This is a genomic window from Pseudomonas arsenicoxydans (assembly GCF_006438915.1).
GTDB lineage: Bacteria > Pseudomonadota > Gammaproteobacteria > Pseudomonadales > Pseudomonadaceae > Aquipseudomonas > Aquipseudomonas arsenicoxydans_A.
Map to the genome: position 1 here is coordinate 286,421 of NZ_RCZE01000001.1, position 230,686 is coordinate 517,106.

Here is a 230,686-nt window from a genome sequence, read left to right on the forward strand (position 1 = left end):
CCCCAGTTGCTCGCGCAGGCCCGAACGGCCGCCATCAGCGAGCACCGCTAGGTCGCATTCCAGGGTGGTTTCGTCATTGAGTGTCAGGCGGTAGCCATCGGTCAACGGCTCCATGCGCGTGACTTCCGCCGGGCAACGCCAGGTGATCACGTCCTTGTCCAGACCTTGCCAGAGGCATTGGCCGAGCCAGGCGTTTTCCACCACATAGCCTAGCGCCGGAACGCCTTCTTCCATCGCGGACAAGCGCGCGGTGGAAAACCGTCCACGGTCGGAGACATGAATCTGCTTGATCGGCTCCGCGCGGCGGGAGATGTCCTGCCACACGCCCAACCGTTGATAAATCTGTTTGGCGCCATAGGACAGCGCCGAAGAGCGGGCGTCGTAGCTCGGCTGATAGGTATCGCCAGGAGCGAAGGGCTCTATCAGGACGATCTTCCAGCCGCGCGCTTTAGCCCCGGCCTGCAACGCCAAGGCGAGACTGGCGCCGACCAGGCCGCCACCGATGATTGCCAGATTGACCCGGCTCATGCTGCTTGTGTCCGCGCTTGCGCCATCAGGGCCTCGATGTCGGCGACCGTTTTCGGCACGCCTTTGGTCAATATTTCACAACCGGTCTTGGTCACCACCACGTCGTCCTCGATGCGCACGCCGATGCCGCGCCATTTCTTCGCCACGTTCTGGTTGTCCGGGGAAATGTAGATCCCCGGTTCCACCGTCAGCGCCATGCCGACCTCCAGCACCCGCCATTCGCCGCCGACCTTGTACTCGCCGACGTCATGCACATCCATCCCCAGCCAGTGGCCGGCGCGGTGCATGTAAAACGCTTTGTAGGCTTCGCTGGCGATCAGTTCGTCGACGTCACCCTGCAACAAGCCGAGCTTCACCAGCCCGGTGGTAATCACCCGGACCGTGGCTTCGTGCGCCTGATTCCAGTGTTTGTTCGGGGCGATTTCAGCGAAGGCGGCTTCTTGCGAGGCCAACACCAACTCGTAGATCGCTTTCTGTTCCGGTGAATACTTGCCATTGACCGGCCAGGTGCGGGTGATGTCGCTGGCGTAGCAGTCAATCTCGCAACCGGCGTCGATCAGCACCAGATCACCGTCCTTGAGCACCGCGTCATTCTGCTGGTAATGCAGGATGCAGCTGTTGCGCCCGGCGGCAACGATCGAACCGTAGGCCGGCATTTTCGCGCCGCCCTTGCGGAACTCGTAATCGAGTTCGGCTTCAAGGCTGAACTCGTGCAGCCCCACGCGGCTGGCCTGCATCGCGCGGATGTGCGCCTGGGCGGAAATCCGTGCGGCTTCGCGCATCACCTTCACTTCTGCCGCCGATTTATACAGGCGCATGTCGTGAAGCAGATGATCCAGGGCAACAAATTCGTTCGGCGGCTGGGCACCGAGGTGCGCTTTAGAGCGGATCACGTTGATCCAGTCCATCAAGTGCCGGTCGAACTCGGGATTGCTGCCCATGGCCGAATACACCCGGTCGCGCCCTTCGATCAGGCCCGGCAGGATGTCGTCGATGTCGGTGATGGGGAAAGCGTCGTCGGCGCCGAAGTCGCGGATCGCGCCTTCCTGGCCGGCGCGCAGACCGTCCCACAACTCGCGTTCGGCGTTGCGCTCACGGCAGAACAGGATGTATTCGCCGTGGGCACGCCCCGGCATCAACACGAGGACCGCTTGAGGCTCGGGAAAGCCGCTGAGGTACTGGAAATCACTGTCCTGGCGATAGACGTGCTCGACGTCGCGGTTGCGGATGGCGACCGCGGCGGCGGGCAGGATCGCGATGCTGTTGGGTTCCATCTGCGCCATCAGGGCCTTGCGGCGACGGCTGTATTCCGGTTTCGGGATATGAATCATGGGCAGATGGCTTTTCCTGGCACGCGATTAATGCAACGACGGTTTGGCGGCTGGCGGCACGTCCGCTTTTTTGGTTTCGGAGAACAGCAGCAGCGGTGCGACGCGCAGGTATTCCATCACTTCCATGTAATCGGTTTCGCCGTCTTCGGACTCTTCCAGGGCGTCTTGCACCTGAGAAATGGCCGCCAGGTCCTGCAATACTTCGGTGGCTTCAGTGCTGAGCGTGCTGCTGTCCCGGCAGTTCAAGCCGAAACCGCTGAGGAAGCCCTGGCACCACTCACCCAGCGCCACGGCACGGTCAACCAGGGGCGCGTCATCGGTTGGCAGCAACAGAACGACGGTCACGTCGTCGCCGGTCAACTCGCCCTTGACCATCTCCTGCAAGCCGATCAGGGCGTTGCGGACATTGTCCTGCGGTTCGCTTTCCAGCAGTTCGGCGGCATCGATCAACCACTCTTCGGCATTGAAGCCGGCACCGGCGCAACTGCGGCCGAGCAACAGGCCGTGCAGTTCGGCAGGCGAGACGTTATGACCGCTGGCGGTCAGCAGTGTGGCGAAGGCTTGGTACGGGGAATTCTGAATGGTCATGGGCAGCTAGGCGCCAGACGGCGCTATGTCTAGAATGAAGGCCTTGTATCCTACATCGACAGACTCGCCAAGACTATTAAAGGCTGTCCGCCAGCTACCCCCATCAAGCACACATTCAGTGGACACAATGGAAGACACCGACCTGCAAGCGCTGATGGCCAGACTCGAATTGCTAATTAGTCGAGTCGAGCAACTAAAGAGCCAAAACGGACTCTTACTAGCTCAGGAAAAGACCTGGCGCGAGGAACGCGCGCACCTCATTGAAAAAAACGAAATCGCCCGGCGTAAGGTTGAATCGATGATTTCGCGCCTCAAGGCCCTGGAGCAAGACTCATGAGTTCAAGCAATAGCGTTACCGTGCAGATCCTCGACAAAGAATATTCGATCATTTGCCCCCAGGAAGAGCGCAGCAACCTGGTGAGCGCCGCCCGTTACCTGGACGGCAAGATGCGCGAGATCCGCAGCAGCGGCAAAGTCATCGGCGCCGACCGCATCGCCGTCATGGCCGCGTTGAACATCACACACGACCTGCTGCACAAGGAAGAACGGCCGGATGTACAGGCCAGCGGCTCGACTCGCGAACAGGTTCGCGACCTGCTGGACCGTGTCGATCTGGTGCTCGCCACCGATCCGGACGTCACCAAGGGCTGAAACACGAAACCGCTTGGGGTATACTCGCTTCACTCCCTGGGGTGCTTGCCAGTTGGCGATGTCCCTGAGCCGATTTGCTATACCCTGGAGGTTGCACGTTGGGCTGGTGTGCATGTCCGCTAGACGGAAAGCCTTAAAGCCTACTGCATCTTCCACCTTGAACTTTCGGGTTCAAGGGCTAAGTCGACAGCGGTACATCCGGGGAGCCTGATTCCAGTCCGATGCCGGTTTAATTACCGGCATCGGCTTTTTTACGGGTACGCTTTATGTACTCGTCCTGTCGAAGCCCGAATTCATGACCGAACCTGCGCTGCTACCCCGCCCGCAACTTCGACGCATGCTGCGCAAGGCCCGCCGCGCCCTGACACCCAGTCAGCAGCGCCAGGCTGCTCGCGGGCTGTACAAGCAATTGGCCCAACAGCCGTTGTTTCGCCGCGCCAGACACATCTCGCTGTACTTGCCGACCGACGGTGAAATCGATCCACGCGTCCTGCTGCGTGCCGCTCAACGCCGGGGCAAGGCCACGTATCTGCCGGTGCTCAGTGCCTGGCCGCGAACCAAAATGGTCTTCCAGCGCATTCGCCCGGGCGAAAAACTCAAACCCAACCGCTTTCGAATTCTCGAACCCAGGCACAACCTCGCCCGGCAACGCAAAGTCTGGGCGCTGGATCTGATTCTGTTGCCGCTGGTGGGGTTTGACGATGTCGGAGGGCGCCTGGGCATGGGCGGCGGTTTCTACGACCGAAGCCTGGCGTATCTGGCGCGCCGCAAAACATGGCGCAAGCCGACGCTGCTGGGGCTGGCCCATGAATGTCAGAAAGTCGAGCGATTGGCTCAGGCGAGCTGGGATGTGCCGTTGCAAGGAACGGTGACAGACAAGGCGAGGTATTTCGCAGGCTAGACGCCACTGCGATCAGCGGCGTCCAAAAGACAGGTTTAGCGCTTGAACGCCGACGGCTGCTGTTGCTGGGCGATTTCGATTGGCGCGTCAGTCTTGTTATTCCACAGGCTTTGGGCATAACCAGTAGTTACAACACCAAGGCCGAACAAAATAACCAAAATCCATAGTAAATCCGGTTTGCGTTTCATCGATTGCCCCCCAAAGGCACATCAACACGATGACAGCAGCGGTTCCATTTCAGGTGTAAGCCGTGCAGCAGCGTCAAGCTTAGAAGGCCGGCATTTTGCGACAACGTGAACTGACACGCAAACGCTGGCGTCAACCGACTGTCGGTTTGTCATAAAATTGCCCGACAACCTGTCCACTCACCTCGCAAGGAGCAAAATCCATGGCCTATTGGCTGATGAAATCCGAGCCCGACGAACTCTCGATCAAAGGTCTGGAGAAGCTTGGCCGAGCGCGCTGGGACGGGGTTCGCAACTATCAGGCGCGTAACTTTTTGCGCGCCATGGCGGTCGGTGACGCGTTTTTCTTCTATCACTCCAGCTGCCCGGAGCCGGGAATTGCCGGCATTGGAAAAATTGTCGAAGCGGCGTATCCGGACCCGACGGCGCTGGAGCCGGAGAGTCATTACTACGATCCCAAGGCCGGCGCCGAGAAAAACGCCTGGAGTGCGATTGACGTCGAGCATGTCGAGACGTTTGCCAGGGTGTTGAAGCTGGATTATTTGAAGCAGCAGACGGCGTTGGCAGAGATGCCACTGGTGCAGAAGGGTTCGCGGCTGTCCGTGATGCCGGTGACGAGCGAACAATGGGCGGCGGTGCTCAATCTACGTTAAATACGGCAGAACCATCCGATCATCCTCTTTTCTGCGCTCAATAGAGTTAGGCTCACCCCTCAGTTGACTGGTATCAACTCGCCCCGGCGTTCGATCAACCAGACTAGGACGCAACAGCCGCAGGATGCCCGCAATGTCTACGCACAGTCGCTCTTCAATATTGTTTGCCAGTGCTTTAGTGGTATTGCTGCTCGCTGCCGGGGGCTTTGGCTACTGGAAGTCGATGCATGACCGCTTGCCCGAAGGCTTGTACGTCGGCAATGGCCGCCTCGAAGCCACCGAAGTACAGATCGCCAGTAAAACACCCGGGCGACTGGCCGAAGTACTCGTCGATGAAGGCGACAAGGTCAGCAAAGGCCAACTGCTGGCCCGCATGGACACTCGTACCCTTGAAGCCCAACGTAACCAGGCCGAAGCTGAAGTACTGCGCGCCCGGGAGAACCTCACCGCCGCACAAGCCAACGTGCAATTACGCCTGAGTGAGCAACTGCTCGCCCAACAGGAACTCAGTCGTTCCGAGGCGCTGTTCAAACACGGTTTCGTGAGCGGTCAGATCATCGATCAGCAGCAGGCGCGTATTGGCACTGGCAATGCCGCCGTTGCGGCGGCCCGCGCACAAGTGTCTGCGGTCGGTGCTGCCATTGGCGCTGCACAGGCGCAAGTCGCGCAATTGAACAGTGAAATCGACGACAGCAGTTTACGCGCCCCTATCGATGGGGTGATCCAGCTGCGCATGGCCGAACCCGGAGAAGTGCTAGGTGCCGGCGGACGTGTATTAGTGCTGATCGACCCGAACGATCAATACATGAACCTCTACCTGCCGACCTCCGTGACCGGGCGCCTGGCGGTGGGCGATGAGGCGCGGATTTTGCTCGACGCCCTGCCCGACCACCCACTGCCGGCGAAGGTCAGCTTTGTCGCAGCCAAGTCGCAGTTCACCCCTAAAGAAGTCGAGACCCGCGATGAGCGGCAAAAACTTGTGTTTCGGGTCAAGTTACGTCTGACTGATCCCGGGGCCATGCCCCAGGCCAAACCCGGCATGCCCGGCGCCGGTTATGTGCGCACCGCCCCCGTTGGCTGGCCGGCTAATCTGCAATGACCGGCCTGGCGGTTCAGGCCTCCGCAATCGATCATCGCTACGGCACACATCAGGCGTTGAGTGACATCACGTTCAGCCTGCCCGCCGGGACCCGTTGCGGATTGATTGGTCCCGATGGTGCTGGAAAATCTAGTCTGCTGGGACTGATCGCGGGCGTGAAAAAGCTGCAGCAAGGGCAACTGAATGTATTAGACGGGGCGATCCAGGACCGCCGCCATCGCAACTCCCTCTACGCGCGTATTGCCTTCATGCCTCAAGGTCTGGGCGGCAACCTTTACCCCGAATTGTCGATCAGCGAGAACATTCACTTTTTCGCCACCTTGTTTGGCCTGTCAAAAGCCGAATGCGATCAGCGGATGCACAATCTGTTGCTGGCCACCGACTTGTTGCACTTCGCCGATCGACCGGCAGGCAAACTGTCCGGTGGCATGAAACAAAAGCTGGGCCTGTGTTGTGCGCTGATCCATGAACCGGACCTGTTGATCCTCGATGAACCGACAACTGGCGTCGATCCGTTGTCTCGTCGGCGGTTCTGGGAGCTGGTTGACGATGTGCGGCACCAGCGTCCACAACTGACGTTATTGGTTGCCACCGCGTATATGGAGGAAGCCGAGCAGTTCGAGCATTGCCTGATGCTTGACGGCGGCAAGCTGATTGCCACGGGATTGACCAAGGAATTACGGGCTGTAACACCGAGCGGCAAACTCGACGAAGCTTTCACCCATTATCAGGGCGACGGCAGCCATGACCAGCAGGCGCTGGTGATTCCACCGGGAACCGGCACCCCCACCGATATCGCCATCGAGGCCCACGACCTGACGCTACGCTTCGGCGACTTCACCGCCGTAGACAAGGTCAGCTTCGCCATCAGTCGCGGCGAAATCTTTGGCTTCCTCGGGTCCAACGGCTGTGGCAAAACCACCACAATGAAAGTCCTCACCGGACTGATACCGGCCAGCGAAGGCAGCGCTACGTTGCTTGGCAAACCGGTGAACGCCAAGGATCTGGCCACCCGTAAAAGGGTCGGGTTCATGTCCCAGAGTTTTTCGCTGTATGGCGAACTCAGTGTGCGGCAGAACCTGGAGCTGCATGCGCGGCTGTTCGATTTGCCGAAAATCGAAAGCACGCAACGCATTGAGGAGCTGATCCAGCGTTTCAACCTGGCAAGCGTGTGCGAACAACAGTCCGCAGCATTGCCTTTGGGCTTGCGCCAACGCTTGTCCCTGGCGGTAGCGGTGCTGCATCGACCGGAAGTCTTGATTCTCGACGAACCAACATCCGGTGTAGACCCGGCGGCACGGGACGATTTTTGGCGACTACTGATCGAGTTGTCCCGAGAGCAAGGTGTAACCATCTTCCTTTCCACCCATTTCATGAACGAAGCCCAACGCTGCGATCGCATCTCGTTGATGCATGCCGGCAAGGTACTGGCGTGCGATAGGCCGGCAGCACTGCAACAACAATTCAAAGGTGAAACGCTGGAGGCTGCGTTCGTCACCTGCCTGGAGCAAGCCCAGGGCACCTCGCAAACACCGAAACCTGCAGCGCCTGCAAATACGCCCGTCATACCGGCCACGCCCATGAACGATCGCGGCTTCAGTCCCGGTCGCCTGATGGCGGTGGCGAGTCGTGAGGGCAAGGAGCTGCTGCGTGACAAAGTGCGGATGGCGTTTGCGCTGCTCGGGGCCATTTTCATGATGGTGATCTTCGGTTACGGCATTTCCCTGGACGTCGAGAAACTCGCCTTCGCTGTCTACGATCAGGATCAGACACCACAGAGTCGCGCGTACCTGGAAGCCTTTCGCGGCTCTCGGTACTTCGACGAACAAGCGCCCATCCGCGACGCCAAAGAACTGCATCGCCGCCTTCAGCGCTCTGAAATCAAACTGGCACTTGAGGTGCCTCCCGGTTTTGGCCGGGATTTGTACGCCGGGCGCCAACCTGCCGTGGCGGCCTGGCTCGATGGCGGTATGCCGTTTCGCGCCGAGACCAGTCGCAACTACGTCGAGGCTGTGCACCAGGCCAATATTGAACAACTGGCCGAACAGAGCAGCCCGGCGCTGAACCGGCAAGCCGCCGCCCGACTGGAAACCCGCTTCCGGTATAACCAGGACGTGGTCAGCGTCAACGCCATCGGGCCCGGCGTCATGGCGCTGATCCTGGCGTTCATCCCGGCCATGCTGACGGCGCTGGGCATCGTCCGGGAGAAGGAACTGGGTTCGATCACCAACTTCTATGCAACACCGCTGACTCGACTCGAGTTCCTGCTCGGCAAGCAGGCGCCGTATCTGGCGGTCAGCCTGATCAACCTTGCGGTGCTGGTCGCAATGAACCGGTGGCTGTTTGGTGTGCCGTTCAAGGGCAGTATCCTGACCCTGGCTTTCGGCGGGCTGCTCTATGTATTGGCGACAACCAGCATGGGCTTGTTGATTTCGGCGTTCACCCGGACCCAGATCGCCGCCATCCTCGGCACCATGATCATTACCAGCCTGCCAACCATCCAGTTTTCCGGCCTGATCGTGCCTCGATCCTCCCTCGAGGGCGCCGCCGCAACGATGGGGATGCTGTTTCCGGCCGGGCACTTCCTTGATATCGCTGTTGGCACCTTCACCAAGGCTCTGGATATTCGACAGCTTTGGCCACAATGCCTGGCGCTGTTCGGGTTCTTTGTCGGGTTCACCGGGCTCAGCCTGGTCATGCTGAAAAAGCAGGAGGTCTGATGCATAAGTTTGCGCACATCCTGCGCCTGGGTCTCAAGGAGCTAACAAGCCTGCGACACGACAGCGTGCTGCTGCTGTTTCTGTTTTACGCCTTTACGGTGGCGATCTACATGCCGGCCGCGGGCTCGGTGATCGGCGTACATAACGCCAGCGTGGCAATCGTGGATGAAGATCACAGCCTTGTGTCGCGACAACTGGCGCAGGCGCTGCAACCTCCGGAATTCCAACGGCCGGCCTTGTTGCCGTACGGGCAACTGGACCAGGTCATGGACAGTGGCAAGTACACATTTGTCATCAATGTGCCGGCGAACTTTCAGACAGACCTGCTGGCCGGTCGTCAGCCCGCCGTGCAAGTCAATGTCGACGCCACCGCCATGAGTCAGGCATTCATGGGTGCGGGGTATATAGGGCGAATTTTCCAGCGCGAGTTGCTGACCTACAGCGGCCAAAGCGATGTGGCGAGCAAAGCGCCCGTATTGCTGACCACCCGTGCCCTGTTCAACAGCAATCTGGAGGGCGGCTGGTTTCTGGCGGTGATTCAAATCGTCAACAACATCACGATCCTCGCCATTATCCTGACCGGCACAGCACTGCTGCGTGAACGGGAACACGGCACCCTCGACCATCTGTTGGTGCTACCGCTGACAGCGCTGGAAATCATGCTGGCGAAAATATGGAGCAACATGCTGGTGGTGGTGCTGTGCACCTGGCTGTCGCTGGAGGTGATAGTCAAAGGCGCGCTCGGTGTGCCGCTGACCGGCTCCCTGAGTCTGTTTTTGCTGGTGACGGCGGTCTACCTGTTCGCCAGTACCGCGCTGGGGATTTTTCTCGCCACCCTGGCTCGCTCGACGCCGCAGTTCGGACTGCTGGCGATTCCAGTGATCATCCCGATGTTGCTGTTATCCGGCGGCAGCACACCGCTGGATAGCATGCCGCAATGGCTGCAATGGGTGATGCAGGGTTCGCCCTCAACGCACTTTGTAAGCCTGAGCGCCGCCATATTGTTTCGCGACGCCGGGTTGAGCGTGGTCTGGCCGGACTTGCTCGCGCTCACCGCCATAGGGTTGCTGTTCTTTGCGATAGCGCTGATGCGGTTTCGCAAGAGCCTGGCGTCCTGAGGGACCGAGTGGCCCGCTCCCACACTGGATCTGCATTCAATGAAGATCCCTTGTGGAAGCGCGCTTGCTCCGGGCGGCGTTCAGACGAAGAGGCCAGCCCGGACAACGAATGACTTACTGAATGATCAGGTTGTTAAACAACAAATCCTCAACCACAGGCTTGCCGGTCTCGTCGTTCATCACTTGCTGAGTTTGCTTCAAAGCTTCCTGACGCAGCTTCTCCTTGGCTTCAACATTGCTCATCGTCTCGGTCGTTTGCTGAGCAAACAACGCCACCAGTTGATTGCGGATCAACGGTTCGTTGGCCTTCACTGCCTTGGTGGCGTCATCACCGGTCACGCGCAAGGCGATGTCAGCCTTGTAGACCTTGAGCTTCGGCGTACCGTCCAGCCCGTAGTTGCCCACGAACGGCGGGCTCAGGGTGATGTAATTGACCTTCGGAGCTTCACCTTCTTTGGCTTCTTCGGCCATCGCTGCCACAGGCAGAGACAGGGCCAGCAACAACATGATCCACGCTTTCACAATTCGCTCCTTATCCGGTTTGCGGCCTAGCATAACGACCCGCCGCTCAAGCACAAGCTTATGGCTGACTATCAGGGTCGGGCATGCTCGTTGACCCATCGACTCACACACCTACACTTATCGGCCATCACTCCCAAAGGAATAGCCCTGATGAAAGCCGTGCTGTGCAAAGCCTTCGGCCCTGCCGAATCGCTGGTGCTGGAAGACGTCGCCAGTCCTGTCGCGAAGAAGAACGAAATCCTGCTGGACGTGCACGCCGCCGGGGTGAATTTCCCGGACACGCTGATCATCGAGGGCAAATACCAGTTCAAGCCGCCCTTCCCGTTTTCACCGGGTGGCGAAGCGGCGGGCGTGATCAGCGCGGTGGGCGAAAAGGTCAGCCATCTCAAGGTCGGTGATCGAGTCATGGCCCTGACCGGTTGGGGCAGCTTTGCCGAACAGGTTGCCGTGCCGGGTTACAACGTGCTGCCGATTCCGCCCTCGATGGACTTCAACACCGCCGCCGCGTTCAGCATGACCTACGGCACTTCGATGCATGCCCTCAAGCAACGGGCAAACCTGCAACCGGGCGAAACCCTGCTGGTGCTGGGTGCTTCCGGCGGCGTGGGCCTGGCGGCCGTGGAAATCGGCAAAGCCATGGGCGCCCGCGTGATCGCCGCCGCCAGCAGCGCTGAAAAACTGGCGGTGGCCAAGGCTGCCGGTGCCGATGAGCTGATCAATTACAGCGAAACCAGCCTCAAGGACGAGATCAAACGCCTGACCGACGGCCAGGGCGCCGATGTGATCTACGACCCGGTCGGCGGCGACCTGTTTGATCAGGCCGTGCGCGCCATCGCCTGGAACGGCCGCCTGCTGGTGGTCGGCTTCGCCAGCGGACGGATTCCGGAATTCCCGGTCAACCTGGCGCTGCTCAAAGGCGCGGCCGTGGTCGGTGTGTTCTGGGGTTCGTTTGCCCAGCGCCAACCTCAGGACAACGCGGCGAACTTCCAGCAATTGTTTGGCTGGTTTGCCGAGGGCAAGTTGAAGCCGTTGGTGTCGCAGGTCTATCCGTTGGGCAATGCGGCGCAGGCGATCAATGATCTTGGCCAGCGCAAAGCGGTCGGGAAAGTGGTGGTTCAGGTTCGCTGAGCCCGCAAATGCGGTCTGGATTGTCCAGACCGCATTTTTATTGGCCGCGACTAAAACAACTTCCGAACATCCTCCGGCAGCAGACTCACGTACCTGCGCACCGGACTCGCCCGGCACTCCCTGACGATTCTCGGCACCCGCTTGTTCAGTGTGGCAATCAACGCCAGACGCTGCTCATTCTCCAATTGCGTCGTGTTAAACACGTTCGACAGATAAGCCCGGGTGTGATCAAACACCGCTGCGTCGACCCACGCGTACTCCGGAAAATCGCCCAGCATTTCGTTGAAGTCACGGCATCTCAGCTGTTTTAGCCATTGATTGGCGTGGATGGGTTCGTCGAGATCCAGCCTGAAAACCATTGGGGCCGTCACTTGCTGCTCGGAGGGCTTCCCGCCCTCGACCGTCCACGGTTTGAAGCGCCACTGCGCGACGGCCTTGCGGCTCGCTTCGGCCAGATCAGGATGGTCGCTCTGCAAGATGCTGAGTTTATTGACCGAGCCATCGGCATATACCGTGAACCTGACCCGGACTTCCCCCGTAATGCCTTTCCTGAAAAGCTCCCGGGGATAAATCGGCTTGGGGATACTTTCGGGAATCAGCAGCACCCCCCCCGCCCATACGCCCACAGTCGCAAACAACAAAAGCACCCACACCAGCCACCGCATATCCCTTCCCCTCGCCACTGAAATGCCAGACCTGGCACTCCGCACAAAGGTTAGGGCTCTGCCCCCCAAAACAGAACGCCGCGACGTCCCATTCCAACGCAGGACATTTCCCAAAGCCTCGTCCTACCTTGGACTGAAATGCGTCGTTAAGGCCTGGGAGAGACGTTTCCCACACCGTCCTTCACTTATACCTGTGCGACATGTTCATAAAGGAACACTCGATTGCCCATATTTCCGCTGTTTTGCTAATGCGAACCGGTGCTATTTTCGGTAACGAAACTGTAACATTCGCATCCGCAGTCAAAACAAGAAATCTGGAGCTCTTGAATGTTTGCTTTCTTTCGCCCTGCCGCACATCAGGCTCCCTTGCCTGACGAACAAATTGACGACACGTACAAACGCCTACGCTGGCAGATCTTCGCCGGTATTTTCATTGGCTATGCGGGTTACTACCTGCTGCGTAAGAACTTCACGCTCGCGTTCCCGGATCTGATTGCCCAAGGCTACACAAAGGGTCAGCTGGGTGTGGCGATGTCGGCGATTGCCATTGCCTATGGCCTGTCCAAGTTTCTGATGGGTATCGTGTCCGACCGCTCCAACCCGCGTTACTTCCTGCCCTTTGGCCTGGTGGTCTCCGCCGGGGTCATGTTCGTGTTCGGTTTCGCACCTTGGGCAACGTCCAGCGTGACCATGATGTTCATCCTGTTGTTCATCAACGGTTGGGCACAAGGCATGGGCTGGCCGCCAAGTGGCCGGACCATGGTGCACTGGTGGTCGCAGAAAGAACGCGGTCAGGTGGTGTCGGTGTGGAACACCGCGCATAACGTGGGCGGCGGTTTGATCGGCCCGTTGGCGATTCTCGGCATGGGCTGGTTCAACGACTGGCACAGCAAGTTCTATGTACCGGCCGCCGTGGCGCTGCTGGTCGCCGTGTTTGCCTTCATTGTGATGCGCGATACACCGCAATCGACCGGCCTGCCGCCGATTGAGAAGTACAAAAATGATTACCCGGACGGCTACGACGCCAGCCACGAAGAAGAATTCAGCGCCAAGGACATCTTCGTCAAATACGTGCTACGCAACAAAATGCTCTGGTTCATCGCCCTGGCCAACGTCTTCGTCTACCTGCTGCGCTACGGCATCCTCGATTGGGCACCGACCTACCTCAAAGAGGTCAAGCACTTCGATTTCGACAAGACCTCGTGGGCGTACTTCCTGTACGAGTGGGCCGGTATTCCGGGCACGCTGCTGTGCGGATGGATGTCGGACAAGATCTTCCGAGGCAACCGTGGCCTGACCGGCATGGTGTTCATGGCGTTGGTGACCGTGGCGACGATCGTGTACTGGCTGAACCCGCCGGGCAACCCGATGATCGACATGATCTCGCTGTTCGCCATTGGCTTCCTGATCTACGGCCCGGTGATGCTGGTGGGTTTGCAGGCGCTGGAGCTGGTGCCGAAAAAAGCCGCCGGGACTGCCGCGGGCTTTACCGGTCTGTTCGGTTATCTGGGTGGCTCAGTCGCGGCCAGTGCCCTGATGGGTTACACGGTGGACTATTTTGGCTGGGATGGCGGTTTCATTCTGCTGGTTGTTGCCTGCCTGCTAGCGATGGCGTTCCTGGCGCCCACGCTGGGCCACAAGAACGTCGCCAGTCAGACCCGCGAAGCGATCGCCTGATCGGATGTTGATTTGCAGCGCTTGAGCCGCGCCTCCAGATTCCGGTCTGGCATGGCGTGGCTACGCAGGGCGTGGGCGGTCTGCTCGACATAATCGCGAGTGGTGCCGTAGCGCCCGCAAGCGTTTTCAAACACCTGGCTCAGCACATGATCCGGCAGGTTGCCGGCATAGCTGGGCAGGTGTCGCTCCAAAACAAATCCCAATGCCTGAACCTGACTTCCGTCTTCAAGACGGCAGTTGAGCCAGTGCGGGCGATAGGACGGAAATGGCATCTCGCGCTGCCAGAGTGCGTAAAGCGAGGCTTCAAGTTGTTCTTCGGGCAAGCGATAAGCGAAGCCGCTGCAGGAACCGCCGCGATCCAGACCAAACACCAGACCAGGCACTTCGGGTGTGCCGCGATGTTCGTGGGACCACAGGTATAAACCGCGATGGTAACCATGCACCCGGCCGCGTACGCGTTCCACCGCCGCGCATTCAGGGCGCCAGATCAACGAGCCGTAAGCGAACAGCCAGACAGGACCGCCCTTGTGGCGCGCCATGGTCGACTGCATCGAGCTGAGCAATTGCTCGTGCGTCAGCTGCGGCCCCAGATCGAGTCGCGGAGGGTAAGCCAGATTCAAAAATGCAGATTCAATGGCGCTCATGGCGAATAGCGTTCAGCTCCCCGCGGGTAATGACTTACTTAATAGAACGCACCGCTGTAACAATAAGGCACATAAGTTTTAAGACAAATTAAGTGCCACGGCACAGTTCTTAATGTATTGCCTTAACAAGATATAACCTACCGGCACTTATATAATTTTATAAATACCGATCGGCTATATGGGGAGTTATATCAATTGAAATCGCGGATCAAGATCGAGGCTCAAGAGCGCGGCGCATACGCAAACACATCCGCGCGCATTTGATGAGCATCCATCCCGGCGTTCACCAACGCATCCAATGTGCCGTAGACCATGGCCGGTGAGCCGCTGGCGTAGACATGCAAGGCTTTCAGATCAGGGAAATCCTCGCACACCGCCTCGTGCAGCATCCCGCAGCGCCCTTGCCAACCGCACTGATCACTGACGATCCTGTGCAGGAACAGATTGGGCAGCTTCAGCCACTCATCCCAATGCTCGATCTGGTAAAAATCTTCAGGACGACGCACGCCCCAGTACAGGTGCACCGGATGCTTGAAGCCCGTGGCGCGGCAATGCTCGATCAGGCTGTGGATCTGGCCCATGCCTGTACCGGCGGCAATCAGCACCAATGGGCCGTCCGGCAATTCCGCCAGATGCGTATCGCCGAATGGCAGCTCAACCCGCACCATCCGATTGCGTTGCAGCTGATCGATCAGGCTCAGCGCACTGCTTTCGCGCGCCAATACATGAATTTCCAGATCGCGCCCGCCATGGGGAGCCGACGCAAGGGAAAACGCGGATTTTTCGCCATTCTCACGTTCGATCATCAAGTACTGACCCGCGTGGTAACGCGGTGGCTTGCCGGCCGGCGCGCGCAGACGCACGCGCCAGGTATCGCCGCCGACGTCCCTGCATTCAATGACCTGACACGACACGCTGCGCACCGGCAGTTCTCCCAGCGCGAGCACGCCATCCCACAGCAAAATGCAGTCTTCCAGCGGCTCCGCTATGCAAGTGTAGAACTCGCCATGGTCGTGCACATGGCCGGCTTGTTCAACCCGTCCTTCCACCAGCAACGCCGCGCACACGTGGCAATTGCCGTTGCGGCAGCTTTGCGGGCATTCATAGCCCAGGCGCCGCGCACCGTCGAGAATCCGCTCGCCGGGCAGAATCTCTAGCACTGCTCCGGAGGGCTGCAAGGTTACACGCATCAATCTATTCCTAACTGATTCCAGATGGCATCGATCCGTTGAGTCACGGCGTCGTCCTTGACGATCACCCGGCCCCACTCGCGAGTGGTTTCGCCCGGCCATTTATGCGTGGCATCCAGGCCCATTTTCGAGCCCAGGCCCGAGACCGGCGAGGCAAAGTCGAGGTAGTCGATCGGCGTGTTGTCGATCATCACCGTGTCGCGCTTGGGGTCCATGCGCGTGGTGATGGCCCAGATCACGTCGTTCCAGTCCCGCGCGTTGATGTCGTCATCGGTGACGATAACGAACTTGGTGTACATGAACTGTCGCAAAAACGACCAGACACCGAGCATTACCCGCTTGGCGTGCCCCGGGTACGACTTCTTCATGGTCACGATGGCCATGCGGTACGAGCAGCCTTCGGGCGGCAGGTAGAAATCGGTGATTTCCGGGAACTGCTTTTGCAGGATCGGCACGAACACTTCGTTCAGCGCCACGCCGAGAATCGCCGGCTCATCCGGCGGACGGCCGGTGTAGGTGCTGTGGTAGATCGGCTTGATCCGGTGGGTGATGCGCTCGACGGTGAACACCGGGAAGCTGTCGACTTCGTTGTAATAACCGGTGTGGTCGCCGTACGGGCCTTCATCAGCCATTTCACCCGGATGAATCACGCCTTCAAGGATGATCTCGGCGGTGGCCGGCACTTGCAGGTCGTTGCCGCGGCACTTCACCAGCTCGGTGCGGTTGCCGCGTAGCAGACCGGCGAACGCGTATTCGGAGAGGCTGTCCGGCACCGGCGTCACAGCACCGAGGATGGTCGCCGGGTCGGCGCCCAACGCCACGGAGACCGGGAACGGCTGGCCGGGATGCTTTTCGCACCACTCGCGATAATCCAGCGCGCCACCACGGTGGCTCAACCAGCGCATGATCACCTTGTTGCGGCCAATCACTTGCTGACGATAGATACCGAGGTTCTGGCGGTCCTTGTTCGGACCTTTGGTGACGGTCAGGCCCCAGGTGATCAGCGGGCCGACGTCGCCGGGCCAGCAGGTTTGCACGGGGAGCATCGCCAGATCGACGTCGTCGCCTTCGATGACCACTTCCTGGCACACCGCGTCTTTGACGACTTTCGGTGCCATGGCGATGATCTTGCGGAAGATCGGCAACTTCGACCAAGCGTCTTTCAGGCCCTTCGGTGGCTCGGGTTCCTTGAGGAAGGCCAGCAGCTTGCCGATCTCGCGCAGCTCGCTGACCGCCTCGGCGCCCATGCCCATGGCGACCCGCTCGGGGGTGCCGAACAGGTTGCCGAGCACCGGAATGTCGTAGCCGGTCGGGTTCTCGAACAGCAGCGCCGGGCCTTTGGCCCGCAGTGTGCGATCACAGACTTCGGTCATCTCCAGCACTGGAGAGACGGGGATCTGGATGCGTTTCAACTCTCCGCGCTGCTCAAGCTGCTGCACGAAATCCCGAAGGTCCTTGAATTTCATTGACGATGGCACCCCTAAAATAGGCGTACATCCTACCTGCTCTGCCGTCCGCTGGCAGCTTATCGCTGATTACCTGGCCGCATTTGGGTTGCCATTGCCCAGTGTTGCCCGGGCTTGCAGGTGCCTGAACAACGGCTCAAGTGCCGGCGCGACGAACCGTGCCCCGACCTCGGACAGGTGATTGTCGTCGGTGTACAGCGAATGACCGTCGAGTTCGGCGCGGCAAAGACCTTCGTCATCGCACAGCAGCGGCGCGGGGTCGACCACGGTTACGCCGGGATTGCTTGCGGCTATTTGCGCAAACAACTGGCTGATGAAGGCCTGACGCTTGAAGTGCTCGGTCACCGGCAACCCAACGTCATCGGTTGGACGATGCAACATGGCCAAGCGGGTAAGGCGGTAAGGTGGACTGAACTGTTGCAGCGGCGCTTCCTTGACCAGCCAGACGCGATGCCCGTCATTGCGCAGCTGCCGGACGGTTGCCTGTAACCCTTCGGCGAGGCGCTGCTCGGCGATCGCCCGGTCGTAACGGCCACGGGAATCGCGCAGCACATGCCCAAGATCACCTTTCACATCGCCATACAGATACAGGCTCCAGCGCGCGACCAGCACCACATCGCCCACCGATTTCGGCTTCAATGCCTGTTCAACCCGGCGGTTGAACCGGGCACATGGCGCATCGTGCTCAAGCCCTTCAACCGGAATGCAGCCCGGGGAACTGGCGAGTATTACGTTGATGCCGTGTTTTTGCGCGCCGTCGTCGAATACCGGAATCAACGCCGTGGCATGACTGTCGCCCCATACCAGCGCCTTTGTAACGGTCGATATTGCTGTCCCGTAATGGCAAAAGAGCTTGTCGTCAGGAGTTTTGTCGTTGGCCAGGCAGCGCATCAGTTCCGGGCGCCACTCTTTCGCTTTGGCGAACTGCAAGGCCTGGTCAGGCAGGCGCGCAGGCAAACCATCGGTCCAGCGCAACGTTTGCCCGGCCAGCCCCAGCACCAGCACACCACACGCCGCCGCGAGCAGAATCTGCCGAGGTCCCGCCAACAATCGCCGCTCGCGGAACGGCGTCTCGACGAATCGCCACGACAGGTAACCCAGCACCAGGCTGAGCAGAATCAATCCAGCGGTATCAATCGGGCCTGGCTCATCGACGCTGGCGTAGCTGGCAAAGACAAACACCGGCCAGTGCCATAGATACCAGGAATAGGAAATCAGCCCGAGCCCGACCAGCACACGGCTGGCGAGCAATCCACCGACCAGGGTTTGCCGATGGCCGTTCGCCCAGATCAGCGCCACCACGCCCAGCGTCGGTAGCAATGCGGCTGCACCGGGAAATGGCGTGCTTTTGTCATAGCAGAACACAGCCAGCAGAATCAGAGCGAAGCCGGCCAGGCTCACCACTTGCGCGCCCGTAGAGGTCAAACGCCAACCGGTTCTTGGCGCAACCGCCAGCATGGCGCCGGCCAACAACTCCCAGGCGCGCATCGGTAACAGGAAAAAGGCTTTCTCGGGATGATGCGCCACGGCCCAGACGCTGAGCCCGAACGACACCAGCAACACACCGAACAACGCCAGTCGCCAATGTTTGAGGCGACTCGACAGCACTGTCAGCAACAGCGGAAAGACAATATAGAACTGCTCTTCAACCGCCAGCGACCACGTGTGCAGCAACGGTTTAAGGTCGGAAGCGACATCAAAATAGCCGTCCTGACGCATAAACAGGAGGTTGGAAACGAACATCACCTGGTAGCGCACCGAGCGGCCCAGCTCTTCGTAATCCTTGGGCGCCATCAGAAACCAGCCCACCGCCAGCACCGCAAGAATCATCACGAACAGCGCCGGCAGGATCCGCCGCGCACGACGCGCCCAGAAATCCACAAAGCTGAAACGCCCAGCCCGGCGCTGGTTCCAGATGATCGAGGTGATCAGGTAGCCGGAAATCACAAAAAAGATGTCTACGCCGACGAAGCCGCCGGTGAAGCCGGGAACACCAAAATGGAACAGCACCACCGCAATCACCGCGATAGCGCGTAAGCCGTCGATGTCCCTTCGATAAGCAAGCGTGCTCATAAACAGAAATGCCAGTCAGTTGAAGTTGTTTGGGTCGCAGGCCCAATTCGCTTCTGTACTGACAAACCGCTGTCGCAAACCTTCCTTTTTTTTGCAAAAAAAATGGCGCCCCGAAGGACGCCATTTTTAGCGGTTTAAAAAACCGTCTTACTTACGCTTCATCGACAAGAAGAACTCGTCGTTGGTCTTGGTCGTTTTCAGCTTGTCGACCAGGAACTCGATGGCAGCGATTTCGTCCATCGGGTGCAGCAGCTTGCGCAGGATCCACATACGCTGCAACTCGTCGTCGGCGGTCAGCAACTCTTCGCGGCGGGTGCCGGAACGGTTGATGTTGATCGCAGGGAAGACGCGTTTTTCAGCGATACGACGGTCCAGAGGCAGTTCCATGTTGCCGGTGCCTTTGAATTCTTCGTAGATCACTTCGTCCATCTTCGAGCCGGTTTCAACCAGCGCGGTGGCGATGATGGTCAGCGAACCGCCTTCTTCGATGTTCCGCGCGGCGCCGAAGAAACGTTTCGGTTTCTCCAGGGCGTGGGCATCGACACCACCGGTGAGCACTTTGCCGGAGCTCGGGATCACGGTGTTGTAGGCACGAGCCAGACGGGTGATGGAGTCGAGCAGGATCACCACGTCTTTCTTGTGTTCGACCAGTCGCTTGGCCTTCTCGATCACCATTTCGGCAACCTGCACGTGGCGGGTTGGCGGCTCATCGAACGTCGAGGCAACCACTTCGCCGCGCACGGTGCGCTGCATTTCGGTTACTTCTTCCGGACGTTCGTCGATCAGCAGCACGATCAGGTGAACTTCAGGATTGTTACGGGCGATGTTCGCTGCGATGTTCTGCAGCATGATGGTTTTACCGGCTTTGGGCGGTGCAACGATCAGACCGCGCTGGCCTTTGCCGATCGGGGCGCACAGGTCGATGACACGACCGGTCAAGTCTTCAGTGGAACCGTTGCCGGCTTCCATCTTCATGCGCACGGTCGGGAACAGCGGGGTCAGGTTCTCGAAGAGAATCTTGTTTTTCGCGTTCTCGGGACGATCGTAGTTGATCGTGTCGACCTTGAGCAGCGCGAAATAACGCTCGCCTTCTTTTGGAGGGCGGATCTTGCCAACGATGGTGTCACCGGTGCGCAAGTTGAAACGGCGGATCTGGCTCGGCGAGACATAGATGTCGTCTGGGCCGGCGAGATAGGAAGCGTCAGCGGAGCGCAGGAAGCCGAAGCCGTCCTGGAGAATCTCCAGCACGCCATCACCGGAGATTTCCTCGCCGCTTTTAGCGTGCTTTTTGAGCAGGGAGAAAATCACGTCCTGCTTGCGCGAACGGGCCATATTTTCTATGCCCATCTGTTCGGCCAATTCGAGCAGTTCGGTAATCGGCTTTTGCTTGAGTTCAGTCAGATTCATATAGGAATGACGTAATCATTTATGGAGGGGGGAAATTAAGCTTTTGGCTTAATGAGGCCGCGCCGCAGAGAAGGCGACAGAATCGCGTACTTATTCGAAAAGGAGTGCGTCGGCGACGGCTAGCAGGGGGCAATGGAGAAACCAGTGCGGGGCCGAATGTACCACCTGAGTTTCGGAGCGTCTAGCCCTGAATAACGAAAAGGCCCCGCAATGTGCGGGGCCTTTTTGATGGCGCTTTGATCGACGCTTAGATGTTGGCGTCGAGGAAGGCAGCCAGTTGCGACTTCGACAGTGCGCCGACCTTGGTCGCTTCAACGTTGCCGTTCTTGAACAGCATCAGGGTCGGGATACCACGCACGCCATGCTTGGCCGGGGTTTCCTGATTTTCGTCGATGTTCAGCTTGGCAACGGTCAGCCTGCCTTTGTAGGTTTCAGCAATCTCGTCCAGAACAGGAGCGATCATTTTGCATGGGCCGCACCATTCAGCCCAGTAGTCGACCAGTACAGCGCCTTCGGCCTTGAGTACGTCAGCCTCGAAGCTAGCGTCGCTAACGTGTTTGATAAGATCGCTGCTCATGGAAGTCTCCAGGTTGTAAGCAAAAAAACGTGGCCCATCATAGCCGCCCTTCCTTCGTTCAGGAAGGTGCAGTTGATTGAGTCTCGCTATGGTGGTCCATGAGTTTGGGTATAGCTCAAGTCATGAGGTGGCGGGAGCGACGAAGGCAATCCCTGTACGCAGCGCCGCGTTTCGTACATGTTCATGCATGGCTTTCTGCGCAGCGCCTGAGGCCCGTCGAGTCAGCGCGCGGAGGATTTTTCGGTGTTCCTGCCAGGTTTCCATGGCCCGGTCAGCCCGGATGAACGGTAGCTTCTGACTCTCCAGAAAGATCTCGGCGCTGGCGGTCAGGATGCTCAGCATCGCCTGATTGCCGCTGGCCAGCAGGATGCGCCGGTGAAATTCGAAATCCAGCCGCGCCGCCGCCTCGAAGTCGCCGGCCTTCAATTCCTGGCGCATGGCCGCGACATTGTCTTCCAGCGCATCCAGCTCTTGTGTGCTCAAGGTGATTGCCGCCAAACCGGCGGCAAAACCCTCAAGGGCATACCGCAACTGGAAGATATCCAGCGGCGAGGCCTGGGCAGCGAACGGCCAGTTGACCCCCGCCTCGTCACGCGACAGGTCCACCGGCGCCTGCACGAACACACCTTTGCCGGGCTGGATACTGATCACGCCCAGCGCACTCAGCGACGACAACGCCTCTCGCAATGACGCCCGACTGACCCCCAACTGCACCGCCAGGTCCCGCTGCGAGGGCAAGGCATCGCCCGGCCCGAAGCCTTGCTCGGTGATCAATTTACGGATGGCCTGCAGGGCCACTTCAGGAACGGCACGGGAGATCGAATTCATGGTTTTTCAAACACGCCAGGCCAATGAGCGCTCAGTTGTAAAGCTAATCGCGACGCCCGGCAAGTCGTGCCCCATGGGGGTTCGGTCGTTTCCGGCGATGCGCTATCGGGGTGCGAAATACGACCTGACTGTTCAGACCAGTAAGACCGATCAATGCCAGTAAACCCGTGGTCTGCGCCCCCGAAATCCGACTCTTGGCATGGCCCGTGCTCTGTCGATCCGCAGCATTTACTTTTCGCCGATCCGGAGATTTGCCATGACCCAGCGTTACAGCGCCCTCCTTGCCGCCTTGTTTGCCAGCCTGATGCTGAGCCAGGCCCCCGCCCACGCCGATGGTCTGGAGGATGTGGTCAAACGCGGCGTTCTCAAAGTCGCCGTGCCGCAGGACTTCCCGCCGTTCGGCTCGGTCGGCCCGGACATGAAACCGCGCGGACTGGACATCGACACCGCAAAACTGCTGGCCGATCAGCTCAAGGTGAAACTCGAACTGACCCCGGTCAATAGCACCAACCGCATCCCGTTCCTGACCACCGGCAAGGTGGACCTGGTGATCTCCAGCCTCGGCAAGAACCCTGAGCGCGAGAAAGTCATCGACTTCTCCAGCGCCTACGCGCCGTTCTACCTGGCCGTGTTCGGTCCGCCAGACGCCGACATCAAAAGCCTGGACGACCTCAAGGGTAAAACCGTCAGCGTCACCCGTGGCGCCATCGAAGACATCGAGCTGACCAAGGTGGCCCCGGAAGGCGTGACCATCAAGCGCTTCGAAGACAATAACTCGACCATCGCCGCCTACCTCGCCGGCCAGGTTGACCTGATCGCCAGCGGCAACGTGGTGATGGTGGCGATCAGCGAGAAAAACCCGAAACGTGTGCCCGCGCTGAAAGTGAAGCTCAAGGATTCGCCGGTCTACGTGGGTGTGAACAAGAACGAGCCGGCGCTGCTGGGCAAGGTCAACCAGATCCTCGCCACCGCCAAGACGGATGGCGCACTGGAGAAAAACTCCCGGACCTGGCTGAAAGAACCGTTGCCGGCCGATCTCTGATTTTCGCCAAGGAGACTGAGCATGGCTTATCAGTTCGACTTTCTGCCGGTGGTGCAAAACACCGACCTGTTGCTGCGCGGTGCGCTGTTCACCCTTGAACTGACAGCCATTGGCGCTGTGCTCGGCGTCAGTCTGGGCATCGTCGGGGCGCTGGTGCGGGCGTGGAACATTCGCCCGTTCTCAACGATATTCGGGGTTTACGTCGAGCTGATCCGCAACACCCCGTTTCTGGTGCAGTTGTTTTTCATCTTTTTCGGATTGCCCTCACTGGGTGTGCAGATTTCGGAATGGCAGGCCGCCGTGCTGGCGATGGTGATCAACCTGGGCGCCTATTCCACCGAGATCATCCGTGCCGGCATCCAGGCGATCCCCCGCGGGCAGCTTGAAGCCGCAGCCGCCCTGGCGATGAACCGCTTCGAAGCGTTCCGTCACGTGGTCTTGCTGCCGGCCTTGGGCAAAGTCTGGCCGGCGCTGAGCAGCCAGATCATCATCGTCATGCTGGGTTCGGCCGTCTGCTCGCAGATCGCCACCGAAGAACTGAGTTTCGCCGCCAACTTCATTCAATCGCGCAACTTCCGCGCCTTTGAAACCTATGCCCTGACCACCCTGCTTTACCTGTGCATGGCGCTGCTGATCCGCCAGTTGCTGAACTGGATCGGGCGCCGCTACATCGCCAGGAGCAGCCAATGAGCGACTTCACCTTTTGGGACGTCGTGCGCAACTTGCTCACGGGCCTGCAATGGACCCTGGCGCTGTCACTGGTGGCATTTATTGGCGGCGGCTTGATCGGTTTGCTGATCATGGTCATGCGCATTTCGAAAAAATCCCTGCCGCGTAACATCGCCCGCACGTACATCGAGCTGTTCCAGGGCACGCCGCTGTTGATGCAGCTATTCCTGGTGTTCTTCGGCGTCGCCCTGGCCGGTGTCGACATTTCGCCATGGATGGCGGCGGCGCTGGCCCTGACGCTGTTCACCAGCGCGTATCTGGCGGAGATCTGGCGCGGATGCGTCGACTCGATCCCCAACGGCCAGTGGGAAGCGTCATCAAGCCTGGCGCTCAATCCACTGGAGCAACTGCGTTACGTGATCCTGCCGCAAGCACTGCGGATCGCCGTGGCGCCGACCGTGGGGTTTTCGGTGCAAGTGGTCAAAGGCACCGCCGTGACGTCCATCATCGGTTTCACCGAACTGACCAAGACCGGCGGCATGCTCGCCAACGCCACCTTCGAACCGTTCATGGTTTACGGCCTGGTTGCCCTCGGTTATTTCCTGCTCTGCTACCCCTTGTCCCTCAGCGCGCGCTACCTGGAAAGGAGACTGCATGCCTCTGCTTAGAATTTCCGCCCTGCATAAATATTACGGCGACCACCATGTACTCAAAGGCATCGACCTGAGCGTTGAGGAAGGCCAGGTGGTGGCGATCATCGGCCGTAGCGGCTCGGGCAAATCCACGTTGTTGCGCACATTGAACGGCCTGGAGTCGATCAACGACGGCGTGATCGAAGTTGACGGCGAATACCTCGACGCCGCCCGTGCGGACTTGCGCAGCCTGCGGCAGAAAGTCGGCATGGTGTTCCAGCAATTCAACCTGTTCCCGCACCTGACCGTGGGCGAAAATGTGATGCTCGCGCCACAAGTGGTGCAAAAAGTCCCCAAAGCCAAAGCTGCCGAACTGGCGCGGCAGATGCTGGAACGCGTCGGGTTGGGGGAAAAATTTGATGCCTTCCCCGATCGGCTGTCTGGCGGGCAGCAACAGCGCGTCGCCATCGCCCGGGCGCTGGCGATGTCGCCAAAGGTGTTGCTGTGCGATGAAATCACCTCGGCGCTGGACCCGGAGCTGGTCAATGAAGTGCTGAGCGTGGTTCGGAAGCTGGCCAGGGACGGGATGACACTGATCATGGTCACCCACGAAATGCGCTTTGCCCGGGAGGTTGGGGACAAGTTGGTGTTCATGCATCAGGGCAAGGTGCATGAGGTGGGGGATCCGAAGATAGTGTTTGCCAATCCGCAGACGGCGGAGTTGGCCAATTTCATTGGCTCCGTCGAAGCGGCGGTCTGAACAACCCCCTGTGGCGAGGGGGCTTGCCCCCGTTCGGCTGCGCAGCAGTCGTCATAGCCGTCGCCCCGCCTCATCTGGCACACCGCGATGAATGGTTTGGGGGCCGCTTCGCAGCCCAACGGGGGCAAGCCCCCTCGCCACAGGGTTGTGCTGGATCAACGCTTTGAACACTGCGCGTTGGCGCCAGCCTTTGATCGTGGCACGATGTCGAGGTTATCGACCGAGACCCCCTGACCATGCCGCAATCCCAAGCCAAGAATCTGTCCCTGATCGCCGCAATCGATCTGGGCTCCAACAGCTTTCACATGGTCGTGGCCAAGGCCCAGAACGGCGAAATCCGCATTCTCGAGCGTCTCGGGGAGAAGGTTCAGCTGGCCGCGGGCATCGACGAGGAGCGCAAGCTCAACGAAGAATCCATGCAGCGCGGGCTCGACTGCCTCAAGCGCTTTGCCCAACTGATCAACGGCATGCCCCCGGGCGCCGTGCGCATCGTCGGCACCAACGCCCTGCGCGAGGCCCGTAACCGCGCCGAATTCATCCGCCGCGCCGAAGACATCCTCGGTCACCCGGTGGAAGTCATCTCCGGCCGTGAAGAAGCGCGCCTGATCTACCTCGGCGTGTCCCACACCCTCGCCGACACCCCGGGCAAACGCCTGGTGGCCGACATCGGCGGCGGCAGTACCGAATTCATCATTGGCCAGCGCTTCGAGCCGCTGCTGCGCGAAAGCCTGCAAATGGGCTGCGTCAGCTACACCCAGCGCTATTTCAAGGACGGCAAGATCACCCCGGCCCGTTACGCCCAGGCGTACACCGCGGCGCGGCTGGAGATCATGAGCATCGAGCACGCCCTGCACCGCCTGACCTGGGATGAAGCCATCGGCTCCTCAGGCACCATCCGTGCGATCGGCCTGGCGCTGAAGGCCGGCGGCCACGGCACTGGCGAAGTGAACGCCGAGGGCCTGGCGTGGCTCAAACGCAAACTGATCAAGCTCGGCGACGTCGAGAAAATCGACTTCGACGGCATCAAGCCCGACCGCCGGGCGATTTTCCCGGCGGGTTTGGCGATTCTAGAGGCGATTTTCGACGCCCTCGAACTCCAGCGCATGGACCACTGCGAAGGCGCCCTGCGTGAAGGCGTGCTCTACGATCTGTTAGGCCGCCATCATCACGAAGACGTCCGTGAGCGTACGCTCAGCTCGCTGATGGAGCGTTATCACGTCGATCAGGAACAAGCGGTGCGGGTCGAGCGCAAGGCGTTGCACGCGTTCGATCAAGTGGCCAAGGATTGGGATCTGGATGACGGTGTCTGGCGCGAACTGCTCGGCTGGGCAGCCAAGGTCCACGAAGTGGGGCTGGACATCGCTCACTATCAGTACCACAAGCATGGCGCCTACCTGATCGAGCACTCGGACCTGGCCGGGTTCTCCCGCGAGGACCAGCAAATGCTCGCGCTGCTGGTGCGTGGTCACCGACGCAACATTCCCAAGGATAAATTCGCCGAGTTCGGCGATGACGGCATAAAGCTGATTCGCCTGTGCGTGCTGCTGCGTTTCGCGATCCTGTTCCATCACATCCGCGGCACGCAGCAAATGCCTCAAGTAGAACTTCACGCCAATGGCAACAGCCTGGAGGTGGTGTTCCCGGACCAATGGCTGGACGACAACCAACTGACCCAGGCCGACTTCGCCATCGAAGCCGAATGGCTCACCCGCGTCGACATTGTCCTGAACGCCCGCTAAGACCTACACCATCACTGTGGCGAGGGAGCTTGCTCCCGCTGGGTCGCGAAGCGGCCCCTTCTTCACCCAAAAAGCAGGGGACTGCTGCGCAGTCCAACGGGAGCAAGCTCCCTCGCCACAGGTACTCAACTGAATGAAAAAGGGCGATCCACATGGATCGCCCTTTTTTTGCCCTATTGATTCGCGTTAACGCACCGTCAGGATCGGACTGCCCAAACGCTCCAGCAATGTCGCCTGCGCACTGCGCGGGTTCTGGTTGCCGGTCGGCGTGTTGCGGATGTAACGACCGTCCGACTGCAGGCTCCAGCTGTGCGTGTTGTCGGTGAGGTACAGCTCCAGCTCTTTCTTGACCCGCACAATCAGCTTGCGACCTTCCACCGGGAAGCAAGTCTCGACGCGTTTGTCGAGGTTGCGCTCCATCCAGTCGGCACTGGAGAGGAACATCTGTTCGTCTCCGCCATTGAGGAAGTAGAAGACCCGGGTGTGTTCCAGGAAGCGACCGATGATCGAGCGCACATGGATATTGTGCGAAACCCCGGCGATGCCCGGGCGCAGGCAGCACATGCCGCGTACGACGAGGTCGATGCGCACGCCCGACTGGCTGGCCTTGTACAGCGCGCGAATGATCTTCGGATCGGTCAGCGAGTTGAACTTGGCGATAATGTGCGCCGGTTTGCCGTCGAGCGCGAACTGTGTCTCCCGGGCAATCATGTCGAGCATGCCCTTCTTCAGCGTGAACGGCGCGTGCAGCAGCTTCTTCATGCGCAGGGTTTTACCCATGCCGATCAATTGGCTGAACAGCTTGCCGACGTCTTCGCACAAGGCGTCGTCTGAGGTCAGCAAGCTGTAGTCGGTGTACAGGCGGGCGTTGGCCGCGTGGTAGTTGCCTGTTCCCAAATGCGCGTAACGCACGATCTCGCCGGCTTCGCGACGCAGAATCAGCATCATCTTGGCGTGAGTCTTGAAGCCGACCACACCGTAAATCACCACCGCACCGGCCGCTTGCAGACGGCTGGCCAGTTGCAGGTTGGACTCTTCATCGAAGCGCGCACGCAATTCGATCACCGCGGTGACCTCTTTGCCGTTACGCGCGGCATCGACCAGCGCATCAACGATTTCCGAGTTGGCGCCGGAACGGTACAGCGTCTGGCGGACCGCCAATACGTGCGGGTCCTTGGCGGCCTGGCGCAGCAGGTCGACCACCGGGGTGAATGACTCGAACGGGTGCAGCAGCAGAATGTCCTGCTTGCTGATCACGCTGAAGATGTTCTCGCTGTTCTGGAGTAGTTTCGGGATCTGCGGGGTGAACGGCGTGTATTGGAGCGCTCGCTGACTGTCCAGGCCGGTAATGCTGAACAGGCGGGTCAGGTTGACCGGACCGTTGACCTGATACAGCTCGGTCTCGTGCAGGTTGAACTGCTTGAGCAAGTAGTCGGACAAGTGTTTCGGGCACGTATCGGCAACTTCCAGGCGCACTGCGTCACCGTAGCGACGCGAGAACAGTTCGCCGCGCAGCGCGCGGGCCAGGTCTTCCACATCCTCGGAATCCAGCGCCAGGTCGGCGTTTCGGGTCAGGCGGAACTGATAGCAGCCCTTGACCTTCATGCCCTGGAACAGGTCATCGGCGTGGGCGTGGATCATCGACGACAGGAACACATAGTTGTCGCCGGCGCCGCCGACCTCTTCCGGCACTTTGATCACGCGAGGCAGCAAACGCGGCGCCGGGATGATCGCCAGGCCGGAATCGCGACCGAAGGCGTCAACGCCTTCAAGCTCGACGATGAAGTTCAGGCTCTTGTTCACCAGCAACGGGAACGGGTGCGTCGGGTCGAGGCCGATCGGGGTGATGATCGGCGCGATCTCGTCGCGGAAATAGCGGCGAACCCAAGTCTTGAGCTTGGTGGTCCAGTGACGACGACGGATGAAGCGGACCTGATGTTTTTCCAGTTCCGGCAACAGAATGTCGTTGAGGATCGCGTACTGGCGGTCTACGTGACCGTGCACCAGCTCGCTGATCCGGGCCAGGGCTTGATGCGGTTGCAGGCCATCGGCGCCGGCTTGTTCACGGGCGAAGGTGATCTGCTTCTTCAGGCCCGCGACACGAATTTCGAAGAACTCATCCAGGTTGCTGGAGAAGATCAGCAGAAACTTAAGCCGCTCCAGCAACGGATAGGACTCATCCAGCGCCTGCTCCAGCACACGGATGTTGAATTGCAGTTGCGAGAGCTCGCGGTGGATGTACAGGCTGCTGTCATCCAGACCAGGAATGGATATCGCCGGCGCCGCCACTGCGGTAGCGGTTTCAGCCACCACCGCGGGCGGAGCAGGCTCCAGCTCCGGCGGGGTTTCGGCGATTTGCTCGACCAGGGGTTGAGCCTCTTTTACGGCAACGTCAGTCAGTCCTTCGGTATTCATGAAATGTTCCTGGGAGGGCTATTTTTGCTCTCGTAACAGTTGAGCGGCGCGGACGGCAAAGTAAGTCAGGATGCCATCGGCGCCTGCACGTTTAAAAGCGGTCAGGGATTCGAGAATCACCCCTTCGCTCAACCAGCCATTCTGGATCGCCGCCATGTGCATGGCGTATTCGCCGCTGACTTGATAAACAAACGTCGGCACTTTGAATTCTTCTTTGACCCGGTAAAGGATGTCCAGGTACGGCATGCCTGGCTTGACCATGACCATGTCCGCACCTTCTGACAAGTCCGCCGCCACTTCGTGCAGGGCTTCGTTGCTGTTGGCCGGGTCCATCTGATAGCTGGCCTTGTTGGCCTTGCCCAGGTTCAGCGCCGAACCGACCGCATCGCGGAACGGGCCGTAATAGGCGCTGGCGTACTTCGCCGAGTAGGCCATGATCCGCACATTGACGTGATCGGCCAGCTCGAGGGCTTCGCGGATCGCCTGGATGCGACCGTCCATCATGTCCGAGGGGGCCACCACTTGGGCGCCCGCTTCGGCGTGGGACAGGGCCTGCCGAACCAGTGCATCGACGGTAATGTCGTTCTGCACGTAGCCTTCTTCGTCGATGATGCCGTCCTGACCGTGGGTGGTAAACGGGTCAAGGGCAACGTCGGTGATCACACCGAGCTCCGGGAACTGAGCGCGCAAGGCGCGAGTGGCGCGCTGGGCGATACCGTTCGGGTTCCAGGCTTCGGCGGCATCCAGAGTCTTGAGCTCCGGTGGCGTGACCGGGAACAGCGCCAGCGCCGGAATCCCCAGCTCCACCCATTTGGCCGCTTCTTCCAGCAACAGGTCGATGCTCAGGCGTTCGACGCCTGGCATCGAAGCCACCGCTTCGCGACGGTTTTCACCGTCCAGGACGAACACCGGCAGGATCAGGTCATCGACGGTCAGAACGTTTTCACGGACCAGTCGACGCGAAAAATCATCACGACGGTTACGGCGCAGGCGTGTTGCGGGGAACAGACGGTTGGCGGGGGTAAAGCTCACGGCAGACTCCTGAGCCCGCGCTGGCGGGCGAGCGTGACAGTTATAAGCGGCCATTATGACGAACGTATTACAGTTATGTGCACCCCTGTGACAGGTAGTCGCATTCCATTGTCGTTGCAGGAAATGTTCACGTCGAGACACATTTGGACACTTTCATGAATGTGCACGAAGGGTTAGGCTGCGCGTTCATTTCGCCAGCACCCAGACAATGCTCCAACAATTTCTGCATGACTTCGGCTACTTTGCCCTGTTTCTCGGCACGTTCTTCGAAGGCGAAACCATTCTTGTGCTCGCCGGCTTCCTCGCGTTCCGCGGATACATGGACATCAACCTGGTGGTGGTCGTGGCGTTCTTCGGCAGTTATGCCGGTGATCAGCTGTGGTACTTCCTGGGGCGCAAGCACGGGCGCAAATTGCTGGCGCGCAAGCCGCGCTGGCAGATGATGGGCGATCGGGCGCTGGAACACATTCGCAAACACCCGGACATCTGGGTGCTGAGCTTCCGCTTTGTCTACGGTTTACGCACCGTGATGCCGGTGGCCATCGGCCTGTCGGGCTATCCACCGGGACGTTATCTGCTGCTCAACGGCATTGGCGCGGCGGTCTGGGCGGCAGCCCTGGCAGCGGCGGCTTACCACTTTGGCGCTGTGCTGGAAGGCATGCTCGGCAGCGTCAAGAAGTACGAATTGTGGGTGCTCGGCGCGTTGTTGGTACTGGGCTTGGGCCTGTGGCTGCGTCGGCGCTTCAAGAATGCCCGTCTGGCGAAAAAAATCTACGCCGACGAGCAAGCCCTGAAAGCCGCACGGGCTCACGCCGAAGTGCCTAAGACGCCAAACGAGTGATGCGGTTTGTGCAGCAGCAGAGACCGATAACGCTCAGCAGGCTGTAGCTGAGCAGGCCGATCCAGCCCACTGCGCTGGCCGGCCACAGCCCTGCCACCGGCGCCAGCCACACCAACGGCACGTTCGATGCCAAACGCAGCAGCTCCAGCTTCAACGCCCACGAGCGATTCTCCAGGGCCACGCCCAACGTAAACAAGCCCAGCGCCACCGCACTCCAGCCGAGCACCAACGCGGCGGTTGGCAGGCTCCGCTCCAGATTCATCAAGTAGCTGCCCAGCGCGATGTAGGCGCAAAACTGTAACGCCACATACAGTTGCTGACGCCCGTCCAAAGGCACCTCGAATTTGCGGAACTGGTTCAAATCGGGCTTGTTCATCGGGTACTTGGCCGCCACATCCGCCGGACGCCAACCGGTGCGCATGAACCAGATCCGTAGCTTGTCCCACATGTGCTCGGCCCGTCGCGCGTCATTCCACAGTTGCACATAGAACTGCACGTTGGCCCACAAAGGATTCCAGCTCGCCAATGGCGTGGTCACGCCGAAAATCACCGGCTCGTTGTCGTCTTCTTCCTGAAACGAGCCAAACAGACGGTCCCAAATAATGAACACCCCGCCGTAGTTGCGATCCATGTAGAGAGCGTTCTGCGCATGGTGAGCCCGATGATTGGACGGCGACACAAAGAACCACTCGAACCAGCCGAGTTTGGGAATGTGCCGGGTATGGACCCAGAACTGATACAGCAGATTCAGCGCCGCGACGCTGACGAACACCAGCAGCGGCACGCCGAGCACCGCCATCGGCAGGTAGAAAATCCAGCCCAGCAGGAAACCGGTACTGGTCTGGCGCAATGCGGTGGACAGGTTGTACTCCTCGCTCTGGTGATGCACCGAGTGCGCGGCCCAGAGGATATTGCGTTCGTGGCCCATGCGGTGCAGCCAGTAGTAGCAGAAGTCATAGAGCACAAAGGCAAACACCCAGACCCAGACGCTCTCGGCCGACAGCTTGAACAGCGCCACATGCTCAAGGGCAAATCCGTAGGTGAGCAACCCGACACCCTTGGTCAACAAGCCCGTGGTGGTCGACAGCACACCGGTGCTCATGCTGTTGATCGCATCGGCCACGCGATAATTACTGACCCCACGCCAACGATCGGCCAGCAGTTCGGCGGCAATCAGCACAAAGAAAAACGGCACCGCATACAGAATGAAGTCCATGACGCGCCCTGATCGGAATCTTGAGGACTGATGCTAGGTGTAGCCGCCCATTTACCCTATGGCAACGAGCGACAAATTAGTGGACATTTAACGCCATGAATCTGGAGAACAACCCATGAGCAAAAAAATTGCAGTGATCCTTTCCGGCTGTGGCGTGTACGACGGCGCCGAGATCCACGAAAGCGTGATTACCCTGCTGAGACTGGACCAGCGTGGCGCTCAGGTGCAGTGCTTTGCCCCGAACATTGCGCAGTTGCATGTGATCAATCACCTGACCGGTGAGGAAATGCCCGAATCGCGCAACGTTCTGGTGGAATCGGCGCGGATCGCCCGGGGCAACATCAAGGACATTCGCGACGCCGACGTCGACGACTTCGATGCGTTGATCGTTCCCGGCGGATTTGGCTCGGCCAAGAACCTGTCGAACTTTGCGGTCGCAGGCGCGGGTTGCACAATGCAGCCGGATGTCCTGGCGCTGACCGAAGCCTTTGCTGAAGCGGGCAAACCGGTCGGCTTGATGTGCATCTCTCCGGCGCTTGCGGCGAAGATTTATGGCCCAGGGGTGAACTGCACCATCGGCAACGACGCCGAGACCGCGGCAGCCATGACCAAAATGGGCGCGACCCATACTGATTGCGCCGTGACCGAAATCGTCGAGGACCGGGCGCGCAAACTGGTAAGCACACCGGCGTACATGCTGGCGCAGACCATCAGCGAAGCAGCGTCCGGTATCAACAAAATGGTCGACCGCGTCCTCGAACTGACCCACGAAAACGACGCCTGACCCGACTCATGTGAGGAGCTTTCTGTGGCGAGGGAGCTTGCTCCCGCTGGGCTGCGTAGCAGTCCCCTGCTTTTGGGTGAAGGAGGGGGCCGCATTACGACCCAGCGGGAGCAAGGCCCCTCACCACAAAGGCTCGCTCCCACAGGGTTCGGCGCAAGGCTCAGGGTTTACGGGTCAGCCGAGTGAGAATCCGGTCCAGCGCATTGGCGAACGCCTGCTTCTCGCGATCACCAAACGGCGCCGGGCCACCGCCCATCTGACCCTGTTCACGCAGGTCGGTGAACAGGTTGCGCACCGCCAGCCGATCCCCCATGTTCTGCGCATCGAACTCCTTGCCTCGCGGGTCCAGCGCGGCCACGCCCTTCTTCACCAGGCGATCCGCCAGCGGCACGTCACTGCAAATCACCAGTTCTCCCGGCACCGCGTGTTCCACCAAGTAGTCATCGGCTGCGTCCGGGCCACTCGGCACCACGATCAACTTCACCAGCGCCAGCCCCGGCTTGATCTGCGGCTGCCCCGCCACCAGCACCACTTCGTACTGGCGCTTGAGGGCGAATTTCACCACCAGATCCTTGGCCGCCCGAGGGCAGGCGTCAGCGTCGATCCAGACTCGCATCATGTTTTCCTCTTCCAAAAAAATCGCGGGCAAGCCCGCTCCCACAAGGTTAACCCTAATCCTGTGGGAGCGTGGCTTGCCCGCGATTATGAGCGCAGCGAATGCTGTTAAGAGGCTGTCACCCGCTGCTTCTCCGCCATCCGACTACGGCTATACAGCACAACAATCGCAATGATCGCCACCGCCTGAGCGCTCAACGAATACGCATCCGCATGAATGCCCAGCCAGTCAAAATCAAAGAACGGCACCGGCCGGGTGCCGAAAATGCCGGCTTCCTGCAACGCCTTCACGCCATGCCCGGCGAACACCACCGACAATGCGCACAGCAGACCGGCGTTGATGCTGAAGAACAACGCCAGCGGCAACTTCGCCGAGCCGCGCAAGATCACCCACGCCAGACCCACCAACAGCACCAGCGCCGTGCCGCCGCCGGCCAACACCGCGTTGTGCCCGGCAGGCCCGGCCTGCAGCCACAGGGTTTCGTAAAACAGGATCACTTCAAACAGCTCGCGATACACCGAGAAGAACGCCAGGATCGCAAAGCCGAAACGCCCGCCACCGCCCACCAGACTGCTCTTGATGTAATCCTGCCACGCCGCTGCATGACGACGGTCGTGCATCCACACGCCGAGCCAAAGCACCATGACCGAGGCAAATAGCGCCGTTGCGCCTTCCAGCAATTCGCGCTGCGAGCCGCTGACATCGATCACGTACGCCGCCAGCGCCCAGGTCCCCAGACCGGCCAACAACGCCAGGCCCCAGCCGACGTTGACGCTGCGCACCGCCGATTGCTGGCCGGTGTTGCGCAGGAAGGCGAGGATCGCCGCCAGCACCAGAATCGCTTCCAGGCCTTCACGCAGCAAAATCAGCAAACCGGAGATGTAGCTCAAGGTCCAGCTCAGGCCATCGCTGCCCAGCAGGTCGGCGGATTGCTTCAGCTTGGCCTTGGCCGTGTCCAAACGCTGCTGGGCCTGGGCCACCGGCAAACCGTCCTGTAACGACTGACGGTAAGCCATCAGCGATTTTTCAGTGTCTTTGCGCACGTTGGCGTCGACGTTGTCGAGGGAGCTTTCGACCAACTCAAAACCTTCCAGATACGCCGCCACAGACAAGTCATAGGCTTGATCGTGATCGCCGGCACGGTAGGCGGCGATGCTTTTGTCCAAGGTGGCCGCCGTGTAATCCAGCAGCTGCCCCGGGCCACGCTTGACCTGCGGCGGTTGCGCCCGTTGCGCACGGAAGGTCGCGGCCGCTTGCGGACCTTCGGCCGCCTGCACTTCGGCTGGCGTCTGACGTGCCAAGTCGGCGATGTTGTAGGTTTTCCCGGATTTTGCCGCGGCCGAATCGGCGCTGAAGCTGGCGATATAGGTCGCCAGATCCCAACGTTGACGGTCATCCAATTGATCGGCGAAGGCCGGCATGTCGGTGCCTTCAACGCCCATGCCCAGCGTGTTGTAGATCGCATAGAGGCTCAGACGGTCCAGTCGCACGGCATCGCGCAGATTGGCCGGCGGTGGCGTCATACCGACACCTGCCGGGCCGTCACCAGCGCCCGCATCGCCATGGCACACCGAGCATTGCTGGGCATACAGCGGCGCGCCCCGGGTCGGATCCGGCGTGATAACCGGGGCCTGGCTGACCTCATAAGTCACCGCCAGTTTTGCCCCCAGCTGCCGCGCTTGACGGGCGACGTCCGCGCCATCTGTGCGAGCGGAGATCGCAGCGCCAAGACTGCTGACGCCCTGTTCCAGTTCTGCGCGTTCGGGTTTGGCCGGCAAATCGGCGATCAAACCTTGCAATACCTTAAGGAATTCCTGCTGTTCGCGGTATTCAGACTCATCGATGACTTTGCCCGCCTCGACCGTCGCCGGGTAATCGGCGCCAATGTAATCGAGCAAATGCAGGGCCTTGGGCGCACCTTCCGTGGTTTCGGCCAGCGCACTGAAGCTGCAAAACGCGATCACCGGCAGCACGAGCCACGCCGGAAAACGAGAGAAGGCAATCATGAATAAATCTCAAATGGGAATACGAAGTAACACATTGTTCACTCCCAATGAGTTTCACTCAAGCTTTGTTCGCAAGTGCCTCGGGTTCTGTGCGGGTCTGGACATGAAAAAGGCGACCTCCAGAGGGTCGCCTTTTTTTAAACTGAGAGCGTTTAAACAGCGGCTTTACGCAGCGTTGCCATGAACGCCGCTGCGCCAATAAACAGCCCGGCAAACGTGCGGTTCATGCGTTTTTGCTGCTGGGGGGTGCGCAACAGGCGCAGCACCTTGGACGCCAGCCCGGTGTAACCGGCCATGACGATCAGGTCGACGCAGATCATGGTCACGCCGATGATCAGGTACTGGGCCAGCAACGGTGCGTGCGGGTCAATGAACTGCGGCAACACCGCGAGCATGAACACCAGCGCCTTTGGGTTGCTGATGTTGACCAGGAAACCACGGAACACCAGCGCCATCGGCTTGCCAATCTGCCGCACCGCCGCGTCATCGCTCATGTCGCTGGGCAGCGCACGCCATTGCTTGATGGCGAGGTACACCAGGTACGCCACGCCGAACCATTTGATCGCATAGAAGGCGGAGGCTGAAGCGGTGAGGATTGCGCCCACACCGGCGCCGACAATCGCGATCTGCACCGCCAGGCCCACTTGCAGGCCCAGGGCATTCCAGTAACCGCGCCAGAAACCGTATTGCAGACCGCTGGACATCGACGCAATGGCGCCGGCACCGGGAGACAGACTGATCACCCAGCAGGCGGCAAAAAACGCCAGCCATGTTTGAAGCTCCATTGCACACCTCGACTCAGACTCGTGACAGACGTCTAAGCTAATGCGGCTTTGGGCTGATGACTACTGGTTTTTCTTAGATGGGGGGATGGGGTCGACCAGCGTTTACAGCTTTAGGGCCCCTACGCGAGCAAGCCCGCTCCCACATTTAACCGAGTTCTTCCAGAAGAATGCGGTCGAAAGTGGGAGCGGGCTTGCTCGCGAAGTCGGATTATCAGGCAACCAAAATGCTAGAGGTCAGAACCTATTTCTCAAACCCGCTCGAAGGGAACACATCACTCCCGCGCCAGCGTCGAACCGAGCGCTGAAAGAACAGGCTGTTGGGCACTTGCACCATGGCGCTGCCGGTGCCGAGCTCTTGCGCTTCGATCAGCGTGGTGTAAAGCAGATTGATCGCCACCACCCGACCTTTGACGCCGGGCTTGTCGGTGGTGTCCACCAGTTCGACCACATCGCCGAGGCGGAACGGGCCGACAGTGAAAATCAAAATGGCGCACAGCAGATTGGAGAGCACGCTCCACATGGCGAAGAACGCCACCGCCGCCACCGCGACGAAACCGGACAATGCGGTCCAGAGTACGGTGGCCGACACGCCGAGGCGCTCCAGCACGAAAATCAGCGCGCTGCCCATGATCAGCCAGCGCAGGCCGCCTCGCAGCGGCATCAGCAACTGCGGCGGAAACGGATAGCGCTCGCCCAGCCGGGTCAGGCCCTTGGCCACAAAGCGCTGGGCGAAATAGCCGGCCAGCAGAATCAGCAGGATCTGCACGACAAGCCAGAGGGGTTCGATCCACACCGCCGGCAACGGCAGCTTGAACACCTCCATCAAGACAGTGCCTCCAGCTCCGCCTGCATGCTTTCCAGCAGTTCCAGCGCTTCCATCCAGGATTCTTCCAGCTCCGCTTCACGCACCTTCAGCTTGGCCTGTTCGGCCAGCAAATCGCGCAGATCATTCTTGCGCGCTGGTTCGTAAATATCGCTGTCGCCAAGGCTGGCATCGATCTTCGCCAGCTTCTCGTGCAGCTTGCCGAGCTCGGCTTCCAGCTTGTCAGCCTCACGCTTGTGCGGCGCCAGTTGCTGACGCAACGCAGCCGCGGCCTGGCGCTGGGCTTTCTTGTCGGTCTTGTCCGGGTTGACCGGCGTGTTGTTGACCGGCGCATTGCGCTGGCGATAGTCGACCAGCCAACGGGCGTAGTCTTCCAGGTCGCCGTCGAATTCCTCGACCTTGCCGTCGGCCACCAGATAGAAATTGTCCGTGGTGCTTTTGAGCAAATGACGATCGTGGGAGACCACCAGCACCGCACCACTGAATTCCTGCAGAGCCATGGTCAGCGCCAGACGCATCTCCAGGTCCAGGTGGTTGGTCGGTTCGTCGAGCAGCAGCAGGTTCGGCCGATCCCAGGCGATCAACGCCAGGGCCAGACGGGCCTTTTCGCCGCCGGAGAAATTCAGCACCGGCTCATCGATGCGCGCACCACGGAAGTCAAAACCGCCGAGGAAGTCGCGCAGGGTCTGTTCACGCTCGGTCGGGGCCAGACGCTGCAAGTGCAGCAACGGGCTGGCCTTGGCGTCCAGAGAGTCCAGTTGATGCTGGGCGAAGTAACCCACGACGGTGTTTTCGCCACGGGTCAGGCGACCGGACAACGGCTCGAGCTCACCGGCAAGGTTCTTGATCAGGGTCGATTTACCGGCGCCGTTCGGGCCGAGCAAACCGATGCGCGCGCCAGGGGTCAGTTGCAGCTTGACCTTCTCCAGCACAGCTTTGTCGCCGTAACCCAGACGGGCATCGGACAGATCAATCAGCGGGCTGGAAATTTTCTGCGATTCACGGAAAACGAAATCGAACGGCGAATCAACGTGGGCGGCGGACAGTTCTTCCATCCGCTCCAGCGCCTTGATCCGGCTCTGGGCCTGGCGGGCCTTGGTGGCCTGGGCCTTGAAGCGGGCGATGTAGCTTTCCATGTGCGCACGTTGCGCCTGCTGCTTCTCGTACGCCTGCTGCTGCTGGGCCAGACGTTCGGCGCGGGCGCGTTCGAAGGCGCTATAGCCACCGCGATACAGCGTGATCTTGCGTTGATCGACGTGAGCCACGTGATCGACCACGGCATCGAGGAAATCCCGGTCGTGGGAAATCAGCAACAATGTGCCGGGGTAACTTTTCAGCCACTCTTCGAGCCAGATGATGGCGTCGAGGTCCAAGTGGTTGGTCGGTTCGTCGAGTAGCAACAAGTCCGAAGGGCACATCAACGCCTGCGCCAGATTCAGACGCATCCGCCAGCCACCAGAGAAATCTCCTACCGGGCGATCCATCTGCTCGTTGGTGAACCCAAGGCCGGCCAGCAGTTTTCGAGCCCGGGCGTCGGCGGTGTAACCGTCGGCGCTGTCGAGTTCCGAGTGCAGGCGGGCCTGAGCGGCACCGTCATGGGCTGCTTCGGCTGCGGCGAGGTCGCGTTGCACCTCACGCAGGCGCAGGTCGCCATCGAGCACGTAGTCGACCGCCAGGCGTTCGAGCGTCTCGATTTCCTGACGCATGTGGGCGATGCGCCAGTCGGCCGGCAGGAAGCAGTCACCCGAGTCCGGGTGCAGTTCGCCCCGGATCAAGGCGAACAGGCTCGATTTGCCGGCGCCGTTGGCACCGATGAGGCCGGCTTTGTGGCCGGCGTGCAAGGTCAGCTCAGCGTCTTCTAGCAGACGTTGAGGGCCACGCTGTAAAGTCAGGTTCTGAAGTCGAATCATAATGGCGGCGGAGTCTACCAGCTTCGCTCGCAACTGGCGCGAGTAGCACTATGTCCTCTGACCTGTGGAGCTTTTCCCTGACGACTTACGCCCGTCCCGGTGTTGAACGCGTGTGCCTGCAATTGCAGTCAGCCGGGGTCAATGTGTGTTTGCTGCTCTGTGGAGCGTGGCTGGGACAACGTGGCGTCGCCTGCAATGAACAGCGAATCAAACTGCTTCGCACGGTGGCGGAGCCTTGGGATGGAGATGTCGTGCAACCGTTGCGCGCGTTGCGCATGCGATGGAAAGTCGTCGCGACTGATGACGCCGAGCTGAAAAAGCTGCGCGAACAAGTGAAGGCGCTGGAATTGGAAGCCGAGCGGCATCTGTTGTCGCGGCTGGAGCGAACGGCGCAGAGCTGGCCGCAAGGTGAGGCGACCGATCTAACGGCCTGGCTGGAAGGAGTGGCAGCAGGCGCTGCCAACCTGGACCGCGACGCGCTGCATCAGCTGCGCGTCGCGGTAACCGGCACTTAGGAAGCGCTGGTTGGGGTGGTTGCTGCGATCGATGCGGCGGCCGGTGTTGGCGCTGGCGTGGCTGTCGAAGTGGCTGTTGCTAAAGCAGAGGTCGCTACCGGAGCCGGGTTGGCTGGCTTGGCGACAGGCGCGGCGGCCGGCTTGGCGGCAACAGGTTTTTTCACCGCTGGTTTGGCAGCAGGCTTGGCCGCAGGTTTTGCAGCAGGCTTGGCCGCGACAGGCTTGGCCGCAGGTTTGGCTGCGGCAGGTTTTGCTGCGCTGGCCGTGGCCGGTTTGGCAGCAGCGGCAGGTTTAGCCGCAGCAGGTTTTGCTGCCGGTTTAGCGGCTGGTTTAACGGCTGTTTTGGCAACAGCTTTTACCGCTGGTTTTGCAGCAGCTTTAGCCGCGACAGGTTTGGCAGCAGGTTTCGCCGCAGCGGTTTTGGCAGCTGGTTTAGTTGCAGGTTTAGCGGCCGTTTTTGCAGCAGGTTTTGCTGCTGGTTTTGCAGCTGGTTTTGCAGCTGCAGTTTTCGCCACGGCTGGTTTTGCAGCTGCTGGCTTAGCCGCAGTAGGCTTGGCAGCCGTCGTTTTAGCAGCCGGTTTCGCAGCGCTGGCAGCGACTGGTTTTTTCGCGGCTGGTTTTGCTGCTGGCTTGGCGGCGGCTCTCACCGGAGTTTTGGCAGCAGGCTTGGCCGGTGCTTTTGCAGCAGCCGGTTTGGCAGCGGCTTTCTTGGCAGGTGCTGCCGCAGGTTTGGCCGCACGCAGGGACAACGCCTTGCCGACAGCCTCTTGAACACGACCGACGCCCTGGGCCAGTTTCAGGCTTTCTTGAGCATCGCGTTTGAGTTGCAGAATGTAGGCTCGGGTGTCGGACTGACGATCCTTGAGGGCATCGAGCACGTCTTCGAGTTGCTGTACGCCGTCCTTCGCCTTGGCTTGTGCCTTGGCCTTGCCGGCCGACGCAGCGTCCTGCAATTTGGTGCGGGACTTATGCAATTTTTCCTGCGCTTTTCCGCGCTGTTTTTCCAGTTTGGCGAGCAGTTTTTCAGCATCAGCCAAGGCTTGCGAACAAGCGTTTTCCAAATGCTCAAGCAAGCTGCCCGAGAGTTGTTGGAGTAAGTGCAACGGGGTATTTACTGGCTTCTTGGTGGCCGACATGGTTTACCTCCTGGCTGACGTGGGTGCGGCTCATACTAGACCTCTGCTGACACCGCCGCTAGGGCATGTTGACAGTATCGAAAGCGGTGCGTTGCAACGGATCGAAAAACTTCTGCACTTGCGCAAAACCAGTTCACCTTTGTGCGCATTCTCACTGGCATAATCCACCGCATTCCAGGTCGGAGAGTGCCCATGTCGCGCTACCTTTTTTTATCGCTGTGCGTGTTTTTTTCAGTGGCTCAAGCCGATGAAAAATCCTCCGCAAATAACGCTCACGATCTTGCTTACAGCTTGGGCGCGAGCCTCGGTGAACGCCTGCGCCAGGAGGTTCCCGATCTGCAACTTCAGGCATTGCTGGAGGGTTTGCAACAAGCGTATCAAGGCAAGCCGCTGGCATTGAAAGACGAGCAGATCGAGCGAATCCTGGCCGAGCATGAAGCCCAGCTCGCCGAGCAACCGGCGCTCCCGCAAAGCGAAGCTGCACTCGAAAAAGAGCAGCGATTTCTCACCGAGGAAAAAGCCAAACCAGGTGTTCGCGAATTGGCGGACGGAGTGTTGCTGACGGAACTGACTCCCGGCACCGGCGCCAAGGCGGGTCCTAATGGCAAGGTCCAGGTTTTGTATGTCGGGCGCCTGCCTGATGGCACGGTGTTCGATCAGAACAGTCAGCCGCAGTGGTTCAGTCTCGACAGCGTGATCAGCGGCTGGCGCAGCGCATTGCAAAACATGCCGGTCGGTGCGAAATGGCGCCTGGTGATTCCGTCGTCTCAGGCTTATGGCGCGGACGGTGCCGGCGACCTGATCGCCCCGTTCACCCCGCTGGTATTTGAAGTCGAATTGCGCGGTGCCACCAGCTGAATCACAGGCACAAAAAAACGGCGCGCAGTGCGCACCGTTTTTAATTTACCGGAAGGGATTCAGGCCTGAACCGAATCCTCTTCCTTGTGAGCGGTATGCAGCACTTCGATCAGGCAATCTTCCAATTCGAAGCGTTCGTGCAACAGGCCGCCCAACTCCTTGAATTTCTCTGCGACGCATTGGCCTGCGTCACACAGGTCGTTGAACGCCAGCAGCTTCTCGGTGATGACATCGATGCGTGGGTAGATCGTCTCGGCCAGCTCCAGACCACGCTTGTCGTTGAAGGCTTTGGCCTCCCCCGTCAATTGTTCGTAGATCTCGAAGTGCCCGGCAGACACGTAATCGACCAGCACGCCGCAGAATTCCTGCAACGGCTTGCGGTTCTCGCCGAGAGCCTCAGGCTTGGCGCCGAGCGCATCATAGGCCCGAACCAGTTCGTGACGCTCCTGCAACCAGCGATCGATCAGCAGATGCACTCCACCCCAGCGTTCCTGAGCATTCTGGCAACTTTCGAGCATGGTGATCTCTCTTCCCTTGTGGGTCAGCTGCTCAATGCCTGCTCGCCTCTTGTTAAGTCAATGGGCGGTCAGGCAGAGCGTCATCGAGCAACATAATTCCAATGACACGTGCGGGCCAGATTATGCCCGCACGACTGTGGCTTCAAGGTACGCAGGAGATAAAGTTCATACAAGTGTTTAATCGCCCATCTACACCCGGTGCGACGACACGCCGCTGAGCGGTCGCTCACACGCGAGACAAACGACGCGCAGCAATTGATAAACCCCCAGAATCGTCACCCCGATAAAGAACAGCAGGCTCCATTCCGGAAGGCTCAGGTCGAACAGCGTCCAGGAAATCTCGGCACAATCGGCCTCCCCCTTGAACATCTCCGTGACCCGGCATAACCAGGGCATGTTCTCGTAGGCCGCCTCCAGGCCGGACGAGCACGTCAAGCGCTGATGCATGGGATCACTTTGCAGCAGTATCTGCCGCCACGCCGTAATCATGCCCGCGAGACTGCAAAAGAACCCGAGCAACCAATACAGGAACGATCCAAAGCGCCCTGGCCCCTGCACGGAGGCCGTCAGGCAAACACCTGTGAGCAACGCCAGACAAATCCGCTGCAAAACGCACAAGCCGCAAGGTTTGAGTCCGACCGCATATTCCAGGTAATAGGAAACGCCCAAGGCCAGGGAACCTGTAATGAAAACCATGAAAAACAAGGAGCGTGAGCAGGCCAAAGACATGGCTTTTCCGTACCAGTAGAGACAGGTGGTTACGGTAGAGGAAAGCGCGCCAGCCTTTCAAGGCAGGCCGGCACGGACAGTTCACCAGAAGTGTAGGGAATTCCCGACAGTGTCGAGAGGAATCGGTGTAGTCCTCTGTAGGACGTCGCCGATCAAGGACTACAAAGCCAAACACGCGACGTGTTTCAAACGCCAGGGAGCGCCCCCTCGTCCTTGTAGGAGCTGGCGAAACCTGCTGCTACAAGACCAGCCTCAGGCGTAAACGGGTGCTGGCAACGGTGACGCCAGCAGGCGCTCATCGAGCATGCCCAAGCCTTCCTGGAACAACTGATTGCTGCGTTCCGTGTCGCCCAGTTGCGCCAGCAATCGCGCCAATTCCGCACAGGCTTCCGGGTTGCGCTGAACCCGCAGACTGCTTTCCAGATAGTCTCGCGCCTTGCCCCACAAGCTGTTTTGCAAGCACAACCGGCCCAGTGTCAGCAAAAGGCTTGGATCGGCCGGATGATCCTTAAGCCAGCCCTCGGCAGTTTGCAGTTGCCGAGCGGGATCGCTGCCGCGAATCAGTCCGTACAAACGTGCCAGATGACTGTCGAAATTGCGCTTGAGGGCCGTGCGCAGAACCTCCTCCGCTTCGACCTGCGCCCCCAGTTGGCGTAGCTGCTCGGCATAGGCCAGCACCAATTGCGGTTCCTGACGCTGAGCCGACGTGAGCTGTTGCCACGCGCGAGTGAGTGACTGCAAACCGACCTTGCCATCTTCTTCCTGATGCGCCGCCAGCGACAGGTTTTCACCCCATGCACGGCGCTCCAGCTCGGTCAGTTCGGCGGGCGGCAGGACTTTATCCTTACGCAGCTCGGGCAACAGGCGAATTACCGCCGACCAGTCGCCACGCTGCTGAAGCAGGCGCTGTAGCTGGCGCAATGTCTGGGCGTTATGGGGATGACGCTCATGCATGGCCTGAAGGGTGGCCAAGGCACCGTCGGTATCGCCACGGTCGGTCTGCAATTGTGCGTGGCTCAAGGCAATCGCCAATTCGGCCTGCGGCTGGCGCTCGAGGGCACGCTCCAGCAAGTTGTCGCTTTCTTCGTAATGGCCCTGCTCGTTGGCAGCACGTGCCGCACCGAGGTAGTAGAGCAGTGGTTGGCGCTCGGCTTCAGCAGCCCGATGCAAATGACGCTGCGCACTCGCCCAGCGACCTTCCGCCAGATCCAATTGACCGTGCTCGATCGCTACTTGCACCCGCCGGCTGCGATTGCGCCGCGACCAAGGATTGACCACGCCACTGGAGGTCATCACCAGCTCAACCAGCACCTTGATGCCCCAGAACAGCAGCCACAACACCGCGATCAATGCGAGGGTCGCCCACAGGCTCGACTCGTAACGAAAGCTCTTGTAGGCAATCAGCACGTAACCGGCATGCTCGGCGATCGCCAGTCCCAGCGCGGCAGCAGCGGCGATCAACAGGAAAACGATCACATAGAGGCGTTTCATGGCGTTGCCTCCTGAGCGGTACCTGCAGCAGGCTTGACCATGGGCTTGATCGAGTCTTCAGCGTTGACATTCCGCCGCTCCAGATAACCCTGGACCGCGCTCAGCGTACCCGTCAGATCCGGCGTGACGACGGTGACCCGTTGCTTGCTCAACTCGCCCACCTGCTCCAGCATCACTTTGCTCTGGGGGTTGTCCTGGTTGAAGTTGCCGGTCAACACATCCCGCGCCTCCGCCAGCGCCTGGGCGTAAACCGCTGCCTGGCCATTGAGCGCGGCCCATTGCGCCTGCTCGAGTGCCAGGCTCAGGGCAAGGCGCACCTGGCTCAGGCTCTGCCCGGCCAACAGTGGACGAACATTTTTGTCAGCACTGAAGTCGATACGGATGTAACGGGAGATCTGATCCCACCACTGCGCCCAACGACTGGCACCGTCGCCATCAGCGGTCAGGCCCAGCAGGGATTCACCTCGGTCCTTGTACTCGGGCGCCAGCCCAGTGAGGTCGATCACCTGATCACGCAACGCGCCCAGGCGCAGGAACAACCCGGTGCGATCGGGCTGCTCGGTGCTGCGCAACGCCACAAGGGTCTTGGCTACTTGCTCGCGAGCGGCAAAGGAGCCCGGATCGTTCTGTTCACGGAGAATATCGTCGGCACCCTGCACCAGCGCCTGCGCGCTGCTGACGTCCTGCAAGGCAGAGAGGCGCAGGCTGGCCAGACGCAACAAGTGCTCGGCCTCAGCCAGACGCCAGTCCTTGCGACTGGCACCAAGGACGGTTTCCAGGCGCTGGTTCAGGCGTTGTTGATCACCCTGCAACTGCGTGACCAGACGGGCGCGCGCATCCAGTTCATCAACGGCGGGTAACTGCTCCAGGCGCGCGGTAATACGCTGCTCATTGAGCTTGAGACTTTGCGCCTGATCGTTCAGCGCTTGCACCTGAGCCAGTTGCTGCTGGTTATTGGCTTGCAGGTGTCGGACCTGCCATACACCCCAACCGCCCACGGCAACACCGGCAGCGCCGAGCAACAGCGCGACGATAGCCAGCCCATTGCCTCGACGCTTCACATCAGCGGGTGGCGCCGTTTCAACCGGAGTTTCAACCGGTGCATCAAGCACTGGCTGGACGTCATCTTTAGGCAAGGCAGTTTCGCTCACGTATCCATCCTTTGCATTAGAGAACGGGTTCGGGATGCTCCCGCAACGCCGTCAGCAAAGCCGCGGCACTGGCGCCGCGACAATCCACAACTGTTTGGGCCCCGGCGGCACGTGCCAGCTCGGCGACCCTGGGGCTTGGAACAAACAACGGCAACCGCGCCAATAGTGGCCAGGCAACGCCGGCCAGTTGATGCAGGTGCTCAAAACCTTGTCCACTGCTGACCACCAGCCCGTTCAAGCGTTCCGCTTCGATCCGGTCAGGCAGTGCCGCCAACGGGTAGTGAGGCAGGCCGCGACGGTACAACTCCAGATACTCGACACTAGCACCTAGCTCGCGCAAGCGCTCTGCCAGGAGTTCGCGCCCGCCTTCCCCACGCATGATCAACACGCGCGGATCGGGCCGGTTGATAGCCTCGCGCAACCCGGGAAGCTCAAGCAAGGCTTCGCTGTCATCACCCTCGGCCGGAAAGCTTACGTTCAGCCCACGGTCCTCAAGAATTTGCGCGGTGGCGGCGCCGACACTGAACCATTTCAACGCAGGTGGCTGCGGCCAAAACTGGTCAACCAGATGGATACCGATTCTGGCCGCGGGTTTACTGACCACGATCACCGCACAAAAGCGATCCAGTGTCTGAATCAGCGCACGCATTGTGTCAGAGGCCGGGATCGGCTCGATTTCCAAAAGCGGCAAGCTGCTGCTGAAAATCCCCGCTTGCGCCAGAACATCGCTCAGCGCCGCGGATTCATCCGCAGGGCGCGTCAGCAGCAAGCGCCAGCCAGTCACTCGTGACCTGCCTCGCCATACACCGCTTTCAGAATATCTTCGGCGCCCTGGCTCAAGAGGTCTTCGGCGACGTGTACGCCCAAGGCTTCCGCATCGGCGCGTGGCGCACGGGCTTCGGCACTGAGCAACAGGCCGCCGCTCGGATCACCGACCAGTCCGCGCAACCAGATCTGCTCGCCTTCCAGCACGGCGTAGCAGGCGATCGGCACTTGGCAGCCGCCGTTCAAATGCTTGTTGAGAGCACGTTCGGCGGTCACGCGAGTGGCGGTGTCCAGATGGTGCAGCGGTGCCAACAAGGCATGAATTTCGCTGTCCGCCGTGCGGCATTCGATACCGACTGCGCCCTGGCCACCGGCCGGCAGGCTGTCGTCGACACTGATCGCCGAGGTGATGCGGTCTTCGAAGCCCAGGCGAATCAGGCCAGCGGCGGCGAGGATGATGGCGTCATATTCACCTGCATCGAGCTTGGCCAGGCGCGTATTGACGTTGCCACGCAGGAAGCGGATTTCCAGGTCGGGGCGACGGGTCAGCAGCTGAGCCTGGCGGCGCAGACTGGAGGTGCCGACGATGCTGCCTTGTGGCAACTCATCCAGGCTGGCGTAGGTGTTGGAAACGAATGCATCGCGCGGGTCTTCACGTTCGCAGATGCAAAACAGGCCAAGACCTTCCGGGAAGTCCATCGGCACGTCTTTCATCGAATGCACGGCGATGTCGGCTTCGTTTTCCAGCAGCGCGGTTTCCAGCTCTTTGACGAACAGGCCCTTGCCACCGATTTTCGACAGCGGCGAGTCCAGCAGCTTGTCGCCACGACTGACCATGGGCACCAGTGTCACGAGCAGACCGGGATGGGCCTCTTCCAGACGGGCTTTGACGTATTCGGCCTGCCATAAGGCCAGAGCACTTTTGCGGGTGGCGATGCGGATTTCGCGAGAGGACATGGATCAATCCGTACTGAATAGATACGGCGGATAATAACAGCTCAGCCAAATCCACTTTGACTTGTATCAGAAACTGCGTGGCCTCCCTGGCCTGTATGTCCGGCAAGCGGGTGCGAGATTCGCCCCATGAACGGTGAGTTAGAGCTGCTGCATCATCTTGCGTACGCCGGCCACATGGCGCCGGCTGACGATCAATGCATCGCCATTCAAACCTTTGAGGAACAGCTGGAAATGCCCCAGGGGCGTGCGTTGCAAACGTTCGATGCGCTCGCGGGCGACCAGAGCGTTACGGTGGATTCGCACGAACCGGTCGCCAAACTCATCCTCAAGGGCCTTGAGCGGTTCATCCAGCAACACTTCGCCGCTTTCATGGCGCAAGGTCACGTATTTGTGATCGGCAATAAAGTAGACCACCTGATCCAGCGGGATCAGCTCGATACCCTTTCGGGTTCGCGCACTGATGTGGCTGCGGGGGCCGCTGCCACTTTCGGCGGCGGGACGCGTCAGGGCGGCGAGCTGCAGACGATTGGGTCGCTCGGCTTTCTTTAATGCATCGTGAAGATGTTCAGTACGCACAGGTTTCACCACATAGCCTACGGCGCTGGCCTGTAAGGCTTCCACGGCAAATTCATCGGGTCCTGCACAAAACACCACAGCGGGCGGTGTTTCGCGTTCGCACAACCGCGCAGCCACTTGCAGGCCGTCAAGGCCTGGCATGCGGATATCGAGCAGCACGATATCCGGTTTGTGGCTGTCGATCAGTGCCAACGCCTCTTCGCCGTTCGTGGCGCTGGGCTCCAGGACACTGTATCCCTCGAGTTCGCCGACCATTCGGCTCAGGCGCTCGCGGGCCAGGGGTTCGTCATCAACGATCAGGACATTCATATTGCGCTGGATTCCTGCGTGAGTCTCGCACAAGGATAGCGTAGACAGGTGAAGTGACGTCCGTCACCGCGATCCACGCTAAGACTAGCGCGAGGGCCAAAAAGTGCCGCGAGATCGGCGGCTAAATTTTCAACTGCCGCGTGATTGGAGGCTCTGGCCCGCGTTGGCGAGGGATCGCCGTAGGGTTTGCCGATACACAATATGAACACCCCCTCTTCTTATAGTCAGTGGTCGCACCAGAAAGTGCGCTGATCCTACTGTCCAACTGTAGACGGTTGCCGGGACGTCATTGCTCAATTGAAAAATATCGTTGCGCAAATCCCCGAAAGCTCACCTTGAGTATGGACCGGGTTATAAGAAAAAAACGTATCGACCAGTGTCAGCGACAGGATTGGCAACCCTGTTATTATCCGCGACAGCTTTCAACGTCACTTTTCTCCAGCCGATACGAGCGAATTCATGAGCACTGACAAGACCAATCAGTCCTGGGGCGGCCGCTTCAGTGAACCCGTCGACGCCTTCGTCGCCCGCTTCACCGCCTCCGTCACTTTCGACCAGCGCCTGTATCGCCACGACATCATGGGCTCGATCGCCCACGCCACCATGCTGGCCAAGGTCGGCGTGCTGACCGATGCCGAGCGCGACAGCATTATCGATGGCCTGAACACCATCCAGGGTGAAATCGAGGCCGGCCAGTTCGACTGGCGCATCGACCTTGAAGACGTGCACATGAACATCGAGGCGCGCCTGACCGATCGCATCGGCGTCACCGGCAAGAAGCTGCACACCGGCCGCAGCCGTAACGACCAGGTCGCGACCGATATCCGCCTGTGGCTGCGTGACGAGATCGACCTGATCCTCGGCGAAATCACCCGCCTGCAAAAAGGCTTGCTGGAGCAGGCCGAGCGCGAAGCCGGCAGCATCATGCCTGGTTTCACCCACCTGCAAACCGCACAGCCGGTGACCTTCGGGCACCACATGCTGGCCTGGTTCGAAATGCTCAGCCGCGACTACGAGCGTCTGGTCGACTGCCGCAAGCGCACCAACCGTATGCCCTTGGGCAGCGCCGCGCTGGCCGGCACCACCTACCCGATCGACCGCGAATTCACCGCGCAGCTGCTGGGTTTCGACGCCGTCGGCGGCAACTCGCTGGACAACGTGTCCGATCGTGACTTCGCTATCGAGTTCTGCTCGGCGGCCAGCATCGCGATGATGCACTTGTCGCGTTTCTCCGAAGAACTGGTGCTGTGGACCAGTGCGCAATTCCAGTTCATCGATCTGCCGGACCGCTTCTGCACCGGCAGCTCGATCATGCCGCAAAAGAAAAATCCGGACGTGCCGGAACTGGTTCGCGGCAAATCCGGCCGCGTCTTCGGCGCACTGATGGGCCTGCTGACCCTGATGAAGGGCCAGCCGCTGGCCTACAACAAGGACAATCAGGAAGACAAAGAGCCGCTGTTCGACGCCGCCGATACCCTGCGCGACTCGCTGCGGGCCTTTGCCGACATGATCCCGGCGATCAAACCCAAGCACACGATGATGCGCGAAGCAGCACTGCGCGGCTTCTCCACCGCCACCGACCTGGCCGACTACCTGGTGCGCCGCGGCCTGCCGTTCCGTGACTGCCACGAAATCGTTGGCCATGCGGTGAAGTACGGCGTGGAAAGCGGTAAGGACCTGGCGGAAATGAGCCTGGAAGAGCTGCGCAAATTCAGCGACCAGATCGATCAGGACGTGTTTGCCGTGCTGACGCTGGAAGGCTCGGTGAATGCCCGTGACCATATCGGCGGTACTGCGCCGGCGCAGGTCAAGCAGGCGGTGGTTCGCGGCCAGGCGCTGCTCGCCAGCCGATAAATCGCTAAATCGCTGAAAGCTTCGCGAGCAAGCCCGCTCCCACACTTGATCTCCAGCGTTCACAAATTATGTGTTCACCAAGTCAAATGTGGGAGCGGGCTTGCTCGCGAAAGCGATATCAAAAACGCCACAAAACCTACTTTTTGGACGCGATCATCGCCATAAACGCTGGCATCGCCGCTTCCTTGTCCGACGCAACCCGCTGCACATTTGGGTTCTCTCCCAGACGTTCAAGCAACGCCTTGGCCTTTGGCATCTCGGCCAACAAATCCAGGCCAAACAACTTCTGCCCCACCGCAGCGGCCAAGGGCACGCTATACAGGAAATACAGATCGGCAATGCTCAGGCTGTCACCCGCCACATAAGGGGCGAACTTGCCGTGCCGCGCCAAAGAGGCGAACCCCAGCAGCAACTCGGACTTGGTCCTCTCCTTGATCGCGTCCGGCACCGGCGCGCCAAAAAACGCTTCGCCGTAGCACATGCGCCCCGGCAATTCGATGTACAGCTCGATTTCCTTGGCCAGTGCCAGCACCTGTGCGCGCTCGAAAGGATCGCTGGGTAATAGCGGCGTGCCCTTCTGGCTTTGCTCGATGTACTCAAGAATGATGGCGGTTTCATTAACGAAACCCTGTTCAACGCCCAGCACTGGCACCTTGCCGCGCGGGCTGATGGCAAGCGCTTCCGGGCTCGGGCCAGGGTAAAACAGCACTTCTTCGAACGGCAGTCCCTTCTCCAGCAGCGCCAGTTTCACCATGTTGTAGTAGTTGCTGACGGAAAATCCATAAAGCTTGAGCATCACAAAGCCTCCAGGCCGTGCGGGGTTGGCAGTCCTGTTTTATAGAACGCCGAAGCGATTCTTGCCAGCAGCATCACAGCGCTGAATGCAGGTAAACTGGCCGCCTTAACTTGAGGAGCCTGCCATGAGCGAGCCAACTGATATCGAGATCGACGAAGAAGAGTTCGCCGAAAACACCCTAGTTGAAGCCATCGAAAACCAGATCGAAAGCGACAACCCACCGGCTGCCAAGGCAACCTTCAACAAGTTGACGCTGGTCGGTTATGAGCGTGAAGAAATCCTCAATTTGATGGCACACGTGTTGGCGGTAGAAATCGACGCAATCCTCGAAGAAGACCGCGCGTTCAATACCGAATGGTACGAAACAGCGCTGCGCGCGCTGCCGGAATTGCCGCCGGAAAAGAAGTAAACCCGATTTGATGAGCAGCAAGCTTCTGTGGCGAGGGAGCTTGCTCCCGCTCGGCTGCGGAGCAGTCGCAAAACTTTTGGGGCCGCTCCGCGCCCCAGCGGGAGCAAGCTCCCTCGCCACACAACCCGCTCCTACATAAATTGTCACCCATCAATCCTGCCTTCCCCCACACCCTGACTACACTGGAACGCACCCCGCTGCCGCACCAGCCGCCGGGGAATGCTTCCCGAGGTGAAAAAACCCTGATGCAGGCACTGGACATGCCGCACGAGTGGGCTCACCTTAGGGGCGCTGTCGTCCAATTCCTAGAAAGTCTGGAGTCCTTATGTCGCTTACCCCTGAGTTGGTTGCCGAACTGGAAGTCCTCGCACTCTTCAACCTGGACAGTTCCCAGGAAGGTTTGAAAATTCATCAGACCGCTGCCCCGAAACACATCGCCGCTGCCCAACGCCTGTTCGAAAAAGACCTGATCGACCAGCCCGATGGCGGTTATCTGACCAGCCTGGGGCGTGACGCCGCGCAAAATGTGCAAACAGTACTGACTATCCTGAACGTCGAAGAAACAGCCTGAGATCACCGCTTCGCCCACGGAAACCCCTGTCACGGGATTTCCGCGGGCAAACCCGGCGACCTGCTGTCGCCATGTGATAAAAATCTGACGTCAAAAACACAAATTCAGCTTAAAGGTGGCAGGCCCGAGGCGCTAAACTGCCCCTCATTCGCCGCCCCCACATCCGAGCCTCGCGAGCCGGTTTGAGCTGACATGACCCGCACCCATGAAATCCGCCCCGATCTGGACGAGGGAATCGACCGCAAGGTTCTCAGCCAACTGCGCGCACGCTTTCTAAAACTCAATGAAGGCCGCATGGCCCGGGCCATGGAAGGGTTGTCGACCCGCCAGCAAACGGTGCTGACGCTGCTGCCGCTGTTTTTCCACGTCAATCATCCGCTGTTGCCGGGGTATGTGTCCGGCAGTACGCCGGCCGGGCTGTCGAACTTCGAGCCAGACGCCAATGCCCTCGCTGAAGCCCAGCGCCTGACCCGCTCGTTCTCTTACAAACCGCGCCACGGCAGCAATCCGCCGCGACCGATCCACGGGCTGTTCCTGATGGGCAGCCTTGGCACGCTGGCTCAAGCCGATCAAAGCGACATGGACGTTTGGGTCTGCCACGCGCCCGACCTCAGCGAAAGCGAACTCGCCGAGCTGCGCAAAAAATGCCAACTGCTGGAGGTCTGGGCCGCCAGCCAGGGCGCCGAAGCGCATTTCTTCCTGATCGACCCGACGCGCTTCGTGCTCGGTGAGCGCGATACCCAGTTGAGTTCTGAAGACTGCGGCACCACCCAGCACTACCTGCTGCTGGACGAGTTCTACCGCACCGCCATCTGGCTGGCCGGCCGCACGCCGATTTGGTGGCTGGTGCCGGTCTACGAAGAATCGGCCTACGACCGCTACACCCACACACTCCTGTCCAAACGCTTTATCCGTGCTGACGAAAGCCTGGACCTGGGGCATCTGGCATTCATCCCGCCGGGGGAGTTCATTGGCGCCGGGCTCTGGCAGTTGTTCAAGGGCATCGAGTCGCCCTACAAATCCGTACTCAAGCTGCTGCTGACCGAGGTCTACGCCAGCGAGCACCCCAAAGTTCATTGCCTGAGCCTGCGTTTCAAACAAGCGGTGTTCGCCAATCAACTGGACCTCGACGAGCTGGACCCGTACATCGTGGTCTACCGGCGCATCGAGGAATACCTCAAGGCCCGGGGCGAACCGGAACGGCTGGAGCTGGTGCGCCGCGCGTTGTACCTGAAGGTCAATCGCAAACTGACCGGCAACACCCGCACCCAGAGCTGGCAGCGTTCACTGCTTGAGCGGCTGGCCCAGGAATGGGGTTGGGATCAGCGGCAACTGGCGCTGCTTGATAGCCGCAGCCAGTGGAAAGTCCGTCAGGTCAGCGCTGAACGTCGCGCCTTGGTCAACGAGCTGAATTACAGCTACCGCTTCCTGACCCAGTTCGCCCGCACCGAAGACACCGTCAGCCTGATTAACAAGCGCGACCTCAACGTGCTGGGTCGCCGACTGTATGCCGCCTTCGAGCGCAAGGCCGACAAGGTCGAATTCATCAACCCGGGCATCGCCCCGGACCTGGCCGAAGACACGCTGACGCTGGTGCAGGCACCCAACAAGAAAGAGCCGGGGCAAACCCAGTGGGGTTTGTACAACGGCAGCCTGACTGCTCAGGAATGGGAGCATTTCGCGCCGATCAAGCGCAGCCGCCAGCTGCTGGAACTCTTGACCTGGTGCCATCGCAACGGCGTCATCGACAGCAGCACGCGCCTCGCCCTGCACCCTGGCCCGAGTGACCTCAGCGAGTTCGAACTGTTCAATCTGCTCGGCAGCCTGCAACAAAGCATCGCCCTGCCCCTGACCACCGTGGCGGAAGAGCCCTTGTTGCGAGCCAGCGTACCGAGTGAGGTGCTGATTCTGGTGAACGTTGGCGTCGACCCGCTCAAGCACCATCGTGACTTGAACATCCTGATGACCACTGAGCGCACCGACTCGCTGAGCTATGCCGGGGTTCGCGAAAACCTCGTGCTGACGCTGGACCAGGTCACGCTCAATAGCTGGAACGAAGTGTTGGTCAGCCGCTACGACGGCCCTCACGCCCTGCTCGACTGCCTGCGCGCTTACCTCAACAACCTGCCGATCGGGCCACTGCAACCCAAGTTGCGGGTTCGTTGCTTCTGCCATAACCGCGCGCAGTTCATTGCCCGCCGGGTAGAAGAGGTGATCGACACCGCGCAGAACCTGCTGCTGAGCAACCTTAATCACCGTTACCTGATTCAGGTCCAGCAGCACTATCACGTACTGGAGTTGGTGCCGGGCCAGGTCAATCATGTCGCTATCGCCACCTTGCCGGCGCTGATCGATTATCTGGGTGAGGAGCTGACCGGCTACAGCCCGCTGCACCTGGACCCGATGGCGCTGGAAGATCATGACCTCGCGCTAATCCTCCCGATGGGCCAGCCCGAGTGCATTCAGGTGTTCTACAGAATCAACGAGGATCAGGCTGATCTGTACGTGCTGGATGAGCTCAATGCGCTGTGGCAGCAACGCCTGCCCTATCACGACGAACAAAGCCTGTTGGTGCCGCTGCAACGCTTCCTGCAATCGATCCAGTACCGGCGCGATGCCTTGTTGCCGATGGATGCAGCTCAACCCGTGAGCACGGACACGCTGTACTACCAACTGCTGCCGTCCGGCCCAGGGCGCGCGCGCCGGTTCGAAGCGCGGCCTGCGCCGCAAACGCCGGTCAACAAACCGTTCTACGACGTACAGGCCATCATCGGCAAAGCCGCGCCGGGCGAGGTGCAGGTGACGTTGTATTGCAATCAGCGAGAGTTTTCAGAGCTGGAACATGGCGACCAACTGTTCAGCGTGGTCGCGCAGGAGATTGTCGAGCAACGTCGCGAAACCGAACGCTATCGCTGCTACATCACCGACCTGGACCTTTCGGGCCTGCTCGGTGACGGTCAGAGTTCGAGCAATTTGTATCTGCGATACAAGGCTGACCTGGAGCGCTCGTTGAACGAGGCGCTCGAACAGGTCTGAGGGGCGTTATTCCGGAAAGTGGCCGCCCTCGGCTGGCTGCGATTCGACTTCCAACAACGTCAGCTTGAGGGTCTTGCCGCCCGGTGCCGGCCAGTCGATGTGCTGACCCACCTTGAGGCCCAGCAATGCGCTGCCGACCGGCGCCAGAATGGAAATCTTGCCTTCGTCGGCATTGGCGTCCTTGGGGTAAACCAACGTCAGGTGATAGTCCTTGCCGCTGCCTTCTTCGCGGCAATGCACACGGGAATTCATGGTCACAACATCGTTGGGCACTTCATCGTGACCGACCAGGGTATCGGCACGGTCCAGTTCGGTTTGCAGCGCGATAACGCCCGGCAGCGTGTCATCCAGGCTGTCGATCAGGCGCTCCAGACGTTGCACGTCCAGACGAGTAAGGGTGATGGAAGGTGCGGTCATGATTGAGGCAGACTCCTTTCTTCTGCACAGAAAAAGCAAAACCCCGCCAGAAAAAGGCGGGGTTTTCACGAGCCTCGATGAGTTGAGGCGTTTCCGGACACTATCACAGCTCAATAAATATACAAGTCAGGTGCGACCGACACCTTGTAGCGAGGGGGCTTGCCTGTGGCGAGGGAGCTTGCTCCCGTTCGGCTGCAAAGCAGTCGTAGGCTTTTTGGGGCTGCTTCGCAGCCCAGCGGGAGCAAGCTCCCTCGCCACAAGAGCAACTATGCCAAGGTTTTGCGCTGTGAGGCCTGGGCACAGATAACCCGCCGCCGCTCATCATCCGCCGAGCGCCATTCGCGGATGTCTTCGACATGGCGAAAACACCCCAGGCAAACCTTTTGCTCGTCCAGCCGGCACACACCGCTGCACGGCGAAGGGACGGCCGGGCTGACATTACTGTAGAGCGGTTTCGGTGGGCGAACGACGGCAGGCTCGGTCACAATCTCACAGGCCTTCGAAATCGAGTTCGACGTCCGCTTGCTGCTTGACAATGCGCTCGAGCATTTCGCCCAGTTGCTCTTCGCTCTTGTCGCACATCCAGCGCTCGCTCTCTTCGTCGTAGTCGAAGTGGAAACCACCAGAGACCGCCGCCAGCCACAGCTGACGCAGCGGTTCCTGACGACTGAAGATCAATTGGCTGCCGTTTTCGAACTTGACGGTGAGCACACCGGCCGAGCTCTCCAGATCGATATCCAGGTCACACTCGTCGAAAATATCCTCCAGCGTCTGCTGGGTGGCATCGACCAGATCGTGGAAACGGGCTTCGGTCAAACTCATTACGGCAACCTCAAAAAGTGTCTGTTCACGCTCAAGCGCCGCAAGATACGGGCGAGCCCCGGCGATTGCAAAGGATAACGACCCAAGGTGATCACGAAACCTGTGGGAGCGAGCCTGCTGGCGAAGGGGCCATCATATTCAACATCTTTGTTGACTGACACTACGCCTTCGCGAGCAGGCTCGCTCCCACAGGGATTGCGCCTGGCTGACCGGCATCGCGCCAAGCCCCGCCGGACGGGAGCCCCGTCGCATAGGCAAGCTGACGGGTGGCCGGTATACTCCGGCGCAATTAATGCATTTTCAAGGATTTCGCCATGAAGCGCCTGATCTCTTCCCTTGCTGCGCTCCTCGCGGTTGCCTGCCTTGTGTCGGCCTGCGGTCAAAAAGGCCCGCTGTACCTGCCTGACGATGACCAGGACCCTGCCGAACAGGCCCAGTCCTCGCAAAAGCAGCCTGCCTCCAAAGCACACAAGCACGACGTCTACCAATAAGGGAACGCCATGGACGCTTTTAATTACCGTGGCGGGGAGCTGTTTGCCGAAGGTGTGGCCCTGTCGGCCATCGCCGAACGTTTCGGCACACCGACCTACGTCTACTCCCGCGCGCACATCGAAGCCCAATACCTGGCTTACGCCGATGCGCTGGCCGGCATGCCGCACCTGGTCTGCTTTGCCGTCAAGGCCAACTCCAACCTGGGTGTACTGAATGTCCTGGCGCGTCTGGGCGCCGGTTTTGACATCGTCTCCCGTGGCGAGCTGGAACGGGTGCTTGCCGCTGGCGGCAGCGCTGACAAGATCGTGTTCTCCGGTGTCGGCAAGACCCGTGACGACATGCGTCGCGCCCTCGAAGTCGGCGTGCATTGCTTCAACGTCGAGTCCACCGATGAGCTGGAACGCCTGCAAGTGGTCGCCGCCGAGCTGGGCGTTCGCGCACCGATCTCGCTGCGTGTGAACCCGGACGTTGATGCGGGCACGCACCCGTACATTTCCACCGGTCTCAAAGAGAACAAGTTCGGCATCGCCATTGCCGACGCCGAAGACGTGTACATCCGCGCCGCACAACTGCAAAACCTGGAAATCGTAGGTGTCGATTGCCACATCGGCTCGCAACTGACCACCCTGCCGCCCTTCATCGATGCCCTCGACCGCCTGCTGGGCCTGGTCGATCGCCTCGGCGATTGCGGCATCTACCTGCGCCACATCGACCTCGGTGGTGGTTTGGGCGTGCGTTACCGCGACGAAGAGCCGCCATTGGCTGGCGACTACATCAAGGCTGTGCGCGAGCGTCTCGACGGTCGTGACCTGGCGCTGGTGTTCGAACCGGGCCGCTTCATAGTGGCCAACGCCGGAGTGCTGCTGACCCAGGTCGAGTACCTCAAGCACACCGAACACAAAGACTTCGCCATCGTCGATGCGGCCATGAACGACCTGATCCGCCCGGCGCTGTACCAGGCCTGGATGGACGTCACTGCCGTGCGCCCGCGCGATACCGCGGCGCGTGCCTACGACATCGTCGGCCCGATCTGCGAAACCGGCGACTTCCTGGCCAAGGATCGTCAGCTGGCCCTGGAAGAAGGCGACCTGCTGGCCGTGCATTCGGCTGGCGCCTATGGGTTTGTCATGAGTTCCAACTACAACACCCGCGGCCGCGCCGCTGAAGTGTTGGTGGACAGTGATCAGGCAATTGAAGTGCGTCGCCGTGAGACGGTAGCCGAGTTGTTTGCTGGCGAAAGCCTGCTGCCGGAGTAACCCCATGCTGCTGCGTTTTACCAAAATGCACGGCCTGGGCAATGACTTCATGGTCCTCGACCTGGTCAGCCAGCACGCGCACATCCTGCCCAAGCACGCCAAGCAATGGGGCGATCGGCACACCGGCATCGGTTTCGATCAGTTGCTGATCGTCGAAGCGCCGAGCAACCCGGACGTGGATTTCCGTTATCGGATCTTCAACTCCGACGGCTCCGAAGTGGAACAGTGCGGCAACGGTGCACGCTGTTTCGCCCGCTTCGTGCTCGATAAGCGCCTGACCGCAAAACGGCAGATTCGCGTCGAAACCAAAAGCGGCATCATCGAACTGGACGTGCGTAGCGACGGCCAGATCAGCGTCAACATGGGTGCACCGCGCATGGTGCCGGCGGATATTCCGTTTGTGGCCCGGGAACAGGCGCTGAGCTATCCGGTCGACGTCGATGGCACGCCGGTCGAACTGGCCGCCGTGTCCATGGGCAACCCCCATGCCGTGCTGCGGGTCAGCGACATCAATAACGCACCGGTGCATGAACTGGGGCCGAAAATCGAACACCACCCGCGCTTCCCGGCGCGGGTCAATGTTGGTTTTCTCCAGGTCATCGACCGGAGCCGTGCACAGTTGCGCGTCTGGGAACGTGGCGCCGGGGAAACCCAGGCCTGCGGCACCGGTGCCTGCGCAGCCGCAGTGGCCGCGATCAGCCAGGGGTGGATGGATTCGCCGCTATTGATCGACCTGCCTGGCGGGCGCTTGTCCATTGAGTGGGCAGGCCCTGGCCAACCGGTCATGATGACCGGCCCGGCAGTGCGCGTATACGAAGGACAAGTGCGTCTTTGAGTGAGCGAAATCCATGACCGACAAGCCCCAGGTTCCCGCCCTGCAGCCCGACGAATCCCCTTCCGAAAGCCTTGAGGCAGCGGCGATTGCCGCGTACCTGGAGGCTCATCCGGATTTCTTCATCGAGCACGAAGAACTGCTCCCGGCCATGCGCATTCCGCACCGTCGCGGCGACACCATATCGCTGGTCGAACGGCAGATGACCATCCTGCGCGACCGCAACATCGAACTGCGTCATCGCCTGTCGCACTTGATGGATGTGGCCCGCGACAACGACCGCCTCTTCGACAAGACCCGCCGCCTGATTCTCGCGCTGATGGACGCCACCAGCCTGGAAGACGTGGTGATCAGCGTCGAAGACAGCTTGCGTCAGGATTTTCAGGTGCCTTTTGTCAGCCTGATCCTGTTGGGTGACAACCCGATGCCGGTGGGTCGCTGGGTGACTCACGCCGACGCGCAAACGGCCATCGGCGGCTTGCTCTCGGAAGACAAAAGCGTCAGCGGCAGCCTGCGCGAACACGAACTGGATTTCCTGTTCGGCGAAGAACAGCGCAAGCAGATCGGTTCCACCGCCGTCGTCGCGATCAGCCATCAAGGCATTCACGGTATCCTGGCCATCGCCAGCCGTGATCCGCAGCACTACAAAAGCTCGGTCGGCACCTTGTTCCTGAGCTACATCGCCGAAGTCATGGGCCGCGTGCTGCCACGGGTCAACAGCTCCCTGCGCTCGGTCCGCTGAGCATGGAACGGCAACTGGACGCTTACTGCGAACACCTGCGCAGTGAGCGACAGGTGTCGCCGCACACGCTGTACGCCTACCGTCGCGACCTCGATAAGGTGCTGGGCTTCTGCGTCAAACAAAACATCGGCAGCTGGGCCGCGCTGGATATCCAGCGCCTGCGCAGCCTGATCGCCCGCCTGCATTCACAGGGTCAATCGTCCCGCAGCCTCGCCAGACTGTTATCAGCGGTTCGTGGGCTCTATCACTATCTGAACCGCGAAGGCCTGTGCGACCACGACCCGGCCAATGGCCTGGCTCCGCCCAAGGGTGAGCGCCGCCTGCCGAAAACCCTCGACACCGACCGCGCACTGCAACTGCTGGAAGGCGCGGTCGAGGATGACTTCCTGGCGCGGCGGGATCAGGCGATTCTGGAGCTGTTCTATTCCTCGGGATTGCGTCTTTCAGAGCTGACCGGGCTGAATCTGGATCAGCTGGACCTGGCCGATGGCATGGTTCAAGTGCTGGGCAAGGGCAGCAAAACCCGTTTGCTGCCGGTCGGCAAAAAAGCGCGAGAAGCGCTGGAGCTGTGGTTGCCGCTGCGGGCCATGACTAATCCGGCGGACGACGCCGTATTTGTCAGCCAGCAAGGTCGGCGCCTCGGGCCTCGGGCGATTCAGGTGCGGGTCAAGGCTGCCGGCGAGCGTGAGCTGGGGCAAAACCTGCACCCGCACATGTTGCGGCACTCCTTTGCCAGCCACTTGCTCGAGTCCTCGCAGGACCTGCGCGCAGTGCAGGAACTGCTCGGCCACTCAGACATCAAAACCACCCAGATCTACACCCACCTGGACTTCCAGCACCTGGCCACGGTTTACGACAGCGCCCATCCCCGGGCCAAACGCATTAAGGGCGATGACTCATGACCATCCAATTGATCACCTTCGATCTCGACGACACCCTGTGGGACACCGCCCCGGTGATCCTCAGCGCCGAGGCCGTACTGCGTGAATGGCTGACCGAGCATGCGCCGAACCTTGGGGCGGTGCCGGTGGAGCATTTGTGGGCGATTCGGGAAAAAATCCTCGGCAGCGAACCGGGGCTCAAGCACCGCATCAGCGCATTGCGTCGCCGCGTGTTGTTCCATGCACTGGAAGAGGCCGGTTACGACCATGACCTGGCCAACAATCTCGCCGACAAAAGCTTTGAAGTGTTTTTGCATGCGCGGCATCAGATCGAAGTGTTCCCCGAAGTCGAGCCGACCCTGGAAACACTGGCCAAGCATTACGCCCTCGGCGTGGTCACCAATGGCAACGCCGATGTGCGTCGGTTAGGGCTGGCGGATTACTTCAAGTTTGCCTTGTGCGCCGAAGACATCGGCATCGCCAAACCGGATGCGCGCTTGTTTCATGAGGCGTTGCAACGTGGTGGAGCAACGGCTGAGACGGCGGTGCACATTGGCGATCATCCCGGGGATGACATTGCCGGGGCACAGCAAGCTGGCCTGCGCGCGATCTGGTTTAACCCGCAAGGTAAAGCGTGGGAAGCAGAGAAAGCGCCGGATGCCGAGATTCGCAGTTTGACCGAATTGCCGGCGTTGCTGGCCCTGTGGAATTCCCGACACCCCTCCTGAGATCACCCGGATCTAATGTGGGAGCGGGCGTGCTCGCGAAAGCGGTGTATCAGTCGCCATCAATACTGACTGACACGACGCCTTCGCGAGCAAGCCCGCTCCCACAGGGTTTTTCGCTGCATTTGAGGCTTTTGTACCACCCATGAAAAAGCCCGCAGCGACGGCGGGCTTTTTCAGCAAGCAAGGGCAGACGCTTAGATAGGCCGGCTGCCGTACTTGTTATCAGGCTTCTTGGGAGGATCGGCGACCACGTTGGCCTCCACTTCCTGCACCTTGCCGCCCTTGGCCAAAAACTCTTCCATGGCCCGCGCGAGAGCATCGCGTTCCTTGTTCTTGGCTTCGACACTCGGCAGCTCATCGACCGATACCGCTGCCTTGGCTTTGCCTTTGGCGGTCGGAACGGGCGCTTCACCACCGTCGTCTTCAGCGACGTCTTCGGCCGCTGCTTCCAGACCTTCTTCGGTTTCTTCGTCGTCGCCTACTTCGAGGTCGTCGTTTTCCAGATCATCGTCGCTCATGTTCTACCTCATGACTCTTGCGAAAAGCAGATTAGTTATAGCCCAGCTTTACCGTCTGTCGACAGTTGCCGGAAAAATTCAATAACCGTTGGTGACCAGCGGTTCATGCCTCTTCACCGTGCACGGTGGCGAGGACTTTACGGGCACCGCCAAAATCACGGTGCTCGCCCAGATAAACACCTTGCCAGGTCCCCAGCGCCAGTCGGCCTGCCGAGATCGGCAAACTGAGCTGACAGCCAAGTACGCTGGCCTTGAAGTGCGCCGGGAGGTCGTCCAGGCCTTCGTCGTTATGCTCATAGCCGTCTGCTCCTTGTGGGATCAGACGATTGAAAAATCGTTCGAAGTCGCGACGTACCGCCGGATCGGCGTTCTCGTTGATGGTCAACGACGCCGAGGTATGCTGTAGCCACAAGTGCAACAGACCGACCCGACACGCCTTGAGTTCAGGCAAGCCGGCGAGTAACTCGTCCGTTACCAGATGAAAGCCCCGAGGCCGCGCCCGCAGGGTAATCAGAGTCTGTTGCCACATACAGTTCTCCGCACGTTCGGGGCGCATTCTAGCGCGCTCTGGGAAAAAACAAAGGCCCTAATATTCGTTCAATCATGTAAGCCATTGGCCGCAGAAAAGCGCCCGTCGTAAACGCCCCTGAACGTGTACGAAAAAACCTTTCAGCAGGTCCTTCACTGACAAACGCCAGACAAAAAAATGCCCGGCAAGCCGGGCAAGTTTTTTAGGCGCGTCTTACAAGTTGTAGCCGCGTTCGTTATGGAGTGCCAGGTCGATGCCGACAGCCTCTTCTTCTTCCGTGATACGCAGGCCCATGACAGCGTCCAGGACCTTGAGAATGATGAAGGTGACGATCGCGGTGTAGATCACCGTGAAGCCCACGCCTTTGCACTGAATCCAGACTTGTGCGGCGATGTCGGTGACGGTACCGAAGCCACCCAGGGACGGAGCAGCGAACACACCGGTCAGGATCGCGCCGAGGATACCGCCGATACCGTGCACACCGAAGGCGTCCAGGGAGTCGTCATAACCGAGTTTGCGTTTCAGGGTGGTGGCGCAGAAGAAGCACACCACGCCCGCTGCCAGGCCGATCACCAGAGCGCCCATCGGGCCCACGGTGCCAGCGGCCGGAGTGATAGCTACCAGACCGGCGACCACACCCGAAGCAATACCCAGTGCACTTGGTTTGCCGTGAGTCATCCACTCGGCGAACATCCAGCCCAGTGCAGCCGCGGCGGTTGCGATCTGGGTTACCAGCATCGCCATGCCGGCGGTGCCGTTGGCGGCAGCTGCGGAACCGGCGTTGAAACCGAACCAGCCGACCCACAACATCGCGGCGCCCATCAAGGTGTAACCGAGGTTGTGCGGGGCCATCGGGGTGGTCGGGAAGCCTTTGCGCTTGCCCAGAACCAGGCAGGCAATCAGACCGGCCACACCGGCGTTGATGTGCACCACGGTGCCGCCGGCGAAGTCGAGCACGCCCCAGTCCCACAACAGGCCGCCGTTACCGGACCAGACCATGTGCGCAATCGGTGCGTAAACCAGGGTGAACCACACGCCCATGAAGATCAGCATGGCGGAGAACTTCATCCGCTCGGCGAAGGCACCGACGATCAACGCAGGGGTGATGATGGCGAAGGTCATCTGGAAGGTGACGAACACCGCCTCAGGGAACAACGCCGCAGGACCCGTCAGGCTGGCTGGCGTGATGCCGGCGAGGAAGGCCTTGTTCAGGCTCCCGAAGAACGAGTTGAAATTGATGACGCCCTGTTCCATGCCGGTGGTGTCGAACGCGATGCTGTAGCCATAAATGACCCACAGGACGCTGATCAGACCGGTAATGGCGAAGCACTGCATCATCACGGAAAGAATGTTTTTTGACCGAACCATGCCGCCGTAGAACAGCGCGAGGCCGGGAATGGTCATGAACAGCACGAGGGCTGTCGAGGTCATCATCCAGGCGGTGTCGCCGGAATTAAGGACTGGGGCCGCCACTTCGTCTGCCGCCAAGGCCAGGCCGGGCATTACGAGGGACAACAGGGCTCCTAGCCCTGCGAATTTACGCAGAGTCATATTGTTTTCTCCTGGGGCGTTGGGTTTGTGGCGGCTTTAAATCGCGTCGGTATCGGTTTCGCCGGTACGGATGCGAATCGCCTGTTCCAGATTGACCACGAAGATCTTGCCGTCACCGATCTTGCCGGTGTTGGCAGCCTTGGTTATCGCCTCGATAACCCGATCCAGATCCTTGTCGTCAATGGCGACATCGATCTTCACCTTGGGCAGAAAATCGACCACGTATTCCGCGCCGCGATACAGCTCGGTGTGACCCTTCTGCCGACCGAAGCCTTTGACTTCAGTAACGGTAATGCCCTGCACGCCGATCTCGGACAGCGACTCGCGCACGTCGTCCAGTTTGAACGGCTTGATGATGGCAGTGACTAGCTTCATGAAAACTCTCTCCCGAATTGGTGGACTTGCCCCAGGAAAACAAACCCGTCTCAAGTCTAAGCGCAGTGCCTGGCTTTGTAACGCATCGTCGGCCTTGAATGCCCGTCCGACCCCAGCTAACCACCCCGTACGAAACACTTCCCCCGTTTCGCCTGGCGCACTGCATTCGTCACAGCGACTGCATCAGTGCATGGGTTGATAGTCACTAAGCAGAAAGCTTGCCATCTCGCCAAAACCCACTGAATTCAATCCCTTGGCCCATACCACGAGCCGGCGCCCTCGATTACCCGGCAACTAACGCACAACAACAGTGCGCTGCCGTCCGTCCGCATGCGCGAAAAGCGTGCGCCGACCACCCGCCGGAATTGACTATAGACACTGCGTGATACACTGCCCGCCATTGTTTCCAGGACCTTTCCCATGCTCGCGCCCAAAGACTTCCTCGACGCCCTGACGGGCACCGCCTCCCGCCTCTTCAGCGGCGAAACCCCGTTGCCGAAAAGCGAAATCGAAAGCCAGTTCAAGGCGTTGCTGCAGAGCGGCTTCAGCAAGCTCGATCTGGTCAGCCGGGAAGAATTCGATAGCCAGATGATCGTGCTCGCACGCACCCGGGCACGGTTGGAGAGTCTCGAGGCGAAGGTGGCGGAGCTGGAAGCGAAGCTGAATCCACCGGCTGAGTAACACTGCCGATCCCACGGTGAAACCCGATCCACTGTGGGAGCGAGCTTGTTCGCGATAAGGTCGGAACGACCTTCAGATTTACCTGTAGGAGTTGCCGCAGGCTGTGATCATTTGATCTTTCAGCCGCAACAATCCCGGCAACGTCCTACAAGAAAACCACCGCCGTCTGATTGCGCCGCAATGCCTCCGGTTTCTATGCTCATCCCAGCTGAATAATCAGCTCTGGGTTTGGCGACCCGGAAGACCCCGACGCAACGACCACATTCGACCGAGGAATTTATTCCCATCTCGAATTATGGCGGCTATGCGTGGGAGACCTTCGGGTCTGCCGGTTCTCGGGCGTCACCGGTTCGCCAACCCGCGCATGGCTGCCACCCTTTTCGTTTGGCGACGATCAGAAGCAGTTTTCTTCACTCGACCCCGAGAACTACACCATGAATGAAAACTATCTAAGCCCTCACGTCTTCACCCGCCACAAACTCAACCTCCACGCCCTCCTCCTGGAAAACCAAGCCTGGTTCAGCGCCCGCGACCTCGGCCGACTGCTCCGCCTTTTCCTCGACGAACGCGCCGTCCGAAAACTCGACCCCGATCAACATCAGTCCGCACAAGTCCTCATCCACGGCGTCATCGAAGACACCCTGCTGATCAGCGAATCCGGCGTCTACGCCCTATTGGTCTACCACTACTGCCCCGAATACCGAGCCCTGCGTGAATGGCTGACCCACGACGTCGTCCCCACCCTGAGGGACGCACAGCATTCACCCACAAACGAACGCCCGATCCTGAGTCTGCTGAACTGGCCTGAGATGTCATTGAGTTTGCTGCACTGGAATAACCAGCCATGGATTCGGTTGCAGGATGTTCCGCATATGCTTCCAGAGGGTGAACGGCCACAGCGCGCGGCGAATGCACCGTGGTGGAAGCGAGCCTCCCGAATACTGCAATCGTTTTAACACTCAAATGCACCTTCTATTGACTACGTTTGCCGCACGCCAAACGTAGTCGTTTCCATAACCAAACCCAATTCCACACGCTGTGCTTCTGACGTCCTTCATACATCTAAGTACGGTCCTACAGTAGCCAGCTCCTGCGCCTGATTACGTGACCACGCCCGAGTCCGTTACCTTCTTCGCCTCGATTTCAACAGTACAAAGTGATGAGAAGAAAAGGAAAAGGCACGGAACTCCGCAATCAGATATTCAAGTCTGATGCTCGAAATCTTACTAGTGAAGCCATGTCCTATGATCCTGACATTCGTGCCGCAGGAATCAACGTCTCAGCACTCAGACTCGATCCGATCACCATGGCTGCCATCAACTCCTGTCATCTGTGGGAAGAAGTGATCCCATACCCGTGGGAATGCATCCCGGAATGGAAGCGAAAGGATGCGAGGGGACTGGATCTGGCCATCTGGTATGAAGAAGAGCTCTGTGGCTTGTGCTATGCGACTCCGCGTGAAAGCACTATCTGCATAAAAATTGTGCTTTTACAGGGACACACAAGAAACACCCACCCTTTGCGGGGCTGGATCGCTCCAATTGCATTGAGGGCTACGGAATTTTATGCGCGGATGCTGGGCTGCGATGAGATTGAGGTACAAGAACCTGACCCGGGCGCCATCTCCTACTATCAAAAACTTGGATTTATTTTTGACAAAACCAACCGCCTTGTCTTTTCACTAGACGACCAATAAGATCAATTCACTCATCCAGGCACGCGAGGTGTCTATGAAACGCAAAAAGCAAAAAGCGAAGCCGTTAATGATCGCTGAGTACCATGCCGAGGCGCTCCGTTTAGCGGGAAACGTTTCTACCAGCCAACATCGCTTTTTTAAAGTGGCGGCAACATATGGCAAAGAACTTGAACCTGATGGCTTGCTTGCAGGTACACGAGTCTGACTAGACTCCCCGTCGTTGCTGTTAGCGGCCACCATCAACAGATCATTATTGACGCTTGCCCGAATGATCAAATTTGAATAGGCTTCCCGTTGTGGGTGTATCTGTTGAGGATGCACAGGCTTCGGCCTCACCGAAGCCTGCAAACAAAAAACCGCCTACTCAAGGCGGTTTTTTTTCGCCTTCAATTTAGCTTTCGCCGATGTCCTTCATTGTTCCAGGCAACGTCCTACAAAAACCTCATCCTGCGACTGATTACGTGGGTACTCCACACTCGCTTACGCTCAACCAAACAGAAAGACACTCGCAACATCCTGCGAAAGTTTGGTGCCTGTGCCGTCACGCGACCCGGCTACTCTTCAAAAAACCGCAGGAAGCGGTTCCCGTAAAGCTCAAGGAACGATCATGTCCCTCTCCATCGTCCACAGCCGCGCCCAGATTGGTGTGGATGCGCCCGCCGTTACCGTCGAAGTCCACCTCGCCAACGGTTTACCTTCGCTGACCATGGTCGGTTTGCCCGAAGCGGCCGTGAAGGAAAGCAAGGACCGGGTACGCAGCGCGATCATCAATTCAGGCCTGCAATTCCCGGCGCGGCGTATCACGCTGAATCTCGCCCCGGCGGATTTGCCGAAGGACGGCGGGCGATTTGATCTGGCGATTGCCTTGGGGATTTTGTCAGCCAGCGTGCAAGTGCCGACATTGACCCTGGATGACATTGAATGCCTGGGGGAGTTGGCGTTGTCAGGCGCGGTACGTGCTGTGAGAGGCGTATTGCCGGCTGCGCTGGCGGCACGCAAGGCCGGACGCTCGCTGATGGTGCCGCGGGCAAATGCCGAGGAGGCCTGCCTGGCGTCGGGGTTGAAGGTGTTTGCCGTGGATCACCTGCTGGAAGCCGTTGCGCACTTCAATGGACATACGCCGGTTGAACCCTACGTTTCCAATGGCTTGCTCTACGCCAGCAAACCCTATCCAGACTTGAATGAGGTGCAAGGGCAACTCTCGGCCAAGCGCGCATTGCTGATTGCGGCAGCTGGAGCTCACAACCTGCTGTTTAGCGGACCGCCGGGGACCGGGAAAACGCTGTTGGCGAGCCGGTTGCCGGGGCTGCTTCCCCCGCTAGCCGAAAACGAGGCACTGGAAGTCGCAGCCATTCAATCCGTCACCAGTTGCGTGCCCTTGAGCCATTGGCCACAGCGGCCATTTCGCCAACCCCACCACTCCGCCTCAGGACCCGCACTTGTAGGTGGAGGTTCGAAACCTCAACCCGGTGAAATCACCCTCGCCCACCATGGCGTGCTGTTTCTCGATGAACTCCCGGAGTTTGATCGCAAGGTATTGGAGGTTCTGAGAGAGCCATTGGAGTCGGGCTGCATCGTAATTTCCCGCGCCAAAGACCGCGTACGATTTCCGGCGCGATTCCAGTTGGTCGCAGCGATGAACCCGTGCCCCTGTGGATATCTTGGCGAACCGAGTGGCAAATGCAGTTGCACGCCGGACATGGTCCAGCGCTATCGCAACAAATTGTCGGGGCCGCTACTGGATCGGATAGACCTGCACCTGACCGTCGCTCGGGAAGCCACGTCGTTGAACCCTGCGCGGAAGCCCGGTGACGACACCGCCACCGCCGCCGTACTGGTCGCCAACGCACGAGAGCGACAACAAAAACGCCAGGGCTGCGCGAACGCTTTCCTTGATCTGCCGGGCCTGCGCCAACACTGCAAGTTATCCACAACCGACGAGACCTGGCTGGAAACAGCCTGTGAGCGATTGACCTTGTCACTGCGAGCGGCCCATCGACTGCTCAAGGTCTCACGCACCCTGGCTGACCTTGAGCAGGTCGATAACATCACTCGCGAGCACTTGGCCGAAGCGCTTCAATACCGGCCAACATCGAACTAGCAGAGACTATTCCTTGCTGATGTCCACCAACGGCGTAGCCCTCATCTCAGTCTCCCGCCCACCCTGAATATCACTCACCGTCTTCAACGCCTTATCCACAGCCCCTTTATCCGCCAGCAAGCTGTACCTGATCTGAAACTGCTTCTGCTCCTTTACCCCAATCATCGGCACCAAACCCAGTGGCCGCTGATACCGACGGTTGTAAGAAAAGCTCGTCCCCGGCTCCAACCCGGTCACATACCCCTGCCCTTGCGTATCGGTGTTCTTCCACAATGAAAAAACCGGCAACTGCCGGGTATTAAACCCGACCGACACCCCAAGGCTTCCCGCCTTGTTATGCAACACGGTCAACGTGTCGCCCTTGGCATCGCCATAAGGCACAACGTTGTAAACGGTCTCGTCATAATCCTTGGTCGGCGCGCGGTAAGTCTGCCAATCCGGCAAATCTCCCTTGGCCTTGTCATTGAACGGCGAAACCTGTTTCACCGGCGCGGCAAAGCGGGCGCCCTGCTCAAGGAATGGGGTGCTGAAATTACTGTGGTACAGCGCCTGATATTCCTTCGGATAATCACCGTTGTTGGTCAGCGTGTCGTTGAGGGCAAACGTAGCGCTGCCGGGCTCGGTGACCAGTTCCGTCATGACCGAGAAGTCGACTTTCTTGAAGGCCTGCTCTTTGAGTTCGCCACGCAGGCTGATGGCGTAAGGCGGTTGCTCATCGATGTGCAGGGTGACTTTGCTGGCCGGGATGTTGGCGGCGCGGCCATGGAGGGTCAGCAGTTCGCCGTTATCCATGCCGGGATGGCCGACCCATTCGTAGCCGCAGCGGGCGACCAGTTCGTTGAAGCCTTCCAGCCAGCCCAGGCCGCCGCGCCCGTTGAGTTCGATGAAGGACGGGTTGACCACGTCCTTGACGGGCGAATCCCAGCCCATGCGCACAGTCCCGACCGACGCCTGCAGGACGTTCATCCCGCGGGTCGGCACCACCGAGAGTTTCATCGTGCCGTTATCAATGTCGACGATGCTGACGCCCTCTTGCCGTCCGCCGTGCAGGTTTCGAAGGGTCACGGAGAAGGGTTTGTCGGTTTTCACACCGAGTTGCTGGCTGGTGATCTGCCAGTTTTGGGCAGCCTTGTCGCTGTCGAGCAGGACGTAGTCCCAAGCCATGGCGTGGGAGGCGGACAGCGCGCCAAAGGCAACGACGATTTTGAGGGGAGTCATGAGAAAGCCTTTCTTGGAGTTGTGCATTTTTATAGCGCTGATGAAACGTTTCAGCAAGCTTAAAAAAGCAGACGCCCGAGCCTTCCCAAGTCAATTCAAATTGACCTCATGCAACCTGTGCACACTTACGCTAGTCTCATACGGTTTTGGACCTCCGCTAATTGACGGCGACATCATTATGACATTAAGGTCGCCAGCCAATTGCAGGAGCAAGCGCAGACGTTTTTGTCTGTCAATTTTGCGCAACGGAACATAGGGAGTTTGAATGCGCGGGGCACTATTACGCAGCGGTAAGAGCGGGTCATTCATAGCCCTGGGCGAAACAGGTCAACCAGTCTACCGGGCTGCCTTGCAATTGCGCGAAGCCATTCGCCGCAAAAATCCCGAGTTGGTCGATCATTTGGCCATCCCTCAAAGCGATGAGCTCGGTAACCAGATCGACTGGTACAGCGGCCTCGACGGCGATGTGATCCCGTGGAGCAGTGCGACCGAAGAGGAACGCGCCCCTGCCCGCCGCCAACTTGAAGCGCTGAAAACTGCGCTCGAGGAATTGAGCCAGCGTTTCCTGGTCACTGAATCCGGCGAACCGCAGCAAGGCGACAAAGCCGTGTTCGGCAAGTTGCTCAAGCGCGTGATTCATTTCCCCGACGAGAATTTCGTCTACCTGGTGCAAGGCAAACCGGTGCTGACCTTTTGGGGTTTCGAGCATGCCGGTACCGACAATCGCGATCCTCTGCACAGCCTCTATCAAGTTCCGCCCGCGTTCACGCTGCCACCCGAGGTCGAAGCGCCTGTTGTTGCGCCGGTCGTGCCGGTGGTTGCTCGTCCATGGTGGCGCCGCTGGTGGTGGCTGTTGCTGCTGCCGTTCCTGCTGCTGCTTTTGTGGCTGTTGCTCGGCCTGCGCGGTTGCGTGCCGATTCCGTCGGTGGCGGTAGACCTGCTGCCTGAGGGCATCGTGCCGGTGGAAAAACAACTGGAAGAGCCGAAATTGCCTGGCAATGTCACGACGTTGAATGGCGTTCCGGTGAATGGCACGGTTGTGGGTTCCACTACAGGAACCGGCACCGCCGTGACCGGAACTCATGGCGTGGAAGCGCCGGCGGTCGAAGGTAGCGAAGCTGATGCAGCAACCGCCGGCGTGACCCAGGACCCGGCCAAAGACCCGACAGCAGATCCGGCAGCCGAATCGCCAACCGCACCACCCGAGAGCAAAACCGCGCCGCCGGATATCACATCACCCGAGGCCGAAAAACCCGCCGCCGCAAAACCCGGCCCGCCCCTGAGCATTCCGCCAGACGCCGCCGACGGTGCCGCCAAGTTCCTCGACGGTCAGTACCGCGCCGGGGCCGGTATTCAGGATCGCAAGACCGGCAAACCACTGCGTCTGGAGTACCAACTCAAGGACGGCAAGGGCGAAGTCACCGTGCATCAGGCCGACGGCACCAAGTGCAGCGGGCCAGTGAGCGCTACCATGAAGGGAGGCAGCCTGGCCATCGACAGTCAGGGTCAGGCCGTGTGCGCCGACGGCAGCACTTACGACATGCCCAAGGTCAACTGCCGCAAAGGGGCGACCACGGTCGCGGACTGCACCGGCGGTTACGGAAAAGATCAATTCCCCATGTCCATGCGGCACGCGGCCGATAAAACGGAATAACCTGACATGTTGCCTGAAGTCACCCAATTCGAAGACACCGTCACGCTGGTCAGCGACACCGGCATCCAGTTCATGGATTTCGCCCTGCGCCTGGATCCTCGCAAGGAACCGGCAGGTGAATTCGCGCCGATGATCAGCGGGCTGATCTGCCGCCTGGCGTACAACCAAGAGAAAGACTTCTTTTTCTACGAGCCCGAACCGGAAAAGATCGAGAAAGCCAAACCTGCGTTCAGCGTCGACATGAAAAGCAGCCTCGAATTGCTTGACGGTGTCTGGCTGCCGACCCCGTTTTTCCGCTTCATGCCACCGCACCGCTTCGACGAAGGCCCGACCAACTGGTCGCGCATGCGCCTGGTGAAACTGGCGGCACCCGACATTGACGGCAACACCCACCGCCTGACGATGGCGTTCGACAGCCGTGTGATGCCCAAGCGTGACGGCACCGCTTACCTGGCGCCAAACGAAGAAGACATCAGCTCCGGCGTGTCTTTCAAACTGGCGACCAAGGCCAGCGAAACCCGTTGGTTCCTGGCGCAGCCGTGGGTCAACGAGTGGCTGCTGGAAGTGTTCAACGAGGGCAATGCCCACCGCTCACGCGCCGAGCTGGACACCGATATCCGCGCCAACTATCACCTGGCGCACTACCTCAATTTGCTCAGCCTGTTGAGCACGCCGTCCGCCGCCCAGCAATCGACGGCCCGGGTGAAAGTTGAAATCCCCGAGCTGAAAGTGGTCGCCAACGACAGCAATGGCCTGGTCAAACCGATCCCGGTGGACCTGGTGCTGGACGTCGGCAACTCGCGCACCTGCGGCATCCTGATCGAAAACCACGGTCAGGCCGGCTCCGGGCTGAAGCAGAACTACGTGCTGGAACTGCGTGACCTGATCACCCCCGAACACACCTACAACCTGCCGTTCGAAAGCCGCGTGGAGTTCGCGCAAGCGTATTTCGGCAAGGACCACTGCTCGGTCAAGAGCGGCCGGCACGATGCGTTCCAGTGGGCGACGATTGCCCGCGTCGGCAACGAAGCCAGCCGTCTGGCCAGCCGTCGTCGCGGCACCGAAGGCTCCACCGGCCTGTCCAGCCCGAAACGCTACCTGTGGGACGAAAACGCCTACGGCCATGGCTGGCGTTTCAACTGTTCGTACATCAAGACCGACAGCGAGCCGTACGCCACCGCCGCGCCGTTCTCGCACCTGATCAACGAAACCGGCGAGGCGCTGTACAGCCTCGAAGAAGATGATCGCCTGCCGGTGTTCATGCCGCGTTACTCGCGCAGCTCGCTGATGACCTTCATGCTCGCCGAAGTGCTGGCCCAGGCGCTGTCGCAAATCAACAGCCCGGCCCAACGCTCGCGCCAGGGTCACACCCGCGTGCCGCGCCAGCTCAACAGCATCACCCTGACCGTGCCGCCGGGCATGCCCCAGGCCGAGCGCAGCATCCTCAACGAACGCATGCTGCAAGCCATCGGCCTGGTGTGGAAAAGCCTCGGCTGGCATGCCGGCGAGGAAGATCCGCATCTGGATCAGGCCGTCAGCCCTCGCACCCCGATCCCGAGCATTCGCGTGGAATGGGACGAAGCCTCCTGCGGCCAGTTGGTGTACCTGTACACCGAGGTCAACGAGAATTTTGCCGGTCACCCGGAAGAGTTTTTCGACACCATCGCCCGGCCTGACAAGACCGACCGCGAACGCATCACCCTGGCGACCATCGACATCGGCGGCGGCACCACCGACCTGGTGATCACCGACTACCGCCTCGACCGCGCCGGCAACACTGGCAGCGGCAGTAACGTGCACATCGTGCCCGAGCAGCGTTTTCGCGATGGCTTCAAGGTGGCCGGCGACGACATCCTGCTGGACGTGATTCAGGACTTCATCCTGCCGAGCTTCGAAAAAGCCTTGCAGAACGCCGGCGTGAAAGCCCCGGACTCACTGATGTCACGCCTGTGTGGCGACGAATCGGTGAGCGCTCAGGACATGATCCTGCGCCAGCAATTGAACCTGCAGGTGTTCGTCCCGTTGGGCCTGGCGCTGCTCAAGGCGTACGAGCATTACGATCCGCAGGTCCCGCAAGAAGTCACCCCGCAAAGCTATCGCCAATTGCTCGGGGACAACGCGATCAGCCAGACCGTGCTCGACTACGTCAACGCCGCCGTGCGCCGCGATGTCGGTGCTCAGAGCGGTTTCGACCTGTATGCCGCGCCGATCAGTTTCGACCTGCAAAAGCTCCACGCCGCGTTCCTCAACGACCAGATCAACATCACCAAGATTCTCGGTGCGCTGTGTGAAGTGGTGGCGCATTACCCGTGCGACGTCCTGCTGCTGACCGGCCGCCCTTCGCGCCTGCCCGGCATCCAGGCGTTCATTCGCAAGGTGTTGCCGCTGCCACCGGGACGCATTCTGGCGCTGCAAAACTACCGCACCGGCGGCTGGTATCCGTTTCACAAGAACGGCCGGATCGACGACCCGAAAAGCACCGCGTCGGTCGGCGCGATGCTCTGCCTGTTGTGCGCCAACCACAGCGTGCCGAACTTTTACTTCCGGGCATCGGCGCTCAAGCCGTATTCGACGGTCAAGAATATCGGCGTGATCGACCTGAACAACGTGATCAAGGATGCCGATGTGCTGTACCGCGACATCCAGTCCGAAGACTACAAAATCAAGCTGCCGGAAATCGGCGTGGGCGACGCCGCCGACACGCCACAGCTGGAAATGCGCGGCGATCTGCGCCTCGGTTTCCGCCAACTGGCCGCTGACCGCTGGGCCGCCTCGCCGCTGTACACCTTGCGGTTCACCAAGGCCGGTCGGGAGAAATTTTCCCGGGCGATCGGTGAAAACGGCAGTGCGCCGTTGCTCAAAGTACGGTTCGAGGTCAAGCCGGCAGACAAGTACACCCGCAAGCAGGATCTGGTCAGCGACCGCCTCTCGGTTCGCAACATCGAATCCAACTGTAACAACGTCAACTTCAACCCGCGCAGCGACCTCGAGCTGGAACTCAACACCATGCTCGACGCCGGCCTGAGCGAGACCAAGTACTGGCTCGACAGTGGAAGTGTGAAACGCAAATGAATGACCTGACCCCCGATCAAACTCAGCTCTCTGCCAGTTGGGCCGCTGTTTATGAAGGCGCCGGTCAGGCGCTGGACTGGATTGCCCAGACGCGCGGCAACGCACCGCGCCTGGACAGCGAAGCCGACAACCTGAACATCCGCCTGCACCGTGCCCGCAACCTGGCTCACAGCCTCGGCCGCGTGGCCTGCACGCCGATGACCATTGGCTTTTTCGGCTTGTCCCAGGCCGGCAAGTCCTACCTGATTTCGGCCCTCGCGGCGGGTCAGAACGGCAAACTGGAAACCGATTTCGGCGGCCAGCGCCTGGACTTCATCAAGCACATCAACCCGGTGGGTGGCGGCAAGGAAGCCACCGGCCTGGTGACGCGCTTCAGCCGTCGTGCCACGGAAAGCCAGGACAATGAGTTTCCGGTAGAGCTCACGCTGTTCAAGGAAATCGAGCTGGCGAAGATTCTCGCCAACTCCTGGTTCAAGGATTTCGACCTTGAGCGCATTTCCTACGAGATCGACGAAGAGCGCATCCAGCGCGTACTCAAACCGTTCGAAGGCCGCGAAACCGGACCGCTGCAAACCGGCGTCAACGCCGATGACCTGGTGTCGCTGTGGGATTACTTGCGCGACAACTTCCGCAACTCGGTGAAAAAACTTGAGCACCTGTACTGGCCCAAGGCGTTGCAACTGGCGCCACGCCTGAATTTCCAGGAACGGGCCGAGCTGTTTTCGATCCTCTGGGGTGAGCAACGCGAGCTGACGCGGGTGTACCAGCAACTGGCCGGCGCCCTCCACACACTGGGCTTGCCTGAGACCGTGTTCGCACCGTTGAAGGCATTGGTGAGTTTCGAAAACGACACCTACAGCCAGCGCGACAGCATCATGAACGTCGACATCCTCGAACGCTTTGGCAGCCCGCGGGATTTGCCGATCGAGGTTCGCCCCCTGATGGACGGTCGCCTGCAAAACAGTCAGGCCATCCCGGTCGCGCAACTGGCAGCGTTGACCGCCGAAATGACCTTCCGCCTGATCGAAGCGCCGCTGGATGACATCGTCAATCAGGTCGACCTGCTGGACTTCCCCGGTTATCGCGGGCGCAAGAAACTGCACGAGATCGCCGATTCCAGCGACCCGCAATCCGCCACCAAGGACAACTCCGTTTCGCAGCTGATCCTGCGGGGCAAGGTCGCGTACCTGTTCGAGCGCTACACCGACAACCAGGAAATGAACGCCCTGGTGGTTTGCACCGGTTCGACCAAGCAGAGCGACGTCAACGACGTGGGCCCGGTGCTGACCCGCTGGATCGAAAAGACCCAGGGCGCCGACTCGGCCGCTCGCAGCAAGCGCGACACCGGTCTGATCTGGGCGCTGACCATGCTCGACCTGCGCATCACCAACTCCCTGAGCCTGACGCCGGATCAGTACGACGAGAGCTGGAACGGCATGGTCAAGCTGACCATGCTCGAACGCTTCGGCAGCCTGAGCTGGATGAGCGACTGGGCCGGCACCCCGTTCCAGAACACCTTCCTGGTGCGCAAGCCGCGCATGGACGCGGCGTTCATCGAGCAAGACGCGAGCGGTGCGGAAACCGGCCTCAATGCCATCTATCAGGAACGTGTCGACGCACTGGGCAGCAGCTTCGCCAGTAACGACCTGGTGTGCAAACACATCAAGAACCCGGCCAATGCCTGGGCAGAAATGCTGCGCAACGATGACGGTGGCATCAGCCACTTCAGCAGCAGCTTCACCGGCGTGGCCAACATCGAATTCAAATTGCAGCGCATCCGCGAGCAATTGAGCGAATGCCTCGAAGGCCTGACCACTCACGGCCTGAGCACCTGGTACCACGCCGACGCCGATGGTGCCGCTGCCGCCAAGAAGGCCCAGGCGCAGATGATTCTGACCGGCCTGGGCCGTCGCCCTGCGGTGCTTGGCGAGCTGATCGATCAACTCGACATGCCGAGCGAAGAAGTGCGCGACCTGTACCTCAGCGGCGTGTACGAAACCGATGACGAGCCGGCCGTTGACGATGAACCGGTCGCTCCGACACCGAGCCAGAGCCTGTACGGCAACGACACCGGTTTCGATTTCGATTTTGGTGACGACACGAGCGCTGACGCCCCCGTCAGCAACAACAGCAGCAGCAAAAACGGCACTCCCGCGCCCGAGCTGCAAAGCAACGAGCATCGATTTGCCAAAGCCGCCTTCAAGGCCTGGATTGCGCATTTGCGTGAGCTGACCACCCGCCAGAGCCTGCTCAATCTGCTCGGTCTGGAAAAGGCCTTGCTCGAAGCGGTGGTCGACGAACTGATCACTGCCGGTTATCGACAGGATTTGCCGGGGCAACTGAGCCGCGCGGTTCTCAAGCGTGCACAAAGCGGCGCGCGGCGCGATCAACTGGTCGAACGCCAGGTGTTCGAAGTGCAACGTGTGCTGCGCGATTTCGTGTCATGGTTCGGCTACCTGCAGAAGCCGGTGAGCGAGCGTCCGAACAGCCGCGCCGGTGCCAAGGCGCCCCTGTTTTCGTTCTATACCGACGTCAGCCCGGGACAAGTGCCCGTGCTGCCGGCGCAACCGGCGAATCAGGCGCAGCGTTATCTCGGCGACTGGCTCTCGGGCCTGGCCTACCTCACGCAAGACAATGCCGGCCATGGTGCCGGACGTGAAATCACCCCTGAACAGAACGAACGGCTGGGCCAAGTGCTTAAAGCCTTCGCAGCGAGATAAGCAATGCCAATTCGTGTCGACCTGCTCGCGTTAGAGCCCAATGTGCCTGGCAAGGCCCGCCTTACTGTGAAGAAATGGCAGGGTAGCGAGGAACAGCTGGAGTTTTCCATTCAGCGTAACCAGGACGGTTTTTACCTCCAGGACCACAAGGCCTGGAGCAACAATCCCTTCTGGTTCAAGGTCTCGGTTTTCAACGTCACGGCCAGCGGTGACGGCCTGGAAGCTCAGGTCGGCCCGGACGTGGTGGACCCGCTGCTGGAAGGTGGCGCCAACTCGCAATTCCAGATCGAACTGCGTGAACAGAGCCACGGCCACTCCGACAAAGGCGTGGTTCGCCCAGGCGTTGGCGTCTTGCCATCCACGGCCGGCGGCCAGACGCGCTCGACGTATGGCGGCGCCGAACTGACCGCGCCGAGTGCACCAGCACCAGCACCAGCACCGGAAATCCTGGAAATCCCGGAGTTGCCTGAACTGGTCCTGTCCACCGCCGAGCCGGAAGTGGAACTGGAGTCAGTGCCCCACGAGCCCGACTACGCACCACCTCCCCCTCCGGTGAAGAAAAGCAACAAAGGCCTGATCGGCCTGTTGATTGCCGTGCTGTTGCTGTTGGCCGCGGGTGGCGGATTCTGGTTCTACAAACGCACCCCGGCGCCTGCCCCGGTGGCCGCCAACCCTGCTGCCACACCGGCCGGCGCAGACGCTCAAGCGTGTACCGTGGAGAGCATGAACAGCCTGCCTGAATTGACCTTCGTCCAGACCTGCATCAAGGCGGCGCCTGACAGTGCCAAGTTGCTGGAAATCATTAACCAGGCCAAGGCCGGCAAACACTGCGGTGTCGCCCAACGGCTGTACGCCAACCGTGCCCAGGCCGGTGACGCGCTGATCGCCAACGCTTATGCCCGTGAATACGACCCTAAATACCTGAAGGCTAGCGAGTGCTTCCCGGTCGCGGACAACGCCACCGCCGCCTATTGGTACGAAACCATCCTCACCCAGGACCCGAACAACGCCGAAGCCAAGCAGCGTTTCGAGGAGTTGCAAAAGTGATGCGCTCTCCCTTGAGTCGATTCCTGTTGAGCGGCGCCGCCCTGTTGGCGCTGTGCATCAGCCCGCTGTCCCAGGCCGATGACAAACCGCTGATCCAGGCCGGTAAAAAAACCTTGTTCCAGCGCGTGCTGACCACCCCCGGCTGCAAGATCAGCCCGACGGCGGGCGGTGCCGCCGGTGACGAACAGCCGGTTTTCACGCGCTTTTACGTGTACGAACGCGCCCAAGCGAACAACGCCGAATGGCTGAAAGTCGGCCCCGACAGCTACGGCAAAACCATTGGCTGGTTGCCGGCCGGCTGCACCACCGACTGGAAGATGCAACTGACGCTGGCCTTCACCAACCCGGCCAACCGCGACCGCATGCTGTTCTTCAAGGACCGCGCCACCGTCGAGGCCATCCTCGATGCGCCGGACCCGGTAAGCAAAGTTGCACCGCTGCGAGCCACGCTGAAAAAAGGCCAGCAAGCGCCAGGTGTACTGGCCGAAGAACCTGAATTTTTCGTCGACCTGCAAAAGCAGTTCTACCTGCTGCCGGTGCTCAGTGGCGAAGAAGTCATGACCGAAAGCGGTTTCCGCACGCGCCTGCTCAACGTCGCGTCGGTCAGCAAACCGGATGACAAGAATGCCAAGGGCGGTGCCGCCAACAGCGCAGCCGGCGGCAAGGCAGCCGAGGACAAAAACGCCAACCAACTGAAGGAATTCAGCGCAGCGGTGGTGTTTGTCATCGACTCGACGATTTCCATGGACCCGTACATCGACCGCACCCGCGAGGCGATCCGCAAGGTTTATCAGCAGATCGAAGCGCAGCACCTCGGCAAGCAGGTCAAGTTCGGCATGGTCGCTTTCCGCTCCAACACCCAGGCGGTGCCGGGGCTGGAATACACCACCAAGATGTACGCCGACCCGACCAAGGTGAAAGACAGCGCCGACTTTTTTGCCAAGATCGCCGACCTCAAACAGGCCACCGTGTCGAGCAGCAGCTTCGATGAAGACTCGTTTGCAGGCGTCATGGAGAGCATCGACAAGGTCGACTGGAGCCAGTTCGGCGCGCGCTACGTGGTGCTGATCACCGATGCGGGCGCTATCGAAGGCGACGACAAACTGTCGAAGACCGGTTTGAGCGCCGCGCAGGTGCGTATGGAAGCCGCCAACCCGGGCGTGGCGATTTACACCCTGCACTTGAAAACCCCGGCCGGGGCCAAGGACCACGCCAAGGCCGAGGCGCAGTACCGGAACCTGTCGACCTACCCGGGCACCAACACCTCGCTGTACTACCCGGTGAACGCGGGCGATGTGCATGAATTCGGGCGCAAGGTCGACGCACTGGCCACCGCGATTACCACCCAGGTGAAAGCCGCCTACATGGGCGAAGACGCCATCGGCAGCGCGGCGAACGCCAAGCAGGACCCGGCCGAGAAGAAAATGCTCGAGGACGCGGCGCTGATCGGCCATGCCATGCAACTGGCCTATCTCGGCGAGAAGACCAACAGCAAGGCCCCGCCGGTGTTCAAGGCGTGGATCAGTGACCGCGACCTGATCAAGCAAAACATCCCGACCACCGATGTGCGGGTGCTGTTGACCAAGTCACAGCTCAGCGACTTGAGCGACGTGATGAAAAAAATCCTCGATGCCGCCAACGAAGGCCTGATTTCGCCAACGGAAATGTTCGATCGCCTGCGCACAGTGGCAGCGACCATGGGCGCCGATCCCAATCAGCTCAAGCAAAACAGCAACGCCAAACTGGCGGACATGGGCGTGCTCGGCGAATACCTCGAAGACCTGCCCTACCAGAGCGAAGTGCTGAACCTGGATGAAGAGACCTGGAAGAGCTGGGACGGTCTGGCGCAGGAGAAATTCATCCGCACGCTGAACACCAAACTGCGGCATTACCAGCGTTACAACGCCGATGTCGATCGTTGGGTGGCGTTGGCCAAGGACAGCGATGCGCGGGACAACGTGTACCCCGTGCCACTGGAAATGATGCCCTAACGAGACGCTGATGCTCGATATTAAGAACCTGCTGGTGCGCCGTGGTGAAGGCGCACAGGCTCATCATGTGCGTCTGCCGAACTTGCAGGTCGGTGCCGGGGAAATCCTCGCCATCACCGGCGAGAGCGGCAGCGGCAAAAGCACCTTGCTCGAAGCCATCGGCCTGTTGCTCGCACCGGTGGAACTCGAGCGCTTTCGCTTGGGCGCTACGCAGGCTCAGGACATCGCCCACCTGCTGGCGACCGACGACCAGCCGGCGCTTGCAGCGGTGCGTTCACGGCACTTGGGCTTCATTTTGCAGAGCGGCGGCTTGCTGCCATTCCTGAGCGTGCGCGACAACATCAGCCTGCCGCGCCGTTTGCTCGGGATGTCGGCGAAGAGCGAGCACATCGACCACGCCGTCGACGTGTTGCGCCTGCAAGGGTTGCTGGATAAACAACCGCAGGCCTTGTCGATTGGCGAACGCCAGCGCGTCGCCTGCGTTCGGGCGATTGCCCATGAACCGCTGCTGCTGTTGGCCGATGAACCGACCGCCGCGCTCGACCCGCTCAGCGCCCGGCGTTTGTTCGAGTTGCTGCTGAGCCTGGTGTCGAGCATGGGTTTGAGTGCGCTCGTTGTGTCCCATGACTGGGCCTTGCTAAAGGATTTCGGCTTGCCGCGACTCGGCGCTATCAACCGTCAGGGAGAAACACTGTTTGAACCGATGGACTGATCGCTTGCGCCTGCTGGGCTCACTGGCGCTGCAAGACCTCTGGCACGACCGCAAGGTCTCGCTGTGCATCGCCGCGTCCCTGGTGGCGGTGATTGCGCCGCTGTTGCTGCTGTTCGGGCTCAAGCACGGGGTGGTCAGCCAGTTGCAGGACGAACTGCTGCGTGACCCGCGCAACCTCGAAGTGAAGATGCTCAGCAACGGCAACTACGACACCGCCTGGATCGAGCGTTTGCGCCTGCGCCCCGAAACCGGTTTTGCCCTCGGCCAGACGCGCTCGCTCAATACCCAGGCCGACCTGTTGATCGGCATGCAACGCTTTGTCGAAGGTGCGGAAATCATCGCCACGGAACCTGGCGACCCACAACTGAACCTGGCGGCGCTTACCCCTGTCGGCAACCAAGTGATCCTCAGCGCGAGCGCCGCGCAACGCTTGCAGGCCAAGGTTGGCGACAGCGTGCAGTTGCGGGCGTTGCGTCGTCTGGACGGGGTCAATGAACGTGGCGAGATGACGCTGACGGTACTGGCCGTGCTAGACGGTGCCCGCTTCGGCCGCGCTGCCGGGTTTGTCGCCCCGCCGCTACTGCTGGATCTGGAGCACTTTCGCGACGGCTATCAGGTCAGTGCGTTTGGCGTCGCCACCGGCAAGCCGCTAGGCAACCTGCAACCGCTGTACGCCCGTGCCCGCGTGTATGCGCGCGACATCGATCAAGTCGCACCGCTGGAGCATTGGCTCAACGAACAACACATCGAAACGTCGAGCCGGCTGGCCGACATCGACAACGTCAAAGCCATCAACCATGTGCTGGGGCTGATCTTCGGCGTGATCGCCATGGCGGCGCTGATCGGCTGCGTGGCGTCGATGGTCGGCGCGTTCCTGGCCAACATCGACCGCAAGCGTAAAAGCCTCGCGGTCCTGCGCCTGCTGGGGTTCAAGCGCCGGGCCGTCGGCGGTTTTGTGGTCCTGCAAGCGCTGATACTGAGCCTGGCCGGTTACATCGGCGGGCTGGGGTTTTATGCTGTCGGCAGCCATTTGTTCGACTACTTGCTCGGCAGCAGCCAGGCCACCGGCACCTTCGTTTGCCGCATCACCGTCTGGCACGGCGTTGCCGCCCTGCTCCTGACCTTTCTGGTCGCCGCATTGGTGGCCGTGATCGGCGCCCTGCGAGCCATCAACATCCAACCTGCGGAGAGTCTGCGTGAGCTATAAACGTTTTGGCTTGCTGTTGCCCCTGAGCCTCGGCTATTTGCTCGACGCCTCGGCGGCGGGCTGGGAAGAGAAGTTTTACAACCCGATGCCGGACGCCGCCGACGTGGTGCTGCCGATGCCTTGCGAAGGCTCGATGGTGTTTCGCAAGGTGTTCATCCCGGTCGCCGGGCCGCTCGATGACTACCCGATCAACATCGGTCAGGACGGCGCGGAATACGGCTACGTCGAACAGACCCGACCGACGTTCATCGCCGGCAGTTTCACGGGAGCCAAGAACGACAAATCCCGCTACTACCTGATGGCCAAGTACGAGATGAGTCAGCTGCAATACGCCGCGCTGACCGAAGCCACCTGCCCCACCGCCGCCACCAAACTGCGCGTGCCGCAAACGGCGGTGAGCTGGGTGCAAGCCATCGAAGCCGCTGACAAGTACAACCTGTGGCTGCGCAAAAACGCGGCCGACAAGTTGCCCAAGGAAGACGGCGCGCAGGGCTTCTTGCGCCTGCCGACTGAAGTCGAGTGGGAGTTCGCCGCACGCGGCGGGCTGGAAGTCAGCGCCGCTGAATTCCGCGATACGAACTACCCGATGCCGGACGGTATCAATGCCTACGAGTGGTTCGCCGGAGCGCAATCGTCCAACGGCAAAGTGCAGTTGTCTGGTCTGCAAAAGCCCAATCCGCTGGGCCTGCACGACATGCTCGGTAACGTCGACGAAATGATGTTCGAGCCGTTTCGCCTGAACAAACTCGACCGCCAGCACGGTCAGGCCGGCGGTTACGTGGTGCGTGGCGGCAACTACTTGACCGCTCAGGCCGACCTGCGCACCGCATTGCGCAAGGAAGAGCCGTACTACAACGCTGATGGCCAGGTGAAAAACAAAACCACCGGCCTGCGTCTGGTGCTGGTCTCGCCGACCTTGACGTCACGCGAACGCGTCGCCAGCATCGAATCCAGCTGGAAGAAACTCGGCACCGGCAGCAAGGAAACCGAATCCGCCGACAAAGGCACGGTGCAATCGCTGAACAGCCTGGCCTCGGGTGTCGAAGACAAAGCGCTCAAGGAAAAACTCAAGGCCCTGGAGAACCAGTTGCGCGCCAGCAACCAGCAGCAGGAAGAAACCCGCGACCAGGCGATTCGCGCCAGCCTCAATCTGGGCGCATTCTTGTGCACCAAGATGCTCGACGACGGCCAGTACGTGGACTTCCTGCAAAAGAACTACAAGCTCAATTGCGAAAGCGCGGACAAAGACGCGAGCTGCGACATGCGTAAAACCAAGCTCGACGAGCAGAAGGACCGCCTGCACAAGCTCAGCCGATACTACGCCAGCAGCCTGGTGGAATCGGCGACCCTGTACGGCCAGCCACTGCTTGAAACACAGGTCCCGGTGATGGAAGAAATCATCACCCGCAACAAACAGCTGCAAGACCTGAAACCTTACTTGCGCACCCACTGGGCCAATCAGAAAGCGTTCCTGCAAAAACAGAAGATCGACACTGAAGCCTGGCTGAGCAGCTGCAAAGCCGTTACTCAATAACAATACGTCAACACCGTCATCAGGAGTTTCACCATGTCGCGCAGCCTTTGGACTCGCTTCAAGCTACAGATCGCTTTCGTACTGGCCGGCAGCCTGCTGCTGAGCGGTTGCGCCAACACCGGTAGCTCCATGCTCGGCGACAGCGGCGGCGCTGACCCACGCCTGACCCAAGGCCAGGACGCAGAGTTCTTCAGCAAGTCCGGCTACCAGGCCTGCGCCATGGGCGCCGGTGTCGGCATCCTCGCCTGCGCGCTGTCCAACAGCAACAACAAAGCCGTGTGCGCCGTCGCCGCCGGTATTACCGCGTGTGGCGTGGCCATGGGCGCGAACTACTATCTGGATCAGCGTCGCAGCGAATACGCCGACACCACCACCCGCCTGGCTAAAATGAACAGCGACGTCGAACAAGACACCCAGAACGTGATCGCCCGTACCGCGACCGCTCAGCAAGTGATCAATGACGACCAGGCGCAAATCGCCCAGATCAAAAAGGACATTGCCAACAAGAAAGTCGACAAGGCCAAGGCTCAGGTGCAAATCGCCGAGATTGATTCGAACATCGCGCGCCTGCGTAAAGACCTCGGCAACATGCGTAACAAAGTCACCGAGTACACCAAAGTGGCAGACGCCGAGCGTGCACAAGGTGCCACCGGTGCCGAGATCAAGCAGGTGGACATGAACATCATGAAACTGAACCAGAAAGTCGCCGCCCTGCAGAAGGAAGTCGACGGTCTGTACAGCCAACGCTCCGCTATCACCCTGGGCTAAGCACATGACGTTACGACAACTGGCGGTCCTCACCGCCGTCCTGGCCTTGAGCGGTTGCGCGAGCAAGCCGGGCGAATGCGATGCGACCAATCGCGACAGCAGCATGCTGACCAAGATGAACTGCGACTACTCCGGTGGTTACAGCGATCAGGTCAAGCAGAAGGAACTGGCCCTGAGCGAGTCCCGCCAACAAAACGCAATGTTCCGTCAGGTGTACGAGAACATTCAGGCCCAGCAGCTCAGCACCAAGACCGACCTGGCCAGCCAGCAGAAAGCCCAGGCGGCGCTGAACCAATCGCTGGGGCAACTGCTGACCTCGCTCAAGGCCCGGCATGCCAATGAAAGCTCGGTGCAGAAGCAGATTGCCGGCCTCGAGCAGCAGCTTAAGGCTTCGCAAGCGGCGCCGGTGACCAAGTCAACGCCGGCGACGCTGGCGGCCAAGCAGCAAGAGCTGAAGGCGTTGCAGAAGAAGGTCAATCAGCTGCAATTCAGCCTCGGCTACGAAGAGTAACTTTTCACCCCGCCGGCCTCCCGATGGAGGCCTGCACTTTTTCAGGAATCGTCGTCATGCAGCGGGTCATCAGGGATGCGCAAGCCACACCGGAGGGGATGAGTGCGCTGCAAGCCAAAGTCGCCCTCATCCAGAAGCACTTTCCGCCGACCGTCGCCAGCCTGTTTGCCATCCCGCGGATGGGCAGCGGCGACGTGCTGGAATGGTGGACCGAACTGGGTGGCCAACCCACGCCCTATGCCGACCTCAACGAGGACGCGCAACGACGTTTGCTGCAGACCTACGAAGTGCGTCAGACGTCCCTCGGGCAACTGGCGGACGAACTGCAAAGACGCGGTCAACCGACCGAAGCCGAAGACCTGCGCAGCCTGCTCGGCACGCCGGAACTGGATAAGCTCTACAGCCTCAACGGTGAGCCGTTGGTGGTGCGCTGGCACCAGCGCCCGCCCAAGCCGATCGTGCCGCCGGTGGTTCCGGTGGTGCCGGTTGTTCCTCCGTCGCGTCGTGGCTGGTGGATCGCGGCGGCGTTGCTTGCGCTGCTGTTGTTGCTGCTGGCGCTGTGGCTCTGGTGGTTCCTGCACCGCGAGCCGGTGGTCGTGGTTCCACCGGTTGCGCCTGTCGCGCCGGTGGTGACGCCCGTCGAGAAACCGGCTGAGAAAGCGGTTGAGCCGGTTCCCGAGCCTGTCGTGGAACCGGAACCTGTTCCAGAACCAGAACCGGTGCCCGAACCAAAACCAGTGCCGCCGCCCAAGCCGGTCCCACCACCAAAACCGGCCGCGCCGCCACCGCCACCCCCACCACCGCCGCCACCTCCAGCCCCGACGCTGGACAACTACGCGTGCCGTAAAAAAGCCCCGGATGCCGTGCCCCCACAATTTGTGGTGGTACTCGACACCTCGGGCTCGATGGACTTGAACATCAGGTCGGTGAAATCCGATGAGGACTGGTTCTTCGGCAATGAGATGAACAAGTACCTGGACGTGAACCGCACCCGGGCGATCTTCGCCAAACCCAGCCGCATGGACGTCGCCAAGGACTCGCTGGCCGGCATGATCAACGGGCTCGATCCGAAGATCGACACGCGCCTGATCACCTTCGCCGGTTGCGAACGAACACCGGACCAGGGCGTGTTCAGGTTTGGTGACCGTCAGCGGTTGATCAACGGGATACGCGGTCTGGTGCCCAACGACGGTACACCGCTGGCCGACAGCCTGGCCTACGCGGCGAGCACGGTCGACGGGCGCAATAACGATGCGGTGATCGTGATGTTTGTCGACGGTGAGGACGGATGCCAGAAAGACGCTTGCGCGGTATCCCGCCGAATCGCCAGGGAACAACCGCGCCTGCGGGTCAACGTGGTCAAAATCGGTGCCGGCGGCCCGTCACGCTGCATCGCTGAAAACACCGGTGGCCGGGTTTACAGCAGCACCAATGCGGCTGAGCTGGGTAGCCAGCTGAAACAGGCGACCAAGGAAGTGTCGAGCAATGCCAAGTGCGACTAGCCGGGGGTAGATCCTGATTTGAGGTGACCCCATTCGCGAGCAAGCCCGCTCCCACATTTGATCTCTAGTGTTCACAAATTTTGTGTTCACCACCGATCTAATGTGGGAATCGGTGCCGGCGGCCCGTCACGCTGCATCGCTGAAAACACCGGTTGCCGGGTTTACAGCAGCACCAATGCGGCTGAGCTGGGTAGCCAGTGAAACAGGCGACCAAGGAAGTGTCGAGCAATGCCAAGTGCGACTAGCCGGGGGTAGATCCTGATTTGAGGTGACCCCATTCGCGAGCAAGCCCGCTCCCACATTTGATCTCTAGTGTTCACAAATTTTGTGTTCACCACCGATCTAATGTGGGAGCGGGCTTGCTCGCGAAAGCTATTTCAGCGGCGCCTCAACGAAACCGGTCAACCTCTTGGCGCAAGTCCGCCGCCAGGCTTTCCAGCTCTTTGGCCGTTACGGCCAAATTCGACACCACCTCACGCTGCTCACTGTTCGCCAACGCAATGCTCTGCAGGTTGCTGCTCAGCAACGTCGCGGTGCTGCTTTGCTCTTGGGTCGCGGTGGTAATCGCCGCAAATTGCTGACCCGCCGAACGGCTCTGCTCATCGATCCGCGCCAGCGCCGAAGCCACATTGGCGTTACGCGACAGCCCTTCCTGCATCAACACATTGCCCTGTTCCATGGTGCTGATGGCGTTGCCGGTTTCTTGCTGGATGCTGCTGATCATCCCGGAAATTTCGTCCGTGGCCTGACGAGTACGCGACGCCAGGTTACGCACCTCATCAGCCACCACTGCAAAGCCACGGCCCTGCTCACCGGCGCGGGCCGCTTCGATCGCGGCGTTCAGCGCCAGCAGGTTGGTCTGTTCGGCAATCGCGGTAATCACACCGACGATGCCGCCGATTTCCTGAGAGCGCTGGCCCAAGGTGTTGATTACCGTCGCAGTGCTGTTCAGCGCACCGGCGATTTGTTCCAGCGAGGCAGAGGCTTCGTCCATCGAGGTACGACCGATCTGGGTTTGCTGGGCGTTTTCCTGGGCCAGGCGCTGAGTGTTGCCCATGTTGTCGGCGATGTTCAGGGACGTAGCGCTGAACTCTTCCACGGCGCCGGCCATGCTGGTGATTTCGCCGGACTGCTGCTCCATCCCTTCATAGGCGCCACCGGACAGGCCGGACAACGCCTGGGCACGGCTGTTGACCTCGGCCGAGGCTTTGCGAATGTGCTCGACCATGGTCGACAGGGCCTGGCTCATCTGGTTGAACGCGCGGGCCAGTTGACCAATCTCGTCGTTGCTCGCCACGCTCAGGCGCACGCTCAAATCACCGGCGCCCAAGGCTTCGGCCTGACGCACCAGATCACCCAGCGGCGCGAGTTTGCTGCGCAGCAACCAGACAGCCGAACCGACCGCGATCAACATCGCCAGCAGACTGCCGATGGCCAGTTGAATGCCGACGCTCCAGGTCACGGCGCTGATTTCAGCTTTTGGCATGCTCGCCACGACCGACCATGGGCCGCCATCGAACGGTACGGACACGCTGTAGAAATCCTCGGATTTATCGCTCCAGAACTGGCCTTTGCCCGGTGTCTTCGCCAGTCCGACGATGGCCGGGATGGCTTGATCCAGTGCTTGCACACCCGAAATCGGCACCAGCCATTTGCTTTGCTCATCAAGCAATGCCAGGGAGCCGGTCTGGCCGATACGGAAGCGCTTGAGGTTGGCGAACTGCGCGTTCTGCGCGTCGGTGTAATCGAACCCTACGAACAGTACGGCAATCACCTTGCCGCTGCTGTCGCGCACGGGGGTGTATTGCGTCATGTAGGAGCGATCGAAGAGCAAGGCACGACCGACGTAGCTCTGCCCCGCCATCAAGCGTGCATACGCCGGGTGAGCGTGATCGAGCAACGTGCCGATTGCGCGATTGCCGTCCTGTTTGGTCAGGGAAGTGCTGACCCGGATAAAGTCTTCGCCGCTGCGCACGAACAACGTCGCCACGCCGGCGGTCATTTGCTTGAACTCGTCAACTTCCTTGAAGTTGTTGTTCAACACTTCGCTGCCCAGGTGCAAGCCCGGGGTCTGCGTGCCCGCCACGGCCACCGGCTCCTCCGGGTGCACGCTCAGACCGACGCTGAAGCGCTTCTCGAACAGTCCAGCCAAGCGCTGGGTGCTTTCACGCAAGGTGCCGTGAAAGGTGCTCAACTGATCGGCCAGCAACCGGGCTTCACTGGCCAGGTGCTCTTCGCGGGTGGCGAGGTTGGCAGTGTCCAGCGAACGCAGGGCGAACACGGTACTGCCAGTGATGACAATCGCCAGTATCACGGCAAGCGCAAGACCAAGCTGTGAGGCGATCCGGGCACGGGGTTGAGACATGACAGCTCCTGGCCGAGCGACCTGATCCTGCTTGATCGGGCTGAACACTCAGCAAAATTTTCCAGACAATGGGGAAAAGCGTCGAACCTGCACGAAGGTTCCACCTGCAGATTTTCGGCGGCAAAACTGAATACTTGAGTAATTAACGAGGATATGGCGCAAAGCCTCTACTGCGAGGGCTCTATCGATTCAGCTCAAACGCTGCACAACCGGCAAATCCATGGCCCGGACTTCACCCAGCAGGAAATCGCTGAGCCGGCGCAAACGTTCACCTCCGGGGCGGGTTTTCGGCCAGACCAGGTAGTAATGCTCACCGCTGGCGACCGCCGTCGGCCACGGCAGACTCAAACGTCCCTGCGCGACATCCTCCGCCACCATCAACAAATCCCCCATAGACACGCCATAGCCGCGCGCGGCGGCGATCATGCCCAACTCCAGGGTGTCGAACACCTGGCCACCCTTGAGCGAAACCTGATCGGTCAGGCCCATGCGCTCCAGCCAACTGCGCCAGTCACGCCGATCCGGTGTCGGGTGCAGCAGCTCGGTGCTGGCCAGCCGCGCGACATCCCACGGCTGATCGTTCAGCAGATTCGCCGCGCCGACGGGGATCAGCTCCTCGGGGAACAGCAGCGTGGACTCCCAGTCGGGCGGGAAATGCCCGCCGCTGAGGATCACGGCGCAATCGAACGGCTCCTGATTGAAGTCCACCGAGTCGATGTCCATCCAGGCGCTGGTCAGTTGCACTTCATTGCCCGGTTGCAGGTGCCGGAAACGGCTGAGCCGCGCCAGCAACCAGCGCATGGTCAAGGTCGACGGGGCTTTCATGCGCAGGATGTCGTCTTCGGCGCGCAAGGTATTGCAGGCGCGCTCAAGGGCGGTGAAACCGTCACGAATGCCCGGCAGGATCAACCGCGCCGACTCGGTCAGTTGCAAGTTGCGCCCGCTGCGGTGAAACAGCCGACAGGCGAAATGCTCTTCGAGCGTACGAATATGCCGGCTCACCGCGCTTTGAGTGATCGACAGTTCTTCCGCCGCGCGGGTGAACGAGCTATGCCGCGCCGCCGCTTCAAATGCGCGCAAGGCATATAAGGGAGGAAGACGACGTGACATGAGGAAAGCTCCTATAGCGCAATCCGGCTACCGTAGCAGAAACTCTTCAGCATGAGTCTGACTCATGCTACCCATCCTTTTTATCCCTTTGTGTTAACCCCGTGAAGCGCCGAGAATCGACGCTTTCCAGTCCTCTTTGATTATCGAGCGTGATGACCATGAAGCATCCAGCGCGTATTGAACTCTGGGCCATCCTGCGGCTGGCGGGGCCGCTGATTGCCTCGCAGTTGGCGCACATGCTGATGGTCCTCACCGACACTTTGATGATGGCGCGCCTGAGCCCCGAAGCGTTGGCCGGCGGCGGCCTGGGTGCGGCGACTTACTCGTTCGTGTCGATTTTCTGCATCGGCGTCATCGCCGCCGTTGGCACCTTGGTGGCGATTCGTCAGGGCGCGGGCGACATTGTCGGCGCGGCGCGCCTGACCCAGGCCGGGTTGTGGCTGGCGTGGTTGATGGCACTGGTGGCCGGGCTGTTGCTGTGGAACCTCAAGCCGGTGTTGCTGCTGTTCGGCCAGACCGAAACCAACGTGCACGCCGCCGGGCAGTTTCTGACAATCCTGCCGTTCGCCCTGCCCGGTTACCTGAGTTTCATGGCGTTGCGCGGTTTCACCAGCGCCATCGGCCGCGCAACGCCGGTCATGGTGATCAGCCTCGGCGGCACCGTGGCCAACTTCCTGCTCAACTATGCGTTGATCACCGGGATGTTCGGCCTGCCGAAACTGGGCCTGATGGGCATCGGCCTGGTGACGGCGATTGTCGCCAACCTGATGGCGGTGGCGCTGGCCCTGCACATCCGCCGGCATCCGGCGTATGACGCGTATCCGTTGCGCCAGGGCCTGTCGCGGCCCAACCGTCAGTATTTAAAAGAGCTGTGGCGCCTCGGCCTGCCGATTGGCGGCACCTACGCCGTGGAAGTCGGGTTGTTTGCGTTTGCCGCGTTGTGCATGGGCACCATGGGCAGCACGCAACTGGCGGCGCACCAGATCGCCCTGCAGATCGTGTCGGTGGCGTTCATGATTCCGGCGGGGCTTTCCTACGCGATCACCATGCGTATCGGCCAGCATTACGGTGCCGGGCAGTTACTGGATGCACGGTTGGCCGGACGGGTCGGCATCGCCTTCGGTGCGGCGTCGATGCTGGGCTTTGCGATGGTCTTCTGGTTCCTGCCGAATCAGTTGATCGGCCTGTTCCTGGACCACAACGACCCGGCGTTCCGCCCGGTGATTGAACTGGCTGTGAGCCTGCTGGCGGTGGCGGCGTGGTTCGAGCTGTTCGACGGCACGCAAACCATCGCCATGGGCTGCATACGCGGGCTCAAGGACGCCAAGACCACGTTCCTGGTCGGGTTGGGTTGCTACTGGCTGATTGGCGCACCGGCCGCGTGGTGGATGGCCTTCCATATTCACTGGGGGCCGACGGGCGTCTGGTGGGGGTTGGCGCTGGGGCTGGCGTGCGCGGCGGTGAGTCTGACGCTGGCGTTTGAATGGAAGATGAAGCGGATGATTCGGCAGGAGCCTTCGTCACAGGCTGGTTTCCGGATGGCTCAGCCTGACTGAGATCCCCTGTGGGAGCCAGCTTTTGTGGCGAGGGGGCTTGCCCCCGTTCGGCTGCGAAGCAGTCGCAAAGCTTTAGGGGCAGCTGCGCGTCCCAACGGGGGCAAGCCCCCTCGCCACAAAAGCTCCCACATTTGGTATGGGGTTAATTCACGACTTCCAGTATGAGCTGCTGATCGCTGCCGTAGGTCAGGTATTCAACCAGTTCCGCCAACGGCAACGGCTTGCTGATCAGATATCCCTGCACCTGGTCGCAGCCAAACCCGCGCAACAGATCCAGCTGCTCCACTGTTTCCACCCCTTCCGCGACGACCTCAAGATTGAGGTTGTGCGCCAGGTTGATCATTGCGTGGACCAGTTTGCGGTTCTCTTCACGTTCTTCCATGCCGCCGACAAAGCTCTTGTCGACCTTGAGCAAAGCGATCGGCAGGCTGTTGAGGTGTACGAAGGAAGAAAACCCGGTGCCAAAGTCATCCAGCGAGAAGCGCACGCCCAGGCGTCCGAGAGCGTCCATGGTTTGCTTGACCAGATCGCTACGGCGCATCACCGCGGTTTCGGTCAGTTCGAATTCCAGCCACTGCGCTTCGACGCCGCGCTCGGCAATCAACCGGCTCAGCGTGGAGAGCAATTGGCTGTCCTGGAATTGACGGAACGACAGGTTGATCGCCATGTGCAGCGCCGGCAAACCCTGCTCGCGCAAGGCCTGCATGTCCCGCAACGCCCGGGAAATCACCCAGTAACCGAGCGGCACGATCAAACCGCTTTGCTCGGCCAGCGGCACGAACTCGCTCGGCGGCAGCAAGCCGCGTTCGGCATGCCGCCAGCGCACCAACGCTTCGAGGCCGACGATCTGGCCGTCAGCCATGTTCAGGCGCGGCTGGTAATGCAGTTCCAGCTCGTCACGGCGCAAGGCTCGGCGCAGCTCGCTTTCAAGGTCGGCCATGCTGCGGGCATTGCGGTTGATGCGTTCGTTGAAGATGTGAAAGGTGCAGCCCTGCGTGCTCTTGGCTTGCTGCATGGCAATGTGCGCGTGCCACATCAGCGGGTCCGCGCCGGCCTGGGCCCGGGCGTGGGCGATACCCAGGCTGGAACCGATCAACAGGCTTTCGCCGTCGACCCAGTAAGGTTCGGCCAGCGCTTCGGTGATGCGCTCGGCCATCCATTCCGCGCGCTGAGGTGCGCGGCGGGTGTCGATCAGCAAGGCGAACTCATCGCTGCCCAGGCGCGCCAGTTGATCGCCGGCCTCAAGCTGGCTTTTCAGCCGCGCGACTACTTGCAGGATCAAGCGGTCGCCAGCCTGGTGGCCAAGGGCATCGTTGGCGTGTCGGAAGTTGTCGAGATCAAGGTGACCGAGGGCCAGTCCGCGGCCGTCGTTCTCTGCCAGACGCGCTGCCAGCAGGGTCTGGAAACCCTGGCGGTTGGCAATGCCGGTCAGCGGGTCTTGTTCGGCGAGCCGTTGCAGGGTGTTTTCCAGCAGGCCGCGCTCGCGCACATGCCGCAGGCAACGACGCAGCATCCCGGCATCGAGCAGGTCGCGCACCAGCCAGTCGCTCACGCCATCGGGCGGCATCAGTGGCTCGTGCTCGAGCAATAGCACCGTCGGCAAGCTGCAACGGCCTGGTAGCGGCTGAAGTGCAGGAACAGTCAACAACACCGCGTTGCGGTTGTCATCGAACAAACCGCTGACCGACTCCCAGCTCGGCGCGCTGATGAGCACGGCCGAGCTCCCCATCGGAGCCAGACACTCGCGCAACAACGCTGCCCACGCTGGCTCTTCGGCCAGTAGCAGCAAACGCAAGGGTTCGACAGGCGTAGACAAGCTAGCTCCCTAGACTCTGCAAAGATGTAGGCGGCAGGCATTATGCCGCGCCGCTAACCAATGACCAAATGACATCGGTTGACAAACGTGACTTTGTGTCAGGAATACGAACAATAGCCGCACATTCACCGCGCATCCTGCTTGAAAGTAACAAAACCGGCAATTGGAGAAAGCGTGTTACGTCACAAGTCGGACAGAGCAGCACAATTCGCTGAGCCTGTTAAAATGCCGGCCCATTTCATAAATGACTCCCTGAATTCCGTATGTCCCGACTCAATCCCCGGCAGCAAGAAGCCGTGAACTACGTCGGCGGCCCACTATTGGTGCTCGCCGGTGCAGGCTCCGGCAAGACCAGTGTGATCACGCGCAAGATCGCGCACCTGATCCAGAACTGCGGCATCCGTGCCCAGTACATCGTCGCCATGACCTTTACCAACAAGGCCGCGCGCGAGATGAAGGAACGGGTCGGCACCCTGCTCAAGGGCGGCGAAGGCCGTGGCCTGACAGTGTGCACCTTCCACAACCTGGGGCTGAACATCATCCGCAAGGAACACGTGCGGCTGGGCTACAAACCGGGCTTTTCGATCTTTGACGAGACCGACGTCAAAGCCTTGATGACCGACATCATGCAGAAGGAATACGCGGGCGACGACGGCGTCGACGAGATCAAGAACATGATCGGCTCGTGGAAAAACGACCTGATCCTGCCTGCCGAAGCCCTGGAAAACGCGCGCAATCCCAAGGAACAGACCGCCGCCATTGTCTACACCCACTACCAGCGCACGCTCAAGGCATTCAACGCGGTGGACTTCGACGACCTGATCCTGCTGCCGGTCAAGCTGTTCCAGGAACACGCCGACATCCTCGAAAAGTGGCAGAACAAAGTCCGCTACCTGCTGGTGGACGAATATCAAGACACCAACGCCAGCCAGTATTTGCTGGTGAAACTGCTGATCGGCACGCGCAACCAGTTCACCGTGGTCGGCGACGATGACCAGTCGATCTACGCCTGGCGCGGTGCGCGTCCGGAAAACCTGATGTTGCTCAAGGATGATTACCCGTCCTTGAAAGTGGTGATGCTGGAGCAGAACTACCGCTCCACCAGCCGCATCCTGCGTTGCGCCAACGTGCTGATCTCGAACAACCCGCACGAATTCGAAAAGCAGCTGTGGAGCGAGATGGGCCACGGCGATGAGATCCGCGTGATTCGCTGCCGCAATGAAGACGCCGAAGCCGAGCGCGTGGCCGTGGAACTGCTGACCCTGCATTTGCGCACGGACCGGCCGTACAGCGATTTCGCGATCCTGTACCGCGGTAACTACCAGGCCAAGCTGATCGAACTGAAGCTGCAACACCACCAGATTCCGTATCGCCTGTCCGGCGGCAACAGCTTTTTCGGGCGTCAGGAAGTGAAAGACCTGATGGCCTACTTCCGCCTGATCGTAAACCCGGACGACGACAACGCCTTCCTGCGGGTGATCAACGTTCCGCGCCGCGAGATCGGCTCGACCACCCTGGAAAAGCTCGGCAACTACGCCACCGAACGCAAAATCTCGATGTACGCCGCCACCGACGAAATCGGCTTGGGCGAGCATCTGGACACGCGCTTCACCGATCGCCTGTCGCGCTTCAAGCGTTTCATGGACAAGGTGCGCGAGCAGTGTTCTGGCGAAGACCCGATCTCGGCGCTGCGCAGCATGGTCATGGACATCGACTACGAGAACTGGCTGCGCACCAACAGCTCCAGTGACAAGGCCGCCGACTACCGCATGGGCAACGTCTGGTTCCTGATCGAAGCGTTGAAGAACACGCTGGAGAAAGACGAAGAAGGCGAGATGACCGTCGAGGATGCCATCGGCAAACTCGTTTTACGCGACATGCTGGAACGTCAGCAGGAAGAGGAAGACGGCGCCGAAGGTGTGCAGATGATGACGCTGCACGCCTCCAAAGGTCTGGAATTCCCCTACGTGTTCATCATGGGCATGGAAGAGGAAATTCTTCCGCACCGCTCGAGCATCGAAGCCGACACCATCGAAGAAGAACGCCGCCTGGCCTACGTCGGGATTACTCGCGCACGCCAGACCCTGGCCTTCACCTTCGCCGCCAAGCGCAAGCAATACGGCGAGATCATCGATTGCGCGCCGAGCCGCTTCCTCGATGAACTGCCGCCGGACGATTTGGCCTGGGAAGGCAACGACGACACGCCGGTCGAAGTCAAAGCCGTTCGTGGAAATACCGCATTGGCGGATATACGCGCGATGTTAAAGCGCTAGAATTGCCTACTTTTTAACCAAAGCATTTTTAACCAAACACTTTTTACAAACTAGGCGCATTTGGCGCCAGTAGAGGAAAGCTTCATGGAAGCACTGCACCAGAAAATCCGCGAACTAGGCATCGTGCTTTCCGATCAGGTCCTGAAGGTAGACGCCTTTCTGAACCACCAGATCGACCCGGCCCTGATGAAGCTGATCGGTGACGAATTCGCCGCACTGTTCAAGGACTCGGGCATCACCAAGATCGTCACCATCGAAGCCTCGGGCATCGCTCCGGCGATCATGACCGGTCTGAACCTCGGCGTGCCGGTGATCTTCGCCCGCAAGCAACAGTCCCTGACCCTGACTGAAAACCTGCTGTCGGCAACCGTTTACTCGTTCACCAAGAAGACCGAAAGCACCGTGGCGATCTCCCCGCGCCACCTGACCAGCAGCGACCGCGTGCTGATCATCGATGACTTCCTGGCCAACGGTAAGGCGTCGCAAGCGCTGATCTCGATCATCAAACAGGCCGGCGCAACCGTGGCGGGCCTGGGTATCGTGATCGAGAAATCGTTCCAGGGCGGGCGCGCAGAACTGGATGCACAGGGTTATCGCGTGGAATCCCTGGCTCGCGTGCAATCGCTGGCCGGCGGCGTCGTGACCTTCATCGAATAAGCCGCTACGCCGCAAACCAATGTGGGAGCGGGCTTGCTCGCGAAGGCGGTGTGTCAGTCAACATCATCATTGACTGTCACACCGCCTTCGCGAGCAAGCCCGCTCCCACATTTGATCTCTGTTGACGGTTAAATAGTGGTGGCCTTGAGGCCGGTGAGTAGCAGGCGTTGGAACAAGTCTTCCTTCAACCCGTCAGGGTTGGTCAGTTGCATCCGCTCCAGATGTTCGGGAAACATCGATGCCTCTGGCGCATCCAGCGCTGCTTTGCCCAGTTCCAGAATCTCCGTCAGTTTGAACTTGCTCTTCAGCCAGTTCAGCGCCCGCAACACATCGCGCTCCACCTCGGTGAAATCGCAGCCCAGCGGATATTCCGGAAACAGGTTCATGTGCCGTGCCTGAATCGCTTGTAATCGCTCCGGGCTGTTGTCGGCGAAGCGTGGGTCGATGCGGAAGTCTTTCGGCAGCTTGCCAACCTTCTGCGCCTGCTCGATCAACCCCGACTGAAAGCGTGAATCACTGATATTCAGCAACGCCTCGATCACCGCCGCATCGGTCTTGCCGCGCAAGTCGGCGATGCCATATTCGGTGACCACGATGTCACGCAAGTGCCTTGGGATCGTGCAGTGACCGTACGCCCAGACGATGTTCGAGCTGACCTCCCCGCCCGCCTCGCGCCAGCTGCGCAGTAGCAACACCGAACGTGCGCCCTCCAGCGCATGGCCCTGGGCAACGAAGTTATATTGCCCACCCACGCCGCTGAGCACTCGCCCGTCTTCGAGCTGATCGGCCACACCGGCACCGAGCAAGGTCATGGTAAACACGGTGTTGATGAGCCGCGCATCCAGGCGCTGTAAACGTTTGAGTTCTTCCTGCCCGTACAGCTCGTTGATGTAGCTGATGCGGGTCATGTTGAATTCAAGACGTTTGCTTTGCGGCAACTCGCGCAGACGCTCGTAGAAACTGCGCGGCCCGAGGAAGAAACCGCCGTGCACCGAGATGCCGTCGGTTTGCGCGGCTTCGTCGAGGGTGCCGGCATTCGCCTGTTGCTGAGTCGGCACATCGGGATAGACCTTGCGTCGCACGATCCCGGCATCGGCCAGCACCAGCAAGCCGTTGACGAACATTTCGCTGCAACCGTACAGGCCTTTGGCGAACGGTTCGAGACCGCCTTCACGGTCGATCAACTGCGCCCACTGACTGAGATTCACGTCCGCCAGCAAAGCCTTGTAACCGCCATTGTCGGCTTGCCGCGCCAGCAACGCCGCCGTCAGCGCATCGCCCATTGAGCCGATGCCGATCTGCAAGGTGCCACCGTCGCGTACCAGCGTGCTCGCGTGCAGGCCGATGAAGTGATCCTGGAAACCCACGGGCATGTTCGGCGTCGAGAACAGCGTGCTGTTGTCCTTTTCGTCGATCAGCAAATCGAAGGTGTCGATGCCGATTTCAGCGTCGCCGGGCATGTAGGGCAAATCGTTATGCACCTGGCCCACCAGCAGGATTGTCTCGCCCGCCGCCCGGCGTTTGGCGATCATCGGGAACAGGTCGAGGGTGATGTCCGGGTTGCAGCTCAGGCTCAGGCGATCGGGGTGCTCGGAATGGCTGGCCACCAACTGCGCGACCAGGTTCAAACCGGCAGCGTTGATGTCCCGCGCGGCGTGGCTGTAGTTGCTGCTGACGTAATCCTGCTGGGCCGATGCGCTATGCAGCAAGCTGCCCGGCTGCATGAAGAACTGCTGGATGTGAATGTTCGGCGGCAGGTTGTCGTGTTGCAGTTCGGCGAGGAAAGCCAGTTCCGGATAGTCGCCAAATACGCGTTCGATGAAGGGTTCGAGAAAGCGCTTCTGCAAACCGTCGCCCAGTGCCGGACGACCCAGGCACAGGGCGGTGTAGATCGTCAGCTGCCGCTGCGGCAGTTGCGCGATGCGCCGGTACAGCGCGTTGACGAAATGGTTGGGTTTGCCCAGGCCCAGAGGCAAGCCCATGTGAATGTGCGCCGGCAACCGCGCCAGTACGTCATCGACCGCTTGCTCGATAGAACACAGCTGCACCATCTGATCCTCCCTTACATTCCGTGAATCGGGGTTGGACCGAGCTTGCCGGGTCTTTGCTGCAATGAATAGCCTCAGACGTAAGTCGCAGGCACAAAAAAACCGCTCGAAAGCGGTTTTTTCGCTGAAGACGCCGGCTTATTTCAGGCCGGACATCTTCTGGATGGCGCCTTTGAGCTCAGCATCGGAGCAATCAGCGCAAGTGCCTTTAGGCGGCATCGAGTTGATACCGGTAATGGCCTTGGCCAGGATGCCGTCGAGGCCGCCCTGATGATCGGCACGGTCTTTCCAGGCTGCGGCGTCACCGATTTTCGGTGCGCCCAACAGGCCGGTACCGTGGCAAGCGTTGCAATGTTTGGCAATCACTTCGTCCGGGGTTTTGGCACCGCCGCCGCCACCAGCAGAGGCAGCCACTTCCATCCCCTTGCACTCTTGACCCGTTACACAGACCTTCCCAACCGGTTCAAGGCGTTTGGCAATATCGTCGTTCGTCGCAGCTTGAGCGCTGACAGCCCATAGGGCCAATACGGTTGCTGGTGCAGCCAGCATTTTCATAATTAGGTTCACGCGTTCACCCTCAATGGTGGCTAGTCACGCCTACGGCCACGGTTCGCAGGCGGGCGCAAGTATAGCGGTAAGCCCGCCACACTGAAACAACCCCAAAGTCGAAGGGGTCTTATGCCGCAGCGGAAAAACCGCCCGGGTGCCTCGGGCTGATGGGCAGGGCGCCTTCTTTACTTAGAAATTCGCCGGTGTCGCTGCGCTGATTAGTCGCGCCGGCGCATCGAACGGATTTCGGAAACGGTGCGGCTTGGTACTTTCAAAGTAGTAGCTATCGCCGGCTTCAAGCACAAAAGTTTCCAGCCCGACCACCAGTTCCAGTCGACCTTCCACCAAAATGCCGGTTTCCTCACCTTCATGGGTGAGCATCTCGTCACCGGTGTCGGCGCCTGGCGGGTAGATTTCATTGAGAAAGGCGATAGCCCGGCTCGGGTGTGCCCGACCGACCAGTTTCATGGTCACGGCGCCATCGGAAATATCGATCAGCTCATTGGCTTTGTAGACGATCTGCGTCGGTTTTTCCTGCAGGATTTCTTCAGAAAAGAACTCGACCATGGACATGGGAATCCCGCCCAGCACTTTGCGCAGCGAACTGATCGAGGGGCTGACGCTGTTCTTCTCGATCATCGAAATCGTGCTGTTGGTGACACCCGCGCGCTTGGCGAGCTCACGCTGCGAAAGGCCTTTGAGCTTACGGATGGATTGCAGTCGTTCACCGACGTCCAATGCTTGCGCCTCCAGGGATTCAGGTTGTTGGAATATTGAGCGTTATCATGGCGACAGCGTTCAGTATTTACAACACTTGGACCTGAATCCCGTGGGGCGAGGCGACTTTCGGTGTGGGCTGCTGGCTGTCAGCCCTCGGAATAGAGCAGTGGCACCCGGCGCAGGTTGCAGAAGATCTGATAAGGAATCGTGTCCGCCGCCGCTGCCACATCGCTGGCGAGGATGTTTTTGCCCCATAACTCGACGGTCGAACCGAGGCCGGCTTGCGGCACATCGGTCAGGTCGATGCAGAGCATGTCCATCGACACCCGGCCGATCAACTGGCTGCGTTGCCCGGCGACCATGACTGGCGTGCCGGTCGGTGCATGACGCGGGTAACCATCGGCATAGCCCATGGCGACCACGCCAACGCGCATCGGCTTGGGCGTAATGAATTTGGCGCCGTAACCGATCGGCTCGCCGGCCGGCAGTTCACGCACGCAAATCACTTTGGATTCCAGGGTCATCACCGGTTGCAGGCGCGCCGCCACGGTGTTGGCTTCTTCGAACGGCGTCGCGCCGTACATCATGATGCCGGGGCGAACCCAGTCACTCGGGATCTGCGGCCAACCCAACACGGCGGGCGAGTTGCGCAAGCTGACTTCCGCCGACAAACCTTTACGCGCAGCTTCAAATACGGCGACCTGCTCGGCGCTGGCCTGTTCGTGCAGCTCATCGGCCCGGGCGAAGTGGCTCATCAGCACGACTTTCGCGACCTTGCCGCTGGCCAGCAGCCGTTGATAGGCCGCCTGATAATCCTTTGGATGCAGACCCACGCGGTGCATGCCCGAATCGAGCTTAAGCCAGACGGTGATCGGCTTGCTCAGCGTGGCGTTCTCGATGGCTTCGAGTTGCCACAGCGAATGCACCACGCACCAGAAATCATGCTCGACAATCAGCGCCAACTCATCGGCTTCGAAGAAGCCTTCCAGCAGCAACACCGGCGCCCGAATGCCCGCCGCGCGCAGTTCCAACGCCTCTTCGATGCAGGCCACGGCAAAACCGTCGGCCTCGGCTTCCAGCGCCTGGGCGCAACGCACCGCGCCATGGCCATAGGCATCCGCCTTGATTACCGCGAGGGCTTTGGCCCCGGTGAGTTCACGGGCGATACGGAAGTTGTGACGCAAGGCTTGAAGGTCGATCAGGGCACGGGCTGGGCGCATGGCGGCAGACTTCTAGGCGGCATGAGAATAAAAAAACCGGCGCTGGCTGGCGGCGTGAACCGCCAACAGCACCGGCAGAGGGATCTTTGAAACGGTTACGGCAACGCGGCGACGATGGAGATCTCAACCAGGATGCTCGGCTTGGCCATCTTCGCTTCGACGGTGGCACGGGCCGGTGCGGCGCCTTTGGGCAGCCACTGATCCCAAACCGAGTTCATCCCGGCAAAGTGCGCCTCAATGTCGTTCAGGTAGATCGTCGCCGACAGCAGATGCTGCTTGTCAGTCCCGGCCAGATCCAGCAAACGCTCGATATTGCCGAGGACATCGCGGGTCTGCTGTTCAATCCCGGCGTTGAAGTCATCGCCGACCTGCCCCGCCAGATACACGGTGCCGTTGTGGCTGACGATCTGACTCATGCGCTCATTGGTGAGCTGGCGCTGGATTGCCATGCTTTGCGGACTCCTGGGTTTTTTTGCCATAACGGGAAATATCGAGGCCTTCGGCGCTGATCTGCGGCGTTTTCTTCGCCATCAAGTCGGCCAGCAAGCGACCGGAGCCACACGCCATGGTCCAGCCGAGTGTGCCGTGACCGGTGTTCAGGAAAAGATTCTTGAACGGGGTCGCGCCAACGATCGGCGTACCGTCCGGAGTCGTCGGCCGCAGGCCGGTCCAGAAACTCGCCTGGGCCAGATCGCCGCCCTGAGGATAAAGGTCGTTGACGATCATCTCCAGGGTTTCGCGCCGGCGCGGGTTCAGTGACAGGTCAAAACCGGCGATCTCCGCCATGCCGCCGACGCGGATGCGGTTGTCGAAACGGGTGATCGCGACCTTGTAGGTCTCGTCGAGAATGGTCGAGGTCGGGGCCATTGCCGGGTTGGTGATCGGCACGGTCAGCGAGTAACCCTTGAGCGGGTAAACCGGCGCCTTGATCCCCAGCGGCTTGAGCAACTGCGGCGAGTAGCTGCCAAGTGCCAACACGTAGCGGTCAGCGGTTTCCAGCTTGCCGTCGATCCACACGCCGTTGATGCGATCACCGGCGTAGTCGAGTTTCTGGATGTCCTGGCCGAAGCGGAATTCCACACCCAGTTTCACGGCCATTTCGGCCAGGCGGGTGGTGAAAATCTGGCAGTCGCCGGTCTGGTCGTTCGGCAGGCGCAGGGCACCGGCGAGGATGTCGGTGACGCTGGCCAGCGCCGGCTCGACGCGGGCAATGCCGGCGCGGTCGAGCAGTTCGAACGGCACGCCAGACTCTTTCAGCACGGCGATGTCTTTCGCGGCGCCATCGAGTTGAGCCTGGGTGCGGAACAATTGGGTCGTGCCAAGGCTACGGCCTTCGTAGGCAATACCGGTTTCGGCGCGCAATTCGTCGAGGCAGTCACGGCTGTACTCGGACAGGCGGACCATGCGCTCCTTGTTCACCGCGTAACGGCTGGCGGTGCAGTTGCGCAGCATCTGCGCCATCCACAGGTATTGATCGATGTCGGCCGTGGCCTTGATCGCCAGCGGCGCGTGGCGCTGCAACAGCCATTTGATGGCTTTGAGCGGCACGCCCGGCGCGGCCCACGGCGAGGCATAACCCGGCGAGACCTGGCCTGCGTTGGCGAAACTGGTCTCCATCGCAGCGGCCGGCTGACGGTCCACCACCACCACTTCAAACCCGGCACGGGCCAGATAGTAAGCACTGGCGGTACCGATGACGCCGCTACCCAAGACCATAACGCGCATTTTCATATCCCTCATCGCGGCTGACCGCTGACGTGTGTTGTATTCAAGCAGTGATGTGCGCAGTGTAAAAAAGATTTGCCAGTGTTTTTCACTATATAAGCAGCTATATTTGGCGACAATTCTCGGCAAAAACCCTTTTCACGGAGGCGCATCCCCTATGCGTACCAACACTCAGACCAAACGAGAGCTGGACAAGATCGACCGCAACATTTTGCGGATCCTGCAAGCGGACGGACGCATCTCATTCACGGAACTGGGGGAAAAGGTCGGGCTCTCCACCACGCCTTGCACTGAGCGGGTGCGGCGCCTGGAGCGGGAAGGGATCATCATGGGCTACAACGCCCGGCTCAATCCGCAGCACTTGAAGGGTAGTCTGCTGGTGTTCGTCGAGATCAGCCTTGACTACAAATCCGGCGATACTTTCGAAGAGTTCCGCCGCGCGGTGTTGAAACTGCCCCATGTGCTGGAATGCCACTTGGTGTCAGGGGATTTCGACTACCTGGTGAAGGCGCGGATCTCCGAGATGGCCTCGTACCGCAAGCTGCTGGGGGACATCCTGCTCAAGCTGCCGCATGTGCGTGAGTCCAAGAGCTATATCGTGATGGAAGAGGTGAAAGAGAGCTTGTGTTTGCCGATTCCGGATTGAGGGTTTGTGGTGCCTGATCTGGCCCCTTCGCGAGCAAGCCCGCTCCCACTTTTGATCGCATTCTTGCAGGAAGCACGCGGTTAAATGTGCGAGCGGGCTTGCTCGCGAATGCAGGCGCCTCGGTCTACCTAGACCAACACCTGCCGGGTAGAAGCCATGTACTCATGAATCTGCTTCTCCACCCGCGGATGAATCAACTCCACCGGCCCGCGCCCATTCGGGCATGGCAAGGTTTTGGTGGTGCCAAACAACCGGCAAATCAGCGGGCGCTCGTCATACACCGTGCAGCCGTTCGGCCCCAGGTGCACGCAATTGAGCTCATCCATCGCCGCATCCTGCTCAGCGCGGGTCTTGCGCGGCAGGCGCGACATTTCTTCCGGCGAGGTGGTCACCGGCCCACAGCAGTCATGGCAGCCGGGCACGCACTCGAACGAGGGGATCTGCTGTCGAAGCGTGCGGATTTTTTGGTTGTTGCAGCTCATTAAAGCAGTGACCAAAAGCGAAATAGAGCGCGATTCTGCAGCAAAGGCGCCGATCCATACAGCAGCAGCCGACCAATGTTGCCCGTGCCAGAAGGTCCGGCTTATCCTCCGTCCAATTTTACAGACGCCAGAATCGGGAACTCGCCCATGAACGCCGGTGCTCAGCCATCCGCTCCAGGTCACCAGCACATCGCCTCTTATTACGCCGCCAGCAGCCTGCCGCAGCCCGATTATCCGGTGCTCCGGGGGGATCTGGTGGCGGATGTGTGCGTGGTCGGTGGCGGATTTTCCGGGCTGAACACTGCGCTGGAACTGGCGGAACGTGGCTTGAGTGTGATTCTGCTCGAAGCCCGCAAAATAGGTTGGGGCGCCAGCGGGCGCAACGGCGGGCAATTGATTCGCGGCGTCGGTCATGGCCTTGATCAATTCGCCAACGTGATCGGCACCGACGGCGTGCGCCAGATGAAACTCATGGGCCTGGAGGCGGTGGAAATCGTCCGCCAGCGCGTCGCGCGTTTTCAGATTCCTTGCGACCTAACCTGGGGTTACTGCGACCTGGCCAACAAACCCCGCGATCTCGAAGGCTTCGCCGAAGATGCCGAAGAGCTGCGCAGCCTCGGTTATCGTTATGAAACGCGACTGCTGCAGGCCAATGAAATGCACTCGGTGGTGGGTTCCGAGCGTTACGTCGGCGGCCTGATCGACATGGGCTCGGGGCACCTGCATCCGCTGAACCTGGCGCTGGGCGAAGCGGCGGCGGCCGAGGAAATGGGGGCGGTGCTGTTTGAACAATCGGCGGTCACCCGCATCGACTACGGCCTCGAAATTAAAATCCACACGGCCAAAGGTTCGGTCCGCGCAAAGACGCTGGTGCTGGGCTGCAACGCCTACCTCAACCAACTCAACCCCGAACTCAGCGGCAAAGTGCTGCCGGCTGGCAGCTATATCATCGCCACCGAACCGTTGAGCGAGGAACTGGCCCATTCTCTGCTGCCGCAGAACATGGCGGTCTGTGATCAACGAGTCGCACTCGATTACTACCGACTCTCGGCGGACCGACGCTTGCTGTTTGGGGGCGCCTGCCACTATTCAGGCCGCGACCCGAAGGACATCGCCGCGTACATGCGACCGAAGATGCTGGAAGTGTTCCCGCAACTGGGTTCGGTGAAGATCGATTATCAATGGGGCGGGATGATCGGCATCGGCGCCAACCGGCTGCCGCAGATTGGTCGGCTTAAGGAACAGCCGAATGTGTATTACGCCCAGGCCTATTCCGGCCATGGGGTGAATGCCACGCATCTGGCGGGCAAGTTATTGGCTGAAGCGATCAGCGGGCAGCACAGTGGCGGGTTTGATCTGTTTGCGAAGGTGCCGCATATCACCTTCCCGGGTGGCCAGCATTTGCGCTCGCCGTTGTTGGCGTTTGGGATGTTGTGGCATCGGCTTAAAGAGTTGGTCTGAGGGGTTGATGTCGCTCTTTCGGACGCCTTCGCGAGCAAGCCCGCTCCCACATTTGACCGAGTCGCCCATGGGAATGCGATTAAATGTGGGAGCGGGCTTGCTCGCGAATCGGTTTAAAGAACACCACAATAATCAGATCCTCCAGAAAGGCTTGAGCCCCTCCTCCCGCGCCTGCTCCCGCGTCAGCCCCACATCCCTGAGCTGTTCCGGCGTCAGCATCAGCAACGCCTTGCGCGTGTGCAGACGATGCCAGAACAGACCCCAGCGACCCAGGCCGGACGGTGCGTTGCGCATCAATGCCTCACGCGTACCGTTTTCCTGCCCTCTCACCAGTTCCTGACTGTGTAACGTCAGCCGCACATCGCTCAAGCCGTTCATTTTGATTGCTCCTGTTTACTTGGATAGCCAGAGCTTTCATGATGCGTGGACGACGAAAAGCATTACAGATTCAACGAGCAAGTATTAATTCCATACAGATTTTGCGTTTCCGTGTCTGAATCCTGATTTTTACCTCGATCTGTATTGGTTTCCCGAATCACCCACACCGAGACTGCACCATGACCCTTTACGTCAACCTCGCCGAATTGCTCGGCACGCGTATCGAACAGGGCTTCTATCGCCCCGGTGACCGGCTGCCCTCGGTGCGGGCGCTGAGTGTTGAACACGGGGTCAGCCTGAGCACGGTGCAGCAGGCCTATCGCGTGCTGGAAGACAATGGCCTGGCGACGCCAAAACCCAAGTCCGGCTACTTCGTGCCGGTGGGTCGTGAACTGCCGGAGTTGCCGGCCATTGGGCGTCCGGCCCAGCGGCCGGTGGATATTTCGCAGTGGGATCAGGTGTTGGAATTGATTCGCGCGGTACCGCGCAAGGATGTAGTGCAACTCGGTCGCGGCATGCCGGACATCACCACGCCGACCATGAAACCGCTGCTGCGCAACCTCGCGCGTATCAGCCGTCGGCAGGACATGCCCGGTCTGTATTACGACAACATCCACGGGACCCTCGAATTGCGCGAACAAATCGCGCGCCTGATGCTCGATTCCGGGAGCCAGTTGAGCGCCAGCGATCTGGTGGTCACGACCGGGTGCCACGAAGCGCTGTCCACCAGCATCCGCGCCATCTGCGAGCCGGGGGACATTGTGGCCGTGGACTCGCCGAGCTTTCACGGCGCCATGCAGACCCTCAAGGGGTTGGGCATGAAAGCACTGGAAATTCCCACCGACCCAATCACCGGCATCAGCCTCGATGCGCTGGAACTGGCCCTGGAACAGTGGCCAATCAAAGTCATACAGTTGACCCCCAACTGCAACAACCCGCTGGGCTACATCATGCCAGAGTCGCGCAAACGCGCGTTGTTGACGCTCGCACAGCGTTTTGACGTGGCGATCATCGAGGACGATGTGTATGGCGAATTGGCCTACACCTACCCACGCCCGCGCACGATCAAGTCCTTCGACGAGGACGGTCGCGTGCTGTTGTGCAGTTCGTTTTCCAAGACCCTGGCCCCCGGATTGCGCATCGGCTGGGTCGCGCCCGGCCGATATCTGGAGCGGGTGCTGCACATGAAATACATCAGCACCGGCTCCACCGCGCCACAACCGCAGATTGCGATTGCCGAGTTTCTCAAGGCCGGGCACTTCGAGCCGCATTTGCGGCGGATGCGTACGCAATACCAGCGCAATCGCGACGTGATGATCGACTGGGTCACGCGCTACTTCCCGGCCGGCACGCGTGCCAGTCGCCCGCAAGGCAGCTTCATGCTGTGGGTCGAGCTGCCGGAAAGCTTCGACACCCTGAAACTGAATCGTGCGCTGCATGATCAAGGCGTACAGATTGCCGTGGGCAGTATTTTTTCTGCCTCGGGCAAGTACCGCAACTGCCTGCGCATGAACTACGCTGCCAAGCCAACACCGCAGATTGAAGAAGCGGTGCGCAAGGTCGGAGCCCTGGCGATCAAACTGTTAGCCGAAACTGACAGCATCACTGACTGACTTTTCTCGGGAAACCAGCGTCCATATGCCGACACCCGCCGCCAATCGGAACGATCCTACGTGAGAGTCAGACAAAACCTGCTCGCTGTTCTGCTCTTCGCCTCGTTCCTCAGCGGCTGCGCCAGCGTTGACGTTCAGCGTCAGGCCAGTCAGGCGCTGCCCGCCAGTGACTCGGCGTTCGGCCGTTCGGTCCAGGCGCAGGCCGCGCCGCATCAAGGCCAGTCGGGTTTTCGCCTGCTGTCCGACAGCACCGAAGCCTTCACCGCCCGCGCCGAGCTGATCCGCAACGCGCAAAGCAGCCTCGATTTGCAGTACTACATCGTGCATGACGGCATCAGCACGCGAATGCTCGTGGAGGAACTGCTGAAAGCGGCTGATCGCGGCGTACGCGTCAGGGTGCTGCTCGACGACACCACCAGCGATGGCCTGGACCAGATCATCGCCACCCTCGCCGCGCACCCGAACATTCAGATCCGCGTCTTCAACCCGTTGCACCTGGGTCGCAGTACCGGCGTCACGCGCACCATGGGCCGGCTGTTCAACCTGTCGCTGCAACACCGGCGCATGCACAACAAGTTGTGGCTGGCGGACAACAGCATGGCAATCGTGGGTGGGCGCAATCTGGGCGATGAGTATTTCGATGCCGAGCCCAATCTGAACTTCACCGACATCGACATGCTCGGCGTCGGCCCGGTGGCGGAACAGCTTGGACACAGTTTCGATCAGTACTGGAACAGCGCACTGAGCAGACCGATCGAACAATTCCTGTCCAGCAAACCGACGGCCAAGGACCTGGAAAACACCCGGACCCGCCTGGAAGAATCGCTGGATGACACGCGCAAACAGAATCACGCGCTGTATCAACAACTCATGACGTTCAAGACGCACCCGCGCCTGGACATCTGGCGTCGAGAGTTGATCTGGGCCTGGAACCAGGCGCTGTGGGATGCCCCGAGCAAGGTGCTGGCCGACGGCGAGCCGGACCCACACTTGTTGCTGACGACGCAACTGGCGCCCGAACTGAAGGGCGTCAGCAAAGAGCTGATCATGATCTCGGCGTACTTCGTGCCCGGCCAGCCCGGCCTGGTGTACCTGACCGGTCGCGCCGATGCCGGGGTGTCGGTGAGTTTGCTGACCAACTCGCTGGAGGCCACGGACGTGCCGGCCGTGCATGGCGGCTATGCGCCCTATCGCAAGGCACTGCTGGAACACGGCGTGAAATTGTTCGAGCTGCGGCGCCAACCGGGTGAAGGGGGAAGCGGCGGCAGTGGGCCACACTTCTTTGGACGCCCCGCTTACCAAGGCTCCGACTCCAGCCTGCACAGTAAGGCAATGGTCTTCGACCAGCAGAAATCCTTCGTCGGCTCGTTCAATTTCGATCCGCGCTCGGTGCTGTGGAACACCGAAGTCGGGGTGCTGGTGGACAGCCCCGAGCTGGCGGCACATGTGCGCGACCTGGCCATGCAGGGCATGGCGCCACCGCTGAGTTATGAGGCGAAACTGCAGGATGGCAATGTGGTTTGGGTCACTGAAGACGACGGCAAGCTGCATACCCTGACCAAAGAACCGGGGAGCTGGTGGCGGCGGTTTAATGCGTGGATGAGCACCACCGTCGGCCTGGAGCGGATGTTGTAAATTTGAGGTCTGGCAATGAACTGTGGCGAGGGAGCTTGCTCCCGCTGGGGCGCGAAGCGCCCCTGAAATCGGGCGCCGCCGTTTACCTACAGGAGCGCAGTGGCCGATTTGCGACTGCTGCGCAGCCGAGCGGGAGCAAGCTCCCTCGCCACAGGTTTGGGTTCACAATCAAGCTGTTTGCACCGTGCCGAACGCACCCTGGCGCATCAGTAGAATCACCAGGCCAAATGCACCGGCCGCCATCAACAACGGCAACGCATGCCCACTGATCCACTGGCTACCCGCCCCCGCCGCCAACGGTCCGACCAGGCAGCCAATCCCCCACAGCTGCGCGATATGGGCATTGGCACGCACCAGCGCATCGTCGCGATAACGCTCGCCGATCAGGATCAGTGACAAGGTAAACAGGCCACCCGCACTGGCGCCAAACAGCACCCACAACGGCCAGATCAGCAACGTGTCGATCAACAACGGTATCGCCAGGCTCGACAGCAGCAACACCACCGCACAGCCCGTGAACAACGTGCGCCGTGACAGGCGATCCGCCAGCGCGCCAATCGGCAATTGCAGCAACGCATCACCGACCACCACGGTACTGACCATCGCCAAGGCGATTTCGGTGGTGAAACCCTGGCGCAAGCAATACACCGGCAACAAGGTCAGGATCATCGCTTCGAAGGCGGCGAACAGCGACACCGCCCAGGCAATCGCCGGCAGGCCACGGCAAAAGATCAGCAAATCACCGAAGGTCACGCTGCTCGCTTCACTGCTGGGCGCGCCGCTGCGACCCAGCAACAGGAACGGTGCCGTCGTCAGCAAGCCGACACCGACCCAAAATCCGTAATCGTGCTCCGTGCCCAGAACGCCCAGCAGCACCGGGCCGGCGAGCTGACTCAGGGCATAGCTGCAGCCATACAACGCCACCAGCCGCCCGCGCCACTGTTCGACCACCAACTGGTTGATCCAGCTTTCACCGAGGATAAACACCAGCGTCAGGATCACCCCGATCATCAGGCGCAGCAGCAACCAGATCGGGTAGCTCGGCATCAGCGCCAGCAAGGCGATGGACAATGCCCCGGCCCACAGGCACAAACGCATCAGGTTCGCCGTGCCCAGGCGCGCGGCCAGATGGCTGGAGATCTTCGCCCCCAGCAACACGCCAATGGCCGGCATCGCCGCCATTACACCGATGGCGAATGAGCCGTAGCCCCAGCTTTCCAGGCGAAACGACACCAGCGGCATGCTGACGCCCAGGGCCAGGCCGACACTCAAGACAGACGCCAACACGGCGAAATAAGTCGCCCAACGCATGTTCCACGCTCCTGTGGATAGTATTTTTTCCGCTCACCACAAAACAAATGTGGGAGCGGGCTTGCTCGCGAAGAGGCCATCACATCCAACATCATCGTTGGCTGTTACGGCGCCTTCGCGAGCAAGCCCGCTCCCACAAGGGATCTACGTCGTTAAGAAAACCGACTTACAACTTGATCCAGGTCGCCTTCAGCTCGGTGTACTTGTCGAACGCGTGCAGCGATTTATCGCGACCGTTACCCGACTGCTTGAAACCACCGAACGGCGCGGTCATGTCGCCGCCATCGTATTGGTTGACCCAAACGCTACCAGCGCGCAGTGCGCGGGCGGTCAGGTGAGCCTTGGAGATGTCCTTGGTCCACACCGCTGCGGCGAGGCCGTAGGGCGTGTCGTTGGCGATCGCAACGGCTTCTTCGGCAGTGTCGAAAGCGATGACCGACAACACCGGGCCAAAGATTTCTTCCTGGGCGATTTTCATCGCGTTACTCACGCCGTCGAAAATCGTTGGCTCAACGTAAGTGCCGCCCGTCTCCTGAAGCGTACGCTTGCCGCCGGCGACCAGTTTGGCACCGTCGGCATGACCGGATTCAATGTAGGACAGCACAGTGTTCATCTGCTGGGTATCGACCAGCGCGCCGACGTTAGTCGCCGGGTCCAGCGGGTTGCCCGGCTTCCAGGTTTTCAGGGCCTCGATCACCAGCGGCAGGAATGTATCCTTGATCGAACGCTCGACCAGCAGGCGCGAACCGGCGGTGCACACTTCGCCCTGGTTGAAGGCGATGGCGCCGGCAGCGGCTTCTGCAGCTTCTTGCAGATTCGGTGCATCGGCGAACACGATGTTCGGGCTCTTGCCGCCGGCTTCGAGCCAGACGCGTTTCATGTTCGACTCGCCCGAGTAGATCAGCAGTTGCTTGGCGATCTTGGTCGAACCGGTGAACACCAGCGTATCGACATCGTTGTGCAGGGCCAGGGCCTTGCCGACGGTGTGACCGTAACCGGGCAGTACGTTCAGCACGCCTTTCGGAATGCCGGCTTCAACCGCCAGTGCCGCGATGCGAATGGCGGTCAGGGGGGATTTTTCGGACGGCTTGAGGATCACCGAGTTACCGGTGGACAGCGCCGGGCCGAGTTTCCAGCAAGCCATCATCAGCGGGAAGTTCCACGGCACGATCGCGCCGACTACGCCGACGGGTTCGCGTGTCACGAGACCCAGTTGATCGTGCGGGGTGGCTGCGACTTCGTCGTAGATCTTGTCGATGGCTTCGCCGCTCCAGCTCAGGGCTTGCGCCGCGCCGGGAACGTCGATGTACAGGGAGTCGCTGATCGGCTTGCCCATGTCCAGGGTTTCAAGCAGTGCCAGCTCTTCAGCGTTCTGCTTCAGCAGGCCGGCAAAACGGATCATGGTGGCTTTGCGTTTGGCCGGCGCCAGGCGCGACCAGGCGCCGGAATTGAAGGTGGCGCGAGCGTTTTCAACAGCGCGCTGGGCGTCGGCGGCGTCACAGCTGGCAATCTTGCCCAGCAGACGGCCATCGACCGGGCTGATGCACTCGAAGGTCTCGGCGGAGACAGCGTCGGTGTATTCGCCATTGATGTAGGCGCGGCCTTCGATCTTCAGATCGCGAGCCCGCTGTTCCCAGTCGGCACGAGTCAGGGTGGTCATTCGAGTGTCCTCCTCTTATTGAATACGAACGCTGCGCGGTCTTCGCGGGCGCTGTCAGGAATTCTGCCCGGCCAGCCTGCTTTTCGGCCCAAGGCAACCGCCACCCTAAACCAGCCACCCCTCATGTTTCAATATATTTGACATAAGGCCGGCAAACGGCCTTGCGATGTTCATTTTAATAAACATAGACTTTGGACTTTTCAGGCAATCACGGGAAATTACAACAATGAATATCCAGGATGTCGTCGACTTCAGCCAGGCCACCACCGCGCCCGAGCGCTATCGGCCGGACCCGGCGAAAGTCCTCAAGGGCGATCCCGAGCAAGCGGTGTACAACCACTACAACAGCCCGTGCGGGCAGTTGAATGCTGGCGTTTGGGAAGGCGAAGTCGGGCAATGGACAGTGAACTTCACCGAACACGAGTACTGCGAAATCGTTCAAGGGGTTTCAGTGCTGCGCGACAACGACGGCAACAGCAAGACCCTGCGCGCGGGTGACCGCTTCGTGATTCCCGCCGGGTTCCGCGGCACTTGGGAAGTGCTGGAGCCGTGCCGCAAGATTTATGTGGCGTTTGAGCAGAAGGCCTGAAGTTTTTTTGCTGTTTAGGCTGGCCCCTTCGCGAGCAAGCCCGCTCCCACATTGGATTTGTGAACGACGCAGATCAAATGTGGGAGCGGGCTTGCTCGCGAAGGGGCCCTGACAGGCACCACAAAACCCAGGCAACAAAAAAGGCCCGTATCTCGCGATACGGGCCTTTTTCGTAAGAGAGAAAAATCAATTACTTGATTTTGCCTTCTTTGTAGATCACGTGCTTGCGAACAACCGGATCAAATTTCTTGATCTCGATTTTGTCCGGAGTAGTACGCTTGTTCTTGTCGGTAGTGTAGAAGTGACCAGTACCGGCGCTCGAAATCAAACGAATCAATTCACGCATGATTAACTCCCTTAGATCTTGCCGGCTTTGCGGATTTCGGCCAGCACGACAGTGATGCCACGCTTGTCGATGATACGCATGCCTTTGGCAGATACGCGCAGACGCACGAAACGTTTCTCTTCTTCAACCCAGAAGCGGTGATGCTGCAGGTTCGGCAGGAAACGACGACGGGTTTTGTTGTTTGCGTGGGAAATGTTATTCCCAGTCACCGGACCCTTACCGGTAACTTGACATACTCTCGACATGCCTCAGCCCTCTAAAACCACATGCCCAACCCGGCATGGGTTGGCCGCTTAATCTCTCAGTCATTTGGCGCCAGGCGCCGCGTTTCTTTAGAGGTCTTACCGGCTACACCTACAGTGAAGGAACCGGGCCCCTAGAAAAGAGCGCTGCTTTATACCAGAAAGACTGAAGAGCAACAACATTCCGTGTGCACAGACTAAATAAAAACCCGGTTTTTCGGGCCGCGAGCGCCTTGGATAAAGGCTATCGTGGCGAAAGACCGCTCGTCGCAGAGAATCGGCCAGCCGGCCAATCCAGGGTTCTTCTCAGCCAGTGCGCACTGAAAACAGTCGCACATACTCCCCTTAAAATGAAAAAGGGGATAGTCATTTGCAAAAGAGCCCACTAGGGTAAGCCTTTTCCAGACTGCACTTGCAGATGGGCCTTCGATCTGTAAAGGAATCCGACCATGCGCCTCGCTGCCCTACCGTTGTTGCTCGCCCCTCTCCTGCTGAGCCCCCTGGCCCATGCCGCGGCGCTCAGCGTCTGCACCGAGGCCAGCCCCGAAGGGTTCGACGTGGTGCAATACAACTCGCTGACCACCACCAACGCTTCGGCCGACGTGCTGATGAACCGCCTGGTGGACTTCGACACGGCCAGCGGCAAAGTGGTCGCCAGCCTGGCGGACAGCTGGGAAGTCACGCCCGACGGCCTGACATACGTGTTCAAACTGCGTCCGGACGTGAAATTCCACCGCACTGAATACTTCAGCCCCACGCGCGAGCTGACCGCCGAAGACGTGATTTTCAGCTTCGAGCGCATGCTCGACCCGGCCCATCCGTGGCACAAAGTTGCCCAGAGCGGCTTCCCGCACGCGCAATCGATGCAATTGCCCACGCTGATCAAGAAGATCGACGCGCTCGACCCGCTGACCGTGCGTTTCACCCTCGATCACCCGGACTCGACATTTCTGGCCACCCTGAGCATGGGCTTCGCCTCGATCTATTCCGCCGAGTACGCCGACAAGCTGATGAAGGCCGGCGCTGCGGAGAAGCTCAACAGCCAGCCCATTGGCACCGGCCCGTTCGTGTTCACGCGCTTTCAGAAAGACGCTTCGATTCGCTACAAGGCCAACCCGGACTACTTCCGCGGCAAGCCATCGGTGGACCCGCTGATCTTCGCGATCACCCCGGATGCCAACGTGCGCTTGCAGAAACTGCGTCGCAATGAATGCCAGATCGCCCTGTCGCCCAAACCGCTGGACGTACAAGCCGCGCTGAAAGAGCCGACATTGAAAGTCGAAAAAACAGACGCGTTCATGACCGCGTTTGTGGGCATTAACAGCCAGCATCCGCCGCTGGACAAGCCGGAAGTGCGCCAGGCGATCAATCTTGCGTTCGACAAGGCCAACTACGTCAAAGCCGTGTTCGAGGACACCGCCGAGCCGGCCAATGGCCCGTACCCGCCGAATACCTGGAGCTATGCCAAAGGCCTGCCGGGCTACCCACACGACGCGGAGAAAGCCAAGGCCTTGATGGCCAAGGCAGGCCTCAAGGACGGTTTCAAGACCACCATCTGGACCCGCCCTTCCGGAAGCACGCTGAACCCCAACCCGAGCCTCGGTGCTCAATTGCTGCAGTCCGACCTGGCGGAAATCGGCATTCAAGCCGAGATCCGGGTGATCGAATGGGGCGAACTGATCCGTCGTGCCAAGGCTGGCGAGCATGACCTGCTGTTTATGGGCTGGGCCGGTGACAACGGTGACCCGGACAACTTCCTCACGCCGCAGTTTTCCTGCGCGGCGGTCAAGTCCGGCACCAACTTCGCCCGTTATTGCAATCAGGACCTGGACAAGCTGATCAGTGCCGGCAAGACCACTGGCGAGCAAGGCGTGCGTACCAAGCTCTATGAGCAGGCGCAGGCGCAGATCCAGCAGCAGGCGTTGTGGCTACCGCTGGCGCACCCGACGGCGTTTGCGCTGACGCGCAAGGATGTCGAGGGGTATTCGGTGAGCCCGTTCGGACGTCAGGATTACTCCAAGGTCAACCTCAAGTAAAAGGGTTGCCACAAACCCTGTGGGAGCGGGCTTGCTCGCGAAAGCGGTCTGTCAGTCAGCATTGATATTGGCTGACACGACGCCTTCGCGAGCAAGTCGAATCGTCGCTCCGCCGCTCCCACATTAGTTTGGTGCTGGTCCTGCCTCCCCCTACATCCACCCGTACTCAGCCATCGACAGCGGATCGCCATCCCCGATGATGAAATGGTCGAGCACCCGCACATCAACTAATTCCAAAGCCTCTTGAAGGCGTTTGGTCAGCAGCCGATCAGCCTGGCTCGGGTCAGGATTGCCCGACGGGTGGTTGTGGCACAGGATCAGAGCCGCTGCATTGTGCGCCAGAGCCCGTTTGACCACTTGCCGCGGATAGACGCTGGTAGTGTCGATTGAGCCGCGAAACAGCGCTTCGAACGCCAGTACTCGATGCTTGGAATCCAGAAACAGACAGCCAAACACCTCATGCGGCTCATGACGCAACATCGACTTGAGGTACTCACGTACGGCCAGCGGATTCTCCAGTACCGAGCTGTGACGCAAACGCTCGGCCAGATGCCGGCGCCCCATTTCCAGCACGGCCTGCAATTGCGCGAACTTCGCGGGGCCGAGCCCGAGATGACCACTGAAGGTCCGCAAATCCGCCTCCAGCAGTTTGCGCAGGCTGCCAAATTGACTCAACAGGTGTCGCGCCAGATCCACCGCGCTTTTGCCCGATACGCCGGTTCGTAGAAAAATCGCCAGCAACTCGGCGTCCGACAGCTTCGCCGAACCCTGCTCCAACAGCTTCTCCCGCGGCCGCTCCGCCGCCGGCCAATCACGAATACTCATAGCACCTTCCCTGTCTGTGGGCGCCGCTGTTCCATAGCGGTCGCTGTGATATCGTAGCCCATCTTTTTTGCTGGCGATTTCATCCCTGGGGAGGGGGCCTCGCCATGCTGTCATCAACGAAATGAAAGGCAGACCTATGCAGCGGCTGTATCGGAAACGCATCGTTCTGGGCGTCGGCGGCGGCATTGCTGCCTACAAGAGCGCCGACCTGGTTCGCCGCCTGATCGACCAGGGCGCCGAAGTGCGCGTGGTCATGACCCGTGGCGGCAGCGAGTTCATCACCCCGCTGACCATGCAGGCCTTGTCCGGCCACCCGGTCCACCTCGACCTGCTGGACCCGGCGGCAGAAGCTGCCATGGGCCACATCGAGCTGGCCAAGTGGGCCGACATGGTACTGATCGCCCCCGCCACTGCGGACCTGATCGCCCGCCTGGCCCAAGGCATTGCCGACGACCTGCTGACCACATTGGTGCTCGCCACCGACGCCGTGGTGGCCGTTGCTCCGGCGATGAACCAGGCCATGTGGCGCGACCCGGCAACCCAGGCCAACCTGCAAACCCTCGAAAGCCGCGACATCAAAGCCTTCGGCCCGGCCTCAGGCAGCCAGGCCTGTGGCGACGTCGGCCTGGGCCGCATGCTCGAAGCCGTCGAACTCGCCCAGTGCGCGGCGGACTGCTTCCAGCGCAAAGCCTTGACCGGCAAACACGTGTTGATCACCGCTGGCCCGACCCAGGAAAACATCGACCCGGTGCGCTACATCACCAATCACAGCTCCGGGAAAATGGGCTTTGCCCTGGCCGAAGCCGCGGTGGAAGCCGGCGCCCGCGTGACCTTGATCACCGGCCCGGTGCACCTGCCAACGCCGGATCGCGTCACGCGCATCGACGTGGTCAGTGCCCGCGACATGCTCGCCGCCTGCGAAGCCGCGATCCCTTGCGACCTGTTCATCGCCTCGGCAGCGGTCGCGGACTACCGCCCGGAAGTCGTCGCCCCACAGAAACTCAAGAAAGACCCTACGAACGGCGACGGCTTGTTGCTACAGATGGTGCGCAACCCAGACATTCTGGCCACCATCGCCACGCGTCCCGACCGTCCGTTCAGTGTCGGTTTCGCCGCTGAAACCGAACACCTGCTCGACTACGCTGCACGCAAGTTGAAAGACAAGAACCTCGATTTGATCGTCGCCAACGACGTCGCCAACCCGAGCATTGGCTTTAACAGCGAAGAAAACGCCTGCAGCGTGATCGACCGCGAGCTTCACGCCACACTTTTCGCCCAGACCAGCAAGAGCAAGATTGCTCGCCAGCTGATCACTTTTATCGCCGAACGTCTGAACCAGGTTTAATTTACATGCACGCTTTGCAAGCCAAGATCCTCGACCCTCGCATCGGTACCGAATTCCCGCTGCCGCAATACGCCACCCCAGGCTCCGCCGGCCTCGACCTGCGCGCCATGCTGGAAAAAGACATCGTGATCAAGCCGGGTGAAACCGTGCTGATCCCGACCGGCCTGTCGGTCTATATTGGCGATCCGGGCCTGGCGGCACTGATACTGCCGCGCTCAGGCCTGGGCCATAAGCACGGCATCGTGCTGGGCAACCTGGTCGGCTTGATCGACTCCGATTACCAGGGCCCGCTGATGGTGTCCTGCTGGAACCGCGGCCAGACCGAATTCACCATGGTCGTTGGCGAGCGTCTGGCCCAATTGGTGCTGGTGCCCGTGGTTCAAGCGCATTTCGAGATGGTCGAAGAGTTCGTCGAAACCCAGCGCGGCACGGGCGGTTTCGGACATTCCGGCAGCCATTGATCCGACGGAGAACCCTGTGGCGAGGGGGCTTGCCCCCGTTGGGCTGCGAAGCGGCCCCAAGATTTTGTGAGTGCCGCGCACCCAAGCGCAAGCAAGCCTCCTCGCCACAATTTGCACAACGTTCATCTGGAAGGTTTACCCCCCAAAATCAAGGCATTGACCGGTCATTACCCCGCAAACGCAGCTGGCATGGCCTTTACACACCACGAACTCTCCGTGGAAAACGCCGTCATACCCTTCAGTTTGAGCCGGCCGATGCGTTTGTCGCAGGCAGGTACAGCCACTTTCGAGATGGAGCATTCCTACAGATGAACACCCCCGCCCAAGTCGCCCCCAAGTTCCCTGACAGTATCTTTCGCGCCTACGACATTCGCGGCACCGTCCCGGAGTTCTTGAACGCTGAAACCGCTTACTGGCTCGGCCGCGCCATCGGCGCCCAGAGCCTGTCTCAGGACGAACCGAACGTTTCGGTGGGTCGGGACGGCCGCCTGTCCGGCCCGGAACTGGTCGAGCAACTGATCAAAGGCCTGGCCGATGCCGGCTGCCACGTCAGCGACGTCGGCCTGGTGCCTACGCCGGCGCTGTACTACGCCGCCAACGTACTGGCCGGTAAATCGGGCGTGATGCTCACCGGCAGCCACAACCCGTCGAATTACAACGGCTTCAAGATCGTCATCGCTGGCGACACCTTGGCCAACGAACAGATCCAGGCCCTGCACGAGCGCCTCAAGACCCACAACCTGAGCAGCGGCAAGGGCAGCGTGACCAAAGTCGAGATCCTCGACCGCTACAACACCGAAATCGTCCAGGACATCAAGCTGGCCCGCCGCCTGAAAGTCGTGGTCGACTGCGGCAACGGCGCGGCCGGCGTGATCGCTCCTCAACTGATCGAAGCGCTGAACTGCGAAGTCATTCCGCTGTTCTGCGATGTCGACGGCAACTTCCCGAACCACCACCCGGACCCGGGCAAGCCTGAAAACCTCGTGGACCTGATCGCCAAGGTCAAGGAAACCAACGCCGACCTCGGTCTGGCCTTCGACGGCGACGGTGACCGCGTTGGCGTCGTGACCAATACCGGAAGCATCGTCTACCCGGACCGTCTGCTGATGCTGTTCGCCCGCGACGTGCTCGCGCGCAACCCGGAGGCGGAAATCATCTTCGACGTCAAATGCACCCGCCGCCTTGTTCCGCTGATCAAGGAATATGGCGGTCGGCCGCTAATGTGGAAGACCGGTCACTCGTTGATCAAAAAGAAAATGAAACAATCCGGCGCACTGCTGGCCGGCGAAATGAGCGGGCACATCTTCTTCAAGGAACGCTGGTTCGGTTTCGACGACGGCATTTACAGCGCCGCACGGCTGCTGGAGATCCTCAGCAAGGAAAAATCCACCGCGGAAGAGCTGTTTGCCACCTTCCCGAACGATATTTCTACGCCTGAAATCAATATCCATGTGACCGAAGAGAGCAAATTCAGCATCATTGATGCACTGCACGATGCGAAGTGGGGCGAAGGCGCTGACCTGACCACCATCGATGGCGTGCGAGTCGATTACGCCAAAGGCTGGGGCCTGGTGCGCGCGTCCAACACCACGCCGGTGCTGGTGCTGCGTTTCGAGGCCGATGATGAGGCTGAATTGCAGCGCATCAAGGACGTGTTCCACACCCAGCTGAAACGTGTTGCACCTGATCTCCAATTACCGTTTTGATTTATCGATGCGCACTTTATTTTGAAGTGCTGGAGCCCTGAATGACCCTCGAACGCGAAGCCGCCGCCAACACCGCCAAGGTCCTGTCCGAAGCGCTGCCTTACATTCGCCGCTACGTCGGCAAGACGCTGGTGATCAAATACGGCGGCAACGCGATGGAAAGCGAGGAGCTGAAAACCGGCTTCGCCCGCGACATCGTGCTGATGAAAGCCGTGGGCATCAACCCGGTGGTCGTTCACGGCGGCGGCCCGCAAATCGGCGACCTGCTCAAGCGTCTTTCGATCGAGAGCCACTTTGTCGATGGTATGCGCGTCACTGACGCCGCGACCATGGACGTGGTGGAAATGGTCCTAGGCGGCCAGGTCAACAAGGACATCGTCAACCTGATCAACCGTCACGGCGGCAGCGCCATCGGCCTGACCGGCAAAGACGCCGAGCTGATTCGTGCGAAGAAGCTCACCGTGACCCGCCAGACGCCCGAGATGACGACCCCGGAAATCATCGACATTGGCCACGTGGGCGAAGTGGTCGGCATCAACACCGACCTGCTGAACCTGCTGGTCAAAGGCGACTTCATTCCGGTGATCGCGCCAATCGGCGTCGGTGCCAACGGTGAGTCGTACAACATCAACGCTGACCTGGTGGCCGGTAAAGTGGCCGAAGCACTGAAAGCTGAAAAGCTGATGCTGCTGACCAACATCGCCGGCCTGATGGACAAGCAAGGCACGGTCCTGACCGGCCTGACCACCCAGCAGGTCGACGAGCTGATCGCTGACGGCACCATCTACGGCGGCATGCTGCCGAAGATCCGTTGCGCGCTGGAAGCGGTTCAGGGCGGTGTGGGCAGCTCGTTGATCATTGATGGTCGGGTGCCCAATGCGATTTTGCTCGAAATCTTCACCGATACCGGTGTCGGTACTTTGATCAGCAATCGCAAGCGTCCCTGATTCAAACACGGCAAAAGATCGCAGCCTTCGCCGGCACCTACGGATGTACGATTTTTCTGTAGGAGCCGACGAACTCTGCGATCTTTTTTATGCGCGCAGGAAACGTCTGACCTGACTCAGCGAAACGTCCGACATCCTGCCAGCATCCGTCCGCTTAGGATCTTCCGTGAATCCACTGGAGATCTTCCCCATGCAAAAAGACCACGTTCCCTACGGCAGCGATGTATCCGCAGGCACTTATGAGTGCGCAGACTGCGGACGCGAATACACCAATCAGTCGAAAACTTCGCTTCCGCCGTGCCCGGACTTCAAACCAAGCACTCACACCCTCAATGGCTGGAATATCCTCACAGGCCAAGGTGACGCGGTCGTAGATCCGTATCCAAACAAGCCTTCCAAATAATTCACTCCGACCGGCGCCTTCATGGCGCTGGTTTACGTCAACCTTCCAGCTGCTGTGAGAATCATGGGGGCAGCAGCACGACCGTTTTTCAAATTTCAATATTTACCCCACTTTCAACATTCGTTGAAATCATCATATTGGGTGAAAACACTCGACAGTTTTCACCAAAATGGATATTTTCAGCATTCGTTGAAAAAGGGCGAATCAATGAAAGAGCTCGAAATGCACTCAAGAGACGCACTGCGAAACCTCCTGAGTAAAATACCGATCCTCAAGATTAAAAGCCTGAAATCCGTCCCGCTTTCACAAGCCTGGACTCCCGACTTCATTGTCGAGGTAAACACATCAGGAAAATCGCACTCTTTGGTCTGCGAAGTGAAAGCAAGTGGCCAGCCCAGATTCATAAACGCAGCCATACTTCAGCTTCGCGACTACGTGAACGAGCGGAACACCGAGGCTACGCCTATCGTGGTCGCACCTTATCTTTCACCCGTTACCAGACAAGCGTGTCGGGAAAAAGGAGTGGGATACCTGGATCTGGAGGGCAATGCCTGGATTTCATTCGATGGCATATTCATTGACCACCAAGTTGCTGACAAGCCGCCCTCGGAGAACAGGGAGCTGAAGTCTCTCTTCAAACCAAAATCAGCTCAGATCATTCGTATGATGCTTCGGGAACCGGACCGATCCTGGCGGGTAATGGAACTCTCCGAAGCGGCCGGAGCGAGTCTGGGTCAAGTCAGCAATGTCCGCACCGCACTACTGAATCGAGAATGGGCAAGAGCAACAAACGAGGGTGTATGTCTATCTGATCCTCAAGCCCTTTTGGATGCATGGGTCGAAACATACGAACCTCCGTCAGGGGAACGTAAAAAATTCTATACCCCCTTACACGGCAGCGCATTGGAAACTGCGGCGCGGAACGCTATCGGAGAAAGTAGCAACGGAAACGCGCTTTTTTCCTCATTTTCTGCCGCCCAATGGCTTGCTCCCTATGCTCGTGTCAGCACGAATTACTTTTATGCGGACATTCAAGGTCTAGAGAAATTGGTCAAAGCATTACAGTTGACTCCCGCATCAAAGGGAGAAAACGTAGTGATCACTTTACCCAAGGACGAAGGACTTCTATTGGATACCGTTGAAGCAGCGCCAGGCGCCAAATGCACCAGTCCAGTTCAAACCTATTTGGATCTATCGGTTGCAGGAGAGCGCGGAAAGGAAGCCGCCGAGTATCTACGACAGGAAAAATTGACATGGCCCCGCTAGTACCTCAAGAGCCTCAATCCGCTTCAGATTATGACGACAGAACGACGACTGCCGTGAAAGCAGTATTAATCGAAATGGGTCAAATTCTAGGTTCCTTCAGAGGCAAGTTTGCAGTGATCGGTGGTGCGGTGCCGTGGCTTCTGCTTGCGAATGACGACATGCAACACGTTGGTACCCTTGATGTCGATTTGAGCCTGGACGCAGAAGCTCTCGGTGATGGCGAGTACGCAACATTGATCGAAGCACTGATGGGCAATGGGTACGAGCAAAGAGGAGAACTTCGGCGATTCCAACTCGTTCGCCAGGTTCCCGTGCAGGATGGTGGAGCTGCAATAGATGTGATCGTGGATTTCTTAATGCCGCGCGACGCTGAAATCATCCAGAACAAGCCCCCCATTCTCAACGACTTTGCAGTTCAACGTGCCGACGGCGCCGACTTGGCTATGCGTTTCTATCAGATGGTTGCTGTTGAAGGCCCCATGCCTACGGGCGGCAAAAATCGTGTCGAGGTCGCTCTGTGCTCAATCCCCGCACTGCTTGCGATGAAGGGATATGCCCTGAATGGAAGGCATAAACAGAAAGACGCGTACGACATCTACTATTGCGTTCGTAATTATCCCGGAGGCATAGAAGCGCTTGCAGAAGAGTGTCGAACCGTACTTGAGACGGGAAGTGGCGAACAGGGTTTTCAGTTCATTTGCGAAAAGTTTGATATCGCCGAGGGCTACGGCCCGACATCAGTAAGACGATTCGTCGAAGACAGCCAAATCCTGGGAGATCGCACACCGGATCAGTGGCAACAAGACGCTTTCGGACAAATTGACGCCCTATTGCGTGCCTTGGACCTACGGGAGTAACAGCGCCTTTAATACCAGCACTGACAAAAAGGCCCTGTTTTCACAGGGCCTTCTCATTACACGCCGAATTGAGCGCGGTAGGCTTCTACAGCTGGCAAATGCTGCTTGAGCTGCGGATCGTCGGCCAGGAATTCCAGCACCTGGTTCAGCGAAACGATGCTAATCACCGGAATGCCGAAGTCACGCTCCACTTCCTGGATCGCCGACAACTCACCATTGCCTCGCTCCTGACGGTTCAGGGCGATCAGCACGCCCTTGGCCTTGGCGCCGTCCTGGGAGGCGATGATCTGCATCACTTCACGAATCGCGGTGCCGGCAGTGATCACGTCGTCGATTATCAGCACGTCGCCGGTCAGCGGTGCGCCGACCAGGCTGCCACCTTCGCCATGAGCCTTGGCCTCTTTGCGGTTGAAACACCACGGCAGATCGCGCTCGTGATGTTCGGCCAGGGCCACTGCCGTGGTCGCCGCCAACGGAATGCCTTTGTAGGCCGGGCCGAACAGTACGTCGAACGAAATACCGCTCTCGACGATGGCTGCCGCGTAGAAACGACCCAGCTGCGCAAGGGCCGAGCCCGTGTTAAACAGGCCGGCATTGAAGAAGTAAGGACTGGTGCGCCCGGACTTCAGGGTGAACTCACCGAAGCGCAAAACGCCGCGATCGATGGCAAAACGAATGAAATCGCGCTGATACGCTTGCATGAAAAAAACCCCAAATACCACGGATTTAGCTAATTAGGTTGACGCCGTGTATCATACACGCACGCGATTTTTGGGGCCATTTATGCGGATCATCAGTGTGAACGTCAATGGTATTCAGGCTGCAGTGGAGCGAGGTTTGCTCAGTTGGCTGCAAGCACAGAATGCCGACGTCATCTGCCTGCAGGACACCCGCGCCTCCGCCTTTGAACTGGACGATCCTGCCTTCCAACTGGATGGCTACTTCCTTTATGCCTGCGAAGCCGAAGTTCCTGCCCAGGGTGGCGTGGCTTTGTATTCGCGGTTGCAACCGAAGGCAGTCATCAGCGGTCTCGGCTTCGAGACGGCCGACCGCTACGGGCGTTACCTGCAAGCCGATTTCGACAAGGTCAGCATCGCGACCTTGCTGCTCCCTTCGGGGCAGAATGGCGATGAAGACTTGAACCAGAAGTTCAAGCTAATGGACGACTTCGCCCGTTATCTGGATAAACAGCGACGCAAACGTCGCGAGTACATTTACTGTGGCTCGCTGTACGTGGCGCAACAGAAGCTGGATATCAAGAACTGGCGCGACAGCCAGCAATCCCCGGGCTTCCTGGCACCTGAACGCGCCTGGATGGACGAGATTGTCGGCAACATGGGGTATGTCGACGCCCTGCGTGAAGTCAGCCGTGAAGGCGACCAGTACAGCTGGTGGCCGGACAACGAACAGGCTGAGATGCTCAACCTGGGCTGGCGTTTCGACTATCAGCTGCTGACTCCGGGCCTGCGCCGCTTTGTTCGCAGTGCGCGCCTGCCACGTCAGCCACGGTTCTCGCAGCATGCACCGTTGATTGTGGACTACGACTGGACGCTGACGATCTAAGCGTCGATCGCAGATAAAAAAATGCCCGTATCGCAAGATACGGGCATTTTTTATACACCAGAAGACACGCCCCGAACCTCAGGCAACGGCAAAAAACGGCAGCGCAAGGTACAACTTGATCACGATGACATTAATGATGTCGATGAAGAAAGCACCCACCATTGGCACCACCAGAAATGCTATCTGCGAAGGCCCGTAACGCTGCGTCACCGCCTGCATGTTAGCGATAGCCGTGGGGGTGGCACCCAGCCCAAAACCACAGTGCCCGGCCGCCAACACCGCTGCATCGTAGTTACTGCCCATGACTCTGAACGTCACGAAAATCGCAAACAGCGCCATGACCAACGCTTGCGCCGCCAGAATGATGAAGATCGGCAAGGCCAGTGCCGCCAGATCCCAGAGCTTGAGCGACATCAAGGCAATCGCCAGAAACAGCGACAGGCTGACATTCCCCAACACGGAGACTTCACGTTCGAATACCTGATACAAGCCCAACGCTGAAAGCCCATTGCGTAAAACTACGCCGACGAACAGGACGCACACGAATGTCGGCAACTCAAGTGCTGTGCCTTGTAACAAGCTATTCAGAAGATTGCCGGCTAATAAGCTGACGGCAATCAGAGCGAGTGACTCGATAAACGAAAACGGCGTAATCGAGCGCTCTTTGTTCGGCTGCTCAAACCCCTTTGGCAACCGTGGCGTTTCCTGAGGGTGGCAGCCGGGTACTTGAACTCGCTTGATCAGCAGGCGAGCGACCGGACCACCAATCAAGCCACCCAACACCAGCCCAAACGTCGCAGAGGCAATCGCAAGCTCGGAAGCGGAAGCCAGACCATACTTCTCACTGAACACCGTCCCCCACGCAGCGCCTGTACCGTGCCCGCCCGACAATGTGATCGAGCCTGTCAGCAGCCCCATCAAAGGATCGAGTCCCAGCATTTTTGCCAGGCCGATGCCCATGGCATTCTGGACTATCAGAAGTCCGACGACTGCCAGCAGAAAAACGCCCACTACCCGACCGCCCTTCTTCAGGCTGGCGAAGTCTGCACTCAAGCCGATAGTGGCAAAAAAAGCCAACATCAACGGCGTCTGTAATGAAGTATCGAAGCGGACTTCAATATCAAAGGTTCGCAATACCAGGAGTGCCAGTGCAACCAACAGGCCACCGGCGACGGGTTCAGGGATATTGTAGTTACGTAGAAAACCAACACGCGTAACTAGTCCACGCCCCAGCAAAAGCACTAGGGAGGCGGCCACAAGCGTTCCATAAAAATCGAGCTGCATCATTGGGATTATTCTTGGCTATATATTCAGAGGCGAACTTTTTACCTGCGCAGGCCTCTTGAACCGGCTGAGTGTCTCAACACTGATTGCTTGAAATTCAAAGACCTTCGATGGCTTGAATATGTCGAAATATTTCAGATTAAATATGACGTGGGGCAACTCTATCAACCGTAAAGTCTCATTGCCAAGGACATAGGCGATACTGATGCAATGCAGTTGTGACTAAAAGTGTAAGAGCGCTAATTGCGCATACGGAAAATAACCGTCGTCTCTGGATATTGCAGAAGATGGCGGTAAAGACACCTAACTTCAAAAAAAACAATGCCCCGACAAGTCGGGGCATTGTTTTAAACCGCGTTACTTGATCAACCGCCAGGTGAACGGATACCGATAGGGAAACCCTTCGTTAGCCTTCACGCCCGCAATGATCGTCAGCACCAACGCGCCAATCGCCACCAGACCGAACAGGAAGAACCCGATAATCACCACCATCAGCAAGAAGCAAATGGCGGAGGCAATGGCGACGGTGATCTGAAAGTTCAGCGCCTCCTTGCCTTGCGCATCGACAAACGGGTCCATCTCGCGCTTCATCTGCCAAAGAATCAGCGGGCCGATCAGCGTGCCGAACGGAATCCAGATCCCTAGCAAGGCGGACAAGTGACAAAACATCGCCCACTGCCGAACTTCTTTGCTCGGCGTGGGAAGCAGCTCTTGTTCATCACTCATAACGTCCTCCTTGGTTGGAACGGGTCCGATCAGTCGGCCAGTGCAGCCTTTTGCAGTTCGAAGATTTCGGTCATGCCTTTCTTCGCCAGTTCCAGCATAGCGTTCAGCTCTTCCGGCTGGAACGGTGCGCCTTCGGCAGTGCCCTGAACTTCGATGAAGCCGCCAGTGCTGGTCATCACCACGTTCAGGTCGGTCTCGGCAGCCGAGTCTTCCAGGTAGTCGAGGTCGAGCACAGGTTCGCCCTGGTACATGCCGACGGAAACGGCCGCAATCATTTGCTTCAACGGGTCGCCGCCTTTCAGGCCGCCGCGCTTCTTGATCACTTTCAAGGCATCGACCAGTGCAACCATGGCGCCGGTGATGGACGCGGTGCGGGTGCCGCCGTCAGCCTGGATCACGTCGCAGTCGACGTACAGGGTCACGTCGCCCAGCTTGGACATGTCCAGCGAAGCACGCAGGGAACGACCGATCAGACGCTGGATTTCCAGGGTGCGGCCACCTTGCTTGCCACGACTCGCTTCACGCTGGTTACGCTCGCCGGTGGCGCGCGGCAGCATGCCGTATTCGGCGGTCAACCAGCCCTGGCCCTGGCCTTTGAGGAAACGCGGCACGCCGTTTTCGACGCTGACGGTGCAGATGACTTTGGTGTCACCGAACTCGACCAGTACAGAACCCTCGGCGTGTTTGGTGTAGTTGCGGGTAATGCGGATCGAGCGGAGCTGATCGGCAGCGCGACCACTTGGACGTTTCATAGGGAATACCTGTACGGGGGACGGAAAACTGCGGAGCATTATAGAGCCGCTGGCCACGAGTGGGCACTTCTAAAAAATCCGCCCGACGACCGAAGGCCCTGAACAGCGCTTTACCGACGGCCTGCAGCCCTTTGTCACACCGTGTGTTTGGGCGCATCCGCCCCACTGCGCTACAATCCTGCGCCTTTGCTGCCTGTCGGCTTTCATTCACAGATATCGGGTCCGCGAAACCTTTGGTAACGCAAACCCGACTTGCGAGGTACCCCCATGGTGCACAGCATGACCGCCTTCGCCCGCGTAGAAAAAGCCGGCACCCAAGGCACCCTGAGCTGGGAACTGCGCTCGGTCAACAGCCGCTACCTGGAGCCGCACTTGCGCCTGCCGGAATCCTTTCGGGATCTCGAAGGCGCAGTCCGCGAGGCCCTGCGCCAAGGCATTTCTCGGGGCAAGCTTGAATGCACCCTGCGCTTCACCGAAGAAAACACCGACAAACCACTGCAAGTGGACCGCGAGCGCGCCGCGCAATTGGTCGCCGCTGCCGAGACGATTGCCAGCCTGATCAAGAATCCTGCGGCGCTCAACCCGCTGGAAGTGCTGGCCTGGCCCGGCGTACTGGTGGGTGACGCCACTGACCCGCAAGCCTTGAATGCCGAAGCATTGGCGCTGTTCAACGAAGGCCTGCAAGAACTCAAGGCCGGCCGCGAGCGCGAAGGCGCGGAGCTGGCGCGGTTGATCAACGATCGCCTGACCTCCATTGAAGAAGACGTCATCACCCTGCGTGAACTGGTTCCGCAGATGCTCGCCACCCAGCGCCAGAAAGTCCTCGACCGCTTCGCCGACATGAAGGCAGACCTCGACCCGCAGCGTCTGGAGCAGGAAATGGTCATGCTCGCGCAAAAGAGCGACGTCGCCGAAGAACTGGATCGCCTGAGCACTCACATCATTGAAGTTCGCCGGGTACTCAAATCCGGCGGCGCTGCTGGTCGGCGCCTGGACTTCCTGATGCAGGAACTCAACCGCGAAGCCAACACACTGGGCTCCAAAGCCTTCGACCCGCGCAGCACCCAGGCGGCGGTCAACCTCAAAGTGTTGATCGAGCAGATGCGCGAACAAGTGCAGAATATTGAGTAAGGCAAACCCGACATGACCCACAGCACCGGCACCCTGTACATCATTTCCGCCCCTTCGGGCGCGGGCAAGAGCAGCCTGGTCAAGGCCCTGACCGACGCTGATCAGGAGATCCGTGTCTCGGTCTCCCACACCACACGCGCCATGCGTCCCGGTGAAGTGAATGGCGTGAACTATCACTTCGTCGACCGCAGCGACTTCGTGAAGATGATCGAGCACGGCGATTTCCTTGAGCGCGCCGAAGTCTTCGGCAATCTCTACGGCACCTCGCAAAGCCACCTGCAGCAGACCCTGGACGAAGGTCATGACCTGATTCTGGAAATCGACTGGCAGGGTGCCGAGCAAGTGCGCAAGTTGATGCCCCAGGCCCGTTCGATCTTCATTCTGCCGCCGTCCCTGGAAGCGTTGCACCAGCGCCTGAACAATCGCGGCCAGGACAGTAACGAAGTCATCGAAGGCCGGATGCGCGAAGCCGTCAGCGAAATGAGCCACTACGTCGACTACGATTACCTGATCATCAACGACGATTTCGCCCACGCGCTGCGCGATTTGCAGGCGATTTTCCGTGCCAATCAGCTGCATCAGAAGCGCCAGCAGCAGCGTAACGGAAAACTTTTGGCTGAATTGCTCGGCTAAACAGCACTTCCCAAAACCGCTGCAAGGGCTTTACATTGGCACTTGCAGCGCGTTGAAGGGCCTGGTCAAAAAATCAGCGCTTCCCTAATCGCTGGTGATTTTTTAAACTGTTCAGTCCGCTCGCCCACCCGGGCAGCGCGCATATTGCATTCGCTCCGAGGAATACCATGGCCCGCGTAACCGTTGAAGACTGCCTGAACCACGTGGAAAACCGTTTTGAACTGGTCATGCTGTCCACCAAGCGTGCCCGTCAACTGGCCACCGGCGGCAAAGAGCCACTGGTTCAGTGGGAAAACGACAAGCCTACCGTTGTAGCGCTGCGTGAAATCGCTGAAGGCCTGATGAGCTACGAGTTCATCGCCAATGCTGAAATCGTCGAAGACGAACCGCTGTTCGCAGCGTTCGAGGACGAGTCCAACGAGGCCGTCTAAGCCTATGCCTGGTCGACGTAGCACGGCGCGGAGTCACAGCGAACGGCAGGAGTTATCATGCCGAGCATAGACGCCCTCGCCGATCGCTTATCGACCTACCTCGGCAAGGACCAGGTCAATCTGGTCCGCCGAGCGTACTTCTACGCCGAACAAGCCCACGACGGTCAACGCCGCCGTAGCGGTGAGGCGTACGTCACGCACCCTCTTGCCGTGGCGAATATTCTTGCCGACATGCACATGGACCATCAGAGCCTGATGGCCGCGATGCTGCATGACGTGATCGAAGACACCGGTATTGCCAAAGAAGCGCTGCAAGCGCAGTTCGGTGAAACCGTGGCCGAACTGGTCGACGGGGTCAGCAAACTGACCCAGATGAACTTCGAGACCAAAGCCGAAGCCCAGGCCGAAAACTTCCAGAAAATGGCCATGGCCATGGCGCGCGACATTCGCGTGATCCTGGTCAAGCTCGCTGACCGCCTGCACAACATGCGCACGCTGGAAGTCCTGTCCGGCGAAAAGCGCCGGCGGATCGCCAAGGAAACCCTGGAAATCTATGCGCCCATTGCCAACCGGCTGGGCATGCACGCCATCCGCATAGAGTTCGAAGACCTCGGCTTCAAGGCCATGCACCCGATGCGTTCCGCGCGGATCAACCAGGCTGTCAAACGCGCCCGGGGCAACCGCAAGGAAATCGTCAACAAGATCGAAGAGTCCCTCAGCCACTGCCTGGCCGTCGACGGCATTCAGGGCGAGGTCAGCGGTCGCCAGAAACACCTCTACGGCATCTACAAGAAAATGCGCGGCAAGCGCCGGGCTTTCAACGAGATCATGGACGTCTATGCGTTCCGGATCATCGTCGACAAGGTCGATACCTGCTACCGCGTGCTGGGTGCTGTGCATAATTTGTACAAACCGTTGCCGGGTCGCTTCAAGGATTACATCGCGATCCCCAAGGCCAACGGCTATCAGTCGCTGCACACCACGTTGTTCGGCATGCACGGCGTTCCGATCGAGATCCAGATCCGCACCCGTGAAATGGAAGAGATGGCCAACAACGGCATTGCCGCCCATTGGCTGTACAAATCCAGCGGCGACGAGCAGCCAAAAGGCACACATGCCCGCGCCCGCCAGTGGGTGAAAGGCGTGTTGGAAATGCAGCAACGCGCCGGCAACTCGCTGGAATTCATCGAAAGCGTGAAGATCGACCTGTTCCCGGACGAGGTCTACGTGTTCACGCCCAAAGGCCGGATCATGGAGCTGCCCAAAGGCTCCACGGCGGTCGACTTCGCTTACGCGGTGCACACCGACGTGGGCAACAGCTGCATCGCCTGCCGGATCAATCGTCGCCTCGCACCGCTGTCCGAACCGCTGCAAAGCGGTTCCACGGTCGAGATCGTCAGCGCTCCCGGCGCGCGGCCGAACCCGGCATGGCTCAACTTTGTGGTCACCGGCAAGGCGCGGACGCACATCCGCCATGCGCTGAAACTGCAACGCCGCTCCGAGTCCATCAGCCTCGGCGAACGCCTGCTGAATAAGGTGCTGAACGGCTTCGACAGCTCCCTGGAAAAAGTCCAGCCTGAGCGCGTCACGGCGATGCTTGCCGAGTACCGCCTCGAACTGATCGAAGACTTGCTGGAAGACATCGGCTTGGGTAATCGCATGGCTTATGTGGTCGCCCGCCGCTTGCTTGGCGAAGGCGAACAGTTGCCTAGCCCGGAAGGTCCGCTGGCGATTCGCGGCACCGAAGGCCTGGTCCTCAGTTACGCCAAGTGCTGCACGCCGATCCCGGGCGACCCGATTGTCGGGCACCTGTCTGCGGGCAAAGGCATGGTTGTGCACCTGGATAACTGCCGCAACATCAGCGAAATCCGCCACAACCCGGAAAAATGCATCCAGCTCTCGTGGGCCAAGGATGTCACCGGCGAATTCAACGTCGAGCTGCGCGTCGAACTGGAACATCAGCGCGGCCTGATCGCCCTGCTGGCCAGCAGCGTCAACGCGGCCGACGGCAATATCGAAAAAATCAGCATGGACGAACGCGATGGTCGCATCAGCGTGGTCCAACTGGTGGTCAGCGTGCACGACCGCGTGCACCTGGCTCGCGTGATCAAGAAACTGCGTGCCTTGACCGGGGTGATTCGCATCACCCGCATGCGTGCGTAAAGCCCACTCTTACAAGGAGTCATTCATGACCAAGACTGTTATCACCAGCGACAAGGCCCCGGCCGCCATCGGTACTTACTCCCAGGCGATCAAGGCTGGCAACACCGTTTACATGTCGGGCCAGATTCCTCTGGACCCAAAAACCATGGAACTGGTTGAAGGCTTCGAAGCCCAGACCGTCCAGGTGTTCGAGAACCTCAAAGCCGTGGCCGAAGCGGCCGGTGGTTCGTTCAAAGACATCGTCAAACTGAACATCTTCCTCACCGACCTGAGCCACTTCGCCAAGGTCAACGAGATCATGGGCAAGTACTTTGACCAGCCTTACCCTGCTCGCGCCGCCATCGGCGTAGCCGCCCTGCCAAAGGGTTCGCAGGTTGAGATGGATGCCATTCTGGTCATCGAGTAAACGTGCGGCGCAGCCTTCCAAAGGCTGCGCCGATCTTGTCTTGAAAGGATTCCACCATGCGCCACGCGCTAGCCCTCTCGCTGGTCGCCCTACTCTTGGGCGGTTGTGCCAGCAACCCTGCCGATCGTGATATCAGCGGCACCTGGATCAATCAGGTGGCGATTGACGCTGCCGCCAAAGGCGCTCCCCTGCGCGAAGCGCTCCAGGCCTATGGCCCGAACCTGGAATGGGACGTCAATACCAAGGCCGGTCAGACTCGCTACACCAACGGTTTTGAAAACGTCGACGGCAAGCTGCTGGGCGAAGAGTCCGGCGCATGGAAGATCGAGTTTTATGGCAGTTCCGGTAGTGAGTTGAAACGCGACGGCAAGCAACTCCGCCAGGCTGCGTTCGATAGCGAACCCGCGCAGGTGTTCGACCCTGCGCAGATCCAGGTACCGGAAGGTGCACCGGTGGGTGCGAGCTTCGAACGCGCGCTGTATACGGCGTACATGGGCGGTAGCTGGAATATTGTCAGCGGCCCGGGTGAAGGCAACACCGTGCAATTTCAGGCTGACGGCCAGGTTGCCGGCCTGCCCGGTGCAGACCGCTATGCCCTGTGCCTGGCGGGCGATTGCGCGTCGATGAGCGGCGGCAACGACAACATGTGGCTGCAACTGAACGGCCAGGGCAACACCTGGATCTTCGCGCGCAAGGGCAAGGAGCTGGAAATCTTCCAGGCGGTGAACACCGCACAGGCTGACGAAATGCCGCAGTTCACCCCGGGCGACCGCAAGTGGTTGCTGGAAAAGCAGTAACCCGATCTCAGCTACAACGAAGATCAAATGTGGGAGCGGGCTTGCTCGCGAAGGGGCCGTAACATTCAACATCATCGTTGACTGTTACACCGCTTTCGCGAGCAAGCCCGCTCGCACATTTGGTTCAGGGTGACCGGAAGTCAGCAGCGGCCTTCGAGAATGGCGGCATAGCCTTCGCGATAGCTTGGGTACTTCGGCGTCCAGCCCAAGGCTTTGGCCCGCGCATTGCTGCAACGCTTGCTCCCCGTACGCCGTACGCTCGAGTCTTCATCCCACTCGGTCACGCCCAGGTACTCACGCAACCAGCCGACCACTTCGGCCAACGGTGCAGGCGCATCGTCGACGCCGATATAAACGTCATCCAGCGCCACACCACGACGATCCGCTTCCAGCAGATACGCCATCAACCCCGCCGCATCGTCCGCGTGAATGCGATTGCCGTACAACGGCGGATCGACTGCCACGCGATAACCGCGACGAACCTGCGTCAGCAGCCATTCGCGGCCCGGACCGTAAATGCCGGTCAAGCGCAGAATGCTCGCCGGGATGCCGCTTTGCAGTGCCACCTGCTCAGCCTCCAGCATCAAACGACCTGAATAGCCGGTTGCAATTGTCGGCGACGACTCGTCGACCCACTCACCCTCCTGCTGGCCATACACACTGCTGCTGGAAACAAATAACAGCCGCTCCGGCACCTGGCCGTAGTCGTTCAGCCACTCCAGCACATGCTGCAAACCCTGCACATACGCAGCGCGATAACCGGCTTCATCGTGATCGGTAGCCGCCGCGCAATACACCAGGTAATCCACTGCGCCGATGGGCCAGGTCTCGGGACATTCTTCTTTGAACAAGTCCCCTGCGACACCAATGACACCCTCTGGCAGGCGTGAGACGTCGCGCCTCAGACCGTGCACCTCCCATCCGGAAGCTACCAGTTGCGTGGCCAGGCGACTGCCGACATCACCGCAACCGGCGATCAAAACTGAGGGTGTGGACATCGAAAAACTCCCATCGGAAAGCCACAGACTAGCGCCGACACAGGACGAGCGGCTAGTAATGCAGGAAAAAAAGAGACTCTATTACTTTTGTTAACAAGAATTAATTGCAATAATGCACGCCACTTTTGTTCTCGGCCTCACGAGGCCTGGAAGAACATTAACCGTCTTTTTCTCTCAGGTCCGGCCAGCATGACACGCAATCAATTCTCCGCTTCGCCAACCAAACGCCCTCGCGCCTGGAGCGCAGTGGCCGCTCTGCTGCTGAGCCTGATGCTCGCGCCAACCGCCGCTTTCGCTGATGCGCAAGCACCCGCCACGCCGGCTGCCGCCGCCGCTCCAGCTCCAGCTCCAGCTCCCGCCGATCACGCTACTCCTGTCGTTGCGCCAGTCGCGACCGATCCGGTTCAGGCGGTTGACGCTGCAGACGTTCCTGAAGTGCTCGAAGCCGACAACACCCTGGGCATGGCCCACGACCTGTCGCCGTGGGGCATGTACCAGAACGCCGATATTATCGTGAAAATCGTGATGATCGGCCTGGCCATTGCTTCGATCATCACCTGGACCATCTGGATCGCCAAAGGCTTGGAGCTGATGGGCGCCAAGCGTCGCCTGCGTACAGAAATCGTCCACCTGAAAAAAGCCACCACCCTCAAAGAAGCCAGCGCAACAGCCACCCAGCAAGGCACCCTCGCCAACCTGTTGGTGCATGACGCCCTGGAAGAGATGCGCCTGTCGGTCAACAGCCGCGAGAAAGAAGGCATCAAGGAGCGTGTTGCCTTCCGCCTCGAACGTCTGGTAGCGGCGTGCGGTCGCAACATGAGCAGCGGCACCGGCGTCCTCGCCACCATCGGTTCCACCGCGCCGTTCGTGGGTCTGTTTGGCACCGTATGGGGCATCATGAACAGCTTCATCGGCATCGCCAAAACCCAGACCACCAACCTCGCCGTTGTCGCACCCGGCATCGCCGAAGCCCTGTTGGCGACCGCACTGGGCCTGGTTGCCGCCATCCCGGCGGTGGTGATTTACAATGTCTTCGCGCGCTCCATCGCAGGTTATAAGGCTCAAGTGTCCGACGCTTCGGCTGAAGTCCTGCTGCTGGTCAGCCGTGACCTCGATCACCTGCCGACCACCGAGCGCTCCACGCAACCGCACATGGTCAAAGTAGGGTAATCAGCCATGGGCTTGCATTTGAAAGAAGGCGCAGACGACGATCTGGCCGAGAACCACGAAATCAACGTCACGCCGTTTATCGACGTGATGCTGGTGCTGTTGATCATCTTCATGGTGGCCGCCCCGCTGGCCACCGTGGACATCAAGGTCGACCTGCCCGCCTCCACCGCCAAGCCGGCGCCACGCCCGGAGAAACCGGTGTTCCTCAGCGTCAAGGCTGACCAGCGCCTGTTCCTCGGCGAAGACGAAGTGAAGGCCGAAGCTCTCGGCGCGACGCTGGACGCCAAGACCCAGGGCAAGAAAGACACGACGATCTTCTTCCAGGCCGATAAAGGCGTGGATTACGGCGACTTGATGAGCGTGATGGACAACCTGCGCTCCGCCGGTTACCTGAAGGTGGGTCTGGTCGGGCTTGAGTCGGCAGTCAAGAAATGATCACGACGCGCCATAAGTTGACGCGTTACAGCGGGAGCCTGGCCGTGGTGCTGGGCGTCCACGCACTGGCCATCGCGCTGGCGCTGAACTGGACGTCGCGGCCCCCGGTCGAGCTGCCACCGCTGGCCATGATGGTTGAGCTGGCACCGGTTCCGGCACCACCACCGCCGGCACCGCCGAAGGTCATCACGCCGCCGCAGCCACCAGCCCCGGTGGAGGAGTTGCCGATCCCGAAACTGGCTGAAGCGCCGAAAGCCGAGATTGCCGTGCCCAAGCCGGTCAAACCCAAGCCAAAGCCGCAACCGCCCAAGCCAGTGGAGAAGAAGCCGGAGCCGCCGAAGGAAAAGCCGTCCGAGGCAAAACCGAGCGACGCGCAACCGACTCAGGCACCGACCGAAAAATCCGCACAACCGGCACCCGGTCCATCGCCGGCGCAGCAGGCTGCCAAGGCTAGCTGGGAAGGCACTTTGCTTGCTCACCTGGGCAAGTACAAAAAGTACCCGGCCAGTGCGCAGAATCGGGGCAAGGAAGGCATGAACCGCCTGCGCTTCGTCGTCGATGGTCAAGGTAATGTGTTGTCCTTCGAACTGGTCAGCCAATCTGGCGCTGCCGATCTGGACCGGGCCACCCTGGAAATGATCCGCCGCGCCCAGCCGCTGCCCAAGCCACCGGCCGACATGCTCACCAATGGCACTATCGAAATCACTGCACCGTTCGTGTATTCCATAGACAAACGCCGCCGCTAATCCAAACACCGCGATACCTGTGGCGAGGGGGCTTGTCGGAACGCCGCATCGCCCCGTTGGACTGCGCAGCAGTCCCAAAGCAAACGAATGCGGATATCTGAAAAAATGCATTCGCTGGTTTTGGGGTCGCTTCGCAACCCAGCGGGGGCAAGCCCCCTCGCCACAATGGATCGAAGTCATAGATGCAGCGCGGATAAAGGCACCCCGAAAGGTGCCTTTCGCATATCTGCCAGCGGCAAACACGCATTACCCGGTGTCACTCAACACACTCACTCTGATAACGTGCGTCTATCGATTGCAGCCGTTATGCTTGGCGCGCAACTTCATGGACGCTTGCTATGACTCTCACAGAATTACGCTACATCGTTACCCTCGCCCAAGAGCAGCATTTCGGCCACGCGGCTGAGCGTTGCCACGTCAGTCAGCCGACCCTGTCGGTCGGCGTGAAAAAGCTTGAAGACGAACTCGGTGTGCTGATTTTCGAGCGCAGCAAGAGTGCCGTGCGCCTGACCCCGGTCGGCGAAGGCATCGTGGCCCAGGCGCAAAAAGTCCTGGAACAAGCCCAAGGCATTCGCGAACTGGCCCAGGCCGGTAAAAACCAGCTGACCGCCCCGCTGAAAGTCGGCGCCATCTACACCGTCGGCCCGTACCTGTTCCCGCACCTGATTCCGCAACTGCACCGGGTCGCCCCGCAGATGCCGTTGTACATCGAAGAAAACTTCACCCACGTGCTGCGCGACAAACTGCGCAACGGCGAGCTCGACGCGATCATCATCGCCCTGCCGTTCAACGAAGCCGACGTCCTGACGCTGCAACTCTACGACGAGCCGTTCTACGTCCTGATGCCGGCCCAGCATCCGTGGACGCAAAAAAAATCCATCGACGCCAGCCTGCTCAACGACAAGAGCCTGCTGCTGCTCGGCGAAGGCCACTGCTTCCGCGATCAAGTACTGGAAGCCTGCCCGACCCTCACCAAAGGCAACGACGGAGCAAAGCACACCACGGTGGAATCCAGCTCCCTGGAAACCATCCGCCACATGGTCGCCTCCGGCCTGGGCATCTCGATCCTGCCGCTGTCGGCCGTCGACAGCCATCACTACGCCCCGGGCATCATCGAAGTGCGCCCACTGACGCCGCCGGTGCCGTTCCGTACCGTGGCCATCGCCTGGCGCGCCAGCTTCCCGCGGCCGAAGGCAATTGAAATCCTCGCTGACTCCATTCGCCTGTGCTCGGTGGCCAAGCCGTCCGTGCCGGTGGTGGCGGCGTAAGTTGCTGTCATGACCGAGTTGTCGCAAGTGTCGGTGACGGCACTCAAGGGTGTCGGCGAGGCCATGGCCGAGAAGCTGGCCAAGGTCGGCCTGGAGAATCTCCAGGACGTACTGTTTCACCTGCCGCTGCGCTATCAGGACCGCACCCGTGTGGTCCCGATCGGCCATTTGCGACCGGGGCAAGACGCCGTCATCGAAGGCACCGTCAGCGGTGCCGACGTGGTCATGGGTCGTCGCCGCAGCCTCGTTGTGCGTCTGCAAGACGGCACCGGCGGGCTCAGCCTGCGCTTCTACCATTTCAGCAACGCACAGAAAGAAGGCCTAAAACGCGGCACGCGGATTCGCTGCTACGGCGAAGCGCGGCCTGGCGCGTCGGGACTGGAAATCTACCACCCGGAATACCGCGCCATTACCGGCGACGAACCGCCGCCGGTGGATGAAACCCTGACCCCGGTGTACCCGCTCACCGAAGGCCTGACCCAGCAGCGCTTGCGCCAGCTGTGCATGCAGACCCTGACGATGCTCGGCCCGACCAGCCTGCCTGACTGGCTGCCGACCGAACTCGCGCGCGACTATCAACTCGCACCGTTGGCCGATGCGATCCGCTACCTGCATCACCCGCCCGCCGATGCCGACGTCGATGAGCTCGCCCTCGGTCATCACTGGGCGCAGCACCGCTTGGCCTTTGAAGAACTGCTGACTCATCAACTGTCCCAGCAACGGTTGCGCGAGAGCATGCGCTCCCTGCGCGCACCGGCCATGCCGAAAGCCACCAAACTCCCGGCCAAGTACCTGGCCAATCTCGGCTTCGCACCGACCGGCGCACAGCAACGGGTCGGCAACGAAATCGCCTACGACCTCAGTCAGCACGAACCCATGTTGCGACTGATTCAGGGCGACGTTGGCGCGGGTAAAACGGTGGTTGCCGCCCTCGCCGCGCTCCAGGCACTCGAGGCCGGATATCAGGTCGCGCTGATGGCGCCCACCGAGATCCTCGCCGAGCAGCACTTCATCACCTTCAAGCGCTGGCTCGAACCACTGGGCATCGAAGTCGCGTGGCTGGCCGGCAAGCTCAAGGGCAAGAACCGCGTCGCCGCGCTGGAACAGATCGCCAGCGGCACGCCAATGGTGGTCGGCACTCACGCGCTGTTCCAGGACGAAGTGCAGTTCAAGAACCTAGCGCTGGTGATCATCGACGAACAACACCGCTTCGGCGTTCAGCAGCGTCTGGCGTTGCGGCAGAAAGGCGTTGGCGGACGCATGTGTCCGCATCAACTGATCATGACCGCCACACCGATTCCACGGACGCTGGCCATGAGCGCCTACGCCGACCTCGACACCTCGATCCTCGACGAACTGCCGCCCGGTCGAACACCGGTCAACACCGTGTTGATCACCGACACCCGACGCGTTGAAGTCATCGAACGGGTGCGCGGCGCCTGCGCCGAAGGGCGTCAGGCCTATTGGGTGTGCACGCTGATTGAAGAGTCGGAAGAGCTGACCTGCCAGGCCGCCGAAACCACTTACGAAGACCTCACCGCCGCGCTCGGCGAGTTGAAGGTCGGGCTGATCCACGGCCGCATGAAGCCGGTGGAAAAAGCCGCCGTGATGGCCGAGTTCAAGGCCGGCAACCTGCAACTGCTGGTCGCCACCACCGTGATCGAAGTCGGCGTCGACGTCCCGAACGCCAGCCTGATGATCATCGAAAACCCTGAACGCCTCGGCCTCGCGCAATTGCACCAGTTGCGCGGCCGTGTCGGCCGAGGCAGCGCCGCCAGCCATTGCGTGCTGCTCTACCATCCGCCGCTGTCGCAAATCGGTCGTCAGCGCCTCGGTATCATGCGTGAAACCAACGACGGTTTTGTCATCGCCGAAAAAGACCTCGAACTGCGCGGCCCCGGCGAAATGCTCGGCACACGTCAGACCGGCCTGCTGCAATTCAAGGTCGCCGACCTGATGCGTGACGCCGATTTATTGCCCGCCGTGCGCGACGCCGCCCAGGCATTGCTGGAGCGCTGGCCGGACCACGTCAGCCCGCTGCTCGACCGCTGGCTGCGCCATGGGCAGCAATACGGCCAAGTGTGAGCACCGTCGCAGTTTGAGGACGATGCTTTTAAACAAGCTGGTTATACTCCTGCAATTGTTTGAATACGGATACAGACCATGACTGAAGCTGCCCTCGCCCCGGAACCCCTGCACGCTCCGTCTGTTATTCGGCTGCTGCTGGGCAAGCTGGGCATTGCCTACGAAGAAGTGCTGGACCACCACGGCCTGAACGCCTCGCGCAAAGTACAGGCTGTGTTGCTGGACGACGCCGTCGGCGCGCTGATGGTGCTGTTTGCGCAAAGCCAATTGCTGGACCTCAATCGCCTCGCCGAACTGACCGGCCGCCGGCTCACTGCCGTGCCCACCGAACGCCTGGTGAAAATGCTCGGCAAACACAGCCTGAGCCTGCTGCCCGGCCTGCCGGCGCTGACCAGTTCGCCGTGCCTGTACGAAGAAAGCCTGCTGCGTGAACCGAAGTTGCTGATCAACTCGGGCGAACCGGGCCTGCTGCTGGAAATCACCAGCGAAGATTTCAAGACCATGCTGACCAAGGCCAGCGCCGCCAACTTCGGCGAGAACCTGACCAGCATCCGCCCCAACCTCGACCGCCCCGACGATGACCGCAAGGAAATCACCCAGGCCGTTCAAGTGTTCACGGCGCGGCGCATCCAGCAACGCCTGGAAGAGACCATCGAGATTCCGCCGCTGGCCGAGACCGCGCAGAAAATCATCAAACTGCGCGTCGACCCCAACGCCACCATCGACGACATCACCGGCGTCGTCGAAACCGACCCGGCGCTGGCCGCACAAGTCGTCAGCTGGGCCGCGTCGCCGTACTACGCCTCGCCGGGCAAGATTCGTTCAGTAGAAGACGCGATTGTGCGGGTCCTGGGTTTCGACCTGGTGATCAACCTCGCGCTGGGCCTGGCCTTGGGCAAAACCCTGAGCCTGCCCAAAGACCACCCGCAACACGCCACGCCGTACTGGCAGCAATCGATCTACACCGCCGCCGTCATCGAAGGCCTGACCCGCGCCATGCCGCGCGCCCAGCGCCCGGAAGCCGGCCTGACCTACCTCGCCGGTCTGCTGCACAACTTCGGCTACCTGCTGCTGGCCCACGTCTTCCCGCCGCACTTCTCGCTGATCTGCCGTCACCTGGAAGTCAACCAGCACCTGTGCCACAGCTACGTCGAGCAGCACCTGCTCGGCATCAGCCGCGAACAGATCGGCTCATGGCTGATGCGCTACTGGGACATGCCAGAAGAACTCGCCACCGCCCTGCGCTTCCAGCACGACCCGCATTACGATGGCGACTACGCGGAATACCCGAACCTCGTCTGCCTGGCCGTGCGCCTGCTGCGTGGACGCGGCATCGGCTCCGGCCCGGATGAAGACATCCCTGAAGCCCTGCTGGAGCGCGTCGGCCTGACCCGCGACAAGGCAAATGACGTGGTCACCAAAGTCCTCGAAGCCGAAGTCCTGCTGCGCGAACTCGCTTCGCAGTTCAGCCAGGCCTAAAAGCATCGCGGGCAAGCCCCGCTCCCACAAGGATCACCAAAACCCTGTGGGAGCGTGGCTTGCCCGCGATGAATCCCCCGCCGCCCCACCTGAATCACCACAAGCCCCTGTAGGAGTGAGCCTGCTCGCGATGAATCCAACTCGATATCTCTGAATCACCACACCCACTGTGGCGAGGGAGCTTGCTCCCGCTCGACTGCGCAGCAGTCGCAACCCAGCCAACGCGATGTATCAGACACAACCGAGGTCTCAGGCTTTAGGGCCGCTTCGCAGCCCAACGGGACGGTGCGGCGTTCCGACAAGCCCCCTCACCACAATGTCAGCCGCTCGACTTCAAGCCTTAGCCTTCGCCTTCCGCGGCTTCAAATACTTGGTCAACCCCTGAAACCAGATCACCAACGCCGGATTCCCTTTGATCTGAATCGACTTGTCCTGAATCCCCGTCATAAACGCCAACTGCTTGTTCTTCGCCTGCATCGTGGCAAAGCCATACGCCGCATCTTTAAAAGCAATCGCAAACGCCGGCTCGGCATACAGGCCCGACTTACTGGTAATACGCTGATCCTTCACAAAGAAATGCCGCGCCACTTTCCCGTCCAGGGTCTGTAACTGGAACACCAATTCCTTGTCACCCAACTGCTGCTGAAACGCAGGATTAGTCCGACTGGCCTTACCCATCAACAAACCCAGCATCCACAGAAGAAAACGAAATTTCATGCGCACAGCCTCAAGAGAAAAATGAACGGCCGGCGCAGTGTAGCCGCTTCGGACGATAACGATAGCATCGCGTTGCGTTAGAAGAAGATGACGCGTTTTTTGACGCTGATGACTACCAAGTCATTGACGAAACGCCGGTGTTTAAAAGCGTGGAAGATTTGATCTTTCTACGCTCGACGCTATCAGAAGTTTCCTTCAACACGTGGGGATGTTCGTGAACTAGGCAGCGTTGCGCTCGGCCGATAGTCTTTGTTGGTCGCCGCAAAATCGGTGACACGGACGTGCAAGTCCGAATCCAGGTGCGCAATTGCTTATGGCTATTCGTCGAGCGTTTTCCTATGCTCGCGGATCGTTATGGCAGCTGTGCGTCGGAGACCTTCGGGTCTGCCGGTTCCTGGATCGGTCTTGCACACCAACGCACAGCTGCCACCTCTTTCGAAGTGCAAAGCGAAACGGTGTCGGTCTCTTAATTCCAGGAGATACATCAATGATCAAGCCAACACCAAATCCACCAGAACACGAAGACACCTCCCCCTACGAATCCCTCGATTCGAAGAAACTCCACGAAGCCGCCGAACGCGCCCTCAACCACCATTTTCCCCCACTGCCCGAGAAGCCCAAGCCGCGCAAGGGCAACCTCTTCACCGTCTCCCCCGACATCGACACCGAAGCCCTCCTGGCCAACGCCTCGGAAGACCTGCTGTCCATCAGCGCCATCGCCGCCAACCTGGCCGATGATGTCGAAGGTACGCTGCGCTCCGTAGCACTGGCGATCAGCAGAATGTCGGATGGGGTTCGGTTGTTGGTTGAGCGAGCGCTGGATCATATTGATTCGTCGAATCCGGCGGAGCATCGGGCGAAGGTGAAGTAGAAACCATGAAGGGGATTTAATGTCCCCTTCTTTGATTCAGATGTATTAGTCACATCCGCACTCGGAGCATCAGATGCAGTGACTTGCCTTGATCGATTCTGCACCTTGCGATCCCAAGCGCCCTACGTTGTTGATACCCTGCGGATAACCTTTATCAGCTGACAATTGATAACAGGCCAGCGCCCGGGACATATCCTTTGTTCCTAAGTCGCCACTCTCAAAATAGGAACCCAGAGTGTTCATCGCCTCTGTAGACCCCATGGAAACTGCACGAATAATCTCCCTTTCTGCCTGCTCGGGGTGTTGGCAAGGGCCGTCATAATCGGTGGAGTTGCCATTACAGTAAAAAAAAGAGAGACCCAATGCCCCACCCGGCAGTGTCGTCGCAGCCGCTTTAAACAGAGCTTCAAGCTTGCTCGTTTCCAACTGAGGTGCCATCTGCGAAAGACTCAAGCCTGCCGCCGACAGACTCGCCTGTGGATCACCCGACTCTGCAGCACAGACATAGTTTTCCAGGGCCGCTTCATGCAGCTCCTTAGTCAGCCGGTATTGTTCAAGCGCCCCTAACCCACCCAACCCTTCCGCACGTTGATAACAGAAGCTCTCGGCGCGGCTCATTCCGGGTTTACTGGATGCGACAAGCTCTTTCTCGCTGATCGACCAATCCTCAATACCCACAAGCGCCCAGCATGGCTTTTTAGAAGAATTAAAAATCTTGATGTTGCTGTTGCCTGCCCGTTTATCCACAACGTTTACGTGATTGTCGTCTACACGTTCGATCTCAACCCCTTCCGTCTTGCTCTCACCTGTTGCAGCCATCAAAGGAAAGTCCAAGCTCGGGCCTACCGCCGCAGTGATGAGAGGTTCAAATCGACCAGGATCATCGGTTCGCTTCAACACCAGTATCTTCACCGCCAATGCGGTTAGACGCTTCTGGGACTCGGCATTGGCGGAAAACGCTGGCAAAAACTGAGCAAAGTCTTTGGATGGGCAAGAGCTATCTGACCCGCTTCTCATTGCCCCCCAACTTAAAATATCGGGTGCGATCTTGTCCAAAAAAGCCGAGCGCTCGTGGCTCATTCTTGCGATGCAATTATTCACGGTCGTTAAGTAAGCAGAAGTACCGGGCTTTATCTCAAACGCCTCGAGCGGACAATTCGCGTCCCGCAATTTTATCCACACCCGCTGCGCTTCCTTGACCTTCGCCGTATACGCCGCCCCCGCGTCGGGGTCGGCCAGGTACTGAGCTTCGAGTCGCGCCATCAGTTGGTGATAACTGGTATTCAAGAGTGAGTCGGCAGCGATTTTGGCCACATCCGAACACTTATCAATTTGTTGACTCGCAGTAATTTCGCCGCATTCATCTTGGGCTAGTGCGGTTGGAACTGTCAGAACGGCTTGGCATACCAGCGCACCAACAACTCCTAAAAAAAAGCGTTTCACTATGTTCAATCCTTGAGTCATTCATTAGGCACTATGAGTCTTTGATCAGCAGCAGCCGAAACTCACTGTTCACAAACTCGCAGTAACGGTCCCTGAGCAAAAAACGGGACCAAAGAACGGGACAGATTTATTTATAGAGCACTTCTAGAGTTATAAATAAATCTGCCCCCTCTCTTGCCACCCTTCAGCTTCGTTCCATTACCCGCTTAGGAATTTTTGCGCTCTTTCCAGACTGAACCATAAGCGAGTTATATTTTTTGTAGTTTTCCGCAGCCAGCTCCTTGTTCCCAATCCCCCAATAACTATCGGCCAAATTCAAATAAGCGACCACCCTATCTGGATTATTTGCAACGACATAACTCAGCAATTCAGTCGCCTCGCCATAATGACCTGACTCTTCGAATAAAAACCCGAGATCATTCGACCACCCGGGATTTTTTGAAAAATAGTATTTATCCACAATATAAGTCTCAGGTGCACATGCTGAATCTTCGTTACCGCCTGCGACAAAGTAGGTCATATACTCATTGAATTTAACTTTATCTCCTTTTTTGTAAGCTGCCAGGGCCAGATCAAAATTAGTGCTGACGTCGACCGGCATGAGTTTCTCGCGACTGTTTTTATCCGACTGACTTTCTATGTGCAGCGCTTTTAAATACTCAAATGCCTTAGTACCATTAAACTCATCAAGCGACTTTGAGTTAAAACGATCCAGTGGCAAAGCGTACACGCCTACCAGCGACCGATCACAGGACTCGTTATTTGTCACAAGAAGCAAATTCTTAAGAACCAGTTTTTTCGTATCAAGATCATATTTAAACTGCAAATTAAAGTTGTACTTTGTATTACCATCTTCAGTTGTTTTTAAAACCAGATACTCTCCTGGCTTAGCGGAAGCATATTTCACCGGAATAGTTTCACCTTGTACATCTACAACGTTAATAACGTTGTCCGTCGCGGAAGATGTACCTACATCAAACCCATCGTAGCTCGCGGGAGAATAGGTATTTTTTATAACTGGCAGCGCTAAATTCGCCTCCACGATCACCGACGGCTGAGCACCGTTGGCAGTTACAAGTAGCCGTTGTGTTTGATCACCTGGCTCAGCTTTTAGGATCAGAATTTTTTGATCCCTTAAGCCTTCTATCAGATTCACATCTAAAGATTTAATAACTTGAGAGCTGGCAGGCATTGCATTATTTCCTCCCGCCCAAGCAACTGGAACCGCAGAAAATAAGATAGCTACTGTAAAAAGCCTAGCGAAACCAGATTTATGATTCATTGGGAGAACACCTGATAAATCTCTGTAAAATGCGTACGACGCTCTGCGTAGCTCTCAGTATTCAAATTCACCACCTTAGTAATATCGTCTGTACTGCCCACGTTTGGAGCGACTTTATTATTAAGATGCTGCCATTCCCAAAAACCCATCGCCGACAACAAACCTATTTTTGTATCAAGCAACTGATCCGGGTTGGCAACAATATCAATTACCTCTTCAGGCAACTTGGCCTTTAAAACATCCTCTACTGCCTTGTAGTTTGCCTTCCATGTAAGCTGAATGAACCCTTTCCCCTTATAGCTCAATCCTTCAGCACAACCTCCAGAGGTCAATACAAAACCTCCTGAGGCTGAACAACAGCAGTAAACACGCTTAGCAATTTCGTCCGGCTTAGGTAATTGAGAATATGCCTTCCCCCCATTCAATGTATAAGCACTTTTGGCTGATGGGCTAAGTGCATTATATTGAGCCATTTCAATTCGTTTATACCCTAGTTGATCAGCTTCAGCAGGATAAGTGTCGAAATATCTCTTGAACAAACTTTTCAGGGCCGGAACGGAATACCAAAGGCTTTCTGACTTACCGACCAGGGCCGCCCCTACCTCAGTCTTAACTTGTGCAAAAAACTGTGCGATCCTTACAGGCGTATTAATCTCAAAACGCCCTGCATATTTATTAAATAGTTCTCTTACTTCTTCACGCTTGCTTTCAGAAGAGGTTGGAAACATCCTTTTCATTTGATCTTTTGATATCAGCTCTGCCGACACCGAAGAAAAGTTCCCGATGATCTCTATCGGATGAAAATGCCAGACCATCCCATCAGCAGGAACTTCCGCCCTACCAGAAAGTTTGCTCCAAAATACGAAATTATCAATTCGCGCTTGCTCATGTTTCAGTGATTTAGGTGAGTCTTCCAGAATCTGCGCTAAACGGCTCCACTTTGGCTTTTCGGATTTATCCTTCCACTCAGTCGGGTGATATGCGATCAACTTTGACCAATGGTCTCTCATCTCGACATTTTTCAAAGCCTCAGGAAAGTCTTCCGGCGTGACCTTCCCATCCTGATTCCCAAGCCTATCCAGATCTTTGTACAAGGCTTTGAATAAATCAGGCATGTCATCTGGATCAAGGAAACCGTCTGCACCAGCACTCGACTCCTTCACTATGCGAAAGCCGAGCTTTTCCCAGTCGTGCTGAGTGATTATCTGAGCATCTGCCTTTTTTATAAGGCCTGATTTGCTCTGACCATCCTCATCAACCTTGAGCTCATACCATTCTGTAGGATCTTTGAATATTGGAGCCTTGTTGAGTTCGACGATATGCTCCTTCAATAACTGGACAGTTCCCGTCTGAGGAGCTTTTTTTGTCAGAACAGCGTCTGCAGGTAAATGTAAAAATTGCTTCCCAAGCTTTAGTCCAGCTTGGTTCTGCAGGAAGTCTTCGACCTTTGAATCCGCCGTAAAAATCTCAATGTGCACCTGATGCTTACGGGTAATTTCAGCATTCTCACCCGTAGCGTTCTCCATCAACCCCATATACCCGATGGGGTCGCCCGCCTTGATACCGGTGCTCGTTAGGGTGACGTCGTCAAACGCCAAATCAGCGGGCGTCACCGTTTCCCAACGCATCGTAGGCTCCGGTGGTTCATTTTCAACACAAGCCCAAAACGTTGGGGGTACCGTTCCTGCCCCTCCCAATCCACCGCTGACGAGCTTGCATTCAGCCATACGCCGTAGACTCCCGGCGATGTTGAGATTGACCACCTTTTCACTATCAAACTCAACAATACTACTGGCTACCAACGCCATAGAGCCAAGAGGTGTGCCTGCGTTTTGTCCATTAGCGGGTGATGCTGGAGCGCTGAAAAGAGGTAGTGGTCGTGGCGCAACCGTAGCCTTCACCTTACCTTGCCAATAATTCGGCCTAGCTCGTTGTGGCGGTAAAATCTCGGACCAACTGGCACCGCCACTTGACGCGCGAGGGTAGGCCTCTCCATTTTTTTTGTAAGCGAACCAAACCTCTTGACCTACGGAGCGACCATTTACACTCCCCTTGAGTATTTTGCCCTTGGCATAAACCTCGTCAGTTCCCTTTTTGTCGAGAATCTCAAACTCGGTACCGGCGGCAATTGCGCCATACGTATGGCAACCGGGCTCACCTTTCGCATCACTACGTGCAGTGAAGCCTCCAGCAATCATTTTTATTTTTTGATTAGGTAGCTCTTCAGGCGACAGCGGGTACCGTTCAAACGGTAATAAATGCATGTAAAGACTGTAGAAAGTCAGAGCATTTTGCTTGTCCTTGTTCGCGCCTTCTTCCGGATTTGGCGGCGACTTATATTCGTGGCGTACCAAGCAGAATGAATTGGAGTATTTCAGCGGCTTGGCATCCACCCCCTCGCCGAAAATTGACACCAAGTAGTCTCTGTTCAGCCGATAAGCCACCACCTCACCATCCGCCATACAGCGTACCGGCTCATGGAGCACACATTGCGGAGCGCTCAAGTCACTGATGTGAATACCACCATGCCAGAACTTATTACTGCCCAGCAGATAGTGGCCTGACTTTTCGTTTTCGATGGCCTTATAGAGTTGCTCGGCATCCGTAAACTGTTTCCCATCCGATTTTCTGATGGGAAATTGAAATTTCATCGTTGGTAAAACTGTCGGAGCTGCCGGATTTTGGTTTGATGAATCAGTCATTTTTTTGCTTCCTGCAAATTTATAGCAAAGCTCTTTGGCTCAACCCGATCCTTTTCCGCGGACCACGACATCGACAACTTTACCGCTGGAGTGATGAGTTGGCATCGCACGTGAGCACTTACAGAAAGCCCCATCAGGGGGGCGGTGAAAATTGGCGCACCCACATCTGCATTTTTTTTGAAAACACGATTCATGTCGTTCACTCAGAAAACACAAAAAAAGCCTTCGGTTTAACCTTCTCAGGCACCGCATTCCCCAACGCCTGATCCATCAAACTCCCCGCCTTATCCTTATCCGCAGCCCCCGGCAGCACCGGCGGTTTAATCCCGATCCCTGTCCCGCTCCCCGCCGAACCACCCGCATTTATCTTCACCACCGGCCCAACAACCGTCACCCCGCCGGCATCCAGCTTGATAAAGCTCCCTCCCCCCAAAATGGTGAGTTCGCTGCCAGCCTCGATAACAATCTTCGCCCCAGCCTTCACATGAATCTCTTTCCCAACGCTAGTCAGCTGCGCAGTCCCCAACTTCACATGCTGGTTCTGCCCAATCGTCAGGTGATCATCCAGCCGCGTTTCAGTCTTGCGGTCGGCGATGGTGGTGCGATGCTCTTCCGCTTTCAACTCGGTGTAGGTGTTCTTCACCACCGTGTCATGTCGCTCATTGCCGACGCGAATCTTCTGATCATGCTCAATGTTTTCATCCCAATCCCGCTGGGCATGGATGAAGATCTGCTCCGCACCCTTCTTGTCTTCAATCCGCAGTTCATTGAACCCACCGCCCCCCGGTGAGCTGAGGGTTTTGAACACGGTGCGGGTTTTGTTCGCCGGCAACTCGTAGGGAACCTGGTTTTCCTTGTGGTACAGGCAACCGGTCACCAGCGGTTGGTCGGGGTCGCCTTCGAGGAAGGTGACGAGCACTTCCATGCCGATGCGCGGGATGACGATGGCGCCGTAGCGGTCGCCGGCCCAGCTCGATGAAACGCGCATCCAGCAGCTGGTTTTGTCATCCGCCAGGCCTTCGCGGTCCCAGTGGAATTGCACTTTGATGCGGCCGTATTGGTCGCAGTGGATTTCTTCGCCTTTGGGGCCGGTGACCATGGCGGTCTGGCTGCCGAGGACGCGGGGTTTCGGGTGTTCCAGCGCGGGGCGGTAGAAGACGTTCCACGGGGTGGCGAGGAAGCGGTTGCGGTAGCCCTGGTGGAAGTCGTCTTTGTTGTCGGTGGTGTCGCTGGTCACGGACTCTTCGAGGACTTGCGGTTGTTTGCCTTCGTGGACGATTTCGGTGAGCAGCCAGAGGTCGTTCCACTCGGTGCGCGGGTGGTCGGACATTTCCAGGAAGTGCCCGCTGATGAGCCGGGTCTGGTCGCCGTGGCCTTCGGCTTGCAGGTAGTCAGCGCGGTGGCGTTCGAGGGCGCGTTGGCTGAGGAATTTGCCGCGCGCGCGGTCGAGGAAGCGGCCGGGGTAGTCGTAGTCTTCCAGATCCGGTTCGGTGCTTTCGCCGTCGGGTTTGTACGCCGCTTCGAGTTGCAGGCGCGGTTTTTCGAAGTCGTAGTCGCGGCGTGTGACGCGGCCGGTGCGGGTTTCCAGGCGCAGTTTGAAGCCTTTGATTACCGGTTCGTCGGCGACCATGCCGCTGCCTTGCACATATGCCGTTGGCTGCCCGAGTTTCGGGAACACGGTCTGGTCGTCGCCGAAAACCAGCAGATGCCCTTTCTCGCTGTGCTGGAAGTGGTAGTGAATGCCTTCCTCTTCGCACAGGCGCTGGACGAAGTGCAGGTCGGTTTCGTCGTACTGCACGCAGTAGTCGCGGTCCGGGCACGGTTGGCTGAGCTGGAAGCGGTAGGCGTTGCCCTTGATGCCGTGTTCTTCGAGGATCAGCGCGATGATTTTCGGCGCGGACATCTGCTGGTAGATGCGCTGGTTGGTGCGGTGATGCAGGTATTGCAGGTGCGGCACCAGGGAGATTTTGTAGCGGGTCAGGCGTTTGCCGGCATCGCCTTGGGCGACGCGGTAGATCTGGCCGTGGATGCCGGAGCCCTCTCCCGTAGAAGAAGCAGCATCGAACGCCAGGAACGCCTGTTTGTGCAGCAGCTGCTCCAAGTCCAGATCAGGGTTTTCGCTGACCAGTTCGAGGTCGAAGCGATACGGCTGGCTGATGCCTTCGGTGCCGGTGAACGACAGCACTTGCAGGTCGCCGACGTAGTCTTCAACGGTCAGGCTGAAATGCGTTTCGTTAGACGGGTTGAACATTGCTTGCTCCCTGTTCGGTGGTCATCCGTTACGCCCGATGTCGCAGGCGTTGCAGCAAAGACGAAGTGGCGCCCAGGGCGTCACGCAATTGGGCGGCGGTGATGGTGCGCTTGGCCGCATCGAAAGCCAGCGCCGTTCGCAGGGCTGGCCAGCAGTGTTTGGGCAGGTTTCGCGGCGGATGCAGTTCGCGCTCGAGCTGGCCGTCGCGGGCCTCGGTCGAGGGCAAGCGGAGGAACGGGTGTTTGCCGCCGGCCAGTTCGTAGAGCACGCAGGCCACGCCGTAGACATCGGCACTGGCGGTCAGCGGTTGGCCTTCGAGCAGTTCCGGGGCGGCGTAGCCGGGGGTCCAGGCGTTGAAGCGGTCGCGACTCAGGTGCGGCAGGCCGGGGAGAATGCCTTCCACAGCCTGGCCGAGGCCGAAGTCGAACAGGCGCACGCCTTCTTCGCTGAGCATCACATTGCTCGGTTTCAGGTCGCCGTGCAGTACGCCGCGCGAGTGGGCATAGGCCAACGCATCGAGCAGCGGCAGCGCGATGTCGCGCAGTTCTTTCCACGGCAGGCCCAGGGGCCGCTCGCAGAGTAGTTTGTCCAGGGTCAGTCCACGCATGAGTTCCATGGTGAAGAAGGCGCGCTGGCAGTCGGTGTCCACTTCAAAGCTGTGCAAACGCAGCACGTTGTCGTGGCGCAGGCGTCGGGTCAGGGCGAACTCGCTGTAGAGCAAGGCGCTGGCGTCCGGCGATTCGGCAAATTCTTCGCTGAGGATTTTCAGCGCGATGTAAGGGTCGGGATCGCCGAACTGTTCGCTCAGCAAATCCCGTGCGCGGTAAACCGCGCCCATACCGCCGGCACCGAGCAGGCGCTCGATGCGGTAACGGCCTGCGAGCACGTCGGGCATTTCGCCGATGCTGGGCTTGGTCGGCGCCAGCGCGGACTCTGCTTTATGCGGTTTGGCGAACGCGAAATAAGTCAGGTTGCTGACTTCTTCGTCGCTCACCAGCAGGTCGTCGAGCGGCGGCATGAGTTGGGTCATTGGCGGATCACCACGGCAGTCAGGTTGTCCCGCGCCGAGCCACGCAGAGCGCCGTCGAACAGACGCTCCAGCGCAACGTGCGGCGCGGTCAGGCTCAGGGCGTTGCCCAAGGCATCGCTGCTCAAGCCGTTGTACAAACCATCGCTGCACAACAAAAACGCATCGCCGGGATAAACCTCGAGTTCGAGCACGTCCAGGGTCAACTGCTCGGCCGCCCCGACCGCTCGGGTCAGGGCATGGGCGGCAGGATGAGCCTTGGCGTCTTCGATGCTCATGTTTTGCTCGTCGATGAGTTGCTGTTGCAGCGAATGGTCCTTGGACAGTTGATACAAACGCTGGCCGCGCCACAGGTAGCAACGGCTGTCGCCGGCCCAGATGCAGGCCGCGCGATTACCGTCCACCAGCAGCGCCACCACGGTGCTGCCCATGATGCTGTCGTGGCGCCCGGCAGTGACGGTCAACTCCTGACCCAAGCGGCGATTCAACCAGTGCAGGCACTGGCGAATGCCTTTGAGGCGTTCGTCGAAATCATCCTGCACCGGCAGTTCCGCCAGGCTGGCGACGATCAACTGGCTGGCGATGTCGCCACCCTGATGACCGCCCATGCCGTCCGCGACCACCCACAGCCCCTGTTGTGGACAGTCGAGAAAGGCATCTTCGTTGCGCGCCCGAACCTTGCCGGCGTCGGTACGCGCAGCGCTGCGCCAGGGACTGGCAACCAGCATCAGAGCTGCACCGGCATACGGAAGGTGCGCAGCACGCCCATGTCGAACGGGTTCGGCGTGCGCTGGCTGCTGAGCAGGTAATTGGCGCGCAGGCCGCCAACGTCAGCCTTCAATACCAGCACATCGCGACCGCTCAGGTACTCGGTCTGCATCAAGTCGAACAGACGGAACAGCGACCATGGGCCGGTGTTCTTTTCGATACCGATCGGGCGTCCGGCCATTTTGTCGAGGACCAGGCTGGTGCGACCGTCTTCAGCGTCGGTCGGCCATTTGAACGACACCGGCACGATCGGGCCGTGGCGGTATTCGATGGTCTTGTCGCCAAACTTGAACTCGGAACGGCTGACGGCCGGATCGAGGGTGTACGGCTCCAGTTTGAACTGCACTTGCGGCTCGGCCGGGTTGATCGAGAAGAAGCTCTGGCGAATCACTTGTGCCGCCGCCATCTGGTCGAGGTAGACCTTGGAGATCGGCAAGCTGTGACCATCGATGCTGCGCAAACGATAGTTACCCGGATCACCGCTCACGAACGGACGCATGTAAGTGTCGAAGAAGCGATCGTTGATGCCCTGGGCCTTGAAGAACTCGCGGAAGTCGCTGATCGCCACGTCGCTGGTGCTGTGGGCGCTAAACGGATAACGCTTGTTGATCGCCTTGCCATAGAAGCTGTACAGCTCGCTCTGATAACGCTGGTTCAGGTACTGATAGGAATCGTTGAGCACCAGACGCCAGGTGTCTTCGGCCAGCACGTTGAACCACACGCTGACCGGCCGCGGCAGACGATTCGAAGCATTGCGCAGGGCGCTCAGCGCATCACGCTGGCCGCTCATGCGGGTCTTGGCCATTTCAAACGCAGCCTGCTCCGGGGAACTGGCACGGGCCAGGCTCGCCAACTGCATTTGCAGGTCGTTGAGCGCCGCCAGCGCCGGGGTCAAATCAGCGGCCGGGCCGTTGTTGTCATCCAGCAAACGGTGCAGCGGTTCGAAGCGACGTTGCAGGGATTTCTTTGCGGTGTCGGGCAGATTCTTGATCGCTGCCATGTCCGAGGCCTTGTCTGCCGCAGCAGACGCCAGTTTACCCAGCTTGCCCAATTTGCCCTTCTGATCGGCCAGTGCTCCAGCGACATCAGCCGCCTGATCAACCGGTTCGGCTTCTGCCGGGAACCGGGTGTTCTCACGCACTTCCACCAGCAGTTGCAGCACGGGCGAGTTGGCCGAGGTCAGGCCCGCCAGTTGCTCGGCGCCTTCGCCTGCGTCGCTGATCGGCGGCAACGCCACCTGGCCGACCGCTTCGCTCCAGAAGTTGGCGTAGTCGCGGAAGTACAGTTGCTCCAGTTCGACCATCAGGCGACGCAAGTCCATGCCGCTGATACCCGAGCCTTCGCCCAGCACCCAGTTGTCACGCAGGATATCGGTGACCAGCGCACTGCCCTGAACCGAGAAATACTGCTGATAACCCTGCTGGGTGTAGAAGCCCGGGATCACGTAATCGGTGCCGACAAACAGCGAAGCCTGCGGCCCCATGTGTTGGCTCAAACGGTACTCCGGCAGGTTGCGGGCCTGCTCGCGCAGCATCCGGTAAACCACGTTGGCCAGCGATTCGCTGCGCAGGACCTGACGGGCCTGAGCCACCAGTTGATCGTTCAACGGGTAGATAAATGGCTGCTGCAGCAAACGCTCAAAGTGGGTGTTCAAACCGTTCTGCACGGCGGTGTTGCCGGCGTAACGCTGGGACCATTCGGTGGCGACCCAATCCTTGAGCCACGGGCCATCGCGACGGTCTTTCATGTTCAGCATCAGGTACGCGCGCAGGCTGTTGAGCAGGCGCTCGCGGTCGTGCATGTTGGCGCGGATCTGCCCTTCCAGCAGCGTCGCGACCTTCGGCAGCAGTTGCGCTTCGAGCTCACGTTCGTAGGCGTTCTTGACAACTGGATTGACGTCTTCGCCCTGGTACAGGCCGCCGCGCTCGTGGTAACTCACGTCGCCTTTTTTCGGGAACACCTGAGTCGCCGCGTAAGCCTCGTCGAGCGGCTTGAGCACCGCCATCGAATCATCACGCGCGGTCAGGGCCGAGCGCTGTTGCGTCCAGTGAGTGGCGAGGTTACGCAGGTTTTCCAGACGCTCGTAGTTGGCGGAGAAACCGCCCGCCCACAACATGCCAAACAACGCCAATGCCGCCAGCGCGCCGACGTACAAGGCGCGTTGGCCCCAATGAATGCGGCTGCGTTCGCGCTTGTCCAGACCGGCCAGATCGGCCTCGGGGAAAATCACTCGGCTGAGCAAGTGGTGAATGAACCGTGAGCGGCCGCTGCGCAAGGTCGGCAGCACGCCCGCATTCATGCCCAGATTGGCGCCGATGCCGGCGGTGGTCTGATCCATTTCCTGGGTCAGGTGCGGTGCGCTGGTCAGGTAGAAACCGCGCAACTGACTGACACGCTGGTAGCGGTTGCCGGTGAACGCCATGTCGACGAACAGGCACAGGCGCTCGCCGATCTGCCCCAGTTGATGCGGGAAGTCGAGGATGCGGCCACGGCGCTGGGTGTCGCGCTCCTGGTGCATGCGCATGATCACTTGGCTGTTCAGGCGACGCAGCAGTTCTTCGAACTCGGTGCGCAGCACGGTCACGTCGGTGCCGCTCTGCTCTTTGCGGAAGCTGGTGCCGAGCACCTGATCGCTTTCTTCGCGGGTCAGTTGATCGAAGAACTCGTCGAAACCGAGCAGCTTGTCGGCCTTGCTCAGTACCAGGTAAACCGGCACATCGACGTGGAGTTTTTGATGCACGTCCTGCAAGCGCGCACGCACCTGGCGGGCCAGGGTCTCGAGGTCTTTCTCGTCGGGGCACAGCAGGGTTTCCACCGGAATGGTCACCAGCACACCGTTCAATGGACGGTTGCGGCGACGCTTGCGCAGCAGGTCGAGCAAAGTACTCCAGGCGCTGCCATCGACTTCGCCATCCGACTGGGTCAGGTAGCGGCCAGCGGTGTCGATCAGCACACCGTGGTCTGCGAAATACCAGTCGCAATGACGGGTGCCTTGGGTGTCGCGGGTGAGTTTGCGGTCGATCTTGTTGATCGGAAACTCAAGGCCCGAGAAGTCCAGCAGGCTGGTCTTGCCGCTGCCTTGTGGGCCGATCAGCAAGTACCACGGCAAATCACTGCGCCAGCGCTCGCTGCGACCGCGATACAGGCTCGACGTCTTGAGGGTTTTGAGGGCGTCCTTGAAACGCACCTTCAACTCTTTCTCTTCTTCGTCGATCAGCTCTTCGCGGCGAATGCGATCCTGGCCATCTTCGGTGTCTTCAACAGCTTTTTTACGCACACCGGCGCGCCAGCTGACGAAGACCATGGTCAGGCCCCAGATCAGGAACAGCACACTGATGGTCAGCAAGCGCGAGGTCGAACCTTCCCAGAACTTGTAGTCATCCACCGCTAGCAGCGGCCCGACGAACCACACCAGCAGCGCGACAAACAGCACCACCAGCAAGGTCCATACCCAGGTCATGCGCAAGAATGCGCCGACTTTCTTGAAAAACTTTTTCATTGCACGTCCCTGTTTACGGCTGCGACTGCGGCTGGACCGCGGCCGGTTCCAGCGTCTGGAAAGGTTGCAGAACGGTGTCGCGCTGCTCGCCGAGTACCCAGGCGAAACCCGAATACATCACCACCAGGCAGACGAAGGTGAACAACACCACCATCCACGCCGGCACGATGCGCACCAGGCTGCGGCGCTGATCGTTCAGGCCTTCCCAATGCGGCGACAGCTCGCGCGGCACATCGCCACGCAGTTGGCGGATCTGCCGGTACAAAGCATCGCGGATGCCTTCGAGTTCGAGCATGCCGCGTGCTTGTACGCGGTACTTGCCCTCGAAACCGAGGGACAGGCACAGGTACATCAGCTCCAGCATCGGCAGGTGCTTGACCGGGTTTTTCGACAGGCGATCCAGCAGCTGGAAGAACTTCTCGCCACCGAAGGTTTCGTTGTGGAAGCTGCTGAGCAGGCTCATCTGCGACCACTCGCTTTCGTTGCCCCACGGCGTGGTCACGACGGCTTCGTCGACCACGGTGCACAGCACGTAACGCGCGGCCATCACCTGGCTGCTTTCGGCGCCGTTGTGCAGTGCGCGCACCTCAAACAACTTGAGCCCGGCGGTCAGTCGCTCGTTGAGCGCATACATGTCTTCGCGGGTGTCGCTGTGCTTGAGTCGCACCACTTCCGACAACAGCTCGGAGGCGGCGGCCACCAGCGAATTGAGGCTGATGTTGAACGCTTCCGCCGGGCGCAAACGCGCGGCGTAGATCATGCGCTCTTCAAGCTGTTCGAAACGCGGCGGTGCTGCGAAATCGGTCAGCGGACTTTGCGCCGGGCCGTGGCCCTGACGGTCGAGCAAGACGGTTTTATCGTCCTGATGGTGTTCCATGTCCTTAATCATTTCAGTCAGTTCCTGATGGCCCAGAATTTCAGTTCGAGCTCTGCAAATTCACCGGAAACGTGGAACGCGAAGCCGCCGGAGCGCTCCAGATCTGCCAGGTCTCCCGAACTGAGTTCGAGGATGAAATAGGTTTTGTTGGAGTGGAACGCGATCTGCCGCGGGGCCACCGGCAACGGTTTGACCTTGATACCCGGCAGGTGCAGGTTGACCAGTTGGCGGATGCGTTCCACCGGGCCGACCTTGAGGTGCGCCGGCAAGCGGTGGCGCAGCTCTTCGGAGTCGCAGTTGGCACTGGCCGCCAGCACGAACGACGCCGAGCCCAGCAGTTTGTGGTCGTGCAACGGCGAGACGATGATCCCGTACTGACGCTCCTGCAGGATCAGTTCGATGGCGTGCTGTTCCAGCACCATCGACAGCACCTGACGGATCGCTTCCATCAACTTGCGGAAGCTTGCGCCCTGATCGCTGTGCTGGTAACGGCTGTCCAGGCGCGGGCGTTTGCTGTCGCTGGAGAAGGTCGCCAGATCACCGAGCATGGTCAGCAGCGTGCGGTACAACTCTTCCGGGTGCACTTGTTCCAGACCGAGGTAGTGACGTAGCAGCAGTTCGGTGCGGTTGATCAGTTGCAGCATCATGAAGTCGCCGACTTCCGCACCGCCGACCTTGCCGTTGGAACGGATGCGGTCAGCGATGGTGTCGCCACGGTGACCGAGCATGCTGATCACTTCTTTGAGGCACGACAGCAGGTAGCTGGAGGAATGCGCCTGAATGTAGGTGGGCACGAAATCCGGATCGAGGCTGATCACGCCATCGGGCGTTGTGTCGAGTACGTCACAGATCTTCAGCTTCACGTAAGCCTGATCGCTCTGCTGCTCGCCGAGCAACAGCTTGAAGTCCGGGCGACCGCAGCGCACCTGGCTGGCGGAATCGTCGCCGGCGTTGGAGTCGGCGACTTCGGCTTCGTACGCGGTGTAGCGCGCCAGCACGTCGGATTGCTCCGGACGGCGGGCTTCGATGTGGTTACCGGTGACCAGCGGCAACGCCAGGTAGATCGGCGTGTTGCCGGTGTTCGGCGGTACGTCCAGCGCCAGCGGTTCGGTGTTGCCACCGAGTTCGAACAGGCTGCCGTCCGGCAGAATCCCCGAGGCCTGGCTGATCACCAGTTTGCCCATGTTGAGGAACTGCAAATCGATGTCCAGATTGAGGAAGCCCCAGGTGTAACTGCCCAGCAACTGGGGGTCTTCATCTGGTGATCGTAGTAACGATCGTTGTGCTGGAAGTGCTGCGGACGCAGCAGCATGCCTTCCTGCCAAATGACTTTATGGTTATTCATGATCAGTCATCCGCCTTGGCGAGCGTTTCGTTGCTGTTGCGAATGCCGGCCTGATCGAGCGTCAGGTCAGCGTCGGTGACTTCCACCGGGGTGACTTGCACGGTGTAGCGCCATTTGGTTTCCGGCAGGTCGCGGTAGGCGGCGAGCACGCCAACGTAGCGGCTGCCCTCCTCCACGCTGAGTTTCAGCTCAATGGTTTCGCCCGGGCGCAGTTCGAGTTCTTCGCTGGCCACCAGGTCTGGGGCCAGGGATTCCTTGGCGCGTTCATACAGGCTGAAGAAGTCGGCATTTTCGAAGGTCACCGGGTGCTTGAGCTCGAACAGGCGCACGACAATCGGCGACGGACGCCCGTTGAGGTCCGGGTTCAGCTGATCGCTGGCGGTCAGCTTCAGGTTGAGCTTGGTGACTGTCGAATACGGCGACAGCGACGAGCAGCCGGCCAACAGTACCAGGGCCATGAGCGCCGTCAGCGTCTTGAAAAAAGCGGTCGAGCAGCGAGACATGCGCATCATCCTTGGTGGTCGGTGTGTAGGGTGGAAATCAGGCGGATCTGCTCTTCGTAGGCCTGAGCGAAGTCACGGGCCAGCAGGCGTTCGCTCCAGTCATCGTCCTGACGCAGGGCCTGGTGATAACGACCGTAGGCTCTCCAGCGACTGCCAGAGGTGGCGAGCAACGGCTTGTTGTCGCGCTCGAAACGCAGGGTCAATTGCTGCGGCGAGAAGTGCTCCAACGTGCCACGAACGGCAGCGCGGCTGGCGGTCAGCAAGGCCACTTGATGGGCCTGCAAATCGCGGAACGCGCGGGAGATCGCTTGCTCGGCCGGCAACTGGCCCGGCTTGTTCGGCTGCAACAAAATCCCCAGTGCTTCACCGGCATCGACGGCGAATTTCAGCGGGTTCTTTTGCGAGCCTTGCACGGTGGTCTGGGCCAGCCGCAGTTCGTTTTTCAGTTCGCTGCGGGTGCGCAGGCTCTGCTGCAAACCGCCGACGCTTTGCTTGAGCAGACGTGCCGCGTTCAGCGCCAGGGCTTCGCGGGCGTCATGGTCGAGGCCCTTGAGGTCCACGCCCAGCGCGGCACCGAAATGCTCCCAGAAGCCTTCGCTCTGACGCTCGACCGCTTTCGGCGGCGGGGCCGGCGCGGGTTCGGCCGGGGCGTTGATCAGCTCCGGGACCATCAGGCTTTCCATGTCGATGCGCGCGTAGTCGGCGCGCTGGCGGGTGTCCTCGATCGTGGTGCTCGGGGAGATCAATTGCTCGATTTCCGAATACACACGTTCTTGCTGATCCAGCGCATTGAGCGGGTCGAGGTCGAGGAACGCGTCATCCGGAATGATGCTGCCTGCCGCTTGCGGACGGCCGACTTCCACATCGAAGGTCGCCGGGTCACGCACCAGCCGGGCGCGGATCTCGAAATCACCCAGCACATAGACGCTGCCGTGCTCGATCCGCATCGCTTCGCCCTTGCGCAAGCGCGCGCCGCTTTCGCTGTTCTGGATACCGTTGCTGCTGGTATCGGTCAGGAAAAACGTGCCTTCGCGGTAGCTGATCAACGCGTGGTGGTTGGAAAGATGCCGCTTGCGGTCCGGAATGATCCAGTCGCAATCCTCGCCCCGACCGATGACGCCACCGGCCTGTTTAAAGGTCCTTTGGCACAAGTCCGTGGGCACGAATTGCTTGGTGTTGAGCATTTCGAAAACCAGTTCCATGGTGATACTCCTTGCGGTCACTTGCCGCGATTGACCGCCTGCGGATCACCCAATGGGCGATAGGTGTTGTCGTTGTATTTGTAATTGCCGCTACAGCCGCCGAGGCCGCATAGAACGACGAGGGTCAGCAGGACGGCTTGCCAGTGACGAACAGGCATCAGAGGGTCTCCAGGGATAGACAAAGCATAAAGCGCCGACCCGATTGGGCGGCGCTGTAAGAAGCGAATGAGGTGAAGCCGAGCGCTCTAGTCCGGGACATTGAGCACTTCCTTTGTGGCGAGGGAGCTTGCTCCCGCTGGGCTGCGAAGCAGCCCCAAAACCGACTGTCCCGTTTATTCAGGCAGACCGTGTCGGCTGGATTACGACTGCTGCGCAGCCGAGCGGGAGCAAGCTCCCTCGCCACAGGTCGTGCGTGGCTCAACATTGGGTTAACCATCGAAGTCACCCAAATTGATATTCAGGCGCCCGAGGCGGTATAGCAGCGTGCGCCGAGGCAGGCCGAGTTCGCGGGCGGCGAGGGTCTGGTTGCCGTCGTTTTTGCGCAGGCAATCGAGCAGCAGGCTGCGTTCGACCTGCTCCAGACGTTCGCGCAGGTTCAGGCTGTTGTCTTCGGGCATGGCTTCCATGCGCAGGGAGAAATGTTCGGCCAGCAACTCACCGCCCTCGCACAACAGAACGGCGCGTTCGACCAGGCCTTTGAGTTCGCGCACGTTGCCGGGGAAGGCATAACCGGACAGGTGATCCAGCGCCGCATCGGACCAACGCACCGCATCGCGTTGCAAAAACGAGCAGGCCTTTTCAGCAAAGTGTCGCGCCAGGTCGAGGATGTCGCCTTCACGCTGACGCAGGGCCGGCAACTCGATCGGGAATTGCGCGAGGCGGTAGTACAAGTCCTCGCGGAACTTGCCTTCGCTGACCAGCACCGACAAATCCCGGTGCGTCGCGGCGATGATGCGCACGTCGATCTTGTGGGTGTCGTTGGAACCGAGCGGTCGGATCTCGCCTTCCTGCAATACGCGCAGCAACTTGGCTTGCAGCGACAACGGCATGTCGCCGATTTCATCGAGCAGCAAGGTGCCGCCATTGGCCGCATCGAACAGCCCGGCGCGGTCGCGATCTGCGCCGGTGAACGCACCTTTGCGGTAGCCAAACAGCTCGCTTTCCAGCAGGTTCTCAGGGAACGCGGCGCAGTTCTGCACGATGAACGCCTGGGAGCGGCGCGGCCCGCAATCGTGAATCGCCCGCGCGACCACTTCCTTGCCGGTGCCGGTCTCACCGCGCAACAGTACGGTGTACGGGCTGTGCAGGACTTTGCTGATCAGCGAGTAGGTCTCGCGCATGGCCTTGCTCTTGCCGATCAGACCGTAACCACTGGCGCTCGGCACGCTGACCGGCGCTGGCCGTGTTACGCCAGTCGGCTGACGCAAGCGTTGCAGCAGGTGCAGTTGGCCGAGCACGAACGAGCCCAGCTGACCGAGGGAGTCGGCGAAGCCTTGCAGGTCGATGTGCCGGCGACTGGCGCACAGCAGCAAGCCTTCAACCGACTTCTGCTGATTGACCAAAGGCACACACAACAATGACTGCCACGGCGTGACCTGGGGCGGCAGGAAGCTGGTTTCGTGCAGGCTGCCGCTCAGTTCGCTGAGGCTGACCACGCGGTTCTGGCACAGGGCAAATTGCAGCAATTGTTCACCGTTGTAATCCGCTGGCAGGCTCGCCGCTTCCCGGGGTTGCAGGATGCCGTTCAGGCACTCGGCGTTCATTCCCAGGCAGGTGTGGGTCGCGTCCAGCAAGTACAGCTGCGTCAGTTCGCAACCGCTGAGCTCGGCCAGACCGCGTACGAAGTCACCCAGCAACGTAGCCCCGTCCGCCGCGCGCGACAGGCTGGCGAACTGCGCCAGCAAGGCTTCGGCATAGACCAGCGGTTGCGGCACTTGAGTGAACATCACACCCACCTCAGGCGAACTCGCAGGTCACGCTGGCGTCACCGTCGAGCGTGGCATGCACACGCTTGAGGCTTTCACCGGTGGCCATCGCGTCGAGCAAGCGGTCGGCCACCAGCGGCAGCACGTGCAGGTCGAGCAAATGGTCGATCAGGCGTGCGCCGCTGTCGCTTTGGGTGCAGCGTTCGGCGAGGTGATCGACGAGGTTCTGGCAGTAAGTGAAATCCAGCTGACGACGGTTCAGCCGCTCGCCCAAACGACTAAGTTTGATTTCGATCAACTCGCGCAACACAGGGCCGCCGACCGGGTAGTAAGGCACCACGCGCATGCGCGCCAACAGCGCCGGTTTGAAGTGTTTGCTGAGGACCGGGCGGATGGTTTCTTCAAGCGCTTCGGCGGTCGGTCGCGCGCCGTTTTCACAGAGTTCGCTGATGCGGTCGCTGCCGAGGTTCGAGGTCATCAGGATCAACGTGTTGCGAAAGTCGATCTCGCGTCCTTCGCCGTCGTTCGCCACGCCTTTGTCGAAGATTTGGTAGAACAGGTTGAGCACGTCCGGGTCAGCCTTTTCCACTTCATCGAGCAGCACAACGGAGTACGGCTTCTGGCGCACGGCTTCGGTGAGCATGCCGCCCTCGCCGTAACCGACGTAGCCCGGCGGCGCACCGATCAAGCGCGACACGGTGTGTTTTTCCTGGAACTCGGACATGTTGATGGTGGTGATGAAACGATCACCGCCGTAGAGCAAATCCGCCAGGGCCAGGGCGGTTTCGGTTTTGCCGACGCCGCTCGGACCGACCAGCAGGAACACCCCCACTGGCGCACCCGGTTTGTTCAGGCCGGCAGCGGTGGCGCGCATCGAGCGGTCCAGGGCGTGAACAGCTTGCTCCTGACCACGGATGCGCGTGCGCAGGTCAGTTGCGAAGCTGGCGACCTTGGCGTTGTGCTCGCGGGCCAGTTGCGCCAAGGGCACGCCGGTCCAGGCGCTGATGACTTCGGCGACCAGACGCGGGCAGACTTCGAAGCTCACCAGACGCTCTTTGACTTGCAGTTCGGTCAGAGCTTTGTGAGTGTCGTTCAGCGCGGCTTCCAGCGATGCGACGCTTTGCGCTTCGTCAACAGGGAGGGTTTCGATCACAGTGCCTTCAGCGTCTTCTTCAACCGTGACGGTCGGTTCGACGGCAGCGGCTTCACGCGCCTTGGCCAGTTGTTGACGCAGGTCCAACAGGCGTTCAGCGAGCTCTTTCTGTTCGGTCCACAGGATTTCCAGAGCGGCCCTCTCGTCTTCGGCGTCTTCCAGCCGCGCTTCCAGTGCGTCCAGCGCTTCGTGATCGATCAGCAAACCGGCTTCGGCATCGCGGCGCAGGGCTTGACGCTGACGGCCGCCTTCAGCCAGTTCGCCTCGCAGGCGTTCAAGGCTTTCCGGAGCGGCGGCGAGGCTGATGCGCACGCGGGCGCACGCGGTGTCGAGTACGTCGACAGCTTTGTCCGGCAGTTGGCGACCGGCAAGGTAACGGGCGGACAGTTCAGCAGCGGAGACGACGGCGTCATCGCGCAGGTAGATGCCGTGGCTCTTTTCGTACACCTGAGCCAGGCCACGAAGGATGGTCACCGCTTCGCTGACGGTCGGCTCGTGCAGTTGCACCGGTTGGAAACGACGGGCCAGCGCCGGGTCTTTCTCGAAGTATTTTTTGTACTCGGCCCACGTCGTGGCGGCGATGGTGCGCAACTCACCACGGGCCAGCGCCGGTTTCAGCAGGTTGGCGGCGTCGGAACCGCCGGCATTGCCGCCCGCGCCGATCAGCGTGTGGGCTTCGTCGATGAACAGGATGATCGGTTTCGGCGAGGCTTTGACTTCGTCGATCACGCCTTTGAGGCGACGTTCGAATTCACCTTTGACGCTGGCACCGGCCTGCAACAGGCCCATGTCCAGCGACAGCAGCTCTACACCTTTCAGGACTTGCGGCACTTCACCGGCGGCGATGCGCGAGGCCAGGCCTTCGACGATGGCGGTTTTACCGACGCCGGCTTCACCGACCACGATCGGGTTGTTCTTGCGGCGACGAGCGAGGATGTCGACCATCTGGCGGATCGCGCCATCTCGACACAGCACCGGGTCGAGTTTGCCGTCGCGGGCCTGTTGGGTCAGGTTATGGGTGAAGCGCTGCAGCAGCGATTCGCCCGGCACGGCGGGTTTGCCGGTGGCTGGTTGTTCTTTCTGCGACAGGGCGAATTCTTTCAGGCGATCGATGTTCAACTTAGCCAGCAACGCCTGGTAGCGGCTACCGGCGTAGCGCATCGGGTTGCGCAGCAGGGCGAGGATCAGCGCGGCCTGTTCGACCTGGGTCTGGCCCAGTTCGAGGTTGGCCACCAGCAAGGCATCCTGCAGCCATTGCACCAGCTCCGGGGCAAACACCGGGTTGCGCGAGGCGCTGTGCTCGACCCGCGATTGCAATGCCGCGCTCAGTTCACCGGCATCCACTTCGGCGTCTTGCAGCGCGCGTGCGAGCAGGCCTTGCGGACGCTCCAGCAGGCCCAGCAGCAAGTCTTCGACGAGGATCTTGCTGCCGCCCCGGGCGACGCAGCGTTCGGCAGAACTTTCCAGGTCACGACGGGTTTCGGCGTCCAGCGCCTGGATAAGTTGTTGCAGGTCTACGTTGATCATTGGTCATCTGTCCTTAATGAATTTTGCTGCCCAGGGTGACCACGCCGTCCGCTTTTTCGCGGCCCAGCCAACTGGTCCAACCCAAGCGACAGGTGTTCTGCTCACCGATGCGCAGTTCCGGGATTTCTTCGTGGCGCAACACCAGGCGAATGTCGTAATCGAGCGGGTCACGCAGGGTGAAGCGCACCAGCGCGCACAACGGCTGGTAGCCGAAACCGATGGGCAGGAATTCGTGAAAGCGTTGCCAGTCGAGTTCGCGGATGTGAATGCGGAATTTGCCGCTGCGGTCGCGTACGTGTTCGCCCAGCACAAGGTCCTCACCGAGCAGGCTGTTGGCGCGGCCCAAACGATTGCGCTGCTCGTCGAGAATCTCCACGCGGCGCTCGATGCATTGCTCGATGGTCAGCTCGGCGTGCTTGAAGTAGTAACGCAGCACGGCTTCGATCAGGGCTGCCGAGTGCGCGCGCAAGCTGAGCAAGCCGAGGTACGGCAACAGGCGTTTCCAGTTAAGTTCGCCGGCCTTGCGGATCTCCTCGCCACCGAGGCCAATCAACGCAAACAATTGCGAAGAGAACGGGTCGAGCGCACCGCTCTCGAAGCTGGCGCGGTAGCGGTATTTGCGCCAGATCGGCAGCATCAGCCGTTGCAAGCGATGGTGGAACAGGTCGAGAAAATTACGGGTCGGGTTGCCGTCTTCACTGTCGCCCAGGGCCTGTTCGCCGTAAAACGCCGGCAGCGGCGAACCGGAACCGACCAAGCCAATCAGGTTGAAACGCAGGCGCGCACGCATCTGCCCGTGCTCGTGGAAAAACTCCACGCGATCGACATCGCTGCCAGGGAAACCCAGGCTCGGGTTGGCCTGGAATTCCAGCTGGTCGTACAGATCGTCCTGACTCAGGTGCGGGTGGGCCTCGCGCAGCCGGTCAACCACCAGCAGCACGGCCTGAAACAGCGAGTACTCGCGTATTCCTCGGGTCAGACCGCTTAAAGCAGCGGCTGAAGGCCCATACGTGGTGTCCATTGGTACACCTCTCCCTGTGTGCTTTTTACCCGCAGCTCGTGGTACGAATTGAGACTGGCGTAAAGCGCGAAAAACTCGTTAAGAACCGAAGCGAACACGAACAGGTCGCCTTCGCCGATGTAGCCTTCCGGGTCGATGGTCAGCTCGGTGCGCAACCCGCGCACCGGCAAGCCGCGATGCAGGCGGTCGACGTGTTGGTGTTTGATCGATTTGAGGCCGCCGAGCAGGCGCTTGCTGACCTTCTCCGCGTGCTGGTCGTAGTAACGCGGCAGGTCGTAGGTTTCGAGAATCACCTTCAACGCATTGACGTCGGCCAGCGACAGGTAGTTAAGCGACATGTTGCTGATCAGCTTCCACAGGAAGTCGCGATTCAGCGGCGGCGCATAACTCGGGGTAGCCGGGGTGATGTTGCGGAAACTGAGGAATTCGGGCGTTTCTTCGCAGGCCATGCAAATGTCGCCGAGCTTGAGTTTTTTCGGCAGGTTCTGGTTGGTACACGTCAGCTCGATCGACAGGGTTTCATGGGCTTCGGTGTGGCGGATGCCGAAGCTCAGGTAGGTGTCGAGGCCGTCGTGCAACAGCGATGAACGCTGACGAATGCTGTAGTGCGGACGGCTGGTGGGCACGTCGAAACTCGGGTCGTGCTCGAAGGATTCGAACGGCACGTATTCCTGATAACCGAGGCCGCCGGGCTTCCAACCGGTGACGCTTTCCACGGAAAACACACCGCAGTTTTCCAGGTCGTACTCGGCGGGTAGCAACAGGTATTCGTCCTGCTTGCCGTCGAGGCGAATCGGCAACGCATCGTGCTTGAACAGGTTGACGATGGGCGTGCAATACAGCTTCACGTTGTCCAGGGTCGGACGCATGCGCAGGATGCCGCTCTTGCGAATATCGAAGCGCAACTCCAGGCCGCGCATCTGCTTGAGGGTGTCTTCCGGCAGCGCCTTGAGAATGTCCAGACCGTTGACGTCGACGAACAGGAACTTGTCCTGGAAGGCGAAATATTCTTGCAGGTAACGGTAGCCACGGAAGGTGTTCAGCGGATACGGGATCAACGCTTCTTCTTCGGCAAAACCCACCGGTTGCACGCGGTCGCCGGGCATCTTGAATGCCATCGGCGTGCCGTTGACGCCATTGATCGGCTTGCCGGCGCTATCCAGCGGAATCAATTCGATGCCTTCCAGATTGCGCAACAGGCTCAGGTACAGCATCTGGCTGATGTAACGCTCGCCGGCGAAGTGCAGGCGCAGACGACTCAATTCCAGCTCACCGAGGTGACCGTCGGCGCTCATCTCCAGACGCAGGCTCAACAGCGAACCGTCGCCCTTCACCGAGTACGTCAGCGCGGCCAGATCCAGCGCCTGGACTTCGGTTGGGTAGCACGTGCGGAAACGGCAACGCACGTCTTCAATCGGAACGCTTTCAATTGGTGTATCGCGATCAACCTTCAACGCCGGGCCGGAACGCTTGAGCGGGTCGAACTGCAAAATGCTGAACGCCGGCAGCGGCCGCATGTAGTTGGGCCACAGCAGCTGCATCAGCGAATGGCTGAGCTCAGGGAGTTCGTCGTCGAGTTTCTGACGCAGGCGACCGGTCAGGAACGCAAAACCTTCCAGCAACCGCTCCACGTCCGGATCCCGCCCGGCCTGGCCGAGGAAAGGCGCCAACGCTGGACTACGTTCGGCGAAACGGCGGCCTAACTGGCGCAGTGCGGTGAGTTCGCTTTGGTAGTAGTGGTTAAAGGACACGGGGTACCTTCCTGGTATTGAATCTCATGAATAAAACGTTCTGTAGAGCGCTACCGTCAGACCCGCACAGATGTAGCCGGCGATCAGGAGGTACGGCACGATCAGGATCCAGCCGTAGGCCATGTAAGAGTCACTGACCTGCCCGGCGACCAGACTGAACAAGCCATAAAGCATCCATGGCACGGCGTAGAACGGAATGAACTTCAACGGCGCCAACCAGACCATCCGCAGCGCTTGTTGCTCGCTACGGTTCTTGGCGGATCGAGAAGTCCACAGCGAAAACATCAACAGACCGGGGATGCCCCACCACAACAGGTACACCCAATGGGTCTCGGATGAATCGAACGTGGAGTACTCGCCAATCCACAGGCCATAGGAAAAAATCGCCAGCACCGCCAGCAATGGCCACCACAAGGCAACCATGAAGAAACTCAGTTGCGCTCGGCTAAGCATGGTCGGCCCCCGACGCGAGCTTCGAGGCTTTTGCGCCATCTACTTTGCGCTTGTACCAGCCATCCAGCCCGGTGCTGAGAAGGATCGCCGTCAAGGTGAATATTCCTTGGCCGATGCCATAGAGCAGCGCCCGTAGCGGATGATGCGGCAGCATCCACAGGAGAATTAGTCCTACCCAGATCGCCCACAGGATCAACTTCACACGTAGCACAGGAATCAGCGCCAGCACCGCGTTGAAGACAAGGAAAAACTCGTAGAGGAATTTGCTGGTAAGACGAATGTTCACGCCACGGGATGTCAAGCCGCCGTAGGTCGAGATGTACCAGTCGGCAGCGAAGTTATTCAGAAACGTGTAACCCACACAGAAAACACTGTGGATCAACAGGCAGCAGACGATGCGGGCCAGCATGTTCATGCGGGACGCACCGAGGAGTAACAGATGCCCACGATTTCGATGGCCACCAATGAAATCAGGACCATGAACGTCAGCGAGCGATGCAGCCATGACTGACGCAGTCGCTTGCTGATCGCCGTGACAATCAGCAGAAGACTCAAGATCGCGATGCCGCCGAAAAGATTGCTGTCGGCGATGAACATCAGATACATGCGCATCTCGTCCGATACGACGATCATGGGCAAAAGGCTCCATCCTTGAGGGTCCAGCTGCGCTGATAACCATCACGTTCACGTTTGACGGATTGCAGGGCGTAGCAATGGAGATGAGGCCAGACCTCTTTTTGCTGTTCTTTTTGCTCGTCCATGATTACCGGTCTCTCGCTTTTTCAGGCGTCATCGCCGTGCTGGTGTGTAGATAAAGTTGTTCGCCGTCAAACCCTGTAATACCGGCAGCGCTCAGAGGAAAACCGTCTTTCGTGCTGTATCGAACCCAGCCTTGCGACCACATATCGCCATTCTCGTGACGAACCTGTACGTAGTAATTTGGTGCTTCGGCCTTGGAGACTTCGATAAATACCCCACCATCTTCGCCACCCACCCAAAGCGCATTGGGATGAGCAATCAAAGTCGGGGCGACGGACCGTTCCATACGCACCAGCACAGCAAACAAAACCAAAATCGCCAGCAGCCCAATGGAGCTCAGGAAAGCGATAAGCAAAGTAATGGACAGGCGCTTTTTATCCGTGCACTGGCACAACTCCCCCTCCCTAGTGAGCCTAGACATCAGATCTCCAGAACCTTGTGCGGGTTTTGCTGATAAATATGCTCAACACACTTCCCCTCCAATCCGAAAGTTTGCTTATTCTTTTCCGTCATCTAACGGCGCGCACGCTGTAATACTCCACCCTTCGTACCCGGTTGAAGTTGGATAAATCGCATGTCCATTAACCCATTGCGAGCGCTCATCTGTCGTGAATTCACTCTGCCAAAGCAGCCACTCAGACGACTTCAGCAACTCACCTTCAACGCTATACACTCGAAAAAACGCATCACTAGTGAAAAGCTTTACAAATTTCCCAGCGACGCCAAAATTAGAATACTTCGGTATATAGGAATTAATATAACAAGTTTTAGCTTCATTCCAAGTCGTGGAATAAACTTCCGCTGTAATGGCAGCCCCATGCTTAATGTATAGCCAAACGGAAACAGGTACGCCTACTACAAGCAATATCAGCACCAACAAAGACGACATTTTTTTCATAATCACTTAGTCCCAGAGCGAGATAGGTACTCTTCAAAATCGATAGGACCAAGATGAATTATAAAAGACACGTCATACAATTTGACCGTCGTATAAATCATCATATCTCCACCCTTCCCGTTCACTTGCCGATATTTATTAAAGTGCCCATTCGTCACTTTGTGATATTCGACTCCGGCTTTTTCAATCAACGCAGGCTCGGCAAAATAATCAATCGGACCGGGCCGGGTTACCCCTTCAGGCGCCCAATAGCCCAATAATTGATCGTCCCCGGCATTGAGAAAGTCGTAAGTATCCCGAACGTAAAGGCCAACCTGCTCTATTTCTATTGCCGGAAAGCCATGATGGTTTTGAATAGTGCGAAATTTAGTTGCCGCGACTTTTACGACGAAAGTCCCTAAAGCGCCGTATACATCATCCAACGCATCCGTAGCCTTTTCCCAATCTCTAGCCCCGAACCTAATCAAATTAAATTGGGATATATCCTCCAACTCAATAGCTGTTTTATCACTGTAATCCAAGTATGCGCTTTTTAGCTTCTTTGACTTTGCATCCAGCAAGCCAAGTCGCTGGAGTCGCGTCATCAATACGATCAGCCCTTTAGAAAGCTCGTCGAGCGAACCTTTTACTCTACCGGCACTTCCGTTAAATTCTGATGTTGATGATAGCTCAGCAATATACTCATCAACTTTTGGCTTTACACGCTTCGACCCAGTAAACAACCACTCAAACGGTATATCAGCTATAAGCTTATCCGCACTCAAGGTACTCGCTGCTATGTCACCTTGCTTAATAGATTTTGGCAACTCATAGGGCTCACCAGCGAACCACTTCCGCATAACACGAGCGGCCACCGTCCAACCCAATTTATCCATAACTTTAGGAATTGAAGAAAGCTGAAAAACCTTAGCTTGAACGCTTTGACCTTCTTTATTCTGAGCTGGAGTCAGAGGAGCTTTGATCGGCGCGGGCATGGAATAAACCTCAGCAAATGGCAATAGAGTTTTGAGGTTCTAAAAGCAACGTAACCCCTTCAGCAATTGAGGAGCCAATTACCGAAGTTTTTCCTTCACTATTCGTGACACCTGTTATTTCTTTTCCTGAGTCCGTGCGGATTGTGTATCCGCGATCCGCTACCGGCGCGCCTGTCTCGGGATCAGTCACAACGAAGTGTTCGGTAAACGGCCACTGAATTTCCACCGGCAACGGCGGAACAAACGGCACCGGCGAATGCGAATTCCCGATAATCACCGTCCCGGAACCCGCCGTAACCTTATTGCCATGAGTCCCGACGGAATCCACCGTTGCCGCTGGTTTGCCGTTAATCAAAACGGTCGTCGCCAACCCGCCCGACATCGCACCACCACACGCCGAGGCATCGCCTTGGCGGGCGGCCGCGAGGCCGTCGAAGAACACGTCGCCGGAACCGGCGGCGATCGGGTTGGTGCCGTGGCCGGGGAGCGGGCAAGCAGTGGGGTCGGATACACGTGCTGCGGGTTTGCCGGACATACGAATCTCCTTAGTTGACCTTCACTTGACCGCTGCCATCCAGGCGCGCGGCGAAACTGACCTGACGCTTGAAACCATCCACTTCCAGCAGGCCTTCGATGCTGAAGGACAGGCGAAGCTGATCGTGGTCACGCGGCAGGGAGATGACACGCACATTGCTCAGGCGTGGCTCGTAGGCTTCGATGAAATTTTCGATGGCCAGACGGGCCTGACTCAGGGAGTCGTGCAGGCTCAGACGCATGTCATTGAGATCGGGTAGCCCGTAATCGGACAGCGTTTGCACGCTGCCCGCACGGGTGCTGAGCATCTTGGCCAGATGGGCAGCCACGGACGCCATGGCAGAAACCTCGCGGCTCCAGCCGACGCGTTTGTCCGCGTCGCCACCCAGGCGTTCGAAAAGGCTGCCGTATCCAGTCATGAGTTAGGCTCCGCTTACTCTTTGTCCAACTTGCCAACCAGCGACAGGGTGAAATCAGCACCCATGTACTTGAAGTGCGGGCGCACGTTCAGGCTGACGCGGTACCAGCCAGGCTCGCCTTCGACATCGCTGACGATGATCTGGGCAGCACGCAGCGGACGACGGCCACGGACTTCGGCGCTCGGGTTTTCCTGGTCGGCCACGTACTGGCGGATCCACTTGTTGAGTTCCAGCTCGAGGTCGGTACGTTCTTTCCACGAACCGAGTTGCTCGCGCTGCAGCACTTTCAAGTAGTGAGCCAGGCGGTTGACGATCATCATGTACGGCAGTTGGGTGCCGAGCTTGTAGTTCAGCTCTGCCGCCTTGCCTTCTGCGCTGATGCCAAAGAACTTCGGCTTCTGCACCGAGCTCGCGGAGAAGAACGCCGCGTTGTCGGAGCCTTTGCGCATGGTCAGGGAGATGAAGCCTTCCTCGGCCAGTTCGTACTCACGACGGTCGCTGACCAATACTTCCGTAGGAATCTTGGTTTCGATTTCGCCCATGCTTTCGAAGTGGTGCAACGGCAGGTCTTCCACCGCGCCACCGCTCTGCGGGCCGATGATGTTCGGGCACCAGCGGAACTTGGCGAAGCTGTCGGTCAACTTGGTGCCGAACGCGTAGGCCGTGTTGCCCCACAGGTAGTGCTCGTGGCTGTTGGCGACGGTTTCTTTGTACACGAACGATTTGACCGGGTTGTCTTCCGGGTCGTACGGGTTACGCAGCAGGAAACGCGGCACGGTCAGGCCAACATAACGGGAGTCTTCCGACTGGCGGAAGCTCTGCCATTTGGCGAATTGCGGGCCTTCGAAGTGATCTTTCAAATCCTTCAGGTCCGGCAGGCCGGTGAAGCTTTCCAGGCCGAAGAATTTCGGGCCGGCGGCAGCAATGAACGGCGCGTGGGACATGCAGGCAACGCTGGACACGTACTGCATCAGTTTCACGTCCGGCGAGCTTGGGGACATGAAGTAGTTGGCGATGATCGCGCCTACTGGCTGACCACCGAACTGGCCGTATTCAGCGGTGTAGATGTGCTTGTACAGGCCAGATTGCATCACTTCCGGCGAATCTTCGAAGTCGTCCAGCAGGTCGTCCTTGGAGACGTTGAGGATTTCGATCTTGATGTTTTCGCGGAAGTTGGTGCGGTCGACCAGCAACTGCAGACCACGCCAAGACGATTCCAGGGACTGGAAGTCCGGGTGGTGCAGGATTTCGTCCATCTGACGGCTGAGCTTCGCATCGATCTCGGCGATCATGCGGTCAACCATGGCTTTCTTGACCGGCTCGCCATTGTTCTGCGGCTTGAGCAGCTCTTCGATGAAGGCCGACACACCGCGCTTGGCGATGTCATAGGCTTCGTCGTCAGGGGTCAGGCGGGTTTCGGCGATGATGCTGTCGAGAATGCTGTATTCGCCGTTCTCGTTGCTCTTTTGCTGTGCTGCACTAGTGCTCATTGTTGGCTTCCTTGACTGATGGTGGCTCAGACGTTTTGGGCGGCGGCGTTCAAGCCCAGCTCACCCAATACGCGACCGCGGGATTCGTCGTCGGCGAGCACGCCTTCGATGGCTTTGCGGAACGCAGGTGCGTTACCCAGCGGGCCTTTGAGGGCCACCAGCGCGTCGCGCAGTTCCATCAGTTTTTTCAGCTCAGGCACTTGCTCGACCAGGCTGGCCGGGTTGAAGTCCTTCATGGAATTGACGCGCAGTTTCACGGCCAGTTCTTCAGTGTCGCTTTCTTCCTGAAGACGGTTCGGTACGCTCAGCGTCAGGCTCAGCTCTTGCTTGGCCAGCACCTCGTCGAAGGTCATCTTGTCGATGCTGATCGGCTTGCGATCTTCGACTTTGCGTTCGTCCTTGCGGTGGGTGTAGTCACCGATTGCCAGTAGTTTCAACGGCAGTTCGATCTCTTCCTGTGCACCACCGGTGGCAGGTTTGAACGTGACGTTGATGCGTTCCTTGGGGGCTACCGAGCCTTCTTTGGCCATGGCTTTTCTCCTTGCGGTTGTGGCCCGGGGGCCTATTCGAGTACCACTTCGAGATCGAGGTGGCACAGCCTGCGATAAATCTCTTCCTTGCGTTCTCGTACGGCATGGTTCTGCGGCAACAACTCGCAGCAGCTATGCAGTAAATGCAGCACTTCCAGCGCAAGATCGGGCTCCCAGGCGTTCAGGCCTGAGTCCTGTAATGTTTGGTCGAGGGTCTCTAATTGGGTCTTGGCCAGTTCGTATTTCTTGGCCATGAAGCACAGCCGCGCGAGGGCGAACTGCCAGAAGAACCGAACGCGTCCGCCCTGGGCGCTCTGCAGGCCCTGCTTAAGGATTTGCACGGCAGCCTTGAGGCCGTCCTTGCGCAAAATCGGCAGGACTTCTTCGAGAGCCAGCTCCCACGCCGGCTGCGTGTCAGCGACTTCGACCTTGCGCGGCGCACTGGCTGTTTGCAGGTGCGGCATGACGTGGCCGCTGATCCAGGCGCGGGTGGCCGGATCGGCGAATGGCGCGCCATCGTGGTAACGCAATTCGATGATGCCGGGCAGGCGCTGAATCAAAAGCGCGAAGTGGATCTCCACTTCGCGCATGGCCATCTCGGCGTTCAAGGCCTGAAGGCATTCCCACGCCATTCGCTGGCCATCGAACCAGAACGGCGCCTTCGCCAGGCTCGCCTCCAGTTCCACCAGCAGGTCGGCGTATTTCGCCTGATCGAAGCGGTCTTGATAGGCCTTGAGCTTGTCCGCCGGCAAGCCGCGCAGCACGGTGATTTGCTCGGCGTTACGCTCGGGGACGGCGTCAATGGGCAACCACAGCAATGTGCGGTTAAGGCGCAAGGCGCGCAGGTCGGTGGCTTTCTGCTTGAGCCACCAGGCACACAACGGCCGCGCGCTCTCTTGCTGAGCACGCAGAGCCTTGTGGGCTTCTTTTTCGTTATCGATCGGTGCGCCGGGGGTGAACAACTGCGTGGCGGCTTGTTTGACCTGGGCGACTGCGGCGCCGACCACACCGGGTTCCGGCTGGTTGTCGGCAGCGCGCTGGACCATGTTTTTCAGACGGCGGGAGATCGGCAGCAACAGCGGCGCGTCATCGCCCAAATGCTCGGTGCAAGCGGCATCGAGGCCTTCTAGGTGCTCGACCAGCCGCCGGAACATCGGCAACTGCTCTTTGATCGCGATGTTTTCGGTGAGCACCTGCTCAAGACGCGGCACCAGCCAACTGATCGCAGCAGAGCGAGTACGGGGCTTGTTCGGGTGGACTTCAGCCCAGTGATTTTCTGATAAGTGATGCAGCATACCGAGGCCGGCCAGCAGCCCCTGAAACGATTCGCGCTGGTACAAAGCCCAGGTCAGCCAGGCGCCAACGCGCAAATCCTTGGATTGGGTACGCAACAGGGTTTCGCTGTTTTCACGGATTTTCAGCCAGTCGATCTGACCGCTTTCGTGCATGGACGAGGCTTTCGCCAGCTCACTTTCCAGCGCTTCAAATTCGCCCGAAAAGCGAACGTCCTCGCCCGCGAAATTCTCTTTGGAAACAGAGACTTTTGCGAGTTCGAGATAATGCGCGGAAAGTTTGCTTGAGTAGGACATCCATGGCCTTTATTTAGGATTACGGTCATACGCCAAAAGAACATTTCAGCGGCGCGGGACAGTATCAAAGAGCTGCGATGAGTCTCATCCAATTGAGTTCGTGCTCTTTCAAGTGCGCGCATCGTAATCACAATGATGGCCACTAGCAAGCATCTGATTAAACAACAAGACGAAGTGTTGTTTATTGACCGTAGGAGAAATCCCTATATGTGTAGGGGGATCCCCTGATGTCGTTTTAATATTCAAGCCCCCATGTGATACCTCTGAAACCATTGAGGTAGAGCGGCTCGCTGTCCTTGACGCAGATTATTGGCCGCCATCGCCCCGCAGAAGGTGTGCAGCATGCCAACAATTAGCAAGGATGGATGTAGGAAAGGTCCGAAGTGTTTCCGGCATTTAAGAAAAACGCAGCGCGACAATGGAGGTGTAGAAAAGTGCCATCAAGTGATGGCAATTTAATTTGAGTCAATACTCAACTTCGGCAATACCCCGCGCATCTGTATAAACGTTGCTCGCAACGGTTGGGCAATATTCTGGAATACGGAAGTTTCGGGTGGCATTTCCCGAGCTACTACGTTTAGCCTCCGTACCGCTGGCGATTCATGACCAAACTGCAGGCTTCCGAAGCGTTCATCACCCCCCTGAATTGGCGCGAAATATCCTGCGTCAAGGTGCAAGAACCCTCTGCCGTGCGGGCGATCGAGACATCCTGATAGCCGGGTTGGCGCCTGGAGGCATCGCCAAGGCGCGGTCAATCCCGAAAGCTCCTGCGGGGGTACGTCCAACGGAAAACACTGGCCCTTCTCAGAAACGTACAAAGCTACATCAATAAATTCGGCATCCCGTTCGGAAGCTGGTAAGGAGAGAAAATCAAATGGATTTAAGAACAATATTTTTCGCAGCGTTTGTGTGGCTGCCTTTTGCAAACGCCGCAGAGTCCCTGCCAATAGAGGGGGATTATTATTTGTACGGGGCCATGGAAATGGCCGCCAGGCTAGTTCTTCAAAAGGACGGAACTTTTGCAGCAGCCGCTGCGTACGGGAGCGCCAACGGTGCTGCGAAGGGAACGTGGAGTATCAAGAGCAATACGCTGACGCTCACAAGTGAAGCTGACCCTAACGCAGCTAAAAAGCTGGCTTTCGAAATGCCCAGAACAAGGAACCTGGCTGAATTGGAGGAGAGTTATCGAATCCAGCACGGCAATTACGACGAGATCGATAACGACACGGCTAACTACGCCCAGACTCACTACATTTTGCAGATGCAATACGACCAGCACCCAAAACCCCCAGCCATCGAACCCGTGTACCTTTATTTCGAGTTTTCCGAAGGCCCCGGGAGCCAGCAGTTATTGGAGTCAAATGAAACAACGGACCTGTGGCTGCCTTACGACCCACAAAGAACGCTAACAAAAATCGGCTTCGGGACCTCCCGCAATTCCGGCCCGACTCAATGGTTCGATGTTTCGCCGGATAGCCGCTGGTTCGGTATTGGCTGGAAAAAAGAGAAGAGCCAGCCAATCGCGTTCAGCCCGCGTAAAGAGAAGGGACTGGCCGAAATTCAACGCGATCTGAACGATGACGAACAAGCTCGCATTCTGAAGAATTACCTCATCACGGTTTATCACTTTGATCCAATCAGCACGCCAGCCATAACGCCCGTCGATGTGTACTGGAGGTTTCAGGACGGTTCTACCGAGCAACAGGTCTGGGCGGACTCGAAGCAAGAGAGGTTATCTCTGACCTACTCTCCCGCAAGAACCCTGGAGAAGATCGGCATGCGCACCCAAGGCTCAAAAGACCCAATTGAGTGGCTTGATACCCTGCCAGATATGAGATGGATGCGTGTCGATTGGAAGGATTACGCGGTGCCCACCAATGGTGAGTTGTCCCTTCTGTTTCAGGACCTGCAACTCGCCATCGAGCCTGACTGTCTCGCGGTAGATTTTGGTAATGGCAAAGCGTGCTTTCGCCGTCGCTGACACTCTCGGTCTGGTGAGGATTTTCAGGATGTTCAGGTGTTGCTTCCTTGCGATTTAAACACCGCCCGACAACACCTGTTTAAAACGCCTCAAGGTTACGTCCTGCAAGCTACAACACCTTGCGCCGTTGCCTACGGCTACGCCAGAATCCGCCGGCTTGTGCGCCTTGGGGCCGGTCGGTAACTTGGTTCCTGTCACTGATCCTCAGTGGACGGGTTTAGTCGCCCGCTGGTAATTGAAGTTGCACAAGCTTCCGTCAGACAGGTATCTCATACCTGCATTTGATGGTGGCTGTGCGCAGGGCACCCTCGGGTGCGCCGGCTTCTTCAATTCCCCGGTCCGACTAACCTGCGTACAGCTGCCACCCCTCCGTTTAGTCGGCGAAGTGGTGTCAGCATCATTCATGGAATTGAAGATCATGTTCAAAGTGACACCCAACCCACCGGACACCGATCCGGTCTCACCCTACGAAAGCCCCGATTCAAAAAAGCTGAACGACGCCGCCGAGCGCGCCCTCGACCATCACTTCCCGCCAACTAAATCTAAACAATCCAAACGCAACGGCCAGCTCTTCAGCGTTTGCCCCGACATCAACACGGACGCCCTGCTCGCCAACGCGTCGGAAGACTCTCGTTCCATCAGCGCCATCGCCGCCGACCTCGCCGACAATGTGGACGGCCCACAACGGTCTGTAGCCCTGGCGCTCAGCCGCATGGCCGATGGCGTGCATCTGCTGATAGATCGGGCGCTGGATGACCTGGACGAGCCGGAAATGGCGGCGATCCTCGCCAGGAGACAGAGCCGAGTTTGCTAATCCGCCAGCCATAAAAAAATGGGCACCCAACCTCGTTGGCGTGCCCATTTTTTATCCCGCTCACCCGCTGTGCGGGCGTCGGTGCGTGTTACGGATTAACGCTGTCTTTCAACGATTTGCCTGGTTTGAACGCAACAGTGTTGCTGGCCTTGATTTTGACGGGCTCACCGGTTTGCGGGTTTTTGCCGGTACGGGCACCGCGGTGGCGTTGCAGGAAGGTGCCGAAGCCCACCAGCGTGACGCTGTCCTTGCGATGCAGAGCGCCGGTGATTTCTTCGAGAACGGCGTTGAGAACGCGGTTGGCCTGCTCTTTGGTGAGGTCTGCTTTTTCAGCAATTGCTGCGGCGAGTTCTGGTTTACGCATATTAGTGAAGCCCCTTTGACGGTTTTTTGTTGTTATGTCCGTGCTGCTCTCTGTGGAGCAGCGCCCAAAGCGCCGCAGGTGCTCTACTCTGCGGCAGACGGGAGTGAGGATGGCACGCAAGACAGAGCCGCGCCAGTCTCGGCGCGTGCTTTGTAAGGGCAAAAGAGGGGTGATTCCGACAGAACGACCGGTATTTACGCCAGCAGTGCCGGAAGCTCTTTGTTGAGGGCCAGTTTTTCCATCACGGCCGTGCCGGTCAGGGCATAACCGAGCAGTTTTCCGCTGGCATCGCGGCATAACACCTTGATGTCGCCACCCTGCCCTTCGACCGTCCAGACGCCCTCGCTGCCCCTTGGTGGCGGTGAAACCACCAACGGGCACACCGGGGTCTTCACGGTAATCGGCATCGGGCCGTAGGTCACGGGCGTCGGATTTCCGGCGAGGGTCTGGGCCAGCGCTCTCGCACAGCTCATCAGGGGCATGACGTACAGCAAATTCAGCCCGTCGACCTCGGCGCAGTCGCCCAGCGCGTAGATGTTGGCATGGGAGGTTTTCAGGTGACGGTCGACCACCACGCCACGGTTGACCTGCACACCGGCCGCCGCTGCCAGATCGATACGCGGACGCAGGCCGATGGCCGACACCACGACGTCGCAAGGGATCACCTGGCCATCGGACAGGTGCGCTTCCAGGCCATCCGCCACGCGCTGCAAGCGATTGAGCACCGGCCCGAGATGGAATCGCGCGCCGAGGCTTTCCAGCCCGGCCTGGACGGCAGCCGCCGCAGCCGGATGCAACAGGGTCGGCATCACCTGCTCGCACGGTGCAACCAGTTGCACCTCGTAGCCGCCCAGGCTCAGGTCATTGGCGAACTCGCAACCAATCAGGCCGGCGCCGAGCAACAGCACCCGACGTTTGCCGGCCGCCGCCGCACGAAAGCGCGCGTAATCTTCCAGATCGTTGATCGGGAACACGCAATCCGCCGCGTCACCTTCGATCGGCACGCGCACGGTTTCCGCGCCCCAGGCCAGAATCAGGTCGCGGTAAATCACCGCTTCTTCACCGATCCACAGGCGTTTGTGGCCCGGATCGATGCCGCTGATGCGTGTGTGGGTGCGCACTTCGGCTTTCAGCTGTTCAGCCATCGCACCGGGTTCGGCCATGCTCAGGCCGTCGGCGTCTTTGTTTTTGCCGAAACCGGTGGAGAGCATCGGCTTGGAGTAGGAACGTCCGTCATCGGCGGTTATCAACAGCAACGGGGTTTCGCTGTCGAGTTTGCGAAACTCCCGGGCCAGGTTATAGCCAGCCAGCCCGGTACCGACGATGACGACAGGTGCGTTCATTCCTTACTCCTCTGGTGTCTTATTAGTTGATTTCAATCATTTCGAAATCCATCTTGCCTACGCCGCAGTCCGGGCAGAGCCAGTCTTCCGGCACGTCTTGCCACAGTGTGCCCGGCGCAATGCCGTCGTCCGGCCAGCCGTCGGCTTCGTTATAGATCAGGCCGCAGACCACACATTGCCACTTTTTCATTCAGTTGTTTCCTCAGGATTCAGGCGTATTGCCGGCTCGAACGGTCGATGGTTGCAACGTTGCCGTCCGGCTCAGGGCGTTTTGTACTGATCGGGCCCGACAGATGCAAGCGTGTTCGGCGCAACGGCGGCCCGGATCAATCAACATCGCCGGCTGACATGGTAAGCTCGCCGCCTCATTTGCTGCCAATAATGACTCACTGTGCCGCACTCAAACGCCCCGCTGTGGCTCCCCCAAAGCCAACTCTCGCCCCTCCCCGACGCGTCTACCCTCGACTGGCTGTTCGATGAAGGCTCCCTGACCCGACGGTTGATCCGCTTGTCGAAAGACCGCTTCAGCGTCACGCCGCTGTTCGAAGGCTGGCAACCGCTGCGCGCCGACGAATGTGTTGCACTGGATCTGGCCGAAGGCAGCGAAGGCTGGGTGCGCGAGGTGTATTTGCGCGGTCACGGCGAGGCGTGGGTGTTTGCCCGCAGCGTGGCGGCTCGCAGCGCGTTGCAGGGTGATGGTTTGCACATGGACGAACTGGGCAGCCGTTCCCTGGGGGAATTGCTGTTTTGCGATCACGCGTTCCAGCGTCGTGCCATCGAGGTGTGTCACTACCCTCAAGCGTGGTTGCCGATGGAGTGCCGGACACCGGAACTGTGGGGCCGACGCTCGCGTTTCGACCGTGGCGCACTGAGCGTGCTGGTGGCCGAAATCTTCCTGCCGACCTTGTGGAACGCCACCCGCGCCCATCCGGAGAACTGCTGATGTACCAGAGCCTGCTCAAGTCCTTGAATCGCTTGAACCCTCGGGCCTGGGATTTCATTCAACTGACGCGCATGGACAAGCCGATAGGCATTTATCTGCTGCTGTGGCCGACGTTGTGGGCGCTGTGGATTGCCGGCAAAGGTTCGCCGTCGCTGGCCAACGTGGTGATTTTTGTCTTGGGCGTGATTCTGACCCGCGCCGGGGGCTGCGTGATCAATGACTGGGCGGATCGCAAGGTCGACGGCCATGTGAAACGCACGGAACAGCGTCCCTTGGTCAGCGGCAAGATCAGTTCCAAAGAAGCCCTGGTGTTCTTCGCCCTTCTAATGGGCGTGAGTTTTCTGCTGGTGTTGTGCACGAATGCCGCGACGGTCTGGCTGTCGTTCGGCGGTTTGGCACTGGCGTTCAGCTACCCGTTCATGAAGCGCTACACCTATTACCCGCAAGTGGTGCTGGGCGCGGCGTTTTCCTGGGGGATGCCGATGGCGTTCACCGCCGAAACCGGTGAACTGCCGGCGGCGGCGTGGTTGCTGTGGATTGCCAACCTGTTGTGGACCGTGGGTTACGACACGTATTACGCGATGACCGACCGTGATGACGACTTGAAGATTGGCGTGAAATCCACGGCGATTCTATTTGGCGATGCGGATCGGGTGATCATCCTGACGTTGCAGGGGCTGGCGTTGGGTTGCCTGTTGCTGGCCGGGTCGACATTCGAGCTCGGTGGCTGGTTCCACTTGGGGCTGCTGGCGGCGGCGGGCTGTTTTGCGTGGGAATTCTGGTACACCCGCGGCAAGGACCGGATGCGTTGCTTCAAGGCGTTTTTGCACAACCATTGGGCCGGGTTGGCGATTTTTGTCGGGATAGTGCTGGATTACGCACTGCGTTGACGGACACGCTTCTGTAGCAGCTGCCGAGGGCTTCGTCAGCTGCTACAGGGTTAAGCGAATCGCTTACATATGCTCGCGAACGACGTGCCAGACGTCCTTCATCTTGTCACCCTTCATTTCTCCGGGAGCCGTGTCCTTCATGAAGTAATACAGTGGCTTGCCGTTGTAAGCCCACTGCATCATGCCGTCGTCACGCTTGATAATGGTCCATTTCCCTTCAGCCTTGTCGCCTGCTTTTGCCTCCAGCGGCGGCCAGTTTTTGGCACATTCACCTGTGCACACCGACTTGCCGCCCGTGTCCTTGTCGAACGTGTACAAGGTCATGCCCTTGTGGTCGACCATCATGTCGCCTTTCATCATGCCCGGCTCAGCCGCGAAGGCCATGATCGGCAATGAAAACGCCGCGACCAGCAGCAGGGCCTTGAAGGATTGCGAGATTTGCTTCATGGAAACCTTCCTTTTGTGGTTGTCAGGATTCGGACTTAGAGCTTAGTTCAGGATCATGACAATCGCCGGGCAGCTAAAATACTGTCACACGACTGCAATAATTCCGTTATCTAATGCGGCGCAAGACAGTTAAATGACAAGAGGATTAAGGCATGGTTGGCAGGAGCATTCTGATCGTCGACGACGAAGCGCCCATTCGCGAAATGATCGCCGTTGCGTTGGAAATGGCCGGCTATGACTGCCTGGAGGCCGAGAACTCTCAGCAGGCCCATGCCATCATCGTCGACCGCAAGCCGGACCTGATCCTGCTCGACTGGATGCTGCCCGGCACCTCCGGTATCGAATTGGCCCGCCGTCTCAAGCGTGACGAGCTGACCGGGGACATCCCGATCATCATGCTCACCGCCAAGGGCGAAGAGGACAACAAGATCCAGGGCCTGGAAGTCGGCGCCGACGACTACATTACCAAACCGTTTTCCCCGCGTGAGCTGGTCGCCCGCCTCAAGGCTGTGCTGCGCCGTGCCGGCCCAACCGATGGCGAAGCGCCTATTGAAGTCGGCGGCCTGCTGCTGGACCCGATCAGCCATCGCGTGACCATCGACGGCAAACCCGCCGAGATGGGCCCGACCGAATACCGCCTGCTGCAATTTTTCATGACCCACCAGGAACGTGCCTACACCCGTGGTCAGTTGCTGGATCAAGTCTGGGGCGGCAACGTGTATGTCGAAGAACGCACCGTCGACGTGCACATCCGTCGTCTGCGCAAGGCCCTCGGCGATGCCTACGAAAATCTGGTACAAACCGTGCGTGGCACGGGTTACCGCTTTTCCACCAAAGCCTGACCCTGCCCTGACCCGCCCGACAAGCTGACAAGGACGCACGTTTCCGTGAACCAAAACTGGCATGGCACCCTGATTCGCCACATGCTGTTACTGGTCACCGGTTGCCTGGTGATCGGCCTGATTACCGGCTACTACGGCTGGAGCCTCGCCGCGGGGCTGGGCCTTTATCTGGCCTGGACCCTCAAGCAGTTGCTGCGCTTGCACGAATGGCTGCGCCTGCACTCAGCCGATGAAGCACCGCCCGACGGCTATGGCCTGTGGGGCGAGGTGTTCGACAGCATCTATCACCTGCAACGCCGCGACCAACGGGTTCGCGGGCGCCTGCAAGCGGTGATCGACCGGATCCAGGAATCCACCGCCGCGCTGAAAGACGCGGTGGTCATGCTCGACAGCGACGGCAACCTGGAATGGTGGAACCTCGCCGCCGAAACGCTGCTCGGCCTCAAGACCCCGCAAGACAGCGGTCAGCCGGTGACCAACCTGGTGCGCCACCCGCGCTTCAAGGAATATTTCGAGCAGGACAGCTACGCCGAACCGCTGGAAATCCCGTCGCCGACCAATGATCGCGTGCGCATTCAGCTGTACATCACCCGCTACGGCAACAATGAACACTTGATGCTGGTGCGCGACGTCACGCGCATTCATCAGCTGGAACAGATGCGCAAAGACTTCATCGCCAACGTTTCCCATGAATTGCGCACGCCACTGACCGTGATCTGCGGTTATCTGGAAACCCTGCTCGACAACGTCGATGAAGTGAACCCGCGCTGGACCCGTGCCTTGCAGCAGATGCAGCAACAAGGCGGGCGTATGCAGACGTTGCTCAATGACTTGCTGTTACTGGCCAAACTCGAAGCCACCGATTACCCGTCGGACAATCAGCCCGTGGTCGTCGATAGCCTGTTGCAGTCGATCAAGAGCGACGCCCAGCAGCTGTCCGGGCAGAAAAACCAGCGCATCACCCTGGAAGCCGACCCGACGATCATGCTCAAGGGCAGCGAAGCGGAATTGCGCAGTGCGTTTTCCAATCTGGTGTTCAACGCGGTGAAATACACCCCGGCCGAAGGCAATATCCGCATTCGCTGGTGGGCCGATGAGCAAGGCGCGCACCTGAGCGTGCAGGATTCCGGGATCGGCATCGACAGCAAACACCTGCCGCGCCTGACCGAACGCTTCTACCGCGTCGACTCCAGCCGCAATTCCAACACCGGCGGCACCGGCCTGGGCCTGGCCATCGTCAAACACGTGTTGCTGCGCCACCGCGCGCGGATGGAAATCAGCAGCGTGCCCGGCCACGGCAGCACCTTCACCTGCCACTTTGCCCCGGCTCAGGTGGCAAAATTGCAAGCCCTCAGAACGGCTGACTGATACCGGCCAGCACGCGCCACTAGGCAATCACCGAGTCAGCCGCTACATTGGCTGACTTGTGCCTGCCCTTCAGGCACCGCATTACTCCCCTTTTTCGAATATACGGAACCCGCAAAACTCCATCATGGACCCTTCCCCTGGCTTGACCCTCGCAACCATATTCGCCGACTTCGGCATGATTCTCTTTGCTCTGATCCTGGTTTTGCTCAACGGATTTTTCGTTGCGGCGGAATTTGCCATGGTCAAACTGCGCTCGACGCGAGTCGAGGCCATCGCCGATAAAAACGGCTGGCGCGGGCATATTCTGCGTACCGTTCACAGTCAGCTCGATGCGTACCTCTCGGCGTGCCAGCTAGGTATCACCCTCGCCTCCCTCGGCCTTGGCTGGGTCGGTGAACCGGCGTTCGCGCACATCCTCGAGCCGATGCTTGAAGCGGTTGGCGTGCAGTCGGCCGAAGTAATCAAAGGCGTATCGTTCTTCGCAGCGTTCTTCGTCATTTCGTACCTGCACATCGTGGTCGGCGAACTGGCTCCGAAGTCGTGGGCCATCCGCAAACCGGAACTGTTGTCGCTGTGGACCGCCGTGCCGCTGTACCTGTTCTACTGGGCCATGTACCCGGCGATCTATTTGCTGAACGCCAGCGCCAACACCATCCTGCGGATCGCTGGCCAGGGTGAACCCGGCCCGCATCACGAGCACCATTACAGCCGTGAAGAACTGAAACTGATCCTGCACTCCAGCCGTGGCCAGGACCCGAGCGACCAAGGCATGCGTGTATTGGCCTCGGCAGTGGAAATGGGCGAGCTGGAAGTGGTCGACTGGGCCAACTCCCGGGAAGACCTGGTGACGCTGGAGTTCAATGCGCCGCTCAAGGAAATCCTGGCGATGTTCCGTCGCCACAAGTTCAGCCGTTACCCGGTGTACGACAGCGACCGCCAGGAGTTCGTCGGCCTGCTGCACATCAAGGACCTGCTGCTGGAACTGGCGGCGCTGGATCACATCCCCGAGTCGTTCAACCTGGCTGAGCTGACCCGTCCGCTGGAACGCGTTTCGCGGCACCTGCCGCTGTCGCAGCTGCTGGAACAGTTTCGCAAGGGCGGCTCGCACTTCGCCGTGGTGGAAGAGGCGGATGGCAACATCATTGGCTACCTGACCATGGAAGACGTGCTGGAAGTCTTGGTTGGCGACATTCAGGACGAACACCGCAAGGCTGAGCGCGGGATCCTCGCGTACCAGCCGGGCAAACTGCTGGTACGCGGTGACACGCCGCTGTTCAAGGTCGAACGCCTGTTGGGCATCGACCTGGATCACGTCGAAGCCGAAACCCTCGCCGGGCTGGTCTATGAAAGCCTGAAGCGGGTGCCGGAAGAGGAAGAAGTGCTGGAAGTCGAAGGTTTGCGGATCATCATCAAGAAGATGAAAGGGCCGAAGATCATTCTGGCCAAGGTGTTGATGCTGGATTGATCTGGGGTTGAGGGTCTCTTGTGGCGAGGGAGCTTGCTCCCGCTGGGTCGCGAAGCGGCCCAAATCCTGCAACTCCGTTCATCCGGACATACCGTATTCATTGGTTTACGACTGCTGCGCAGTCGAGCGGGAGCAAGCTCCCTCGCCACAATTGGTCACCATCGCCTTCACTGCTTGCCCAACACAAAGTTGGGCAACACCCCCATCGGTTGTTTGAACTGGTACGGAATCGACACCAGCCCCAGTCCCGTATTGCGCTGCACCACAAAATGCAGGTGCGGACCGGTGCTATTGCCGGTGTTGCCCGACAGCGCCAGTGCACTGCCTACCGACACCCGCTGCCCCTCGCGAACACAGACCGAACCTTGTTTGAGGTGCAGGTACACGCCCATGGTCCCGTCATCGTGCAGCACCCGCACGAAATTGCCCGACGGATTAGTGCCACGCCCCGTTTGCCCGCTCTCGGTTTTCACCACCACCCCGCCACGGGCGGCGATGATCGGCGTGCCTTCGGGCATGGCGATGTCGATGGCATAGCGGTTCTTCGGACCGAAGTGACTGTACTCGCCATCAGCTCCCTGGCTCACGTGAAACGGACCGCCACGCCAGGGGAACGGGTATCGATAGGCCATGGCGGACCCTGAAGGGTTGCCCAAGGCGTATTTGAACTTCGGGGTGTACACGAGCGGCCTTCCGGCCTGACTCGCGGTGAGCACCGCCACACGGAGGCTGCTGCGCGCCGGCAATACCTTGTGGATCAGTTTATCCGGCGCGCCGCTGACGTTTTTCAACCCGGCGAAACTCAAGCCGATCTCAACTGGCGCGTACAAGTTATTGCGCACGTACACACTGTGCTCGCCGTCCTTCTTCAGGATAACCAGGTACACCTGACGCTCAAGGTTCTCGTCCATGCGATCTTGAAAAACGAACACCTGTGAGCCTTTGGTGGGGCGGTCACTGTAGGAGACCACGCCATTGGCGTCGGTGGACTTGTAGACCGTCACGGCCATCGCCGAAGTGGCGGCCATGAACAGACCACAGAAAAACAGCAGGCGCGCGAGCATGGGCAGGGTTCTGTCGAGTAAGGCCTTGGGTTGAGCCTAGCAGCTGCAATGGACCCAAGGAGTCGGCAGATGTTTCAAAAGGGGCGGTTCAGCGGATGTGTGGTGTATTCAATGGCCCCTTCGCGAGCTTGCTCGCGAAGGCGGACTAACAGGCGACGGGGATTACGCGCCTGGAATGAAGTGCTTCTGCGCGGTACCACGAGCAATCAGGCGGGAGATGTAGTCGAGCTTCTGCGCGTCCTGATCCACAAAGCGGAAGGTCAGTTGCAACCAGTCGCTGTCAGGTTTCGGCTCGTGGGCCACGACCGCGTGCAGGTAACCGTTCAGACGGGCGACTTCAGCGTTCTCGCCCTGCTCCAGATCGAGCACCGCGCTGTCGAGGATTTGTGGCAGCGTGTCGGTACGCTTAACCACCAGCAGCGCTTCCTTGATGCTCAAGGCTTTGATCACGCATTGCTGGATGCCGCTCGGCAAGCGCAACTGGCCTTGGCCACGACCGCTGGCCGGCGCTGCGGCGGTCGCAGTCCGGACGGGTGGGCTGTTGAGCAAACCACGGGATGGTGCGGCAGCCGGCGTCGGTGCGACCACGGCCGGTTTGCCGCCGGTCAAGGCGCTGAGGGTATCGTTGCCGAAGGCCGAGTTCATTTTCGCCGGCGCACCGCTCATCAGGGCGTCCAGTTTGCCGACCTTGTTCAGCGCCTGCTTGACCTTGGTCAGCAGTTGTTCGTTGGTGAAGGGCTTGCTGACGTAGCCGGAAACGCCGGCTTGAATCGCCTGGACCACGTTCTCTTTGTCGCCACGACTGGTCACCATCACGAACGGCATGGTCTTGAGGTGGTCCTGCTCGCGACACCAGGTCAGCAGTTCCAGGCCAGACATCTCGGGCATTTCCCAATCGCACAGGACCAGGTCGAACGTCTCCTTCGCCAGCATGGCCTGAGCCTTTTTGCCGTTGATGGCATCTTCCGTGCGAATGCCCGGGAAGTAGTTGCGCAGGGCTTTCTTTACCAGGTCACGAATGAACGCTGCATCGTCCACTACCAACACGCTGATCTTGCTCATCCATCACCCCTCGAAAAAATCCCGGCAAGCATACCGTTTTGCTGATGGCACATTGCCAAAAACCTTCAGTCACGCCGGGACTTTTCGTTCGCGGGTGCTGCTAGTAACGTCGAAAACCACACACAAAAACGCCCGGCCAAAGGACCGGGCGTTTTTCTTGGGCAGTCTTACTTATCGTCAGCTTTGCCCGGAACATTAGCGGTTTCACCGCTGGTTCCTTCAACTTCTTCTTTCATGCGCTTGAGGCCCAGGTGACGCACGTCGGTGCCGCGCACCAGGTAAATCACCAGTTCCGAGATATTGCGCGCGTGGTCGCCGATCCGTTCGAGCGAACGCAGCACCCAGATAATGCTCAAGACCCTCGAGATAGAGCGTGGGTCTTCCATCATGTAGGTCGCCAGCTCACGCAGGGCGGTCTTGTATTCACGGTCGATGATCTTGTCGTACTGCGCCACCGACAACGCCAGGTCGGCGTCGAAACGGGCAAACGCGTCCAGCGCATCACGCACCATGTTGCGCACCTGGTCGCCAATGTGGCGAACCTCGACGTAACCGCGCGGTGCTTCGCCTTCTTCGCACAACTGAATGGCGCGGCGGGCAATCTTGGTCGCTTCGTCACCGATGCGCTCCAGGTCGATGACCGACTTGGAGATGCTGATGATCAGGCGCAAGTCAGAAGCCGCTGGCTGACGACGGGCCAGAATGCGCAGGCATTCTTCGTCGATGTTGCGTTCCATCTGGTTGATCTGGTCGTCGATTTCGCGGACCTGCTGGGCCAGACCGGAGTCGGCTTCGATCAGCGCGGTCACCGCGTCGTTGACCTGCTTTTCCACCAGCCCGCCCATGGCCAGGAGGTGGCTGCGCACTTCCTCCAGTTCGGCGTTGAACTGCGCGGAAATGTGGTGGGTAAGGCCTTCTTTACTAATCATGTTGGCGTCCTTGGAGCGTCCGGTAAGGTGCGGTGGGCCGCAGCGTCAGTTCAGTGAGCAACCACAAGTCCTAGCCATAACGACCGGTGATGTAGTCTTCGGTCTGCTTCTTCGCCGGATTGGTGAACAGGGTGTCGGTGTCGCCGAATTCCACCAGTTTGCCCATGTACATGAACGCCGTGTAGTCGGAAACCCGCGCGGCCTGTTGCATGTTGTGGGTCACGATGACGATGGTGAATTTCGATTTCAGTTCGTAGATCAGCTCTTCGACTTTCAACGTGGAGATCGGGTCGAGTGCCGAGCACGGTTCGTCGAGCAACAACACTTCCGGTTCCACGGCGATGGTGCGCGCGATGACCAGACGTTGTTGCTGACCACCGGACAGGCCGAGTGCCGATTCGTGCAGACGGTCTTTGACCTCGTCCCACAACGCCGCGCCTTTCAACGCCCACTCAACGGCTTCGTCGAGGATGCGCTTCTTGTTGATGCCCTGGATGCGCAGGCCATACACCACGTTTTCGTAGATAGTCTTCGGGAACGGATTCGGCTTCTGGAACACCATGCCCACGCGACGACGCAGTTCGGCAACGTCTTCGCCCTTGCGATAGATGTTGTTGCCGTAGAGGTTGATCGCGCCTTCGACGCGACAGCCATCCACCAGGTCGTTCATGCGGTTGAAGGTGCGCAGCAGCGTGGATTTGCCGCAGCCGGACGGACCGATGAAAGCGGTCACGCGTTGTTTCGGGATGTTCATGCTGACGTCGTACAGCGCTTGTTTCTCGCCGTAGAACAGGCTCAGGCCCGGCACTTCAATGGCCACGGTTTCCTGTTCGAGACTCAGGCTCTGTTTGTCGCGACCCAGCGCCGACATGTTGATGCCGTGGGTATGTGTTTCGTGCTGCATGGGAGGCTCCCTGTGCTGACAAATTCGGTTCGGAACGCCACTTCGCGGCATGCCAATAAATGTTCGGTGGACGCGATCTACTGTGGGAGCGGGCTTGCTCGCGAAGGGGCCCTCACGGCCGCCAAAAGCTTCGCGAGCAAGCCCGCTCCCACAAGGTCCGCACCGACCTTTAACTATCCAGCGCTTTGTATTTCTCGCGCAGGTGGTTCCGGATGTAGACGGCCGACAGGTTGAGTGTGGCGATCACCAGTACCAGCAGCAGCGCCGTGGCGTACACCAACGGCCGCGCGGCTTCGACGTTCGGGCTCTGGAAGCCGACGTCATAAATATGGAAGCCCAAGTGCATGATCTTCTGGTCAAGGTGAAGGTACGGGTAGTTACCGTCCAACGGCAGCGACGGCGCCAGTTTCACCACACCGACCAACATCAGCGGCGCCACTTCACCGGCGGCGCGTGCCACAGCGAGGATCATGCCGGTCATCATCGCCGGGCTGGCCATCGGCAGAACGATCTTCCACAAGGTTTCTGCCTTGGTCGCGCCGAGGGCCAACGAGCCTTCGCGCACGGTGCGAGGAATCCGCGCCAGGCCTTCTTCGGTGGCCACGATCACCACTGGAACGGCCAGCAGTGCCAGGGTCAGCGAGGCCCAGAGCAGGCCCGGTGTACCGAAGGTCGGTGCCGGCAATGCTTCAGGAAAGAACAAACGGTCAACCGAGCCGCCCAGCACATAGACGAAGAAGCCCAGGCCGAACACGCCGTAAACAATGGCCGGTACGCCCGCCAGGTTGTTCACCGCGATGCGGATGATGCGGGTCAGCACGTTCTGCTTGGCGTATTCACGCAGGTAAACCGCCGCCAGCACGCCGAATGGCGTCACGATCATCGCCATGATCAACGTCATCATCACGGTGCCGAAAATCGCCGGGAAGATCCCGCCTTCGGTGTTCGCTTCACGCGGGTCGTCGGACAGGAATTCCCAGACCTTGCTGAAGTAAAAGCCGACCTTGGTCAGCGTGCCCATGGCGTTCGGCTGGTAAGCGTGAACCACCTTGCCGACGCTGATTTCGATTTCCTTGCCGTTCGCATCGCGGGCCGTGAGGCTGTCGCGGTTGAACTGGGCGTGCAGGTCATTCAGACGGGCTTCGATGTCTTGATAACGTGCGTTCAGTTCGGCGCGTTCGGCATCCATGTCCGCTTGCGCGGCGGCGTCGAGCTTGCCGGCCAGTTCCAGTTTGCGACCGTGCAGACGAATGCGTTCCAGACCCGAGTTGATCGCACCGATGTCGGTCTTTTCCAAGGTTTTGAGCTGTGCCGCGAGCTGGTTCACACGATCGACACGCGCCTGCAGTTCCGGCCAGGCTGCTTCGCCTTCAGCGATGACTTTGCCATCCTGTTTGACGTTGACCAGGTAACCGTAGAAGTTGCCCCACTCGCGACGCTCGATGGTCATCAGCTCAGGCGGGGTTTTCTGGTTGGTCAGCCACTCGCCGACGATCCAGGTGAAGTCGTTTCCGTTCAAATCACGGTTGCCGACCTTGATCAGCTCGCGAGTCATGAACTCCGGGCCCTGATCGGGCACCGGCAGGCCAGCGCTTTTCAGGCGCTCGCGCGGCACTTCTTCTTTCTGTACCACTTCACCGATAACCAGGTGATTGGCCTGGCCCGGTACGTCGTAGCTGGCGTGAATCAAATCCGCCGGCCAGAAGTGACCCAGGCCGCGCACGGCAATCACGGCCAGCAGGCCAATGGTCATGATGACCGCGATGGACACCGCGCCACCGCTGATCCAGACGCCCGGGGCGCCGCTCTTGAACCATCCATTCAGGGAGTTCTGTTTCACAGACTTCTACCTTTCTTAAAGCGACGAGTATTTCTTGCGCAGACGCTGACGAATCAGTTCTGCGAGGGTGTTCATGACGAAGGTGAACAACAACAGCACCAGCGCCGAGAGGAACAGCACGCGGTAGTGGCTGCCGCCGACTTCCGATTCGGGCATTTCCACCGCGACGTTGGCAGCCAGCGTGCGCAGGCCTTCGAACAGGTTCATTTCCATGACCGGGGTGTTACCGGTGGCCATCAACACGATCATGGTTTCACCGACCGCACGGCCCATGCCGATCATCAGCGCCGAGAAAATGCCCGGGCTGGCAGTGAGGATCACCACGCGGGTCATGGTCTGCCACGGCGTAGCGCCGAGGGCCAGGGAGCCGAGGGTCAAGCCACGAGGCACGCTGAACACGGCGTCTTCGGCAATGGAGTAGATGTTCGGGATCACCGCGAAGCCCATGGCCAGACCAACAACCAGAGCGTTGCGCTGGTCGTAGGTGATGCCCAGGTCGTGTGAGATCCACATGCGCATGTCGCCGCCGAAGAACCAGGTTTCCATGTACGGGCTCATGTACAGCGAGAGCCAGCCCACAAACAGGATCACCGGAATCAGGATCGCGCTTTCCCAGCCGTCCGGCACTTTCAGGCGGATCGACTCAGGCAGGCGACTGAAGGTGAAACCGGCGACCAGGATGCCGATCGGCAGGAGCATCAGCAGGCTGAAGATGCCCGGCAAATGCCCTTCTACATACGGCGCGAGGAACAGGCCGGCGAAGAAACCGAGGATCACCGTCGGCATCGCTTCCATCAGTTCGATCACCGGCTTGACCTTGCGGCGCAGGCTCGGGGCCATGAAGTACGCGGTGTAGATCGCCGCAGCGACGGCCAGCGGTGCCGCCAGCAGCATGGCGTAGAACGCGGCCTTCAAGGTACCGAAGGTCAGCGGGGACAAGCTCATCTTCGGTTCGAAGTCGGTGTTGGCGGCGGTCGATTGCCAGACGTATTTAGGTTCGTCGTAGTTCTCGTACCAGACTTTGCTCCACAACGCGCTCCAGGATACTTCCGGGTGCGGGTTGTCCAGCAGCAGCGGCTGAATCTTGCCGTCCGCTTCGACAATGATGCGGTTGGCGCGTGGCGACATGCCGAACAGGCCCTGACCTTCCACAACCTGATCCACCAGCAAAGTGCGGTGAGCGGTACTGTGGAACACGCCAAGCTTGCCCGAGGCGTCGAGGGCGACGAAGCCTTTGCGACGTTCTTCAGCACTGATTTCAATGATCGGTGTGGTGCCCATCTGGAAGGTGCGAATCTGCTTCAGACGCTGCTCGCCATCGGGATCGCGCGCCATGAACCACTGGGCCAGACCACCTTTGGAGTCACCGAGGATCAGCGAGATACCGCCCACCAGTTGCGTACTGGCAGTGATTTGCGCTTCGCCGTCTTCAAGCAGTTTGTAGCGACCGTTAAGGCTCTTGTCGCGCAGGCTGAACACGTCGGCCTGAGCACGCCCGTTGATCACGTACAGCCACTGCTGACGTGGGTCGACGAAGATGTTCTTCACCGGCTCGGTCATCTGCGGCAGGTCGATACGCTTCTGCTCGTTGGTGACTTCGCCGGTCATCATGTTTTCTTCGCTGGTCAGCGACAAAACATTGAGTTGCGAACCGGTAGAGCCGACCAGCATCAGGGTCGAATCGGTGGCGTTGAGGCTGACGTGCTCCAGAGCGCCGCCGGATTCGTTGACCGCGATTGGCGTTTCGCCGTACGGGTATTCGATGGCTGGCGAGATGGTTTTCTTGCCGGCCGGGTAGCTGACTTTATAGGTGTGACGGAACACCAGTGCCTGACCGTTGGACAGGCCCACTGCCACCAACGGGTGACCGGGCTGGTCTTTACCAATGGAGGTCACGTTGACACCGGCCGGGAGCGGCAGATCGACGCGCTTGAGTTCAGCGCCACTGTCGATATCAAAGAATAGCGCCTGGCCCTTGTCGGAAACCCGCATGGCGACCTGGTTCTGCTCTTCCAGGGAGATCATCAACGGCTTGCCGGCGTCTTGCATCCAGGCAGGCGTGATGGCGTCCTTGGCGGTCAGGTCGGCACCCTGGAACAGGGGCGCAACGACGTAGGCAAGGAAGAAGAAAATCAGTGTGATCGCGCCGAGGACAGCGAGGCCGCCAACAAGGACATACCAACGGGTCAGGCGATCTTTGAGCGCGCGAATGCGGCGCTTGCGTTGCAGCTCAGGCGTATTGAAGTCAATTCGCTTGGGGGGATTCGTAGTCATGGTGGAATTGGCCAGATCATTCATGCGCACACCCTAGCGATCCTGTATGACAGAAAGATGACAATGCAGTGACGCAACAAGTCCGCCGCCAGCGGGAACTGGCAGAGGACCGGAAATTTGTTGAGTTGTGGGAGCAAACTGTGGCGAGGGGGCTTGCCCCCGTTGGGGAGCGAAGCGCCCCCCAAAACCAGTCACCGCATTCTAAGCGTCGACCGATTTACGACTGCTTCGCAGTCGATACGGGGGCAAGCCCCTCACCACACAAGCCTTGCTCCTACAGATCCGGGGCTAGCCCCGGATCAGGGTGTTACTTTTTTGCGACTTCAGCGCCGCCTTCCGCCAGACCCAGGTCAGCCAATGCTTTGGCAGCCACTTTGGCCGGCAGTGGGATGTAGCCGTCTTTCACTACAACTTCCTGGCCCTGTTTGGACAGAACCAGTTTGATGAACTCGGCTTCCAGCGGGGCCAGAGGCTTGTTCGGGGCTTTGTTGACATAAACGTAGAGGAAACGCGACAGCGGATATTTGCCGTTCAGTGCGTTTTCTTCGCTGTCTTCGATGAACTCAGTGGTTCCTTTCTTGGCCAGTGCCACTGTTTTCACGCTAGCGGTTTTGTAGCCGATGCCCGAGTAACCGATGCCGTTCAGCGAGGAGCTGATCGACTGCACGACCGAAGCCGAACCGGGTTGTTCGTTCACGTTTGGTTTGTAGTCGCCTTTGCACAGGGCTTCTTCTTTGAAGTAGCCGTAGGTACCGGATACCGAGTTACGACCGAACAGTTGAACCGGCTTGTTGGCCAGGTCGCCGGTCACACCCAGGTCGCCCCAGGTTTTGACTTCGGTTTTAGCGCCACACAGACGAGTGGACGAGAAGATCGCGTCGACTTGTTCCATGGTCAGGTGCTGGATCGGGTTGTCTTTGTGTACGAAGACAGCCAGGGCGTCTACGGCAACCGGGATAGCGGTTGGCTTGTAGCCGTACTTCTGCTCGAAGGCAGCCAGTTCGGTGTCCTTCATTTTGCGGCTCATCGGGCCCAGGTTAGAGGTGCCTTCAGTCAGCGCAGGTGGCGCGGTGGCGGAGCCAGCGGCCTGAATCTGGATGTTTACGTTAGGGTATTCTTTTTTGTAGTTCTCAGCCCACAGGGTCATGAGGTTGGCCAGAGTATCGGAGCCGACGCTGGACAGGTTGCCCGACACACCAGTGGTCTTGGTGTAGCTCGGGATCGACGGGTCAACAGCGGCGAACGCGTTGGCAGTCGCAACGCCAGCAGCGACAAAAGTCATTGCCGCCATCAAACGCTTCAGTTTCATGCCTTACTCCTAGCAGATAGGGTGTGTTAAGTCGGGGCCAAGTATCAGCAGGCCGTGTGAACACTCTATGGCTGAAATATGACAATTGGATGAAAGGCCAGCATTCAAGTGCCGGATAGATCCAGTCTTGCAGCGCAGGTTGACAAATCGAAACTAGAAGATAGCCTTGTCAACCACGAGAGGAACCCATGATTAACGACCGAATCCGCCGCGCTCGCCTACTGCGGGGCATGTCTCTAGAGGCTTTAGCGCTCAAGCTTGGCAATATCACCAAGCAAGGCCTCAGCAAATACGAGAAAGGGGCAAGTACTCCAAACTCCGCACGCCTGTTACAAATGGCAAAAGTATTGGAGGTCAGTCCAGAGTACTTTTTCCGGGCGGAGGCTGTGCCGCTTGCGCCGTTAGAGTTTCGCAAACTGGCGAAAATGCCGAAGTACCGCCAGGTTCAAGTCGAAGAACAGATTCGTGAGCATCTCGAGCGCTACATCGCTCTGGAGGATTGCTTCGACCCGGCGGACATCCAGACTCCCGTCACCCCAGCGCAAATGCTACCGGTTTCCTCTATAGAGGAAGCTGAACTCGCGGCCGAGCAACTGCGTGAATTCTGGAAGATCGGCAGTGACCCCATCTCCAACCTTACCGAGCAGCTGGAAGAGCACAGCATCAAGGTAGCAATGCTCATGGGGCCAGATGACTTTGATGGGGCCTGCGCCGCAACCGGTGACGGTCGGCATGTCTTGATTGCACTCAACTCGGAGCGCCCCGGCGAACGCATACGCTTCACCGCTGCTCATGAACTGGGCCATTGGGTCATGCAGTTACCCGAAGAAATGCCCGAAAGAGAAAAGGAAAACTGCTGCCATCGTTTCGCGGGGGCCTTCCTCTATCCGGCCAAAGGTGTCACCAGTGACTTTGGTAACCACCCTCGCTCCAGGGTTCATCCCCGGGAGCTGCTCATCGCCAAGCGCCAATACGGAATTTCGATGCACGCAGCACTGCGGCGTCTCAAGGATTTAAATCTTCTCAGCGATGGCGGTTACAAATCCCTCACCATTCAATTCAGCTCGAACGGCTGGCGCAAGGCCGAGCCAGAGCCATTGCCGTGCAAACCACCACAACGTTTTGAGTCGCTGGTGTTTTGGGGATTGGCCGAAGGATTGATCACAAAATCCCGTGCAGCTGAACTTCTACGCAAACCAGTGAGCGCTTTAGATCCCAACTTCCTGGGCTCACTGGAGAGTGCATGCCTCTGATCTACATCAGCGATACGAATATCTGGATCGATTTCAGGAATGCAGGGCTGCTGGAACAGATGTTCGGTCTGCCGTTCACTCTTTGCTGCACAGATTTCGTACTGCACGAGCTCGACGATTTTCCGCATGACGAATTGCTAGCCCGCGGGTTGATGGTCGAATCATTCGAGGGTCCGGAAGTGGCACGGCTGTTCAGTCTGAAAATCGAACATAACAACAGTTCTCTGGCAGACGTTTCCTGCTATCTACTTGCTCAACGCACAGGTCGACCGTTATTGACGGGGGACGGCAAACTTAGAAAGCAGGCACAAAAGGATGGGCTACAAGTACACGGTGCACTATGGCTGCTGGACCTGATGGTTGACCATCAGGTTGTTGGATTGCAGCAGGCTGCGGATGCTTTAGAGGACATGCTCATGCGTGGAGCACGATTACCGTCAGGCGAGTGTGAGGCAAGGCTTTCGCGCTGGCGAAAGCCTTGATGGAGAGAGTTAACGCCCCTTCTTCCAAAGATACCCACCCACCACAATCCCGACCCCGCAAATAATCGCCACATAGTAAGCAGGCCCCATCGGGCTTTCCTTCAGCAGCAACGTCACTACCATCGGCGTCAAACCACCGAAAATCGCGTAAGCCAGGTTGTACGAGAACGACAACCCGCTGAACCGCACCACCGCCGGGAAGGCCTTCACCATCACGTACGGCACCGCGCCGATGGTGCCCACCAGCAAACCGGTCAAGGCGTACATCGGGAACAGCCAGTCCGGGTGATTGAACAGGCTGTGATAGAACGTCCACGAGCTGATCAGCAGCGCTGCGCTGCCAAACACGAACACCCGCCCGGCACCAAAGCGATCCGCCAGCGCGCCGGAAGTCACACAACCCAGGCTCAGGAACACAATCGCCAGGCTGTTGGCCTGCAACGCCGTGGTCGGCGAGAAATGGTAAACGGTCTGCAACACGGTCGGGGTCATCAGGATGACCACGATGATGCCGGCGGACAGCAGCCAGGTCAGCAGCATGGAAATCAGGATCGCCCCGCGATGGTCGCGCAACACGGCGCGCAGCGGCACTTCTTCGGCCAGGGCTTTGCGCAGTTGCAGTTCGGCGAACACCGGGGTTTCGTGCAGCCAGCGGCGCAGGTACACCGAGAACAGGCCAAACACGCCACCGAGCAGGAACGGGATCCGCCAGGCGTAATCCGAGACTTCCACGGGGGTGTAAAGGCTGTTGATCGCCGTGGCGACCAAAGAGCCCAGCAGAATACCCGCCGTCAGACCGCTGGTCAGGGTGCCGCAGGCGTAACCGATATGCCGTTGCGGCACGTGTTCGGAAACGAAGACCCACGCGCCCGGCACTTCACCGCCAATCGCCGCGCCTTGAATCACCCGCATCAGCAGCAACAGGATCGGTGCCCACATGCCAATCTGCGCGTAAGTCGGCAGCAAACCCATGATCAGGGTCGGCACCGCCATCATGAAGATGCTCAGGGTGAACATCTTCTTGCGCCCCAGCAGGTCGCCGAAGTGCGCCATGACGATGCCGCCCAATGGCCGCGCCAGGTAGCCGGCAGCGAAAATGCCGAAGGTCTGCATAAGACGCAGCCACTCGGGCATGTCCGCCGGGAAGAACAGTTTGCCCACCACCGTGGCGAAGAACACGAAGATGATGAAATCGTAGAACTCCAGCGCACCGCCCAGGGCAGACAGCGATAAAGTCTTGTAGTCGTTACGAGTCAACGGACGTGCGGGTTGAGTCGGCTGCGCGATGCTCGAGGGCGCTGTGGTCATGGCAAGGGCTTCTCTTATAGTCGAATCTGCAACCTCAACAACGCTGGCGGAGGCTTGGGCAGGTCCGGCACCATAACAAATTGTTCGAAAAAGCACATAGAGGTGCGTTTTTGACGGTCAAAATGAGAACCCGGCGGTCGTCTCGGAGTCTACCGACCGATATACTCGGGATCTTGCAACAGTTTGAAAGGGTTGCTGTGCGAAGACGCTGCTGGCTCTACCAGTCGATTTCGCAGAGTTTCCCTTTAGGCGCCTTAGAAAAACGTGACGAACGTAGTATGTTCGGGGCTGAATCGTTTTTCTTGAAAGCGGCTATTCACCTGAAGTACCAACGAAGAGTCACGGGTCAGAGGCACCCCCGGCATGATAGAGCTCGAACAAGAAGATCCAATCCCGCAAGGCGACCTGGCCCTGCAAATCACCGCGCTTCCTCGCGAAACCAACGGCTTCGGCGATATTTTCGGCGGCTGGCTGGTGGCGCAGATGGATTTGGCCGGCACCGCCATGGCCAGCAAAGTCGCTGGCGGGCGCGTCGCGACGGTTGCGATTGATCGCATGGCGTTTCTGGTCCCGGTTGCGGTGGGCGCTCAGCTCTCCTTTTATACCCAGGCCCTGGAAATCGGCCGTAGCTCGATCAAGATGATGGTCGAGGTCTGGAGCGACGATCCGCTGTCCAGTGAGTGGCGTAAAGTGACTGAAGCGGTGTTTGTGTTCGTCGCCATCGACGGCAGCGGCCGTACTCGCTCGGTTCCGCCTCGCGCGCGTTAAACGCCGCGGCGGTTTTGCGGTCCATTGCAGTCATTGTTCCCGATCGAGAGTTGCCCCATGAACACGCCCAACGTTGAAGCCGTGAAACTGGACGAACTGAACTGCTGGCGCATCCGCCACGGTCAGGCCGAATTGCTGGTCGCCCAGCAAGGCGCGCACATCCTCAGTTATCAATTGGCCGGCCAACCGCCGCTGATCTGGCTCAACGACGAGGCCGTGTTCAAGACCGGCAAGAGCATCCGCGCCGGCGTGCCGGTGTGCTGGCCGTGGTTCGGCAACTTCGCACGCAACCCGCAGAGCGTTCAGGCGATGCGCGTCAGCAATGAAGCGCCGAGCGCCCACGGTTTTGTCCGGGCGATGGATTGGGAGCTGGGCGGCATCGAGGCCGAAGGCGAAAGCCTGAAGGTGGAATTTGTCCTGCCCTACCCTGAAGGTGGCTTTGCGGAGTGGCCTCACCAGGTGGATTTGAAGCTGAGCATTCGTCTGGATGAGCAATTGCATATCAGCCTGACCAGCCACAACCAAGGCACTGACACCGTCACCCTCAGCCAGGCGCTGCACAGCTATTTCGCGGTCAGCGATGTACGCAACGTGCACGTTGAAGGGCTGGATGGCTTGAGCTACATCGAAACGCTGGATGACTGGAAAACTGTCACTCAGACCGGTGACCTGCTTTTTACCGGCGAGACCGATCGCATTTACCTCGATCCCCCGACGACGCTGAGCATCGTCGATCCGGCGTGGGAACGGCGGATCGAGCTGACCAGCAGCGGGTCGCGCGCAGCGGTGATCTGGAACCCGTGGATCGAACGTGCGGAGGCTTTCAGCGACATGGCCGACGATGGCTGGCAGCGCATGCTATGCATCGAGACGGCGAATGTGATGGGTGATGTGGTGACGCTGGCGCCGGGTGCAAGCCATACCCTAGGCGTGAGCATCGCCAGCAAATCCCTCTAACACTGCAAAACCAATGTGGGAGCGGGCTTGCTCGCGAATGCGGTGTGTCAGGTGACATTAATATCAACTGACACTCCCTCTTCGCGAGCAAGCCCGCTCCCACATTTGAATCTCTACAGATCTGATTCCTTCACCACTCGCACCTTCGCCGCGTCCAGCGCATACGCCGCGTCGGCCAGGTCGTTGTTGACCTTCTCGATCTTCAACGTGCCGGTTACCCACAGCGGCGTGTAGATGTCATCCAGCTTCAACCCTTTCGGATAACGCACCAGCACCAACTGGTTTGGTGGCGGCGGTGGCACGTGGATGCAGGCGCCCGGGTACGGTACGAGGAAGAACAGCGTGCTGCGGCCCTTGGCGTCGGACTCCAGCGGCACCGGATAACCCCCGATGCGGATGTTCTTGTCGTTCATCGATGGCACGGTCTTGGTCGAATACATCACCGCCGGCAAGCCCTTGCTCTGCCTCATGCCGCCCTTGGCGGTAAAGGTGCCATCGCCTTCAGGGGAGTTGTGGTCGATTTCGGGCATCGCTTCGAGGGCTTTCTGATCCGACTTGGGCATCAGTTCCAGCCAATCGGTTTCCGGCAGTTCGCCGGCATGGGCCAAACCACTGCCCAGGAAAAGGAGAGTCAACAGAAGACGGCGCATTGAGGTGCTCGGTAAAGGAAGGGCGATAAGTCGCCGAGCATTCTAGCCCTCTCTGCATGCGGCGCAGAGGGGGCTTTGTCGCTTTGGATCAGTTCTTTTTGATCAGGCCGTAGATCACCAGCAACACCACCGCGCCCACCAGCGCACCGATAAAGCCTGCGCCTTCGCCCGCGTGATAGATGCCCAGAGCCTGGCCGCCGTAAGTGGCCGCCAACGAACCGCCGATACCGAGCAGGATGGTCATGATCCAGCCCATGCTGTCATCGCCCGGTTTCAGGAACCGAGCCAGCAGGCCGACGATCAAGCCGATAAAGATGGTTCCGATAATTCCCATGGCATTTCCCTCTGATTGAATGGCTGTGTCCTGTCTCACCAACCGTATGGGTGAGACAGGACACCTAGCCAAAGCCTAGTCAGACTTTGGCATCCTGCCATGAGAGAACGGCGGCCCCTGAATGGTTCCGCCGCTGCCACATGAAACTATTTATTCGGCGATGAGTGCTTCGACCTTGAGGATCTGTGCCGCCAGCGTCTCGCGGTCTGCACAGCGCAGGTTGGCGTGACCGACCTTGCGACCGGTCTTGAACGCCTTGCCGTAGTGGTGCAGATGGCAGTCGGCAATCGCGATCACCTTCTCAACCGGCGGTACAACACCGATGAAGTTAAGCATCGCGCTCTCACCGATTTTGGCCGTCGAACCCAGCGGCAGACCGGCAACGGCCCGCAGGTGGTTTTCGAACTGGCTGCACTCGGCGCCTTCGGTAGTCCAGTGCCCGGAGTTGTGTACGCGCGGGGCGATTTCGTTGGCCTTGAGGCCACCGTCAACTTCAAAGAATTCAAACGCCATGACGCCGACATAATCCAGCTGCTTGAGCACGCGGCTGGAATAGTCTTCTGCCAGGGTTTGCAGCGGGTGATCAGTGCTGGCCACGGACAGCTTGAGGATGCCGCTGTCGTGGGTGTTGTGAACCAGTGGATAGAATCGGGTTTCGCCATCGCGAGCACGCACGGCGATCAGCGACACTTCACCAGTGAACGGCACGAAGCCTTCCAGCAGGCAGGCAACGCTGCCCAGCTCGGCGAAAGTGCCGACCACATCTTCAGGTGTTCGCAGCACTTTCTGGCCCTTGCCGTCGTAACCCAGGGTGCGGGTTTTCAGCACGGCCGGCAGACCGATGGAAGCCACTGCGGCATCCAGATCGGCTTGCGACTGAATGTCGGCAAACGCCGGGGTGGGAATCCCCAGGTCCTTGAACATGCTCTTCTCGAACCAGCGATCACGAGCAATACGCAGCGCTTCGGCGCTCGGATAGACCGGGAGGAATTGCGACAGAAACGCCACGGTTTCAGCCGGGACACTTTCGAACTCGAAGGTCACCAGATCGACTTCATCGGCCAGCTGGCGCAGGTGATCCTGATCGCCGTAATCGGCCCGCAGGTGTTCGCCCAACGCGGCTGCGCAAGCATCCGGCGCCGGGTCCAGGAAAGCGAAGTTCATACCCAGCGGGGTGCCCGCCAGCGCCAACATGCGACCCAACTGGCCGCCACCGATTACACCGATTTTCATCGTCAACAACCTCAGGCGATGCGTGGGTCTGGATTTTCCAGGACGCTGTCTGTCTGCTCAGCACGGAAAGTTTTCAGCACCGCGTGGAACTGCGGGTGCTTGGCGCCCAGGATACTCGCCGACAGCAGCGCGGCGTTGATCGCGCCAGCCTTGCCGATGGCCAGGGTCGCAACCGGGATGCCCGCCGGCATCTGCACGATGGACAGCAGCGAGTCGACGCCGGACAGCATTGCCGACTGCACCGGCACGCCCAACACCGGCAGGTGGGTCTTGGCCGCACACATGCCTGGCAAGTGGGCTGCGCCACCAGCACCGGCGATAATCACCTCGATGCCACGGGCCTCAGCCTCTTCGGCGTACTGGAACAGCAGATCCGGGGTGCGGTGGGCAGAGACCACTTTCACCTCGTAAGGGATGCCGAGCTTTTCCAGCATATCGGCGGTGTGGCTAAGGGTGGACCAATCGGACTTGGAGCCCATGATCACGCCAACCAGTGCACTCATCGTCGTGCCTCTTCTCTCTGGGCGCCCGCAGGCGCGTCAAAAAACAACAAGCCACGCAAAATGCGTGGCTTGATTGTACGAATTATGGCCAGTCACACCGGCCGAAGGCCGCGCAGTATACCTCAATGAAGCCGATAAAAAGCCCCTTGGCCGACCATCTGTCATGGATCACTAAAAGCCCCGATTGCTGACTCGGAAGTCAACCAAAAAAACGCCTGGCCGTGGCAGTCGCATTGGCCTCTATAGCGCAAAAGCCTATAACTATTTTGTACTCCGAGTTCTAACGCCGATAACTCTTCAGACACATTACTGAACAACTTGAAACTTGCCACGCCATGCGACCAAACTTAACTTATAACTTCAAATAAAAACACCCCATAACTAAAAACCCCGTATCACCACAACCGCAAACATTGTTACCCACAGACAAACAACAACCCACCGCTCTCCAGCGGCAAGTACATAAAGGACTATGACGTGAACAAAGGCAAAACAAGTCAGACCATCGATAAAATTAAAGATGGCAACATTGAAAAAAATGAAGTGGCGCAAAATGATGCGCTGACGCCAGCGCGACACAGACGTTCGCTGGCAAATGATGGTCAACCTGATCGCCCCAAAAAGCCTATTCTTTTACTCGTTTATATCCACGACGATCTTAATGATCACGATAAAGGCAAGCTCTATGACAACTACTTCTCCTGGCTGGAGACCGAACTTGAAGACATATCCGGCCGCGCAGTTACGGTTATTTTCAACTCTCAATCCACAACTCCGAAAATGACCAATTACAACTACAAAAATGAAAACGCTGCAGAGGCCCTTCGCGGCTGGGAAAACAAGGTTAAAGAACTGAAATCGAAAGCGGATACAACATTCCCTTTCAATCCTAACCTGGACAAATTTCTATTACTCACTCGTAACGGAATGAACAGCAGCGTCGCGGGAATCGCTTCCAATAGAGGTCAGAGCGCAATGGCGACGATCGATTCCTACCTGACGCCCGCTCACGAAATAGGTCATATGTTCGGTGCCACCCATGAAGATTCGGATATCGTCTACAACGGCTGGTGGCATGACACGATTATGAAATATGACGTTAACTCTCCGGTTCGAGGTAATTACTACCATTTCAGCGAAAAGAACCGCGACAATATTCGCATCTATCTCAGTCAATTCGACTGAGATCCGCAAAAAACAATTTATCCCTGGGTGAAAGGCATTGACCTGTCTTTTACCCATCTGAGCAGCAAGGCAAGCAGCGCCGCCTCCAGATTGCGACGGAACGAGCGATATCCTGCGCTCTTCTGCGGGGATAAACGACAGGTCTCCCGCTGATATAAATCAATAAACGTTGGTTATTTATTCGAAGGTCCTGCACGTACCGCCTTCCGAAAAAATACCAAGTAATGCCAAACCTATTTCAGCACCACTAACAAAAACCAGACATTGCCCTCTTAAAACTGACCGAGAGCGACACCCTCACGAGACAAATCCATGTACGCATTATCAAAACCTATCATTACTTTTATCCTCGCACTCATGATTCACTTGAGCGCACACGCTGTCGATACTCCAAACAAACTTAACGATGACCCTGCGAGTCCCATCCGGCTTTTTGCGATTTTCCACGACGATGTCCCAGCCGCGAAACGAAGCACGACCTACGTAGATCATATCCGCCCTTTCACCGCTGAATTCGAGAACATTACCGGTCGAAAAATTCAGGTTATCTTTGATCGAAACAGACCTCCCTATACCAACTTCAACTATAAGTCTGAAGACCAAAGCAACATGTTTGAAGGCTGGAAAAAGCTCGCGTGGGAGTATCGAAAACTACGACATGACCTCAATGAATTCCCAATCTCAAGCAATGACCGAATACTGTTGATCACCAACGACTTCATTAGCGGTGGCCCGGTATTTGGCGGCGTGGGCGGTATCGCAAACGAACCCGGAACGGCCGCCATTGCTTCGCTCGATTTCAAACAGGCGATCGGGCATGAACTGGGACATACGTTCAATGCCGCCCATAAAGAAGGCGAAGTACTTTATAACGGCTGGTGGTGCGAAACGTTCATGTTCGAACCCTTGCCCGTTCGATCGAATTGTTTCGTCTTTAGCGAAGGCAACAGGAAACGCATAAAGGACTATGTCGACAGCCGGTACTGAAACTTGCCATAGGGCACGAGATAACGCTCGCGCCCTATGGCGCCTCAAGCGCTCGCTGCGGCGCCACCTTCAAGTTTGCGCCACAACAACCGCACATTCGCCTTGCGCACCAATGCACAGCGATACAGGCGAATCTCCAGCGGCACATGCCATTGCGGGCCGCCGCAGACGACCAGTTCACCGCGCGCCAGTTCTGCGCGCACGCTGAGTTGCGGCACCCAGGCGATGCCCAACCCTTCCAGCGCCATGCTTTTCAGGCTGTCCGCCATGGCGGTTTCGTAAATGGTGGTGAAGCGCAGCGCCCGCTGGCGCAGCAACATGTTCACCGAGCGGCCGAGAAACGCGCCGGCGCTGTAGGCGAGCAAAGGCACGCTGCCTTCGCCTTCCAGATCGAACAACGGTTTGCCCTCCGCATCCGCTGCGCACACCGGGAGCATCTCGGTGTGGCCAAGGTGAAGAGACGGAAAAATTTCCGGGTCCATCTGCAACGCCGCATCCGGGTCGTAGAACGCCAGCATCAAATCACAACCGCCTTCGCGCAAGGCATGCACCGCGTCGCCGACGTTGGTCGCGACCAGGCGCGTCGCGATGTTCAAACCTTCGTTGCGCAGTTGCGCAATCCAGCGCGGAAAGAAACCCAGCGCCAATGAGTGAGCGGCGGCGACTTGCATCACTTCGCCCTGCCCGCCTTCGAGGTGATGAAGATGGCGCAGCACTTCGCCCAACTGTTCGACCACTGTCCGCGCCGTCACCAGAAACAATTGCCCCGCCGCCGTCAACTCGATGGGCGTGCGCGAGCGATTGACCAGTTGCAGCCCCAGCGCGGCTTCAAGGCTGCGGATCCGCCGGCTGAAGGCCGGTTGTGTCACGAAGCGGCGTTCCGCAGCCTGGGAGAAGCTGCGAGTGGCGGCCAGGGCGCTGAAGTCCTCAAGCCATTTACTTTCCAGATTCATCACGTCCTCCCGGACACGCACCAATTTAGGTCACACGCTCGCCGCACACGCGGCGTCACATCGGCATTATGCCGAATGTGCATAGGCCAGTGCTTAACAGCATTGGCCGAAAATTCTCCACAAGCCTAGCATTTGCAGTGTTCCGGCACAGACCGGGTCCCTATCGAGATGATTTCTATCATGTCCTCCGCTGCATCTTTCCGCACAGAAAAAGACCTGCTTGGCGTACTCGAAGTACCTGCTCAAGCGTATTACGGCATCCAGACCCTGCGAGCGGTGAATAACTTCCGCCTCTCGGGCGTTCCGATTTCGCATTACCCGAAGCTGGTGGTCGGTCTGGCGATGGTCAAACAGGCCGCCGCTGACGCCAACCGCGAACTGGGTCACCTGAGCGAAGCCAAGCACGCTGCCATCAGCGAAGCCTGTGCACGTTTGATACGCGGCGATTTCCACGAAGAGTTCGTGGTAGACATGATTCAAGGCGGCGCTGGCACTTCAACCAACATGAATGCCAACGAAGTCATCGCCAACATCGCACTGGAGGCCATGGGTCACCAGAAAGGCGAATATCAATACCTGCACCCGAACAACGACGTGAACATGGCGCAGTCGACCAACGATGCTTATCCGACTGCGATCCGTCTGGGTCTGCTGCTGGGTCACGACGCGTTGCTGGCCAGCCTCGACAGCCTGATCCAGTCGTTCGCCGCCAAGGGTGTCGAGTTCAACCACGTCCTCAAAATGGGCCGTACCCAGCTGCAAGACGCCGTTCCAATGACCTTGGGTCAAGAATTCCGCGCCTTCGCCACCACCCTTAGCGAAGATCTGGCGCGCCTGAAAACACTGGCACCGGAACTGCTGACCGAAGTGAACCTGGGCGGCACCGCGATCGGTACCGGCATCAACGCCGACCCGCGTTACCAGCACCTGGCCGTTCAGCGTCTGGCCCTGATCAGCGGTCAACCGCTGGTTCCGGCGGCCGACCTGATTGAAGCCACGTCCGACATGGGCGCCTTCGTGCTGTTCTCCGGCATGCTCAAGCGTACCGCAGTCAAACTGTCGAAGATCTGCAACGACTTGCGCCTGCTGTCCAGCGGCCCACGCACCGGCATCAACGAAATCAACCTGCCGGCGCGTCAGCCAGGCAGCTCGATCATGCCAGGCAAGGTCAACCCGGTTATCCCGGAAGCCGTTAACCAGGTGGCGTTCCAGATCATCGGTAACGACCTGGCCCTGACCATCGCGGCCGAAGGCGGCCAGCTGCAACTGAACGTGATGGAGCCGCTGATCGCATTCAAGATCTTCGACTCGATCCGTCTGCTGCAACGCGCCATGGACATGCTGCGCGAGCACTGCATCGTCGGCATCACCGCCAACGAAGAGCGCTGCCGCGAATTGGTCGAGCACTCGATCGGCCTGGTCACCGCACTGAACCCTTACATCGGCTATGAAAACGCCACCCGCATCGCCCGTATCGCCCTCGAAAGCGGCCGCGGCGTGCTGGAACTGGTGCGCGAAGAAGGCTTGCTCGACGACGAAATGCTTGCCGACATCCTGCGCCCGGAAAACATGATTGCGCCGCGTCTGGTGCCTCTGAAGGCTTAACCGAACGCAACGCCGGCGCTTGCTCTTTTAACGAAGAGCACGAAGCGCCACGCTCACCAGGTCGAGGGACTAGACACCTCTCACCTTTTGAGGGCTTGGGGATTTATTCCCCAAGCCCTTTTTTTTAATTATTTGCCGGCTCGACCGTATAGGTCGTGCCTGGCTCGACTTCTGTAGGAGCACGGCTTGCCGGCGATGGCGCCCTCAAGATCGCCATCGCTGGCAAGCCATGCGCCTACAAGAGAAAGGACTTCGTTTCGATTCTTGCACCACAACCGTGCAGACGGACGGCACGCTCATAGGTATAGTGCCGCCCCTCTTCGCGTGAGCGGTCGTCGGTAACGAGGCCCAAACCCATGCGAAACCCGAACTAATAACAAACCCGCAATATGAAATCGGGACGAACTATCGCCTCATCTGTTTTGCCGCGCGCAAACCGGTGTAACGCGATATTTCGATCCGCCCAGCATTTGCCTACACAAAAAACAGCGAGGAATAATCCATGCTCGAAGTCATTAACGACTTCCTCTCAGGGAAAGTACTGATCGTGCTCATTGTCGGGCTCGGTAGCTACTTCACGATCCGCTCGCGTTTCGTTCAATTGCGTCACTTCTTCCACATGTTCGCGGTCTTCGGCGACAGCCTCAAAAGCAGCGCCGGGCAACTCAGTTCGTTCCAGGCCCTGATGCTCAGCCTCGCCGGCCGCGTCGGCGCGGGCAACATCGCCGGTGTCGGTATCGCCGTGACCCTGGGTGGCCCAGGCGCGGTGTTCTGGATGTGGGTGACCGCACTGGTCGGCATGTCCAGCAGCTTCTTCGAATGCTCTCTCGGCCAGCTCTACAAGCGCTGCGATTCCGACGGCACTTACCGTGGCGGCCCGTCCTATTACATCCAGCACGGCCTGCAAAAACGCTGGCTGGGGATGATCATGGCGTTCCTGTTGCTGGTGACCTTCGGGTTTGCCTTCAACGGCCTGCAATCCCACGCCGTGACCCATTCGCTGAACAACGCGTTCGGCCTCGACACCACCTATACAGGCTTGGCCCTGGCGGTGTTGCTGGGCCTGGTGTTCATCGGCGGGATCAAGCGCATCGCCAAAGTCGCCGACCTGCTGGTGCCGGTGAAAACCCTGGTGTACATCGGCGTGACCATCTATGTGATCGTGCTGCAATTCGACCACGTACCGGCGATGCTGATGACCATCGTTAAAAGCGCGTTCGGTCTCGACCAGGCGTTTGGCGGTCTGATCGGCAGCGCGATTGTGATGGGCGTGAAGCGTGGCGTGTTTGCCAACGAAGCAGGCCTGGGCAGTGCGCCGAACGTGGCGGCAGTCGCGTCGGTCGAGCACCCGGTGGCACAGGGTGTCGTTCAAGCGTTCAGCGTGTTCCTCGACACCTTCGTGATCTGCACCTGCACCGCGTTGCTGATCCTGCTCTCGGGCTTCTACACCCCGGGCTTCGAAGGCGACGGCATTGCCCTGACCCAGAACTCGCTGGCGGCGGTCGTTGGTGACTGGGGCCGGATGTTCATTTCCGTGGCCCTGTCGTTGTTCGTGTTCACCTCGATTCTCTACAACTACTACCTGGGCGAGAGCAACCTGCGTTTCCTGATCGGTGAAAACCGCAAGGCACTGATCGGCTACCGCGCATTGGTGTTGGTGTTGATCTTCTGGGGCGCGATCGAAAACCTCGGCACCGTGTTCGCTTTCGCCGACATCACCATGACCCTGCTGGCGTTCGTGAACCTGATCGCGCTGTTCCTGCTGTTCAAGGTCGGCATGCGCATCCTGCGTGACTACGATGACCAGCGTGCTGCCGGGATCAAGACCCCGGTGTTCGATTCGAGCAAGTTCCCGGATCTGGACCTGGACCTGAAAGCCTGGCCGGCCAATCCGCCAGCGGCTGCTGCCCAGGCTGAAGCCGAGCCGCAAGGCGTTCCCGCAGCGCAACGCTGATCGGTTAAAGTGAGAAACCCCATGTGGGAGCGGGCTTGCTCGCGAAGAGGTCGTAACATTCAACATCATCGTTGACTGACACACCGCTTTCGCGAGCAAGCCCGCTCCCACATTAGGAATGTCATTGTTCTCGGAGAACCCTCATGAATTCCTCGACCTACCCTGCCGCCCAGCACGTCATGGTGCTCTACACCGGCGGCACCATCGGTATGCAGGCCAGCGCCCACGGCCTGGCGCCGGCGTCCGGTTTCGAAGCACGGATGCGTGAATACCTGCACAGCCAGCCTGAGCTGGTGGTACCGCAGTGGCGTTTTCGCGAGATGTCGCCGCTGATCGACAGCGCCAACATGACGCCGACGTACTGGCAGCAACTGCGCGAAGCCGTGGTCGACGCTGTGGATGCGCAGAGCTGCGACAGCGTGCTGATCCTGCACGGCACCGACACCCTCGCCTACAGCGCGGCGGCCATGAGTTTTCAATTGCTCGGCCTGCATGCCCGCGTATGTTTCACCGGTTCAATGCTCCCTGCCGGCGTGACCGACAGCGATGCGTGGGAAAACCTCAGTGGTGCGTTGGTTGCCCTTGGCCATGGCCTGGCGCCGGGTGTTCATCTGTACTTCCACGGCGAACTACTGGACCCGACCCGCTGCGCGAAAGTACGCAGTTTCGGTCGCCACCCATTCAAGCGGCTTGAGCGACAGGGAGGTGGTGTGAAGGCGGCTTCCCTGCCGACACCGCTGACCTACAACCAGCCCAAGCAACTGGCGAAAGTCGCCGTACTGCCGCTGTTCCCCGGCATCGGCGCCGAGATTCTGGATGGCCTGCTCGCCAGCGGCATTCAGGGTCTGGTGCTGGAGTGCTACGGCAGCGGCACCGGGCCGAGTGATAACCCTGAGTTTCTCGCCAGCCTGGAGCGTGCGCGGGACAAAGGTGTTGTGGTTGTCGCCGTGACGCAGTGCCACGAAGGTGGTGTTGAACTGGACGTGTACGAGGCCGGCAGCCGTTTGCGTGGCGTCGGCGTGCTGTCGGGTGGCGGCATGACCCGTGAGGCGGCGTTTGGCAAGTTGCATGCGCTGTTGGGTGCGGGTCTGGATAACCCAGACGTGCGTCGACTCGTAGAACTCGACCTGTGCGGCGAACTCGTCTGACACCACACAAAACCTGTGGGAGCGGGCTTGCTCGCGAATGCGGTATATCAGTCACATCATTGTTGGATGTGCCACCGTCTTCGCGAGCAAGCCCGCTCCCACAAGGATCCCCGTCAGGCATGTAACTTGCTCTATTCCAACATCCCTCGGCTGGAAGCCACCCATGCTCCACTCCCACCTCACCACCCTCAACGCCGTCTCCCTGGTGCTCAACACCTTCAAGGACCAAGGCCTGTCCAGCGAGGACTTGCTCGCCGGAAGCGGCATCAGCGCGGTGGACCTGAACCGGGCGGACACGCGCATTACCACCAATCAGGAGATGCAAGTCTGCGCCAACGCGGTCGCGCTCAAGCGTGACATCGGTCTGGAACTGGGCCGGCGAATGCACGTTTCGTGCTACGGCATGCTCGGCTACGCGTTGCTCACCAGTGCCACCTTCGGTGACGCTTTGCGCTTGGCGATTCGCTATCCGGCGCTGTTGGGAACACTTTTCGAACTGAGCCTGGAGGATGACGGCGAGCGTGTCTGGTTCGTCGCGGCGGATTACCGGGAGAGCCCGGCAATGGCCGTGTTCAATGCCGAATTCTGTCTGGTGTCGTTGAAAGTGATCTGCGACGACCTGCTCGGTCACCCACTACCGCTGCTGGCCGCACGCTTCGAACACACCGCGCCGGACTATCAGGCCACTTACGCCGAGCATTTCGATTGCAGGTTGAGCTTCGAGGCACGGGACAACGCGTTTGCGTTCGATCGTAACTGGCTCGACCAGCCCTTGCCACTCGCCGATGTCATCACCCATCAGGCCATGGCCGAACGCTGCCGCAAGCAGAACACCGAGTTCACCGGTCGCCAGGCGTGGCTGGGGCGGATTCGGCAGTTGCTCAACGCACAGTTGAATGCCGCGCCGGGGCTTGAGGGGCTTGCCGACCAGATGAATTGTTCGGCGCGGACCTTGCGTCGACACCTCAAGGATTCGGGGTGCAGCTATCAGGAGCTGCTCGATGAGCTGAGGTTTGAGCAGGCCAAGCAAATGCTCTGCGAAGACCAGTTGCCGATCTACCGGATTGCCGAGGCACTGGGTTTCAGCGAGACCGCCAGTTTTCGGCATGCGTTTGTGCGCTGGAGTGGTGTGGCACCGAGTCAGTTCAGACCCCACCGGTAACCCCTGTGGGAGCGGGCTTGTTCGCGAAGGCGGCGTATCAGTTGACATTGATTTGACTGACACACCTCTTTCGCGAGCCCGCTCCCACAGGGTTCTGTATTCCATGCCCAAGGCCGGGGCGCTGACGCGCCAATAAGGGGCGAATTTCGGTCAAATCTTTTGGCCATATAAATCCCCTTTTGGCCTTTCCTGCCGTTCTCCCAAGCGCCGCCTGCCGCAAGACTGTGTTCAACCGAATCAGCCTGCGGAGAACAAGAAAATGCTGACGATCTACTCGGACGATCACCACCTGCACCACGGCCGTTGCGAATTGATAGACGGGCAACTCAAGCCCTGCTTCGAAATGCCGTCGCGTGCCGACCATGTATTGCAACGCGTGAAGAACCAGAACCTCGGCCCGGTCGAAGCGCCACAGGATTTCGGTCTCGACCCGATCGCGCGCATCCACAGCCGTGACTACCTCGACTTCTTCAAAGGTGCCTGGGCACGCTGGACCGAATTCAACACCGACGGCGACTTGCTGCCCTACACTTGGCCGGCCCGCACCCTGCGCGCGATCAAACCCACCAGCCTGCACGGCCAGCTCGGCTATTACAGCTTCGACGGTGGCGCACCGATCACCGCCGGTACCTGGCAAGCCGCGTACAGCGCGGCGCAAGTAGCGCTGACTGCGCAGGCGGAAATTCAACGTGGCGCCCGCAGTGCCTTCGCCCTGTGCCGTCCACCGGGACACCACGCCGCCAGCGATTTGATGGGCGGTTATTGCTACCTCAACAACGCCGCCATCGCCGCTCAAGCCTTTCTCGATCAGGGCCACAAAAAGGTCGCGATCCTCGACGTCGACTACCACCACGGCAACGGCACCCAGTCGATTTTCTACGAGCGCAGCGACGTGCTGTTCACCTCGATTCACGGCCACCCGGAAGCCGAGTTCCCGTTCTTCCTCGGCTATGAAGACGAACCCGGAGAAGGCGCGGGCGAAGGGTTCAACTTCAACTACCCGTTGCCCGCAGGCAGCGGCTGGGACACATGGAGTGCAGCGCTGGATCAGGCCTGCCAAAAAATCGAAAACTACGGCGCCGACATTGTCGTCGTCTCCCTGGGCGTCGATACGTTCAAGGACGACCCCATCTCCCAATTCAAACTCGACAGCCCCGATTACCTGGCCATGGGCGAACGCATCGCGCGTCTCGGCAAGCCGACGCTGTTCGTGATGGAAGGCGGTTACGCGGTAGAAGAAATCGGCATCAACGCCGTGAACGTTCTCGAAGGTTTTGAAAGCGCCCAATGAGGAATTAGAACAATGAACAGGCTCAAGCGTTTTATCATCCCCACCCTGTGCGCCACGGTGCTCAGTGGCGCGGTTCATGCTGAAGAGCGAACGTTGCGCGTCTACAACTGGTTCGACTACATCACCCCCAAGGCGCTGGAAGACTTCAAGGCCCAGAACACCCAGACCAAACTGGTCTACGACATTTTCGACACCAACGAAGCGCTGGAAGCCAAGCTCCTGACCGGCAACTCCGGCTACGACGTCGTGGTGCCGTCCAACGTGTTCCTCGCCAAGCAGATTGAGGCCGGCGTGTTTCAGCCGCTGGATCGCAGCAAGCTGCCGAACTGGAATCACCTCGATCCGAAGCTGATGAAGCTGATCGAAGCCAACGACCCGGGCAACAAATTCGCCGTGCCGTACATGTACGGCACCATCCTGATCGGCTTCAACCCGGACAAGGTCAAAGCTGTGCTGGGCGCCAACGCGCCGGTGGACAGCTGGGACCTGATCTTCAAGGAAGAGAACATCAGCAAGCTCAAGCAATGCGGCGTCGCCCTGCTCGACTCGCCGTCGGAGATCCTGCCGCTGGCCCTGCAACACCTTGGCCTCGACCCCAACAGCAAGAAACCGGCGGACTATGACAAGGCCGAAGCGCTGCTGATGAAGATCCGTCCGTACATCACTTACTTCCATTCTTCGAAGTACATGGCCGACATTGCCAACGGTGACATCTGCGTCGCAGTCGGGTACTCCGGCAGCTTCTCCCAGGCCGCCAACCGCGCCAAGGAAGCCAAGAACGGCGTGATCGTCGACATGCGTTTGCCTAAAGAAGGCGCGCCGATCTGGTTCGACATGCTCGCGATTCCCAAAGGCGCGAAGAACCCGGAAGACGCCTACACCTTCATCAACTACTTTCTGCAACCGCAGGTGATCGCGCCGGTCAGTGACTTCGTCGGTTATCCAAACCCGAACAAGGACGCCACCGAACTGGTCGACCCGGCAATCCGCAACAACCCGAACCTGTACCCGACCGAAAAAGCGATGAGCACGCTCTATACACTGCAACCGCTGCCGCGCGACGCCGAACGTGCACGCACCCGGGCCTGGACCAAAATCAAATCCGGGACCTGATTACCTCCTCTGAACATCGACCCGCCCGTTGGCGGGTTTTTTTTGCCGGCGATAACTATCTACCACCTCTCACCCGTGACGGCCCTCTACCTTGCCCCGATACAGCGCTGCCCACCGGCCAGCGTCCTCATTGGCACAAAGGAAATGGCCATGCCCGATACTCCCCCTACCAGCCCCGAAGATATCCTGAGCCAACTGGTCACCGGTCCCTCGATCAGGGAAGTGGCGTCAAACGCACTGCGCGCGGTGCTCGACGTTGCGTACCCAAGTCTGAACATCGAACCCGCCCAGGCCATGGTCGTGACGCCCACCTGGCACATCATCAACGGCCAGGTCACGCCTGGCGACAGCCGTTACGAGTCACTCACCGATGCGCTGGTAAGGTCCACGCTGTCGGCAAAGACGGTAACTTACCTCGACGGCGAGCATTTCCTGACCCTGCAACCGGGCGTCAATCCGTCGATCCAGCTCCCGGTAAAGATCGATACCATCGGACGACTGATCAACCAACTGATCCCGTTACTGTTCGTTGCTTATCAAGAGCAGCAACTCGATTACTGGAACCAGCCGATCGAAAACGCGACACCCCGCTGGTATCAGCTCTCGGACTCACTGCACAACCTCTGGCAGCCTCAGCCGCTTTCAGACTGGGACGCGGACCAGAAGGCAATGGTACTGGCCTTGTTTACGTATCCCGAGCAGGCCATTCGACAGCGACGCGACACGTATAAAACCAGGGCTTGCCTGGTCGACGTCGACGAGTCGGGCGAGCACCTGAGAATTCTGGACATCGCGGTGCTGGTAGGGTCAGTGGGCGCGCGCACGCTGGTGATAACCCACTCGATCACCGAGGGTTTCAAGCACTACGACTCACTCGACGCATTCGGTGAATCGCTGCCCGGTCGCGTTGCCAGAACCGCCACTTCGCAGTTATTAAAGTGGCGTCTGTATGAACCCCCCGGCAACTTTTTCGACCATCAAGCCTGTGCGCTGATTGCAATTGAACTCGAGGCCATCGGTCGGCTCACTGACATGATCCCGACAGGTGTTCCGGGGCCCAAGGTCAATGCCACCGCCGATAATCCCAAGGATGCTCACGAGGATCACTTCAGCCAGGTTCAGCGCTTGTTACCCGACTGGCTGAGCAATGCCCCCCCTGCGGACCTGACTCGCTACAGCCGACATTTGATGGACCTGGCCCTGCTGCGGGAGCAACACGCCGGAAAGTCATGCCTGGATGACCTTCCACCGTTGCCGGTGTTTACGCTGCAAGCGTTGAAAAAACAGCTATTGAAAGACCATCCAGAAGCCACCGACCTGAAGCTTGAGACTGTTGAACTCAGCATCATCAGCCCGGTAATCCTGGGCGCGATTGCCGTACCGGGCAAGACAGACACCGTCAACCTGTCACTGACCGACCTGGCCCTGCAAAACCTGATTGCCGTGCCGCTGGGCAACAAGACCGTTCGCCATACCGACGGCAGCGCCGTTGAATCATGGATGACCCCGGCCTACCTGGAAGAACTGGTCACCCGCGTAAACATCGGCAAAATCTACCCCGACCTGATCAAAAGCACCCTGCTGGGTGACACCCTGGAAATGCAGCGGCGACAAGGTCTTTTTACCAGCCACCTGCGCATCCAGTTACCGCTCCAAACGTTGCAATGCAAAATTCGTGGTGAGGCCGGCATCGACGATCAGGGTTACCGATATGTGGTCGCCGCGATGCAGCGAAAAGCCGACCAGCGCTATGTGAATGGCCTGGAGATTGTCATTCGCCCGTTGGCTTTTATTCCCGGTGGGCGCACCGATGGCAAGGCCGATGAAGTCGCCAACATGTTCGTGATCGGCCCACGGGTTGCCGACACAGGGCCTTGCCTGCTCTTTCGCCCGCTGCTGGATCACCCGCTTTTGCAGTACCCCTGCGAAGCCAATCTGCTGTACGCGATCAAACATAACCAGACACTTCGCCAGTCAGTCCTCGCCTGGTTACCCGACGATGTGCGTTTCAACTATTCGCAGTACGTTTTCCCGGGTCAGCTGCCTTCTGCCTGGACGCTGTCGCAATGGCTGGTCGACCCAACGTCAGCCCTCGGCATGATGGGCGCCGTGACGCTGGCTGCGACACCGCTTGCCGACCCCTCACTGGACACGTTGTTCACCGCCAATGCCAACGCGATGATCACCCTGGCGGATCGGCAGTCGGTATCCAACGCGCAAAATCGCTGGGCGACGCTCAAGCAAGGCGCCTGGATGCTGTTCAATATCGCGCTGCCGTTTATGGGAAGAACGGCCGGTGCAGCGGCCTGGATCTGGCAAGTCATGGACGACTTGCATCAGGCGAATGAAGCCAGTGAAAGGGGCGACAGTGAACATACATGGGCGGCGTTGACCGACCTGTTTCTTTCTCTGGGCATGGTGCTGGCCCATCTCGCGGCAACCCGCCACAAAACGGTATCGCGAGCGCTCGAAAAAGAGTCCGTCACACCGCAAAAGCAACCCGTGACAGAGCCCGCCCCCAAAATCGCCATAACCCAACTGCCCGATACAGTTGCACAGTCGTTACCGACGACTCACGACATGTCGTTGTACAGCCAAGGCGCCGTCGCACGTACGGGCCTTGGGCCTCTGCTTGACGGGCTGGCCCTCGCAAAACCTGAAGGACTGGCGAGTCCTTCGACGGAAGTGGGGCCTCATCAGTTTTTGAGCGCTCTCAACCAGAAATGGTATGCCCCGGTCGGAAAACGCTGGTTCGAAGTCATGCTCAACGATAACGTGGACGTGCAAATTATCGATACGCGCTCGACCCCGACACGCACCGGGCCTCTACTGACTCACTCCGCGGCAGGATCGTGGTTTATCGACACGCGCTTGAGACTGCGTGGCGGCGGCCGTAGCCGCAAAGACCTGGTGCGGGAAAATGAACGACGAAAAGTCGAATTGAAACAGCAACTGTCCACCTTCGACACACACAAAGTCGCGCTGAAAACGGCGCTTGAAAAGGCAGAGGCAGCCGCCGTGCCATTGGCCCCAGGCGTCGAGGATCCTAATGGCCGCAGACTGATTGAAACGCTGAACACGCAGCTGGCGGTCTACGAGGTCTACATTGAACAGCTCAAAGCCTTCAATGCGCTTGAGTCGATTCCCAACTTCCGCCCCGTCATGATCAGTTGCCTGGACCATCAACTATTGCTGACGGAGAAGTGGTTCCATCGACAACATTCGGTATTTGGCACTTACATGCGCCGTTCACTGGCCCTGCTGGATAACGAGACGGTCGAACACAGTCAAACCCCACGGCAGACGCATCAGCAGACCCATGATCTGACCCAGGGGTTTATCGAAAAAATAGAGTTCGCCCAGGCCCGGATCGAAGCGCTGAAACGACTGGGCAAAGAAGCCGCCAAAATCGGCGCGGAGTACACCTCGACCCTGCCAACCTTTGATCTGCAAGATCTGAAGCTGTTTCAGATCAGCCTCGCTCAAGAGCTATGCCTCAACGACACGGGCACCCTCGCCACCGATGCGGCCCGTCAGGCACTGGTTGAGCTTGTCGAAGACACCGGGCTCACCATTCAGTCATCTCTGGACCTCGAAAAGGATGATCACACCCTGGAGCTGGCTGTTCAAATCGACGGGCTCAGCGATCTGGTAGAGCAGTTCGCAACCATCGACCAACGAATTCTTGACCTGCCAGATGAGTATCCAGGACAACTTCTGCAACCATCAGTGGACCTGATGCGGCAGCGCATCGAGGTGTTCAACGAACGTGCCGTGAACACGCTGACGAGCTTGTTGCATGAGCGCAAATCCCTCGAACCGACACCCGGGCCCTCCCGGCCAGTCGTCGCGCCACAACGCCTGATCAAGACGCGGTTCAAGGGGGCCGTGGTCGGCAAATCAAGAACACGCGCGAGCGAAACCGACACCGACCTGGTAGACGTAACGTCCCCCCTAACCGGCAAGGTCATCGCCACCTTTCATGAAAAAACCCCCGGCGTCTGGGTAGAACAGCTATCGGCCAACTCTCGCATGCCGATGGCCAGCAACCCCTCGCTGGACATCAGTGTTCAGAACGGCGAAGCGTTACTGGGACAGTTGGCGGCCTTCATCCGTCGAACCGAAGGTCACTCAAAAGGCGTGCAGCGCATACCTTGGGAAATCGAGGAGATGTTTCATCAGCAGGCCAACCGGATGGAAAGCGCCAGCGGCGCAATCGAGAAAGCCCTGACCGACCACAACGCGACCGACGAGGGACCGGTATCAGCCGTCATCGTGGCCAAAAAACTCAACGATGCGGCGACCGACCTGTACAAAAAAGGGCGCGATATCCGCATCAGCATGACCAAACGGCAACCGCCCACCGCTGGCCGGGTTGAATGGCTGCACAGCAAAGACCTGGTCACCGTGACCAGGATCCAGGGGCGTCGCCGCTTGAAAGGCGCGCGCAAGGACTACCTGGATGAATACGAGATCCGTGATCAGGAAACCCGCGCAGTGCTCTGGTATGCACATTTCCACTATCCAGAGCCCGGAACCGCGAGGCACGATTTTACCGCCGCTCACCTGAAGACCTTGGAGCAGCGGCGGTTGGGCGGGGCCTACGAAAAACCGGGTGCGGTCGATAATCGTCAGTCCATTGAAATTTATCGCGCGGAAATCAATCACCGGCTTGCCGGTTCGTTGTTCTTTAAGTGACCCCACTGGCACTCGCCACAGACCCGCCATGAGCGTAATGCTGTTCACTTAAGCGCGAACCCCACATTTGTGGCGAGGGGGCTTGCCCCCGTTGGGCTGCGAAGCGGCCCTCAGCGTCCGTTCAGACAAACCGAGTTGTCCGGTTTTGCGACTGCTTCGCAGCCGAACGGGGGCAAGCCCCCTCGCCACAGGGTTCTTACTCGACTGAAGATTGTCTTAAGTGAACAGCATTACGCCATGAGCGGGTCTTCTTTGCGGCGATATTTAATTACCGCAGGTCGCAACTGACATCGGCCTACCTTCGTTGCATCACCAGGACGCGCTCGCCAGTCCTGAAAACCGCATCAAAGGTAACGATCATGCCCGACAGTAACCTGCCCGACGTCACATCGCCGCTCAAAGAAAAAAGTGATCTGGTCAGCCAGACCAGCCATGGCCCGACGCTCAACGAAGTCGCTTCACACCTGCTACGCCAAGGCTTCAAAGCGTTATACGCAACGCTGGATCTGGACCCCGACAAAGCACTCGTCGCCACGCCTCGATGGCGGGTAATGAACAATCATGTCGATGCAGGGCCGATCGATTTCGAATCCCTCACGCATGCGCTGATTCGCCAGGGATTTAATGGAGCCAACGCCAACTACCTCGAAGGCGAACACTTCCTCACCTATGAGCCCGCCGGCATCAACTCCGTTCACCTGGCCGTCAGCATCGAAGAGATTGCCGGGCTGCTCAACGACTTGGCGCCCTTGCTGTTCGTCGAGTTTCAAGCCCGTCAGCTGGACTTCTGGAACGGTCAGGGAAAACAAAACGCTCACTGGGAGGAACTGTCCGACTCGCTGCGCAAGGCCCTGAACGTGCAAAAAGTCAAAGGCTGGGATGCCAGTGAATGCGCGATGGCGCGGGAAGTGTTCAAAGACCCGGACAAGGCCACACGAAAAAATGTGGACCTCGATTGGTCATCGATCCAGGCCTGCCTGATCGACATCGATACGCTGGAGAATGATGTCGCCAGCCATCTGCTCATCGGTGGCGCGCTGATCCTCAAGGCGACGTATCGCCAGCGTGAACTGCTCACGATGTACACGATCGACCAGGGTTATGAGTCATTCAGCTCAATGACTCAGTTGGGCGAATCGCTCCCCGCTCGCCTGGCCGACCAACTGCAAGGGCGCGCCATGGAATGGCGGCTCTACGAGCCGCAGGGCAATGTCTTTGATCACATGGCCTGGGCGCTGGTGTCATCGCAACTCGACGGCATAGCGTCGCTGAGATTACTTGAGACACCCTTTGACGATGACGTGGAGTCCGACACCGGGCCCGACACGCTGGAGCAGGCGCGACTCAATCAACTCGTCGCGGCAATCCCCGAATGGCTGCACAACGCATCGACCCGCGACATGCAAGATTACAGTCGCTACCTGTCCGGGCTAGGCAATCTGTATCGCCAACCCGACATTAAGGCAACCCGGGACGAGATACCGTCCCCCTCTGACTACGCACAGCGCCTGATGCGTGAGGCAATCATCGCGGACCCCCACGCTGTCGGTGCCGCCCTTCTTGCGCTGGATGAACTGCAGATCAACATCACCAACAGTTTTACCGTCGATAACCTCATGCTGCCCAACCCTCTTGATCGACGCATCGAAACGCTCGCCGACTATGCCTTGGAAAACGAGGCGCCCTACCTCGCTACCCTATCCTTCAAACACCATCAGCCGGTGCCGGGTTGGCTCACACCGGCGTTCCTCACCACCGTTTCGGCACGCGTCAATATCGGTGAGGCCTATCCCGACATGATCAAGCGCACGCTGATTGATGATCCTGTCGAGTCCCGTCGTCAGGAAAATTTTTACCGCGAACAACTGCGTTGGCTACTGCCGCTGACCGCGCTTGAGGGCAAGGTCAAACGCGAAGGCGGGATCGATGAGCAAGGCTATCAATACATTTGCGAACTGTTTGATCCCGTCCCGGATACGACGCCATCCATCGCCCTCTACCCCCTGACGATGACGCCACAACACCGCCTGATCAGTTCCAGTGACACGGTCGCGAACATGTTCATCATCAGCCCTCGCGATGCAGAGGACGGTCCTTGCCTGCTCTATCGTCCGATGCTGGATCAACCACTGCTGCAGTTTCCGTCTCGACAGAACCTGCTTTACGCACTGCACCAACCCGGCGATCTCAGGGACTCGGTGTTGGCCTGGCTGCCCGACGCGGCGCTGAGTTTCGAGTACGCCCAATACGTCTTCCCGACGGGCTTGCCGTCTCCTTGGCTGGTGGCGGAGCAGTCAGTCAATCCGTTGCAACGCATCGATCGTTTCGGGCGCGTCGTTCTAAAAAGCGCTGAGGTCAGCGGCAACATCATGACTGCCCTGTTCAAGAGCAACGCACAAGGGTTGGTCGAGTTGGCTGACCGCCAGTCACAATCCAATGCGGAACGGCGCTGGAGCTTGCTCAAAGACAGCAGTTGGGCGTTATTCAACGTCACCACGAATTTTCTCAGTGGTACGGTCGGTACGGCTGTCTGGCTGTGGCAAACCATCAACGAATTACAGCAGGCAATCGATGCCCGAAACAAAGAAGACAGCCTCATTGAGTGGACATCGATGGCGGATATTCTACTGACCGTGGGCATCATCCTGAGCCATCACGCGGTGATGCGGCGCAAAGCCTTATCGAGCAAACCACGAAAGTTGCACAGCACTGAAGTGTCTCGTCCTGAGCCTTTGCCAACCGTCGTCACGCTGAACCCGAGCACACTCGCCGCAGAGCTTCCATTGAAGCATTGCAGCTCCCTTGAGATCGCGGGCTCAGTCCCGCGACGCACACCCACGGCGCTGGGCATCTACCTCGACACGCTCAGCGTCGACGCGCCTGATCTTGCCCATGAAGAACTGAACACAATAAATGAAGTCGCGCCCCACCTTTACCAGCTCAACGAAAAAACCTACGCGCAGGTTGCTCACCGCTGGTTCAACATCGCGGTGGACGGGGAGGAGCAAATCAACATCGTATACCCCGATGACCACGCCAGGCTGGGTCCGCTACTGGTTCACAATCACAAAGGCGAGTGGGTGCTTGATCTGCGTTTGCGCTTGCGCGGTGGAGGGCCGAAAAGTCGTCTCAAGACCCTGAAAGCGGTCAACGAACATCGTAAACACGAACTTGAAAACACACTTCAGACGTTCAAGTCAGAGGAAGAAGCCAAGAAGGCCGCGCTGAAAAAAGCACAGGACGACATGCTGGCCGCCCAGTCCGATGTCTATGATCCGTTGTCCAAACTGTACGCAGAGAAACTGGAGGGAATGATCCAGGCGTATCAGCAGGCGCTAGGCCAGTTGCGTGAATGGCGTGATCTCGGTGGCACGGCGGGTTACACCTACGACTTGCTTCGCCTGAGCACCGAACTGCAAAAGCACCTGTCGTTATGGTTCACGGTAAAAAAGTATCAATACATCCAGGCCACTCAGGTCATGCAAGATTCACAATCGGATGTGTTAACACGGCAGGCTTACGTTGAAAAGATTTCATTGGCAACCGACCTGAGCCACCAGATGGTCGACAAACTGAGCCTCTCGACCACCACACTTCAAGGCATGCAGGCGGCGGGTAGACCGGGCATCACTAAAGCCCTGGAGGTCGCCCGGCTCATGCCGTCGTTCACGGCCCTGCAACTTAAAGCCAACGAGATCAGCATGGCCCAGGAGCTCTGCATTCAAGAGCAGGCCAGTTCAACGATGCCTGAAGCCCGTAACACCATCGGCAGCATTCTCAAGAACGCCAGCCAAGGTGCGCATGAGATCGCGGACCTCATAAAAGCACCTTCCGTCGCCACTGATCCAGAGAGCCCTGTTGAAGTGTTGGGCAACCTCGTCGAGGTCTTCGCCGATGCCGATCAGCGAATTCAAGAGTTACCCGGGACTTACCCCGACCTCTTCAATCAGCCTCAACTCGATCATTTGCGCAGCCTGATCAGCGAGTTCGCCCAACTGGCCCATGAGCGGCTACAACAATTGTTGCCGGAAGATGAACTGCAGGACTTGCAAACACCGGCAGCACGCGTACGCCCAACTACCTCGCGTGCGCCCGTCAAAGTGAGCAAGTCCCGCCCCCGCGATCCCGGCAAAAATGACGCGCCAAAACCGGCAGAGGCCCCCCTCAAGCCGTTCATCCCAGCCAACCACCCACTGCCTGCCCCCGAGCTGGGGGATATGGAGATCGTAGAGGCCGGTCTTGAACTGAACCTGGGCACCAACAGCTTTATCGAGCGCACACGCAAGGACGCGTTGCGCCCCAAACGCATACCCGTCGAAATGCAGGAGATGTTCGATCAACAGGCATTGAAGCTGGAACAGAGTGCCGACGCTGTGGATCAGGCGCTGATCCGACTCAGGCGTGCCAATGGCAACCCGCCGCCAGTCGCCGACCTTGGGCTTGAGCTGCGTGAGGCGGCGAAGCGGTTGCGCAACGAAGGCATCAGTGTTCGGGCGAACCTGTACAAACAGCGCAAGCCCATACAAAGCACTTTCAGATGGATGCAGGACAACAAACAGATAGAAATCCGCCGCGACAACCGAGGGCGAATCCAGACCAAACAGCAGGGCGACTTCTTTCAGGAATACCGGATTCTCGACAAAACAAACAACAACGCAGCGTTATGGGTAGCGCATTTCCACTACAAGACCCTCAAGGGCCCAGCGGATAACCCCACGGCCGCTCATTTAAAGATCTCGGATGACTATCTGCAGACGCTCAAGCCTGAATTGAAAGAGGTGTTACCCACCCTCAAGCCCATCGACTACGTTCTGCGAAAAATAGTCGAACCTGATCTACGCAAACTTTTTTTAGACTTGGAACCTCAGGCCACGACCTGAGGCTTCAGCCTCAACGCCAGACTTTTTCCAGGCGCCCGAGCGCTTCGATGATCGCGGTCTCGGGCACCGCCGCAAATCCGAGGACCAGACCCGCGCGCTCGTCTGCCGGTGTTTGCGAATCTGGCAACCAGTAACTGCTCAAGGCGTTGATCTCGACCTCGACGCTGGCGGCTTTTTCCACCAATTCTTGCTCCCGCGCTTGGGAGTCGACCGCCACCGTCAAATGCAGCCCTGCCGCGACACTCGGCAGGCTGCCAACGCCGGGAATGCCCTGCGGCCAACCGGCCATCAACGTATTACGCCGGCTCAGGGCCGCGCGGCGCATGCGACGGATGTGTCGCTGAAAGTGCCCGGCAGCCATGAACTCGGCCATCACCGCTTGAGTGCTGACTTCGGAATGCCGGACGTCCACCGCCCGCCGTTGAGAGAATGCCTGCACCAGCGCCGGCGGCAGCACCAGATAACCGAGACGCAGTGCCGGGAAGGCGACCTTGCCAAACGTCCCGACGTACAACACCCGCCCCTGTCGGTCGAGTGCCGCCAACGGTGCCAGTGGCGCGCCGCTGTAACGATACTCGCCATCGTAGTCATCTTCGACAATCCAGCCTTGGGTGCGCTCAGCCCAGGCCAGCAATTCCAGGCGCCGCGCGAGGCTCATGACCACCCCGGTCGGGTATTGATGCGACGGCGTGACATACGCCAGGCGGCAATCCCTGAGTGCGGTCAATTCCTGGCAGTCGATGCCCTCGCTGTCCACTGCCACGCCGTGCAATCGCGCACCGGCCACAGCGAATGCATGACCCGCCGCCCGATACCCCGGATTCTCGATCGCCACCCCATCGCCGGGCTCCACCAGCAGCTGTGCACAAAGGCTAATCCCCTGCTGCGCACCACTGGTGATCACTATTTGCTCAGCCGAACACTGCATGCCGCGTGAACTGCGCAGATAGGCGGCAATCATTCCACGCAGGCGCTCATCGCCCGCCGGGTCGCCATAACACAACTGCTGCAAATCCGGCTTACGCCAGAAAGCCGCATTCAGCTTGGCCCAGACCTCGAAAGGAAACAGATCAAATGCCGGCACGCCGACCCGAAAGGCACGCGGCGGCCCACTCGGCGGCAGAGCCAAATGGTTCTTTTCAACGCGCCCCAACGCGCCGTTGTGGATAACTTTACTGGATGAAATTACAGGTAAATCCAGCCAATTTGTGGATAAGGCTGTGGATAACCCTGTTGACAACCCTGTGGATACTTTTGTGGATAATTTTTTGGCGGGTACCGAGGTTGGGGGCAGTTGAGCGACGTAAGTCCCGTCACCCACACGCCCTTCGATAAACCCCTCGGCATAGAGCTGATCGTAGGCTCGCACGACGCTGTTGCGAGAGATCGCCAGCGCTGCCGCCAGATCGCGACTGGCCGGTAATCGCGTGCCGCTGGCCAGTCGTCCGTCCAGCACTCGCAAGCGCAAGGCTTGATAGAGCTGACGACTCAGGCCCTGACGGCGATCCAGTTCGATACCGGCAGGGTTGAACGACAAGGAAAGCGGCGCATCGGTCATGGCAATGGACCTATGAAATTGGTCATTAATGGCTCTTACAACAGACCAATAGCCTGCCTAGGATGGAGGCATTCGCCAAGGGATATATCCATGTACAACCCCAGCAGCTTTGCCATCAACGATTTGGATGAACTGCGCCAGCAGATCCTCGGCACCCGCCTCGCCATGGTGGTGACCCACGGCGAACAAGGCCTGCAAGCCAGTCATCTGCCACTGTTGTTCAAACCTGACGAAGGTCCGAATGGCATCCTCTACGGCCACTTCGCCCGGGCCAATCCTCAGTGGAAGGAATTGCAGAACGGCGCTGAAGCGCTGGTGATCTTTGCCGGTGCCGATGCTTACGTCAGTCCCGGTTTTTATCCGAGCAAAGCCGAGCACGGCAAAGTCGTGCCGACCTGGAACTACGTCGCGGTACACGCCTACGGCACCGCCGACGTCTTCACCGACGCCGAGCGCCTGCTCAATCTGGTCAGCGCGTTGACTGATCGTCACGAAGCCAGCCGCGCCCAGCCGTGGAAGGTCGCCGACGCTCCCGCTGATTACATCGACGGCATGCTCAAGGCGATTGTCGGGTTTACCCTGCCTATCCAGCGCCTGGAAGGCAAACGCAAACTCAGCCAGAACCGCAGCGCCGAAGACATCGCCGGTGTGCGCGAAGGGCTCGCCGCCAGCCCCGATGTGCACGATCAGGCCCTCGCCCACTTGATGCGTTAAGGAAATGAACATGAGTCAAATTGAAATTCGCCAAGTCAGCGCCGACGACCACGCCGCCTGGCTGCCGCTGTGGCAAGCCTACCTGCGCTTCTATAACACCGATTTGCCCGAGGCGGTCACTGACAGCACCTGGCAACGCATGCTCGACCCGACTGAAACGACGCATTCGGCGTTGGCGTGGATCGACGGCAAAGCCGTCGGCATGGTGAACTTCATCTACCATCGTTCGAACTGGAGCATCGAAAACTCCTGCTACCTTCAAGACCTGCTGGTAACGCCAGAAACCCGCGGCACCGGCGTTGGCCGCAAACTGATCGAATTCGTCTATGCCACCGCAAAAGCGGACGGTTGCTGCAAAGTCCACTGGTTGACCCACGAAACCAATGCCACCGCGATCCAGCTCTACGAGCGCATCGCCGAACGCCCCGGTTTCATCCAGTTTCGCAAAGCCCTTTAAGGTTCAAGGAGAACACAATGTCGACTTCACTCGCAGACTGGAAAGGCGCCCCGTCGCCGTCGGTTCAAACCATCGAAGGGCGTTTCATCCGCTTGGAAAAACTTGACCCGGCGCGTCATGCCGAGGGTTTATTCAAAGCCTTGCAAGGCCCCGGTGCCGATCCAAAACTCTGGGACTATTTGCCGTACGGGCCTTTCCCGGAACGCAGCGTGTTCAACGATTGGCTGAACAACCATGCGGCCAATAACGATCCGTATTTCTTCAGCGTGATCGACCGTGCAAGCGGTGAGGTGCAGGGCATTCTCAGCCTGATGTCGATCGTGCCGGCTCAGGGCCGAATCGAAATCGGCCACGTCACGTTCGGCGCACCGATGCAGCGCTCACCGAAAAGTACCGAGGCGGTTTATCTGCTGGCCAAGGAGTCGTTTGCCCTGGGATATCGACGCCTGGAATGGAAGTGCAACAACGGCAACGCCCGCTCCAAGTACGCGGCCGAGCGCTTGGGCTTCAGCTTTGAGGGCGTGTTCCGTCAGCACATGGTGGTCAAGGGGCAGAACCGGGATACGGCGTGGTACTCGATTCTGGATTCGGAATGGCCGGCGATTGGCGCGGGCTTTGAGCGCTGGTTGAGCGACGAGAACCAGTCGGATTCGGGGCAGGTGAAAACGTTGGCGGAGTGTCGCGGGTAAGCGACTACGGTTGTGGCGAGGGAGCTTGCTGCCTTGCCACAAAAATTGCGTGTAAGCCTGAACCAAAACTCTAAACCTGCATTTAATTGCATACAGATGAATCAATCTCCCGAAAAAACGCAAAAGAATGCATTTCTCCCAGACATCATTCTGTAAAAACCATCCGCTATACAACACAGCCCGCTTATAACAAAAAGGCTGTCCACTCATGCCCTTCTCGCCCCAGCGTCTCGCGTTCAGCATCGCTTTGCTGATCAGCACCGGCACCCTCGCCGCCCCTTTCAAAAACGTGCAAATCGACACGCCGACCACTACCGCCCAAACCCTCGGCGGCGGCGACACGTTAAAGATCTCGGTACCGGGCAGCATCACCAACGCAGGCAAGGCAGTGAGTCTGAAGGACGGCACCAGCGGCGTCGGCGTGGTGATCGATAACGCGGGCAAGATTATTTCCACCGGCGGCCGTGCGATCGACAGCAGCGGCGATCTGACGCAAGCGCGCAACTACAGCATTTACAACCGCGCCGGCGGGCAGATCCTTGGCTTCAACGACGCCCTGCGCATCGACAGCAACTTCGCCAGCGGCAGCCTGTTGATCGACAACAGCGGCATCATCCGCTCCACGACGGGCCAAGGCCTGGACCTCGATGCGTTGCGCAGCAACGGTGTGAAAACGACGATCATCAACCGCGCGGGCGGATTGATTCGCGGGGACGCCAGTGACGGCATGAAGACCGGCGCCAACGCGACGATCACCAACTATGGCGAGATCTCGACCGGCGACTCACACAACGCCGACGAGAAGTTCGACGGCATCGATATCGACACCGCGACCGGTGTCACGGTGACCAACTACGGCAACATTTCCGGCGGCCGCCACGGCATCACCACCGACCTCGGCGCCACGCTCGTCAACTACGGGACTGTCACCGGTCGCAACGGCTCGGGTTATGGCTCCGATGGCGACGGCACGGTGATCAACCACGGCACCATCACCGGCGCTTACTCGGGCCTGCAACCCAACGGTGACGGCGATGGCGTGGACATCGACAAACTCGCCCACATCGAAAACTACGGCACCATTCAGGGTGTCGGTGCGGGCGGTGTGGACAAGGGCGGTTTCGCCAACGGCAGTGAAGGCATCGCGTTGGGTGGCGGCTATGTGTTGAACGCCAAAGACGCACTGATCAGCGGCGCCAACAGTGCCATTCTGGTAGACGATGGCAGCGGCGGTTCGGGCGTAGCAGCGACCACGCTTGAAAACTTCGGCACCATTCAAGGCCTCGACGGGTTCGGTGTGAAGTTCGTCGGTGAGTTCGCCGACAGTGTAATCAACGGCGGCACGATCAGCGGCAGCAACGGCCTCGCGCTGGACCTGGGTGGCGGCAATGACAGCCTGACCTTGCGCAACGGCAGCCGCTTTGTCGGCGTGGTCGACGGCGGCAGCGGTGTTGACCGCGTGGTGATGGATGACGCGTTGGGCGGCAGCTTCGGCGACAGTCGCAATTTCGAATGGCTGGAGGTCAAACAAGGCGCGTGGACCCTGACCGGCAGCGGTGACTTCAGCGACGGTGGCGCAGTGCGCAACGGCGCGACGTTGATCAACCAGGGTGGCATCGCCGGCGCCCTGACCGTCGACGCGGGCGGCGTGTATGCGGGCGGCGGTTCGGTGGGCAATTTGCGGGTCAACGGTACGTTGCGCACCAACAGTCAACTCGGCACCGCGACCATCACCCATGACCTGACCATGGGCAGCGGCTCGACGCTGGCCTACGGCGTCAATGCCGATGGCAGCAGTGCGCCGATCCAGGTCGGCGGCGTGGCTAACCTCAACGGCGCGACCCTGGCGGTAAACCCCGGCAGCGGCACTTATCCGTGGCAAAGCCACTACACCGTGCTGCAAGCGGCAAGTATCAACGGCACCTTCGGCAACGTCACCAGCGATTACGCATTCCTCACACCGACGCTCGCTTACACACCGACCGAAGTCGACCTGATCTACACCCGCAACGACGTTGCCTTCAATCAATTTGCACTGACGGGCAACGGCAGCAGCGCGGCCAACAGCCTGGCTTCGATGGGCAAAAACAACGCGCTCTACAACGCCCTGCTCAACACCACCAACGCCACGGCCGGTAGCGCCATCGAACAACTGGCCGGCGCCAGCAACGCCAACCTGACCAGCGCCACGCTCGGCGCCAGCAGTCAGATCGGTAGCAGCATGCTGTCGGCCATGCAGCAAATGGGCGGCAGTCCAGGATTAATGGTCGGCCTCGATCAGCGCGATACGCCGATACTCGCCTCTAACGGCGTGCCCGCCGAAGCACGCAACCTCAACGATCCGAACGCGCAGGGCCGACTCTGGCTGCAGGTCATCGGCGGCTACGGCAAGCTCGACGGTGAACATGGCAGCAGCAGCCTGGAACAGCGCACCAAAGGCAGCGTGCTCGGCGCCGATTGGGCGTTAAATCCGCAATGGCGCCTGGGCGTACTCGGCGGTTACTCGAAGACCGATCTGGACGCCACCGGCGCCGACGGCAACGTCGAAAGCTGGCACGCCGGCGTCTACGCGCTACGTCAAAGCGGCCCGTACGCCTTGCGCCTCGGCGCGGCTTACAGCGATCACCAAGGTGAAAATAAACGCACCGTCGCCTTCAACGGTTTCAGCGATCGACCTAAAGGCGATTACGACGCCGACAGCCAACAAGCCTTCGCAGAACTGGGCTACGCGATGGGCAGCGGCCGCCTCAGCGCCGAACCCTTCGCCAGCCTCGGCTACCAGCGCTATCACCGCGACAGCTATCAGGAAAAAGGCGGGTCAGCTGCGCTTCAAGTCGACGAGCAAACCCAGGACAACTTCAGCAGCACGTTCGGCTTGCGTCTGGCACACCTGAATACTCTGAACAACGGCATGAGCCTGACGCCACGCATGACCGCAGGCTGGAAACACACCTATGGCGATGTCAGCAACTCGACGCGGCAGGCGTTTTTGGTCGGGGGCACAGCGTTCAGTGTTGACGGCAGTTCGCTGGATCGCGACAGCCTGGTGCTGGAAGCCGGACTGGACCTGGGCCTCTCGGCGCGACAGTCAGTGGGGCTGGGTTACAGCGGGCAGATCGGCAATAACAGCCGCAATCACGGGTTGATCGGGCAGTGGCAGATGAGTTTCTGAGTTTTCGCCAACGGAAGCTTCCGGGATTGTTGTAGGGAAATACGCCGGTTGGCCGGGTGAAACCGGAGGTGCTCGAAGCCTCCCGCTCATTCGGCTACACGCTACGTCTCTATGCCTTTCGAAGCGCCCGGAAATGCCCGGCATCCTGGTATTTCTTCACCTTTTAGAGTTTGGACTTCTACCAAAAGAGTCCAAACCCATGTCCGATCAACACAAGTTCCGACCACAACACCTGGCGCTGGCCGTTGCACTGGCGCTGGGATGTGCTGAATTTTCAACGGCTCAAGAGCTGTCTACTCAAGCCGAAACGACAGCCCCCGTCGACGCAACCTTGCTGCCGAGGCTTGAGTCAAAACGCGATCCGCTGGCTGTTCTTCAAGCCTTGAATAACGCTGACAACACCGTTACCAAAGTGATCGACTCACCGAACGTTATAAAAGGAAAAGACGACAACGACCTCATCATCGTAAGGAACGGTGGCAGCTTCGAAGGCCGGGCTGAAGGCGGCAAAGGCATCAACGTCATACACCTTGATGCCTCTGACGGTGGCGAGTTGGGAGACACACGAAATTTCGCCGGCCTATTCAACTCGCAGGGCTCATGGACGCTGACCAGCAAGAGCGATTTCAAAGATGGCGTGGTTGCGCTGAAGGACAGCACCCTGACCAACAATGGGAAGATCCTGGGCCGAGCGATTGCGCTCGGACAGTTCTTCAACAATGGCGAAATCAGGGGCAGTGTTGACGTCGAAGAAGGTGGCACTTTCGCGGGCCAAGGCACCGTCGGCAGCCTGAACGTACACGGCCAGGTCAACGTCAACAGATTGCACGGCGCCCCAAAGGTCAGAGGCGATTTGAATCTTTCCGAAACGGGCGTAGTGGTCTACGAGGTCAATCCTGATGGCCCAGGAGAAACCATCAAGGTCGGCGGCACCGCCAGCCTGGGCGGCTCGACGCTGAAAATCGTCACCATGCCGGGCGATTACCCGCAAAGCAGCCAGCACACCGTCATCGAGGCTAAAAAGGTCGAAGGCGAATTCGGTAAAGTCCTCAATGATCTGGCCTTCATGGACCCCGTCCTTCAGTACAACAAAAAGAATGTCGGTCTGACCTTCACCCGTAACAGCGTGCCTTTCGAGAGTCTCGCCACTTCCGACAACGGACGGGAGTTCTCAAAAAATATCGACAAGCCACAACACATCTTCGAAGCTCATGTACCTTCTGACCGCGTGAACACCGACATCGACGAAGTGGCAGCGACCTCAAGCGCTAACACTCCCGCCCCGGTTCCAGAACCATTCACCGCCGCCGATACATCCAGCACGTCACAAGAACCAATCGCCGTCGCGGACACTACCGGCATCACACCACAACCACCCGCCGTCGCGGACACTTCCGGCACTGCGCAGCAACCGTCCACTACGACGAATGCCGCTATCACTGCCCTACTCGCCGCCGACAAAGAAACCGCCTCATACGCCCTCGAGCAACTGGCCGGCTCCGGTAATGCGAACCTCGCC

General features: G+C 59.4%; 204 protein-coding genes, 1 other RNA gene and 2 pseudogenes (2 of these 207 cut by a window edge). 101 read left to right on the forward strand and 106 right to left on the reverse strand.

Going from position 1 to position 230,686, the window contains the following annotated elements:
- The 3 genes in view from ubiH to EAH78_RS01295 are tightly spaced (at most 27 nt apart) and all read right to left on the reverse strand, a layout consistent with a single transcriptional unit that may run on beyond the window.
- Window positions 1–528 carry the start of a 2-octaprenyl-6-methoxyphenyl hydroxylase gene (ubiH, locus tag EAH78_RS01285; RefSeq protein WP_140664498.1) on the reverse strand. Its footprint begins 660 nt before the window's first position, so the window shows 528 of its 1,188 coding nt (coding positions 1–528); it begins with the start codon at window positions 526–528; the stop codon falls past the left edge of the window.
- On the reverse strand, window positions 525–1,859 hold the full coding sequence (pepP, locus tag EAH78_RS01290) for a Xaa-Pro aminopeptidase (protein ID WP_140664500.1): 1,335 nt from the start codon (window positions 1,857–1,859) through the stop codon (window positions 525–527). The genes ubiH and pepP overlap by 4 nt, the downstream gene beginning before the upstream one ends.
- A gap of 27 nt (window positions 1,860–1,886) precedes the next feature.
- A complete protein-coding gene (locus EAH78_RS01295; protein WP_140664502.1) occupies window positions 1,887–2,447 on the reverse strand; it encodes a YecA family protein in 561 nt (186 codons plus the stop codon).
- A gap of 127 nt (window positions 2,448–2,574) precedes the next feature.
- On the opposite strand from EAH78_RS01295, the gene EAH78_RS01300 reads away from it, so the two are divergent.
- From EAH78_RS01300 to EAH78_RS01315, 4 genes are all read left to right on the forward strand, one after another.
- Window positions 2,575–2,784 carry a TIGR02449 family protein gene (locus tag EAH78_RS01300; RefSeq protein ID WP_007942437.1) on the forward strand — a complete coding sequence of 70 codons (210 nt, stop codon included), beginning with the start codon at window positions 2,575–2,577 and terminating at the stop codon, window positions 2,782–2,784.
- Entirely contained in the window at window positions 2,781–3,098 is a 318-nt protein-coding gene (locus EAH78_RS01305) for a cell division protein ZapA (RefSeq protein ID WP_007942435.1), read from the forward strand. The genes EAH78_RS01300 and EAH78_RS01305 overlap by 4 nt, the downstream gene beginning before the upstream one ends.
- A 30-nt stretch (window positions 3,099–3,128) precedes the next feature.
- A non-coding RNA gene (ssrS, locus tag EAH78_RS01310) (6S RNA) lies at window positions 3,129–3,307 on the forward strand.
- 86 nt (window positions 3,308–3,393) lie between these two features.
- Complete coding sequence (locus tag EAH78_RS01315) at window positions 3,394–3,999, forward strand: 5-formyltetrahydrofolate cyclo-ligase (protein ID WP_140664505.1); 606 nt, start codon at window positions 3,394–3,396, stop codon at window positions 3,997–3,999.
- 35 nt (window positions 4,000–4,034) lie between these two features.
- On the opposite strand, the gene EAH78_RS01320 is transcribed toward EAH78_RS01315, so the two are convergent.
- Window positions 4,035–4,187: a hypothetical protein gene (locus tag EAH78_RS01320; protein ID WP_007942433.1), complete on the reverse strand. Its 153-nt coding sequence runs from the start codon at window positions 4,185–4,187 to the stop codon at window positions 4,035–4,037.
- Between the two features lie 200 nt (window positions 4,188–4,387).
- Between EAH78_RS01320 and EAH78_RS01325 the strand changes: the two genes are divergently transcribed.
- The 4 genes from EAH78_RS01325 (at window position 4,388) to EAH78_RS01340 (ending at window position 9,774) form a co-directional block, all read left to right on the forward strand.
- Window positions 4,388–4,837: an EVE domain-containing protein gene (locus EAH78_RS01325; protein ID WP_140664510.1), complete on the forward strand. Its 450-nt coding sequence runs from the start codon at window positions 4,388–4,390 to the stop codon at window positions 4,835–4,837.
- 133 nt (window positions 4,838–4,970) lie between these two features.
- Window positions 4,971–5,936 (forward strand): HlyD family secretion protein, encoded by a 966-nt coding sequence (locus EAH78_RS01330; protein ID WP_140664514.1) that lies wholly within the window; start codon window positions 4,971–4,973, stop codon window positions 5,934–5,936.
- Window positions 5,933–8,656: a ribosome-associated ATPase/putative transporter RbbA gene (gene rbbA, locus EAH78_RS01335; RefSeq protein WP_140664518.1), complete on the forward strand. Its 2,724-nt coding sequence runs from the start codon at window positions 5,933–5,935 to the stop codon at window positions 8,654–8,656. Before EAH78_RS01330 ends, rbbA begins: the two co-directional genes overlap by 4 nt.
- On the forward strand, window positions 8,656–9,774 hold the full coding sequence (locus EAH78_RS01340) for an ABC transporter permease (protein WP_140664522.1): 1,119 nt from the start codon (window positions 8,656–8,658) through the stop codon (window positions 9,772–9,774). The genes rbbA and EAH78_RS01340 overlap by 1 nt, the downstream gene beginning before the upstream one ends.
- Window positions 9,775–9,888: 114 nt before the next feature.
- Here EAH78_RS01340 and EAH78_RS01345 read toward each other — a convergent pair whose 3' ends face one another.
- Window positions 9,889–10,296 (reverse strand): flagellar basal body-associated protein FliL, encoded by a 408-nt coding sequence (locus EAH78_RS01345; protein ID WP_140664525.1) that lies wholly within the window; start codon window positions 10,294–10,296, stop codon window positions 9,889–9,891.
- Between the two features lie 150 nt (window positions 10,297–10,446).
- Here EAH78_RS01345 and EAH78_RS01350 point away from each other — a divergent pair, with 150 nt between their 5' ends.
- Window positions 10,447–11,424, forward strand: coding sequence for an NADPH:quinone oxidoreductase family protein (locus EAH78_RS01350; RefSeq protein ID WP_140664528.1), 978 nt, complete (start codon window positions 10,447–10,449; stop codon window positions 11,422–11,424).
- 50 nt (window positions 11,425–11,474) lie between these two features.
- On the opposite strand, the gene EAH78_RS01355 is transcribed toward EAH78_RS01350, so the two are convergent.
- Window positions 11,475–12,089, reverse strand: a complete 615-nt coding sequence (locus EAH78_RS01355; protein ID WP_140664533.1) for an energy transducer TonB — start codon at window positions 12,087–12,089, stop codon at window positions 11,475–11,477.
- 327 nt (window positions 12,090–12,416) lie between these two features.
- On the opposite strand from EAH78_RS01355, the gene glpT reads away from it, so the two are divergent.
- A complete protein-coding gene (glpT, locus tag EAH78_RS01360) occupies window positions 12,417–13,766 on the forward strand; it encodes a glycerol-3-phosphate transporter (RefSeq protein ID WP_027926449.1) in 1,350 nt (449 codons plus the stop codon).
- On the opposite strand, the gene EAH78_RS01365 is transcribed toward glpT, so the two are convergent.
- From EAH78_RS01365 to EAH78_RS01395, 7 genes are all read right to left on the reverse strand, one after another.
- Window positions 13,742–14,410, reverse strand: a complete 669-nt coding sequence (locus EAH78_RS01365) for a gamma-glutamylcyclotransferase (protein ID WP_140664536.1) — start codon at window positions 14,408–14,410, stop codon at window positions 13,742–13,744. The two genes, glpT and EAH78_RS01365, sit on opposite strands and share 25 nt — an antisense overlap.
- Window positions 14,411–14,631: 221 nt before the next feature.
- Window positions 14,632–15,600 (reverse strand): CDP-6-deoxy-delta-3,4-glucoseen reductase, encoded by a 969-nt coding sequence (locus EAH78_RS01370; RefSeq protein ID WP_140664539.1) that lies wholly within the window; start codon window positions 15,598–15,600, stop codon window positions 14,632–14,634.
- Window positions 15,600–17,066: a 4-hydroxy-3-polyprenylbenzoate decarboxylase gene (gene ubiD, locus EAH78_RS01375; RefSeq protein ID WP_007942423.1), complete on the reverse strand. Its 1,467-nt coding sequence runs from the start codon at window positions 17,064–17,066 to the stop codon at window positions 15,600–15,602. The genes EAH78_RS01370 and ubiD overlap by 1 nt, the downstream gene beginning before the upstream one ends.
- Before the next feature lie 69 nt (window positions 17,067–17,135).
- Window positions 17,136–19,139 (reverse strand): acyltransferase family protein, encoded by a 2,004-nt coding sequence (locus EAH78_RS01380; RefSeq protein ID WP_140664544.1) that lies wholly within the window; start codon window positions 19,137–19,139, stop codon window positions 17,136–17,138.
- A gap of 147 nt (window positions 19,140–19,286) precedes the next feature.
- Window positions 19,287–20,546, reverse strand: coding sequence for a transcription termination factor Rho (gene rho / locus EAH78_RS01385; RefSeq protein WP_007942421.1), 1,260 nt, complete (start codon window positions 20,544–20,546; stop codon window positions 19,287–19,289).
- Between the two features lie 247 nt (window positions 20,547–20,793).
- Entirely contained in the window at window positions 20,794–21,123 is a 330-nt protein-coding gene (trxA, locus tag EAH78_RS01390) for a thioredoxin TrxA (protein WP_140664548.1), read from the reverse strand.
- Between the two features lie 120 nt (window positions 21,124–21,243).
- Window positions 21,244–21,951 (reverse strand): FadR/GntR family transcriptional regulator, encoded by a 708-nt coding sequence (locus EAH78_RS01395; RefSeq protein ID WP_140664551.1) that lies wholly within the window; start codon window positions 21,949–21,951, stop codon window positions 21,244–21,246.
- Between the two features lie 256 nt (window positions 21,952–22,207).
- Here EAH78_RS01395 and EAH78_RS01405 point away from each other — a divergent pair, with 256 nt between their 5' ends.
- The 5 genes from EAH78_RS01405 (at window position 22,208) to ppx (ending at window position 26,793) form a co-directional block, all read left to right on the forward strand.
- Complete coding sequence (locus tag EAH78_RS01405; RefSeq protein WP_140664554.1) at window positions 22,208–22,993, forward strand: transporter substrate-binding domain-containing protein; 786 nt, start codon at window positions 22,208–22,210, stop codon at window positions 22,991–22,993.
- Window positions 22,994–23,014: 21 nt separating this feature from the next.
- Complete coding sequence (locus tag EAH78_RS01410; protein WP_140664558.1) at window positions 23,015–23,683, forward strand: amino acid ABC transporter permease; 669 nt, start codon at window positions 23,015–23,017, stop codon at window positions 23,681–23,683.
- On the forward strand, window positions 23,680–24,330 hold the full coding sequence (locus EAH78_RS01415) for an amino acid ABC transporter permease (RefSeq protein ID WP_140664561.1): 651 nt from the start codon (window positions 23,680–23,682) through the stop codon (window positions 24,328–24,330). The genes EAH78_RS01410 and EAH78_RS01415 overlap by 4 nt, the downstream gene beginning before the upstream one ends.
- Entirely contained in the window at window positions 24,317–25,054 is a 738-nt protein-coding gene (locus EAH78_RS01420; protein WP_140664564.1) for an amino acid ABC transporter ATP-binding protein, read from the forward strand. The genes EAH78_RS01415 and EAH78_RS01420 overlap by 14 nt, the downstream gene beginning before the upstream one ends.
- Window positions 25,055–25,290: 236 nt before the next feature.
- Window positions 25,291–26,793 carry an exopolyphosphatase gene (ppx, locus tag EAH78_RS01425; protein WP_140664567.1) on the forward strand — a complete coding sequence of 501 codons (1,503 nt, stop codon included), beginning with the start codon at window positions 25,291–25,293 and terminating at the stop codon, window positions 26,791–26,793.
- Between the two features lie 186 nt (window positions 26,794–26,979).
- Here the strand turns inward: ppx and ppk1 are convergent, their stop codons facing one another.
- Both ppk1 and hemB read right to left on the reverse strand, forming a co-directional pair.
- Window positions 26,980–29,208, reverse strand: coding sequence for a polyphosphate kinase 1 (gene ppk1 / locus EAH78_RS01430; RefSeq protein ID WP_140664571.1), 2,229 nt, complete (start codon window positions 29,206–29,208; stop codon window positions 26,980–26,982).
- 18 nt (window positions 29,209–29,226) lie between these two features.
- Window positions 29,227–30,240, reverse strand: coding sequence for a porphobilinogen synthase (gene hemB / locus EAH78_RS01435; RefSeq protein WP_140664575.1), 1,014 nt, complete (start codon window positions 30,238–30,240; stop codon window positions 29,227–29,229).
- A 208-nt stretch (window positions 30,241–30,448) separates the two neighbouring features.
- On the opposite strand from hemB, the gene EAH78_RS01440 reads away from it, so the two are divergent.
- Window positions 30,449–31,081, forward strand: a complete 633-nt coding sequence (locus tag EAH78_RS01440) for a DedA family protein (protein WP_027926436.1) — start codon at window positions 30,449–30,451, stop codon at window positions 31,079–31,081.
- Here the strand turns inward: EAH78_RS01440 and EAH78_RS01445 are convergent.
- On the reverse strand, window positions 31,062–32,297 hold the full coding sequence (locus EAH78_RS01445) for a sterol desaturase family protein (RefSeq protein WP_140664580.1): 1,236 nt from the start codon (window positions 32,295–32,297) through the stop codon (window positions 31,062–31,064). The genes EAH78_RS01440 and EAH78_RS01445 overlap by 20 nt on opposite strands.
- Window positions 32,298–32,412: 115 nt before the next feature.
- Here EAH78_RS01445 and elbB point away from each other — a divergent pair, with 115 nt between their 5' ends.
- A complete protein-coding gene (gene elbB, locus EAH78_RS01450) occupies window positions 32,413–33,081 on the forward strand; it encodes an isoprenoid biosynthesis glyoxalase ElbB (RefSeq protein WP_140664583.1) in 669 nt (222 codons plus the stop codon).
- Between the two features lie 160 nt (window positions 33,082–33,241).
- Here elbB and EAH78_RS01455 read toward each other — a convergent pair whose 3' ends face one another.
- The 5 genes from EAH78_RS01455 to EAH78_RS01475 all read right to left on the reverse strand — a co-directional run bounded on the left by EAH78_RS01455 (window position 33,242) and on the right by EAH78_RS01475 (window position 39,221).
- Window positions 33,242–33,697: a YaiI/YqxD family protein gene (locus EAH78_RS01455; protein WP_123434916.1), complete on the reverse strand. Its 456-nt coding sequence runs from the start codon at window positions 33,695–33,697 to the stop codon at window positions 33,242–33,244.
- Between the two features lie 107 nt (window positions 33,698–33,804).
- Window positions 33,805–35,703: an FTR1 family protein gene (locus tag EAH78_RS01460; protein WP_140664586.1), complete on the reverse strand. Its 1,899-nt coding sequence runs from the start codon at window positions 35,701–35,703 to the stop codon at window positions 33,805–33,807.
- A 152-nt stretch (window positions 35,704–35,855) separates the two neighbouring features.
- Complete coding sequence (rhtB, locus tag EAH78_RS01465; protein ID WP_140664590.1) at window positions 35,856–36,488, reverse strand: homoserine/homoserine lactone efflux protein; 633 nt, start codon at window positions 36,486–36,488, stop codon at window positions 35,856–35,858.
- Window positions 36,489–36,729: 241 nt separating this feature from the next.
- The gene (locus EAH78_RS01470; RefSeq protein WP_140664594.1) at window positions 36,730–37,311 is read right to left on the reverse strand and encodes a mechanosensitive ion channel family protein; all 582 of its coding nucleotides are present in this window, start codon (window positions 37,309–37,311) and stop codon (window positions 36,730–36,732) included.
- On the reverse strand, window positions 37,311–39,221 hold the full coding sequence (locus EAH78_RS01475) for an ATP-binding cassette domain-containing protein (protein WP_027926425.1): 1,911 nt from the start codon (window positions 39,219–39,221) through the stop codon (window positions 37,311–37,313). Before EAH78_RS01475 ends, EAH78_RS01470 begins: the two co-directional genes overlap by 1 nt.
- 50 nt (window positions 39,222–39,271) lie before the next feature.
- Here EAH78_RS01475 and EAH78_RS01480 point away from each other — a divergent pair, with 50 nt between their 5' ends.
- A complete protein-coding gene (locus EAH78_RS01480) occupies window positions 39,272–39,736 on the forward strand; it encodes a TIGR02444 family protein (RefSeq protein WP_140664598.1) in 465 nt (154 codons plus the stop codon).
- Here EAH78_RS01480 and EAH78_RS01485 read toward each other — a convergent pair.
- Window positions 39,733–40,872, reverse strand: coding sequence for an AlgP family protein (locus EAH78_RS01485; RefSeq protein ID WP_140664601.1), 1,140 nt, complete (start codon window positions 40,870–40,872; stop codon window positions 39,733–39,735). The two genes, EAH78_RS01480 and EAH78_RS01485, sit on opposite strands and share 4 nt — an antisense overlap.
- Window positions 40,873–41,064: 192 nt before the next feature.
- Between EAH78_RS01485 and EAH78_RS01490 the strand changes: the two genes are divergently transcribed.
- Window positions 41,065–41,730: an FKBP-type peptidyl-prolyl cis-trans isomerase gene (locus EAH78_RS01490; RefSeq protein ID WP_140664605.1), complete on the forward strand. Its 666-nt coding sequence runs from the start codon at window positions 41,065–41,067 to the stop codon at window positions 41,728–41,730.
- 59 nt (window positions 41,731–41,789) lie between these two features.
- Here EAH78_RS01490 and rsd read toward each other — a convergent pair whose 3' ends face one another.
- The 7 genes from rsd to EAH78_RS01525 form a co-directional block, all read right to left on the reverse strand.
- The gene (gene rsd, locus EAH78_RS01495) at window positions 41,790–42,248 is read right to left on the reverse strand and encodes a sigma D regulator (protein WP_140664609.1); all 459 of its coding nucleotides are present in this window, start codon (window positions 42,246–42,248) and stop codon (window positions 41,790–41,792) included.
- 189 nt (window positions 42,249–42,437) lie between these two features.
- Window positions 42,438–42,977, reverse strand: a complete 540-nt coding sequence (locus EAH78_RS01500) for a disulfide bond formation protein B (RefSeq protein WP_140664612.1) — start codon at window positions 42,975–42,977, stop codon at window positions 42,438–42,440.
- A 252-nt stretch (window positions 42,978–43,229) separates the two neighbouring features.
- Entirely contained in the window at window positions 43,230–44,468 is a 1,239-nt protein-coding gene (locus EAH78_RS01505) for a heme biosynthesis protein HemY (RefSeq protein ID WP_140664615.1), read from the reverse strand.
- The gene (locus tag EAH78_RS01510) at window positions 44,465–45,619 is read right to left on the reverse strand and encodes a uroporphyrinogen-III C-methyltransferase (protein WP_140664618.1); all 1,155 of its coding nucleotides are present in this window, start codon (window positions 45,617–45,619) and stop codon (window positions 44,465–44,467) included. Before EAH78_RS01510 ends, EAH78_RS01505 begins: the two co-directional genes overlap by 4 nt.
- A 16-nt stretch (window positions 45,620–45,635) precedes the next feature.
- A complete protein-coding gene (locus tag EAH78_RS01515) occupies window positions 45,636–46,403 on the reverse strand; it encodes a uroporphyrinogen-III synthase (protein WP_140664621.1) in 768 nt (255 codons plus the stop codon).
- Entirely contained in the window at window positions 46,400–47,341 is a 942-nt protein-coding gene (gene hemC, locus EAH78_RS01520; RefSeq protein WP_140664624.1) for a hydroxymethylbilane synthase, read from the reverse strand. Before hemC ends, EAH78_RS01515 begins: the two co-directional genes overlap by 4 nt.
- 138 nt (window positions 47,342–47,479) lie before the next feature.
- Window positions 47,480–48,226 (reverse strand): LytR/AlgR family response regulator transcription factor, encoded by a 747-nt coding sequence (locus EAH78_RS01525; RefSeq protein ID WP_123434865.1) that lies wholly within the window; start codon window positions 48,224–48,226, stop codon window positions 47,480–47,482.
- Window positions 48,227–48,685: 459 nt separating this feature from the next.
- Between EAH78_RS01525 and argH the strand changes: the two genes are divergently transcribed.
- Window positions 48,686–50,080 (forward strand): argininosuccinate lyase, encoded by a 1,395-nt coding sequence (gene argH / locus EAH78_RS01530; protein ID WP_140664627.1) that lies wholly within the window; start codon window positions 48,686–48,688, stop codon window positions 50,078–50,080.
- 136 nt (window positions 50,081–50,216) lie between these two features.
- Here the strand turns inward: argH and EAH78_RS01535 are convergent, their stop codons facing one another.
- A complete protein-coding gene (locus EAH78_RS01535; RefSeq protein WP_140664629.1) occupies window positions 50,217–50,876 on the reverse strand; it encodes a glutathione S-transferase family protein in 660 nt (219 codons plus the stop codon).
- 124 nt (window positions 50,877–51,000) lie between these two features.
- Between EAH78_RS01535 and EAH78_RS01540 the strand changes: the two genes are divergently transcribed.
- The 3 genes from EAH78_RS01540 (at window position 51,001) to EAH78_RS01550 (ending at window position 54,892) form a co-directional block, all read left to right on the forward strand.
- On the forward strand, window positions 51,001–51,285 hold the full coding sequence (locus EAH78_RS01540) for a hypothetical protein (protein ID WP_045059685.1): 285 nt from the start codon (window positions 51,001–51,003) through the stop codon (window positions 51,283–51,285).
- A gap of 325 nt (window positions 51,286–51,610) precedes the next feature.
- On the forward strand, window positions 51,611–51,856 hold the full coding sequence (locus EAH78_RS01545; protein ID WP_140664633.1) for a TIGR02647 family protein: 246 nt from the start codon (window positions 51,611–51,613) through the stop codon (window positions 51,854–51,856).
- 192 nt (window positions 51,857–52,048) lie between these two features.
- Window positions 52,049–54,892, forward strand: a complete 2,844-nt coding sequence (locus EAH78_RS01550) for a class I adenylate cyclase (RefSeq protein WP_140664636.1) — start codon at window positions 52,049–52,051, stop codon at window positions 54,890–54,892.
- A 6-nt stretch (window positions 54,893–54,898) separates the two neighbouring features.
- Here the strand turns inward: EAH78_RS01550 and rnk are convergent, their stop codons facing one another.
- From rnk to cyaY, 3 genes are all read right to left on the reverse strand, one after another.
- Window positions 54,899–55,309, reverse strand: a complete 411-nt coding sequence (rnk, locus tag EAH78_RS01555) for a nucleoside diphosphate kinase regulator (protein ID WP_123434871.1) — start codon at window positions 55,307–55,309, stop codon at window positions 54,899–54,901.
- A gap of 266 nt (window positions 55,310–55,575) precedes the next feature.
- Window positions 55,576–55,794, reverse strand: coding sequence for a DUF1289 domain-containing protein (locus EAH78_RS01560; protein ID WP_193560062.1), 219 nt, complete (start codon window positions 55,792–55,794; stop codon window positions 55,576–55,578).
- A gap of 4 nt (window positions 55,795–55,798) precedes the next feature.
- Window positions 55,799–56,131, reverse strand: coding sequence for an iron donor protein CyaY (gene cyaY, locus EAH78_RS01565; protein ID WP_123434872.1), 333 nt, complete (start codon window positions 56,129–56,131; stop codon window positions 55,799–55,801).
- Window positions 56,132–56,445: 314 nt separating this feature from the next.
- Between cyaY and lptM the strand changes: the two genes are divergently transcribed.
- The 6 genes from lptM to EAH78_RS01600 are packed head-to-tail and all read left to right on the forward strand — an operon-like array spanning window position 56,446 to window position 61,062.
- Complete coding sequence (gene lptM, locus EAH78_RS01575) at window positions 56,446–56,622, forward strand: LPS translocon maturation chaperone LptM (protein ID WP_140664640.1); 177 nt, start codon at window positions 56,446–56,448, stop codon at window positions 56,620–56,622.
- A gap of 9 nt (window positions 56,623–56,631) precedes the next feature.
- Complete coding sequence (gene lysA / locus EAH78_RS01580; RefSeq protein ID WP_140664643.1) at window positions 56,632–57,879, forward strand: diaminopimelate decarboxylase; 1,248 nt, start codon at window positions 56,632–56,634, stop codon at window positions 57,877–57,879.
- A gap of 4 nt (window positions 57,880–57,883) precedes the next feature.
- Complete coding sequence (gene dapF, locus EAH78_RS01585) at window positions 57,884–58,714, forward strand: diaminopimelate epimerase (RefSeq protein ID WP_140664648.1); 831 nt, start codon at window positions 57,884–57,886, stop codon at window positions 58,712–58,714.
- A 13-nt stretch (window positions 58,715–58,727) separates the two neighbouring features.
- The gene (locus EAH78_RS01590; RefSeq protein ID WP_140664651.1) at window positions 58,728–59,453 is read left to right on the forward strand and encodes a DUF484 family protein; all 726 of its coding nucleotides are present in this window, start codon (window positions 58,728–58,730) and stop codon (window positions 59,451–59,453) included.
- Window positions 59,454–59,455: 2 nt separating this feature from the next.
- Entirely contained in the window at window positions 59,456–60,355 is a 900-nt protein-coding gene (gene xerC / locus EAH78_RS01595) for a tyrosine recombinase XerC (protein WP_008040629.1), read from the forward strand.
- The gene (locus EAH78_RS01600) at window positions 60,352–61,062 is read left to right on the forward strand and encodes an HAD family hydrolase (protein ID WP_140664656.1); all 711 of its coding nucleotides are present in this window, start codon (window positions 60,352–60,354) and stop codon (window positions 61,060–61,062) included. The genes xerC and EAH78_RS01600 overlap by 4 nt, the downstream gene beginning before the upstream one ends.
- Window positions 61,063–61,256: 194 nt before the next feature.
- Here EAH78_RS01600 and sutA read toward each other — a convergent pair whose 3' ends face one another.
- From sutA to glnK, 4 genes are all read right to left on the reverse strand, one after another.
- Complete coding sequence (sutA, locus tag EAH78_RS01605) at window positions 61,257–61,580, reverse strand: transcriptional regulator SutA (RefSeq protein ID WP_140664659.1); 324 nt, start codon at window positions 61,578–61,580, stop codon at window positions 61,257–61,259.
- 103 nt (window positions 61,581–61,683) lie between these two features.
- Window positions 61,684–62,109 carry a secondary thiamine-phosphate synthase enzyme YjbQ gene (locus tag EAH78_RS01610; protein ID WP_111448318.1) on the reverse strand — a complete coding sequence of 142 codons (426 nt, stop codon included), beginning with the start codon at window positions 62,107–62,109 and terminating at the stop codon, window positions 61,684–61,686.
- Window positions 62,110–62,322: 213 nt separating this feature from the next.
- The gene (locus tag EAH78_RS01620; protein WP_027926392.1) at window positions 62,323–63,660 is read right to left on the reverse strand and encodes an ammonium transporter; all 1,338 of its coding nucleotides are present in this window, start codon (window positions 63,658–63,660) and stop codon (window positions 62,323–62,325) included.
- Between the two features lie 36 nt (window positions 63,661–63,696).
- Window positions 63,697–64,035, reverse strand: a complete 339-nt coding sequence (gene glnK, locus EAH78_RS01625) for a P-II family nitrogen regulator (protein ID WP_002555808.1) — start codon at window positions 64,033–64,035, stop codon at window positions 63,697–63,699.
- Window positions 64,036–64,455: 420 nt separating this feature from the next.
- Here glnK and EAH78_RS01630 point away from each other — a divergent pair, with 420 nt between their 5' ends.
- The 5 genes from EAH78_RS01630 to EAH78_RS01645 all read left to right on the forward strand — a co-directional run bounded on the left by EAH78_RS01630 (window position 64,456) and on the right by EAH78_RS01645 (window position 68,513).
- On the forward strand, window positions 64,456–64,716 hold the full coding sequence (locus tag EAH78_RS01630; protein WP_140664662.1) for an accessory factor UbiK family protein: 261 nt from the start codon (window positions 64,456–64,458) through the stop codon (window positions 64,714–64,716).
- A 434-nt stretch (window positions 64,717–65,150) separates the two neighbouring features.
- Entirely contained in the window at window positions 65,151–65,672 is a 522-nt protein-coding gene (locus EAH78_RS01635; RefSeq protein ID WP_140665621.1) for a BRO-N domain-containing protein, read from the forward strand.
- 281 nt (window positions 65,673–65,953) lie between these two features.
- Window positions 65,954–66,412 carry a GNAT family N-acetyltransferase gene (locus EAH78_RS01640; protein ID WP_318191042.1) on the forward strand — a complete coding sequence of 153 codons (459 nt, stop codon included), beginning with the start codon at window positions 65,954–65,956 and terminating at the stop codon, window positions 66,410–66,412.
- 34 nt (window positions 66,413–66,446) lie between these two features.
- Complete coding sequence (locus EAH78_RS32265) at window positions 66,447–66,617, forward strand: hypothetical protein (protein ID WP_170219091.1); 171 nt, start codon at window positions 66,447–66,449, stop codon at window positions 66,615–66,617.
- 402 nt (window positions 66,618–67,019) lie between these two features.
- Window positions 67,020–68,513: a YifB family Mg chelatase-like AAA ATPase gene (locus EAH78_RS01645; protein WP_140664668.1), complete on the forward strand. Its 1,494-nt coding sequence runs from the start codon at window positions 67,020–67,022 to the stop codon at window positions 68,511–68,513.
- A gap of 6 nt (window positions 68,514–68,519) precedes the next feature.
- Here EAH78_RS01645 and EAH78_RS01650 read toward each other — a convergent pair whose 3' ends face one another.
- Window positions 68,520–69,731, reverse strand: coding sequence for an aldose 1-epimerase family protein (locus tag EAH78_RS01650; RefSeq protein ID WP_140664671.1), 1,212 nt, complete (start codon window positions 69,729–69,731; stop codon window positions 68,520–68,522).
- 265 nt (window positions 69,732–69,996) lie between these two features.
- Between EAH78_RS01650 and EAH78_RS01655 the strand changes: the two genes are divergently transcribed.
- From EAH78_RS01655 to EAH78_RS01705, 11 genes are read left to right on the forward strand one after another with little or no spacing between them, the layout of a single operon-like run.
- The gene (locus EAH78_RS01655; protein WP_140664675.1) at window positions 69,997–71,385 is read left to right on the forward strand and encodes an SrfA family protein; all 1,389 of its coding nucleotides are present in this window, start codon (window positions 69,997–69,999) and stop codon (window positions 71,383–71,385) included.
- A 6-nt stretch (window positions 71,386–71,391) separates the two neighbouring features.
- A complete protein-coding gene (locus tag EAH78_RS01660) occupies window positions 71,392–74,457 on the forward strand; it encodes a virulence factor SrfB (protein WP_140664678.1) in 3,066 nt (1,021 codons plus the stop codon).
- Window positions 74,454–77,177 carry a putative virulence factor gene (locus tag EAH78_RS01665; protein ID WP_140664682.1) on the forward strand — a complete coding sequence of 908 codons (2,724 nt, stop codon included), beginning with the start codon at window positions 74,454–74,456 and terminating at the stop codon, window positions 77,175–77,177. The genes EAH78_RS01660 and EAH78_RS01665 overlap by 4 nt, the downstream gene beginning before the upstream one ends.
- 3 nt (window positions 77,178–77,180) lie before the next feature.
- Window positions 77,181–78,224 carry a hypothetical protein gene (locus EAH78_RS01670; RefSeq protein WP_140664687.1) on the forward strand — a complete coding sequence of 348 codons (1,044 nt, stop codon included), beginning with the start codon at window positions 77,181–77,183 and terminating at the stop codon, window positions 78,222–78,224.
- Window positions 78,224–80,215 carry a vWA domain-containing protein gene (locus tag EAH78_RS01675; RefSeq protein WP_170219097.1) on the forward strand — a complete coding sequence of 664 codons (1,992 nt, stop codon included), beginning with the start codon at window positions 78,224–78,226 and terminating at the stop codon, window positions 80,213–80,215. Before EAH78_RS01670 ends, EAH78_RS01675 begins: the two co-directional genes overlap by 1 nt.
- 10 nt (window positions 80,216–80,225) lie before the next feature.
- Window positions 80,226–80,927, forward strand: a complete 702-nt coding sequence (locus EAH78_RS01680) for an ABC transporter ATP-binding protein (protein ID WP_140664690.1) — start codon at window positions 80,226–80,228, stop codon at window positions 80,925–80,927.
- Window positions 80,911–82,134 (forward strand): ABC transporter permease, encoded by a 1,224-nt coding sequence (locus EAH78_RS01685; protein ID WP_140664695.1) that lies wholly within the window; start codon window positions 80,911–80,913, stop codon window positions 82,132–82,134. The genes EAH78_RS01680 and EAH78_RS01685 overlap by 17 nt, the downstream gene beginning before the upstream one ends.
- The gene (locus EAH78_RS01690) at window positions 82,124–83,668 is read left to right on the forward strand and encodes an SUMF1/EgtB/PvdO family nonheme iron enzyme (protein WP_140664698.1); all 1,545 of its coding nucleotides are present in this window, start codon (window positions 82,124–82,126) and stop codon (window positions 83,666–83,668) included. Before EAH78_RS01685 ends, EAH78_RS01690 begins: the two co-directional genes overlap by 11 nt.
- A 33-nt stretch (window positions 83,669–83,701) precedes the next feature.
- Window positions 83,702–84,436, forward strand: a complete 735-nt coding sequence (locus EAH78_RS01695) for a hypothetical protein (RefSeq protein WP_140664701.1) — start codon at window positions 83,702–83,704, stop codon at window positions 84,434–84,436.
- Between the two features lie 4 nt (window positions 84,437–84,440).
- Window positions 84,441–84,947: a hypothetical protein gene (locus tag EAH78_RS01700; RefSeq protein WP_140664704.1), complete on the forward strand. Its 507-nt coding sequence runs from the start codon at window positions 84,441–84,443 to the stop codon at window positions 84,945–84,947.
- A gap of 56 nt (window positions 84,948–85,003) precedes the next feature.
- Window positions 85,004–86,449, forward strand: a complete 1,446-nt coding sequence (locus EAH78_RS01705; RefSeq protein WP_140664707.1) for a vWA domain-containing protein — start codon at window positions 85,004–85,006, stop codon at window positions 86,447–86,449.
- A 388-nt stretch (window positions 86,450–86,837) separates the two neighbouring features.
- Here the strand turns inward: EAH78_RS01705 and EAH78_RS01710 are convergent, their stop codons facing one another.
- Together EAH78_RS01710 and EAH78_RS01720 are read right to left on the reverse strand one after the other, a co-directional pair.
- Entirely contained in the window at window positions 86,838–88,814 is a 1,977-nt protein-coding gene (locus EAH78_RS01710; RefSeq protein WP_140664711.1) for a methyl-accepting chemotaxis protein, read from the reverse strand.
- 189 nt (window positions 88,815–89,003) lie between these two features.
- Window positions 89,004–89,924 carry a LysR substrate-binding domain-containing protein gene (locus EAH78_RS01720; protein WP_140664714.1) on the reverse strand — a complete coding sequence of 307 codons (921 nt, stop codon included), beginning with the start codon at window positions 89,922–89,924 and terminating at the stop codon, window positions 89,004–89,006.
- A 158-nt stretch (window positions 89,925–90,082) separates the two neighbouring features.
- On the opposite strand from EAH78_RS01720, the gene EAH78_RS01725 reads away from it, so the two are divergent.
- On the forward strand, window positions 90,083–91,480 hold the full coding sequence (locus EAH78_RS01725) for a NorM family multidrug efflux MATE transporter (protein WP_140664717.1): 1,398 nt from the start codon (window positions 90,083–90,085) through the stop codon (window positions 91,478–91,480).
- Between the two features lie 142 nt (window positions 91,481–91,622).
- Here the strand turns inward: EAH78_RS01725 and EAH78_RS01730 are convergent, their stop codons facing one another.
- Window positions 91,623–93,296 carry a putative bifunctional diguanylate cyclase/phosphodiesterase gene (locus EAH78_RS01730; RefSeq protein ID WP_140664720.1) on the reverse strand — a complete coding sequence of 558 codons (1,674 nt, stop codon included), beginning with the start codon at window positions 93,294–93,296 and terminating at the stop codon, window positions 91,623–91,625.
- A 263-nt stretch (window positions 93,297–93,559) separates the two neighbouring features.
- Between EAH78_RS01730 and rep the strand changes: the two genes are divergently transcribed.
- The gene (rep, locus tag EAH78_RS01735; RefSeq protein WP_140664723.1) at window positions 93,560–95,569 is read left to right on the forward strand and encodes a DNA helicase Rep; all 2,010 of its coding nucleotides are present in this window, start codon (window positions 93,560–93,562) and stop codon (window positions 95,567–95,569) included.
- An 84-nt stretch (window positions 95,570–95,653) separates the two neighbouring features.
- A complete protein-coding gene (locus EAH78_RS01740; RefSeq protein WP_140664727.1) occupies window positions 95,654–96,226 on the forward strand; it encodes a xanthine phosphoribosyltransferase in 573 nt (190 codons plus the stop codon).
- A 128-nt stretch (window positions 96,227–96,354) separates the two neighbouring features.
- Here EAH78_RS01740 and EAH78_RS01750 read toward each other — a convergent pair whose 3' ends face one another.
- The 6 genes from EAH78_RS01750 to dadA all read right to left on the reverse strand — a co-directional run bounded on the left by EAH78_RS01750 (window position 96,355) and on the right by dadA (window position 102,488).
- On the reverse strand, window positions 96,355–98,277 hold the full coding sequence (locus EAH78_RS01750; RefSeq protein WP_140664732.1) for an acetyl-CoA hydrolase/transferase C-terminal domain-containing protein: 1,923 nt from the start codon (window positions 98,275–98,277) through the stop codon (window positions 96,355–96,357).
- A 135-nt stretch (window positions 98,278–98,412) separates the two neighbouring features.
- Entirely contained in the window at window positions 98,413–98,829 is a 417-nt protein-coding gene (locus tag EAH78_RS01755) for a c-type cytochrome (RefSeq protein ID WP_140665631.1), read from the reverse strand.
- 183 nt (window positions 98,830–99,012) lie between these two features.
- Window positions 99,013–99,561, reverse strand: a complete 549-nt coding sequence (locus tag EAH78_RS01760) for a cupin domain-containing protein (RefSeq protein ID WP_007947433.1) — start codon at window positions 99,559–99,561, stop codon at window positions 99,013–99,015.
- Window positions 99,562–99,689: 128 nt separating this feature from the next.
- On the reverse strand, window positions 99,690–100,763 hold the full coding sequence (gene alr, locus EAH78_RS01765; protein ID WP_140664735.1) for an alanine racemase: 1,074 nt from the start codon (window positions 100,761–100,763) through the stop codon (window positions 99,690–99,692).
- Window positions 100,764–100,858: 95 nt separating this feature from the next.
- Window positions 100,859–101,212: a RidA family protein gene (locus EAH78_RS01770; protein ID WP_027926366.1), complete on the reverse strand. Its 354-nt coding sequence runs from the start codon at window positions 101,210–101,212 to the stop codon at window positions 100,859–100,861.
- On the reverse strand, window positions 101,184–102,488 hold the full coding sequence (gene dadA, locus EAH78_RS01775; protein ID WP_140664739.1) for a D-amino acid dehydrogenase: 1,305 nt from the start codon (window positions 102,486–102,488) through the stop codon (window positions 101,184–101,186). Before dadA ends, EAH78_RS01770 begins: the two co-directional genes overlap by 29 nt.
- A 157-nt stretch (window positions 102,489–102,645) precedes the next feature.
- On the opposite strand from dadA, the gene EAH78_RS01780 reads away from it, so the two are divergent.
- Window positions 102,646–103,134, forward strand: a complete 489-nt coding sequence (locus EAH78_RS01780) for an Lrp/AsnC ligand binding domain-containing protein (RefSeq protein ID WP_010465173.1) — start codon at window positions 102,646–102,648, stop codon at window positions 103,132–103,134.
- A 128-nt stretch (window positions 103,135–103,262) separates the two neighbouring features.
- Here EAH78_RS01780 and EAH78_RS01785 read toward each other — a convergent pair whose 3' ends face one another.
- Entirely contained in the window at window positions 103,263–103,616 is a 354-nt protein-coding gene (locus EAH78_RS01785; RefSeq protein WP_140664742.1) for a YkgJ family cysteine cluster protein, read from the reverse strand.
- A gap of 147 nt (window positions 103,617–103,763) precedes the next feature.
- Between EAH78_RS01785 and EAH78_RS01790 the strand changes: the two genes are divergently transcribed.
- Window positions 103,764–105,077, forward strand: coding sequence for an NAD(P)/FAD-dependent oxidoreductase (locus EAH78_RS01790; RefSeq protein ID WP_140664745.1), 1,314 nt, complete (start codon window positions 103,764–103,766; stop codon window positions 105,075–105,077).
- A 132-nt stretch (window positions 105,078–105,209) separates the two neighbouring features.
- Here EAH78_RS01790 and EAH78_RS01795 read toward each other — a convergent pair whose 3' ends face one another.
- On the reverse strand, window positions 105,210–105,455 hold the full coding sequence (locus EAH78_RS01795) for a DUF1127 domain-containing protein (RefSeq protein ID WP_140664747.1): 246 nt from the start codon (window positions 105,453–105,455) through the stop codon (window positions 105,210–105,212).
- Window positions 105,456–105,634: 179 nt separating this feature from the next.
- Here EAH78_RS01795 and EAH78_RS01800 point away from each other — a divergent pair, with 179 nt between their 5' ends.
- Both EAH78_RS01800 and EAH78_RS01805 read left to right on the forward strand, forming a co-directional pair.
- Window positions 105,635–107,068 (forward strand): PLP-dependent aminotransferase family protein, encoded by a 1,434-nt coding sequence (locus EAH78_RS01800; RefSeq protein ID WP_140664750.1) that lies wholly within the window; start codon window positions 105,635–105,637, stop codon window positions 107,066–107,068.
- Between the two features lie 60 nt (window positions 107,069–107,128).
- On the forward strand, window positions 107,129–108,703 hold the full coding sequence (locus EAH78_RS01805; protein ID WP_140664752.1) for a phospholipase D family protein: 1,575 nt from the start codon (window positions 107,129–107,131) through the stop codon (window positions 108,701–108,703).
- 168 nt (window positions 108,704–108,871) lie between these two features.
- On the opposite strand, the gene EAH78_RS01815 is transcribed toward EAH78_RS01805, so the two are convergent.
- Window positions 108,872–110,014, reverse strand: a complete 1,143-nt coding sequence (locus EAH78_RS01815) for an MFS transporter (protein WP_140664756.1) — start codon at window positions 110,012–110,014, stop codon at window positions 108,872–108,874.
- 166 nt (window positions 110,015–110,180) lie between these two features.
- Complete coding sequence (locus EAH78_RS01820; protein WP_140664759.1) at window positions 110,181–111,674, reverse strand: aldehyde dehydrogenase; 1,494 nt, start codon at window positions 111,672–111,674, stop codon at window positions 110,181–110,183.
- Window positions 111,675–111,900: 226 nt separating this feature from the next.
- Here EAH78_RS01820 and EAH78_RS01825 point away from each other — a divergent pair, with 226 nt between their 5' ends.
- Entirely contained in the window at window positions 111,901–112,263 is a 363-nt protein-coding gene (locus EAH78_RS01825; protein WP_027926358.1) for a cupin domain-containing protein, read from the forward strand.
- 190 nt (window positions 112,264–112,453) lie between these two features.
- On the opposite strand, the gene rpmG is transcribed toward EAH78_RS01825, so the two are convergent.
- Complete coding sequence (rpmG, locus tag EAH78_RS01830; protein WP_007894709.1) at window positions 112,454–112,609, reverse strand: 50S ribosomal protein L33; 156 nt, start codon at window positions 112,607–112,609, stop codon at window positions 112,454–112,456.
- An 11-nt stretch (window positions 112,610–112,620) separates the two neighbouring features.
- Window positions 112,621–112,854 carry a 50S ribosomal protein L28 gene (rpmB, locus tag EAH78_RS01835; protein ID WP_007894701.1) on the reverse strand — a complete coding sequence of 78 codons (234 nt, stop codon included), beginning with the start codon at window positions 112,852–112,854 and terminating at the stop codon, window positions 112,621–112,623.
- Window positions 112,855–113,300: 446 nt separating this feature from the next.
- Between rpmB and EAH78_RS01840 the strand changes: the two genes are divergently transcribed.
- Window positions 113,301–114,887: an ABC transporter substrate-binding protein gene (locus EAH78_RS01840; RefSeq protein WP_140664760.1), complete on the forward strand. Its 1,587-nt coding sequence runs from the start codon at window positions 113,301–113,303 to the stop codon at window positions 114,885–114,887.
- 150 nt (window positions 114,888–115,037) lie between these two features.
- Here EAH78_RS01840 and radC read toward each other — a convergent pair whose 3' ends face one another.
- Entirely contained in the window at window positions 115,038–115,712 is a 675-nt protein-coding gene (radC, locus tag EAH78_RS01850; RefSeq protein ID WP_140664762.1) for a RadC family protein, read from the reverse strand.
- A gap of 136 nt (window positions 115,713–115,848) precedes the next feature.
- Between radC and coaBC the strand changes: the two genes are divergently transcribed.
- The 7 genes and pseudogenes from coaBC to EAH78_RS01890 all read left to right on the forward strand — a co-directional run bounded on the left by coaBC (window position 115,849) and on the right by EAH78_RS01890 (window position 122,697).
- Window positions 115,849–117,057, forward strand: a complete 1,209-nt coding sequence (coaBC, locus tag EAH78_RS01855; RefSeq protein WP_027926355.1) for a bifunctional phosphopantothenoylcysteine decarboxylase/phosphopantothenate--cysteine ligase CoaBC — start codon at window positions 115,849–115,851, stop codon at window positions 117,055–117,057.
- A gap of 5 nt (window positions 117,058–117,062) precedes the next feature.
- Window positions 117,063–117,518 carry a dUTP diphosphatase gene (dut, locus tag EAH78_RS01860; RefSeq protein WP_027926354.1) on the forward strand — a complete coding sequence of 152 codons (456 nt, stop codon included), beginning with the start codon at window positions 117,063–117,065 and terminating at the stop codon, window positions 117,516–117,518.
- 329 nt (window positions 117,519–117,847) lie between these two features.
- Window positions 117,848–119,224 (forward strand): annotated as a pseudogene (locus tag EAH78_RS01870) (phosphomannomutase/phosphoglucomutase); the annotation flags it as partial.
- Window positions 119,225–119,265: 41 nt separating this feature from the next.
- On the forward strand, window positions 119,266–120,171 hold the full coding sequence (gene argB / locus EAH78_RS01875; RefSeq protein WP_123436382.1) for an acetylglutamate kinase: 906 nt from the start codon (window positions 119,266–119,268) through the stop codon (window positions 120,169–120,171).
- Between the two features lie 190 nt (window positions 120,172–120,361).
- Window positions 120,362–120,574: a hypothetical protein gene (locus EAH78_RS01880; protein WP_140664767.1), complete on the forward strand. Its 213-nt coding sequence runs from the start codon at window positions 120,362–120,364 to the stop codon at window positions 120,572–120,574.
- Window positions 120,575–120,595: 21 nt separating this feature from the next.
- A complete protein-coding gene (locus tag EAH78_RS01885) occupies window positions 120,596–121,840 on the forward strand; it encodes a type IV toxin-antitoxin system AbiEi family antitoxin (protein WP_140664770.1) in 1,245 nt (414 codons plus the stop codon).
- Complete coding sequence (locus EAH78_RS01890) at window positions 121,828–122,697, forward strand: hypothetical protein (RefSeq protein WP_140664773.1); 870 nt, start codon at window positions 121,828–121,830, stop codon at window positions 122,695–122,697. Before EAH78_RS01885 ends, EAH78_RS01890 begins: the two co-directional genes overlap by 13 nt.
- A gap of 56 nt (window positions 122,698–122,753) precedes the next feature.
- Here the strand turns inward: EAH78_RS01890 and pyrE are convergent, their stop codons facing one another.
- Entirely contained in the window at window positions 122,754–123,398 is a 645-nt protein-coding gene (pyrE, locus tag EAH78_RS01895; RefSeq protein WP_007943124.1) for an orotate phosphoribosyltransferase, read from the reverse strand.
- Between the two features lie 82 nt (window positions 123,399–123,480).
- Between pyrE and EAH78_RS01900 the strand changes: the two genes are divergently transcribed.
- On the forward strand, window positions 123,481–124,260 hold the full coding sequence (locus EAH78_RS01900; protein ID WP_007934608.1) for an exodeoxyribonuclease III: 780 nt from the start codon (window positions 123,481–123,483) through the stop codon (window positions 124,258–124,260).
- Window positions 124,261–124,338: 78 nt separating this feature from the next.
- On the opposite strand, the gene gltS is transcribed toward EAH78_RS01900, so the two are convergent.
- The 3 genes from gltS to rph form a co-directional block, all read right to left on the reverse strand.
- Window positions 124,339–125,547: a sodium/glutamate symporter gene (gene gltS / locus EAH78_RS01905; protein ID WP_140664776.1), complete on the reverse strand. Its 1,209-nt coding sequence runs from the start codon at window positions 125,545–125,547 to the stop codon at window positions 124,339–124,341.
- Window positions 125,548–125,901: 354 nt separating this feature from the next.
- Window positions 125,902–126,270: a DUF4870 domain-containing protein gene (locus EAH78_RS01910; RefSeq protein WP_140664780.1), complete on the reverse strand. Its 369-nt coding sequence runs from the start codon at window positions 126,268–126,270 to the stop codon at window positions 125,902–125,904.
- 29 nt (window positions 126,271–126,299) lie between these two features.
- Complete coding sequence (rph, locus tag EAH78_RS01915) at window positions 126,300–127,022, reverse strand: ribonuclease PH (protein ID WP_010465211.1); 723 nt, start codon at window positions 127,020–127,022, stop codon at window positions 126,300–126,302.
- A gap of 267 nt (window positions 127,023–127,289) precedes the next feature.
- Between rph and EAH78_RS01920 the strand changes: the two genes are divergently transcribed.
- The 6 genes from EAH78_RS01920 to EAH78_RS01945 all read left to right on the forward strand — a co-directional run bounded on the left by EAH78_RS01920 (window position 127,290) and on the right by EAH78_RS01945 (window position 132,583).
- The gene (locus tag EAH78_RS01920; protein ID WP_140664784.1) at window positions 127,290–128,153 is read left to right on the forward strand and encodes a YicC/YloC family endoribonuclease; all 864 of its coding nucleotides are present in this window, start codon (window positions 127,290–127,292) and stop codon (window positions 128,151–128,153) included.
- Between the two features lie 12 nt (window positions 128,154–128,165).
- The gene (gmk, locus tag EAH78_RS01925; protein ID WP_123436380.1) at window positions 128,166–128,786 is read left to right on the forward strand and encodes a guanylate kinase; all 621 of its coding nucleotides are present in this window, start codon (window positions 128,166–128,168) and stop codon (window positions 128,784–128,786) included.
- Window positions 128,787–128,953: 167 nt separating this feature from the next.
- The gene (rpoZ, locus tag EAH78_RS01930; RefSeq protein WP_007894670.1) at window positions 128,954–129,217 is read left to right on the forward strand and encodes a DNA-directed RNA polymerase subunit omega; all 264 of its coding nucleotides are present in this window, start codon (window positions 128,954–128,956) and stop codon (window positions 129,215–129,217) included.
- 57 nt (window positions 129,218–129,274) lie between these two features.
- Entirely contained in the window at window positions 129,275–131,380 is a 2,106-nt protein-coding gene (spoT, locus tag EAH78_RS01935) for a bifunctional GTP diphosphokinase/guanosine-3',5'-bis pyrophosphate 3'-pyrophosphohydrolase (protein ID WP_140664789.1), read from the forward strand.
- Window positions 131,381–131,405: 25 nt separating this feature from the next.
- Window positions 131,406–131,786: a RidA family protein gene (locus tag EAH78_RS01940; protein WP_003229509.1), complete on the forward strand. Its 381-nt coding sequence runs from the start codon at window positions 131,406–131,408 to the stop codon at window positions 131,784–131,786.
- Window positions 131,787–131,842: 56 nt separating this feature from the next.
- A complete protein-coding gene (locus tag EAH78_RS01945; RefSeq protein WP_140664792.1) occupies window positions 131,843–132,583 on the forward strand; it encodes a hypothetical protein in 741 nt (246 codons plus the stop codon).
- A gap of 140 nt (window positions 132,584–132,723) precedes the next feature.
- Here EAH78_RS01945 and EAH78_RS01950 read toward each other — a convergent pair whose 3' ends face one another.
- Window positions 132,724–133,581 carry an SDR family oxidoreductase gene (locus tag EAH78_RS01950; RefSeq protein WP_140664796.1) on the reverse strand — a complete coding sequence of 286 codons (858 nt, stop codon included), beginning with the start codon at window positions 133,579–133,581 and terminating at the stop codon, window positions 132,724–132,726.
- 189 nt (window positions 133,582–133,770) lie between these two features.
- On the opposite strand from EAH78_RS01950, the gene exbB reads away from it, so the two are divergent.
- The 6 genes from exbB to EAH78_RS01985 all read left to right on the forward strand — a co-directional run bounded on the left by exbB (window position 133,771) and on the right by EAH78_RS01985 (window position 140,764).
- Complete coding sequence (exbB, locus tag EAH78_RS01955) at window positions 133,771–134,751, forward strand: tonB-system energizer ExbB (RefSeq protein WP_140664799.1); 981 nt, start codon at window positions 133,771–133,773, stop codon at window positions 134,749–134,751.
- Window positions 134,752–134,757: 6 nt separating this feature from the next.
- On the forward strand, window positions 134,758–135,186 hold the full coding sequence (gene exbD / locus EAH78_RS01960) for a TonB system transport protein ExbD (protein WP_140664802.1): 429 nt from the start codon (window positions 134,758–134,760) through the stop codon (window positions 135,184–135,186).
- Window positions 135,183–135,932 carry an energy transducer TonB family protein gene (locus EAH78_RS01965; RefSeq protein ID WP_140664805.1) on the forward strand — a complete coding sequence of 250 codons (750 nt, stop codon included), beginning with the start codon at window positions 135,183–135,185 and terminating at the stop codon, window positions 135,930–135,932. Before exbD ends, EAH78_RS01965 begins: the two co-directional genes overlap by 4 nt.
- Window positions 135,933–136,270: 338 nt before the next feature.
- Complete coding sequence (locus EAH78_RS01975; protein ID WP_140664807.1) at window positions 136,271–137,200, forward strand: hydrogen peroxide-inducible genes activator; 930 nt, start codon at window positions 136,271–136,273, stop codon at window positions 137,198–137,200.
- A gap of 9 nt (window positions 137,201–137,209) precedes the next feature.
- Window positions 137,210–139,285, forward strand: coding sequence for an ATP-dependent DNA helicase RecG (recG, locus tag EAH78_RS01980; protein ID WP_140664811.1), 2,076 nt, complete (start codon window positions 137,210–137,212; stop codon window positions 139,283–139,285).
- Window positions 139,286–139,363: 78 nt separating this feature from the next.
- Entirely contained in the window at window positions 139,364–140,764 is a 1,401-nt protein-coding gene (locus EAH78_RS01985; RefSeq protein ID WP_140664814.1) for an aminoacyl-tRNA deacylase and HDOD domain-containing protein, read from the forward strand.
- Between the two features lie 333 nt (window positions 140,765–141,097).
- Here the strand turns inward: EAH78_RS01985 and EAH78_RS01990 are convergent, their stop codons facing one another.
- Complete coding sequence (locus EAH78_RS01990) at window positions 141,098–141,481, reverse strand: helicase (RefSeq protein ID WP_140664819.1); 384 nt, start codon at window positions 141,479–141,481, stop codon at window positions 141,098–141,100.
- Between the two features lie 487 nt (window positions 141,482–141,968).
- Between EAH78_RS01990 and EAH78_RS01995 the strand changes: the two genes are divergently transcribed.
- A complete protein-coding gene (locus tag EAH78_RS01995) occupies window positions 141,969–142,352 on the forward strand; it encodes a DUF6124 family protein (protein WP_140664824.1) in 384 nt (127 codons plus the stop codon).
- Between the two features lie 69 nt (window positions 142,353–142,421).
- Here EAH78_RS01995 and EAH78_RS02000 read toward each other — a convergent pair whose 3' ends face one another.
- The 28 genes and pseudogenes from EAH78_RS02000 to tssA all read right to left on the reverse strand — a co-directional run bounded on the left by EAH78_RS02000 (window position 142,422) and on the right by tssA (window position 174,274).
- A complete protein-coding gene (locus EAH78_RS02000) occupies window positions 142,422–143,795 on the reverse strand; it encodes a lysozyme inhibitor LprI family protein (RefSeq protein WP_430539919.1) in 1,374 nt (457 codons plus the stop codon).
- Between the two features lie 184 nt (window positions 143,796–143,979).
- On the reverse strand, window positions 143,980–145,077 hold the full coding sequence (locus tag EAH78_RS02005) for a tetratricopeptide repeat protein (RefSeq protein ID WP_140664830.1): 1,098 nt from the start codon (window positions 145,075–145,077) through the stop codon (window positions 143,980–143,982).
- Window positions 145,074–147,779, reverse strand: coding sequence for a glycoside hydrolase family 19 protein (locus EAH78_RS02010; protein WP_140664833.1), 2,706 nt, complete (start codon window positions 147,777–147,779; stop codon window positions 145,074–145,076). The genes EAH78_RS02005 and EAH78_RS02010 overlap by 4 nt, the downstream gene beginning before the upstream one ends.
- A gap of 199 nt (window positions 147,780–147,978) precedes the next feature.
- Window positions 147,979–150,030, reverse strand: coding sequence for a type VI secretion system tip protein VgrG (locus EAH78_RS02015; protein WP_140664838.1), 2,052 nt, complete (start codon window positions 150,028–150,030; stop codon window positions 147,979–147,981).
- A gap of 28 nt (window positions 150,031–150,058) precedes the next feature.
- Complete coding sequence (locus EAH78_RS02020) at window positions 150,059–151,060, reverse strand: serine/threonine-protein kinase (protein ID WP_170219092.1); 1,002 nt, start codon at window positions 151,058–151,060, stop codon at window positions 150,059–150,061.
- Window positions 151,057–151,785, reverse strand: a complete 729-nt coding sequence (locus EAH78_RS02025) for a PP2C family protein-serine/threonine phosphatase (protein WP_123433131.1) — start codon at window positions 151,783–151,785, stop codon at window positions 151,057–151,059. The genes EAH78_RS02020 and EAH78_RS02025 overlap by 4 nt, the downstream gene beginning before the upstream one ends.
- A complete protein-coding gene (tssM, locus tag EAH78_RS02030) occupies window positions 151,785–155,324 on the reverse strand; it encodes a type VI secretion system membrane subunit TssM (RefSeq protein ID WP_140664841.1) in 3,540 nt (1,179 codons plus the stop codon). The genes EAH78_RS02025 and tssM overlap by 1 nt, the downstream gene beginning before the upstream one ends.
- 13 nt (window positions 155,325–155,337) lie before the next feature.
- Window positions 155,338–156,213 (reverse strand): type IVB secretion system protein IcmH/DotU, encoded by an 876-nt coding sequence (gene icmH / locus EAH78_RS02035; protein WP_140664844.1) that lies wholly within the window; start codon window positions 156,211–156,213, stop codon window positions 155,338–155,340.
- 5 nt (window positions 156,214–156,218) lie between these two features.
- Window positions 156,219–157,546: pseudogene (gene tssK / locus EAH78_RS02040) on the reverse strand (type VI secretion system baseplate subunit TssK).
- A gap of 2 nt (window positions 157,547–157,548) precedes the next feature.
- The gene (gene tssJ / locus EAH78_RS02045) at window positions 157,549–158,049 is read right to left on the reverse strand and encodes a type VI secretion system lipoprotein TssJ (protein ID WP_140664847.1); all 501 of its coding nucleotides are present in this window, start codon (window positions 158,047–158,049) and stop codon (window positions 157,549–157,551) included.
- A gap of 5 nt (window positions 158,050–158,054) precedes the next feature.
- A complete protein-coding gene (tagH, locus tag EAH78_RS02050; RefSeq protein WP_140664851.1) occupies window positions 158,055–159,251 on the reverse strand; it encodes a type VI secretion system-associated FHA domain protein TagH in 1,197 nt (398 codons plus the stop codon).
- Window positions 159,252–159,268: 17 nt separating this feature from the next.
- A complete protein-coding gene (locus EAH78_RS02055) occupies window positions 159,269–159,409 on the reverse strand; it encodes a hypothetical protein (protein ID WP_007894589.1) in 141 nt (46 codons plus the stop codon).
- A 270-nt stretch (window positions 159,410–159,679) separates the two neighbouring features.
- Entirely contained in the window at window positions 159,680–161,197 is a 1,518-nt protein-coding gene (locus tag EAH78_RS02065) for a sigma-54 interaction domain-containing protein (protein ID WP_140664857.1), read from the reverse strand.
- A gap of 10 nt (window positions 161,198–161,207) precedes the next feature.
- A complete protein-coding gene (gene tssH / locus EAH78_RS02070; RefSeq protein ID WP_140664860.1) occupies window positions 161,208–163,856 on the reverse strand; it encodes a type VI secretion system ATPase TssH in 2,649 nt (882 codons plus the stop codon).
- Window positions 163,857–163,869: 13 nt separating this feature from the next.
- Window positions 163,870–164,877 carry a type VI secretion system baseplate subunit TssG gene (gene tssG, locus EAH78_RS02075; protein WP_140664864.1) on the reverse strand — a complete coding sequence of 336 codons (1,008 nt, stop codon included), beginning with the start codon at window positions 164,875–164,877 and terminating at the stop codon, window positions 163,870–163,872.
- Window positions 164,841–166,628 (reverse strand): type VI secretion system baseplate subunit TssF, encoded by a 1,788-nt coding sequence (gene tssF / locus EAH78_RS02080; RefSeq protein ID WP_140664867.1) that lies wholly within the window; start codon window positions 166,626–166,628, stop codon window positions 164,841–164,843. The genes tssG and tssF overlap by 37 nt, the downstream gene beginning before the upstream one ends.
- A gap of 24 nt (window positions 166,629–166,652) precedes the next feature.
- A complete protein-coding gene (locus EAH78_RS02085; RefSeq protein ID WP_140664870.1) occupies window positions 166,653–167,081 on the reverse strand; it encodes a hypothetical protein in 429 nt (142 codons plus the stop codon).
- A complete protein-coding gene (locus tag EAH78_RS02090) occupies window positions 167,074–167,496 on the reverse strand; it encodes a hypothetical protein (protein ID WP_140664874.1) in 423 nt (140 codons plus the stop codon). The genes EAH78_RS02085 and EAH78_RS02090 overlap by 8 nt, the downstream gene beginning before the upstream one ends.
- Window positions 167,493–167,714, reverse strand: coding sequence for a hypothetical protein (locus EAH78_RS02095; RefSeq protein ID WP_140664877.1), 222 nt, complete (start codon window positions 167,712–167,714; stop codon window positions 167,493–167,495). The genes EAH78_RS02090 and EAH78_RS02095 overlap by 4 nt, the downstream gene beginning before the upstream one ends.
- Entirely contained in the window at window positions 167,711–167,842 is a 132-nt protein-coding gene (locus EAH78_RS32980) for a hypothetical protein (RefSeq protein ID WP_275671665.1), read from the reverse strand. The genes EAH78_RS02095 and EAH78_RS32980 overlap by 4 nt, the downstream gene beginning before the upstream one ends.
- Window positions 167,843–167,844: 2 nt before the next feature.
- Window positions 167,845–168,261, reverse strand: a complete 417-nt coding sequence (locus EAH78_RS02100; RefSeq protein WP_240051837.1) for a hypothetical protein — start codon at window positions 168,259–168,261, stop codon at window positions 167,845–167,847.
- 75 nt (window positions 168,262–168,336) lie between these two features.
- Complete coding sequence (locus EAH78_RS02105) at window positions 168,337–168,738, reverse strand: hypothetical protein (protein ID WP_140664880.1); 402 nt, start codon at window positions 168,736–168,738, stop codon at window positions 168,337–168,339.
- Window positions 168,739–168,740: 2 nt separating this feature from the next.
- Complete coding sequence (locus EAH78_RS02110) at window positions 168,741–169,712, reverse strand: DUF6402 family protein (protein WP_140664884.1); 972 nt, start codon at window positions 169,710–169,712, stop codon at window positions 168,741–168,743.
- A 10-nt stretch (window positions 169,713–169,722) separates the two neighbouring features.
- Window positions 169,723–170,247, reverse strand: a complete 525-nt coding sequence (locus EAH78_RS02115) for a PAAR domain-containing protein (protein ID WP_140664888.1) — start codon at window positions 170,245–170,247, stop codon at window positions 169,723–169,725.
- 10 nt (window positions 170,248–170,257) lie between these two features.
- Entirely contained in the window at window positions 170,258–170,665 is a 408-nt protein-coding gene (gene tssE / locus EAH78_RS02120; RefSeq protein WP_008150080.1) for a type VI secretion system baseplate subunit TssE, read from the reverse strand.
- Window positions 170,666–170,679: 14 nt separating this feature from the next.
- Window positions 170,680–172,155: a type VI secretion system contractile sheath large subunit gene (tssC, locus tag EAH78_RS02125; protein WP_027926312.1), complete on the reverse strand. Its 1,476-nt coding sequence runs from the start codon at window positions 172,153–172,155 to the stop codon at window positions 170,680–170,682.
- Between the two features lie 26 nt (window positions 172,156–172,181).
- Window positions 172,182–172,685: a type VI secretion system contractile sheath small subunit gene (gene tssB, locus EAH78_RS02130; RefSeq protein ID WP_140664893.1), complete on the reverse strand. Its 504-nt coding sequence runs from the start codon at window positions 172,683–172,685 to the stop codon at window positions 172,182–172,184.
- A 32-nt stretch (window positions 172,686–172,717) separates the two neighbouring features.
- On the reverse strand, window positions 172,718–174,274 hold the full coding sequence (gene tssA / locus EAH78_RS02135; RefSeq protein ID WP_140664896.1) for a type VI secretion system protein TssA: 1,557 nt from the start codon (window positions 174,272–174,274) through the stop codon (window positions 172,718–172,720).
- Between the two features lie 874 nt (window positions 174,275–175,148).
- Here tssA and EAH78_RS02140 point away from each other — a divergent pair.
- Entirely contained in the window at window positions 175,149–176,255 is a 1,107-nt protein-coding gene (locus EAH78_RS02140; protein ID WP_140664900.1) for a hypothetical protein, read from the forward strand.
- Between the two features lie 418 nt (window positions 176,256–176,673).
- On the forward strand, window positions 176,674–177,069 hold the full coding sequence (locus EAH78_RS02145) for a DUF6124 family protein (RefSeq protein WP_140664904.1): 396 nt from the start codon (window positions 176,674–176,676) through the stop codon (window positions 177,067–177,069).
- Window positions 177,070–177,157: 88 nt separating this feature from the next.
- Here EAH78_RS02145 and EAH78_RS02150 read toward each other — a convergent pair whose 3' ends face one another.
- The 3 genes from EAH78_RS02150 to EAH78_RS02160 form a co-directional block, all read right to left on the reverse strand.
- Window positions 177,158–177,433, reverse strand: coding sequence for an HU family DNA-binding protein (locus tag EAH78_RS02150; RefSeq protein WP_003213368.1), 276 nt, complete (start codon window positions 177,431–177,433; stop codon window positions 177,158–177,160).
- Window positions 177,434–177,627: 194 nt separating this feature from the next.
- On the reverse strand, window positions 177,628–178,776 hold the full coding sequence (locus EAH78_RS02155; RefSeq protein ID WP_123433146.1) for an NAD(P)/FAD-dependent oxidoreductase: 1,149 nt from the start codon (window positions 178,774–178,776) through the stop codon (window positions 177,628–177,630).
- Window positions 178,777–178,798: 22 nt separating this feature from the next.
- Window positions 178,799–178,966: a rubredoxin gene (locus tag EAH78_RS02160; RefSeq protein WP_007954349.1), complete on the reverse strand. Its 168-nt coding sequence runs from the start codon at window positions 178,964–178,966 to the stop codon at window positions 178,799–178,801.
- A gap of 201 nt (window positions 178,967–179,167) precedes the next feature.
- Between EAH78_RS02160 and EAH78_RS02165 the strand changes: the two genes are divergently transcribed.
- Entirely contained in the window at window positions 179,168–179,719 is a 552-nt protein-coding gene (locus EAH78_RS02165; RefSeq protein ID WP_140664908.1) for a chorismate--pyruvate lyase family protein, read from the forward strand.
- Window positions 179,719–180,609, forward strand: a complete 891-nt coding sequence (gene ubiA, locus EAH78_RS02170) for a 4-hydroxybenzoate octaprenyltransferase (RefSeq protein ID WP_140664911.1) — start codon at window positions 179,719–179,721, stop codon at window positions 180,607–180,609. The genes EAH78_RS02165 and ubiA overlap by 1 nt, the downstream gene beginning before the upstream one ends.
- 63 nt (window positions 180,610–180,672) lie before the next feature.
- Here the strand turns inward: ubiA and EAH78_RS02175 are convergent, their stop codons facing one another.
- Window positions 180,673–181,056: a COG4315 family predicted lipoprotein gene (locus EAH78_RS02175; RefSeq protein WP_140664914.1), complete on the reverse strand. Its 384-nt coding sequence runs from the start codon at window positions 181,054–181,056 to the stop codon at window positions 180,673–180,675.
- A gap of 152 nt (window positions 181,057–181,208) precedes the next feature.
- On the opposite strand from EAH78_RS02175, the gene phoB reads away from it, so the two are divergent.
- From phoB to EAH78_RS02190, 3 genes are all read left to right on the forward strand, one after another.
- A complete protein-coding gene (gene phoB, locus EAH78_RS02180; protein WP_007896474.1) occupies window positions 181,209–181,898 on the forward strand; it encodes a phosphate regulon transcriptional regulator PhoB in 690 nt (229 codons plus the stop codon).
- A 45-nt stretch (window positions 181,899–181,943) separates the two neighbouring features.
- Window positions 181,944–183,266: a phosphate regulon sensor histidine kinase PhoR gene (gene phoR / locus EAH78_RS02185; RefSeq protein WP_140664919.1), complete on the forward strand. Its 1,323-nt coding sequence runs from the start codon at window positions 181,944–181,946 to the stop codon at window positions 183,264–183,266.
- A gap of 124 nt (window positions 183,267–183,390) precedes the next feature.
- Window positions 183,391–184,731, forward strand: coding sequence for a hemolysin family protein (locus tag EAH78_RS02190; RefSeq protein WP_123433151.1), 1,341 nt, complete (start codon window positions 183,391–183,393; stop codon window positions 184,729–184,731).
- Window positions 184,732–184,898: 167 nt separating this feature from the next.
- Here the strand turns inward: EAH78_RS02190 and EAH78_RS02195 are convergent, their stop codons facing one another.
- The 7 genes from EAH78_RS02195 to EAH78_RS02225 all read right to left on the reverse strand — a co-directional run bounded on the left by EAH78_RS02195 (window position 184,899) and on the right by EAH78_RS02225 (window position 194,113).
- On the reverse strand, window positions 184,899–185,795 hold the full coding sequence (locus tag EAH78_RS02195) for a peptidoglycan DD-metalloendopeptidase family protein (RefSeq protein ID WP_140664922.1): 897 nt from the start codon (window positions 185,793–185,795) through the stop codon (window positions 184,899–184,901).
- A gap of 162 nt (window positions 185,796–185,957) precedes the next feature.
- Complete coding sequence (locus EAH78_RS02200) at window positions 185,958–186,857, reverse strand: response regulator (protein WP_140664926.1); 900 nt, start codon at window positions 186,855–186,857, stop codon at window positions 185,958–185,960.
- Between the two features lie 167 nt (window positions 186,858–187,024).
- Window positions 187,025–187,786, reverse strand: a complete 762-nt coding sequence (gene phoU / locus EAH78_RS02205; protein ID WP_008150055.1) for a phosphate signaling complex protein PhoU — start codon at window positions 187,784–187,786, stop codon at window positions 187,025–187,027.
- Window positions 187,787–187,856: 70 nt separating this feature from the next.
- Window positions 187,857–188,690: a phosphate ABC transporter ATP-binding protein PstB gene (gene pstB, locus EAH78_RS02210; protein ID WP_027926300.1), complete on the reverse strand. Its 834-nt coding sequence runs from the start codon at window positions 188,688–188,690 to the stop codon at window positions 187,857–187,859.
- 169 nt (window positions 188,691–188,859) lie between these two features.
- Window positions 188,860–190,530 (reverse strand): phosphate ABC transporter permease PstA, encoded by a 1,671-nt coding sequence (gene pstA, locus EAH78_RS02215; protein WP_140664930.1) that lies wholly within the window; start codon window positions 190,528–190,530, stop codon window positions 188,860–188,862.
- A 15-nt stretch (window positions 190,531–190,545) separates the two neighbouring features.
- Entirely contained in the window at window positions 190,546–192,828 is a 2,283-nt protein-coding gene (locus EAH78_RS02220; RefSeq protein WP_140664933.1) for an ABC transporter permease subunit, read from the reverse strand.
- Window positions 192,829–193,111: 283 nt separating this feature from the next.
- Window positions 193,112–194,113 carry a phosphate ABC transporter substrate-binding protein PstS gene (locus EAH78_RS02225; protein WP_140664936.1) on the reverse strand — a complete coding sequence of 334 codons (1,002 nt, stop codon included), beginning with the start codon at window positions 194,111–194,113 and terminating at the stop codon, window positions 193,112–193,114.
- A gap of 188 nt (window positions 194,114–194,301) precedes the next feature.
- Here EAH78_RS02225 and EAH78_RS02230 point away from each other — a divergent pair, with 188 nt between their 5' ends.
- Both EAH78_RS02230 and EAH78_RS02235 read left to right on the forward strand, forming a co-directional pair.
- Complete coding sequence (locus tag EAH78_RS02230; RefSeq protein WP_140664941.1) at window positions 194,302–195,366, forward strand: helix-turn-helix domain-containing protein; 1,065 nt, start codon at window positions 194,302–194,304, stop codon at window positions 195,364–195,366.
- Window positions 195,357–195,848, forward strand: a complete 492-nt coding sequence (locus tag EAH78_RS02235) for a type II toxin-antitoxin system VapC family toxin (protein WP_140664944.1) — start codon at window positions 195,357–195,359, stop codon at window positions 195,846–195,848. The genes EAH78_RS02230 and EAH78_RS02235 overlap by 10 nt, the downstream gene beginning before the upstream one ends.
- Window positions 195,849–195,857: 9 nt before the next feature.
- On the opposite strand, the gene EAH78_RS02240 is transcribed toward EAH78_RS02235, so the two are convergent.
- Window positions 195,858–197,156, reverse strand: coding sequence for an MFS transporter (locus tag EAH78_RS02240; protein WP_140664947.1), 1,299 nt, complete (start codon window positions 197,154–197,156; stop codon window positions 195,858–195,860).
- 363 nt (window positions 197,157–197,519) lie between these two features.
- Here EAH78_RS02240 and EAH78_RS02245 point away from each other — a divergent pair, with 363 nt between their 5' ends.
- Complete coding sequence (locus tag EAH78_RS02245) at window positions 197,520–197,924, forward strand: acyl-CoA thioesterase (protein WP_007942704.1); 405 nt, start codon at window positions 197,520–197,522, stop codon at window positions 197,922–197,924.
- A gap of 57 nt (window positions 197,925–197,981) precedes the next feature.
- On the forward strand, window positions 197,982–198,881 hold the full coding sequence (locus EAH78_RS02250) for a D-hexose-6-phosphate mutarotase (protein WP_140664950.1): 900 nt from the start codon (window positions 197,982–197,984) through the stop codon (window positions 198,879–198,881).
- A 113-nt stretch (window positions 198,882–198,994) separates the two neighbouring features.
- Here the strand turns inward: EAH78_RS02250 and EAH78_RS02255 are convergent, their stop codons facing one another.
- The 4 genes from EAH78_RS02255 to purE all read right to left on the reverse strand — a co-directional run bounded on the left by EAH78_RS02255 (window position 198,995) and on the right by purE (window position 201,601).
- Complete coding sequence (locus EAH78_RS02255) at window positions 198,995–199,531, reverse strand: DUF3299 domain-containing protein (RefSeq protein WP_140664953.1); 537 nt, start codon at window positions 199,529–199,531, stop codon at window positions 198,995–198,997.
- A gap of 88 nt (window positions 199,532–199,619) precedes the next feature.
- The gene (locus EAH78_RS02260; protein WP_027926291.1) at window positions 199,620–199,865 is read right to left on the reverse strand and encodes a GlsB/YeaQ/YmgE family stress response membrane protein; all 246 of its coding nucleotides are present in this window, start codon (window positions 199,863–199,865) and stop codon (window positions 199,620–199,622) included.
- A 150-nt stretch (window positions 199,866–200,015) separates the two neighbouring features.
- Window positions 200,016–201,098 (reverse strand): 5-(carboxyamino)imidazole ribonucleotide synthase, encoded by a 1,083-nt coding sequence (locus EAH78_RS02265; protein WP_140664956.1) that lies wholly within the window; start codon window positions 201,096–201,098, stop codon window positions 200,016–200,018.
- A gap of 11 nt (window positions 201,099–201,109) precedes the next feature.
- Entirely contained in the window at window positions 201,110–201,601 is a 492-nt protein-coding gene (purE, locus tag EAH78_RS02270) for a 5-(carboxyamino)imidazole ribonucleotide mutase (RefSeq protein ID WP_007971731.1), read from the reverse strand.
- A 477-nt stretch (window positions 201,602–202,078) separates the two neighbouring features.
- On the opposite strand from purE, the gene EAH78_RS02275 reads away from it, so the two are divergent.
- Together EAH78_RS02275 and EAH78_RS02280 are read left to right on the forward strand one after the other, a co-directional pair.
- On the forward strand, window positions 202,079–202,786 hold the full coding sequence (locus EAH78_RS02275) for a reprolysin-like metallopeptidase (protein ID WP_140664961.1): 708 nt from the start codon (window positions 202,079–202,081) through the stop codon (window positions 202,784–202,786).
- A 312-nt stretch (window positions 202,787–203,098) separates the two neighbouring features.
- A complete protein-coding gene (locus EAH78_RS02280) occupies window positions 203,099–203,773 on the forward strand; it encodes a hypothetical protein (RefSeq protein WP_140664966.1) in 675 nt (224 codons plus the stop codon).
- 44 nt (window positions 203,774–203,817) lie between these two features.
- Here the strand turns inward: EAH78_RS02280 and EAH78_RS02285 are convergent, their stop codons facing one another.
- Window positions 203,818–204,726 carry a LysR substrate-binding domain-containing protein gene (locus EAH78_RS02285; protein ID WP_140664969.1) on the reverse strand — a complete coding sequence of 303 codons (909 nt, stop codon included), beginning with the start codon at window positions 204,724–204,726 and terminating at the stop codon, window positions 203,818–203,820.
- 180 nt (window positions 204,727–204,906) lie between these two features.
- On the opposite strand from EAH78_RS02285, the gene aspA reads away from it, so the two are divergent.
- The 8 genes from aspA (at window position 204,907) to EAH78_RS02330 (ending at window position 222,577) form a co-directional block, all read left to right on the forward strand.
- A complete protein-coding gene (aspA, locus tag EAH78_RS02290) occupies window positions 204,907–206,331 on the forward strand; it encodes an aspartate ammonia-lyase (RefSeq protein WP_140664972.1) in 1,425 nt (474 codons plus the stop codon).
- A 502-nt stretch (window positions 206,332–206,833) separates the two neighbouring features.
- Window positions 206,834–208,285: an alanine/glycine:cation symporter family protein gene (locus tag EAH78_RS02295; RefSeq protein ID WP_140664975.1), complete on the forward strand. Its 1,452-nt coding sequence runs from the start codon at window positions 206,834–206,836 to the stop codon at window positions 208,283–208,285.
- 143 nt (window positions 208,286–208,428) lie between these two features.
- Complete coding sequence (locus EAH78_RS02305) at window positions 208,429–209,433, forward strand: asparaginase (RefSeq protein WP_140664978.1); 1,005 nt, start codon at window positions 208,429–208,431, stop codon at window positions 209,431–209,433.
- Between the two features lie 163 nt (window positions 209,434–209,596).
- Window positions 209,597–210,595 (forward strand): AraC family transcriptional regulator, encoded by a 999-nt coding sequence (locus tag EAH78_RS02310; RefSeq protein ID WP_140664982.1) that lies wholly within the window; start codon window positions 209,597–209,599, stop codon window positions 210,593–210,595.
- Between the two features lie 259 nt (window positions 210,596–210,854).
- Window positions 210,855–211,886 carry a histone deacetylase family protein gene (locus EAH78_RS02315; RefSeq protein WP_140664985.1) on the forward strand — a complete coding sequence of 344 codons (1,032 nt, stop codon included), beginning with the start codon at window positions 210,855–210,857 and terminating at the stop codon, window positions 211,884–211,886.
- 12 nt (window positions 211,887–211,898) lie between these two features.
- Window positions 211,899–212,999: a polyamine ABC transporter substrate-binding protein gene (locus EAH78_RS02320; protein WP_140664988.1), complete on the forward strand. Its 1,101-nt coding sequence runs from the start codon at window positions 211,899–211,901 to the stop codon at window positions 212,997–212,999.
- Between the two features lie 150 nt (window positions 213,000–213,149).
- Window positions 213,150–217,697: a DUF6543 domain-containing protein gene (locus tag EAH78_RS02325; protein WP_140664991.1), complete on the forward strand. Its 4,548-nt coding sequence runs from the start codon at window positions 213,150–213,152 to the stop codon at window positions 217,695–217,697.
- A gap of 359 nt (window positions 217,698–218,056) precedes the next feature.
- Window positions 218,057–222,577, forward strand: a complete 4,521-nt coding sequence (locus tag EAH78_RS02330) for a dermonecrotic toxin domain-containing protein (protein ID WP_140664994.1) — start codon at window positions 218,057–218,059, stop codon at window positions 222,575–222,577.
- A 10-nt stretch (window positions 222,578–222,587) separates the two neighbouring features.
- Here EAH78_RS02330 and EAH78_RS02335 read toward each other — a convergent pair whose 3' ends face one another.
- Entirely contained in the window at window positions 222,588–224,135 is a 1,548-nt protein-coding gene (locus EAH78_RS02335) for a PLP-dependent aminotransferase family protein (RefSeq protein ID WP_140664997.1), read from the reverse strand.
- A 90-nt stretch (window positions 224,136–224,225) separates the two neighbouring features.
- Here EAH78_RS02335 and EAH78_RS02340 point away from each other — a divergent pair, with 90 nt between their 5' ends.
- From EAH78_RS02340 to EAH78_RS02360, 5 genes are all read left to right on the forward strand, one after another.
- A complete protein-coding gene (locus EAH78_RS02340; RefSeq protein ID WP_140665000.1) occupies window positions 224,226–224,849 on the forward strand; it encodes an FMN-binding negative transcriptional regulator in 624 nt (207 codons plus the stop codon).
- Window positions 224,850–224,859: 10 nt separating this feature from the next.
- The gene (locus EAH78_RS02345) at window positions 224,860–225,306 is read left to right on the forward strand and encodes a GNAT family N-acetyltransferase (protein WP_140665003.1); all 447 of its coding nucleotides are present in this window, start codon (window positions 224,860–224,862) and stop codon (window positions 225,304–225,306) included.
- A 17-nt stretch (window positions 225,307–225,323) separates the two neighbouring features.
- Entirely contained in the window at window positions 225,324–225,995 is a 672-nt protein-coding gene (locus EAH78_RS02350; RefSeq protein WP_140665006.1) for a GNAT family N-acetyltransferase, read from the forward strand.
- A gap of 208 nt (window positions 225,996–226,203) precedes the next feature.
- Window positions 226,204–229,167 carry an autotransporter outer membrane beta-barrel domain-containing protein gene (locus EAH78_RS02355; RefSeq protein WP_140665009.1) on the forward strand — a complete coding sequence of 988 codons (2,964 nt, stop codon included), beginning with the start codon at window positions 226,204–226,206 and terminating at the stop codon, window positions 229,165–229,167.
- Window positions 229,168–229,366: 199 nt separating this feature from the next.
- On the forward strand, window positions 229,367–230,686 hold the 5' portion of the coding sequence (locus EAH78_RS02360) for an autotransporter outer membrane beta-barrel domain-containing protein (protein ID WP_140665014.1). The gene runs 939 nt beyond the window's last position; 1,320 of the gene's 2,259 nt are visible here — the first part of the coding sequence; it begins with the start codon at window positions 229,367–229,369; its stop codon lies off the right edge, out of view.

Excerpts from the sequence above, each read along its gene's own strand:
- EAH78_RS01675 (WP_170219097.1), top strand. The coding sequence starts at position 78,224 with ATGCGCTCTCCCTTGAGTCGATTCCTGTTGAGCGGCGCCGCCCTGTTG.
- EAH78_RS01645 (WP_140664668.1), top strand. The coding sequence starts at position 67,020 with ATGTCCCTCTCCATCGTCCACAGCCGCGCCCAGATTGGTGTGGATGCG.
- EAH78_RS01700 (WP_140664704.1), top strand. The coding sequence starts at position 84,441 with ATGACGTTACGACAACTGGCGGTCCTCACCGCCGTCCTGGCCTTGAGC.
- lysA (WP_140664643.1), top strand. The coding sequence starts at position 56,632 with ATGGACGCTTTTAATTACCGTGGCGGGGAGCTGTTTGCCGAAGGTGTG.
- EAH78_RS02235 (WP_140664944.1), top strand. The coding sequence starts at position 195,357 with ATGCCTCTGATCTACATCAGCGATACGAATATCTGGATCGATTTCAGG.
- EAH78_RS01975 (WP_140664807.1), top strand. The coding sequence starts at position 136,271 with ATGACTCTCACAGAATTACGCTACATCGTTACCCTCGCCCAAGAGCAG.
- EAH78_RS01315 (WP_140664505.1), top strand. The coding sequence starts at position 3,394 with ATGACCGAACCTGCGCTGCTACCCCGCCCGCAACTTCGACGCATGCTG.
- EAH78_RS02115 (WP_140664888.1), bottom strand. The coding sequence starts at position 170,247 with ATGTCCGGCAAACCCGCAGCACGTGTATCCGACCCCACTGCTTGCCCG.
- EAH78_RS01490 (WP_140664605.1), top strand. The coding sequence starts at position 41,065 with ATGTCGCGCTACCTTTTTTTATCGCTGTGCGTGTTTTTTTCAGTGGCT.
- EAH78_RS01885 (WP_140664770.1), top strand. The coding sequence starts at position 120,596 with ATGGCGCTGGTTTACGTCAACCTTCCAGCTGCTGTGAGAATCATGGGG.
- EAH78_RS01890 (WP_140664773.1), top strand. The coding sequence starts at position 121,828 with ATGGCCCCGCTAGTACCTCAAGAGCCTCAATCCGCTTCAGATTATGAC.
- EAH78_RS01440 (WP_027926436.1), top strand. The coding sequence starts at position 30,449 with ATGCTCCAACAATTTCTGCATGACTTCGGCTACTTTGCCCTGTTTCTC.
- aspA (WP_140664972.1), top strand. The coding sequence starts at position 204,907 with ATGTCCTCCGCTGCATCTTTCCGCACAGAAAAAGACCTGCTTGGCGTA.
- EAH78_RS02340 (WP_140665000.1), top strand. The coding sequence starts at position 224,226 with ATGTACAACCCCAGCAGCTTTGCCATCAACGATTTGGATGAACTGCGC.
- EAH78_RS02090 (WP_140664874.1), bottom strand. The coding sequence starts at position 167,496 with ATGAACATGCTGGCCCGCATCGTCTGCTGCCTGTTGATCCACAGTGTT.
- EAH78_RS01800 (WP_140664750.1), top strand. The coding sequence starts at position 105,635 with ATGACCCTTTACGTCAACCTCGCCGAATTGCTCGGCACGCGTATCGAA.
- EAH78_RS01840 (WP_140664760.1), top strand. The coding sequence starts at position 113,301 with ATGCGCCTCGCTGCCCTACCGTTGTTGCTCGCCCCTCTCCTGCTGAGC.
- EAH78_RS01540 (WP_045059685.1), top strand. The coding sequence starts at position 51,001 with ATGAGCGAGCCAACTGATATCGAGATCGACGAAGAAGAGTTCGCCGAA.
- lptM (WP_140664640.1), top strand. The coding sequence starts at position 56,446 with ATGAAGCGCCTGATCTCTTCCCTTGCTGCGCTCCTCGCGGTTGCCTGC.
- EAH78_RS02280 (WP_140664966.1), top strand. The coding sequence starts at position 203,099 with ATGTACGCATTATCAAAACCTATCATTACTTTTATCCTCGCACTCATG.
- EAH78_RS01945 (WP_140664792.1), top strand. The coding sequence starts at position 131,843 with ATGCGCCACGCGCTAGCCCTCTCGCTGGTCGCCCTACTCTTGGGCGGT.
- EAH78_RS01620 (WP_027926392.1), bottom strand. The coding sequence starts at position 63,660 with ATGACTCTGCGTAAATTCGCAGGGCTAGGAGCCCTGTTGTCCCTCGTA.
- EAH78_RS01815 (WP_140664756.1), bottom strand. The coding sequence starts at position 110,014 with ATGCGTTGGGCGACTTATTTCGCCGTGTTGGCGTCTGTCTTGAGTGTC.
- EAH78_RS02250 (WP_140664950.1), top strand. The coding sequence starts at position 197,982 with ATGAACACGCCCAACGTTGAAGCCGTGAAACTGGACGAACTGAACTGC.
- EAH78_RS01380 (WP_140664544.1), bottom strand. The coding sequence starts at position 19,139 with ATGAGCACGCTTGCTTATCGAAGGGACATCGACGGCTTACGCGCTATC.
- tssH (WP_140664860.1), bottom strand. The coding sequence starts at position 163,856 with ATGATCAACGTAGACCTGCAACAACTTATCCAGGCGCTGGACGCCGAA.
- EAH78_RS01920 (WP_140664784.1), top strand. The coding sequence starts at position 127,290 with ATGGTGCACAGCATGACCGCCTTCGCCCGCGTAGAAAAAGCCGGCACC.
- EAH78_RS01900 (WP_007934608.1), top strand. The coding sequence starts at position 123,481 with ATGCGGATCATCAGTGTGAACGTCAATGGTATTCAGGCTGCAGTGGAG.
- dadA (WP_140664739.1), bottom strand. The coding sequence starts at position 102,488 with ATGCGCGTTATGGTCTTGGGTAGCGGCGTCATCGGTACCGCCAGTGCT.
- EAH78_RS02010 (WP_140664833.1), bottom strand. The coding sequence starts at position 147,779 with ATGACTGATTCATCAAACCAAAATCCGGCAGCTCCGACAGTTTTACCA.
- tssE (WP_008150080.1), bottom strand. The coding sequence starts at position 170,665 with ATGACTGGATACGGCAGCCTTTTCGAACGCCTGGGTGGCGACGCGGAC.
- EAH78_RS01365 (WP_140664536.1), bottom strand. The coding sequence starts at position 14,410 with ATGAGCGCCATTGAATCTGCATTTTTGAATCTGGCTTACCCTCCGCGA.
- EAH78_RS02020 (WP_170219092.1), bottom strand. The coding sequence starts at position 151,060 with ATGACCCAACTCATGCCGCCGCTCGACGACCTGCTGGTGAGCGACGAA.
- EAH78_RS01590 (WP_140664651.1), top strand. The coding sequence starts at position 58,728 with ATGACCGACAAGCCCCAGGTTCCCGCCCTGCAGCCCGACGAATCCCCT.
- EAH78_RS01600 (WP_140664656.1), top strand. The coding sequence starts at position 60,352 with ATGACCATCCAATTGATCACCTTCGATCTCGACGACACCCTGTGGGAC.
- EAH78_RS01750 (WP_140664732.1), bottom strand. The coding sequence starts at position 98,277 with ATGGTGCAGCTGTGTTCTATCGAGCAAGCGGTCGATGACGTACTGGCG.
- coaBC (WP_027926355.1), top strand. The coding sequence starts at position 115,849 with ATGCAGCGGCTGTATCGGAAACGCATCGTTCTGGGCGTCGGCGGCGGC.
- EAH78_RS02335 (WP_140664997.1), bottom strand. The coding sequence starts at position 224,135 with ATGACCGATGCGCCGCTTTCCTTGTCGTTCAACCCTGCCGGTATCGAA.
- EAH78_RS01460 (WP_140664586.1), bottom strand. The coding sequence starts at position 35,703 with ATGATTGCCTTCTCTCGTTTTCCGGCGTGGCTCGTGCTGCCGGTGATC.
- EAH78_RS01340 (WP_140664522.1), top strand. The coding sequence starts at position 8,656 with ATGCATAAGTTTGCGCACATCCTGCGCCTGGGTCTCAAGGAGCTAACA.
- EAH78_RS01630 (WP_140664662.1), top strand. The coding sequence starts at position 64,456 with ATGCTCGCGCCCAAAGACTTCCTCGACGCCCTGACGGGCACCGCCTCC.
- trxA (WP_140664548.1), bottom strand. The coding sequence starts at position 21,123 with ATGAGCAGCGATCTTATCAAACACGTTAGCGACGCTAGCTTCGAGGCT.
- EAH78_RS02085 (WP_140664870.1), bottom strand. The coding sequence starts at position 167,081 with ATGCTTAGCCGAGCGCAACTGAGTTTCTTCATGGTTGCCTTGTGGTGG.
- EAH78_RS01695 (WP_140664701.1), top strand. The coding sequence starts at position 83,702 with ATGTCGCGCAGCCTTTGGACTCGCTTCAAGCTACAGATCGCTTTCGTA.
- EAH78_RS02325 (WP_140664991.1), top strand. The coding sequence starts at position 213,150 with ATGCCCGATACTCCCCCTACCAGCCCCGAAGATATCCTGAGCCAACTG.
- tssG (WP_140664864.1), bottom strand. The coding sequence starts at position 164,877 with ATGGACACCACGTATGGGCCTTCAGCCGCTGCTTTAAGCGGTCTGACC.
- EAH78_RS01725 (WP_140664717.1), top strand. The coding sequence starts at position 90,083 with ATGAAGCATCCAGCGCGTATTGAACTCTGGGCCATCCTGCGGCTGGCG.
- EAH78_RS32980 (WP_275671665.1), bottom strand. The coding sequence starts at position 167,842 with ATGGACGAGCAAAAAGAACAGCAAAAAGAGGTCTGGCCTCATCTCCAT.
- ppk1 (WP_140664571.1), bottom strand. The coding sequence starts at position 29,208 with ATGAATACCGAAGGACTGACTGACGTTGCCGTAAAAGAGGCTCAACCC.
- EAH78_RS01480 (WP_140664598.1), top strand. The coding sequence starts at position 39,272 with ATGTCCTCTGACCTGTGGAGCTTTTCCCTGACGACTTACGCCCGTCCC.
- EAH78_RS01820 (WP_140664759.1), bottom strand. The coding sequence starts at position 111,674 with ATGACCACCCTGACTCGTGCCGACTGGGAACAGCGGGCTCGCGATCTG.
- EAH78_RS01295 (WP_140664502.1), bottom strand. The coding sequence starts at position 2,447 with ATGACCATTCAGAATTCCCCGTACCAAGCCTTCGCCACACTGCTGACC.
- rsd (WP_140664609.1), bottom strand. The coding sequence starts at position 42,248 with ATGCTCGAAAGTTGCCAGAATGCTCAGGAACGCTGGGGTGGAGTGCAT.
- EAH78_RS01325 (WP_140664510.1), top strand. The coding sequence starts at position 4,388 with ATGGCCTATTGGCTGATGAAATCCGAGCCCGACGAACTCTCGATCAAA.
- EAH78_RS02095 (WP_140664877.1), bottom strand. The coding sequence starts at position 167,714 with ATGATCGTCGTATCGGACGAGATGCGCATGTATCTGATGTTCATCGCC.
- EAH78_RS02295 (WP_140664975.1), top strand. The coding sequence starts at position 206,834 with ATGCTCGAAGTCATTAACGACTTCCTCTCAGGGAAAGTACTGATCGTG.
- EAH78_RS01965 (WP_140664805.1), top strand. The coding sequence starts at position 135,183 with ATGATCACGACGCGCCATAAGTTGACGCGTTACAGCGGGAGCCTGGCC.
- EAH78_RS02055 (WP_007894589.1), bottom strand. The coding sequence starts at position 159,409 with ATGCCTGTTCGTCACTGGCAAGCCGTCCTGCTGACCCTCGTCGTTCTA.
- EAH78_RS02190 (WP_123433151.1), top strand. The coding sequence starts at position 183,391 with ATGGACCCTTCCCCTGGCTTGACCCTCGCAACCATATTCGCCGACTTC.
- EAH78_RS02145 (WP_140664904.1), top strand. The coding sequence starts at position 176,674 with ATGTTCAAAGTGACACCCAACCCACCGGACACCGATCCGGTCTCACCC.
- EAH78_RS01395 (WP_140664551.1), bottom strand. The coding sequence starts at position 21,951 with ATGAATTCGATCTCCCGTGCCGTTCCTGAAGTGGCCCTGCAGGCCATC.
- EAH78_RS01350 (WP_140664528.1), top strand. The coding sequence starts at position 10,447 with ATGAAAGCCGTGCTGTGCAAAGCCTTCGGCCCTGCCGAATCGCTGGTG.
- EAH78_RS01680 (WP_140664690.1), top strand. The coding sequence starts at position 80,226 with ATGCTCGATATTAAGAACCTGCTGGTGCGCCGTGGTGAAGGCGCACAG.
- EAH78_RS01485 (WP_140664601.1), bottom strand. The coding sequence starts at position 40,872 with ATGTCGGCCACCAAGAAGCCAGTAAATACCCCGTTGCACTTACTCCAA.
- EAH78_RS01635 (WP_140665621.1), top strand. The coding sequence starts at position 65,151 with ATGAATGAAAACTATCTAAGCCCTCACGTCTTCACCCGCCACAAACTC.
- EAH78_RS02305 (WP_140664978.1), top strand. The coding sequence starts at position 208,429 with ATGAATTCCTCGACCTACCCTGCCGCCCAGCACGTCATGGTGCTCTAC.
- xerC (WP_008040629.1), top strand. The coding sequence starts at position 59,456 with ATGGAACGGCAACTGGACGCTTACTGCGAACACCTGCGCAGTGAGCGA.
- tssJ (WP_140664847.1), bottom strand. The coding sequence starts at position 158,049 with ATGTCTCGCTGCTCGACCGCTTTTTTCAAGACGCTGACGGCGCTCATG.
- EAH78_RS02065 (WP_140664857.1), bottom strand. The coding sequence starts at position 161,197 with ATGTTCACTCAAGTGCCGCAACCGCTGGTCTATGCCGAAGCCTTGCTG.
- rnk (WP_123434871.1), bottom strand. The coding sequence starts at position 55,309 with ATGACCGCACCTTCCATCACCCTTACTCGTCTGGACGTGCAACGTCTG.
- EAH78_RS02240 (WP_140664947.1), bottom strand. The coding sequence starts at position 197,156 with ATGACCACAGCGCCCTCGAGCATCGCGCAGCCGACTCAACCCGCACGT.
- EAH78_RS01455 (WP_123434916.1), bottom strand. The coding sequence starts at position 33,697 with ATGCGAGTCTGGATCGACGCTGACGCCTGCCCTCGGGCGGCCAAGGAT.
- dut (WP_027926354.1), top strand. The coding sequence starts at position 117,063 with ATGCACGCTTTGCAAGCCAAGATCCTCGACCCTCGCATCGGTACCGAA.
- EAH78_RS02105 (WP_140664880.1), bottom strand. The coding sequence starts at position 168,738 with ATGAAAAAAATGTCGTCTTTGTTGGTGCTGATATTGCTTGTAGTAGGC.
- EAH78_RS02320 (WP_140664988.1), top strand. The coding sequence starts at position 211,899 with ATGAACAGGCTCAAGCGTTTTATCATCCCCACCCTGTGCGCCACGGTG.
- ubiA (WP_140664911.1), top strand. The coding sequence starts at position 179,719 with ATGTACCAGAGCCTGCTCAAGTCCTTGAATCGCTTGAACCCTCGGGCC.
- EAH78_RS01505 (WP_140664615.1), bottom strand. The coding sequence starts at position 44,468 with ATGAAACGCCTCTATGTGATCGTTTTCCTGTTGATCGCCGCTGCTGCC.
- EAH78_RS02025 (WP_123433131.1), bottom strand. The coding sequence starts at position 151,785 with ATGCTGGTTGCCAGTCCCTGGCGCAGCGCTGCGCGTACCGACGCCGGC.
- EAH78_RS02155 (WP_123433146.1), bottom strand. The coding sequence starts at position 178,776 with ATGAACGCACCTGTCGTCATCGTCGGTACCGGGCTGGCTGGCTATAAC.
- argB (WP_123436382.1), top strand. The coding sequence starts at position 119,266 with ATGACCCTCGAACGCGAAGCCGCCGCCAACACCGCCAAGGTCCTGTCC.
- pstB (WP_027926300.1), bottom strand. The coding sequence starts at position 188,690 with ATGCAGCACGAAACACATACCCACGGCATCAACATGTCGGCGCTGGGT.
- EAH78_RS01755 (WP_140665631.1), bottom strand. The coding sequence starts at position 98,829 with ATGAAAATGCTGGCTGCACCAGCAACCGTATTGGCCCTATGGGCTGTC.
- EAH78_RS02225 (WP_140664936.1), bottom strand. The coding sequence starts at position 194,113 with ATGAAACTGAAGCGTTTGATGGCGGCAATGACTTTTGTCGCTGCTGGC.
- rpmG (WP_007894709.1), bottom strand. The coding sequence starts at position 112,609 with ATGCGTGAATTGATTCGTTTGATTTCGAGCGCCGGTACTGGTCACTTC.
- exbD (WP_140664802.1), top strand. The coding sequence starts at position 134,758 with ATGGGCTTGCATTTGAAAGAAGGCGCAGACGACGATCTGGCCGAGAAC.
- EAH78_RS01670 (WP_140664687.1), top strand. The coding sequence starts at position 77,181 with ATGCCAATTCGTGTCGACCTGCTCGCGTTAGAGCCCAATGTGCCTGGC.
- EAH78_RS32265 (WP_170219091.1), top strand. The coding sequence starts at position 66,447 with ATGAAACGCAAAAAGCAAAAAGCGAAGCCGTTAATGATCGCTGAGTAC.
- EAH78_RS01470 (WP_140664594.1), bottom strand. The coding sequence starts at position 37,311 with ATGGAGGTGTTCAAGCTGCCGTTGCCGGCGGTGTGGATCGAACCCCTC.
- rpoZ (WP_007894670.1), top strand. The coding sequence starts at position 128,954 with ATGGCCCGCGTAACCGTTGAAGACTGCCTGAACCACGTGGAAAACCGT.
- EAH78_RS01545 (WP_140664633.1), top strand. The coding sequence starts at position 51,611 with ATGTCGCTTACCCCTGAGTTGGTTGCCGAACTGGAAGTCCTCGCACTC.
- EAH78_RS02200 (WP_140664926.1), bottom strand. The coding sequence starts at position 186,857 with ATGAGCAAGATCAGCGTGTTGGTAGTGGACGATGCAGCGTTCATTCGT.
- EAH78_RS01910 (WP_140664780.1), bottom strand. The coding sequence starts at position 126,270 with ATGAGTGATGAACAAGAGCTGCTTCCCACGCCGAGCAAAGAAGTTCGG.
- EAH78_RS02355 (WP_140665009.1), top strand. The coding sequence starts at position 226,204 with ATGCCCTTCTCGCCCCAGCGTCTCGCGTTCAGCATCGCTTTGCTGATC.
- rbbA (WP_140664518.1), top strand. The coding sequence starts at position 5,933 with ATGACCGGCCTGGCGGTTCAGGCCTCCGCAATCGATCATCGCTACGGC.
- EAH78_RS01420 (WP_140664564.1), top strand. The coding sequence starts at position 24,317 with ATGCCTCTGCTTAGAATTTCCGCCCTGCATAAATATTACGGCGACCAC.
- EAH78_RS01415 (WP_140664561.1), top strand. The coding sequence starts at position 23,680 with ATGAGCGACTTCACCTTTTGGGACGTCGTGCGCAACTTGCTCACGGGC.
- dapF (WP_140664648.1), top strand. The coding sequence starts at position 57,884 with ATGCTGCTGCGTTTTACCAAAATGCACGGCCTGGGCAATGACTTCATG.
- radC (WP_140664762.1), bottom strand. The coding sequence starts at position 115,712 with ATGAGTATTCGTGATTGGCCGGCGGCGGAGCGGCCGCGGGAGAAGCTG.
- EAH78_RS01550 (WP_140664636.1), top strand. The coding sequence starts at position 52,049 with ATGACCCGCACCCATGAAATCCGCCCCGATCTGGACGAGGGAATCGAC.
- EAH78_RS01940 (WP_003229509.1), top strand. The coding sequence starts at position 131,406 with ATGACCAAGACTGTTATCACCAGCGACAAGGCCCCGGCCGCCATCGGT.
- EAH78_RS02350 (WP_140665006.1), top strand. The coding sequence starts at position 225,324 with ATGTCGACTTCACTCGCAGACTGGAAAGGCGCCCCGTCGCCGTCGGTT.
- icmH (WP_140664844.1), bottom strand. The coding sequence starts at position 156,213 with ATGATTAAGGACATGGAACACCATCAGGACGATAAAACCGTCTTGCTC.
- argH (WP_140664627.1), top strand. The coding sequence starts at position 48,686 with ATGAGCACTGACAAGACCAATCAGTCCTGGGGCGGCCGCTTCAGTGAA.
- rpmB (WP_007894701.1), bottom strand. The coding sequence starts at position 112,854 with ATGTCGAGAGTATGTCAAGTTACCGGTAAGGGTCCGGTGACTGGGAAT.
- EAH78_RS01525 (WP_123434865.1), bottom strand. The coding sequence starts at position 48,226 with ATGAATGTCCTGATCGTTGATGACGAACCCCTGGCCCGCGAGCGCCTG.
- spoT (WP_140664789.1), top strand. The coding sequence starts at position 129,275 with ATGCCGAGCATAGACGCCCTCGCCGATCGCTTATCGACCTACCTCGGC.
- rho (WP_007942421.1), bottom strand. The coding sequence starts at position 20,546 with ATGAATCTGACTGAACTCAAGCAAAAGCCGATTACCGAACTGCTCGAA.
- EAH78_RS01705 (WP_140664707.1), top strand. The coding sequence starts at position 85,004 with ATGCAGCGGGTCATCAGGGATGCGCAAGCCACACCGGAGGGGATGAGT.
- hemC (WP_140664624.1), bottom strand. The coding sequence starts at position 47,341 with ATGTCCTCTCGCGAAATCCGCATCGCCACCCGCAAAAGTGCTCTGGCC.
- EAH78_RS01995 (WP_140664824.1), top strand. The coding sequence starts at position 141,969 with ATGATCAAGCCAACACCAAATCCACCAGAACACGAAGACACCTCCCCC.
- EAH78_RS01720 (WP_140664714.1), bottom strand. The coding sequence starts at position 89,924 with ATGTCACGTCGTCTTCCTCCCTTATATGCCTTGCGCGCATTTGAAGCG.
- EAH78_RS02140 (WP_140664900.1), top strand. The coding sequence starts at position 175,149 with ATGGATTTAAGAACAATATTTTTCGCAGCGTTTGTGTGGCTGCCTTTT.
- glpT (WP_027926449.1), top strand. The coding sequence starts at position 12,417 with ATGTTTGCTTTCTTTCGCCCTGCCGCACATCAGGCTCCCTTGCCTGAC.
- EAH78_RS01990 (WP_140664819.1), bottom strand. The coding sequence starts at position 141,481 with ATGAAATTTCGTTTTCTTCTGTGGATGCTGGGTTTGTTGATGGGTAAG.
- purE (WP_007971731.1), bottom strand. The coding sequence starts at position 201,601 with ATGAGTGCACTGGTTGGCGTGATCATGGGCTCCAAGTCCGATTGGTCC.
- EAH78_RS01405 (WP_140664554.1), top strand. The coding sequence starts at position 22,208 with ATGACCCAGCGTTACAGCGCCCTCCTTGCCGCCTTGTTTGCCAGCCTG.
- EAH78_RS01770 (WP_027926366.1), bottom strand. The coding sequence starts at position 101,212 with ATGGCAATCCAGCGCCAGCTCACCAATGAGCGCATGAGTCAGATCGTC.
- pyrE (WP_007943124.1), bottom strand. The coding sequence starts at position 123,398 with ATGCAAGCGTATCAGCGCGATTTCATTCGTTTTGCCATCGATCGCGGC.
- phoB (WP_007896474.1), top strand. The coding sequence starts at position 181,209 with ATGGTTGGCAGGAGCATTCTGATCGTCGACGACGAAGCGCCCATTCGC.
- EAH78_RS01535 (WP_140664629.1), bottom strand. The coding sequence starts at position 50,876 with ATGCTCAAGCTTTATGGATTTTCCGTCAGCAACTACTACAACATGGTG.
- rph (WP_010465211.1), bottom strand. The coding sequence starts at position 127,022 with ATGAAACGTCCAAGTGGTCGCGCTGCCGATCAGCTCCGCTCGATCCGC.
- tssA (WP_140664896.1), bottom strand. The coding sequence starts at position 174,274 with ATGTCCTACTCAAGCAAACTTTCCGCGCATTATCTCGAACTCGCAAAA.
- exbB (WP_140664799.1), top strand. The coding sequence starts at position 133,771 with ATGACACGCAATCAATTCTCCGCTTCGCCAACCAAACGCCCTCGCGCC.
- EAH78_RS02245 (WP_007942704.1), top strand. The coding sequence starts at position 197,520 with ATGATAGAGCTCGAACAAGAAGATCCAATCCCGCAAGGCGACCTGGCC.
- EAH78_RS01665 (WP_140664682.1), top strand. The coding sequence starts at position 74,454 with ATGAATGACCTGACCCCCGATCAAACTCAGCTCTCTGCCAGTTGGGCC.
- ppx (WP_140664567.1), top strand. The coding sequence starts at position 25,291 with ATGCCGCAATCCCAAGCCAAGAATCTGTCCCTGATCGCCGCAATCGAT.
- alr (WP_140664735.1), bottom strand. The coding sequence starts at position 100,763 with ATGCGCCCAGCCCGTGCCCTGATCGACCTTCAAGCCTTGCGTCACAAC.
- EAH78_RS02175 (WP_140664914.1), bottom strand. The coding sequence starts at position 181,056 with ATGAAGCAAATCTCGCAATCCTTCAAGGCCCTGCTGCTGGTCGCGGCG.
- EAH78_RS01370 (WP_140664539.1), bottom strand. The coding sequence starts at position 15,600 with ATGCGTGTAACCTTGCAGCCCTCCGGAGCAGTGCTAGAGATTCTGCCC.
- tssC (WP_027926312.1), bottom strand. The coding sequence starts at position 172,155 with ATGAGCACTAGTGCAGCACAGCAAAAGAGCAACGAGAACGGCGAATAC.
- EAH78_RS01610 (WP_111448318.1), bottom strand. The coding sequence starts at position 62,109 with ATGTGGCAACAGACTCTGATTACCCTGCGGGCGCGGCCTCGGGGCTTT.
- EAH78_RS01710 (WP_140664711.1), bottom strand. The coding sequence starts at position 88,814 with ATGTCTCAACCCCGTGCCCGGATCGCCTCACAGCTTGGTCTTGCGCTT.
- EAH78_RS01300 (WP_007942437.1), top strand. The coding sequence starts at position 2,575 with ATGGAAGACACCGACCTGCAAGCGCTGATGGCCAGACTCGAATTGCTA.
- gmk (WP_123436380.1), top strand. The coding sequence starts at position 128,166 with ATGACCCACAGCACCGGCACCCTGTACATCATTTCCGCCCCTTCGGGC.
- tssB (WP_140664893.1), bottom strand. The coding sequence starts at position 172,685 with ATGGCCAAAGAAGGCTCGGTAGCCCCCAAGGAACGCATCAACGTCACG.
- EAH78_RS01780 (WP_010465173.1), top strand. The coding sequence starts at position 102,646 with ATGCGTACCAACACTCAGACCAAACGAGAGCTGGACAAGATCGACCGC.
- EAH78_RS01500 (WP_140664612.1), bottom strand. The coding sequence starts at position 42,977 with ATGTCTTTGGCCTGCTCACGCTCCTTGTTTTTCATGGTTTTCATTACA.
- EAH78_RS02255 (WP_140664953.1), bottom strand. The coding sequence starts at position 199,531 with ATGCGCCGTCTTCTGTTGACTCTCCTTTTCCTGGGCAGTGGTTTGGCC.
- EAH78_RS02150 (WP_003213368.1), bottom strand. The coding sequence starts at position 177,433 with ATGCGTAAACCAGAACTCGCCGCAGCAATTGCTGAAAAAGCAGACCTC.
- EAH78_RS01790 (WP_140664745.1), top strand. The coding sequence starts at position 103,764 with ATGAACGCCGGTGCTCAGCCATCCGCTCCAGGTCACCAGCACATCGCC.
- EAH78_RS01320 (WP_007942433.1), bottom strand. The coding sequence starts at position 4,187 with ATGAAACGCAAACCGGATTTACTATGGATTTTGGTTATTTTGTTCGGC.
- rep (WP_140664723.1), top strand. The coding sequence starts at position 93,560 with ATGTCCCGACTCAATCCCCGGCAGCAAGAAGCCGTGAACTACGTCGGC.
- EAH78_RS01950 (WP_140664796.1), bottom strand. The coding sequence starts at position 133,581 with ATGTCCACACCCTCAGTTTTGATCGCCGGTTGCGGTGATGTCGGCAGT.
- EAH78_RS02110 (WP_140664884.1), bottom strand. The coding sequence starts at position 169,712 with ATGCCCGCGCCGATCAAAGCTCCTCTGACTCCAGCTCAGAATAAAGAA.
- EAH78_RS02310 (WP_140664982.1), top strand. The coding sequence starts at position 209,597 with ATGCTCCACTCCCACCTCACCACCCTCAACGCCGTCTCCCTGGTGCTC.
- EAH78_RS01825 (WP_027926358.1), top strand. The coding sequence starts at position 111,901 with ATGAATATCCAGGATGTCGTCGACTTCAGCCAGGCCACCACCGCGCCC.
- EAH78_RS02220 (WP_140664933.1), bottom strand. The coding sequence starts at position 192,828 with ATGAATGATCTGGCCAATTCCACCATGACTACGAATCCCCCCAAGCGA.
- tssM (WP_140664841.1), bottom strand. The coding sequence starts at position 155,324 with ATGAAAAAGTTTTTCAAGAAAGTCGGCGCATTCTTGCGCATGACCTGG.
- recG (WP_140664811.1), top strand. The coding sequence starts at position 137,210 with ATGACCGAGTTGTCGCAAGTGTCGGTGACGGCACTCAAGGGTGTCGGC.
- ubiD (WP_007942423.1), bottom strand. The coding sequence starts at position 17,066 with ATGAAATTCAAGGACCTTCGGGATTTCGTGCAGCAGCTTGAGCAGCGC.
- EAH78_RS02160 (WP_007954349.1), bottom strand. The coding sequence starts at position 178,966 with ATGAAAAAGTGGCAATGTGTGGTCTGCGGCCTGATCTATAACGAAGCC.
- EAH78_RS01640 (WP_318191042.1), top strand. The coding sequence starts at position 65,954 with ATGTCCTATGATCCTGACATTCGTGCCGCAGGAATCAACGTCTCAGCA.
- EAH78_RS01795 (WP_140664747.1), bottom strand. The coding sequence starts at position 105,455 with ATGAACGGCTTGAGCGATGTGCGGCTGACGTTACACAGTCAGGAACTG.
- EAH78_RS01475 (WP_027926425.1), bottom strand. The coding sequence starts at position 39,221 with ATGATTCGACTTCAGAACCTGACTTTACAGCGTGGCCCTCAACGTCTG.
- EAH78_RS02195 (WP_140664922.1), bottom strand. The coding sequence starts at position 185,795 with ATGCTCGCGCGCCTGCTGTTTTTCTGTGGTCTGTTCATGGCCGCCACT.
- EAH78_RS02005 (WP_140664830.1), bottom strand. The coding sequence starts at position 145,077 with ATGAATCATAAATCTGGTTTCGCTAGGCTTTTTACAGTAGCTATCTTA.
- EAH78_RS01785 (WP_140664742.1), bottom strand. The coding sequence starts at position 103,616 with ATGAGCTGCAACAACCAAAAAATCCGCACGCTTCGACAGCAGATCCCC.
- tagH (WP_140664851.1), bottom strand. The coding sequence starts at position 159,251 with ATGGAACTGGTTTTCGAAATGCTCAACACCAAGCAATTCGTGCCCACG.
- EAH78_RS01445 (WP_140664580.1), bottom strand. The coding sequence starts at position 32,297 with ATGGACTTCATTCTGTATGCGGTGCCGTTTTTCTTTGTGCTGATTGCC.
- EAH78_RS01655 (WP_140664675.1), top strand. The coding sequence starts at position 69,997 with ATGCGCGGGGCACTATTACGCAGCGGTAAGAGCGGGTCATTCATAGCC.
- sutA (WP_140664659.1), bottom strand. The coding sequence starts at position 61,580 with ATGAGCGACGATGATCTGGAAAACGACGACCTCGAAGTAGGCGACGAC.
- elbB (WP_140664583.1), top strand. The coding sequence starts at position 32,413 with ATGAGCAAAAAAATTGCAGTGATCCTTTCCGGCTGTGGCGTGTACGAC.
- EAH78_RS02265 (WP_140664956.1), bottom strand. The coding sequence starts at position 201,098 with ATGAAAATCGGTGTAATCGGTGGCGGCCAGTTGGGTCGCATGTTGGCG.
- rhtB (WP_140664590.1), bottom strand. The coding sequence starts at position 36,488 with ATGGAGCTTCAAACATGGCTGGCGTTTTTTGCCGCCTGCTGGGTGATC.
- EAH78_RS02315 (WP_140664985.1), top strand. The coding sequence starts at position 210,855 with ATGCTGACGATCTACTCGGACGATCACCACCTGCACCACGGCCGTTGC.
- glnK (WP_002555808.1), bottom strand. The coding sequence starts at position 64,035 with ATGAAGCTAGTCACTGCCATCATCAAGCCGTTCAAACTGGACGACGTG.
- EAH78_RS01330 (WP_140664514.1), top strand. The coding sequence starts at position 4,971 with ATGTCTACGCACAGTCGCTCTTCAATATTGTTTGCCAGTGCTTTAGTG.
- EAH78_RS02285 (WP_140664969.1), bottom strand. The coding sequence starts at position 204,726 with ATGAATCTGGAAAGTAAATGGCTTGAGGACTTCAGCGCCCTGGCCGCC.
- EAH78_RS02260 (WP_027926291.1), bottom strand. The coding sequence starts at position 199,865 with ATGGGAATTATCGGAACCATCTTTATCGGCTTGATCGTCGGCCTGCTG.
- EAH78_RS02345 (WP_140665003.1), top strand. The coding sequence starts at position 224,860 with ATGAGTCAAATTGAAATTCGCCAAGTCAGCGCCGACGACCACGCCGCC.
- EAH78_RS01740 (WP_140664727.1), top strand. The coding sequence starts at position 95,654 with ATGGAAGCACTGCACCAGAAAATCCGCGAACTAGGCATCGTGCTTTCC.
- cyaY (WP_123434872.1), bottom strand. The coding sequence starts at position 56,131 with ATGAGTTTGACCGAAGCCCGTTTCCACGATCTGGTCGATGCCACCCAG.
- phoU (WP_008150055.1), bottom strand. The coding sequence starts at position 187,786 with ATGATTAGTAAAGAAGGCCTTACCCACCACATTTCCGCGCAGTTCAAC.
- EAH78_RS01880 (WP_140664767.1), top strand. The coding sequence starts at position 120,362 with ATGCAAAAAGACCACGTTCCCTACGGCAGCGATGTATCCGCAGGCACT.
- pepP (WP_140664500.1), bottom strand. The coding sequence starts at position 1,859 with ATGATTCATATCCCGAAACCGGAATACAGCCGTCGCCGCAAGGCCCTG.
- EAH78_RS02015 (WP_140664838.1), bottom strand. The coding sequence starts at position 150,030 with ATGTTCAACCCGTCTAACGAAACGCATTTCAGCCTGACCGTTGAAGAC.
- EAH78_RS02330 (WP_140664994.1), top strand. The coding sequence starts at position 218,057 with ATGCCCGACAGTAACCTGCCCGACGTCACATCGCCGCTCAAAGAAAAA.
- EAH78_RS01410 (WP_140664558.1), top strand. The coding sequence starts at position 23,015 with ATGGCTTATCAGTTCGACTTTCTGCCGGTGGTGCAAAACACCGACCTG.
- EAH78_RS02100 (WP_240051837.1), bottom strand. The coding sequence starts at position 168,261 with ATGTCTAGGCTCACTAGGGAGGGGGAGTTGTGCCAGTGCACGGATAAA.
- EAH78_RS01355 (WP_140664533.1), bottom strand. The coding sequence starts at position 12,089 with ATGCGGTGGCTGGTGTGGGTGCTTTTGTTGTTTGCGACTGTGGGCGTA.
- EAH78_RS02230 (WP_140664941.1), top strand. The coding sequence starts at position 194,302 with ATGATTAACGACCGAATCCGCCGCGCTCGCCTACTGCGGGGCATGTCT.
- EAH78_RS01305 (WP_007942435.1), top strand. The coding sequence starts at position 2,781 with ATGAGTTCAAGCAATAGCGTTACCGTGCAGATCCTCGACAAAGAATAT.
- EAH78_RS01650 (WP_140664671.1), bottom strand. The coding sequence starts at position 69,731 with ATGACTCCCCTCAAAATCGTCGTTGCCTTTGGCGCGCTGTCCGCCTCC.
- gltS (WP_140664776.1), bottom strand. The coding sequence starts at position 125,547 with ATGATGCAGCTCGATTTTTATGGAACGCTTGTGGCCGCCTCCCTAGTG.
- EAH78_RS01985 (WP_140664814.1), top strand. The coding sequence starts at position 139,364 with ATGACTGAAGCTGCCCTCGCCCCGGAACCCCTGCACGCTCCGTCTGTT.
- EAH78_RS01660 (WP_140664678.1), top strand. The coding sequence starts at position 71,392 with ATGTTGCCTGAAGTCACCCAATTCGAAGACACCGTCACGCTGGTCAGC.